Origin of the sequence: Collimonas arenae (assembly GCF_001584165.1) — a bacterium.
Classification (GTDB): Bacteria; Pseudomonadota; Gammaproteobacteria; order Burkholderiales; family Burkholderiaceae_D; genus Collimonas; species Collimonas arenae.
The window spans coordinates 2,469,980-2,700,665 of sequence record NZ_CP013233.1; the positions used below are offsets into that span (position 1 = coordinate 2,469,980).

Genomic DNA, 230,686 nt, shown 5'->3' on the forward strand with positions numbered 1-230,686 from the left:
TCCTTCAATAGACTCAATATCCCCTGGGCAAGTTATCCTGGCGCCCCGTCTGCCAACGATGTCATGCCCAATCTCAATGGCCCGTCGCCTCAGATCAGCCCCGATTGGATTGGAAAATATCATGCCGCAGATGCTCGTCAAAGATGGAATATAGAGATACTGCGTGACGGTATTTGAAAAGACGCCGAGATGATGATAAGGCCTGTTAGATATAGGGGTTTCGACTTGATCGGACATCAGGCCTTGCCAAAGGGTGACGTTATCCAATTTGATAGAAGTGGGCATCTTTACCAGATCAACCAACGCGTAAACGCCCAGGAAAAGCACCAATTTGTCCGTAGAGGATGACTTGCGAAATTGGGCATTCAGCCCGCGCGGCGCCGCGATGTCGTTCAAGCTATTTCGGTGAGGATCGCTTTGACGCGATCCAGCGCCGGATCGATATCGAGCGTCTCGATCGCCCCGTACCCGAAGAGCAATCCTGGCGTCGGTGCAAGGCGTGATAAAACATGTCAATCGTGTACAGACCAACATCGACCCGCCGCGCCAGCCTGAGCAGCAAGGCCAAATCGATTTTCCGAGTTGTCAGCGCGGTCAGATGGAAACCGGCGGTGGCCGGCACCGGCTGTAACCATGGGGCCAGATCACCAGTAAGCCGCGATAACAGGTTTTCGCGACGACTGGCGTACAGGGTGTGGCAACGCCGGATGTGTTTTTGCAGATAGCCGTCATCGATGAACTTGGCCAGCGCCCATTGCATCATGGTCGGCGCATGCCAGTCGCACAGATGCTTGGCGACAGTCACCGCTTCCCGTATCGCGGATGGAGCAATCAGGTAGCCGATGCGCAATTCCGGCAGCATGACTTTGGAAAACGTCCCGACGAAAGCAACCAGACCTTCACTGTCCATGCTCTGCAAGGAATCCGTTGGTCGCCCTCATAGCGGAATTCACTGTCGTAGTCGTCTTCAATGATGATCGCGCCGAGCTCGCTGGCGCGCTTGAGCAATGCTTTACGGCGCGCCACACTCATCGGCATGCCAAGTGGGAACTGATGCGCCGGCGTGACATAAATCAGGCAGGTTCCATCGGGAATCTGCTCGACCAACATGCCCTCCTCGTCCACCGGAATGCAGACAACATTCGCGCCCTGGCTGGCAAACGTCATGCGCGCCGGCGGATACCCTGGATCTTCGATCGCCACCGTACTCCCGGGCGCGAGCAACACGCGTGCGATCAGATCGATAGCCTGCTGTGCACCATTGGTGACCAGCACATCGACCGGACCACACTGCACGCCCCGGGCGAACGCCGCATGGCGCGCGATCGCCTCGCGCAAGACCGGCAGTCCTTCCGGCTCTGCATAAAATCCACGGGCGGCATGGCTCTTGCGCAAGCCGTGCAGCACGCACTGGCGCCATTCCGTTAACGGAAAATGGCTTTTTGCGGCGCCACCCAAAAAATCATAGGCCGAGCGTCTTTCCGGTCTTGGAGGTGGTAACGGTATGGAGCGCCCCAACCAATCATTCAGCGTCGCACCGCCGCAAGATCCTTGGCAGCGAGGCGGCGCGAAATTGGCGGCAGCGGCAACGCTGAGTTAACAAAAGTGCCGGCACCAATCTGGCCAACCAGCAGCTTGTCCATGGTCAATCGCGCGTAAGCGTCCGACACGGTCTTGCGCGACACGCCCAATTGCTGGGCAAGCAAGCGCGACGGCGGCACCTGTTCACCGGCAGCCAGGCGTCCCGATTGAATCCCCTCCTTGATCTGGCGATAAACCTGCCCCGCCAGATCCCGTTCGCCGTCGATGACGATGTGCAATTCCATAAACACCCCAGATATCCAAATTCGACAAGCAGTGCAGGTCAAAGACCTGGCTCCCTGAGTCAAGCCTCGTGTTTTAGCATGCCGGTACAAGCTGTGCAAATCCCCGATTTGAATGGACTCCTGCTTTTTTGCGAAATTGGATATCCTACGGCGAGTGACGCACTCCTATCATGCAATCTCCCGCCACACACAGGAGAACATCTTGGAACAACGTCTCGATTTCTACAAAGCCTCGCCCGATGCTCTGAAAGCCATGATCGCGCTAGAAAACGCGGTCGGAAAGATGGGACTGGAGCCATCGCTGCTAGAGTTGGTCAAGCTGCGCGCCTCGCAGATCAATGGCTGCGCATTCTGCGTCGATATGCATGCCGCTGATGCCCGCAAGGCCGGCGAAACCGAACGCCGCTTGTATGCGGTCTCGGTCTGGCGCGAAACGCCATTTTTCACGGAACGGGAACGGGCCGCCCTGGCCTGGACCGAATCGCTGACGCTAATCTCGCAAACACACGCGTCAGACGTCGATTACGCACTGCTGCGCAGCCAGTTCAACGATGCTGAAATGGTCAACCTGAGCCTGGCCATTAATACCATCAATAGCTGGAATCGCCTTGCCATCGGCTTTCGCATGATGCCGGCAGTCTGAGGAGGAGGAATGGAGATGAGGCAATCGCCGCACTTGACGTAGGCGATGTCTCTACTGGCGATCTCGGCAGAATCGTTTGGCCACGACGCGCAACTTGGGGATGCCGTTGTCACCATCCTGCAGAACCAGCCGCAACGGGATGAGTCAGAAAAAAACGCGATCGTTATCGTATCGTATGGCCCCGACCACAGATTGCCATTCCCATTTCAACACAACAGATACCAAAAGCTATTTACTCGGTTCCTCAGACCACGTTCCTTTAATCAGGGCCGGCGCGCCCGGATTTTCCGGATAGTCGCCTCCAACCGCTGGCAACCGGCTGCTCTTGGAGCGCAAAACACTACTCCTGACAACAGCCGGCTCCCGTGCCAATTTCCTTGCCCCAGAAAACACACCAATACACACCACCGCGACTAGTGCACAGATAATGATGCGATCGAAGGTAACGCGACCGTATTGATAAAAGTCCACTTTGATGCGATGAAACCTGGCTGTTGTGAAGCTTGTCATGGGATTTCCTTTTCCCCTCGCCGGTTTTCGAGGGATGATCTCTATTAAAACGCATCAATTTTCCTGAACGCGTCCAACTGTTCTGGTGCTACTCGCGCCAAACAATTTCTATCGAACAAGAAAAATGAATGTTAAAAAAGACATCATTTCAGAAATCAAAATAACAAGATATAGGAATTGTCCTAGCCAAACGACTGATTAGATAGTTTCTTGCCTACCGGCCATTCGCATGCCAGTCGAAGACAAACAAATCAAAGAGCGGAATACTGTTGTGACATTGGATGCCACCCGTACCAACACTTTCCTGAAAACACGAAGTCAGATTGAGCAACCGCCCTAGGAATCGTATGAGCAGCATTCACTTCATTATTTGAAATTCATCAGGATGGTAGTAACGATCGGAAAGGCGATAATAATGAAAGTAATCGGAAAAATAAACATGATCAGCGGTGCAATCATTTTCATCGGAGCTTCCATAGCCAGCTTTTCCGCACGCTGAAAACGCTCCGTTCGTTTTTGTTCAGCAAACTTGCGTAAGGTGGGACCCAACGGCACGCCGAGCTTGTCGCATTGCAAGACGATCCCAACGAAGCGCGTAATATCCATGTTGCCGGTGCGGCGAGCAAATCTTTCCAAAGCGTCTGCTCGTCCGGCGCCGGTTTTCATATCACGCACCACACGTTCTATCTCATAACGTAAAACACAAACCGGACCGCGCTCGCAGAAATTAAGAATAGCGGTATTCAGTGTCAACCCGCATTCGCAGCACAGCGTCACAATATCGACAAATGCCGGAAAGTAGCGCGAGATTTCGCTGTTCCGACGTTTTTTTGATCGAGTATCCAGATCAATGGATAGAACCAACCTGTCAAGCCAAGAAGAAAACGAGAATCAACGTCCTGTAATCAATGCCAAACGCTGACAAGCCACACAACAGCGAGGAAAAAAGGGCCACGGACAGGGAAAAGAACTGCAGTGCAAATGTTTCATTCGGCGTCATAAAAAACTCCAACCCCGCCGTGTTCAACATTTTTTGACGTTTCTCCAACCTGTTCTCAGACAATAGTGGTCCGAAGTAAAAATCGAAAAACATCACCCCATTCCAAACTCTTTTCAGAAGCGGCGGCAACGGATCCATGTTGGGTCGGAACTTACTTAACTTGACGTTCGCGATCAATTTAAAGATATAAAACAACGATACGCTAAGACAGAAGAAAGCCAGCACAATCGCGCCATAGAGATAGAAAGAGCTATTCATTACATTCACTCAAGAGGGATGGAGAAGAATCTGCGGGAATCTCAATACTTAGACGTCAATAGCCAGAATTTTCTGAATTACCTTGTGACCGATGTAGGCCATGACGAGACAAATAAAAAGTACAATTTTTCCGTACAGTGTTGTTGTCAGCAAACTCATTTCCTGTGGCTGAATAAAGTACAGCGCAAAACCCACCAACGCCGGCAGGCAGATCATGACCCAACCTTGCATTTTCCCCTGTGCCGTCAATGATCTGATCTTGCCTTCGATAGCCAGTTTCTGTTGAATCGTACTGGACAAACTCATCAACGTTTCGGACAGATTACCGCCTACGGATTTCGATATTCGGAATGTCATCACCAATAATTGAAAATCGATCAAGTCGATACGCTTGCCGACCTCCTCGATCGCTGTCTCAAAATCAACGCCGACTTTCTGCAAACGGATCACATGAGCAAACTCGCTTGCCAACGGCGAACTGATTTCCTTGGAATAGGATTGCAAAGCTACGCTCAAAGACACTCCCGCAGTCAGGCTTGACGCAATCACCGTCAGCGCTGTCGGCAATTCATATTCGATACTTTTAAGGCGGCGCTTGCGTTTGAAATCACTGATCCATAGCGGCGCCTTGAGAATGAAATAGCCAACCAGCAGCATCAATAGAATGTTTTGTATCAAGAAATAAGCCAGGGCAGCTAACAACACAGCTGCGGCAATTTGAGCAAACAACACAAGATAGACGCGACCGTCTCGTAAGCCAGTCCATTCACGAATTCTTCCTATGTAGCACATGTGCATATCGAACATCAGCTTGAGGATCGAACTCTTGGAATTGAACAGTGACCAGATAATGAACGCCACCAACGCAAACAGAGTTAGCGAGAACAGTAAAATCTGGCTATTCATGATCCATCCTTTCAATGAATGCTGGCTTCATGCCCGAATAACAGAATTCGCCGCGCGTCTTACCGTGCTGATCCAGTCCATCGCGCTGGAACTTGAAGATATCCTGTAATTGCACCGTTTCCGATTCAATTCCGACCACCTCGGTAATGGCTGTGACCTTGCGTGCGCCGCAGGAATACCGAGTAAGCTGAATAATCAAATGCACTGCCGAAGAAATTTGTTCCCGAATAGCACGTACCGGCAGATTCATGCCGGCCATCAGCACCAGAACCTCCATCCGCGCCAGCGCATCACGTGGCGAATTGGCGTGCAAAGTAGTCATCGAACCATCGTGACCCGTATTCATGGCCTGCAGCATATCAAGCGCTTCGCCACCACGGCACTCGCCAACAATGATACGATCCGGCCGCATCCGCAGAGAATTTCGCACAAGATCACGAATTGCTACATGCCCCTTACCCTCGACATTTGGGGGACGGCTCTCAAGCGAGACCAAATTTGGTTGCGACAGCTGTAGTTCAGCAGCGTCTTCGACCGTAACGATGCGCTCATCATCAGGAACAAATGCCGACATCATGTTCAAGAAAGTGGTCTTTCCAGAGCCAGTTCCACCAGAAACTACAATATTCAAACGCTGTTCGACGGCACTACGCAATATATGGAGCATGTCGGCAGTCATCGAACCATACTTAATCAGATCTTCGGCCACCATCTTGCGTCGCGAAAATTTACGAATGGTTAATGTCGGCCCACGCAACGAAAGTGGCGGAATAATGGCGTTCACGCGCGATCCGTCCCTGAGGCGCGCATCGACCATTGGCGAGCTTTCATCAATACGCCGTCCAAGCGGCGTGACAATACGTTCTATTGCTCCCAATACCGCAATGTCGCTGGTAAAAGTTGCAGTCGACAACTCCAATCGTCCGCCGCGTTCAACCCAAATTTCATCATGACGATTCACCATGATTTCAGTGATACCCTCATCGGCTATCATTGGCTCAAGAGGCCCTAGGCCTACCGCTTCGTCCAGCACTTCTTTGGTCAGAATTTCCGTATCGATGTGATCCGGAACATTGAATGTCGAACCCAACAGTTCCTTGATCAGCGATTTGACATTCGCTTTGAGATCTTGCTCGGACATCTTATTGGCATCAATGCGACGCAAATCTATCTCATGCAGTACTGCATTGTGCAAAGTTTTACGCCAGCGTGCAAACTCCAAATCGATCACACGCCCCGAAACATTCCCGGATTGAGTAGCTTCATCTGCACTAGCTACCGTCTCTTTTGGCTGCACCGAACGTAAACTCGATACGGACGGCTCAGTCGTGGCCACTTGCTGTTTGGTTGAAGGTTGCCGCTCATCTGCCAAACGGTCGTCCTTCGGCGTAATCAATGGGGCTTGTTCCAGTTCACGATCCTTCGCAGCCGATGGCACGTTTAAAATCTCTGGTTTGACAGCTGGCTGCGGTGCCCGATCCGCTCCCGATTCCTGCGCCGAATCCGTATATAGGGTTAGAACGTAATTGCCGATTTTAACTGCAGTATTGTTTACCAGCGGACCCAGTCGATTAATGCGTTCACCATCAACCCATGTGCCGAAAATACTGCCACTGTCTTCAATAAAAACACTACCGTCATCAATCAGAAATGTCGCATGCAACTTGCTGATGTTCCAACCCTTTAGGCGTAAATCGCTACCGTCTGCCTTACCAATAACAAAGCGCTCTTTATCGATCAACACCTCATCCAATATGTCATAATCGTCCGACACTACCGTCAACAGAAAACGACTCTGGGTTTTCATCATGAAAATTGTTCCTGCATATAAAAATAATCAAATCATCATCGCCAAGGTCGCCGTCGGTGATTCTTTTTTTAGTCGCGCTCGCGGCCTGATGTTTTCAAAAAAACTCGATCCGCAGCACGGATTTCTGCTGAAGAACTGTAACTCCGTCCATACATTCTTCATGCACTTCACTATCGCCGTAGTGTATCTTTCGGCAGATTTTGTCGTTACCAAGATAATTCCGTTAATGCCACGCAGGCGCCTCTCAGGTGATCGCTCCGCATGCCATACCCTCGAACTTCACCCCGTCACACTGGCCGAACTGAAACTCAAAGTGGGAGATCAACTGCGCTTTTGATGTGCAGTTAAATACCATCTCGACGTAATCCGCGAGCACGACCCGTTAATGATTTTTGTGTTCTGGCAGCGAATCGATTTCTACTGGTGGCGACGCTATCGGCTCGGGTTTAGGCTCGGTCATTAGGTTTTGTAGCGCAGGCAGTTCAGATTGCACCTCCATCCCGGCGCTCTTGCGTGACTGATTAATCCTGTTTGTCAAATTACGCAATGCATTTGAACTATCCCCAGCCTCGCCCTCATGGTTATGAGGAATTGCCACCAGATAGACTTCGGTCTGGTTGCGAGTCGTGCCAGTGCTTTTGAATAGATTGCCCACTACTGGCACGTCACCGAGTCCAGGTACTTTCTGAACATCGGTGCTGCCATCTTGACTGTACAAGCCGGACAGAATAATCGCATCGCCGGTCTTCACAGAGAAATCCGTTTCCGTGCGCCGTGTAGTAAAACCAGGTATACCGCCGACACTTACTGATGGATCGATTTTGCTTACTTCAGCTTTGAGTATTCCAGTGACATTGCCAAACTCATCGAGATGAGGAGCAATCTCGATCAGAATACCGTAGGGCTTGAAAGTGACATTAGTGCCATTTTGGCTGACAGTAGGAATTGGAACCTCACCGCCTGCAACGAATCTGGCCTCTCCACCATTACGCGTCGCAATGCTCGGCGATGCCAGCACAAAGGCTTCACCACTATCAACCGCTAGCTGGATAATCGACGGAATAGCTATCGACGCATTCACAGCAGCGCTCACACCACGTAGTTTGCGGTTCGGCAAATCGAAAGCTCCGCCGGTATCGCCAGAATTTTGCGGCAAGGGGCGAAGATTGGCGCTGCCTCGGGTAGCTTCGCCGAATATGCCGATATTGAAACCATTAAAACTCTTTGCCCAATTGACGCCAAGATTTTCCAGATATCCCTTTTTGAATTCCACAAAGTACAAGTCAAATACCAGCATCTGAGATGCCTGTTTGTATGCGGGAACCACGTCCAGATCAAGTTTTGTGCTATTAACCAGGTTTGCGTATTGATCTGTCAGAGCAGTGATCTTGGCAAGTTCTTCACGCGTCGTTATGCTTCCTTCCACAAATAACTTCTCACCATGTCGTACCACGTCGATATTGGGTAGATCCGCTAGCGCTTGTTTGATATCACGCTGTTGCTTGAGGATATTCAACGCGGTTACTCGCAAGCGAATTTCGCGGGATAAATTCGGTTTCTTCCACAACAGAATGTTTGTCAGGCCGACCTCCTGGGCAATCACCAATAATTTGGTTTTTTCAATTACAGCGGTCGAAGCAATCTTGCCATTGCCAATTGCTATGCGATTGACCGAACCAACCTCAAAAACCCTTGCCTCGCCCGCATACATCACAATTTCGTCATCGATCGGCGCGACCTGCTTCGAGATGGCGACACGTCCTGACTGTGATTGGAGGGAGCCAAGAGTACTAGCGTTACGCCATGACGAGTCGTCCGGCGGTGAAGCCGGGAGGCTACCGCCACCTTGAACGTTACCGTTCAGATATTCGATTGCGTCGCCGCGCATTTGACTCTGATTTTGCTTTGCCCGGATTAATGCCTGTCCATTTCTCGTAGGATCACCAGCAGAAAAAGCGTGACTACTCACCATCGCGGAAAGTAATAGGCTCGCGCGTAATAATTTTTGATTCTTCATGTCATTGCTTATTTTCTATTAAGTGTTGCTATTGATTTCCTGCCATGCTTCCCAGGAAGCGTTTCAGTGCTTCGATTTTTTTCCCAGGGTCTTCATCGCCACCGACATATTCGCCCGTCTTGAATCGACCTCCGATGATGTAATCGACTTGTGGTCCCGTCGGCATCTTCAAGCGTCGTTTTCCATCGGGATCTACAACGTCGGACAAGAAGATTTTTTTCTCGGCATTTCCTTCTTCATCAGGGCGCCGCAACACTGCAACGATGCGTGCACCGGTTTGTATCAAAATCACTCGCTGAGCGTCTGCTGCAGGTACTGCGATGGTGACTGTGCTATACATCGTTCGAGTGTCAGCCCGGCGAGTGCCGGCACCAACTTCACGTGCGCGATCAGCAGCCTCCACCTCACGTACCGTAGTCTGACCAGTTGCCCGTACTTCGACGTTGGTCAGCAGAGGCGCAAGCATGGTGTCTTCCTGACCAGGTGCAGCACCTGCTCCCGCCTCCAGCGGACGCTTCATCATGTAGAACAGATCAATGTGATCGCCGGCGCGAAGCAGCCCTGAGAAAGAATTAATTTCATCGACGGGAATAGTGATAGCGCGACTGCCAGGATCAATAGACTTGGAAAACGGAACTGATTCATACAGCAGAAAATATGACTCCAATAAAGGCGTTCCCTTGCGTACAGGGCGAATGAGCTTCTTTCCAATATATGCATCGATCTGTTCAGGTGCGATCACATCGAAATTCATATATTCTTTGGGCACATTGCGCGCAGCTACCTGCTCCATGTTCAATACATCTCCGGGGTTAAGATCGACCCGCGGAACAGTGACCGTTGTACGAATTTTGCTGGCCTCATCGTTGAGACTTTTCTCGATTTCACTAGATCGCGTGCGCAGATAATTGTTGGCCAAAAACACTGCGAACGCAGCAACTAGAACGATGATGATGAGTGGCGCCGCTTTTTTTATTTTTTGCAGATCAATGAGACGTTTTAATTTCATGATGATGAGATAAAAGTAATCGGGGAAGCGCGTGGCTTTTACTCAAACGCTTAGCAAAACTCTATTTCTACAGGAAGAAAATTAGTGGCAAGATGGAATTCTTGCGGGAGGACGATTAACGTTATTCCCCTCACAAAAGCAGCATGCCTTATGGCGAACTAGAAAGAGATGCCGGTGCCGCGGATGCTGCAGACCTATCGAGACTTTCTCCCCACCAGTGATCACTGACCTGATTTTTCGGAGCAAGACCATCTAAGTTGTACTGTCCAAGACAAAAGCCAATTTGAGGTTCTGTAGGATCGTATGTGGTAGAACCGACAATCTCGTTCCACATTTTACGAACAAGGTCAATCACCTGAAATCCATCGTCGTTGACAGGAGGAGTTGGGGGGCCTAATGGATAAAATGGCTGCCAATGCAACGCATTCTGTGCGCGATAACTGGCCGCGGCACTAAACGGGTAACGACCACGATCAAGCGCCTTTGACCTGAAGTCGGCGACCATTGAAGAAGGTGAATCCCCGCTGTCAAATAGGCGTGTGAGTCCGATAATGACACTGTTGGCAATCGGTACTTTAAGCGGATAACTCCACAGTATCTCGATCGACAAGACGGTGTTTTCCTGAATCGTTTTTCCGGTCCATCGTCCTTTCAGACCGGAGTCAGTATCGATGTCGTAGGTATCAGCTGCCGCTGTCCCAAGCGGCGTACGAAAACGCATATAGTCGGCAGGAATTTTTAAAATACCGTAATCGATGCCCTGTAATTCGATGTTGCCAGATTCGAGAAACGCAGCTTGGGTTGGATTGTGATAGAGGATGCATGAATTGGGTAAGGCATCCAGATAGGCATCAAATTGCGCACGCCATTTTTGTCCTGGGCCGCTTGCCCCATTCACGTACATCGGCGTTATACCGTTTATATATCCCTGTAGCACGGAGCTATCACCATAGCGCAGCAATCCTTTAAGGAAAATGACGAAAGCTGACGTAGGTGGTGTCTTTAGGGTTCTAATATTTTGAGACAGCTGGCTGTTGAGGCCGTTAGGCAGATTTGCTGCTTCTTCATCTCCCTCTGAAGATGAACCTGCCGCACTGTCGACAGCGGGTCCGTCGGACGTCTTGAGCAAATCGACAATTGTAGAAAAGGCGACCTTGCCGGGAATACCGATAGCCACATTGCCAACCATCCCACTTATTTTATCGGTAAGAAAGCGAGGAACAACTCTGCCATTACTCATTGCGCCTATACGGACAGCCTCTTGCACAGCAAAATTATGTGCCAGCTTGGCGCGATACATCAGCGCCAATTGTAAGCACAATAAAGCCATAATCAACACCACTGGGATTGCAACGACAAATTCCACAAAACTGGCACCGCGTTGCGGCTTACTTTTTTACCGCTTTTTCTAAACATGTATTAAAGACCTAAAATTACAACTCGCATATCAACTCACTAGTTAGATTGGTGTAGCACCAAATCCCATCCCCTGAACGTAGTGATAATTCAGTTGTCTGACTGCATCAAGCGGTGAGCCGAGCAACGAGGCATCGTCCACCGAAACAAATAGCACCATCGCCACCAGCACCAATAGCAGTGCGTATTCCACCGCTATCTGTCCACCAACAGCTGGTCGTAATCTGATGTTTGGCTTTGCCACTTTCAGTTTCGCAATAGCCTTTTTGCGAATCCACAGCGCATGATTCATCGGGTGAGCCAATTCACTATCACAAAGGTCTGTTCGCCTATTTTGTTCACGGTGTAAGTAGCTTCTTGGTAATCCGCTGACACATAGCGGAATATAGTGGCGCCATTTGCATCGGTAGTTCTTTTATAGGCCAGTTTCCAGGCGTGCGCCGCGCGATCTTCTTCATAGAAAGCGATGTTTTGTTCGATGCTGTAGTTATTCGTCATTGTGGTCAGGATCGATACGCGATTGTCATCCACTGTGCGCACTTCGTTCAGCACATGTGTACCAGTTGGCTTACGCAGATGTTTTCCTAACACTGGCATTGGATTTTTTTGATCGGAATTGATGATCGCAGGCAGATCCGACAAGCTCAGATAGCCTTGAGTTTGCTTGTCGCCGCTGCTGCTCAGAATAGCTTGTTTGCTCCACCCATCCTTGACCCCCAAGATAATCACATTTTCTCCATCCACTCGGTTACTCACACGCCATTTTTCATGTGCCCAGGTGCGGGACAGCATTACCGCCGCTTCTTTCAATGTTTGCGGACTATCAACGGCATAGATAAGAATCGGCATGCCGTTGACTTCGATGCGATCGGCCACACGGCTTTTATTCCAGGCCGACGGAATGCCTTCCAGCAGCAAAGATGCACCCCGTTCCCATTTATCCGCGGCCGACGTTACGATGCATAGCATCGCGCAGCCACACGCCACTAAAAGATGTTTCAACATAGCTTTTACGGGCGTAATGCAGTCAACAGGCCATCTACCATGGTCGTACGTCATCCGCCGTAATCCCAGGGGCCGTCGAAAAGCGATAAGCCATATTGTCGAAGGGAGCTATCACACGAGCGCGCATAATGCCAGCCGGACACAGCTCATCTTGCGTATATGTCTTTCGCCGCGTAATGCCATCGACATTCGGAGTGCAGCCTACGCCAGACCAATCAGGCTCGGTGCTGCTGCCGTCCAAACTGAAATTTTCCTTATAGGAATTGGTGTCTTGGGCTAGCTTGAGTATCTGCTTGTTTCCACTGGAGTCGCCGTTAGTCCAGTTCGCGAACAAAGTGGAGGCGGTTGCCGCGCTCAGGCCAGGCTTATCGGTCAGATAGTTCCCGCCAAAACCCGCTTTACCGCCAATGATCTGCGAAGCATTTGCTACGGTTTTACTATTAATAACTTTGCCGACATAATTTTCACCAGATAGCGGATTGAGTTCTTGCGTTATCCGTTTGATCGCTACCGCTCCTGGTGCGGACCAGGAATTGGTGATCATCGCCAGACTATCTAGCGTATTCCGGCTATCGCCACCATCGGCGGATGCCGACGTGTCCGCTGGAACGATGCCAAAGATGCGATGCATGAATTTGGTGATGAATTCATTTTGATGAATGACGCCGCTAACGCTAACTTGCTCATAAGGTTTGGTGTCCAGCTTAAGATTGGTGAGTGTATTGTAGGTAGGATCGAAACCCATATTGAATTTATCAGTGACCGAGTTGGCGCTGGTGGTGACAGTCAAAGCCTGCTTGGCAACACTATCAAATCCGGCGTTTTCAAAACTATCAGTAAAAAAGCGCGCGGCAGTGCTCATCCAATCCCTATGATCTTTCATCAGGGCGCTGCTATCTAATTCAGTCTGATTGGCGCCACGCGGTGTCATATATACGTGACGAAATATTTTTTCACCAAGATTGCTATCACTACCGTATAGCGACGCATAGTCAGCATCATCGGTTGCTTTGTAAGCGGTGCGCTCCCAAATGGCAAAGCGTGCTGTCTCTACATTCAATTGTCGCAATTCGCCATAGCGCCATAGCCATTGCAAACCAAATAAAAAAATCATCAATACACTACATGCCAGGATGGATTCGACCAAAGCCTGCCCGCGCTGCCGCTGCCTCAGATGACACATAGAAAATCTTGAACGTAACATCAGTTAATAACCGTAGAGAGCAATAATTTTTCCGGATAATTCAAACCTTCCAATCGGGCATTCCAGTAGGGCTGCATCAGATTGGCATGCGTTACCACTTGCTGACGTATAGTCCAGCGCTCCAAAGGAGAACGGTAATAGACTCGTGCCTTGCCTATCGCTCGCAGATAAGTGGTTTTATATCTGCGTCATAGTCTTTGATCGCAATCTGTCCCAGATTAAATTTATCTAAAGGCTTGATCTGTGCTTTGTCCGCCGCCTCCTCTAGACCTACCATAAAAGTTGGCCCCAAATCTTTTAGAGCACTGTCCTGCAATTTCCTTGGCGCCACAAAGAGATTTCCGGGATCCTCGCGATCTGCCTGATAGTTGCCGATATTTGCATCTCGCATCTCCCACAAACCGAATCTAGATGCCGGCAAGCCCATGTCAACTCCTATACCGTTCTTCTGCCACAAAGTCTGGGTACCACGCGAGCTACGCATTGTGAGCGCATCAGCGACATTACCCAGCCCCACCAGATTAAGTAAAAATCTTAAACCGTTAGAGATCGGATCCCCCCCCTCTACTTCACCGGCAGAATTTGCCGCCAGCCTTTGCAGATCAGTCAATATGACTAATTGTTCGAGGTTGGAAGACTCCGACCCGATAAGCCTTCAAAATTAGTGGATTGCTGCCTCAGCGCAGCAATGGTGTCATCCACTTCGCCGTTGTTACCGGCAGTCGGCACAGCTAGTGCCTCACCAGAAGCCGGCATACCTGCAGGAGAACCACCAACAACATTACCGGGAGAATTCGTCGAGGCATTCTGCTGGTTGATCAAATCTTGAGAAGAATTCGATGAATTAATGCTGCGCCCCACAGACTCTAATAAAGGGGCTATTGGGGCGACTATTTCGTCGGCCTGATTTTCGTCCAAAGTAGCCACACTAGGCGTGCGCTTAATCGCACTGTTAGCGGCTTTGGAGGCCATTTGAAAGACACCACGTCCCAAATACCCTCCTCCCGGACCCGTGCCGTCTCCCTTGGCCGAACCCGGGGCCAACGAGGCACATGCCCCGCCCAAACGCGGCGCAGCGACTTCGCCGGTCGGATAAATGATGTAGGCGCAATCGTCCAAACCGACCGCCTCACCCCAATAACTCTTTTTCGCTGCGTCATTCTGTTTTACCGCATTGACATATTCATTCAGGTCGAGAGGAATGCTCTCCCCAGCACCTCCCTTTTTGCTAAGTCTGGACATATTGGCCGCGCCAGCCAACGGTATCTTGACACCAAGAATGTTTAAATCAGTGATATCAATATTGGTCCAGGCATAGTTGCCATCTTGCGTCTGAATTGCGCGTGTACCGCCGGTGCGATCATAGATGCACATGAGTGGGCTAATCGCGCTGCCGAGGAGTCCCAGTACCACCTGAATCGCTGGCCCAGCGATTTCCGCGCCTGGCATGCCCGGAATCATGTCTGATAATCCACTGCCGTTTGCTAAACCACTGATCCCTTCCCCAATATATTTCTGGTGACACATGTCCATCGCCCACAAACCTTGTATTTTTGGGAACAGACGGCGTCCGGCGCTGCCAGAGGTGAAATGAACATCTCACCGGTCATGAGACGATGTACCAAGTTAAACTCTATCCCTTCTTGATCCGCAGGCATCTTGGTCTTCATTTTCTCTAGGCCCAAAAACTTTTTCGGTGGCTGATGCAGTTTCAGCATGCGTAAAAACTCCGTCACTCCTTTGAGTGACTGGTAAGCGATTATGCTTGGTATATAACTTGCATCTGGCGCATTGGCCTTTAACAAATCTGTTTGGGCATTGGCGATTGCATTCAAAGTCGCAAGCAAATGCGTTTGCTGCGCGGCGAACAGAGCGTAGTTGCTTAAAGAGTTGGCCGCTGTGCCAGCATTGGCCAGCACAACACTAGTGACTCGTGCCAGATTACTGACTTTTTGAACGGCGCCCTGTACTGCTGCAATTCCGTTGGCAACATTCTTGATTAACGGACCGACTTCAGGAATAAACGCAGCCAGATCGCCAATAGCCTTGATTGCTTTTGGACTGTTACGCCAATATTGATCGGCCATAGTGGTGGTTGACCACATCCCAGTTAATTGTGAGACGGCTACGTAATTGGATACCATTGCGCGGTTGGTATAGGCAGTGTAATTTAAGCCTTCGGCAGCGATAGTGGCATCGCTATAAGCAATTGCGTCAGCGGCATTGATCAAATGACGCTTGTCACTCGTCACTTGCGCCATGTTGTAGACTGCAAACAGGCCGACACACAACACCGCAAAAAAGAAAATGGCGATCGGCAGAACCGCTCCCTGCTGCAATCGCTGGCGACGGCGTGACGCCGGCAAGATCCGCGCCACGTTCAGCGTAAGATCTGGTCTCCTCACCGTCTCAGCCACAATACGAGGGCTTTCGCTCACGGACTCCGCTCTCAATGCCTCCTCCAATCCTTGGATAAATTCTTTAGCATATTTATGCTGCCTGCTGCCGCAGATCTTCATTATTCTTTTGTCGACCGCCCAGAATTACTTGCGCGCTCATCACGCAACCATCCTCCAAGGCGGTCTAGCGCAATTAGTTGTTATTGCCGGCGTAATCGCCCATGGTGCGCTTCTTGTCTGCTGCGGTCTTGGCAGCTTCGGCTGCGGTAGCTGCCTCGCTAATGGCGGAAGTACCATCCTTACCCGCCAATTCAGCCGCCATGCCAGCAACTTGCTCGCGAATCACTTTGCCGAAAGATGAGAACACTCCAATGCTCACCACGGCCACCAGCGCCACAATAATGATGTACTCCGACATGCCTTGCCCCCGCTGGCGCAGGGCTGTTTTGATACGATGAAATTTAACTGTTGTGAGCGTCGCCATAAAAATCTCCTATTTTTTAGCCAGAAACGTTTGAGTTTTTTGGATTATTTTGCTTTTCAGCTTTGTCATTAATTTTTAGTTGTTCATCTCTTTGGAATTGTTGAATTTTTAATTAAATGCATAAACGGCATCATTTCAGAAATCAAAAAAACAAGATATAGGATTAGTCCTATCTGGATTTTTTGACTCAGACTTTTAGCAAGCAATGGGTCGAAGTCGCTCAAACGACGTCCGTTGCCGCGTGATCACAACACGGAGCGCATAACGACATGCGAATTGATTATTTGCCGACATGGCACTAAAGCGAATGTAATGTTGCTTTCAATCGTGCACGGTCTATGTAGCAATGACTGCGGGTGTATCCGATTCCGACTTCTGATTCCGCCATGCCATCCAACAACGTTCCACATGCAAAAAAATCGTTCGCAGACTTTGAGCGAACGTTTGAAATCAGCCCGATTGATGGTCCGCTTGGCGCCGAAATCATCGGCCTTGATTTGAATCGACCGGTGTCAGATGATGATCTGGCGCGTATCCGCGCGGCGTTCGTTCGATACGGTCTGGTGGTATTCCGCGATCAGCGCATCGCGCCGCAACAGCATGTGGCATTCAGCCGCCGCTTCGGTCCGCTGCAAGTGCATGTGCTGAACCGCTTCCACCTGCAAGGCCATCCGGAAATTCTGATCGTTTCCAACGTCATCGAAAACGGCCAGCCGATTGGCCTGGTGGATGCGGGGGCCGATTGGCATTCGGATCTGTCGTACATGCCCAAACCGAGCCTGGGATCACTGTTGCACGCGCAGGAGCTGCCGCCGGAACAGGGGGATACCAGCTTCGCCAACATGTTCAACGCGTATGAAACCTTGCCCGCCGATGTCAAGCGAACACTGGAAGGCCGGCGTGCAGTGCATTCGTATGTGTATCGCTATCGGCGCCTGCAGAAGCTGTCGCCATGGCGTGCAGACCTGACGCAGAAGCAGATCGACGACGTGCCCGAGGTGGACCATCCCGTAGTGCGGGTGCATCCGGAAAGCGGCCGCAAGGCGCTATTTGTCAGCGAAGGCTTCACCTCGCATATCATCGGCTTGCCGGCCGACGAAAGCGCTGCCTTGCTGAAATTTCTGCATGAGCACACGATTCGTGCCGAGAATGTCTATCGCCATGCGTGGCGCGCGCACGACATCGTATTCTGGGACAACCGCAGCACGGTGCACTATGCGCCGATTACGCCGCAGCATTTGCGGCGCACGCTGTATCGCACTACGGTCGAGGGTGACGTCCCAGTGTGACGATGAACCGCCATTAGCGACCTCGTCCCGTCGCTCCGTTGGTCCCGAGAACGCGGTGATCCATGTTCTTCGCTTACCCAGCAATCGCTCAAGGGAAATGCAAGGGAAGCCTCCAACTGCATTTGCTGCGTTATCATTACCCGATGCGCCCAACTTCCTATCTCAACGCCAGACCCGAACAATGGGCCGCAACGTTCCTGCGCACCCTGAAAAGCTGGTGGCTCATGCTGCATCTGACGGCTGTTGCACTGGTAATGGGATTTTCACCATCTACCTACCACCGCGCCAACCGCAGTACAACCTATCGCTATATCTACACCGGCACCTGGCAAATACTGCCCTGGTTCACGTTGCTATGTACACTGCTCAGCCTGGTGCTGATCCGGATTGTGATTGTGACGGCGCTCAGTTACGGCTTGTCACGCTATGCGCTGGAAATGGTGGTGCGCGTGCTGGTGCTGGAATTGATCCCGCTTTCGGCCGCGCTATTCGTGGCGTTGCGCGCCGGTTTGGCTTTCAATGCCGGGGCCATGCAGTTTGCCGCGTCGGGAAAGGAACAAAACCTCCAATGGCGGGACATTGACCGACTGCGCCGCGACCTGGTGCCTCAGGTTATCGCCAACGCTTTTTCGGTGCTAAGTCTGGCGGTTGTCAGCGGAGTGATTGTCCTGCTGCTGGCCTATGTCAATGTCTACGGCATGTCACCCTGGGGCCTGGTCGATTACACCCGCACCGTCGGACGCGTATTTGACCCTGCGGTCACCTTGGGATTTGCATTGAAAACCATCCTCTTCGGACTGGCGGTCGCAGTCATCCCGATGGCAGCCATCCTGGAAGCCTCGCAGCAGCAGGTCGATATCTCATCCACGGTACAGCCTGGCGCGATTCGCCTGCTGTTCGTGCTAGTCTTGATCGAGATTGGCGCGCTGGCAGTAAAATATTTTTGAGAAAGAACGCACTCCTCATGACATCTCTACCCGATTCCCCCGTCGAGCCATCGGCCAACGTAGAGCTCAAGGCGCGCTTGCTGCTGGCCTTGATGGCGGCACTGATATGCAGCTTCGTGTTGTACGTGATGTACGCGCGCGGCGTGTTCGAAAGCACTCAGCAGTTGGTGCTGATCTCCGACGACTCGCAGGGTGTGCTGGTGGGCATGGATCTGACTTTCTCGGGCTTTCCGATCGGCCGCGTACAACGCATCGAACTGGGCGAGGACGGCAAGGCCCGGATCGTGATCGACGTGCCGCGCAAGGATGCAAATTGGCTACGCACCACTAGCGTCTTCACGTTGGAGCATGGCCTGGTGGGCGACACCCGGATTCGGGCGTTTTCAGGGGTCCTGAGCGATCCGCCATTGCCGCCTGATTCCGTGCGCACAGTGCTGATCGGCGATACTGCGGCGCAGATCCCGCGCCTGGTGGCGACCGCCAGCGCCTTGCTGGAAAATCTCCAAGCCATTACGGCGGCGGACTCCAGCCTGAATACCAGCCTGGATAACGTGCAGACCATGACCGGCCGTCTTACCGGTAAATACGGATTGCTGGGCGGCGCACTGGGCAGCGATGAAGATGCGAAGAAAATCGTCGTCGCACTGGACCGTGTCAATGCATTGCTGGCCAAGGCCGACCAACGGGTTTTCGGCCAGCGTGGCGTGATGGATGAAACCCAGGCCGCGATCGTGCAATTGAATGGCGTCCTCAGCGATACCCGCGCCAGCCTGAAGAAAGTCGATGCGGTGCTGGCCGAAGCGCAGGCAATCGGCAGCAATGCGCATATGGCCAGCAACGATCTGGGCGCACTACGCGCCGAAGTGGAAGCCAGTTTGCGCAAGGTGACGCAACTGGTGGATGAAATCAACCGCAAATGGCCTTTCGCCCGCGATACGGAGATCAAACTACCATGAAGATCGCCGCCTCCTGTTTATCCGTGTCCTTGACATTATTGCTTGCCGCCTGCGGCAGCAATCCGCCGCCACCGGATTGGCAAAGCAACGCGCATGGCGCCCTGCAAAGTTTTTCATCAGCCTACCTGATCGGCAACACCCGTGTGGCCGATCAGGAATTCGCTCGCGCCGCAATGAAATCGCCAGCACCGGCCGTGCCGATTTGCTGGCGCGCGCGGAACTGGTGCGTTGCGCCGCGCGCGCAGCCAGCCTTGAATTCGACAATTGCGCCGGTTTCCAGCCGCTGGCGCAGGACGCCGACGCCGGTGAACGCAGCTACGCTGCTTACTTGAATGGACAATGGCAGGGGCTGGATGCAAACCTGTTGCCGCAGCAGTATCGGGCACTGGTCAGTGCCAGCGCAGCATCTGCCGACAAGAGCCGGCTGGATGACATCAAGGATCCGTTATCACGCCTGGTGACTGCCGCCGCCCTGCTGCAGAATGGCAGGCTGACACCCGCCGAAATCGTGAGCGCGACAGAAACCGCTTCCGCCCAAGGCTGGCGCCGGCCGCTACTGGCCTGGCTGGGCGTCCAGGCGCAGCGCGCGCAAGCCGCTGGCGACCGCGACGCCGAAACGAAGATTCGACGCCGCATGGACCTGGTGTCGACGCCGCTACCCTAATTCGCCGGCGGGGGTACCAATGCCGCGCAGTTCGACGTGATCGCCTGACCGGCAAACAGTTTCTTGACGAACGGCTCGGAATCCACCAGCGACGCATTGACCGTGCCGCTGTGATCCTGCCCAACGTAATAATGCTGCTCGACGGTGCTGCCGGCAGCGCAGGCATCTTTGGCAAACAGGTATTGGACCGCAGTCGGAATATCCGTATCCAGGGTACCGGTACCGACAAAAATCGGTGCGGCAAATTTGACCGTTGGATAGTTCGAAGACTGCAAGGTCTGCGTTGCCCAGCCGCTGACGTCGCCTTTGAAGACATCTGACGTCACCAATTTGTTTTGCGTGATGTAAGCCTCGATAGGTGCCAGGCACTGACTGGCGACCACCGAATAGAACGCCTTGCCCTTGTCGGTCAGGTTATCAGCCAGCACGAAATTCGGCACCACTCTTTCCGCAGTCGCGTACCCCAGCCAGGCATACGCCTCGAGCGTTGCCAGCACCGAGGTAAAACCGGTGGTCGGGACTTGTGCAGTCAACGAGTTCAGATAAGCCAGCACGCTTTGCAGCTGGTAAGGTACGCCGGTCGCCACCGTTCCCAACAGCTTGATTTCTGGCGCATAAGATGGCGCATAGCCGGCTGTCGCAATCGCCCCTTGCGCACCCTGCGACTGGCCGACGATCACCACTGAACTGGAGAGCTGTGGGAACGCTTTGGTGACAGCCCGGATACTGTCCAGCACGCTGTAGGCCTCTGGCCGCGCATGCAGGTAGGGATGCAGGCCGGGCGTGCCCAACCCCTGGTAATCGGTCGACACCACCGCATAACCTTGCGCCAGCCAGGCATCGAGATAGTCGATGTCACGCGGATCGCGCACGGTCCATGACGGCGCGCATACATCGGCCACGCCGACGGTGCCATGCGACCAGGCAATCAGCGGCCAGCCGCCTGCCGGCGTGATCCCCTTCGGCAGCTGCAAATCGCCAGAAACGTAATTTGCGGTCTTGCCGTCGTCGCCATCGGTCGAGGTGTACAGGATGCGGATGCCCTGCGAGGCATTCGGCAAGACTTGATTCGCGGGCAACGGCTCTTGCCGCAGCAACACCCCGGGCGCGGCAGGAGTCGTGCCGTTCCAGGTGTAGAAGGCAGAGACGCCGCCATCGGCGGTAAACGCTTTCGGTTGCGTCTGGAATTCCGCGCTGCTGTCGCCCCCACAGGCGGAGAGTGTCAGACTGAGTGGGGCCGCAATTAGGAATGCCAGGAATTTCGATTGCAGGATCGGCTGGATGATGCGCATGAATTGTCTCCTCACTTATTTTTTATGTGTGATTTTTTCTCATGTGGCGGGACCGTCGCGCTTCTCTGGATGCGGTGCACGCCTGCCACGATGATTGTTTCCATTATGCATCATTCGTCGGCTTGGCGAGCTGAACGATCGTCGTCCGCTCTGTGGACATCGAAACTGAGCGAGATGCCGCAGCGCGCTAGCCAACGGTCAGCGCTTGGCTTCCTGCTGCAGCCATTCGCAAAAGTGCCTGATCAACGGCACTTCCGCCTGATGGCGCGCTACGATCCACCAATAACTGCGTGCGCGGATCACCGGTTCCGCAATCGGCGTCACCAAGCGGCCGCTGGCCAGCTCGTCGGTAATCAGCGGCAGCGGCCCTAGCGCCACGCCGAGACCGTCGATGGCCGCTTGCAACGCCAGGTAGAAATGATCGAACGATTGTCGCTTCTTGCATGAGGCAGGGGCCACATCCGCTGACATCAGCCACTTCGACCAGGCATCCGGACGCGTATCGGAATGCAACAACGTATGTTGTGCCAGATCGCTTGCCTGCCTGATTGGCGAGCGCGCTTCCAGCGCCGGGCTGCACACCGGCAGTTCGCTCTCCTCCAGGAATTCGCCGCTCTCGCAATTTGGCCAGTGGCCCGGGCCGCGGCGGATCGCCACATCGAACATTTCTCCAGGTTCGCCCAACGGCTTGTCTGACGTGGAGGTCGACAATTTCAATTCGACGCCAGGATACAGGCGCTGGAATCCGCTCAGGCGCGGCAACAGCCAGCGCATGGCGAAGGTCGACAAGGCATTGATGTGCAACACCCGTACAGTTCCGGACTCACGCAATTGTTTGGTGGCTACCGCAATATTGTTGAATGCCGCCTGCACCGTGATCAGGTAGCGACGGCCGTCGTCAGTCAACTGCACGCGCTTGCCGATGCGATGGAACACCGGCATGCCGAGCCAGGCTTCCAAGGCCGCAATCTGGCGGCTGACCGCACCGTGTGTGACATGCAACTCCTCGGCGGCGGCGGAGAAGTTCTCAAAGCGCGCAGCGACTTCGAATGCGCGCAAAGCTTGCAAAGGGGGAAGTTGACGAGACATGCTTGTGATTATAAATCACAAAGATGAAGCAAAAAAGTCGATTTGTCGGCAAACAGAATTTCTGTAACATGCGCTTATCGAATCAACATTCATCCTCGGCCTGCTGACCTTAACTGGCACACGCATGACAGAGCCGACAGCCTCTCCGCAGATTAACCTTGTGATAAAAACCAGGAAATAACATGGACACCTCCAAAGACATATGGGATGCAAAACAATACATGCATTTCGGCAATGAGCGCCTGCGCCCTGCCCTTGACTTGCTGGCCTACATCCCGGATCAGGAACCAAAGCATGTGGTCGACCTCGGCTGCGGCACCGGCAACATCACGGCCTTATTGAAGGCGCGCTGGGCGCATGCAGATGTGCTCGGCATCGACAGTTCGCAAAACATGCTGGACAAAGCCACCGCAACCGCCCCGGAATGCCGCTTCCTGCGGGCCGACCTTGGTGAATGGAAGGCCCCGCAACAAGTCGACGTGCTCTACACCAATGCGGCTCTGCAATGGTTGCCGGACCATCCTAGCCTGTTTCCGCATCTGCTGTCGTCGATACGGCCCGGCGGTTGGCTGGCCGCACAAATGCCGGCCATGCACAACGAACCGTTGCGACAAATGCAGGGAGAGTTGGCCGATTCACCCGCCTTCGCACCGTATCTGAAAGACCTGCGCCGGCAACCCCGATCCTCAACGCCGACGAGTATTACGATTTACTGCGTTCGCGCGCCGCATCGCTGGATATTTGGGAAACCACCTACCTGCATACCCTGAAAGGCGACGATGCAGTGACCGAGTGGGCTGCGGGCACCAGTCTGCGCCCATATCTGGAAGCACTGCCGTCCGGCCCGCGCGAAGCCTTTCGCGATGCCTATTCGGCGGCCATGATGCAGGCCTATCCGCAACGCGAGAACGGCGTTACGCTGCTGCCGTTCAAAAGACTGTTCATCATCGCCAATGTGTAACCGTCAATATTTAACAGTTTGAGAAGTATGAGAAATCGCAGATGACTACAGAAACCGTCGCCACCGGTGCAGACCTGGCATTGACAACACCTTCCACGCGTGAACTGTTCACCGGCTTCCTGGCGCTCGGCCTGATCGGTTTCGGCGGCGTCCTGCCGCTGGCGCGCCGCATGATCGTCGAGCAGCGACGCTGGCTGGATGGCACGCAGTTCACCGAGTTGCTCGGCTTGTGCCAATTTCTACCGGGCGGCAACATCATCAACCTGTCGGTAGCGATCGGCTTGCATTTTCGCGGCATCCCTGGCGCCATCGCCTCGCTGCTGGGCCTGATTGCCGCGCCGTCAGCCATCGTCATCGCCTTGGGCGTGCTCTACCAGCATTTCCAGCATGACGCCGCGCTCAACCACATGTTTGCCGGCCTGGCTGCCGCCGCTTCCGGGCTGTTGATATCGATGGCATTGAAGATGCTGGTGCCGTTGCTGAAAAAACCGGTGCCGCTGATTATTGCGGCCTTGTTCTTTATCGCCATTGCCTTGCTGCGCCTGCCGCTGCTGCCGACCATGCTGGTGCTGGCGCCGCTTGGCGTGCTGATTACCTGGAAGCTGCCATCATGAACGACACACTCATATCCCTGGCGACCATCTTCAGCCAGCTGTCTCTGCTGGCGTTTGGCGGCGGCAACACCATCCTGCCGGAAATGCAGCGTCAGGTAGTCGACATCCACCATTGGATGACGGCCCAGGACTTCAGCGCCATGTTTGCCTTGGCGCAGGCCGCGCCGGGGCCGAACATGATGATCGTGACGCTGGTCGGCTGGCATGTCGCCAGTTGGCCAGGCGTACTGGTCACCACACTGGCGAAGTTTGGCCCGTCCTCGCTTCTCACCGGCGTGGTGCTGCACCTCTGGCTGCGCTTCAAGGACAAACCATGGCGCGCCACGATACAAGCCGGACTGGTGCCGATGACGGTCGGCCTGGTAGCGGCCAGCGCCGCGCTGATCACAGAAGCATCGGCGCAAACCTGGGGCCTGGCGGCGATTGCCGCCGGCTGTGCGCTGGTGACGTTCAAAAGCAAGATACATCCGCTTTGGGTGCTGGCAGCGGGCGCGCTGCTTGGTTTGAGCGGGATTGGACAGTTCTAATCGGTAATACACGGTATAGTCATGGCTGATAGCTGCCGCCTTTCGGTCGTCGGCCAATTTTTGCCATTCGCCTACGTTTTGATCTCTCCATGCACATCTCCGGCATCCACCACGTCGCCATCATCGCCTCGGACTACCAGCTCTCCAAGCATTTTTATACGGAATTGCTGGGCCTTGAGATTGTCGCCGAAACATATCGGCACCAGCGCGACTCCTACAAACTGGATTTGCGCACCCTGGACGGTGTCCAGATAGAATTGTTTTCCTTCCCATCGCCACCGCCGCGCGTGAGCCGGCCGGAAGCCTGCGGCTTGCGCCACCTGGCGTTTCGCGTCCCAAGCGTGGCAGATGCCGCACGAGAATTGCGCGACAAGGGCATCGAAGTGGAAGCAATCCGGATTGATGAGTTCACCGGCAGTCCATTTACATTCTTCAGCGATCCAGACGGGTTGCCGCTGGAGCTGTACGAGCAGTAACAATACAAATGGCAGATGTAAACGGAATATGAGTGCATGATCCGGCAACAACCGGCCATAATATGCGGCGATATGCGACGGAATCCTGGCCCTAAGCCGGTCCGCCTGTTAGACTTCCCTCCCTTTTTAGCTGGCCACCAACATCATCGTGAAAACCACTTCCTTCTCTTCCCTGCCCCTGGCGCCAGCGCTGCTCAGCAACCTCGACAGCCTGGGTTATCACGAGATGACCACCATCCAGCAGCAAAGCCTGCCAGTGATCCTGGAGCGTCACGACCTGATCGCCCAAGCCAAGACCGGTAGCGGCAAGACCGCGGCGTTCGGTATCGGCATCCTGCACAAGCTCAATCCGACTTATTTTGCGATCCAGGCGCTGGTGCTCTGCCCGACGCGCGAACTGGCCGACCAGGTCGCCAAGGAACTGCGCCGGTTGGCGCGCTTCGCCGGCAACGTCAAGATTCTGACCTTGTGCGGCGGCACGCCGATGGGGCCGCAGATCGGCTCGCTGGAGCACGGCGCGCATATCGTGGTCGGCACCCCGGGCCGCATCCGCGACCACATCGGTCGCGGCAGCATTAACCTGGGCACAGTGCAAACGCTGGTGCTGGACGAGGCCGACCGCATGGTTGACATGGGCTTCTACGAAGAAATCTCCGGCATCGTCAGCGCCTGCCCGGCACGCCGCCAGACGCTGCTGTTTTCCGCCACCTACCCGGACGACATCCGCAAGGCAAGCGCGGAATTCCTGCGCCATCCGGTCGAAGTCAAGGTTGAGGCGCAGCACGATGCCGGCCGCATTGAACAGCGCTTCTACGAAGTATCGTACGAAGGCCGCAACGCCGCCGTGGCGCAATTACTGAACCACTATAAACCGGTGTCAACCATCGCTTTCTGCAACACCAAGATCCATTGCCGCGAACTAGCGGCCGAACTGTGCGAGCAGGGATTCAGCGCACTGGCGCTGTATGGCGAACTGGAACAGCGTGAGCGTGACGAAATCCTGGTGCGCTTCGCCAACCAGAGCTGTTCAGTGCTGGTCGCCACCGACGTGGCAGCACGCGGCCTGGATATCCAGACCTTGGGGCAGTCATCAACGTTGACGTCTCCAAGGACACTGAAGTCCACATCCACCGCATCGGCCGTACCGGACGCGGCCAGGACCGAGGCCTGGCGCTGAGCCTGTGCGCACCCAACGAGAAGAAATGGGTCAAGCTGATCGAAGATTACCAGCAGGGTCCGGTCACCTGGTTCGACCTCAATGAGCTGGAGCCTGCCGACGGCGAACCGCTGACGGCGCCGATGCTGACGCTGTGCATCATGGGCGGCAAGAAGGACAAGCTGCGCCCCGGTGACCTGCTGGGAGCATTGACCGGTGATGCGGGCCTGACCAAGGAACAGGTCGGCAAGATCAGCGTATTTGAATTTGTCACCTACGTGGCGTTGGATCGGCGTGTCGCCAAACACGCCTACAGTCGCCTAAGCACCGGCAATATCAAGGGCAAGAACTTCAAGATGCGCTTCATCTGAAGCCCGCCCCTCAGCATGTTTGGCCGGCTTCTACGGCGGTCATGCAACGCCTCGCTGTTGATATCCACTCCCGGCACAGAAAAAACACCGCCTCGTCTACAAACATTTTTGAATGTGCACTCTGAAACAATTTGCAATTCGTCAATTGTAAAATTACTAAAATGTGTTAAATTTCTAAATGGAAACTTTTTTGCGGTTCCAAAGCCTGGAGACTGGCACCGCAACTGAAGCCAAAAGAAGCATAGGCGAAAGTGGTCTAAGCAACCAAAATGCTAGCGGATGTAATGTGGCTCGGCCGGATCCTCGGGCGACAACATGAGAAAAGAATTTCCTTCCATGAAAAGACATATATTTTTACGGGAGTGTAGTGATGGTTGAATGGCAAGAACAGCAAATGCAGTCCATCCTGAGCGCGCAATCCGTGCCCACCCTATTCACCAACTTGTCAGGCATTGCCAAGCAACTTGGCTTCGATTACTGTGCTACGGCATGCGCCTGCCGTGGCCGGTAGCCCAGCCAAAGTGATCATGCTCAACAATTATCCGTCGAGCTGGCAGCAGCGATATACGCAGCAAGAATACGTCAAGGTAGATCCCACCGTATCGCATGGCAAGCGCTCGACCTTGCCGCTGGTATGGTCCGACAAGAGCTTGGCCTCCTGCCCCGCTTTTTGGGAAGATGCGCGTGCCCATGGCTTGCATGCCGGCTGGGCGCAATCGTGCCACGATGCCAAGGGCATCGGCGGGCTGCTGAATCTGTCGCGATCGGATGAGTCTGTTTCGGGTAAGGAGTTGCGCGAAATAGCGCTGAAGCTGTCCTGGCTGGTTGACGTCGCGCATGAGGGATTGTCGCAGTTGCTGATTGAAAAATATTTACCGGAAGCCATCACGCAATTGACCGCACGCGAAATCGAAGTCCTGCGCTGGACAGCGGATGGCAAAACATCTGGAGAAATCAGCAGGATCATGGGCATCTCCGATCGCACGGTAAATTTTCATATCGCCAATACGCTGAAAAAACTCAACGCGACAAATAAAACCGCAGCAACCATCAAGGCCGCGATGCTCGGTATTTTGTAGCCCGGTTCGGATCGCCTCGCCGGGAAGTCCACAACGTATTCCAGCAAGCCCCTCCAACAGAGCCGGCTACACGCCGTCGCGCTTTGACACGCCTTTGAATTTTCAATAATCGTCATTGCATTTCACATCGCCTGCTGCAGCCAGCGACGTCTTTATAGCTGTTAACCTTGACAGTTACGCGTACCCCGCATGCACACCAAAATCAGCCGACATTGAAACTCGAGAAGGTATGAAAATGAAAGTGATTTCAGGTGCGGCAACGGAATTATCCAATGAGCTCTTTTCCAAAATATCCAGTTATCGCCACAAGGTTTTCGTTGAAACCCTGCAATGGAAACTGGATACCAAAGACGGCGCCGAACTGGACCAGTTCGACCGCGACGATACTGTGTATGTGGTCGCCCAGGATGGCTCCGGCCAGGTAAACGGTTGCGCCCGACTGCTGCCGACAGATCAACCGTACCTGCTTGGCGAAGTGTTTCCGCAGCTCCTTGAGGATGCGGCGCCGCCCAGCACACCGGATGTGTGGGAGCTGTCGCGCTTTGCAGCGATGGATTTCAACAAGCCGAGCAATACCGCGCTCGGCCAATTTTCCTCGCCGATTGCGGTCAAGCTATTGCAGGCATCGATCGCCTGCGCCGCGGCACACGGCGCCAAAAGACTGATCACCGTCTCGCCAATCGGCGTCGAACGGTTGCTCCGCAGGGCGGGCTTTCGGGCAAGGCGATCCGGACCACCGATGGTGATTGGAGGACATCCGATCTTTGCCTGCTGGATCGAGGTATAAGCCGCAACCATCTATCCGACGGCAAACATGCGTGGCCGGGTCGATCTGTTCCGTGCGTTTGAAATGAAACTTCCTGTACATTGCCTCCATCTCTTTCCCCCTGTTTCGACCCGGCCGCTCAATTCAGTAGCGCTTGCATTGGAATGATGTGTCTCGCATCAAGGTGCACAATGGGTGTCAATCATCCTCCATCGCGCAGGCCGGCAGAAGCGGCAGCCACGCGATTGACACTGGGCTAAACGATCCCTTATTGTAATCGTCTGTAATTTGCAAATGACGATATTGGCGATACAAGGGAGAACGCAGCAATGAGCATATTTAGCAAGGCCGATCTATTGCGGACTCGCGACGGGCACGAAGCCAAAGTGCTCTCCATCGAGCTTTTCTTCGACCTCGTGTATGTTTTCGCTGTCACCCAACTGTCGCACCATCTGCTGGAAAATCTTACTCCCCTAGGTGCGTTGCAAACCCTGGTCCTGTGGTTTGCAGTGTGGCTGGTGTGGCAATACACCTGCTGGGTTACCAACTGGTTCGATCCCGATGCGATGCCGATCCGCATATTGCTGTTGGCGATCATGCTGGTCAGCCTGGTAATGTCGGCGGTACTGCCGGATGCATTTGGCGAACGCGGCATGATCTTTGCCGTTTGCTATGTCACGATACAGATCGGCCGCACCTTGTTCGTGGTGCTGCACCTTGGGCGCAATCACCCGTTGAGCGCCAATTTTCAACGCATGCTGGGCTGGCTCTGCATCTCCGGCATATTGTGGATTGCCGGCGGCCTGTCCGATGGCAGTTACCGTTTCCTGTTCTGGGGATTGGCGGTCGCCAGCGAATATGTGTCGCCGATGTTCGGCCTGTGGCTGCCTGGCATGGGACGCTCGCAAACCCGGGACTGGACCATCGAAGGCGGCCACATGGCCGAACGCTGCCAGTTGTTCGTCATCGTCGCATTGGGCGAATCGATCCTGGTGACCGGCGCCAGCATCAGCCACATGGCCAACTGGGATGCTCCCACGCTGATCGCCTTCCTGGTGGCCTTCCTCGGTAGCTTGGCGATGTGGTGGATCTATTTCGACACCAGCAGCCAGGCCGGTACCGAGGCCATTGTGCATTCTGAGGATCCGGGCCGGATTGGCGCCTACTTCCACTACACCCACGTGATTATCGTCGCCGGCGTGATCATTACTGCTGTCGGCAATGAACTGGCAATCGCCCATCCGCCCGGGCACATCGATACCAAGGCATTGGCGGTGCTGGTCGGCGGCCCGATAACCTACCTGCTCGGCAACGGCATCTACAAGACCGTGGTGTATCGCCGCTTTCCGTTCTCCCACATGATTGGGCTAGCGTTGCTGGCGATCCTGATCTCGTTCGCCTATCAGACCGATCTGCTGATGGTGTCCGGCCTGACTACGCTGGTGCTACTGCAAGTCGCGATCCAGGAAAGCGTATCGCGCCGCCGTAATCGACCTAACGAAGAACACTAGGCCTCGTTGGCAACCGCCGGTTCGCTGGCACGCAAGCGGGCGGCATCACGCGCTGGCGGCGCGCCGAACATGCGGTTGTATTCGCGACTGAATTGCGACGGGCTCTCGTAACCGACCAGATGGCCGGCGGTGGCAGCATCGCCAATCTCGGCGAACAACAGGCGGCGCGCCTCCTGCAACCGCAACTGCTTCTGGTATTGCAATGGAGTCATCGCGGTGACCGCCTTGAAATGCTGGTGCAGCGAGGATGAACTCATGTTGGCTTCGCGCGCCAGGCTGTCGATCCGCAGCGGCAACTTGTAGTCGCGCTTGATCAGCTCGATCGCCTTGACGATGTGCTGCGCCTGGCTACCGGACATGGCAATCTGCTGCAATATGCCGCCCTGTTCGTCGCGCAGCAACCGGTACAAAATCTCTCGCGTCACCAACGGCGCCAGCACCGCGATATCCTGCGGCGTCTCCAACAGACGGATCAGCCGCAGCACCGCGTCCAGCAGACCGGTGTTGGCCTTACTGACGAACATCCCGCGCCCCGGGTTATCGCCGCGCCGCACCAGCTGCTCGCTGCTCATGATCAGATCGCCGATTTCACGCGGATCAAGCTCCAGCTTGAAGCTCAGGTATGGCACCTCAGGAGTGGCCTGGCTTACCCAGCCCATCACAGGTAGATCAACCGTCACCACCAAATATTGCGCCGAGTTGTATTCATAGAGTTCATCGGTCAGCATTACCTGCTTCTGGCCTTGGGCAATGATGCACAAAGCCGGCTTGTGCAGCGCATGCGTCGGCTGGGTCGGCTGCGAACAGCGATACATGCTCAACGGCGCAATCGCAGTCTGATACACGCCTTCGGTGGCGGTGTATTGTTCAATCAGCCTTGCCAGCTCAATTTGCTGCAAGGACACCTCGCTGGTGGTGCCAGGTCCTTGCAATGCTTTCGAATTCGTCATATCCGGCCTTTCGCAACAGATGATCGAGTCTACTATTTTCCGATCCGCTGCGATGTTGGTACGATGAAAATTTGGAGGATTGTGCAAGAAATTGCGACGAATCGGCTAGCATCATCCCACTCCACGGAAAACAGGCCAACCGATCACGATTGGCCTGCCTTGCCGCCCTCCCTGAATGACTGCCGTTTTTTTTGACTACGTTCGCCCTTCCCAAGGCACATATTTGCGTTGCAGCCAGCGCAAGCCGTATTCGAAGGCAGAAGCAATCAGTGCAATCACCAGGATCCCCATGATCACCACATCGGTAACCAGGAACTGCGCCGCCGACTGGATCATGAAACCCAGACCGCGCGTCGCCGCGATCAATTCAGCCGCCACCAGCGTCGACCAGCCGACGCCAAGACCGATCCGAACCCCAGTCAGGATGTCCGGCACCGCTGACGGCAAGATCACGAAACGGATCAATTGCCAACGTGAAGCGCCCAGCGTCTGCGCCGCCCGCAGCCGATTCTGATCTACCCGTCGTACGCCGTGTAAGGTGGCAATCGCCAGCGGAGCAAAAATCGCCAGGTAGATCAGCAGTACCTTGGACAACTCGCCGATGCCGAACCAGATCACGATCAGCGGCAAGTAGGCCAGCGGCGGTATTGGCCGATAGAACTCGATCAACGGATCAAATACCGCCCGCGCCCGATTGCTCAGGCCGATCAGGATACCGATTGGAATCGCAGTCGCGATTGCCAGCAATAACGCCGCCAGCACCCGAGCGACGCTGGTAGCCGTGTGCTGCCACAGCGTAGCGTCGACAAACCCGTCGAGCGCCACCGACTTGATTTTCTGTAGAACCGCCAACGGTGATGGCAGGAATAGCGGCGGCACCAGCGCCGAGGCAGTGACCAGCCACCACAATCCCAGCAGGCAGAACACTGTTAGCAGCGTCACGCTGCGATCCGAAAGGCGCCGCACCGGCACGGCGCGGCGTTGTTGTTGCAGCGAAGACAATTGTTCCCCACCGTCTTGCGGCAATTCCAGCGGCGCAAAGGTCACAGATAATTCGCTCATGCCAGCTCCTTCACTCTGCCCGCCGTAATACGGCTCGCTGGCGGATGCGGATGTAACAACTGCGCGAGGATTTCCTCGCGCAAGCCGACAAAATGCGGATCGGACTTGATGCTGCGGGCCGATTCCCCTGTTGCAAAACGCTCGCCGAAATCCAGCTTGCGTACGCTATCGACCCGCCCTGGTCCGGCCCGTAGCAAGACCAGGTCGGTCGCCAGGAACAAGGCTTCCTCGACGCTATGAGTAATCATGAAAATGCCCTTGCCAGACGCTTTCCATACTTGCAGCAGGTGTTCCTGCATCTGCTCGCGCGTCAGCGCATCAAGCGCGCCCAGCGGTTCATCCAGCAGCAGGAAGCGTGGATCGACCGCCAACGCGCGCGCCAGGCTGACCCGCTGCCGCATGCCACCCGACAACTCCCAAATGGCGGCGTCGGCATATGCTTGCAAACCGGTCAGCGCCAGGTATTCGTCGGCCCGGGCATGCCGTTGCTGCAATGTTTGCCCGGCCAGGCGCAAGCCGAAGGCAACGTTGTCACGCACTGTCTGCCATGGCAGTAAGGTATCGCTCTGAAATACCACACCACGTTCGGCGCCGGGGCCGCTGATCGGCTTGCCATCAATGCTGGCGCTGCCGGAACTGGGCTGCAGGAAGCCGGCAATCAGGTTCAGCAAAGTGGTCTTGCCGCAGCCCGATTCGCCAATCACCACAGTAAAGCGGCCATCGTGCAGATCCAGCGACAAGTCACGCAAGACCTCTACCTCGCGTCCGGCTGTCGGATACACCACGCCGACCGATTGCAAACGGATCATCTGCCGCTCCTTACTGGATCGCCGCCTTGGCGAAGGCTGGATTGACATAAGGCTGGTAATCCGTCAGCACGCGCTCCACCTTCTTTTGTTCCTGCAGGAAACCGGAGGTGGCGGCCAATGCCTTGACGGTGCCGTTACCCAGCAGTTGCGCCTGCTCAGGCAAGGTCGGGAAACCGCTGCCGGCTAGCAGCTCGGCAATGTCGCTCTGCTTGGCTGCGGTCAGGCGAGCAATCTTCTCGAATTGTGGCGAGCCGGCTTTCCAATCGCTGCCATGGACGCGGTAATCCGCATAGGCTTTCCCGGTGACCTTGACGAAGGCCGTCACGAAATCCGGGTTCTTTTGCGCAAAATCCTTACGTACGATCCAGGCATCGAAAGTCGGCGCACCCCACTTCGCCACTTCGGCCGAATTGGTCAGGACCTTGCCGGATTCCTTGACCTTGCCCAGTGCCGGGTCCCAAACGTAGGCGGCATCGATATCGCCGCGCTGCCAGGCAGCAATAATTTCTGGCGGACGCAGGTTCAATATCTGTACTTTGGCGGGGTCGATACCCCAATGCTTGAGCGCGGCCAGCAGGCTGTAATGCGTGGTCGAGACGAATGGCACCGCGATTTTCTTGCCGACCAGGTCCTGAGCGCTCTTGATGCCGCTACCGTTACGCACCACCAAGGCTTCGGCCTGGCCGATCTGCGCCGCGATCAGGATGGTTTCGATCGGCAACTCGCGGGTTGCGGCGGCCGCCAGCGGGCTGCTGCCGACGTAACCAATCTGGATATCGCCCGAAGCCACTGCGGTAATCACGTCGGCGCCGCTATCGAATTTCTTCCAGTTGATCTTCCAGCCGCTGGCCTTTTCATAATCGCCATCAGCCTGGGCGACTTTAGCCGGCTCCACCACCGTCTGATAGGCAATATTGACTTCTTTATCCGCTGCCGAAGCGTGGCCCGACAAGAGCGCCACCAGCGAAACCGCCGCCACGGCCGGCAAACGCCTGAAAATATTAGCAATCATGAAATCCCCTTTGAATTGATTGATGAGTTGGATAATCGAAGTAAGTATTGGAATGAAGAGCGCATTGCTGACAGGCACAAAGTTAATCGATTCGACCAACTTGCAAAACGAAGGATTTCAGTAATCCTTATGTGGTTTCCGTTAGATTACCACCCAACAATAAAGATAGTTAAATATCCTTTTAAATATAAGAGATATTTAAATATCCCATCTTGAAAAAGATACTATATTATCTATAATAACTAAAAAGATAGTTTACTTATCCATATGAAAACCCTGTCCGAACTTTCCAGCACCCTCCGCGAAGCCAAGGATCAGTTGGCCATGCCGATCATTGACATGAGCCGCAACACCGGCCTCACTGCGGTAACGATACGCGGCCTGCTGGCCGGCAAGAACGATCCGCGCCTGAGCACCTTGATGACGCTGGCCGATCAACTAGGGCTGGAGGTGATGCTGGTGCCGAAAGCGTTGGCTGCTTCGATTACCGCCAAACCAACCGCCCCCGCCGAAGTGCAAAGCCTGGTGACAGCCGCCTTGGCGCGGCAAGGAAAGCAGCCGTGAATCTGAGCGCTCTGGACATTTTTCTTGGAGAACGCAAAGTCGGCGTATTGTTTCAATATGGCGACATGGTGCGCCTCCAGATTGACGCCGAATACGCCCAGGATCCGCTTCGGCCAACGCTGTCGCTATCGATGCGCGCCGCCAACCCAGAGCAGGATGCCGCCCTGTTGCTCAATCCGCTGGCAGCGATGTTCAATTCGCCGGGCCAGCAACGGCTGCCCCCCTTCTTTCAAAACCTGCTGCCCGAGGGCGTGCTGCGCAAGCAGATTGCCCTGGAGCGCCAATGCGCCGAAGACAATCACTTCGAACTGCTGGCCGCCTGCGGGCGCGACCTGCCCGGCGCCGTCAAGGCAGTGCCGACCAAGTTGACGCGCGCCATGATGACGCGCCTGGTGACGCAGGATCATGAGGCCATCGAGGAAAGCGTGATTGCCGCGCCGCTGGTCGACGGCGTATCGATTTCCGGCATGCAGCCGAAGTTGGCCCTGATCCAGGAAGGCGGCCGCTATGTCAGCCGCACCCGCCACCGCGACGCCCATATCATCGGCAAATTGCCGACCGCCCAGTTCGACCACCTGCCCGAGGTTGAATATTTATCACTGCAACTGGCGCAGGCCGCCGGCGTCACGACCTGCCAGGCCAGCCTGCAGCCGCTGGAAGCTATCCTGGCCGATCATGGCTACGCACCGGGCGGCAGCCAGCAGTTCCTGGCCGTGCAGCGCTTCGACCGCGATCAACCGGGCCGTCTGCATGTCGAGGATTTCTGCCAGATCCTTGGCGTCGATCCAGACAAAAATATACCGGCGCCAGCTATGCCGACATGGCCCTGGTAATGCAGTCGGTAGCCGGCCTCGGCGAAGCTGCCTGCCATGAACTGCTGCGCCGGATCACGGTAAATGAACTGATCGGCAACTACGACGGCCACCTGAAGAATTTCGGCATCCGCTATCTGGCAGACGGCGCCATCGAACTGTCGCCAGCGTATGACGTAGTGGCCTACGGCGTCTACCTGAACGGCAGCGGCCACGCGCTCAAGTTCGCCGACGGCCAGCCCAAGCGGACATTTCTGTCGCCGCTGACCTTGCGTGCCTTCGCCAACCGCAGCGGCATGCTGGAGCCACCGTTACGTCACGTGATCTCCGAAGTCTGCAAGAAAGCCCTGAAAACCTGGCCGACCTGATTGCCGCCAGCCAGCTGTTGCCACATCAAAAAACCAGGCTGCACGACTATTTCATGAACCGCGAAATCATTTCCGGTTTGCGTTCACGCCAGCAAAAGCAGGCTGCAAAAGCGGCCGGCTTTGCATCCTCAAGCGATGACAATGTCGCCCCCTATTGACAGCAGCAATTTCACAACTTGCCAGCAACGAATTGCCGGAATCCGCTAATATCAAACCCATTCTTCAAATAAGGACTTTGCACATGCCAGCAACTGCAGCTCAAGCTCAACCGGGAATTCTCCAATCGCTACCGCCACTTGGACGTTCGCTCACATTCCGCCTGAACGGCCAGGACCCACGGCCGGCACTGGCCCGACTGCGTGACAGCTTCGTGGCTGATTGGGGCATCGTCGGCCTGGGCGCACCATTGATCGAGACACTGGATCAGCATGTAGCCGGCCTGCGTCCGTTTCCTGCACTCGAAGGCCGCGGCTGTCAAGCACCCTCAACCCAACAAGCCATGTGGATCCTGTTGCGCGGCGACGACCGCAGCACGCTCTTCGAGTGCACCACACAACTGGTCGATCTACTGGGCGAAGCCTTGGTTCTGGACGATGCGCTGGATACTTTCCGCTACCGCGACAACCGCGATCTGACCGGCTACGAAGACGGCACTGAAAACCCCAAAGATGACGACGCGGCAGCCGCTGCGCTGGTCGCCGAAGGTGAAGGACGACAAGGCTCCAGCTTCGTCGCGGTGCAGCGCTGGGTGCACGATCTGCAACGTTTCCGCGGCTTTCCGGCAGCACAGCGCGACGCCACCATCGGCCGTCGCCACAGCGACAATGAAGAAATCGAAGACGCGCCGGAATCGGCGCACGTCAAACGTTCGGCGCAGGAAAGCTTCACCCCGGAAGCATTCATGGTGCGGCATTCGATGCCATGGGACAACGGCAAACAGCAAGGCACCGAATTCATAGCCTTCGGTGAAAGCAGCGATCGCTTCGAACACGTTCTACGACGCATGCTGGGATTGGAAGACGATATCGTCGACGCTCTGTTCAGCTTCTCGCAGCCGATCAGCGGCAGCTACTATTGGTGCCCGCCACGTCAAGGCGACCACCTGGATCTGCGCGCCATCGGTCTTTAAAACATCAAATTAAGCGGCCCCAACAAACATTGGGGCCGCTTGCCCTCCGTTCTTTCGATCCGGTACAACCTGGCATGAACACACTTCATTTATCGCTTCCGGCCGCACGCGCATTGCAACTGGCCGCGCAAGGCATGCTCAATCCGCCGCGCAAGAAAGCAGTCAAGCAAGATGTGCTGGGCGCCATCCGCCAAATGGGGGTGCTGCAGATCGACACCATCCACGTAGTTGCACGCAGTCCCTACCTGGTGCTATGGAGCCGGCTTGGCAGCTATCCGCAGGCATGGCTGGACGAATTGTTGGCAGAGCGCCATCTGTTCGAATACTGGGCGCATGAAGCCTGCTTCCTGCCGATCGAGGATTACGGACTGTACCGGCATCGCATGATCGATCCCGGCTCGATGGGCTGGAAATATTCCGAAAAGTGGATGAGTGAACATGGTGCCACCATTGAAAAACTGCTGGGCCACATCCGCGACCACGGTCCGGTGCGTTCAGCCGACTTCAAACGCACCGACGGCAAGGGCGGTGGGTGGTGGGAATGGAAGCCTGAAAAACGCTCGCTCGAAGTGCTGTTCACCGCCGGTCACCTGATGATCGCGCGGCGCCACAATTTTCACCGCATTTATGACCTGGCCGAGCGTATCCTGCCGGACTGGGATGACGCTCACATGCCCTCCCACGCCGAAACCCATCGCATTTTGCTGCTCAAGGCGGTACGGGCGCTTGGCCTGGCCAAGGCCAGCTGGATCGGTGACTATTTCCGCACCGCCAAAAGCCGCCCTATTCCCGATCCCGAATCGCTGGTAGATGACGGCACCCTGCTCAAAGCCAAGGTAGAAGGCTGGGACCAGCCGGTGTACATCCATCCGTCCCATCTTGAACTGGCCCTGGCCGCCGCCGACGGTCGCCTCAAACCAACCACGACCAGCCTGCTGTCGCCATTTGACCCTTTGGTCTGGGACCGCAAGCGCGCACTGGAGCTATTTGATTTCGATTACCGGCTGGAGTGTTATACGCCGGAGGCAAAGCGCAGCTACGGCTACTTCACGCTGCCGATATTGCATCGCGGTGTCCTGGCGGGCCGGCTGGATGCCAAGGCCCATCGCAGCGAGGGCGTGTTCGAAGTCAAGGCACTTTACCTGGAAGCCGGCGTCCGCCAGACGCAAAGACTAGCGAGCGATCTGGCCGCCACGCTACAACGCTTCGCCGACTGGCACGGTACGCCGCGGGTGGTGGTAGAAAAATGCGATCCACGCGGATTTCGTCCGATGCTGAAGGCGGCGCTGGGATAGAAGAACCTAGGTCTTGAGGGAAGGCCGCCGACCTCGTGCGGTACGATCCGCTTCGATGACGCCGATCCGGCCGCTGTCGATCGCGCCGCCAAATGGTTGCGGCTTGCCGATGCCATAGCCCTGCGCAAAATCGACGCCGATCTCGGTCAAGGTGGCGATCGTGCGTTCATTGACGGCAAATTCAGCAATGGTTTGCTTGCCCATCAGATGGCCAATCTTGTTGATCGCCTCGACCATCGCGTAGTCGGTCGGACTGTTCAGCATGTCTTTGACAAAGCCGCCGTCGATCTTGATGAAATCCACCGGCAGATTTTTCAGATAGGCAAAAGACGACATGCCGGCGCCAAAGTCATCGAGGGCGAAGCGGTAGCCGATGCTTCTCAGTTCCTCAATGAAATGCGCAGCCTTGGCAAAATTGGCGATGGCGCTGGTCTCGGTAATTTCAAAGCATATGATTTGCGGCGGGATGCCGAATTTCACGTGCTGCTCACGCACGAAATCAAGGAAGTCGCTATCACCGATCGTGGCTCCCGACAGATTGATCGCGCACGTCTGAATCTCCTGGGCCAAGCCCTGCTTGTACATTGTTGCCAGCGTCGAGAAGACAGTCGACACCACCCAGCGGTCAACCGCCGGCATCAGGTTGTAGCGTTCCGCCGCCGGAATGAACACCATCGGCAGTACCAGGTTATCGTCCTTGTCGAGTAAACGCAGCAGTATTTCAAAGTGCGCGCCAGGACTAGGCAACTGGCTTAGAGCAACGATTTCCTGGGAGTACAGGCAGAACTTTTCATTGGTCAGGGCTTCGTTGATGCGCGTGATCCACTCCATCTCACCATGCCGTATCGACAACTCGCTGTCGTCGAGGCGATACTCGTGCACCCGGTTACGGCCCTTTTCCTTGGCCAGATAGCAGGCCGCATCGACCGCACTCATGATTTGCCCGAGCGTATGCATGTCGCCCGCCAGGTTGATCAGGCCGATACTGACGCCAATCGAAAACGGCTTGTTGTTCCAGATAAACTGGAAATCTGCGACGGTCTGGCGCAATCCTTCGGCGATCCGCAGCGAATGCTCAACCGGACAATTTTCCAGCAGCACGCCGAATTCATCGCCACCCAGACGAGCCATCGTGTCCGTGTCGCGCAAGCGTTGCTTCAACAGCACGCTGACCTGGCGGATCAGTTCGTCGCCAGCAGCGTGGCCGCAGGTATCGTTGACCACCTTGAACTGATCGAGATCTAGATACAGCACCGCGTGCTGCCGTTGCTGGTCGCGCGAGGTAATCATGGCCACCGTCAGGCGCCGTTCGAACTCGCGGCGATTGATCAAGCCGGTCAGTTCGTCGTGGCTGGCCTGGTAGGAAAGCTGCGCTGCATATTCGCGATCCTTACTGACGTCATGCAGCACCAGTACGGTACCGACGGTCTCGCCGCTCAAATTGCGGATCGGCTCGGCCGACAGGTTCACGGCGACCTCGTTGCCATCGTTGCACACCAGCAGCAGGTTGGTTTCGCGGTCGATCGGATTGTTTGTGTCGAGAATCCGGTGGACCAGATCCGGGATCCGGCTGCCGGAGGTTTCGCCCACCACGTTCAGTATTTTTTCCAGCGGCAAGCCACGTGCCGACGCCAGCGTCCAGCGCGTCAGTATCTCGGCGGTCGGATTCAGGTACTCGACCAGGCCGTCGGTGCTCAATGTAATCACCGCTTCGCCTATCGACTCCAGCGTCACTTGCGCACGCTCTTTGGCAGCATAGAGTTGTTCTTCAGCCCGCTTGCGCGCGGTGATGTCAGTAAACGACCCGGCCATGCGCACCGGCTGGCCGGCAGCGTTGCTGGTTGATTGCGCGCAGGAACGGACCCAGCGCAATTCGCCGGATTTGGTCACCACGCGAAATTCGATATCGCACGGCGAATTGTCATGCAAATGGAAAGTCAGCTTGGCCCGCACCGCATCCAGATCGGATGGATAGATGCAGTTGAGGAATTGCAACGGCGTCGGTTCGCCGTCTGCGCTAGTGTAGCCGAGCAATTCCTTGAGACGCGGGGAATAATAGATGTTGTCGGTCTGGATATCCCAATCCCACAAACCGTCGTTACTACCCAGCATCGCCAGCTGCAGGCGCTCCTCGCTGACCTTGAGCGCCTCTTCGAAGTGGTCGCTCTTGGTCAGGAAGAAACGCGAAATCCAGCTACCGAAAATCATCAACGCAACAGCAACGATCAGCGTCGTCAACAGCAGCAGCCGCTGCACGCGGCGCGACGACTCTCCCAGGCTGGCAGAAAAATTCCGCTCCAGCGGCGTCAACTGGTCATCAATTTCCTTGATTCGGGCAATGCTGCTGGCTATCGTCACCGGGTCGGGTATGCCGGATTCGATGGCAGCATGCAGGCGGCTGGCTTCCGCGTTCAGCTGCAGCAGCAATCCATCGCCGACTCTCCAGATTGCCAGTGGCTCAGCAAGCAGGCTGAAGCTCTTGAAATTGCGATACAGGCTGATGACGCTGTCGATGTCGTCGGGATGGTTCTCGCCGTCAATGAACGCCTGGCGAGCGACGTTCAGATCGGGCTTGGGTTTATCCAGTTCAAGCCGGGCGCGGCGGTCCCCCATTGGCACCACCATGGCTCTCTGGAACTTGTCATAATCAGCCTCGGCATGGGAGAGCGCATACTGGTTCAGATGGAACACCGCTTCCTTCTGCGCCTTCGACCATTGGCTCTCGCCGCCGACAAAGGCGCGCACCGCGGACAGGATGTTCATGCTGAACGCCAGCAGCCAAACCAGCATGGTCACCACCGCTAGAAAAGGCAGTACCACCTTTATCCACCGCCAACCTCCAGTGCTTGCCGCATTCAGGATTTTCTTGGGTCGCAGCATCACAAAACCTCGCCGATAACAGTCAAAACGGTCAGAAAGCTTTAGCGGAATTACAAGAAAACGGCGACAAGCAAAACATGCTTGAAATATAACCAGATATTCCTATCATACGACCAATAGTTTCTTAATGGCAAGCGCGATAGCCGAGACGAATCCGCTCCAGGCATCGCACTTGACGGGCTGCCGCGCAAGCCGCACAGTACCGGAGCGACCTACCAAGGAAGCATGGCTGCGAGCCAGACAAAATAGCGATACAAGAAGGATAAAAATGTCCGTTCGCCCTGCATATCTCCCGTGCTACCATTGCCGGTTTGCTATCTCTTACCCGTTTCCTACATGACCCAGACATTGCCCGTCGAAAGCACAGCCGCAGCAGCGTTTCCATCCACCCCGGACATCCTGCACGGGCCGGTGCAACCGGAATTGATACGCAATGAGGTACTGGCCGATCTTCTGGAAGCAACTGCTGCCCGTAACCCAGAACAGATTGCCCTGATTTTTGGGGAACAACAGATCACTTACCAGGCGCTCAACAACCGCGCCGACCTGGTCGCTTCGCGGCTGATCGAAGCAGGTGTGCGTCCCGGCCAGATTGTCGGACTGTGGCTGCCTCGCGGCATCGATCTGCTGGTGATGCAAGCGGGCATAGCCAAGGCCGGCGCCGCCTGGCTGCCGCTGGATGCAGACACTCCGGTAGAACGCGTCGCCGTTTGCCTGGAAGACGCCAACGCCCCCGGTATCGTCAGTTGCGACGCATTCAGCCCCCGTTTGGGTGGCCTTTCCTGCAACATATGGACCGCCGAAAAACTGCTGGCGCCAAGCGATGCGCCGCTGCTGCGCCGCCAAAACGTGCAGCGCAGCGACTCGGCCTATGTGATCTACACTTCTGGATCGACCGGCAAGCCAAAAGGCATCGAGATCAACCAGGGCGCAATCTGTCATTTCCTGCGCAGCGAGAATGCGATACTCGGCATTACCGTCGGCGACCGCGTCTACCAGGGATTCTCGGTAGCATTTGACATGTCGTTCGAGGAAATCTGGATCAGCTACCTGGTCGGCGCCACGCTCTGGATCGCCCCCAAGGAACTGGCCTCCGACCCGGAAGCCTTGCCGCAGGCACTGGCCGCCAACGGTGTAACCATATTGCACGCGGTGCCGACACTGCTGGCGCTGTTCAATCAGGACATCCCCAGTTTGCGCATCATCAATCTGGGCGGCGAAATGTGCCCGGAAGCGCTGGTCAGCCGTTGGGCAGGAGCGAATCGCCAGATTTTCAACACCTACGGCCCGACCGAAGCCACCGTCTCGGCCAGCCTGGCCGAGCTACATGCCAACGAACCGGTCACAATCGGCAGGCCATTGCCCAATTATGGCCTGCTGGTCATCAATCCCTCGCTGGAAAACGGCCTGACCCTGCTGCCACGCGGTGAAGTCGGCGAGTTGTGCATTACCGGCCCTGGCGTTGCCGCTGGCTATCTGGGGCGGCCCGACCTCACTGCCGAGAAATTCCTCGACAATCCCTGGGCCAGCACCGAACATGACCGCCGCTTGTACCGTACCGGCGATCTGGCGCGAATTGAAGCCGACGGTCGCGTGCAATGCCTGGGCCGCACCGACGATCAGGTCAAGATCCGCGGCTTCCGGGTCGAGTTGGGCGAGATCGAAGAAGTGCTGGCGCGCCAGCCTGGCATCGGCACCGTGGCGGTGGTGTTGCGCCAGGAGGACGGCATCGATCAGTTGATCGCTTTCATCGTGCCGGAAAGCGGCGCTGAAGTGATTCCAGCCAAACTACGTACCGCCCTCGGCGAAAGTTTGCAACCTTATATGGTGCCAGGCTTCTTCGAACCGATGAGCGAAATGCCGCGCCTGACGTCCGGCAAAATTGACCGCAAGGCACTCAAAGCACGGCCGCTGGCCGTCGCCGCGGCAACCGACACGGCCGATTCGGACATTCCCGAAACCCCGGCAGAAATGGCGTTGTTCGCCGCCTTGAACAAGCTCTTCCCTGGCCAGCCTATCCATCGCAGCGCCGATTTCTTCAACGATCTCGGCGGCCATTCACTGTTTGCCGCCAAACTGGCGTCGGCGTTGCGCGCCAATCCGGATTTCGCCCATGTGACAGTACGCGACATCTACATGAACCGCACCGTCGGCAACATCGCCAAGGTGCTGGCGGAAACGCCAAGTGCCAGCATTGCGGTCGATACCAGTTGGAGCGCGCCATCGGATGTGAAGCGCTGGCTGTGTGGTGCCGCGCAGGCGGCCGCCGTGCCATGGCTGGTGGCGATGCGCATGATGCAGTGGCTGGCGCCGTTTTTCACTTACCACTTCTTCACCGGCGATCCAGGCGATTCGATTCCGCTGGCAATCCTGGTGTCGATTGGCGCCTTCCTGCTGACCACGCTGTTTGAATTCGGTATCGCGATTGCCGCCAAGTGGCTGATCGCCGGACGCCTGAAACCCGGGCGCTATCCGCTTTGGGGCCTCGCCTATTACCGCTGGTGGCTGGCCGATCGCCTGATCGAGGCCGCGCCGGCCTATCTGCTGAGTGGATCTTCACTCAATACCTGGTGGCTGCGGGCATTGGGCGCGCGCATCGGTTCGGAAGTCGTGATCGGGTCGATGACGCTGCGCGCCCATGATCTGCTGACTGTCGAGGACGGTTGCAGCATCGGCAATGCGGTCAACCTGGAAAATGCCCGGGTCGAGCATGGCGAGTTGATATTGGGAACGATCACGCTGGAACGCGAAAGCTGCATCGGTTCTTACGTGGTCATGGAAGGCAACACCCGCGTCGGCAGCTATGGCCACCTGGAAGGGCAATCGGCCTTGAGCGATGGCCAAAGTGTCCCGGCAAACCGCATCTGGGCCGGCTCGCCGGCTCGCGACGCCGGTGCCTTCGACCAGGCCTCGAAACCCGCTCGGCCGCCAGTCACCCGTCACCGTCAACTCGGTGAATCGGCATTCTTCCTGTTCGGCGCATTGCTGATCACTACCCTGTTCTTCATGCCGGTGTTTCCAAGTTTTATCCTGATCGACTGGCTTGACGACACTGATCGCTACCCATGGCTGCAAAGCAATCAGGTGCCGTTCCAGCTAGCCAAATATTTCCTGCTCGCCTTCCCGGCCACCGCGGTGCTAATCGTCTGTACCGCGCTGCTCTCGGCGGGCATCCGCTGGACGCTACTGCCCCGCATGCGGGCCGGCAGTTGGCCGGTGCGCAGCAACGTCTATTGCAGCAAATGGCTAGTTAACCAGATCCAGGAATCCAGCCTGGCTGTGCTGCACGGTGTGTACGCCACCGTTTACGCACCTCTTTGGTATCGCCTGCTGGGAGCCAAAGTAGGCAAGCACGCCGAGATTTCTACTGCGCTCGGCGTAGTGCCGGACATGCTGACGCTAGGCGACGACACCTTTATCGCCGATGCCGTGTTACTGGGCGACGAACAGATCGATGGCGGCTGGATGACCATGAAGCCAACCGTCATCTCGCGCCGTAGCTTTGTCGGCAACGGCGCTTACGTGCCGGACGGTAGCGTCTTGCCGGAAAACGTCTTGATCGGCGTCCATTCGCGTACACCTGAAAATCACCGCATGCAACCGGGCGATACTTGGCTCGGCTCACCGCCAATCAACCTGCCAGCGCGTGAAGAAACCACCGGTTTCCCCGAACACCTGACGTTCCGGCCATCACGCCGGCGTCGCCTCGGGCGTGCGTTGGTGGAAGGTTTCCGCATCGTCTCGCCGCATGCAATCGTCATCGCGGTCGGCTATACCGTGGTGCTGAACCTGATGCCATTGGCCGGCGCCGGCCAATGGGGTGAGGTCATTTCGTTGCTGACCAGCGCCGGCCTGCTGTACGGCATTGGCAGCTTCATCTTTATTGCAATGCTGAAATGGCTGCTGATCGGCCGCTATAAGAAATGCAGCGTCCCGATGTGGACACGCTTCGTCTGGCTCTCGGAGGGCGTAACCAATCTGTATGAAGGGATCGCCATTCCGAACTTCATGAACTACTTACGCGGTACGCCGTGGTTGCCGCTGGCGTTCAACCTGCTGGGGTGCCGCATCGGCCGCGGCGTCTATATGAACACCACCGACATCACCGAGTTCGATTGCGTCCATGTCGGCGATTACAGCGAACTCAACGCCCAAGCCTGTCCGCAGACCCATCTGTTCGAAGACCGGGTCATGAAAATCGACCATGTCAATATCGGCCGCCGGGTCTATATGGGACCGCGCAGCTTCGTATTGTACGGCGCGTCAGTTGGCGACAACGCCAAGCTGGGCGCGCTAACGCTGGTCATGAAAGGCGAGTCGATTCCAGCAGGATCGAACTGGCGCGGCTGCCCAGCAGCGCCAGCTAAAATCTAAAAGGACGGGACATGGAAATTCGACAGGCGGTTGCCGCGGACTATCCGAAGATCGTCGCGTTGCAAATGGCCAATCGGCCTGAGCAGCTGAGCGCGGCCGAACAGCAGCAAGGATTTATCGTCTCGCAGTTGGACGAGACCCAATTGGACGCCATCAACCGCGCATTAGGCGTGATGGTAGCGATGGATGGCGAACAACTGGCGGGCTTTCTCTGCATGGTGCCCACCTCCATGCAGCCGCGCCACCCAGTAGTCGAAGCAATGCTGGCGACATTTCCAAACCAGCAGTTCAACGGCAAGCCGCTGGATCAGCAACGCGTGTTTGTTTACGGCCCGGTGTGCATCGGTCGCGAATGGCGCGGCCAAGGTCTTCTGCAGAAGATGTTCGCGGCGATAAAATCGCATGCTCGCACCGACTACGATGTCGGCGCGGCATTTATCGATAAGCGCAATCCGCATTCATTTGCGGCCCACGTCAAGGGTTTGAAGATGACTGCCTTGCATCCATTCGAGTGCAATAGTCAAACCTACGAACTGGTCGTATTCGCCACTGCCGATAACACCTGAACGGATCAGGAAGGACTTTCCTCGCGCTCACGCAGCAGCCGCTCCAGCAGCCGGTCGCGCGCGTGACGGCGACGTTCCAGTGTATCGGCTTCCTCGCCCAGCGCTCGAAACAGGCTGGCGCACATGACCAGCATGATGATCATGAACGGCAGCGCAATGACGATTGAGGTCGTCTGCAAACCCTTTAATCCGCCGGCCATCAACAACACCCCTGCAATCAAGGCGGTCAATACACCCCAGGCCAATTTGATGCGCGCCGAAGGAACCGGATTGCCATTACTGGTCATCATGCCCAACACGAAGGTTGCCGAATCGGCCGACGTCACGAAAAAAACCGACACCAGGATAATTGCGACCAATGAGGTCAGCGTGCTCCAGGGCAGATGGTTAAGCAATGCAAACAGCGCCAGCGAGCTGTCCTGCTTGACAATATCGACCAACGGCAAGTGCTCGAACATGATGCCGTGCAGCGCCGCACCACCGAATGTGGCGAACCACAGGAAGCTGATCAAGGAAGGCACCAGCAGCACGCCGGTGACAAACTCGCGAATAGTCCTTCCGCGCGAGATCCGCGCGATGAAAGTGCCGACAAACGGTGCCCAGGTAACCCACCAAGCCCAGTAGAACAAGGTCCAGTCGGCGATCCAGGTACCTTTCGAAAACGGCGTCATGCGCATGCTCATGCTGATCAGGTTGTCCAGGTAGTCGCCGAGCGTAGTGGTCAGCGCATCCATGATGAACAACGTCGGCCCCAACAGGAGCACGAACAGCATCAACAGTAACGCCAGCACCATATTGATATTGCTGAGGATTTTCACGCCCCGGTCCAGACCGCTTAGCGAGGACGCCAGATACAAGCCGGCGGCCACCGCAATCACCGTCAACTGCAGGGCTAGGCCATTCGGCAAGCCGAATACCGTGTGCAGGCCGCTGCTGATCTGCAGTGTTCCGAAACCCAATGAAGTGGCAACGCCGATTGCGGTAGCAAGCACCGCCAGGATATCAATCGTTTTGCCCAACGGCCCTTGCGCATGCTTGCCGAGCAAGGCTCGAAGGTCGTGCTCATCAGCATCGGCCGATTGCGGTTGAACTGGAAGAAGCCGAGCGCCAGCGCCACCACGCAGTACGCAGCCCACGGATGCAGGCCCCAATGAAAAAAGGCGTAGCGCAAGCCCAGCCGCGCCGCCTCTGGACCGCCACCCTGACCGCTGGGCGGCGTCGCAAAATGTGAAACCGGTTCAGCCACACCCCAGAACACCAGGCCAATACCCATGCCAGCGGCAAACAACATGGCAAACCAGCTATGCCGACTGAAATCCGGCTCGGCATCCTCGCCTCCCAGCCGTATCGTACCGAAACGGCCGAACGCCAGATACAACGCAAACACCAGAAACCCGAACATCGACAACAGGTAGAACCAGCCGAAATTAGCGATAGTACCGCCCAAGGCAGTCTGCATCACGGCAGCAAGGTTGAGCGGAGCTAAGGCACCCCACATCACAAACAACGCTACCAGCATCAGCGAAATGATCAATACCATTGGAAGCTCCGAAGATTGTCATTGTTCTTTTTACATGAAGCGAAAACTATTTTCCTACGGCAAACATTATCCAGTATGGCAGAAACGCGAACAACTTGGCCACACGTGAAATGCCGCATACAGCTTCTTTCGCGAAAAGAAAACGGCAATAAAAAAACCGCATAAACATGACTGTTTATGCGGTTTCTCTACACTTGCAACACCAGTTACCTGGTGCCCACGGAGGGACTCGAACCCCACACCTTGCGGCACATGGACCTGAACCATGCGCGTCTACCAATTCCGCCACGTGGGCCGTAATGCGAAGCCCCGTAAGACTTGCAGCAATTCCGAAGACCGAATAATACGTGCATTTGATAGCTTCGGTCAATCGTGTTTTGCAAATTTATGAAATTATTGAGAATTTCATCAAACGCGACCAAGCCGTAATCCGGTTTTCGTCGCGCTTAACGCATGCAGCTGACTGGGGTCAGAGTGGCTTTCTGCGCGCTTTTTTTTGCAGAAACTTCACTCTGACCCCAGATGACTCTGCCCATTTCCCGTAACCATGTCGGGAAATATGAAACTCTCAACAAGCGCCTTATTTCATCGTCGGCATCGCAAACTCGGCACCGGCTGCAATGCTGGCAGGCCAACGCTGGGTCACCGCCTTTTGCTTGGTATAGAAACGCACCGCTTCCGGGCCATGTGCATGATGATCGCCGAACAGGCTACGCTTCCAGCCGCCGAAGCTGTGAAAAGCCATCGGCACCGGAATTGGCACGTTGACGCCAACCATGCCAACCTGCACCCGCGAAGTGTATTCACGCGCGGTATTGCCATCACGCGTGAAAATCGCGGTACCGTTGCCGAACTCATGGCGGTTCACCAACGCCAGCGCCGCCGCAAAATCCGGCACGCGCACCACACACAGTACCGGCCCGAAAATCTCCTCCTTGTATATTTTCATATCCGGCGTAACGTGATCGAACAAGGTGCCCGCCATGAAGAAGCCGCGCTCATGGCCAGGCAATGTGAAATTGCGTCCATCCACTGCCAGTTGGCGCCGGCGGCAACGCCGTCGTCGATATACGCCAGGATCTTGTCCTTGTGTTGCTGTGTTACCACCGGCCCCATCTCCGCCGCCAGGTCCATTCCCTGGTTGATCTTCAATTCGCGCACCCGCGGCGCCAATGCCGCCATCAGTTTGTCGCCCACATCACCAACCGCGACCGCCACCGAAATCGCCATGCAACGCTCGCCGGCGGACCCGTAAGCTGCTCCCATCAGGGCATCGACGGTTTGCTCCAGGTCGGCATCCGGCATCACCACCATGTGGTTCTTGGCGCCGCCCAGGGCCTGCACTCGCTTTCCTTTGGCGCAGCCGGTGGCATAGATGTATTCGGCAATCGGCGTCGAACCAACGAAGCTGACAGCCTTGACATCGGGATGATCGAGTAACGCATCAACCGCCACCTTATCCCCCTGCACCACATTAAACACACCATCCGGCAATCCCGCCTCCTTCAGTAATTCGGCCAGCAGCAAACTCGCCGACGGATCGCGTTCAGAGGGCTTCAGCACAAAAGTATTGCCACAGGCGATGGCCATCGGGAACATCCACATCGGCACCATCACCGGAAAATTGAATGGTGTAATACCAGTGCAGACACCTAGCGGCTGGCGCATGGTCCAGGCATCGATACCGCGGCTGATCTGTTCGGTGTATTCACCCTTGAGCAATTGCGGGATGCCGCTGGCGAATTCAGCCACCTCCAGCCCGCGCACAACCTCTCCCTTGGCATCGGTGAACACCTTGCCATGTTCGTTGGTGATCATCGCAGCCAGCTTGTCGCGGTTTTGCTCGATCAATTCCTTGAAGCGGAACATCACCCGCGCCCGGCGCAGCGGCGGTTGTGCGGCCCATGCAGGGAAAGCCGCCTGCGCGGTAGCGACCGCAACGTCGACATCCGCATGGCTGGCTAGTCCGACCTTGGCGCTGACAGCGCCAGTGGCGGGATTGAAGACATCGCTGCAGCGCTCGCCGGAAGATGGAACGCACTGACCGTTAATGAAGTGCCCTATGGTAGGTAAGCTAGACATGTGAGTTGACCTTGAAGTTTATGTTGCTGCGAACAACAGTCGAGACGAGCCCCTGCCGCCGCCGAGGCGACACCAGACTTGCCGTGCAACTGTCAGGAAATTCGGGAATATGTGCGCCGCCGGCGTCCGCCGGTCAACGCAACAGCATCCATTCGTGCGCCGGATCGTTCTTGAAATGCCACTCGCGCTTGGGACCAGCCATGACATTCAGGTAATAGCTGTCGTAGCCGTGCGGCGCTACCACCGGGTGATAGCCGCGCGGCACCATCACCACGTCGTGGTTTTCCACTGCCATCGATTCATCCAAGGTGCGATCGTCGGTATAGACGCGCTGGAAGGCAAAGCCTTGCGACGGATTGAGGCGATGGTAGTACGTCTCTTCAAGAAAGCTTTCCTGCGGCAAGTTGTCGGTATCGTGCTTGTGCGGCGGATAGCTCGATGAATGGCCGCCTGGTGTCACTACCTCCACCACCAGCAAGTGATCGGCAGGTTCGGTTTGCGGCAGGATGTCGCAGACGTAACGGGTGTTACTGCCCTGCCCGCGCACCGATCTTTTGACCGCAGCCGGCTCGATCAGGCGTGCGTCCAGGTCGCCATTGCCCGGGCGCTGCACACTGCAACCTCAACATCAGCGTGCGCGCTGACAACCACTTTGTGCGAGTGCGGCACATAGACCGAATACGGCGAACGCTCATCAAACACGCTTTGTCGCTCGCCAATCTCTTTCCACGTGTGATCGCCGGCCTGCACGCTGACGACACCACGCAGCACGACGATGCAGACCTCGCGGTCGGCAGTGTTGAAACTAATCCGCTCTCCGGCAGCCAATCGATAAGCGGCAAAGCCGACAAAACGCCAATTAGCTGATTGCGGCGTGACGCTGACGATATCGCGACCTTGGGCCTTTCCCTTGACCAGCAAGCTCATGCCGCCTCCTTTTCGCTACCAGCTTCGATGGCGCGAACCAGCTGAGCTAGGTGGCGATAGCCCATGTCGGCGTATTGATAACTTGGGGCTACCGCCGGGTCCTGCTCCGCTTCGACCACCAGCCAGCCTTCATAGCCACTTTTGTACAGCACGCGTAGCAACCCGTCGAAATCGATGGCTCCGTCACCCGGCACCGTAAACGCGCCGTTAATTACCGCTTGCAGGAAGCTCCAATTACCATTACGCGCCAGCTTCACTACCGCTGGCCGCACGTCCTTGCAATGCACATGGCAGACGCGCTTGATATGCTGCTGCAGTACTGCAAGCGGATCGCCGCCGGCAAACGTGATGTGCCCACTGTCAAACAACAGGCCGACCTCATCGCCGGTCAGCGCCATCAAGCGCTCGACATCGGCCGGCGTCTCGACGTAAGCGCCCATGTGATGGTGATAACCCAAGCGCACACCATGCGACAAAGTAAAACGCGCAAAAGCTGTCAACTTATCGGCATATTGCTGCCATTCCTGATCGTTCAGGAAACGTGGACGCTTGTACAGCGGATCCGGCCGCCCCTGAATCGCATTGGCCACCTCGCCATACACCATGACCTTGGAACCGTTCTCCGCCAGCAATCGCAAATGCGGCCCAACGGCGGCAATTTCATCTTCTACCGAACCAGTCGCCAGGCGTCCGGAATACCAGCCCGATACGCATTCCAGGCCATGTTTGCCGAGCACCGCCGCCAGCGCCGCCGGCTCCTTGGGAAATTTATTGCCCAGTTCAAAGCCGCGATAACCGATCTGCGCGCCTTCGGATAACGCCACCTCAAGCGGCGTCTCGCCGCCCAGCGACGGCAAATCGTCGTTCATCCAGGAAATGGGATTGATGCCGATCTTTACGTTGAATGTCATGGTTTCTCTCGCAATTCTTTAGACTTTTTGATTACCGCGGGCTTGTTCGTAGTCGGCCCGGGCCGCTTGCACCTGCGGCCGCTGCGACACCTCCGGCACCGCCACTTCCCACCAGCAGCCGCCGTCTTCGGTGGTGCGCTTGGGATCGGTGTCGATACACACCAGGTAGGTGCGGTCCGCCGCACGCGCCCGCTGCAGCGCCGCTTCCAGCTCAGCGATACCCTTGACGTTTTCCGCCAGCGCGCCAAGGGATTTGGCATGCGCTGCAAAATCGATGGCCGGCACACCCAGCGGCCCTTGCAGGCAATCTTCCAGCATGTTGTTGAAAGGCGCCCGCCACAAGCTTGCTGCAGGCGGTTGATGCAGCCGTAGCCGCGATTGTCCAGCACCACGATGATCAGTTTGCGGCCCAGCATGACCGAAGTTGCGATTTCGGAATTCATCATCAGGTAGCTGCCATCGCCAACCATGACGATGACATCCCGGTCCGGCTGCGCCATCTTGACACCGAGACCGCCGGCAATCTCGTAACCCATGCAAGAGTAGCCGTATTCGACGTGATATCCACCCGGGGTCGAGGTGCGCCACAATTTGTGCAGTTCAGCCGGCAAGGTGCCAGCGGCGCACACCACGATATCGTGCACGGTCGAATCGATGCTGGAGCGTTGCACTGCGCCGATCACCTCGCCGTCATACGGCAAGGCCGGCGCCGCCACCTCACGCTGGCTGGTGATGGTATCGACCGTAGCGCGCCAGGCATTCGCCTGTTCCAGCGCCAATGCATGCCAGCCGGCGCTGGAGCGCCAGTCGCCCAATCCTTGCGATAAAGCCGCCAGCCCGAGCCGGGCATCGGCCAGCAGTGGCGTGCCCTGCCACTTGATGGCATCGACCGGATTGACGTTGATGCTTAGCAGCTTGGCCTGCCCAAACAGTGAATGCGAACCAGTTGTGAAATCCTGCAGGCGCGTGCCCACCGCAATCACGACGTCAGCCTTGACTGCCAACGCGTTCGCAGCCGGCGAACCGGTCACGCCAAGCGCCCCCAGTTGCAAGGGATGACGCCAGGCCAGCGAACTTTTGCCCGCCTGCGTTTCGGCGACAGGCACACCATGCTTTTCAGCAAAGCTGCGCAAAGCCTCGGTGGCTTCGCCATACAACACGCCGCCGCCGGCAACGATCAACGGCTGTTGCGCGTTTTTCAGCAATTCCAGCGCCGCATGCAACTCGTCGGCAGCCGGCGGCTGGGCGCGGAACTTGACGACGTGTGGAGAGAAAAATTCGACCGGATAATCGTAAGCCATGGCTTGCACATCCTGTGGCAAGGCCAGCGTCACCGGACCGCACTGCGCGGCGTCAGTCAACACCTGGATCGCCCGCGGCAAGGCCGTCAGCAGCTGCTCCGGATAATAGATGCGGTCGAAATAGCGCGACAGCGGCTTGAACGCATCGTTGGCCGAAATCCCGCCATCCTGGAAATTCTCGACCTGCTGCAATACGGGATCGGGACGCCGCGACACGAAAATATCACCCGGCAGCAGCAATACCGGCAAGCGGTTCACATGCGCCAATGCGGCGGCGGTCAGCAAGTTGGTCGCACCGGGGCCGATCGAACTTGTCACCGCCATCATGCGGCGTCGCATATTGGCCTTGGCGAAAGCAATCGCGGCGTGCGCCATGGCCTGTTCGTTATGCGCCCGATACGTCGGCAGCTGTTCACGATACTGATACAGCGCTTCGCCCAGCCCAGCGACATTGCCATGGCCGAAGATCGAGAACACGCCGCCGAATAGCGCCACTTCACCATCCGGCGTATCGATGCGCAAGGCGGCCAGGTAACGCACCAGCGCTTGCGCCATGGTCAGGCGTATGGTTTTTTGATGTGCGCTCATGCTGCCCGCTCCGCTTTCTCGGCCGGTGTAACCTCCAGGCCGTTGCGGCTATCGCGCCAGACACCGATCAATTTCTCAAAAATGCCGCGCACCTGTTGAATCAGCGTGGCATCGTCGATCCGACCTTGCAGCCAGAGCTTCGACGGTTCATGGAAAATCGTCCGCCCCACCATGAAACCGCGACAGGTCTTGCTGTGGCGCGAGGCACGGAAGCCGGCGGCCAACGCTTCCACCGGCGCCGCCAGGCCAAGCAACACCACGCCACGGCAATACGGATCGCGCTCGGCAATCAACGCATCGATTGCCGCCCACTGCGATTCCGACATCGACTCCAGCTTCCACCATTCCGGGTAGATGCCGAGGTTGTACAGACGTTTTATGCCGCGCAGCACGGTGTCATCAGCTTTCGGCAAATCTTTGGGCGGGATGATTTCCAGCAGCAACTCGTGGCCACTGACCTGTACTGCGTTGTACAAGCTGCGAATTTGGGCTTCCTGTTCCAGGCGCTTCTCGACCGCATCGTCAGGATGAAATTGCACCAGACACTTCACCACATGCTCTTTTGGCCAGCTCAGCAGATGCGAGCCGATCGAGCGGCCGTAGTCGAATTCCAGCGGGTTCGATAGTGGCAACTCAACTGCATGGCCAATCCACCAGCCGCGTCCGGTAGCCGCATTCAACGCATCCTGCCCATATCGGTCGTCGGCCAGGATACCGATTTTCCCTTGTAATCCAAGCGCTTGTTCCGTCGCCGCCACCGCCTGCACCAGCAGTTTTTTAAGCTGCGGAAGACGCTCCTCGCCAACGCCGGATTCGCGTGCCAGTTCGAAGAACTGGTTACGATGATCGAAGGCAAACACATTGACTTCATTCCAAACCTTGCGCGGTACGGTGACCCGGTGCAGGCGCTGCAGATAGGCATCCTGATCAGGCCGCTGCATGCGTTCAGCGCGTTCCAGGAAATAAGCCAGCTCGACCGGCGTCGGCATGGCTGGCGCGCAAGCATGACGCGACACCACCAGCGCGCCGCAGGCATTCGCGTAACGGCAGCAACTCTCGTCGTCCTCTCCGTTAAGCCAGCCTTTGAGGAAGCCGGACAGGAAGGCATCGCCTGCACCCAGCACATTGAGCACCTCGACCTGCACGCCCCTGTAGTTGAAACCGGCATCCAACGAAGCTGGAATCGCACCATGGATGACCGCACAACCCAGTGGCCCGCGCTTGACCACCAACGCTGCCTGACTAACCGCACGTACCGCCTGCAACGACGCCATGATGTCCTTGCCGCCGCCAGCGATCATGAACTCTTCCTCGGTGCCGACCACCAGGTCAAACTGTGGCAATATCGCTTGCAAATGCGCCGTCACACCGTCATTGGCGATGAAGCGGGTCTCGCCGTCGCCCTTTTGCGTCAATCCCCACAGCACCGGCCGGTAGTCGATATCCAGCACCGTACGGACATTATTGCTACGCGCATACTTCAGCGCCAGGCTACTGCTGCGATGCACCTGCGCAGTGGAGAAATGCGTGCCGGTAATCAGCAATGCCTTGCTGGATGCGATGAAGGCTTCATCGATATCCTCTTCAGCCAGCGCCATATCGGCGCAATTGTCCCGATAGAAGATCAGCGGGAATGTATCCTTGTCCTTCAGACCCAGCATCACCAGCGCGGTCAGTCGTTCCGGATCAATCTTGATATGGCTGACGTCGCAGCCTTCATCTGCCAAAGCGGCAGTCAGGAATTGGCCGTTATGTTCGTTGCCAACCCTGGCCAGCATCGCCGACTTCAAGCCCAATCGGGCACAGCCGAATGCGATATTGGCTGACGACCCGCCCAGATACTTGGCAAAGCTGGTGACATCGGCCAGCGGTGCGCCGACCTGCTGTGCGTACAGATCCACCGCCAGGCGGCCGATGCAAACGACATCCAGCTTGCGGCCCGATGCAAAATTTTGATTAGTGTGTAGCATGAGTGCGTCCTTTTACCTGGCCTAAACCTGTATGCCTTCCAACTGATTCATCAGCGTCTGCATTTCCGCGCCGCCCGCCATCATGTCCAGCACTTCATCCTTGGTGACATTGTCCTTGGTGAAGGTGCCCATCGATTTGCCGCGATTCAGTAAGGTAAAGGAATCGCCGATCGGGTAGGCATGATGCACATTGTGCGTAATGAAAATCACTGAAATGCCGCGTTCGCGCGCCTTGTAGATCAGCTTCAGTACGTTGAACGACTGCTTGACGCCAAGCGCTGCGGTTGGCTCGTCAAGAATCAGGACACGGGCGCCGAAGTGGATTGCACGGGCAATCGCCAGGCACTGCTTCTCGCCGCCGGACATGGTGCCGATCGCGTGATGCGGATCGCGCACCATGATGCCCATCTCCGCCAGTTTGGCGCGCGCTGTCTCGGCAGCATAGTTAATATCCATCACCGTGATGCCAAACACCTTCTTGGTCGGCTCACGGCCCATGAAGAAGTTGCGCGCCACCGACAGCAACGGCACCAGCGCCAGATCCTGATAGACGGTCGCCACACCGACGTCCAACGCCTCCTTCGGAGAATTGAACGAAACCGGTTTGCCGTCAACCAGGTATTGCCCTTCAGAGGGTTTATGCACCCCGGCCAGCGTCTTGATCAAGGTCGATTTGCCGGCGCCGTTATCGCCCAGCAGGCAATGCACTTCGCCCTTTCTCAGGCGTAGCGTGACGTTCTGCAACGCAATCACCGAACCGAAGTACTTGCTGACGTTTTCCAATGCCAGAATAGTGTCACTCATGATTACCTCGCCTCCGTCACGCGGCGACGGACATAGTTGTTGAACAGGACCGCCACCAGCAGCATCACGCCAAGAAACACGCGGAACCAGTCGGAATTCAGGTTGGTGTAGGTGATGCCGATCTGCACCACGCCGAAAATCAACGCCCCGAAACAAGCACCGATCACCGAGCCGTAGCCGCCGGTCAGCAAGGCGCCGCCGATCACTGCGGCGATGATCGCCTCGAATTCCTTCTGCAAGCCGCGATCAGCAGCAGCCGAGCCTACGTCAGCCACCTGCAGCACGGCAAACAAACAGGCGCAAAATGCGGTGAACACAAACAACGAAGTTTTGACGCGCTTGACCGGCACACCGACATTCTTGGCCGCATTGGCGTCACCGCCGACTGCGAAAATCCAGTTGCCAAAACGGGTCCGCGCCAGCACAAAACTCGCCCCCAGCGCCAGCACCGCCCACCAGACGATGACCTTGGGAATCCCTGCGACCAGCGGCTTGCCGCCGTCTACCGTAGCAATCCAGCCGTGGCTGGCCATCCACTGGAACAGTCCGCTACCGAGATTGCCGGTGAACAGCCAGCTGCCGAGCCAGTCATGTGCGGCAAATTCGCCGACACCGCTGACGATGGTACGGTCGGCAAACATGATCGACAGCGCCAGTGTCAAGCCGCGCAGGATGAACATGAAGGCCAGCGTGACAATGAACGACGGCAGCCGGGTTTTCACCACCAGATAGCCGTTGAGGTAGCCCAGCGCCATCGAACCGGCGAAGGCAAAAATCACCGCCAGCCAGAACGGCCAGTGGAAATAAACGGTCGGGATCGCCACCATCATGCCGGCAAAGCCAATCATCGAGCCGATCGACAAATCGAACTCGCCGGCAATCATCAATACGCAAGCGCCGATCGAGATCAGGCCCAGATACGCCGCCACCTGCATCCAGTTGACCACGCCATCCAGGTTGAACATGCCGGAATCGCCGGCGGCGATGCCAAATACGATAAATACCAGAATCGCTCCCGCCAGCGAGGCAAACTCCGGACGTCCCAGGAAGCGTTTCAGAGAGCCTTCCTTGCGTACCCGCTCGTCTTTCGAAGCGCTATTCTGCTGCGCTGGGCTGCTGCTGTCGGCACTTAGCTTGTCAGCGTGCGCACTGCTTGAATTCATGACTGTATCTCCTGCTTGTATTGGCCAGCGATCGGATCAAACGTCAAACTGGCGACTTATTGCGGGCCTGGTGGAACGCTGCGGGCAAGCTAGCGCCCGGGCGATTCGTCCCCTTGATTCAATTCATCGGTTGCCCGCCCCGTTGTTGCGGGCAACCGCATCATGCGTTTGTATAAGCTTTTATATGGACAGGTGAGGATCAGCGATATTGGCCAGCGTACTTCAACACTTTATCGAGATTGTCCTTGGTAATGTAGCCCGGACCGGAGCTGATGTGGCGCGGACCATAAATTGGCGCCAGACCGTATTCAGCCAGCCGTGCCTGGAACTTCGGATTGGCCTTGAGCTTGGCCTGGATGGCGGCGACATCGGTGATCTTGTCTTGCGTCATGATTGCCAGGACGGCAACCGGAATATAGCCTTGCAGGTAGGGTTGCTGATCGATCGCAAACTGCACCGAACCATCCTTGATACCCTTGGCGACTTCCTCCGATAGATCGAAGGTGGCGAACCACATCTTGCCCTTCAAGCCCATCTTCTGCAGTGCTCGCAAGCTTGGCGAGGCCGAATCAGGGCCGAGTGCCAATACCGCCTGGGTACCGGGGTTGTTGCGCAGATACGCACTTACTTTGCTCTCGATACCAGTTGGGTCCTGACCGGCGTCAAGCGTCGATTTCTTGTAATCGACGCCGATCGCATCGGCAAAGCCGCGGCAGCGCTCGAACGAAGACGGGTTGGTTGCATAATGGTTGACGCACAGGAAAGACTTGATGCCGGCCGCCTTGGCCTTTTCGCCTGCGCCATGGCCTGCATCGTATTCCGGCTGACCTACGTGCATGATCGCGCCGAGTTCTTCACTTTGCTTTTGGGTGCCGGAATTGATCGTAACCAGCGGGATTTTTTTTGCGGTGACGTTTTCCATGGCTTTTTTCAGCACGCTGAAATCGGCGATACTGGCAATCACGCCATCATAATGACGCGCCGCAGCTTGCTCGATCAGGCGCGACATATCGGCCAGGTCGCCATTCGGGGGATTGCGGTAATCGACTGTCACGTTGAAGTCCTCGCCGGCCTGCTTGATGGCGTTTTTGATGGTATTCCACCAGGAATCGGAATCCGGTGCGTGGCTGATCAGAACAAATTTTTCATTCGCGGCATAGCTTGTATTCATTGCACCAAAAGTCATCGCCAGTGTTGCCACCATCAAGGCCTTGATCAGGGAATGTCCCCGGCCCTTGCTTCTGAGTCGTTGCATAGTTATCTCCGTTGTTGTTTTATCCACTGCCGTTTAGGCTGATCGCCCAGCACCGAAAGCGTCATCGGTACTCAACAATAGAACAAGCGCACTCAACATGCAACGTTTTTTTCAATTAATTTTAATTTAGAATTTTATTTTCATCTTTAAAAATGTCTTTATAATTGCCATACGATTCATATAGGAAAGAATGCCATGGCAGATACACCGACTGTCGATCAGTTGATGCTGCAAATCGCCGAACAATACGCCACGCTTTCGCGCCAGTTGAAGATCATCGCCAAGTACATCGAACAGCACCGTGGCAGCCTGATGCTGGTGCGGATCAGCGACATTGCCGAAACTTGCAATGTGCAGCCTTCCGCCATCGTGCGCTTTGCCAAGCAGTTCGGCTTCAGCGGCTTCAGTGAAATGCAGGCGGTTTTCCGCGATGCCTATACCGCCCAGGCAATCCCGTCGCAAAACTACCAGCAGCGCATACGCAAACTGATCGATGCCAAGCAAACATCGCTCACCAGCGGGGCCATGGCGCGCGAATTCATCGATGCCAGCCGCAGTGGCCTCGATGAATTATTGAGCGGTATGGACGATGTCCAGTTTGAAGCCGCGGTCAAACTGTTGCAGAAGGCGGAAAACATCTACGTGATCGGTGTGCGCCGCTCCTTCCCTATCGCCAGCTACATCGTCTATGCGCTACAGCACACGAACAAACGGGTGCATCATCTGTCCGGCCTGGGCGGCATGATTCGCGAACAGATCCGCAGCATCGGCAAGAATGACGTGGTGATTGCCATCAGCTTCACGCCCTACGGCAAGGAAACCCAGGCTTGCGTCAGACTGGCGCATCATCACCAGGCGAAATCGCTGGTCATCACCGACAGCCAGCTCAGCCCATTGGCGCGACACGCATCGGTACTATTGACAGTCAAGGAAGGCAGCGCATTCGCATTCCGTTCGCTAACCAATGCGATGTGCCTGTGCCAAGCGCTGTTCATTGCGCTGGCATATCGGCTGGAATTGAATGTCGAAGAAACCACACCGATGGATGGTTATGATGAATAGGCAAGGCTAGCTTGTAATAGAGATAGCATCGCCATCGGTTTTCTTGCGGAAGAACAGAGGCCGGCGCCGCCATGCTTCGATGGCCGCCGGCCTTACTGTTACAACAACACCGGTTGTTTGGACAGCAGCGATTCACGCAAGGCAATGCCGATCCGCGTTGCCTCCGTGGCATCATCCAGGGTCAACTCCAGCTTCTGTTCCCGACGTATTGCGTCGACAAAAACACTGACCTCCGTCAGGAAAGCATCTTCAAATCGCTCAAAGAAACTGGGCAGGCACTCGTTGCGCACACCATGCGCATCGGCGATTTCCACGCGGTTGCGGCGCGGGTTGCTGCCCACGGTCAAACGCCCGCGGTACCGGTAATTTCCGTCATCGTGTCATGTCCGTGCGGCATGGTGCGCGATGCGTAAAAGGTTGCGATGCGGCCGTTGTCGAATTCACAGATGGCAACGCCGTTGTCGACATCCCGGAATTGCTGCAGATCCTGATGGATGGCGGTAGTGCCGCTGGCATAGACCCTGACCGCTTGCGGATTGCCCAGCAACCAGCGCGCCAGGTCGATATCGTGCACGCTGCAATCGAGGAAAATGCCGCCGCTGGTCGCCGCAAATTTGACGAAGAAACCATCGGGATCGTACTGATCGCACGTTTGCGAATACACCATGAACGGCGAGCCTATCGCACCCTGCTGGATCTTGTTGTAAGCATCCCGATAGCTGGCATCGAAGCGCCGCACAAAGCCGATCATCACTTTCAATTGCGGATGACGCGCGGCTTCGGCGCTCACCCGACGGCAATCCTCCAGGTCCAGCGACAGCGGCTTTTCGCAAAACACATGCTTGCCGGCCTGCAGGGCCTGAATGATCTGCTGCGGATGCAGCGAGGTAGGCGTCACCAGGAATACGGCATCCAGTCCGTCATGCGCCAGCAAGGCCTCGTAATCGGCATACAGATGCGGCACCTGCAACGTATCGCGCGCCCATTCGAGCTCTGCCGGCAGCGGGCTGCAAGCGGCCACCAGCGTCGCTCCGGCAACCCGCGTCATCAGGTTTTCCGCATGGCGCCGCCCCAACCTGCCAAGTCCGACAATGCCGACTCTCAGCGTCGGCGCATGGGTTGACGAATAACTCATTTTGCCAACTCGATGGTACGGTTTTCACGCCACGACAACGTCGCCGCTTCGGCCAGTTCCAGCGCCTTGACGCCGTCTTCAATCGTAGTGCGCACCGCAACCTTGTTGACCACCGCGTCGAAGAAATGGGCGATCTCGCGTGCATAGGCAGCGCGATAGCGTTCCAGGAAGAAGTGTTCAGGCAGATCATGGCTGACACTGCTGCCGGTTGACGCTGTCACTTCGGTGGGTTTGTGGTTTCCGGCCTGCAGCATCCCTTTGCTGCCCAGCACTTCAAAGCGCTGGTCGTAACCGTAGGCAGCGCGGCGGCTGGTATTGATCTGGCATAAACGTCCGCAGCGGCTGCGGATGGTGACGGCGGCGCAATCAATGTCACCTGCTTCGGCAATCGCCGGATCGGTCAAGCAGCTCCCGGTCGCGGAAATGCTCACCGCTTCATCTTCCAGTATCCAACGAAAGATATCGAAATCATGGATCAGCATGTCCTTGAAAATACCGCCAGAACTCTTGATGTAGGATACCGGCGGCGCGCCCGGATCACGGCTGGTGACCACCAGCATTTCCGGATCGCCGATTTCGCCAGCAGCCAGGCGCTCCTTGAGTGCAGCGAAAGTCGGATCGAAACGGCGCTGGAAGCCGATCATGCACGTCACACCAGCGGCCTTGACCGCCTGAGCACAGGCCTTGGCGCGCTCCAGCGTCAGGTCAACCGGTTTCTCACAAAAAATTGCCTTGCCTGCAGCAGCAGCCCGTAAGATCAGATCCGCATGGGTATCCGTACTCGATGCAATCAATACCGCACCGACGCTGGAGTCAGCCAGAGCCCGATCAATATCGGCCACCTGTGCGCCATGCTGCGCCGCCAGTTCCTGTGCTGCCTGCATGTTGACATCGCTAACATATTTCAGGTTGGCGCCGACTTGCAGCACCAGGTTTCCCGCATGAATCTTGCCGATACGACCGGCGCCGAATACTGCTACATCAATCATGTCTGTTCTCCGTTTATCGTGTTCTGATTGCCACTGCAGATCATTGTATGCATGTTTTCTGTAAATAGAAACATTTTTTCGTTTATTTTTTTTGTGGAATATTTTTTGCATAAACGAACTATCGATGGGCCTCGCAATCATGCGAAAACCAGAACCCATAAACAAAAAACCCCGTTGATTGCTCAACGAGGTTTTTATCAATGCAATACAGGCACTACAACAAATCAGCGCACATCAACGCGATACACCCTTTTTGCTCCAGGCTTCCAGCTGATGCGGACGCAGGCTGTCGTACTCTTCGAAAGGCTGATGGATCCACGGATTGGTCGGCAGGTAATCGACATAATAATCCGGCTTCAACGAGGAGCAGGCCTTCCACCAGATCACTGCAGACTTCACTTCTGTCACCGGAGCGTAGTTCTCCTTCAGGTGATGCAGGACCTTATCCAGGGTAACACCCGAATCGACCAGATCGTCCACCACCAGCACGCGCCCCGACAAAGCGCCGCGACTCATCGTGATGTGCTTGCCGATATCGAGCTCACTGCGCACCGTACCAGCCTCTTCACGGTAGGAACTGGTCGACAGGATCGCCAGCGGCACATCAAAAATGCGCGAAAACACGTCCCCTGGACGCAAACCGCCACGCGCCAGGCACAGCACCTGGTCAAACTGCCAGCCGGAAGCATGGACGTTCAGGACCAGTTTTTCAATGATGCGATGATATTCATCCCACGACACCCACAGGTGCTTGTCATCAGATTTATTCATATTGTTTTTATTTAAATGGGTGGCGTAAAACGATGGTTTCCTCACGGTCAGGACCGGTCGATACCATATCGATAGGCACGCCTACCAATTCTTCGATACGTTTGATGTAAGCACGGGCTGTGGCCGGCAAGGCATCCATGGATTTGGCGCCAACCGTGGACTCGCTCCAGCCAGGCATTTCTTCATAGATAGGCTGGCACAGCGCTGCTTCTTCGGCGCCGACCGGGAAAATATCCACGGTCTTGCCGTTGAGCGTATAGCCGGTGCACAGCTTCAATGTTTCCAGGCCGTCCAGCACATCCAGCTTGGTCAGGCACATACCCGACACGCCGTTGATCTGCACCGAACGCTTCAGCAAGGCAGCATCGAACCAGCCACAACGACGGGCGCGGCCGGTCACTGTGCCAAATTCGTGGCCAACGCTGGCCAGATGCTTGCCGACGCCTTGATCGGTCGGCAGTTCGGAAGGGAATGGACCGGAACCGACACGCGTGGTGTAAGCCTTGGTGATACCCAGGATGTAATGCAACATGTTCGGACCGACGCCGCTACCGGCAGCGGCATTGCCGGCTACGCAATTGCTCGATGTGACGAACGGGTAAGTGCCGTGATCAACATCCAGCAAACTGCCTTGTGCGCCCTCGAACAACAGACTGGCGCCACCATTGTAAGCCGCGTACAGGTCGCTCGACACATCGGCCACCATCGGGCGCAGGCGCTCGACAGTTGCCAGCGCATCATCCAGCGTCTTTTGATAATCGACGGCCGGTGCCTTCAGGTAATTGGTGAGAACAAAATTATGATATTCGAGATTAGCCTTCAGCTTTTCCGCGAAACGCTCTTCATTGAGAAGGTCAGCTACGCGGATAGCGCGACGGGCGACCTTGTCTTCATAGGCTGGGCCGATACCCTTGCCGGTGGTGCCGATCTTGGCATCGCCGCGTGCCGCTTCGCGCGCCGCATCGAGTGCGGTGTGGTATGGCAGGATGATCGGGCAAGCTTCAGAGATCTTCAGGCGCGAGGCGACTTCGACACCGGCTGCCTGCAGCTTGTCGATCTCGCGCAGCAGGTCGGGTACCGACAAGACTACGCCGTTACCGATATAGCAGGCGACGCCCGGGCGCATGATGCCGGACGGGATCAACTGCAACGCTGTCTTGTGACCGCCGATGACCAATGTGTGGCCAGCGTTATGGCCACCCTGAAAACGCACAACTGCCTGTGCGTGATCGGTCAACCAATCAACGATCTTGCCTTTTCCTTCGTCGCCCCATTGGGTGCCAATCACAACGACGTTTTTTGCGGTGCTTTTCTGTAACATCACTTAGTCCAAATTTTTGATAATCCAGTTTCCATTTTCGAGCACGACCGCGCGGTCGCAATCGAACTCGTCTTGATCGTTTTCATGGCCGGGCAGACTCTGGATCACAACTTCCCCAGCCTTGCGCAATTCAACGATCTTTTCCTTCAAACCTGCTTCCACTCCCCAAGGAGCATGAATCGCACGCTTGCGTACCGCTACGGGAATCAGTCTTGCCAGCTCCCGCAAATCCATAGAAAAACCTGTCGCCGGACGCGAACGTCCAAACGCGGCGCCCACATCGTAGCGCCCGCCGCGCGCCAGCGCATTCGGCAACCCTGGCACGTACGCCGCGAAAATCAAACCACTTTCGTAATGATACCCGCGTAAATCGGCTAAATCGACCGTCACGCAATCTTTCCCCGCCGCTTCGGCTAGGGTTTCCAGCTCATCCAGCGCCTTGGCGATGGCCGGCAGCGCCGGCAATACCTGGCGCGCCTGCTTGAGGACACTGGCATCGCCATATAAACCCGGCAGCGCCAACAATGCAGCACGGGTTTCCGGCTTGTAAGCGATGCTGATGGTACGTAGGCCAGGCAAATCCTTGGCTTCCAGCAACGCCACCAGCTCAGCCTCATTCACCTTGGCAGCTTCGTCGCCCGCAATAATGGTGCGCAAGATGCCGACATGGCAAAGATCCAGGCGTACCTGAGTGATCCCGGCCAGGGCCAATGTCGCCAGTGCAAGTTCCTGGATTTCGGCATCGGCTTCCAGACCAAGGTGACCGTAGATTTCAGCGCCGATCTGCAACGGCTCGCGGGTGGCGTGCAACCCGGATTGACGAGTATGCAACACACTGCCGACATAGCATAGGCGGGTGACCGATTCGCGATTGAGCAAATGGGCGTCGATACGCGCCACCTGGGTTGTCATGTCGGCACGAATCCCGAGCGTGCGGCCGGACAACTGATCAACCAGCTTGAAGGTCCGCAAATCCGTATCCTGGCCAGCGCCCGCCAGCAGCGATTCCAGGTATTCCAGCATCGGCGGCATGACCAGTTCATAGCCGTACAAGCGAAAATTATCCAGTATCAGTCGACGCAAATCTTCAATCTTGCGGGCTTCGGACGGCAAGACATCAGCAATATTTTCAGGGAGAAGCCAATTTGGCATAGGGAAAATGAATCTTAGAAAAAAAATCTTTCCGCAAGAACTGAAATCTCAATTCTTGCCGGAACAACATCATTAACAATTACCGGCACATGTATTTGGAAAGCCAAACAGTAAGGCCTCGAAAATAAGGAATGGCGCCTCAAGCGAAGGCGCCATTCCCGTGCAGCTTTTTACCGCTGTCGATTAAAGCGGCTTATTTATTTTTTGGCAGGGCCTGCAGTTCCACCAGCCGGACTCCGGAAATACTTGAAGAATTCCGAATTCGGATCAATCACCATCAGATCTTGACGGGTCTTGAAGCTGGCGCGATAGGCCTCAAGGCTACGATAAAACTTGTAGAACTCCGGATTTTGTCCGAATGCCTGGGCATAGATCTGCGATGCCTTGGCATCGCCTTCACCGCGCATCTTTTCCGCATCACGATAGGCTTCCGCCAGGATCACGGTACGTTGCTTGTCGGCATCTGCACGAATCTTTTCCGATTCAGCCGACCCCGTCGAGCGCAATTCATTCGCCACGCGCAGACGCTCGGATTTCATCCGATCATAAACCGATGCATTGATCTGGTCGACATAATCCACCCGCTTCAAGCGCACATCGATAATGTCGACGCCGATCTGCTTGGATTCGTCTTGCACCTTTTGACGAATCGAATCCATCACCTTGCCGCGCTGGCCAGAAATCACTTCACGTACCGTGCGTTTGGTGATTTCATCGTTTAATGCCGCCTTGACGATTTGTGACATGCGATCCTGAGCGCGCTTCTCATCGCCGCCGAAACTGACGAAATACAGCTTCGGATCGGTGATGCGCCACTTGACGAACGCATCGATCAGGATATTCATTTTCTCGGCCGTAATGAAACGATCGGTATCCGGCGAATCGATGGTCAATATGCGCTTATCCAAAAACAATACATTCTGGAACGGCGGCGGCAGCTTGAAATGCAGGCCCGGCTCGCTGATCACCTGCTTGACCTCGCCGAAGGCGAACAAAATGGCGTACTGGCGCTGATTAACGACAAAAATCGTCGACGACAAGATCACCAGGGCGATGAATGCGCTTATGACAGCTACGATAAGACGATTCATTATCGGCCCTCCCGATCACGAGAGTCGCGGCTATCGCGCGAACGATCGTCGGCTTGCGCCCGCGATTCCGTAGGCGTCACAGTATCTTTCAAGGCCGGCGTCGCAGCAATTGCTGGCGCAGTGCCGACAGTAGCATTACTGCTCGATGTTGCGCTGGCGGCCGATTGTGCGATCAGCTTATCCAATGGCAAATACAATAAATTGTTCCCGTTTTTAGCATCAACCATTACTTTTGTCGTGTTAGCAAAAATCTGTTGCATGGTATCCAGATACATACGATCGCGCGTGACCGCCGGCGCCTTCTGATACTCAGTCAGGACCTGCTTGAAGCGTGAAGCGTCACCTTCGGCGTTGGCCGTCACGCGCGCACTGTAAGCCTCAGCTTCCTGCAGCAAACGCGAAGCAGCACCGCGTGCCTTCGGAATCACATCGTTGGCATAAGCCTGACCTTCATTCTTTTGCCTTTCACGGTCCTGCCCGGCCTTGACTGCATCGTCAAACGCGGCCTGGACCTGCTCAGGCGGTTGCACGCCTTGCATCGTGACATTGGTAATCTGCACACCGGCCTTGTAGCGATCCAGAATCTGCTGCATCAACTGGCTGGTATCCTGCGCCACCTTCTCACGCCCCTCATACAGCACGAAATCCATCTTGTTCTTGCCGACGATTTCGCGAATCGAAGTTTCTGCCACCTGGCGCACCGTCTCTTCCGGATCACGGATATTGAAAATCCAGTCGGAAGCGCTCTTCAGCGTGTACTGCACGGCAAACTGGATGTCGATGATGTTTTCATCATCGGTCAGCATCAGGGCTTCCTTCGGCTGCTTGTTCTTGGCATTGGCGCGATAACCGACCTCGACCGTCCGCACTTGCGAAACATTGACGATTTCATGGCTTTGGATCGGATAAGGCCAGCGCCAGTTGAAACCCGGGGTAGTCGAATGACTATATTTACCGAACGTCATGACAACGCCGGTCTGGCCTTCCTGTACGGTAAAGAAACCACTGGCCAGCCACAGCAGGAACGCCACCACGGCAATCGCACCGACGCCGACACCGGCGCCCTTCATGTCCGGATTGAAGCCGCCACCGCCCGAATCGCCGCCACCGCCACTCTTGCCGCCAAGCAGGCGGCTCAGGCGCTGATTAAAGTCTTGCCAGAGCTTGTCCAGATCCGGAGGACCGTTATTTGGCTTTTTGCCATCGTTATTTTGCTTGTTGTCATTTTGCGAATTACGACCCCATTGCGGATCATTCAACGAAAATTTCAAACCAAGTTTTTTAAATAAGGTACCAAGCATTCGATCGTTATCTTTAAGTAAATGAATAAGGGGTTGGAATGCTCGTTAGAGGCGTGTGTTAGGGCGATGACTCAGAACTGTTTCACACCTGCTTAGTATGCTGTTTTCGTGCTGCTCATCGACATCCGCAACCGCAACCGAATAATCCGGCAGCGCTGGATTTTGCGTCACGAATTCCGCGATTGCCTGACGCAATAAATCAAGACCTATGCCTTTTTGCGCGCTAATAAAAACTCGCTGAATTTATCATACTCATCACGTTCTACCCCCGGCGCCAGTTCCGCGGCATCAATCTTGTTCCACACCAGAATCTGCGGAATATGATCGGCGCCGATCTCCTTGAGCACCAGGTTAACCTGTTCGATCTGCTCCAGCCGAGCCGGACTAGCAGCATCCACCACGTGCAATAACAAATCTGCATGAATGGTTTCTTCCAGCGTTGCCCGAAATGCAGCAACCAACTGGTGGGGCAATTCACGGATGAAGCCGACCGTATCGGAAATCACCACACTACCCGCTTCGCCCAGATAAACACGCCTGGAAGTGGTGTCCAGGGTCGCGAACAATTGGTCGGCGGCATAGACGCCAGCTTTCGCCAACGCATTAAACAAAGTTGATTTGCCGGCATTGGTATAGCCGACCAGCGAAATCGAAATGGTTGCACTACGGCCGCGCGCGCGCCGTTGGGTGGCATGCTGCCGATGCAACTTGTCCAGCCTTGCGCGCAAGGCCTTGACACGATCACCCAGCAGACGGCGGTCGGTTTCAAGCTGCGTTTCACCAGGACCACGCAAGCCGATACCACCCTTTTGTCGTTCCAAGTGCGTCCAGCCGCGTATCAGCCGCGTCGCCAAGTGTTGCAATTGAGCAAGCTCGACTTGCACTTTACCTTCATGGCTTTTGGCTCTTTGGGCAAAGATATCGAGTATCAGGCTGGTACGGTCGAGAACTCTAACCTTGAGAACACGCTCAAGATTACGTTGCTGCGCTGGCGACAAGGCATGATTGAAAATGACGATTTCGATCTCATCATCGAACACCGCATCGGCGATTTCCTGCGCCTTGCCAGAACCGACAAACAGAGCGGCGTCGGGGCTGCTGCGCTTGCCGGTGATCGTGACAACGGGCAAAGCACCAGCCGAGCTGGCCAGTAAGGAAAGCTCATCCAGACTTGCGGCAAAGTCGCCTTTGCCGAAGTCAACTCCGACTAGCGCTGCACGCATAGGAACAATCGTGGCGCTGCCGCAATCGGCAGCAAATATTTACTCTGCTTCAGATTCAAGATTCAGATTGACAGCGCGTGCAGGAACAACGGTTGAGATGGCGTGCTTGTATACCATTTGGGTAACGGTATTACGCAGTAAAACGACGTATTGATCGAAGGATTCGATGTGGCCTTGAAGCTTGATGCCGTTGACCAGATAGATCGAAACCGGAACATGCTCTTTGCGCAAGGCGTTCAAAAACGGGTCTTGTAACAATTGCCCTTTATTACTCATGGCTACTCCACTGTGTTGTTGTGATTAGAAGTCAAACGCAAACTGCTTATAGAACCAATAAGATTCTAAGTGAATGACTCGGTGGGTGTTTAACGAATGTAAACGATTTTCTCATTTACTGCCAATGGAAAAATTATTTTTCCTGGCGTGCGTAAGGGTTCCGACTAGATCTGAACTCGATGCGTAATGGAGTCCCAACCAGCGAAAAAGTTTCCCGGAAATGCTTCTCTAGATAACGCTTATAGTTATCTTCGATCGATTCCAGCGCATTGCCGTGGATAACGACGATGGGCGGATTCATGCCACCCTGGTGGGCATAACGCAGCTTCGGACGAATCGATCCCTTGCGGCGCGGCTGCTGATGCTCCACCGCTTCGATCAGGGCTCGGGTCAACTTCGGTGTAGTCAGATTGGACATCGCTGCAGCGTATGCCGAATCGATCGACTTCATCAGCGGTGTGATGCCAGTCGATTTCAGTGCCGATATGAAATGGAATTTTGCAAACGACAGGAAATTCAGCTTGCGATCCATGTCCATCTTGATTTCATCGCGACGGTCGCTGGTCAAGCCATCCCACTTGTTGACGCCGACCACCAACGCCCGCCCCGTCTCCAGCACGAAGCCGGCAATATGCGCATCCTGCTCGGAAATATCCTGCTGCGCATCCAGCAGCAGCAAGACCACGTTGGCCTCGGAAATCGATTGCAAAGTCTTGACTACCGAAAACTTCTCGATCGCCTCGAACACCTTGCCGCGACGGCGGATACCGGCGGTATCGATCAACGTATACTTCTTGCCGTCGCGCTCGAACGGAATTTCAATCGAATCGCGAGTGGTGCCAGGCATGTCGAATGCAATGACGCGCTCTTCGCCCAGCAAGGTGTTAACCAGCGTCGACTTGCCGACATTCGGCCGACCGACAATGGCGATCTTGATGCCACGATCCTTGTCCTCAGGCTCAGCCTCTTCCGCTGGACGTTGGGAGAACGCCAGGTCGAGCGACTCTTCCACCAGATCGGCGACGCCATCGCCATGCGCAGCAGAAATGACATACGGGTCGCCCATGCCAAGCTCATAGAACTCGGCTGTGACTGAGGTGTACTTCATGCCCTCTGACTTATTTACCACCAGCATCACCGAGCGACCCGACTTGCGCAGGAAGTCTGTGATGGTCTTGTCATGTGGCGTTAAGCCTTGGCGACCGTCAACGATGAAAATCACGATATCGGCTTCCGCCACGGCTTGCTTGGTCTGCTTTGCCATCTCGTGCATGATGCCGTCTTTGGCAACCGGCTCGAAACCGCCAGTATCAATCACCAGGAATGGCCGTTCGCCAACCCGCCCTTCGCCATAATGACGATCGCGAGTCAGGCCGGGCAAATCGGCGACCAACGCGTCACGGGAACGCGTCAGACGATTGAATAACGTCGATTTGCCGACATTGGACGTCCTACTAGTGCAATTACTGGCTTCATTAAATTGTTACTCTGTCGCAAAAGCGATCAAGGTTCCTGCTTTGGTTTGAAAAATCACATTGGAACCCACAACGATCGGGTTCGGCAGCACAGCGCTGCTGTCCACACGAACACGTCCGATCAGGGCGCCATCTTCACGGGACAAGAAATGAACGTATCCCTCAAAGTCACCAACCGCCACTGCATTACCCAGCACAGCCGGGGTTGTCAGCACACGATTGGCGAGCTGCTTGTTTTGCCATACTACCGCACCGCTGTCCAAAGCGAACGCGCTCACAGCGCCATTCTCATTGGCGGCATAGATCGCGCGGTCATCCGCGCCGATACCGACATCGCTGGAAAACGGCTTGACCCAGTGGGCAGTGCCACTGCCAGCGTCAAAGCAACCGATCCGACCCTGGTAGGCGACGGCGCAGACCTGACGCCCAATGATGACCGGCGTACCGGAAGCATCAGCTATACGCTCAAGCTCCGTCGTACCGCGCGGATCACCAATCGCCATTTCCCACCATGGACCACCGTTAGTCAGGTTCAGTGCCGACAAGCGCCCACCTGGCAGCGACAAGAAAGTTGCCTGAGGGACAACCAGGAGGCCTGGCGCCGAGCGCAGGGTCAGCGACGGCAATGTGCGCAATACAGCCCAGCGGCGTTCACCGGTCGCAGCATCATAAGCAGCAATCCGATTATCGAGGCTACGCACGATCACCAGGCCCTGGCCAACTGCAGGCGCCGACAGGATTTCGCTTGAAGCCTGGGCTTGCCAGAGTTTCTTGCCTTGCGCATCGAAGGCCAGCAATACGCCCTTCTCGCCAGCCACGGCCACAGTAGTGCCGTCGCTACCGGCGCCGCCAGTCAGGTGCATGCCGGCATTGATGCGCCAAGCCACCGCACCAGACGCAGCATCCAGGCGCTCGACGGTACCATCAGCTGCGGCCGCATAAACACTGCCGCCAGCCGCAACCGGAGAAAAAGTGAAAATCGAGGCACTGCCGATCGACTGCGTCCATGCCTGACGCACCTTGAGACTCTGCGTGAATTCAACCAGCGGCGCAGGAGGATTACTCGGTTTCTTACCGGCGAACAAGGAGCAGCCGCCCAACATCAGCAATGCACCGGCAAAGACGACTTTCACTGCAATACGCATATTCTTCCTTTTTTCCGAATTATCAGGCTGCGGCTTTGGCTGGAGCGCCGCCAATCGCATCAAGTTTTAATTGAATCAATTGCCGACCAGGATTTTTACTATCCATCTTGTCCAACGCCAGCTGATAGGCAACGCGCGCATCGTCGAGCTTGTTCTGCGCAACCAGGATATCGCCTTTACGATCGGCTACGGCACTGGCGAAAGGCGCGGGAACGTCTGCGGCCAACACCTTCAAGCCATCATCGTAGGCCTTTTGGTCCAGCAAAATGCCGGCCAGGCGTACGCGCGCAAGCGCACGATAGTCTTCGTCGGCGCCATGATCGACCGCCCATTGCAATTGCTCTTTGGCGCCGTTCAGGTCGTTGGCGTCAAACGCAACCTTGGCAGCCGACAGTGCTGCCATGCCGGCATAAGCAGTGCGACCAAATTTCTGCTGGATATCTGCAGCTGCGCGCTGGACCTTGGCTGTGTCCTTGGCGGTTACCGCTTTTTGCAATTCGTCATACAGTTGCGACGCCTGCAAGGCCTGGCTGCGCTGGTAATAATTCCAGCCGGACCAGCCTGCGTATGCGCCCAGGGCGATAATCAGCACCCAGGTCGTCAGGTTGCCGTATTTCTTCCACCAATCCTTAAGCGTTGCCAGTTGTTCCTGTTCGTCGAGATCGAATGCCATATGATTTTATTTTAGTGATGATAGTGAATATGTTGATGATCGCCGTGGTCATGGTCGTCGTTGCCAACGATCTGATCGACCAGATAATCGCTGACCGCGTCGAACGGTACGACACTTTGGTTGCCGGCACTAGCTTTTTCGGCATTGTTGCCACCATCGCCATCGGCCCGCAAGGTCTTGACGGTCGCAGTCTGGTTAGCGACTTCATCCTCGCCGATGATGATGGCATATGCCGCACCACTGGCATCTGCGCGCTTCATCTGCGATTTGAAACTGCCGCCGGCATTGGCCGAGGCGCAATGTAGCACAACATCCAGCCCGGCATTGCGCAAACGTTCCGCCAGCACGAACGATTGCAGCTGCGCCGCCTCGCCCTGATGCACCAGATAAACGTCGCATTCGTTGCGCACGGCCTGTTCGCCGTTAGCGCGCATCAGTTCCAACAAGCGCTCGACGCCCATCGCAAAACCGCAGGCCGGCGTTGGCTTGCCGCCGAACATTTCGACCAGCGGATCGTAACGTCCGCCGCCGCATACCGTCCCTTGCGAACCGAGCTGGTCGGTGACCCACTCGAACACGGTGCGATTGTAATAGTCCATGCCGCGCACCAGGCGCGGGTTGATCGTGAACGGGATGTTGTTATGGTTCAGTATCTTTTGCACGCCTTCGAAGTGCGCGCGCGATTCCTCACCCAGGTAGTCGAGCAGTTGCGGCGCGCCGTTGACCATTTCCTGCATGGTTGGATTCTTGGTGTCGAGGATGCGCAGCGGATTGCTGTGCAGGCGTCGTTGCGCGTCGGTGTCGAGCAAATTCTGGTGCTTTTCAAAATACGCGATCAGGTCGGCGCGATGGCGATTGCGCTCTTCGGCGTCGCCGATCGAGTTCAATTGCAGTTGCACGTCCTGCAGTCCAAGATCATCCCACAAGCGCTGGCACATCATGATCAGTTCTGCGTCGATGTCCGGACCGGTAAATCCAAGGGCTTCCGCGCCGACCTGGTGAAACTGGCGGTAGCGCCCGCGCTGCGGACGCTCGTGGCGGAACATGGGGCCGCTGTACCAGAGCCGCTTGGGGCCATCATAGGTCAGGTTGTGTTCGATCGCGGCGCGTACGACGCCTGCGGTACTTTCCGGACGCAGGGTCAGGTTGTCGCCGTTCATCGAATCAGTGAACGAATACATTTCCTTTTCGACGATGTCGGTGACAGCACCCAGGCCGCGTGCAAACAACGCAGTCGGCTCGACGATTGGCGTGCGTATCTTTTGAAAGCCGTAGCTTTTCAGCACCGACTCGACGGTGTTCTCGAACAATTCCCACAGCGCCGCATCGGCGGGCAGGACATCGTTCATACCTTTTACGCCGATGATTTTATCGGCCTTCTTATTTTCAGACATTCTTCTTCAATTCAATACACAGGTAGTGATTAATTTCGATGGAAACCCAACCGACACCAGGTCGGCCGCATCCGCTCAAGCTACTGCATGACCATAATGGCTCTTCACATACTCCAGCACCACCGCCTGGAATTCTTCGGCAATCCGATCGCCGCGCAAGGTCAGCTTCTTCTCGCCATCAATGAACACTGGCGCCGCCGGCGATTCGCCGGTGCCGGGCAAACTGATGCCGATATTGGCATGTTTGGATTCGCCGGGGCCATTCACGATGCACCCCATCACCGCCACATTCATGCTTTCAACGCCTGGATATTCCTTCTTCCAGACCGGCATCTGGTCGCGCAAATACGTCTGTATCTTATCCGCCAGGTCTTGGAAAACAGTCGACGTGGTGCGCCCACAGCCGGGGCAGGCAATCACCATCGGCGCGAACTTGCGCAAACCCATGGTTTGCAAAATCTCTTGCCCGACGACGACTTCCTTGGTCCGATCGCCGCCCGGTTCAGGCGTCAACGAAATTCGGATCGTATCGCCAATTCCCTCCTGCAACAGCACCGACAATGCCGCCGTCGAAGCAACAATGCCCTTGCTGCCCATGCCCGCTTCGGTCAGGCCTAGGTGCAACGGATAATCGCAACGACGCGCCAGTTCGCGATACACCGCAATCAGGTCCTGAACACCGGAAACCTTGCAGGACAGGATGATGCGATCGGCGCCCAACCCCAACTCCTCGGCACGTTGCGCATTCTCGATGGCAGAAGTCACCAATGCTTCATACATCACTGCCTGTGCCGGCCACGGTTGGCTGCGCAAGGCATTCTCGTCCATGATCCGCGCCAACAACGCCTGGTCCAGGCTGCCCCAGTTAACGCCGATACGCACCGGTTTGTCATACTTGCAGGCGATTTCGATCATTTGCGCAAACTGCGTGTCGCGCTTGGCGCCCTTGCCGACATTTCCCGGATTGATGCGGTATTTCGACAGCGCCTGGGCGCACTCCGGATAATCATTCAACAGCGTATGGCCGTTGTAATGGAAATCGCCGACCAGCGGCACATCAATGCCCATCTTGTCGAGTTGCTCGCGAATTGCCGGCACCGCAGCGGCCGCTTCCGGATTATTCACGGTGATGCGCACCAGCTCTGAACCGGCGCGCGCCAGGTCCTTGATCTGGATCGCGGTGCCGATCGCATCGGCAGTATCGGTATTGGTCATCGACTGCACTACAACAGGTGCACCGCCGCCAACCAGTATCTTGCGTTCACCATAGCTAACCGCCGCACTGCGACTGACGCGCCGCACGCTTGGGCCGGAGCCGATCGGTAGATTCATGTGCGACATGCGCCGCTCTCCTTCAACTTGTTCACGCTTACTTCAGTGTCAACCGGGCCACGTTGGTCTTCGAACTGCCCTTCAAATCAACCGGTTCGCCACGCAGCGTAGCATCAACGCCAGCCAGGTTACCGATAGTCACCGAGACCGGCTGTGTCACGTCAAACGACTGCGAATCCCCCGCCTTTACCAGGCGCGAAATCAGCACCGTGTTATCGGCACGCTTGATTTCAACCCACGAATCCTGCCTGAAATTCAGACTCAACTGATTGCCATTGTCGCCGGCAACTGCAGCCGGCGCCGTAGTCGCTGCAGCGGCATTGACAGCCGACTCAGACACAACCGCTGCATCAGCAGCCGGCGTCGATGTCGCACTTGAGGCTGTCTGGGCAGCAGGCGCCTCTGCGGATGCAGGAGTCAGCGGCAATTCAGCACTGGCCTGACCGCTGGCCGCAGCACTCGATGCCGCTGCCGCAGTAGCTCTTTCGGCAGATGCATGCAACGCATTTTCGACCATCGGCAACAGATCCAGCCGTATGGCGACAGCCAGCAGCAAGAGCAGCACGGCGCCTATTACCAGCCATTTATAAGCAAACTTGGTACGTCCCATCAAACTGAAACGGGATTCTGAAAAAGGTGTCGAAAGCTGATTGTGGCGGACACTCGGCATGTCCTTAGGCGCAGCCGCTGGCGAAATCTGCGCCAACAGAACTGTAGCGTCCAACCCCAGCAATTTTGCATAGGAACGGATAAAACCGCGCGTCATTACCATGGTAGGCAATGCTGCGTAATTGTCGGCCTCGATCGCATCGATCTGGCGCGGCGCCAGCTTCAGATGGCTTGCCACCTCTGCGACCGACCAACCAAGCTGTTCGCGTTTGCTTGCCAGCTGCGCACCGAGTGACGCCGGACTATTACTGATCGCTTCGTGAGGAACGGCTTCCGCATTTGCCTCATCGACGATCACCGACTTCACCTGTTCCGACTCACTCATTAAACGCTCCACGTTGATAGGCGGCAAACTCCGGGGAGCCGGCAAAGCGACGGCGCAACTGGGTTACCAAACTTGCTTCTGCAGCGGTATCACCCAATTTCCGCTCCACTTTAATGGCCGTCCAAAGCGCTTCCGCGTTTTGCACATCCGTTTTCAATACAAGGCCAATATAGAACCGCGCGCGCTCATAATCGTTGCGGTCATACGCCAATTTCGCCAGATTGGCATTGGTCAGAGGATTGCTCGCATCAAACTGGAAAGCCTGCGACAGATAACGCTCAGCCGCCACCGTGTCATTGAATTTAAGGCTACAGACGCCGGCATTGGTCAGCGCCTTTGCCGGCGACTGGTAAGCGCGGCTCTTCAATGCCGTTTCGAAATGAACTATCGATTCCTTGGCTCTACCGTTCTGACAAAGAAACCATCCGTAGTTATTGGCAAAGTCCGGATTGTTCGGGGATAGTCGCAGCGCGCGCTGGAAATTGTCATCGGCCAGGCGATTCTCACCCATGTCCATATAGATCAGGCCACGCACGCTATAGGCGTCGGCTAGCTCCGGATCCGCCGCCACGGCCTGCTTGATCTCATCAAGCGCCACTTCCAATTGCCCCTGCCCGAAATAACCGACAGCCAATTGCAAACGAATGCCGGCGCGCCGCTGCGCTTCAGTCTGATCCGAACTGGTGGCCAGCTCGCGCCGCGAACCGGTTTCGTTGTCAGCGCCAACCGGCTGATTCGCACAACCACTCAAACTACCCAACAATGACAAAGAGCCTGCCGCCAGCGCGATACGACGATTCCAACATCCAAGCTTTAGACTGATTTTTTCTATCACTGAGACACCTCGATGATGCGGCCAAAATTCTTCCCGAATTTCTGCTGATATTCGGTCATTTTCTGCATGCGCTCCTGCACTCGCGTCCGATCCTGTACCTCGCCAGCAAGCTGGCCGCACGCGGCATCGATATCGTCGCCGCGCGTCTTGCGCACGGTGGTGACGATGCCAGCGTCCATCAATATCTGCGCAAATGCCTTAATGCGCGGATTCTTGGAGCGCTTCAGACCGGATTCAGGGAACGGATTAAATGGAATCAGGTTGAACTTGCACGGCACCGCAGGTCCGCCTGCGTGCCCCTGCACCAGGGCGATCAACTCGCGCGCATGCGCATCGGTATCGTTGACGTCATCCAGCATGCAATATTCAAAAGTAATAAAGTCACGCGGCGCGAATTCCAGATAGCGCTTGCAGGCAGCCATCAGTTCACGTAGCGGGTATTTCTTGTTCAGCGGCACCAAGCCGTCGCGCAAGGTGTCATTCGAAGCGTGCAGCGAAACTGCCATCGCAACGGCACAATCCTGCGACAACTTGTCTATCATCGGCACCACACCGCTGGTCGACAAGGTCACGCGGCGGCGCGACAGGCCATACGCATTATCGTCGAGCATCAGCTTGAGCGCAGTAACCGTCGGTTCGTAATTCAACAACGGCTCGCCCATACCCATCATCACCACGTTGGTGATCTGGCGTTCGCCCTTGTGACCAGGCTCGATGCCTTTCGACTTGCGCAGTTCGAATTCCGCCATCCACAGTTGGCCGATGATTTCGCCGACGCTCAGGTTACGGCTGAATCCTTGCTTGCCAGTGGAACAGAAGCGGCAGTTCACCGCACAGCCGGCTTGCGTCGAAATGCATAGCGTGCCGCGGTTCTCTTCTGGAATGAACACGGTTTCCACAGCATTGCCCTGCCCGACATCCAGCAGCCATTTACGGGTACCGTCGGACGAGGTGTGATCGCTAATCACGGCTGGCGCAGCGATAAACGCACGGGTCGCCAGCTTGTCGCGCAATGACTTGGCCAAATCGGTCATCGCGTCAAAATCGTGTGCACCGAATTGATGAATCCAGCGCAGCAATTGTTTTGCTCTGAACGGCTTCTCACCCAACTCCCCGCAATAAGCGGTAAGTTGTGCAGGATCCAGGTCCAGCAGGTTGATGAGAGCAGTCATGGCATTTCCAATTTAAAATAATTGCAAGGCAGAGCCCAAGGGCGACATAAGCGCCACAAGTTCCCCGCCTCCAATTAATTAAGCAAAACGTTTGAAGCAACTACATAAGCTTGCAGAACAAGCGACAAACAAGTTTCAACTTAAAACAAAACAATCAATTACAGCAGCAATTAAGCCTTCAGTGCTGGGAAGAAGTAAGCGATTTCAACTTTCGCTGTTTCTACAGCATCCGAACCGTGCACTGCGTTAGCGTCGATCGAATCAGCGAAATCGGCGCGGATAGTGCCTTTTTCTGCCTTCTTAGGATCGGTGGCACCCATCAGGTCGCGGTGCTTCAATACTGCGTTTTCGCCTTCCAGTGCTTGAATGATGACTGGGCCGGAGATCATGAAATCAACCAGATCCTTGAAGAAAGGACGCTCGCGGTGAACTGCGTAGAAACCTTCAGCTTCTTCACGGGACAGGTGCGTCATGCGTGCAGCAACGATTTTCAGGCCAGCGTTTTCAAAACGGGTATAGATTTGACCGATTACGTTTTTTGCAACTGCGTCTGGTTTGATAATCGACAGGGTGCGTTCAATTGCCATCTGAAAAACTCCAATGAAATGAAAGGGTTAAAATGCTTATTTAAATGACTGGTTAATAATTCAATCAACCTTTGATTTTAACACGAAACACCTATACAGAATTATCAAAACTGGGGAAAACGCAAGAGTTAGATTGCACAGAACCACTTTACCGCTTTGCTGTCTGATGTAGGCATGCCGTCAGATGACGTTAGTAATGCTATGATCGCAATAGTTTAATACTTTTGCAATTTTCAAAGGAGTCCTCAATGAATCAGAACTTGCAACCAACCTACGCCCAGGTAGCACCGCACTGAGCGCGCAGCACCGGGTGCTGCGCAATACCTATTGGCTGCTGGCATTGTCCATGCTGCCGACCATTGCGGGCGCATGGCTTGGCGTTCAGATGGACTTCAGCTTCTTCCGCAACAGCCCTTTGATCGGCTTCATCGGCTTCATGGCCGTGGCATTTGGTTTTTTCTATGCAATCGAAAAGACCAAAAATAGTGGCTGGGGCGTTCTGCTCCTGCTCGGCTTTACCTTTTTCATGGGATTGATGCTGTCGCGCCTGATCGGCCATACGCTAGTTGGCTACTCCAACGGCGCCACGCTGATCATGATGGCGTTTGGTGGTACTGCGAGCGTTTTTGTCGTTATGGCAAGTATCGCAACCGTCAGCAAGCGCGACTTCTCTAGTATGGGCAAATGGCTGTTTGCCGGCGTTGTGGTACTGCTGCTGGCGTCGCTGGCTAACGTTTTCCTGCAGATCCCGGCGCTTTACCTAGCAGTATCTGTCATTGCCATCGCGATTTTCTCAGCCTACATCATCTTTGACGTGCAGCGCATCATCAATGGCGGCGAGACGAATTACATTTCAGCAACACTAAGTCTGTATCTCGATGTCTACAACATTTTCGTCAACCTGCTGTCGCTGCTGGGCATTTTCGGCGGCAACCGAAACTAAACCGCTATCAGCAATCAGCAATCATGAAAAAGCCGACCAGAAGGTCGGCTTTTTTGCAGTTTACGTCAACAATCAGGCCAAATCGAATACCGCGATCGACTCAACGTGCGCTGTATGCGGGAACATGTTGACAACGCCAGCCTGGCTCAAGCGATAACCGCCGGCAATCAAGGCGCCGGCATCGCGCGCCAGGGTCGACGGATTGCAAGACACATAAACGATCCTGGCCGGCATCAAAGGGCGATCCAGAGCCGCCAAGCCGACGATCGCATCGCATACCGCCGCAGCACCATCGCGCGGCGGATCGATCAGCATGCGATCAAACTTGCCCAGTTCAACCAGGTGTTCGGATGTCGCTTCGAACAGGTTGCGGCAATAAAAAGTGGTTTTGCCTGCCAAGCCGTTCACTCCGGCATTTTCGCCGGCACGGTCAATCAGCGCCTGACTGCCTTCGATTCCCACTACCTCGCGAGCCTGCGTCGCCAGCGGCAACGTGAAATTGCCCAAGCCGCAAAACAGGTCGGCGACCCGATCGCCCGGCTGCACGTCCAGCAGACGCAGCGCGCGCGCCACCAATACCCGATTGATCTGGTGATTAACCTGCGTGAAATCAGTCGGCTTGAACGGCATCCGTACGCCAAACTCAGGCAAGGTGTAATACAACTCTGCTTGCTCGGGATAAAACGGATACGCCGTGTCCGGACCGCCAGTCTGAAACCACCAGTTCACTTGATATTGATCGGCGAAAGCCTTCAGTTTGATCTCATCATCAGCCGTCGGCGGCGCCATGATGCGCAATACAAGCGCGGTAATCTTGCCCTGCGGCCCCTCGCCGACCGCCAACTCGATCTGCGGAATATGTTCGATCAAACTCAGCGAACCGATCAAATGCCGCAATGGCACCAGCATCGCCGATACGTTCGGCGGCAGGATCTCGCAGTTTTTCATGTCGGTGATGAACGAGGATTTGCGCTCATGAAAACCGACCAGCACCCCGCCTTTTTTCGGTACGTTACGCACGGAAATGCGTGCACGATAACGATAGCCCCAGGTCGGCCCATAAATCGGACGCAGCATGGTTTCAGCTTTGACCTTGCCGATATGCCATAAATTGTCTTCCAGCACACGCTGCTTCACCGCGACCTGCGCCGTCGACTCAAGGTGCTGCATGGCGCAGCCGCCGCAGATGCCGAACACCGCGCAATGCGGCTTGACCCGCAATACCGATTCAGTATGCAAAGCGGTCATGGTCGCCGCTTCCCACTTCGGTTTCTTCCGATAAGACTGGAAACTGACCCGCTCGCCAGGCAAGGCACCCTCGACAAAAATGACCTTGCCCTGAGTGCCATCTTCATTTTGTAGATGGCCGATCCCGCGCGCATCCATGTCGAGGGATTTGATATCGATAGTATCTTGTTGCATAGGAACTAAACGCAGTGATAACCGCCCGACATGCGCGGCGCGGAATTGGGATTGAAAGAAAATAGCCTGAGATTATAGCGCCATGCGCGCCCGAAACAGCGGCGGATCAGGTTTCAGAAGTGCCGGAATGACGTAGGCGGCAAATTATTCCGGCGTGGAGCGATTTGGACCTGCGGTTAACGGCCCCTAAAAACGCCCCCTAAAGGAAAGAGTCCTTGCCGACGCCTTTTGCACCCAGCAAGCGCTTGAGCTTGAGCAACGCTTCCTGCTGGATTTGCCGCACCCGCTCACGCGTGACGCCGATCTCGGCGGCCAGCTCTTCCAGCGTCGACGGATCATCGTTATCCAGACCGAAACGACGCATGATCACATTGCGCTGCTTGTCGGTCAGCTTTTCCAGCCAGACCCGTACCAGGATCGACATTTCCTGCTGCTCGGCACGGGAATCCGGGTTTTCTTCGGTTGCACTTGGCAGTAGATCCATCAGGCTAGCCAGCGGATCCTGGTCAAGCGGGCATCCAGCGATGCCGCATGTTCCGATAGCGCAAGCACATCCTGTACATCCTCAACCGCACGATCGACCAGATGGGCAATGTCTTCAGCGCTGGCATCCTTGCCGTCATGATGCTGCGCCTCCAGATGATATTTCGCGCGCAGGATCTGGTTCAATTCACGCACCATATGTACCGGCAACCGCACGGTGCGCGCCTGGTTCATGATGGCGCGTTCGATGCTCTGGCGGATCCACCATGTCGCATACGTCGAAAAACGGAAGCCACGCTCTGGCTCGAACTTGTCGATTGCCCGCATCAGGCCCAGATTGCCCTCCTCGATCAGATCGAGCAAAGCCACGCCACGGTTGATATAGTGCTTGGCGATCGACACAACCAGCCGCAGGTTGTGCTCGATCATTTTCTGCCGCGCTTCGAAATTGCCTTGCTTGGCAAGCGTTGCGAAATGCACTTCCTCGGTCACGGACAACAACGGCCGGGTGCCGATCTGGTTCAGGTAGTGCTGCGTGGTGTCAGTCGACAGCTCCGCAGCCAATACCTTTTTAAGCTCTTCGACGCCATCGACGACAACGACCACCCCGTCGACGACAACCTCGTCATCGTCGGCATCGGGTTCTGCGCCAACAGCATCAACATCGTCCTCGTCACGCATATCATCGGAAAGATTTTCCGAGGAGACGTCATGCTGTTCGTCCTGATGAGCTATCGGCCGTTTTGTCATTTATCGACTAGGTAAGAATTTTGATGGATCGACAGGTTTGCCTTGCTGACGAATTTCGAAGTGCAATTTGACCGCATCGCTATCCGAATTCCCCATTTCGGCAATTTTCTGGCCCTTGCTGACCGTCTGGCCCTCTTTTACCAATATGGTCTTATTATGCGCGTAAGCGGACAACAAGCTACTGGTATGTTTGATGATAACCAAATTACCATATCCACGAATGCCACTACCTGCGTACATCACTTTGCCGCCGGCTGCCGCGACCACCGCCTGGCCAGCCTTGCCGGGAATATCGATGCCCTTCTTGCTGGCATCGAAACCACCGGTCGGCTTGCCTTCGGCAGGCCACATCCAGTCAACCCGTCCCTCATCGTCACCAGCAGAACTCGATGCCGCTGCACCGGCAGCAGCTGTAGCGGCTGGCGGGACCACCGCCGGAGTAGCCGGCGTCTTGTCGACCGCCTTAGGCACTTCTACCGACGGCGCAGCGTCCGGCTTCTGCAATTCGGCTAGCGCGCTGTCCGAATAAGGACGCTTGTCGCCGCGCGGCCCACTCTTGTTGCCGCCGTTGGTAGGCATCGCCGATGGCGCAGAATTCAATGACCTTACCTCTACACCCGAACCGGTCGCCACATTGCCAACCTGCGCACCACCGGCAGGCGCCGAACCGGTATCAGGCGGCGCCACCCGCAGCACTTGGTCAACCTTGATATCGTTGGCATTTTCCAGCTTGTTCCAGGCCACAATGTCGCGATAGCTTTGTCCAAACTCCAGCGCGATCCGGTAGAGGGTATCGCCTTTCTTCACGGTGTAATAACCACGTCCTTCAGGCGCCTTCGGCGTCTCCGATGCGGTGCCAGGAGTCGCGGTGGCGGAGCCCGGTCGACGGTCTACGACCGGAGCGGGGGTACGCGGAGTGGTACATGCGGCAAGCGTACCGACCAACACTCCCAGAACTATAAAGCGAGTTTTCTTCATTCTCATTACATTTAGTATGTGCGACGTTGTCGCTGATTATTCGTCAATTGATCTTGCCCACTACAACATCGTTCAGACCGTCCCAGCGCGCAACGGCACAAAATGACAGTCTTCCAGTGTAGTGCTGGTCCAATCAAATTTACTTGTCCGCTGGATGAGCTGCAGTACTTGATGACGGGAACCGACCGGCGCTACCAAGCGGCCGCCGATCGTCATTTGATCCAATAACGCCTGCGGCACTTCAAGGCCGGCTGCAGCCAGGATGATACCGTCGAAAGGTGCTGCTTGCGGCAGCCCAAGCATACCATCTCCGTAGTGCAAACGGATGTTGGCGATGCGCAGCGGCCGCAAGTTGCTTCTTGCAAGTTCATGCAGCGGCTTGATGCGTTCGATGGAATAAACCTCTTTTGCAACCTGGGACAGCACAGCCGCCTGGTAGCCGCAGCCGGTCCCGATTTCCAGCACCCGGTTCAACACACCGCCCTGGGAGTTGGCGCGCATGATTTCAATCATGCGCGCCACGATGTATGGCTGCGAAATGGTCTGATGATGACCGATGGGTAAAGACGCATCGATGTACGCTTGGCTCGACAAGCCAGGTTCCATGAACATATGGCGCGGCACGCTCTCCATCGCTGCCAGCACTTTGGCATCGGTCACGCCTTGTTTGGCGACGCGCGCCACCATGGCTTTGCGCACGCCATCGGAGACCATCGAACTGGAGCGATCAACGTGGCTGGCGGTCTCGCTTGGACGCGCCATCGGCTTGCTGATTGCTGGCGTCGCTTTCGGCGGGGGTGCTGACGGCGTAGCAACGCCACGCGGTGTATTGCGGGAATTTTCCCAGACGACGTTCTTGGTCGCAGTCTGCGGCGTCGCCACCGTCCGGTTGGCTCGCTCAAGTGGCGTTTTTTATCGACTACCGATGACAACGACAATGGAAAACGCTTGGCCTTGTCGGTCATGACAGGTCTTTCCTTAGCGCAGCCATTTGCGCTGCATGTGTCAAATCCACTTGCAGAGGGGTGATCGAGACATGTCCGTTTGCAGTCGCATGGAAGTCAGTGCCGTCGCCGGCGTCACGCGCAGCGCCTGGCGGCCCGATCCAATAGATGTCGCGGCCGTGCGGATCCTTGTCCCGGATGACAGGTTCCGACTCATGCCGCTTGCCCAGGCGTGTTGCCAAGGCCGGCTTCAAGCGAGCATATGGCAAATTCGGAATATTCACGTTCAGCAGGTAGGGTTGCGGCAAATGATTGAAGCGCCGCTCGACAATGTCGCGCGCGACCTGGGCAGCGCTATCCAATTCCTCCCACCCCTTATCCAGTTGAGAGAACGCGATGGCTGGAATCCCGAACAGAAATCCCTCCGTCGCCGCCGCCACGGTGCCCGAATAGAGCGTATCGTCCCCCATGTTCTGTCCCTGGTTAATTCCCGAGACGATCAGATCGGGGCGGAAATTGAGCAAGCCGGTCAATGCGATATGCACGCAGTCGGACGGCGTGCCGTTCACAAAATAAAAGCCGTTCTCTGCGCGTTGCACAGCCAAAGGCCGGTCCAGAGTCAAGGAATTGGATGAGCCCGAGCGATTGCTGTCAGGCGCCACAACAACGATTTCTGCAATTGGGGTAAGGGCATTCGCCAAGGCGATGATGCCGGGCGCCAAATAACCGTCGTCGTTGCTGATCAAAATTTTCATATTTGGATTTTACCTGAAGCAATGTTACCGATTTACGCAGATTCCGGAATTTTAACGAAGCAAGTCTGGCAATGGCATAACAGTAGACAAGAAAGGCAGAAATATGCGGTTCGTCAAATGCAAGGCACATTATCCGACGAATCAGTTGCCTTTCCACCACGCGTTGCATCGAATTGTAAAATTATGTTGCAGCGCCGCAAAAAGCCTCCAAACTTAGAACAAAAGCGGGTATTGTTAGCGCTATCAATCGGAGAATTGGCTGGTATGGATAAATTGCCATTCATGCATTTGCCAAGCAAACAATTGTTCACTCACACCCGCGAGCATCAGCAAGCTCGGTTAGCAAGTTCGAACAGGCATGACACCCCTGCTGCACGACCGTCATCATCAATTATGCATGTCACCTGTCGTCAGATTATCAAGGAGTCACCATGAAAACTCATCGAGTTCGCAACACCACCGGCAATCGCGCTGCCCATCCACTGAATGCCTGGACCGACCTGATGTTCAAGGCCGGAGAAATGATGACTGCATCGGCCCAGGTAATCGGCCACCGCACTGCCCGCATGGCAATGGCCGGTCCGGCGCCAAGCCAGCGTGACCAACATGAATTCGATCTGATGAGCCGCGAAAAAATCGAGGCAGCGGCGGAATCCGTGCATGCAATGGCGATCCGCATGCTCGGCCTGCATCAGGAAGTTGCCGTAATGGCCATTCAGCACATGCTGAGCGGTACGGCAAATCTGATATCGGTTGCGGGCAGCAGCAGCCTGCATCAATCAGGACGCCGCCAAAGCAAGTTGGCGCACGACACCTTGCTCAACTCCGCCGAAGCGGTGTCACAGTTCAACGCCTCACTGGCAGATATTGCCGAAACCGGGCTGCAGCCGATTCATGCCCGGGCAACGGCGAACGCAAAACGACTCACAAATTTGTAAATACGGCTATCGGTCACATCTGCAACTAGGCATCGCCCAACTGCCTGGACCAGGCAGACGGTGTGGTTGCCTGCAGGTGAATCTGCTCGATCGATGCCAGCGGGTGCCGACTACACAGTGAGACAGCAAAATCCGGTAACGCGCAAGCCTGCGCTTGCCATCCTGGACCAGAGGTTTGCCGCACACTTCCCATCACCAGTTCCGGCAGCTCGGGCCGTTCACCGGTGTGCGACATCAGCTTGTACAGCGCTTCCTTGTCGCTCCATAAACCATAGAATGCCGCAACCTTGTCCGCCTCTGGAAGATTGGATAACCAGCTGCTTTCACCCGCGGAAAAAGCGGCCAGGCCGACAGCATCGATATCCCGGCTTGCGTCCAACGCCTCAATATCCAGCCCCAGCGGCGTATCGAGGCTGGTGGCGCAAGCGACCCAGCCGCGGCTGTGCGAAAGACTAAACGCGAATTCGCGCTCGACGGACAAAGGGAATGCCATTGGAAACTGCAACAATGGCGCCAGGCCCGGACGCTCGACGATGTCGATCGCGTCAAAAGCGATACCTACCGCGCGTGAAGCGGCGAACCGCAATAGAACTCGGCCCAGCAGGAATTCCCGCTGTCGGACCCTCCGCACAAACCGCTGGTAGCGCGACATTTCCGCATCGCTTAAACAAGCACTCAAAGCTGCCGCATCGGCGTCCGATACGGCATTGGCATCGACCAACCAGAGCACAGCGGAGCGCATAGACCGGTTACTCCACCCGCTTGAAGATCAGCGAGGTATTAATGCCGCCGAACGCAAAATTGTTCGACATAAAATACTCGCATTGTAACTCCCTGCCCTGATCGACGATGTAATCCATCTCGGCGCATAGCGGATCAAGCTGCGTCAGATTGATGGTCGGCGCAAACCAGCCGGAACGCATCATTTCGATACTGGCCCAGGCCTCCAATGCGCCGCAAGCGCCAAGCGTGTGGCCGGTGTAGCTCTTCAGTGAGCTGATCGGCGTCTGCTGGCCAAAGACCGCAGCGGTTGCGTGGGATTCGGCAATATCGCCCTGCTCTGTGCCGGTGCCGTGAGCATTGATATAACCGATAGCCGACGCCGGCAGCGCTGCATCGGCGAGCGCCAATGTCATCGCGCCCTGCATCGTGTCCGCATTCGGATGGGTGACGTGGCAACCGTCGCTGTTGGTGCCAAAGCCGACGATTTCAGCGTAAATTCTGGCGCCACGGGCGCGTGCATGCTCGAAGTCTTCCAGGATCAGCGTTCCCGCCCCTTCACCGATAACCAGGCCGTCACGGCTGCGGTCAAACGGGCTTGGCGTCATGGCCGGCGCGTCGTTGCGCACGCTGGTGGCAAACAGGGTATCGAACACCGCCGCCTCGGTGGCGCACAACTCCTCGGCGCCGCCCGCAATCATGACCCGTTGCCGGCCGCTGCGAATCGCTTCGTAGGCGTAGCCAATGCCCTGGCTGCCTGAGGTGCAGGCGCTGGACGTCGTGATGACGCGGCCGGTAATACCGAAGAACACGCCGATGTTGACCGGCGCGGTATGCGCCATCATCTTGATATAAGTGGTGGCATTGATGCCGCGCGTGCTGCGCTCTTCCATCATGCGGCCAAAGTCGCCAATCGCCGATGGCGTTCCCGCAGACGAGCCATAGGCGATGCCGCAGAGGCCGCTTTTCAGCAGCGGATCATCGATCAGGCCGGCGTCGATCAGCGCCAGCTCGCTGGCGCGGGTCGCCATCAAGGCAACCCGGCCCATGCTGCGGGTGGTCTTGCGATTGTAGCGATCCGACAAGGTGAACTCGGCGGCGGGCGCGCCTAACTGCGTATTCAAGCCATCGTAATCCGACCACTCATGCATGCGCACCACGGCGTTGCGATAACTGCCAAGGTGCGCGCGGATGCTGGCCCAGTCGTTGCCGATAGGACTGATGCCGGCCATGCCGGTCACCGCTACCCGACGCTCCGTTACTTGTGTTACCACGCGCGTCATGCCATGCCTCCGTTGACCGAGATCACCTGGCGCGTGATGTACGCGGCATCGGTATGCATCAAGAAGGCCACGGTAGCGGCCACTTCGTCCGGCTTGCCGACCCGGCGCGCCGGTATCAGCTTGAGTGCTTCGTCCAGCGGAACGTCGTCGATCATGTCGGTCTCTATCAAGCCGGGCGCAACGCAATTGACGGTGATGTTCCGCTTCGCCAATTCGATTGCCAACGCCTTGGTGGCGCCGATAATGCCGGCCTTGGCAGCGCTGTAATTGACCTGGCCGCGATTGCCGATCAGGCCCGAGACTGACGCCATGGTCACGATACGCCCCGGCGCCCGGCGCTGTACCATCGGCATGACCAGCGGATTGAGCACATTGTAGAAACCGTCCAGATTGGTCTTGAGTACAATATCCCAATCCTCGCCCGGCATCGCCGGAAAAGCATTATCGCGCGCCACGCCGGCATTGCACACCACGCCGTAGTAACAGCCGTGCTGTTCGACGTCGGCCAGCAGCGCATCTGCGGTTGCCTGGCGCTGACCGATATCGAATTGCAATACCCGCGCCTGCGCGCCAATATCCCGCACTGCTTGCGCCACGGCATCTGCCGCAGCGCGTTGCTGGTGACAATGCAAGACAATGTCATAGCCATCGCGCGCCAACCGCAGTGCGATGGCTTTGCCGATGCCGCGGCTGGAACCTGTGACCAGGATGGTCTTCCTTGCCACTGCGGCCGCGCTTTCAATAGTGTTTTCGACAGTATTCAATTGCAAGGTCATTCAGTACTTCCCTCAAGAAAACCAGCCGCATCGGTCGGCTGAAATACGGTAATAGTCGCGCAAGCCAACTGTCTCTGCGCGTGATGAATCTGGCATTCGAAGGATCCGATGCCGTTGTCGGCCTGCAAGATCTTTTGCACCTGCACCCGCAATACGCTGCCAATCGGGAAGCAAGGGGCGGCGGCTTCGTAGCGCCGCGTGCCAAGCAGGAAGCCGATTTTGACTGACTCGCCGCGCAGGCGAGCCGCATAGCCCGCGTAGGCGGCAATTGCCTGCGCCATGTATTCGACACCGACCCAACTGCCGACGCCGTCCGCATTGGCAAACAGGCTGTCCGGCCGAATCACCACCTCCGCGCACAGATCCTCGGCGCCGACTTCAAGCACTCGATCCAGCAACACCATGGTGCCGGAATGCGGCAACAAATCGCGAATAGCCGGCAGCGTATCTAAACTTGTCTGCATCATTCCCGCCCCAACACCAAAGTCGCGTTAGCGCCGCCAAATGCGAACGAATTGCTTAACGCCCAGCGCAAAGGATGTCCCAGGCTGTCGCCGGCGGCAATCAGATTCAGGTCAGGCAAGCCAGGATCGCGGACGCCGTCCCATAAATGCGGCGGCAGGCGGCCTGCCGGGTTACTGTCCTGCATCGCTATCCAGCACAAGCCGGCTTCCACTGCCCCGGCGGCTCCCAGTGCATGGCCGGTAAATGGCTTGGTCGAACTGAGGGTAGTGTGCGCGCCGAACAACTCGGCAATGACGCGGCCTTCCATCGCATCGTTTTGCACGGTCGCCGTGCCATGCAGATTGATGTACTCCACCTGTTTGGCGCTAATCCCGGCACGTGACAATGCTTGTTCAATGGCGCAACGCGCACCGCCTCCCGCTGGATCAGGGGCGGAAATGTGGTGACCATCGGAGGACTCCCCCCAGCCGCGCAAGGTCACGGTCGAGGCTTCGTTGCTCATCAAAAACAAGGCTGCGCCCTCGCCGATATTGATGCCGTTGCGATTGGCGCTAAATGGATTGCAGCGCGCAGCGCTAACCGATTCCAGCGCCGCAAAGCCTGCCACGGTAAAGGAGCACAAGGAATCTACTCCGCCAGTCAGCACGGCGTCGCACGCGCCCATCCGAATCAGGCGCGCCGCACTGGCGATGGCCTTGCTGCTGGAGGCGCAGGCGCTGGAATGTACATAGGCTGGGCCGGTAATACCCAGCACGGCTGCCAGCATCGCTGCAGGTGATCCCATCTCTTGTTGCCCATAACTGAACTCGGCAGGAAACCGGCCGTGCGCGGAACGATGCCGAAATGCCGCTTCGCTTTGCGCGATGCCGGACGTGCTGGTGCCAAGCACGACTGCCACCCGATCCGCGCCAAAGCGTTCTATCGCGGCATCGACTTGCGGGCGAATTTGCGCCAGCGCCGCCAACGCCAGTTGATTGTTGCGACTGCGCTGTTCAGGCGGCAATTCATCAACGCCGGGAAGGATCGCGTCGACACAGCCCAAGGCCAACTCCCGGTCGGCCGAATAGCGCGCCGTTGCGGCGACACCGCTCTCGCCTTCAAAAAGGCGTCGGCTGATCTCAGCGTGGTTGTCGCCGAGCGGGCAAATCATGCCGAGGTGGTTAAGATAAAGCATGGTTATGGCGCAGTGGTTGGTTCGGCAACATCATCGCTGACCGATTCAATCGTCAAATGATAGTGATAACGCAAGTTGGTCAGATCAATCTTGCCGCCCCACGGTAATGCCGTACTATAATCGATCACCATCACAGGCTCCCCTTGCAGCGACAGCGTGCGCCGCAAACCTTGCTGCTGAATTTCCCAGCCGGTCGGCAACGACTGCCGAATGGCGTCGAGCGGCCACAGTGTCAATTGCGTATCTTCGAGCACATCTTCGGCACGTACCTGCGACGGCAACATCGGATGTCGCCAGGATTGCAGCGTAACGCCATCATAGTGCAAGGTCAGCACGCGCTGGCCGAAAGCCAGCCCGACCATATTGAATTGCTGTGGATCGATTTCCAGCGCCGCATCCAGTTGATCTGTGCGACCGTTGCGTTCGACCGTCAGATGCTGCTGCAGGCTGATGCTGGCGCCCAGCGTCGCAGGCGCCAGTTTCAAGCCCAGGCGTGCTGGGGGTGGCGCCGACGGCGTAGCAGCACAGCCGGCCAGCGCCAGCGCGGCCAACAACGTGCCAAGGCGACGATGAGCCGATCGACCTAGCTGCATATTTCCTCCAGCGTCGCCAGGCGCCGTTTGCTTTCCCTGACATAGGGATTGCTTTCGTCCCAGGCGTAACCGGCCAGGATCGCCGCAATCATGCGCCGTACTTCCGGTTGCTGGCGCTCATAGAAAATCACTTTCTGGAACCCGCCTGAGTACCAGGATTCGACAAAGGTACGGAAAGCATCCACGCCCTTTTTCAAGGGCGTCGCATACTCGCTCTGCCAATCGACTTCTTCATCGGCAAACTGGCGCTTCAATGCCGCCGCGGCGAGGCTGGCCGATTTGACCGCAATGGTAACGCCGGAAGAAAATACCGGATCGAGGAATTCACCGGCGTTGCCGAGCAAGGCATAGCCCTTCCCCCAGAGCGACTTGACGTTGGCCGAATAACCGACAATCTGCCGCGCCGGCGTGTCCCAGCGCGCATTTTTCAACAGTTCACGTGAAGCTGGGTCCTGCATGACCAACGTCTGCAAGCGTTCGGTTTCGCTGCCCTTGAACTGCTCCAGGAAAGCGGTTTCCGCCACCACGCCGATTGAGCAACGGCCGCCGGCAAATGGAATCAGCCAGTACCAGACATCGCAATGTTCAGGATGCACGGTGATGCGGATCTTGTTTCGATCGAAACCCGGCGTCGCAATGCCGTCTTCGATATGGGTAAAGATGGCGCCGCGTACCGGGAAATTCGATGGTGTTTCCAATTGCAACAGACGCGGCAGGACGCGGCCAAAGCCGCTGGCATCGAGCACGAAACCGGCTTCCACCACGTATTCCGTACCGTCTTCACGGCGCACAGTAACGCGCGGTTTGACGCCGCCCTGATCGAACGCCGTCACCGCGTGACGGTAACGTACTTCAGCCCCCTGGCGCTCGGCTTCGTTGGCCAGCACCTGGTCGAAATGGGCGCGCTGCACCTGATAGGTGGTACCCCAACCAGCCGAGTGCTTGTCGCGGAAATCGAAATCGGTGTAGCTGTCGCCGCGGACAAAGGCGGCGCCGTTCTTGAACTGGAACCCGGCTTCGACCACCGCTTGCAGCATGCCCGCTTCCTGCAGGTATTCCATGCTCTGCGGCAGCAAACTTTCACCGATGCTGAAGCGCGGGAACTGTTCGCGCTCAAGCACCAGCACTTGCCTACCCTGTTTCAACAATAACGCCGCCGCCACCGCGCCAGCCGGACCGGCGCCGATCACCAACACATCACATTGTTCAACTTGTAATTGCATTTTTTTCTTCTTCCTGTTGTGAATCCTGGCTAAAACACGGCGCGATCATCCAGACAACCGCAATCCCGATCAACATCGTCAATCCAAATGCATGCAGCGGCGGTGTGCCGGACAAGGCCAGCAAACCAAATGACAGCAACGCGCTCGCCGCCGACAACCCTACCGTCAGCCAGGCAAAGCGATCGCGTTGCATTCCCTGCTCCTGCAAGAAAATCCCGTAGTCGACGCCCAGGCCGAGGACCAGCATCAAGGCCAGCACATGAAACAACTGCAGCGGCTGGCCGCTCCAGCCGAGCACTGCGAGTATCGCCAACGTAGCCAGGGCCGGCGACGCCAGCACACGCCAGGCCGCCAGGCGATAGCGCATGAACAGCAGCAGGTAAATCGCCGCATACGCGCATAGCAACACCCAGCCCATGTATTGCCGATAATGTCCCAGCACAGAAGATATCTCGCTAACCTTGTCGACCCACTGCACGCCATCCAACTGGTCAGCGGCCCGTTTCAGGATCGGCAGATCGGCATAATTGTTGACGCCGCGCAGGGCGACAATGCTGGCGTATACATTGCCCTGCGCTCCCGTCACCTGGCCCAGCCATAGATGACGCGAAGGCTCGCTGGCGGCGCTTTTCAAGAACTCTGCCGGGGTCAGTTCGTGCCCTGCACTCCCGCCGGCCAGTGCGCGATTGCGCATTTGCGTTACCCAACCGGCATCTTCGCCCAGTTGCGCGGCCAACATCTTCAGCGGCCCATCGTCGCCCAGCAATGCCTGGCTGACCAGCGCGCGGTTGGCGTTTTGCGCCTGCAGCGATGGAGTCCAGTTAGACATCGCCTGATAACCGCTAATAATGTGCCGTGCCACCAGCGGCTCCAGTTTCAGCTTCAATGCTTCCTCGCGCTGCAATACCTGCTCCGCGCTGGCGCCGCGTACCAGGTAGAACTGCACCGGGGTCGGCGCGTCGAGCAACTTGCCGAGCTTGATCTGCTCCGCCAGCAACTCTTTCGGCGGCGTTTGCAACGACCGGATATCGTCATTGACCTGCAAGCGCGCAATCCCGATCGATGCGAAGGCAGCAAACAATACCGCCGCCAGTAGGCTGGCGCGATTCCAACCTAGCAACGGCCAATGCCGCCGCGTACGACCGATCCAACCGGCAAAGCTGGAGCTTTTCAGCGTCGCCGGCTTTAGCAGCGCCGGAAACCAGAAAATCACTGTCAACCAGGCGAACACCAAGCCGAGCACCGAAAACAGCGCCATTTGCCGCAATCCGGGAAACGGCGTCAGCGCCAGCCCAATGTAACCAATCACCGCCGCTGCCAACGTCAGCGTCAGGCCGGGCATCAGGCGTCGCAGCAATTGCTGGGAATTGAGCGACTGGTCGGCCGCGACTCGGCTGCACAGGAAATAAATGCCATAGTCCTGCGCCACGCCGATCAGGCTGGCGCCAAATACCAGCGTCAGCAGATGTACCTGACCGAAAATAATCCAGCACAATGAAAACGCCGCCAGGCAGCCGACTCCGATTGACAGCACGATCATCGCGATCGGCCGCAGCGAGCGGAACGTCAGCCACATCAGCAACACGATGCCCAGTAACGAGCCGATGCCGATGGTCGACATCTCGCGGCTGGCCTGCGCGCTGCCGGCGCCGGCATGCAGCACCACGCCGGCACGGATCAGTTCAACCGACGGCACCGTATGGCGAGCCGCCGTAGCGGCCTGCTCCAACAACGGCAGCAGCGCCTGCTGGGTGGCCATCGAGAAGGCCGGCTGGCGCAAGTTCAGCAGCAACACGATGTAGGGACGTCCCTTCTCCTCGACAAACAAATAGCCATCGCGCGGGCGTACCGGCGTTTCCTGCGCACGCGCCTGCACCCAGCCGCTGAACAGGCCGAATGGATCATCCTGCCATGCGCCCAGCTTGGGACCGGAGAATGGGCTGTACAACTGCTGCAATGCGCTGTCGGCCCAATACTTGGCTGGCTGTTCGCGCAGAGCCTGTTGCTGCGCCGGGGTCAGCAAACCGAGACGCATCTGTTGCGCCGGCGCTAGCCAGTCCTGCTGGCTTTGCGCACTCAGCTTGACGCTGCTTTGTAATAGCTCCGGATGTTTGGCCAGTACCGCGCTGTAACTGTCCGCAGCAGCTCGGGCTTGATCCCAATCGTCGGCGCCGACCATGACGATCAGGCGCTGCTGGGCGGCGTCGACCATATGCGTGAACGCCTGTTGCAAAACCGGATCACGCTGTTCGACCGGCAACAGGGCCAGGATGTCGGTATCCGGCACCACGCCCTTGACCAGCCACAGGTAGCCGTTGTGCGCCAGCAGCAAGCCGACCACCAGCGCCCAGACCAGCGCCATGCGCTTGGGCCAGACAAATTTACTCAAGCGCAGCCCCTTCTTCAGCCGTCATCGCGGTCGGACCGCTTTGCAGGCCGGAGAACGTAATTTCAGTGCGATCGCCGCTGGCCTCATCGATCGTCACGGTCTTGACATAGGCGCCGCCAGTCAGCGCCAGCGTACCGATGGCCTTGGCTAACGCCGGTTCACGCGCCTTCAGCGCCACCTTCCAGCTATTGCCCTGCACGCTGCCATCCAGTTCAAACAGTTTGTCCAGCTGGCTCAGATCGCCCGCCAGCAGTGAAAACAACACGCCGTTAATCATGCGCACCACCGGTTCCTGCTTGGCGTCCATGCGCATCGCGACGCGGTCGCCCTGCATCTGCACAATTTCATCGCGCTTCAGGCGAAGTGTGTTCGGGAAAGGCTGCAAGGTGCGCCACAACACGCCCTTGCCGTTGACCACGCAAAAGCGGCCGTTGGAAAGCAGTGGCTTCTTGATGCCGACCAGTTGCTTGCTCTGGTCAAAGCGACCGCAAAGTATAGGCGGCCGCGCCAGCATGGCCTGGATCTTGTCGACCGGCGCTGCGGCGTGCGCCGGCAAACCCGCGCATGCCAGAAGAGCGATCACGGTCAGGCGGCGAGCAGTTCTGATCACTTTGATTAAATGCTTCATGTTTCAACGATTCCCAATTTTTGAAAGAGCACCGGCGGCGAAGCAAAGCACATTTCGCGCGTCGCCATATCCACCGCCACTTGCGTGGTGGTACCGCGCGTTAGCCGCTGGCCGCTGTGGATATCGGTGATGACATATTCGATCTTCAGGCGATTTTCCCATTCGATGATGTCGGCGCGTACTTTGATGTGCTGGCCGAAAGTCGCCGGATGCGCATAGCGCAGATGCAGGTCGATCACCGGCCAGCTGTAACCGGATTCCTGCATTTGCGGATAGTTGTAGTTGATCGATTCCAGCAATGCGCAACGCGCCACTTCCAGATATTTGACGTAATTGCCGTGCCAGACGATTTCCATCGGATCGAGATCATAGAACTGAATCTGCAGTTCGACCTCTGCCGACCAGCGGCTGCGCGGTTTGTCTTTTAGCGTGCTCATGGCGTTACGCGTACAACTGCCAGTGTTTGAGGCGGATGCGCTCCAGCAGCAAGCGCAAATCCGGCTCCAGCATGCGGTCTTCCTGAATCACGGCAATATCGGCACCCAACTGCTCCATCATGTCTTGCAGATTCTGTTGCGGCTGTGCGGCGCCATCCACGCGAGAACGTAGCCATACGCCTTGGCGCACGCTGATCAGCAGCGCGGCAACCACCTGCTCGGTCAGCTGCAATACCCGCATGCAGTCGCGAGCGGCAATCGTGCCCATGCTGACCTTGTCCTGATTATGGCACTCGGTGGAACGCGAAAATACCGACGCCGGCATGGTCTGCTTGAGTGCTTCGGCGGTCCAGGCCGAAGCACTGATCTGCAAGGCTTTCAAGCCGTGGTTGATGCTGGCGCGCGGCCCTTCGGCGCCCGACAAGTTCGCTGGCAAGCCATGGTTGTAGCGGCTGTCGACCAGCAACGCCATTTGCCGATCTAGCAGATCGGCAACGTTGGCGACAGCGTTTTTCATGCTATCCATAGCAAATGCAATGTGACCGCCATAGAAGTGGCCGCCATGCAGCACGCGCTCATTCTCGGCATCGATGATCGGATTATCGTTGGCGCTGTTCAATTCGTTTTCAATCGATTGCCGCATCCAAGGCAAGGCGTCGGCCAGCACGCCGATCACGTGTGGCGCGCAACGAATCGAATAGCGGTCTTGCAGGCGCTTCTGGTTACGTGGCGCATCGTCGACCGGCAAATCCTGGCGCAGCCAGGCCGCAACCTGTTGCTGGCCGCCATGCGGCTTGACGGAGAACAGCGTGGCATCAAAGTGATGGGCGTTGCCATCCAACGCAAAACTGGCCATCGCCGTGATCCTGGTTGCGATCTGCACCAGATACTGAGCCCGATCATAGGCCAGGCAGGCCAGCGCCGTCATCACCGCGGTGCCGTTCATGATCGCCAGACCTTCTTTCGGCCGCAGGCGCAGCGGCGTAATGCCGGCTGCGGCCAGGGCTGCGGCAGCCGGCACCTTGCTGCCGTCACGCCAGACTTCGCGCTCGCCGCACAGTACCGCCGCGAGATAGGACAGCGGTGTCAGGTCGCCGCTGGCGCCGACCGATCCTTCGGATGGAATCAGCGGCAGCAAATCCTCTTTCAGCAAACGTGCAATCTGCTCCAGCAGGCCGACACTGACGCCGGAATAACCTTTGCTCAGCGATGCCAGCCGGGCTGCCAGAATGGCGCGCGTCTGCGCCGGGGTGAACAATTCCCCCAGGCCGCAGCCGTGGTAGGTGTACAAATGATGCGGCAATTCGGCGATGAGTTCCGGCGGTACAGTCACGGTACAGGAATCGCCGTAACCGGTGGTCACGCCATAGATGGTGCCATCTTCGCGCAGCAGGCGGTCGAGAAAATCGGCGCCGCGGGTAATGGCAGCGCGGAAAGTCGGCTCTTCGGACAGCTTGACCTGCGCGGCGCCTGATGCGATATCGACAATATCTTCAATCGTCAGTCGGCCCTGGTCAAAACAGACGGCGCGGCGGCGATCAAATGCAGCAGTGGAAGGCGGGTCTTTCAATTCAGCGAGATGCATCTTGGTATCCAGATAAATGCCAGAAATCATAAAAATTGAACCATTGCAGCGGAGCCTTCAGGCAAAAGTGCTCCAGCCTCGCCGCATAAGCAGCAGCCAGTTCATCGAGAATCTGATCGCGGTTCTTGCGCGGCAGTTGGACCACTTCACGGAACAATTCGAAATGGCATTCGGAGCGGCCATTCTTGGTCAACGAAAATAACAGATAGACAGGACACTGCAGCAAGCTGGCCAACACATACGGCCCCACCGGAAAAGCAGCGGTTTCACCGAGGAAGGAAGCGCGCGCCACGCGCGGCGATGGCGACACCGGAATCCGATCGCCGGCAATGGCGACAAATTCACCGCGACTGACTTTCTCCGCCAATATCATCGCGGTGGCAGGCGTCATCTCGGTCACCTGCATCAGATTCAGCTGGCTTTGCGGGTCAAGCTGCGCCAGCAGACGGTTGAACGCCTGCGCATGTTTGGTGTGCACCAGTACGGTAATACGCAACGCGCTGCGTTGACGCGACAGCACTCGACATAGTTCAAGATTGCCCAAATGTGCGCAAATCAGCAGCCCGCCGCGCCGTGCCTCGATGTTTTCCAGCATCTGCTCGCGACCGTACGACACCACATCCGCAGTCTTGAACAAGCCGCCCCACAACAACATCTTGTCGAGAATGTTTTCTGCAAAAGCGCCAAAGTGCTGGAACACGCCAGGTAAGCCTGGCTGTATGCGGTTTTTGCGCGCTGCCGCCGGATCGTAAGCTTGCAACCGCTGCAGGTACTTCTGCGACGCCTGCCGCGCCGCCGGTTTGCTGAGCAAGTACCAGCCAAGCACTGGATACAAGGCAATACGAAACGGCCAACGTCCGGCGATCCGGTATATCCAGAACAGCAGCCGCATGCCGACCACGAAGCTGGCTTCGTTGATCTGCGCCCAATGGAGCTTGCCTGCGCTCAACGAACACCCCGCGGTGCCAGCAGACGGCGCCCAAGCAACCGTGGTGCCCGCCATAACATGCCGAAAAACAAGGTCGCATGCAAGCGCGATATCAGCAGGTTATCGAGACCGGCACGGAAATGTGAAATTCCGTCCGTCGGATAGGCGACCCGGGTCGGCAGATTGACGATGGCTACACCATCCCAATACAGGCGCACAAGCACTTCAATATCGAAATTCATACGCTCGCCGAGCTTGGTCCGTTGCACCAGACGCACCAGCGAAGGCAACGGATAGACCCGGAATCCGCACATGGAATCCTTGATATCCAGCGACAAAGTATTGATCCACACCCAAACATGGGTCAAATAACGTGCATACAGGCGCACCGATGGCACGCTATCGTCATATTGCGGGCAACCGGCGATCAGACTCTTAGGCTTGGCGGCGGCCTGTTGCAGAAAACGTGGAATGTCATCGGTGCAATGCTGACCATCGGCGTCGATCTGCAGCGCATGGGTATAGCCCGCCGTGGCGGCGTACTGGATGCCGGTCAGCACCGCACCGCCTTTGCCTCGATTGACGGCATGCCGCAGCAAGGTAACCCGGTCTGGATCCGCGGCCGCCAGCGCGTCGAGCACAGCAGCGCAAGAAGTCGAGCTGGCGTCGTCGACCAATATGCAAGGCAGATCGCGAGCCAGGACTGCGGCCACGACGGCACCGATGGCATGTTCATGGTTGTAGACCGGAATTACCGCACATGGCCTGAACGCGGCACGCGGTTGGTTTTGCATGGGCTCGGTCGTGCACTCAGGCTGATGCATCAATGACTCCAAATGTGATACGCCCGCTGGCATGCTGGCCAGCAGCCGATGCAATGCGAAATGTCAGACAATTTTTTTGCGTATCGTTAATCAATTCCAACTGCACCACCATCCCGGGTGTGATCACGCGCTGGAATTTCAGCGCCTGCACACCCAGGAATTGCGGCGCCAAGGCGAAGTATGCGCGACCATAGTGGATCGCCCAATCAAGCTGCGCGACGCCGGGCAAAATGGGAGCGCCGTCGAAATGGCCATTGAAATACAGCAAATCTTTCGGCACAGTCAATTCAAGCAGCACCCGCCCCGCTTCCTGCTCCAATAGCCGCCGCTCCGGCTTGGTGGGTGGCGCATGCAATGGCTCGCTAGCCGCTGATCGCGGCTCCAGCAAAGCCAGCAGGTCGGCGCGTGTGGTCTTGCCTTGTGCATTCACAGGCAGCGCATCCAGGTAGCGCCAGCTGCGCGGCAGCGCAATCGCTTCCACAGCGTGGGCTACGCCATCTCGTAACTGTCGATTCAGGGCCAACTTGCCCTGTGCCACCAACATTTTCCGACCGGCGGCAGAGAGCACGACGAAGGCGGCGATACGTTGACGTTGCTGATCGTCGACGCCATCGAGCAGCAAGACGCGAGCATCCGTTACCGCCCCAAGCATCTTGAGCTGCCGTTCAATTGCGTCCAGGGAAATACGCTTCTCTTCGACCTTGACGATGCGATCGATTCGGCCTTTTAACTGGAAACGTTGCTCGTCAACCGCCTGAATCTGATCCGCCATGGCAAACCAGTCCATGTCAGGAAGATGCGGCGAACGTATTTCCAGTACGTTGCCGACCGCGCCGATGCGCCATGTAACGGCTGGCATCACCTGCCAGCTGTCATCATTCCCCGCCTCGCGCTGACGCCAGGCAACACCGCCGGTTTCCGAACTGCCGTACACTTCGACCGGCACAGTACCCAATACGCGTCCGGCCTCCATTGCCACTTCCGGCGGCAATGGGCCACCGGAAGAAAACACTGCTCGGATAGACGAGAATAAAGATGGACCAGCAGGCAATCGTTTCAGATGAGCCGGACTCGATATCAAGACCGATTGCCGCTCACCTAGCTGGGCCGGCAACTCTTCCAGATAGCCGAGATGCCGTGCATGAATGACACGTCCGCTGGTCAACGGCCACAATATCTTGAACAACAATCCGTAGATGTGCTGATGCGATACCGTTGCGATAATTTCGGCCGCGCCAATCCTGGCGCCAAATAATTGTTCAAGTGAGGCGACTTCGGTTGACAGCTGCGCCAGGCATTTCGGCACTGCTTGTGGCTCGCCGGTACTGCCGGAGGTGTAAATCACTAGCCCCGGGAAATCCGGCAACAACACCTTGAAATCCTGGCTTGTGCTCACATCATCGTTGCTTGCGCAGGCGGCTGGCGCCAGCGGCAAATACTCGACTGGAAAATCACCCAAATACCCGTCTACCACTGCACTCAGGTTGGCACAGGTAGCCGGCAGCATGTCCCCGGGTAGATAAACGGTTTTGCCGGCCTGCCATGCACCGAACAAGGCCGCGGCAAAGATAGCGCTATCGGCGCAATACAAGGCAAAGCGTGATCCAGGCTGGAGCAGCAACAAGTCGCGCCAGGCTGCAACCTGCGCCAGTAGCCAGCGATAGTTCAACACTTCGCCGTCACGCCAGGCAAATGGCTGCTCGCGATCCCCCTCGGAGAGCGCACTCAACGCAGTCAGCATATTGCGAGTATCAACCATGCCGGGAGTCCGCCTGACGATGATGACGCTTGACGATTATCCGCACCAGATATTCGCCGATGAACAAGATGCCCATGAGTAGATAGGCCAGTACGCCGTTATACAGCGACCAAACCGCTTCCGATGCCCATCCGGCGGTATAGAGCGCCAACAATCCATTGACGATGAAGAATCCGCACCATACTTGGGTAACGCGACGCGTGTACGCTACCGCGTAAGCCGGCAGCGCCGGATCGGTCAGGCGCGCCATGCGCTCAATCACCGATGGCGGCGCATACAAACTGTAAGAAAACACCGCCAGCATGCCAAGATTAACCAGCACCGGATAGAGCTTCAGCGGCAGCAAAGCATTGTTCCAGATGGCTGCGGCGGCCAGCAATAACGCGCCAGCCAGCCACCAGCGGCTGCTCTTGTTGATTTTCAAGGTCGGCAAGCGAGTAGCCGCCGCCAGCACCAGCAGCAACGCGAGCAGACGCGGCTCGACCCGGCCATGTCCGAACCAGATCGCGAGCGGATACAGCAAGGTGACGAGCAAGGTCAACACAGTGGGCAGCCAGCGCCTGATATTCTGCATCCTGGAGAATAACCCTTGCGCTTACTTGGCTTCTTCCGCCAGCAGCGCGGACAGTGCATCGACTACGTCCTGCACTGTCCGGACCGCCTTGAAGACATCCGGCTGCAGGCGCTTGCCGGTCAGCTGCTTGAGCTTGACCACCAGGTCGACCGCATCGATGCTGTCGATATCCAGATCGGTATACAAGTTGGCTTGCGGCGTCACCTTATCTTTGTCGATCTCGAACATGTCATGCAGCACATCCACCAGCCACAGATAAATTTGTTCCTTGCTCATTGAAGCTGTCAACATCATGTCACACCGTCATTTCTTTCTATTGCTGGCAATCATCGCGGCTAGCGTTCGTACCGAAGCAAAATGGTTACGTGTCTCAGCCGAATCGGCCGATAATGAAATCCCGTAGCGTTTCTGAATCGCCACGCCCAGTTCAAGTGCATCAATCGAGTCGAGGCCAAGGCCATCCACGAACAAAGGGGCATCGGTAACAATATCCGCCGGCGTCATATCTTCCAACTGCAGGACATCAATGATGACCTGTTTGACTTCCTCTTCAAGCTGCTGCATTGACTTGACTTTCCTTCCTAAAATAATCCTGCAAATAGGCGGTTAAATGCCTCGCCGCCATCACTTCGCTACCGCTGTCGGCAATAAATCCGCTGACGTCAATATCATCTTTCACCTCGATGCTGAAATGCGCCATCACTGGCGGCACCTGCCACCATTTGACGCCCTTGCCCAACGTCGGCGGCAGGCAGCGAATCACCACCGGCGTCACATTCGACATGCTGCGCACGGCGATGTTAGCGGCACCGCGCTTCAGGTTGATCTGGCCGTCGCCGGCAGTCCGCGTACCTTCGGGGAAAATAATCAGGTTGCTGCCGCGCCGCAGTGAAGTGATGCAGTCGTCCAGCAAGCCGTTGCCATCATCGTCGTTGCTGATATATCCGGCGGCGCACACCGGACCGCGCGTGAAAGGGTTGTCCCAGAGGCGTCCCTTGACGATGCAATCGGCGCGTTTGACGAAGGCCATCAGGAATACCGTATCAATCAGCGTCGGATGGTTGGCCAGGATCAGCAAACCTCGCCGTTCCAGCCGCTCCAATCCACTGATATCGTAGTTCAACACGCCAATCCTGCGCATGAAACCGACAAACGCGCGAAACACCAACCGAATCACGCGCCGCGCCACCATCACGCGTAATTGTCGCTCCCAGATCAGCAGATTCAAAACAGGGAAAACCGACACGCGCAGGATCAGTCCGCCAACTGCAAATACAACAAAGCTGACTCCGGTAGCAATGACGCGCCAATGACGATTCAAGCGATTAAGCATGACGCTCCCAGCGCCAGCGACGCGAATCGACCGTATGCAACAGTTCGCGGTCGCCCCGCAGATAAAAGGCTAGCACCTCCAATCCGCCAGGTTGCAACTCAGTCGACGTTGCCGCAACGTCCTGCGTATCGGAATTCCCCCAGGACAGCGAGATCGTATCAGCAGCATTTCCCGACGCCGGCTGCATCAGCCATGCCCAGGCAAACGGCTGCTCCTGGCAGTCTTGAAACGCATGGAACACCTCCGGCAATACGCCGTCATAGACCACCAGCAGTACTGAAGGCGCACCGTCAGCGAGCAGGCCGCAGGCCTCAATCACTGCATGCTCGACCCCACCATGTCCGGCGGCCAAGGCTGAGTGGCTGGCCCGGTCGTGACGGGCGATTGAAAACAAGCCAGCGGCAGCATTATGTACCGACAAGCTGAAACCGGCCGGGGACAATGGCAGTCCCTGCGCCAGGTCCGACAGCAACTCCACCGAGCGCGTACATTCGCCGTGACGTGAACAGAATATGGTAGGTATAGAAGTTTGCCCGTCAAGGCAACAATAGGCGACTTCAAGGGCCATTTTGCCGACAAATCCCGCTCGTCGACGCAACATGGCCGGCATGGACGAAACTGCGGCGTCGGCTTGGCCCGCAATCGTGAATGGGTTGCGAGCCCATGCCTGCCAGGCTGCCTCGGTATCCAGACCGGGCGCCCATGCCGCATGAGATGCAACTGAAAAACTGACTCCCCGGTACTTCATTTCACAACTCTCCAACGCCCATTGAATCGATCTTCATGTCCTGCCAACAATCTAGGGAGTTGAGCCGACTATTATTTTTATAATTCTTTACATTTCGGGCGGCATTATAAACTATATGCCACACGGAAATGTTGCAAACAACACACGATCACCTCGATTACATTGCCGCCCCTGTTTTCCTATGAAAACCTGCAGCAAAAACAGTTCCCGACCATACAGTTCACGCTCGCGGCGGCTAACGGCACGGCGGAATATACAGCAAGTTTTGGCATTACAATATGTCACAAAACCCGAAAAAACGATCGATTTCAACACATTTTGACGACTCAGAACAAAACCATCCTGGTAATCGGTGCAGCGGAGTATATCGGCTCTCCTACCTGTGTTGCGCTTTTGATACAGAAATACACCGTCGTCACTATCGACAATCTATCAAGCAGCCCCTAGAAGTAATTCGACGGATCGAGCGCTGCGGACAGGATGATGTGCTTTTTCAGCAGATGGGCATTGACGACCGGTCGGCACTGGATCATCTACTCGCCACCCATAACGTTGCTGCGGTCAGCCATTGCGCCGGCCTCAAGGTCATGAGCGAATCGGCGCAACAACCTTTGCGCCACTTCCAGAACAACGTGAGCGCAACGGTATCATTTCATGGACGTTGCTGATGCGCATATCTCTGCCTTACGCTATCTGTTTAGCTATCGCTGCGGTTTCACTGTGAACCTCGGCACCGGTGGCGGCTACAGCGTGCTCAAGATGCCAAGTGCATTCGAAGAAGCCAGCGCACACCGTATCTCGCACAAAATCAGGCCGCGCCCTACCGCAGACACCGTAATCTGCCATGCCGATCCGACGCAAGCAGCGGCGGGCTCGGACCACCGGGCTGGCAATGCCAGAACCCGCAGTATGGTTATGCCGCATGAGACGGCAAGCCGATCTATCCCTGGCGGCGCGGGTAACCTTCCGCAGTGATCCGTTCCCACACCTTGGTTTTCTCTTCCTCGGTCATGAAGACCCAATGTGCTACCTCGTTGACGGTACGACCACAACCGCGGCAGACATCATCGAAAGTGGTGGAGCAAACGGCAACGCACGGGGTATCGGGGCGTTCGGGAGGAGACTCTGACATGCTTACCTTTGAATAAAATGACGAGGTCAATGCATTTCCTGCCAAGCCGACAGGATACATTGCCATGATGTCCGTCATTTTATATCAGGCGCCGCCCTTGGCCGGGTAACGAATGCGAGTCCTATCATTTCAGCAATGGATTTGCATGAACAGGTACGAAGCAATATACAATCTTCACTGAGCAATTTACCGGATTGGTAAAACCTGCATTGCGGTCTGGATATCAGAAAGAAAATAAGTCATGGAGCAGAAGGCGCCACGTCGCACTCGCGAAAAAATCATGGATCTGTCGCTGCGACTCTTCAACGAGTTCGGCGAACCGAATATCACTACTACCATCATCGCCGACGAGATGAAAATTTCGCCGGGAAATTTGTATTACCATTTCCGCAACAAGGATGATATCGTCAATTCGATCTTCGTCACATTTGAAGAAGAAATCAGCCGCATGCTGGCCATGACGCAGGGCCAACGCCCGACCATGCACGATGTCTGGCACTACCTGCATCACATGTTTCAGCTGATCTGGCGCTATCGTTTCTTCTATCGCGACCTGAACGACCTGCTGTCGCGCAACCGTACGCTGGAACTGCACTTCAAGGAAATCTTCGGCCACAAGATCGCGGTGGTCAAGGAGCTGTGCCAGGGCCTGCATGAAGGCAAGACACTGGAAGCCAGCCCGGCGGAAATTGATGCACTGTCCAGCAATATGGTGGTGGTCGCCAGCTACTGGCTGTCATACCAGTATGTCCTCAATCCGCGCCAGTACACTGAACAAGCGGTGGTCGAGCATGCACTGGCGAGCGGCTGCTACCAGGTGCTGTCGCTGATGCATCCTTACCTGCGTGGTGAAACGCTTTTGCATTTTGAACAGTTGAAGACCAAATATTTGCAAACCAATGCCTAATGTACCCACATGCCGTCGCGGCTCCATCGCGACCGCTACCGGGCAATCTCGCTCCCTAACTCGACGACATTGAATACATGAAATCTCTCTGCATCTATTGCGGCTCTTCCCCCGGCGCATCGCCAGTCTATGCGCAGGCCGCGCGTGTGCTGGCACAAGCGATGGTCAACGACGACATTGCACTGGTATACGGCGGCGGCAATGTCGGCCTGATGGGCGTTATCGCCGACGAAGTCATACGCTTGGGCGGCCGCGCCACTGGCGTGATTCCGGAAGCGCTGCTGCAAAAGGAATTGGGACACAAGGGCCTGACGCAACTGCACATCGTCAAAGATATGCATGAGCGCAAGGCGATGATGGCGGATTTGTCGGATGGCTTTATTGCCATGCCGGCGGCGTCGGCACCTTGGAAGAATTGTTCGAAGTTTTCACTTGGGCGCAGCTAGGATTTCACAAGAAACCGATCGGCTTACTCAACGTCGACGGCTTCTATGACGGTTTGCTGCAGTTCATCCAACACATGGTGTCACAACGCTTCCTCAAGGGTGAACAGGCCGAACTGCTGATGGCGGAAGCGCAGCCTGAAGCGCTGCTGCAGCGCTTCAGGTCGTTCGTGCCGTTGCAAGTGACCAAATGGCTGGACCGCACCACCATCTGAATCTGAAATGCAAACGGGTGACCGCCTGACAATCACCCCGCCCTCTTCTTCCTGCCGGCTGCCTGCTCAGGCCTGCAATGCCTGCTTGAAATCCGCCACAAGATCAGCCGTATCTTCGATCCCGATCGAGACCCGGATCAGCGACTCACCGATACCCATGGCAGCGCGCCGCTCTGCACCCATCTCGTAGAAAATGGTATGCGCAACGGCAATCACCAGCGTCCGGTTATCGCCCAGGTGGGTGCCAGAAATCGCCAGCTTCAAACGATTCAGATAATCGAAACAATCGATTTCCGGCTTCAATTCAAAACTGAACAAATAGCCGCTGCTGCGGAATAATTCGCTCGCCAAGGCATGCTGCGGATGCGACTCCAAGCCTGGATAGTGGACGGCGGCGACGCGTGGGTCGGCTTCCAGCATTTGCGCTACCGCCAGCGCACTGGCGCTGCTGCGCTCCATGCGCAAGGCGATGGTTTCCGAGCCGACGGCAATATGATGCGCCGCTTCAGGCCCGAGCGAAGCGCCGAAATCACGCAGGCTCTTGGCGCGGATTTGCGCCAGCGCCCACTGCGCTTCCGGGTTGCGTTTGTAGGCATCGTAAATATTCGGAAAACGGGTCCAGTCAAACAAACCTGTATCGGTGACTGCACCGCCCAGCGCATTGCCATGGCCGCTGATCGATTTGGTCAGCGAGTTGATCACCAGGCCGGCGCCAACCGTTTTGGGTTGGAACAGGTAAGGCGAAGTCATGGTGTTGTCGACCACGAACAGGATCCCCCGAGCGCGGCACAGCTCGCCGATCCGCTTGAGATCTGCAACCTGGGTGCGCGGATTTGCGATGGTTTCGACGAACACCATGCAGGTCGCCGGCGTCAACGCAGCTTCCACTTGCGCCACATCAGTAGCGTCAACCATGCTTACCTTGCCGCTCTGAGCGCCAAAGGTTTGCCACATGCTGGCGGTATTGCCAAACAAAAATGCCGATGACACTACGTGGTCGCCTTCGCGCAGCAGGGCCTGGATCAGTGCGCCGATGGCCGCCATGCCGGACGCGAAACAGATGGTGGCAAGACCGCCCTCCATCTTGGTAACCTTGTCTTCCAATGCGGAGACAGTCGGATTACCCTGGCGCCCATAACGATAACCCGATTGTTTACCCTGGAACACCTCAGCCAACTGGCGTGCATCGTTATAGCCCCAGGTAACTGAGGTATGGATCGGCTTATGCGGTGCGCCATGCTCGATAGTCTTCTGGCGGTCGCTGTGCAGGATGGTGGTGGTGAAACCGTATTTTTGAGTCATGTTTGGATTTTTACTTGTCAGGCCTTTTGTCTCGCTCAAAACATAAAAGGCACAAAAACAAACCGAATGAGAGAAATCATTAACGGATATTTTCGTGCCTTTCGTGCTTTGCTTGGCCCAGTTTCTTAAGCTGAATATTGCATACGTTCAGAAAGCAAAATCAGTCGACTTGTGCCAAGCTCAGATTCAATTGCGAACGCACACCTTCTTCAGCCTCAGGCTTCGGATTATTCCGTGCGAACTCGATACGATCAAGGTAATCGCGCGAAATATCGCCGGTGATGTAATTACCGTCAAAGCAGGATGCTTCGAAATTCAGCAGCAATGGATTGACGTCAGAGATCGAACGCTTCAGCGCGTCGATATCCTGATATACCAGCGCATCGGCAGTAATTTCACGGCAAACTTCTTCATCGGTGCGGCCGTAGGCAATCAGTTCGCCACGGGTCGGCATGTCAATGCCGTAGACGTTGGGGAACTTGACTGGTGGCGCAGCCGAGGCAAAGATCACGCGCTTGGCGCCGGAATCGCGCGCCATTTGCACGATCTCGCGGCTGGTGGTGCCACGCACGATCGAATCATCGACCAGCAACACTGTCTTGCCCTTGAACTCGGAGCCGATCGCATTCAGTTTCTGACGTACTGATTTCTTGCGGATCGCCTGCCCTGGCATCAGGAAGGTGCGGCCGATGTAGCGATTCTTGATGAAGCCTTCACGGTATTCGATACCCAGCTTGAGCGCCAGCTGGATTGCCGCCGGACGCGACGAATCCGGAATTGGCATGACTACGTCGATGTCGCCACTGCGAAATTCACGCTTGATCTTGTCCGCCAGGTATTCGCCCATTTTCAGGCGGGTGGCGTACACTGACGCGCCGTCAATGATCGAATCCGGACGAGCCAGATAGACAAATTCAAACGCGCATGGATTCAGCGTCGGATTCTCAGCGCACTGCTGGTTGTACATCTTGCCGTCGATATCGATGAAGATCGCTTCGCCCGGCATCACATCGCGCAGGAAACGGAAGCCCAGGCCTTCCAGCGCAACCGATTCGCTGGCGACCACGTATTCGGTGCCCTTGTCGGTTTCGTTGGCGCCGATGCACAGCGGACGAATGCCGTAAGGATCGCGGAAAGCCAGCAAACCGTGGCCGGCGATCTGCGCCACAACGGCGTAGGAGCCACGCACCCGCTTGTGAACGTTGGCGACCGCCTTGAACAGCACGCCCGGATCCAGCGAGTAGCCGATCGTGGCTTGCTGGATTTCGTGCGCGAGCACATTCAGCAGCACTTCAGTATCGGAGTCGGTGTTGATGTGCCGACGATCGTTCTTGAACATCTCGATCTTCAACTGCTCGGCGTTGGTCAGGTTGCCGTTATGCGCCAGGATGATGCCGAACGGCGCATTGACGTAGAACGGTTGCGCCTCTTCCGCGCTCGCAGTACCGGCGGTTGGGTAGCGCACTTGGCCGATGCCGTAGTTACCCGGCAGCGAGCGCATGTTACGGGTACGGAAAACGTCGCGCACCAGGCCGTTGGCCTTGTGCATGAAGAATCCGTTGCCGTGGTTGGTTGCAATGCCCGCCGCATCCTGGCCGCGATGTTGCAAAAGCAACAATGCGTCATAAATGAGTTGATTGGCGGGATTTTGGGAAGCGATGCCGACTATGCCACACATGGTGGACTCCTAAACAATAAACAATTCGTTACGGCTCAATGGCGGCTGCATAAAGATGCAGGCAATCCATTACAGCAAATTCAAAACTTCAGATGGCTCGCAAACTCCCCTGGCAAATAGGGGATGACGGTTCGCGCTGCGGTTTCCGCCAGCGGGCTGAGCATCGCATCGCGCCAGAAAGGCTGTTGCGGTATTGCCGTAGCACCACACACCAGAACTGCCGCCAGCACGATCACCAGGCCACGGGCCAGTCCAAACATCACACCAAGCCCATGATCCACCACACCCAGGCCACTGGCCTTGATCACGGCATTGAGCGCCATGCTCAATAACATCATTAATAACCTTACGCCAATAAACAGCGCCAGGAAAGCCACGATTAATCGCGCTACATGTCCCGGAATCGCATCGGGGAGCAATTCTGCCAGATTTTCACCATATGCGTTGGCGATCACCAAAGCAATCACCCAGCTCGCCAGCGACAGAATTTCCTTCACCAAGCCACGCAAAGTGCTGATCACCACCGAGCAGATCAGCACGAACAACACCAGGTAATCGAAAATTGTCACGCGGCTCAGGGGTTTCTGATCAGTAATCCATATGGCGCAAATAACGCGAAAATCAAGCCACGCATATCAAGCACACTTCGGGCCATTCATTTAGCCTGGGATCAAACTGCCGTTGAGGCCTAGCTTGGCCAGCTTGGCGCGTGTTTTTTCGGCCTCTTCCTTGCTGCTGAACGGACCGACACGGATGCGAATGCGCTCGCCGCTGGCAGTCGGCACTTTCTGCGTATAGGAACGAATACCGGCGCCTTTCAGCTTGCCCTGCAGTTCATTGACCCTGTCCTGGGACTCCAGCGCGGCGACCTGCAGCACGAATTTACCAGGCTTCTTCTCTGGCGCTGGCGTGGCATCGCTGTGACCATCCAGAATTGCCAGCGCACGGGCTGAATCGTCATTCTTGTCGGCCATCGGGTCGGACTTGGCCTTGGCCTCTACTTTCGGCTTGGCTTCCGGCTTTGGCTTCACTTCAGGTTTAGGCGCAACCGGCTTCGGCGTCGGCATCGGCATCGGCGGCGTTACAGCAGCCAGACTATCGGGCGTGGCAGGCTTGACGGTGGCGCTTGCCGGCGGTGTCGTTATCGGCGCAGGCGCTGCGACGGCTGGTGGCGTGACGGCCGCTGCGGCAGGCGGGGTGCTGCTGGCAGGATCAACGATTTCTTCCTGCTTATCGAGGCCGCTGCTGCTGACCGATGCAGCGGAGCTGGCAGACGCGCTGGCTTCCGGCTTGTCGCGCGAAGGAATCTGGATGGCGATATCTTCCGGCAGCGGTTTCGGTTCGGAATCGAGGATCATCGGCAGCACGATCACCACCGCCAGCACCAGCGCGATGGCACCGACCAGGCGGCGACGGGCGCGCTTCTTTTCCGGCAGTACCGGATCTACCGCTTCGTTCTGCTGATTGGCAGCCTTGCTGGCCCGGGCTTTGCGGGTCCGCAAAGGCAGTTCCGCCTGCTCGGCGCCGGGGCCGATTCCAGTATCGTCCCTGGAACGATAAACGCCCTGATCAGGGTCTGTTTGCTGCTTGTTTTTGCGAAGAAAAGAGAACAAACCCATGCGATATATTTTGCTAGTTGGCGGATCCGAATCGAATCCGCTTGAAAATCGTCAGTGGAATCCGAATTTCCTGGCTTGCATGACACCAGCCACCGTCAGGAATGATCCGAAAACCACAATTCTATCATTCTCACCTGCCCTGCTTAAGGCATTTGCGTAAGCTTCTGCAGGAGAATCAAAGGAAAGCACGCTGGACTCGGCATTGGCGCCATCCCCTGTACGGACACCAGCCTCGGACAAACGTTCTTTCAATTGCTCGCCGGAGGCCGCGCGCGGTAACGGCAATGCGGTCAGGCACCAGTGGTCGATGCGGCCCTTCAGTTGGGTGACGATGCCTTCAATATCCTTGTCCAGCATGGCGCCGAATACTGCATAGGTGTAAGGATGGAAGCCCATGTTGTCGAGATTCTGCGCCAGCGTCGCCGCCGCATGCGGATTATGTGCAACGTCCAGGATCACCAGCGGCTGTCCAGGCAGCACCTGGAAACGCCCCGGAAGATCCATCATGGCGAAGCCGTTGCGCACTTCCTGCGCGCCTACCGGCAAACGATCGCGCAACACTTCCAGCGCAGCCAGTGCGGCCGAGGCATTCAGCAACTGATTAGCACCGCGCAAGCTGGGGTAACCCAGTGAATTACGGCGCTGGCCGCGGCCGCCGTAGTTCCATTGTTGCTTGTCGCCGGTATAGTTGAAATCACGCCCCATCAGCCACAGGTCGGCACCGATCGCGTTGGCGTGATCGATCAGAGATTGCGGCGGCACCGGGTCGCTGCAAATGGCCGCTTTGCCTGCGCGGAAGATGCCAGCCTTTTCAAAGCCGATTTTCTCGCGCGTATCGCCCAGGTAATCGGTGTGATCGATATCAACGCTGGTGACAATGGACACATCCGCATCGACAATATTGACCGCATCCAACCGCCCACCAAGGCCAACTTCAAGAATTACCACGTCGAGATTGGCATTGGCCAGCAAATGCATGATGGCCAAGGTCGTGAATTCAAAATAGGTCAGCGAAATATCGCCGCGCTGCGCTTCCACTGCTTCAAAACTGGCAATCAGCGCCGCATCCGACGCCGATTCGCCGCCTATGCGGGCACGCTCGTTGAAATCCAGGAAATGTGGCTTGATATAGAGACCGACCTTGTAACCGGCGCGCAGCAGTATCGACTCCAGCATGGCACAGGTCGATCCCTTGCCGTTGGTACCGGCTACCATGATGACCGGACAGGTGAATTGCAGCCGCAGCCGCTCCTTCACCTGCACTACCCGGTCCAGGCCCATATCGATGGTCTTGAAATGACGCGACTCTAGCAATGTGAGCCAGTCGGCGAGCGTTACCGGTTTAGACGGCATATTTGGCATATGAAAACCCAGCGGAAAGCCTGCTCCGGCAACTGCAATTGCAATCCGAAGCCGGCCTAAAAAACAAAAAGCCCGAACCGACGACAGTTCAGGCCGTGACCAGCACACTTCACATCAAGCGATGGATTCGGCCGGCTGATCTTGCAACAACGCCAACAAACGCGCGATTTCTTCACGCATCTTGCGACGATCGACAATCATGTCGACGGCCCCCTTGGTGACCAGGAACTCGGCACGCTGGAAACCTTCCGGCAATTTTTCACGCACGGTATTCTCGATCACGCGCGGGCCGGCGAAGCCGATCAGCGCTTTCGGTTCAGCGATCACAACGTCGCCCATGAAGGCAAAGGAGGCAGACACGCCACCCATGGTCGGGTCGGTCAGCACGCTAATGAAAGGTAATTTCTTTTCCGACAACTTGGTCAGCATCGAAGTGGTCTTGGCCATTTGCATCAGCGACAGCAAGCCTTCCTGCATCCGCGCGCCACCAGTGGCGGTGATGCAGATGAACGGCACTTTTTGCTCCAGTGCAACCTGGGCGCCGCGCACAAAGCGCTCGCCCACCACGGAACCCATCGAGCCGCCCATGAATTCGAATTCAAAGCAGGCCACGACGACCGGCAGGCTCATGATGGAGCCGCCCAACACGATCAGTGCATCGGTTTCGCCGGTGGCGTCCATTGCCGCCTTCAGGCGGTCCGGATACTTCTTGCTGTCCTTGAACTTGAGGGTATCGATCGGCAGTGCTTCCTGGCCGATTTCGTAACGACCGCCGGCATCCAGCAAGGCGTCCAGACGTTCGCGGGCACGAATGCGCATGTGATGGCTGCATTTCGGGCAAACGTGGATATTCGATTCGAGATCGGTGCGATACAAAACCGCCTCGCAAGACGGGCATTTGACCCACAATCCCTCAGGGATGGACTTGCGCGTTGCCGACTCGTTGCGCTGAATACGTGGGGGCAGTAATTTTTCTAGCCAGCTCATGGAGCGACCTCCTTCAGATTTTTTCTTGCCGAATTGTACCTTCAACCCCAAAACGGCGAAACAATAAATACATTTGCGGGACAGGGCTCGACCCACTGTAGGACAGAGTTTAAGTGCCGCGATGGCGCGGCAAGCGGCTCTGCCCCAGCAAATCAGACAACAATTTTCAAATTTACAATAAAAATAGTCGGGCTGAATTCAAAAACCACGGCAGCAGGACGAATTACCTACCCACAACCAAAGCCAGACATTATCGGCAATTTGCTACGAATTCCGATTAAATTGCAATTTCAACCACAAACTACTCGTCCAGCGCCTTGCGAATTCCAGAAAGAAAATTTTCCACGGCGGCGACCGCCTGCTCGCGCGGAGTATTTTCCAGTTCTTGGATGATCCGGCTGCCGATCACTACTGCATCCGATACCTGCGCCACCGCCTTGGCTGTGGCCGCATCGCGAATGCCAAAACCGACGCCGATTGGCAATTTGACATGTTTGCGGATCGCCGCCACACGTGCGGCGACTTCAGTCGTATCGATGTTGGCGGCGCCCGTCACCCCCTTCAACGACACATAATACGTGAATCCGCCGCCGACTTTGGCGACCTGCTGGATCCGCTTTTCGGTCGAGGTCGGCGCCAGCAGGAAGATCGGATCCATGCCGTTCGCCTGCATTTTGGCCGCAAATTCCTCGCACTCCTCGGGCGGATAATCGACCACGATACTGCCGTCGACGCCAGCTTCCTTGGCTGCGGCAATAAAGGCATCGACTCCCATCCGCTCGAGCGGATTGGCATAGCCCATCAAGACCACCGGCGTGGTGCTGTTGTCCTGCCGGAATTGCCTTACATAACCGAGCACGTCATGCAGGCTGACGCCGAATTTCAGCGCCCGCTCACAGGCACGCTGAATGACCGGCCCTTCCGCCATCGGGTCGGAGAACGGCACGCCCAGTTCAAGGATGTCGGCGCCGCCGCGGACCAACGCGTGCATCAGCGGCACAGTCAGTTCCGGCGCCGGATCGCCGGCGGTGATGAAGGGAATCAAACCCTTCTTGTTGTTTGCGGCAAGAGCGGCCAATGTGGCTTGGATTCGGGACATAGTATTCTTTGATATGAGTTGCGTATGACGGATTACGTGTTGTTTAGTCCGCAGCAAACTTTGACAGCCACTGCGGACAAGGCCGGCAACTGATCGCAATCAGCCCAGTTTCAAACGCTCCGCTACGGTATGCATGTCCTTGTCGCCGCGGCCGGACAGATTGGCGAGGACGATCTTATCCTTCGGCAAGGTTGCCGCCAACTTGGCGGCATAAGCCAGCGCGTGGCTCGATTCCAGTGCAGGGATAATCCCTTCAATGCGGCAACAGGTATGGAATGCCGCCAATGCCTCGTCGTCGGTCACGGTTTCGTAGGTGGCGCGACCGGAATCCTTCAACCAGGCGTGTTCAGGGCCGACACCCGGATAATCGAGACCAGCGGAAATCGAATGAGTCTCGATAATCTGGCCATTTTCATCCTGCAACAGATAAGTGCGGTTGCCATGCAGTACGCCCGGCGAACCCAGCGTCAGTGAAGCCGAATGCTTGCCGCTGGCCAGGCCCTCACCGGCAGCTTCCACGCCGACCAGACGTACATCATGATGATCGATGTAGGGATAGAAAATTCCCATTGCATTGGAGCCGCCGCCGACGCAGGCGATCACGTGGTCCGGCTGACGCCCGGTCATCTCCGGCATCTGCACCAGGCATTCGTTACCGATCACCGATTGGAAATCGCGCACCATCATCGGATACGGATGTGGGCCGGCGACAGTGCCGATGATATAGAACGTATCTTCGACGTTGGTGACCCAATCGCGCATGGCTTCGTTGAGCGCATCCTTCAAGGTTTTCGAGCCGGACTCGACCGGTACCACTTTGGCGCCCAGCAGATTCATCCGATAGACGTTCTGCATCTGCCGCTTGACGTCTTCGCTACCCATGTAGACCACGCACTCCAAGCCAAAACGGGCGCAGATGGTTGCCGTGGCAACGCCGTGCTGGCCGGCGCCGGTTTCCGCGATCACACGCGGCTTGCCCATGCGTTTGGCCAGCAAGGCCTGGCCAATGACGTTATTGATCTTATGGGCGCCGGTATGGTTCAGGTCTTCACGCTTGAAATAGATCTGCGCGCCGCCCATCTGCTCAGACCAGCGCTTGGCGTGATAGATCGGGCTGGGACGGCCGACGTAGTGCTTCAGCTCGCTATGAAATTCGGCCAGGAATTGCGGCTCATTTTGATATTTGGCATAGGCCTGTTGCAGTTCGGACAGCGCCAATGTCAGCGTTTCCGAAACAAAACTGCCACCATACATGCCGAAATGGCCGGTTGCGTCCGGCAGGTTGTATTGCGCGCTTTGACGCAAACTGGTGCTGGTGCTGGCGATGGCTTGGCGCTCGGCGTATTGCTCGAGCGAGTTGAATTCTTTCATGGTATTTCTCTCTGTATGATGTGCTGACTCTGTCGTGCCGCGCACATGATGCGCGGCTATCCGGACTATAAGCCGCCGATTTCGGCGTCTGCCTGCCGTACCGCATCGATGAATGCGCGTATCTTGGCGGCGTCCTTGATGCCCTTTTCCTGTTCGACGCCACTGCTGATGTCGACCGCAAAAGGACGTACGCGTTTTACCGCGTCAGTCGCATTGTGCACGCTCAAGCCACCACTTAAAACGACCTGAGGCGCGAGTTCTTTTGGGATGAGAGACCAATCAAATACCTTTCCACTACCACCGTAACCTTCCACCAGCGTATCCAGCAGCAAACCTGCAAACAACCGGCTGCCGGAGCGATAGGCCTGAGCGTATTCTAGCAAATCGGCGGCAACATGAGCAGTTCCGACGCGCATTGCCTGGATGAACGGTCGATTGACCCGTTGTGCCAATGCAGCGCCATGTGCCACGGTTTCGTCACCATGGAATTGCAACAATGACACCGGCGCCTCGGCGACGACATCCGCCAGTTGCCCCGGCTCGGCATTGACGAACAGGCCGACGGTCGTGATGAACGGCGGCACGGTGGCCAGCAAGCGTGCCGCCTGTTGCGGCGTCACGTAGCGCGGACTCTTTGGATAAAAAACGAAACCAAGCGCATCTGCGCCTGCGACGATGGCCGCCTGAACATCCTGCTCACGGGTCAGGCCGCAGATCTTGATTCTGGTACGGTGGCTCATGGTGCACTATATTTCATCTGGGTGATTGAATGGCAAGCAAGTTGCCGCACGCAGTCAATATACCACTTTGAGAGACATGATAAATCAATAACAAAAATGGTTAACCCGCTTACAGCCACGGCAGCAACGCTGTCGGTTGCTGCGGTAATTGCCATTTTTGGTCATATGCGACCTGGGCCAGGTACAAGCCATCCGGCATGAAGGTCGGCGCCGCGCGACTTCGATCACGTTGCTGCAGCAAATCAGCTATCCATTCCGGCGGTTTGCTGGCGCTGCCAGTGTAGATCAGAGAACCGACGATATTGCGCACCATATGATGCAGAAAGGCGTTGGCCCGCAGGCTGAAGACGATCAGGTCGCCACGTCGCTCGATACGGATCTCTTCCATCGTGCGGACCGGTGATTTGGCTTGACACTCCACCGCGCGGAACGCGGAAAAATCGTGGGTGCCGATCAGATGCGCCGCCGCTGCACGCATCAGGTCAACATCAAGCGAGCGAAATACCCAGCCGGCCTTTCCCTCCAATAGTGGTGAACGGACTGGATTGTTGTAGAGAAGATAATGGTAGGTGCGGGCTGTCGCACTGAAACGGGCATGGAATTGATTTTCCTGGTCAGCATCGGTGGCCTGCGGCAATTCGCAGGACCAGCGCACCGCAATCGACGGAGGCAGGAAGGCATTCAGGCCACGCACCCAGGAAAACGATTCGCGCGACAAATCGGTGTCGAAATGCACCACCTGCTCCAACGCATGTACCCCGGAGTCGGTACGGCCTGCACAAGTCGTGTCGATCGACGTCAGGGTGAATTTTTGCAAGGCGGCCTCCAGTCTGTCCTGCACGGTCTTGCCGCTAGGCTGAGTCTGCCATCCCTGCCAGGGAGTGCCATCGTACTGCACGCCGAGAACGATCCGCTTCAATGCAACTCCAGTCGTAAAAGAAATGAAAACGGGCGCTAGCATAACGCTGCGCCCGCCAAAAGCAAATACTAAGCTATTTTTCTATACTGCTGTTTTACTGTTTATCCTCTACGGCTTACAGCTTGGCCAACAGGGCCTTGGCTGCCTCAACCTGCTCGCCGCTGCCGCCCTTCAAGACCTCTTCCAGCAATTCACGCGCACCTTCCTTGTCGCCGATTTCCTTGTAGGCGACGGCCAGGTCCAGCTTGGTTGCCATTTCCGGATTGGCGACTGCCGTGGAGATGTTGTCGACTGCCACATGTGCAGGCGCCGCAACTGCCGCCGGAGCATGTGCCTGAACGGCATTGTCGAGATCCAGGCTCATGCCTGACAAGTTGAATTCCAGCGGCGCCACCATCGGCTCCGAATGCTGGGCGTACGTTGGTGCCGCGGGCGCCTTGATTACCGGCTTGGTTTCAGCAGGGATATCAATGTGCGCTACCGTTGGCTCGTAGTTCGACGGCTGACCGCTTACCGGAAACTCAAGATCAGTGAACAATGGCGCTGCAGCAGGCGCCGCAGCTGCCTTTTCAACAACCTTAGCAGGAGCAACCGGCGCTGCGTGTGCTTTGGTGTCCAGTTCGAAATCCAGCGAATCCAGCATCGACTTGCCAGCATCATGGGCAGCCGACAACAGTACAGTATTCTGGTTGGCAGAACCTTCGGCTCCAAGCTCTTCCAGATCGAAATCCATGTCGTTGCTGTGCACAGGAGCCGATGTCGAAGCAGTATGCTTGCCAAGTTCATTATCAGTCAGAGGCTCCAGCAATTGCACCGGGGCAGTATGGACCAGCTCCGGAATCGGTGCCGCCTGCGGCTCGGTCGGCGCAGTCAGGGAGTTGAAGTCGAGACCATCCATCGGCTGGGTCGGCGCGGTAATCGAGTCGGCTTTCGCAATCACCTGCTCCTGCAGTTTGCCGCCGCCATACAAAGGATTGCTCGGATCAACGTTCAGGCCGAGCGCTGCCGCCTGCTGCCAATCTTCGCCTTCGCCGCGGGTCAGGCTGTACAACTCGCTGGCCAGGATTTCAAACGCGCGCGGATCCTTGCGGTTAGCATAGATTTCCAGCAACTTGACGCGAATCGCGTTGCGGCTTGGCTGGCTGCGCAAGGCTTCCTTCAGGATTTCCTCGGCTTGCGCATCGCGGCCATAGGCAATGTAGACATCTGCCTCTGCGACCGGATCGACGTTGGTGTCGAGATGGCTGACCGATGGCACGAAATTCGAATTGAAGATGCTGTTCTTGGTATCGACGCTTTGACCGCCGGTAGAACCGAACAGCGAATTGCCCTTCAGGCCGGAATTGGTGAGCGGCGCACCGCTGCTATCCAGGAACGCTTGTTGACGCGCACGATTGCGACGATAGCGGAACAGGCCGAGCCCCGCCAGCAATGCCACCAGCACACCACCGACCGGCAGCAGCAATGGGTTTTCGGTGATGCTGTCCATAAAGCTTGGCTCGGCCGGGGCTGGCGTTGCCACCTTCGGCTTGGCTACGGCTGGAGCCGCAGCAGGCGCAGGCTTGGCCGTAACCACCGGGGCTGCCGGCGCAGCGGCGCTGGCATCTGCGGAAGCTGCCTGTGCTGCAACTGGCGCAGCCGGTTCAGCAGCAACCGATGCCGCCGAAGTAGCCGCCGCTGCAGCCGCTGGGGTCGCAGCAGCAGGAGCAGGGGTTGTCGTTGCTGCAGGTGTTGCTGCCGGCGCTACGGCAGGAGCCGCAGCTGCCGGAACCGCCGCAGGCGTTGCCGGCGCAGCTTTCACACTGCTAGCCTGGTTCTGCAGATCAGCCAGGTTCTTGTTCTTCAATTCCAGCGTCTTTTGCAGATCGCTGACATTCTTTTCGAGTTCCTTGACGCGCGACTGCGCTTCGGCTGCAGCTTTTTCACGCGCAATTTTTCTTCGGTCGCTGCAGTTGCGGCGGCTTCCTTGTTACCTGCAACGCCAGCCGCTACACCTGCTGCGGCAGCACCACGCGACAGTTTCAGCTTATCCTTCGATTCGCTGGCGGGCGTGGCCTGCTCTTCCACCTTGGCTGTAATCTTGCCACCGCCACTTTGTTTCGATTCAGCGGCCTGGTTCGGTGCAGCTGCTTCAACCTGGCTAGCCAAAGTGTTGCGATAGCTCTTGAAATCCTTCGATTGCGCCAGTACCACATTGCGCGCTTCCGACTTGCTGATGCTACGCGCACTATCGGCGTCAGGGATCGACAGAATCTGGCCCGAGCGCAAACGGTTCATGTTCTTGCCGACGAAGGCTCCTTCGTTGCTGCGGTACAGGGCTACCAGCATCTGGTCGAGCGAAATGCCCGATGGCAGATTGGCATTGGCGATACCTACCAGCGTGTCGCCTTTCTTCACATGGTAATCACCACTGGAAGCCGTTGCCGCCGGGGCTGCTGCGGATGGCTTAGCAACGGCCGTGTTGCCGGAAGTGTTCGCCACACTCTGCTTGGCAGCACCTCCGCCAGCAGAATTGGCGACTGCTCTGGCTGCTGCTGCGCGAGTCGCATCAGTGATGGTCGAGCCGGGTACCGGTTGGAACGACGACGCCTGAGACACCGGCGCTGTCGCACTACGGCTGGCACTTGCATTGGCGGGCTGGCGTGCAGCCGGCGCTGGCGCTGCCAGCTGGACCGGTTGATTCTGACGCTGGCCGGCAGGGTCGAGCAATAAGGTGTATTCACGGACCAGGCGCGATTTGGTGCCGCCGAGTTCCATCAGCATATCGACGAACGGTTCGTTCATCGCCTGGTTCGACGTCACGCGGACGAATTTGCGGCCGTTGCGCTGTTCGATAGCGAACTGCAGCGACAACAAGGCGGGATTGAAGTCGATATTAGCTTGTTGATAAGTTTCAGGACTGGCCAGCTTGGCGACCAAACCGTCCGCCTCATCCGGGCTAACCGCTGTCAGCTCGATCTCTGCCCGTAACGGTTGTCCCAGCGAGGACAGCACGGTTAATTTGCCCAACCCGGCGGCTTCTGCAGTGGAGATCAGCATTAACGCCGAGACCACGGCTGCAGTGAGTGTCTTTAAACCGGTGGAAATTAATGTATTCGAAGAATTCGTGTGCATGTTGTGTGGCATTAGGACTATCCGTTGGCGTCTATGGAATAACAAAGCTTGCTGAAAGCAAATACTGTACCCAGTTTTTCTAAAAATCAATACCTAGATTGACATGCTGTCGTAACAATAGCCGGTAGATTATTAGTTATACCGACAAGATACGGCAAGCCCGCTAAGAGCTTCATTGGGGAAGTACTTAGCGGGCTATCTTGCAAGTCGGCAACAATATCACAACTACCGCGACAAGTCAGGTATCAAGGACGATCCGCAACATGCGGCGCAGTGGCTCGGCTGCACCCCACAATAATTGGTCGCCGACGGTAAATGCTGACAAATATTCGCCACCCATCTGCAATTTACGCAGACGACCGACAGGAATTGTCAGGCTGCCAGTCACAGCGGCAGGCGTCAGGTCACGCATCGAGGCCTCACGCTCATTCGGCACCAGCTTGACCCATTGATTGTTGCTGGCAATGATGTCGTTGATTTCATCCAGCGGCACATCTTTCTTCAGCTTGATGGTCAGGGCTTGGGAATGACAGCGCATGGCGCCGATGCGGATGCACAGACCGTCCACCGGAATTGCCTTGCCGCCATTGCTGAAGCCTTCGCCGCGGCCGAGGATCTTGTTGGTTTCGGCACCGGCTTTCCACTCTTCCTTCGACAGGCCGCCGCCCAGGTCCTTGTCAATCCATGGAATCAGGTTGCCGCCCAGCGGCACGCCGAACTGCTTGGTTTCATCTGCCGACATCGAATGCTGCTTGCCGAGCACCTTGCGATCGATTTCCAGGATGGCCGATTTCGGATCATCCAGCAATGCCTTGACTTCGGCATTGATCGAACCGAACTGGGTCAGCAGCTCACGCATGTGCTGGGCGCCGCCGCCGGATGCCGCCTGATAGGTCATGGAGGTCATCCACTCGATCAGGTCGTGCTGGAACAGGCCGCCCAGGCCCATCATCATGCAGGACACCGTGCAATTGCCGCCGATGTAGTTCTTGACGCCGCGCTTCAGGCCGTCCTTGATCACGTCCAGGTTGACCGGATCGAGCACGATGATGGCGTCGTCCTTCATGCGCAGCGTCGAAGCGGCGTCAATCCAGTAGCCGTTCCAGCCGGCCGCGCGCAACTGCGGGAAAATCTCGCTGGTGTAGTCGCCGCCTTGGCAGGTAATAATGATGTCGCATTTTTTCAACGCTTCAATATCGGTGGCGTCTTTTAACGTTGTTTCGTTTTTCGCCAGTGCCGGTGCTTTACCGCCGGCATTTGAAGTTGAGAAAAATACCGGCTCGATATGGGCGAAATCGCCCTCTTCTTGCATACGCTGCAACAAGACCGAACCCACCATGCCACGCCAACCGACCAAACCAACCAGTTTCATCATGATTCCCTAACAAAATCGGGGAAAAGCCCCGTACTCCACGGCAGACCCACCTGCCAAATTCTTTTATCCCAGCGCCTTGACCACTGCCGCACCCATTTCGATGGTGCCGACCTTGGTAGTACCTGCCTCATAAATGTCAGCAGTACGCAAACCTTGCGCCAGTACTTTCTTGACCGCGTTGTCGATACGATCGGCCTGCTCCGCCTTGTTCAGCGAGAAGCGCAGCATCATTGCCGCCGACAGGATGGTCGCCAGCGGATTGGCGATATTCTTGCCGGCGATATCCGGCGCCGAACCATGCGACGGCTCGTACAAGCCCTTGTTGTTGGCGTCCAGCGAAGCCGACGGCAGCATGCCGATCGAGCCGGTCAGCATGGCAGCCTGGTCCGACAAAATATCGCCGAACATGTTGCCGGTGACGATGACGTCAAACTTCTTCGGCGCGCGCACCAACTGCATCGCGGCGTTGTCGATATACATGTGGTCCAGCGCAACGTCAGGATATTCCTGATGTACTTCAGTGACGATATCTCTCCAGAACTGGAAAGTTTCCAGCACATTGGCCTTATCGACGCTGGTCAGGCGCTTGTCGCGCTTTTGCGCTGCCTGGAAGGCAACGTGGGCGATACGGCGGATTTCCGGCTCGGCGTAGCGCATGGTGTCGAAACCTTCGCGTTCGCCCTTGAAAGCGCCGTCCGGCGCAGTGCGGACACCGCGCGGCTGGCCGAAATAAACGTCGCCGGTAAGTTCACGGATGATCAGGATATCCAGGCCGGACACCACTTCCGGCTTCAATGTCGATGCATTGGCCAGTTCCGGATACAGGATCGCCGGACGCAGGTTGGCGAACAGACCGAGGTGCTTGCGCAGGCCGAGAATCGCCTGCTCCGGGCGCAACGAGCGCTCCAGGTTATCGTACTGCCAGTCGCCGACAGCGCCAAACAGGATCGCATCGGCTTCCTTTGCCAGCTTCAGGGTGCCCTCCGGCAGCGGATGACCATGCGCGGCGTAGCCTGCGCCGCCGACCGGGGCGGTTTCCAGTTCGAATTTTTCGCCAAGTGCATTCAACACATTGACCGCTTGATCAACGATTTCCGTACCGATGCCATCGCCTGGCAAAATTGCTATCTTCATTTTTTCCCGAGATTGAAAAATTCAAAAAAAATATTGGTTATCGATGTTGCGCGATACCGGCTTAAATAGTATTGGCCAGCCAGGGCTGAGCGAATAGATGCCGCTCTTCAAAATCGCGAATCTTGTCGGCCTGGCGCAAGGTCAAGCCGATATCGTCAAGGCCATTGAGCAGGCAGTATTTGCGGAATTCGCCGATTTCGAACGGATAGCTGATGTTGCCGTTAGCGGTAGTGACCAGCTGTTTTTCCAGATCAACCAACAAGCGGAAGCCCGGGAACGCCTTGACTTCATCGAATAGCCGATCGATCTGGGTTTCCGGCAGCACGATAGGCAACAAGCCGTTCTTGAAGCAGTTGTTGAAAAAAATATCGGCGAAGCTCGGCGCGATTACAGCACGGAACCCGTACTGATCAAGGGCCCATGGCGCATGCTCACGCGATGATCCGCAGCCAAAATTCTTGCGGGTCAGCAAAATCGACGCCCCTTGGTAGCGCGGCTGGTTCAGCACGAAATCCGGATTCAACGGACGACGCGAATTATCCATGCCGGGTTCACCGTGATCCAGATAACGCCATTCGTCAAACAAGTTAGGGCCGAAACCGGTGCGTTGAATCGATTTCAGGAACTGCTTCGGGATAATCGCATCGGTGTCGACGTTGGCGCGATCCAGCGGCGCCACCAAACCATCCAGCACAGTAAATTTATTCATACTATTTCATTCCAATAATGGTGCGCCACATCAACAGCGGCATCACATGCGGCAATCTTGCCTGCCGATCCGCCAGCTTACTTGCCTTGAATTTTCTCGCCGACCCGTTCCATGTCCTGGCCAAAGCCATGAACTGTATTGCATGCCGACATCACCATTCCAGCAACCAGCAATACACACAACGTCGCTACTTTTCTCATCATTTCGAGTCCTTCTGTCACTGTTCTATAGCAAAATCAAAGTGCACGCACATCGACGAAATGGCCTGCAATACCGGCCGCTGCCGCCATCGCCGGGCTGACCAGATGGGTACGGCCGCCGGCGCCCTGACGCCCTTCGAAATTGCGGTTCGAGGTGGAAGCACAGCGTTCACCCGGTTCGAGGCGATCAGCATTCATGGCCAGACACATCGAGCAACCAGGCTCACGCCACTCGAAGCCAGCGTCCTTGAAAATGCGATCCAGGCCTTCACGTTCAGCCTGCTCCTTGACCAGCCCGGAACCTGGCACCACCATCGCCAACTTGACGTTGGAAGCGCGGAACTTGCCGCGCACCACCGCCGCTGCCGCGCGCAGATCTTCGATCCGCGAATTGGTGCATGAACCGATGAATACCTTGTCGATTCGGATGTCTTCGATCGCGGTGTTTGGCTTGAGCGCCATGTAGGCCAATGCCTTTTCCATGCCGTCGCGCTTGGTTGGATCTTTTTCCTTGTCCGGATCCGGCACTCGGCCGTCAACCGCCACCACCATCTCGGGCGACGTGCCCCAGGTGACCTGCGGCTTGATTTCGGCGGCGTTCAGGGTTACCACCATGTCGAATTTGGCGCCCGGGTCGGAATGCAGTGTGCGCCAGTACGACACGGCACGCTCCCAATGCGGCCCCACCGGCGAAAACGGCCGGCCCTTGACGTAGTTGAGCGTAGTGTCGTCAACCGCGATCATGCCGGCGCGTGCGCCTGCTTCAATCGCCATGTTGCAGACCGTCATGCGGCCTTCCATCGACAACGCGCGAATGGCCGAGCCGGCGAATTCGATCGCATAGCCGGTGCCGCCGGCGGTACCGATCTGGCCGATCACGGCCAGCACGATATCCTTGGCAGTAACACCGTTGGGAATTGCGCCATCGACTTGCACCAGCATCGATTGGATTTTTTGGCCAGCAAGGTTTGCGTCGCCAGCACGTGCTCGACTTCGGAAGTACCGATGCCATGCGCCAGGCAGCCGAAGGCGCCGTGGGTCGAAGTATGAGAATCGCCGCAGACCACGGTCATGCCGGGCAGCGTAGCGCCCTGCTCAGGCCCGATCACGTGGACGATGCCCTGGCGGTGGTCGTTCATGCCGAAATAGGTCAGGCCGTAGCTCTTGGCGTTGGCGTCCAGGGTTTCAACCTGCAAACGCGAAATCGGATCGGCAATACCGTTGGCACGATCGGTGGTCGGGACGTTATGATCGGCCACCATCAGGTTGGCCGGCAGTCGCCATGGCTTGCGCCCGGCCAGCTTTAGCCCTTCGAACGCTTGAGGGCTAGTGACCTCGTGCAAAAGATGCCGATCAATGTATAGAATTGCCGTGCCATCCGGTTCGGTATGGACGACGTGGGATTCCCAAAGTTTGTCGTAGAGCGTTTTAAGCATGATCCGGGGCGGGTTCGAGGCCGCGCAAAACAGTGAATTTAGCTCTTGATTATGCCATAGAAGCCGGCCTCTAATAGCCCTCGAGCCTCGAAAACCACATCTGGATGCATGAGGCGTTGCAGATCATCACGCGACGGACCATCCGCGAACAGGGGAAAAGCAGGCTGGAAGCGGGAAAATCCCGGCATTGCAGCACGAACAAACGCGACTCACGACTTGAGCAGGCGCATCGGATTAAGCTTGCCGGTCGCCAAGGCAGTACCGAACAGCACGATCAGGCAGCCCAGCAGCATGGTAGCGGTAACCTGCTCTTGCAGGAACAACGCCCCCCAGATCACGCCAAAGATTGGAATCAGGAAAGTCACCGATGCCGCATAGGCCGCACCGGCATGCTCCAACAAACGGTAAAAAATCGCATACGCGACGCCGGTACACACTACGCCGAGCGCCAGCACCGCATACCAGGCAGTGGCCGACACCGCAGCACTTGGCCAATACCAGAGCGCCAGAGGCAGCAGCACCAGGGTCGCAAAAAACTGGCTGCCGAACGCCACCACGAACGGCGGCACGCCGGCCAGCCGGGTTTTCGAATAGTTGATCGCGAAGCCGTACGACAAGGTTGCCAGCAATACGGCGCCGATCGCCAGCCAGACACTGGGCAAGCCCTCGCCGATCTTGTCCCACACCAATGTGACGACTCCAGCCATGCCGACCAGTAGGCCAAGCACTTGCGCCCTGCTCATCGGCGCTTTCAGCCACAGGAATGCAATCAGACCGGTCCACAACGGTGTCGTAGCATTCAGGATCGAATCGAAGCCGGCGCTGACATGCAAGGTCGAGTAGGCGAACAAGGAAAACGGCAATGCCGAATTGGCGATACCGACGATCAGCAGCGGCCAGAGTTTGCTGCGCATGTGGCTGCGGGCGACAGCGGAACGCATCACCGGCAGCAGCACTAGCGCCGCGATCCCGACGCGCAATGCAATCAACGGGACCGGACCAAACTCCGGCGCTCCTATGCGCATGAAAAGAAATGATGCGCCCCAAATGGCGGCGAGAAAAAGCAGTTCAGCGATATTCATGGGAGGGGTGTCGGTTGGAGTTGGATGTCGGAGAGGCGCTGCATTCGCATGCGGCAATATATACGATTATGTGCAATGCGTAAAAAATTCGCCTCGACGTCGGCAGTCCGGCATTTCCACGCCAACCGTGAGAGCCGCCATGGCGCTGGCGTTGCGGCTTTCTGGCGCAACCGATCCAGCCATCAAATACGCACCGACACGCCATCACCTCTTCCAAATCTGGACAAGCGATTAGTTATTTTCGGCACCTTGTCAAAATCAGACATCGCATATCGCGATTAAATTTCCACACATCACTAATGAAATCGTCGGCCTTAGAGAGGCTACGAATGTACTGTCATTTTTTACATTTTTTGTTAGCGCTCACATCGCGCAAACATGGAAAAAAATATCCATCTCCGCCAAACGCAGTGTCCGAACCAGACAAGGTTTTGTCGTAAACACTCTGTTTTGCAATCCTATTATCAGATCAACGCAAATGTGCTCGCTCCTCGAGTCCAGCGCCGATCAGTTTCTTCATCTCACGATTCGATCACGCTCGGCCTTGTCGAAAAAAGACATTTTCGTTCTGGCTTGATGAGACATCCGCAATGTCTGTTGTCGCAAGGGAAGCTAGCTCCAATAAAACGGAGCTTCGCGACGCAACACGTTGCTGGCATGCACTTCATCTGTGGTAACGCTTGTTTGTGGCTAGGGGCGCACAGACAGGACACTCTAGTGAATGATGCCCCCACTCCAAGGAGAAACAGAAATGAAAAAGCAAATTATTGCCGCATCAATAGTTTCACTGTTCGCCGTCTCCGCATTTGCTCACTCATGGGGGCCATCCGGCTCAAAAACCACTAACACCACCAGCACCGCAGTTGGCGTATCGATTGGCGGCAACGGTGGCGCCGGCGGTTCGGCAACTTCGGGCAATGCAACCGGCGGCTCGGCAACTGGCGGCAAAGCAACTGGCGGCAGTGCATCCCAAACCATTACCGGCGGCACAGCAACCAGCGGTAACAATCTGACAGCCGCAGGCGGCGGCAAGGCAACTGGTGGCGCCACTTCAGCCGGCTCTACAACTGGCAGCAGTTCCACCGGCGGTAACGGCGGCGGCGCCCTGTTTGGCAGCGCTAATGGCGGCGGCTCAAGCTCCGGCGGCACAACAGGAAGCGGCCAACTTGCAAACGGCAATGCACTTGCCGGTGGCGGTACAGCCACATCCGGCACAGGTAGCTCCAGCGCCAATACCGGTGGCTACAACGCTGGTGGCTCTGCTGGCAACTTCGTGTTCGCGGGTGGCGGCACATCGGGCAATGCTTCAGCTGGCGATGGCGGTGCAGGCGGCAATGCAAGCTCGCATGTAAGTGCCGGAAACCATTAATAACAACGGCAAGCACCGGCTCGGTTACCGATGAGTTGCGAGGGGGAGGAAATTCTTCCCTCTCGTTTATCAAACCAACCATTACGATGGAGAAGCCATGAAACGCAAACTTATAGGTATCCTGATAGCCTCGGCCTTCACATTACCAGCGATAGCGCAAACGACCACGCCTTCGACCTCATCCACAGCAACCTCGGTCGCGGTTGGCGGCGGTGGCGGCACCGGCGGTTCTGCAGCTGGCGGTACGGCAGCTGGCGGTACAGCAACGGCCTCAAGCGGTGGCAGCGCAACCGGTGGCAGTTCGACCGTCAGCCTGTCAGTCACTCTACCGAGCTCATCCACATCTGGAACATCTGGAACCTCCGGCACTTCCGGTACCTCAGGAACGACAGCGGGTACAGGCACCACCTCAGCTGCAGGCGATCCAGCCGGCACTACATCCACGGTGAATTATGGCGGCACTTATACCGTCAAGACCGTTCCAAACATTGTCGCGCCCTCTCTGACGACCACCTTATCCGACACCTGCATGGGTTCGGCATCGTTCGGCCTGTCCTTCACCGGCTTCGGCGCTACCGGAGGCACCACCATGGTCGACCAGGCTTGCGTGCGTCGGCTCGACTCCAGAGAATTTCGTGCAATGGGTTTAAACGACGTTGCACTGGCATTGCTGTGCCAAAGCGAAGCCAACCGAAAAGCGGTTGAATCGACCGGACGTTCGTGCCCCGGCATGGAGAGAGCTGCAGCACCTGCCGCTCCTGCCGCACCAGCAGCCGCGCCATCGGCATCATCGACAGGCACCATCGGTCAGAACAGCATCAATAACATCGGCGATCAGTACAAGGATCCATTGATACGCGCACGACTTGGTCTGGACACACTGTCTGCCCTAACGGCCCGTTAAGCTGAAACGCGAGGGGATGCCATGAAGCGCACGCCATTCTCAAGCGATCAGATTGCTGCTGCTCTCAAACAGGAAGAGCTGGGCATGCCGGTGGCTGACGTGATAAGGCAGGCTGGGATTACCGAACGCACCTTCCTCAACTGGAAGAAGCAGTACGGCGGTCTACCAGGCTATCCGCACGATTTGAAATGCCTGCAGGAAGAGAATGCCAAGCTGAAGCAAATCGTGGCCGAGCTGACACTGGAAATTCTCGCTTGCAGGATGCGCTGGACGACAAGAGAGGTAAACATGAACACTACAGTTCTTCGAATTGAAGGCAACTGAATCGAACGACTGACGATGACGCCAAAGCAAGGCGTGATAGGAACAAGATGGAAAAAAGCTACCGTACATCAACTAAATACTCGACGGAAATTAACATTGGTGCACAGCATCAATTCCTTCGAGAAACTTCTTATTACTATGAAAAAGCTTGTGCAAACACGCCACATAACTGACCATATTTAACAATCAATTGCTGGACAAATTTCAGTTTTGTAGCAGAATGAGGAATAACAATTTACCAATAAAAAATTGCGTTCCGGCAATGCAAAACGGTAAGTTAGTTGCAGGGAGAGTCTCATGGATATCGAGTGCGTAAAGACACTTGAAGTGATAGACGACAGCAGCTCAATCAGGCATATCGGTATTATCGTTTTCGAAGGGGTCGTACTCGCTGATGTGGTCGGCGCGGCCGACGTCTTCGGTATCGGCGACAAACTGATATCCACGGTATTTCCTGGCACGACGCGTTACGCTGTTTCGGTTCTTTCCATATCAGGCGGCATGATCATGTCATCCGCTTCCGTACAGATCATGACGTCGCCACTGGCCTCTTTCGACGAACACCAATTCGATACACTACTCATCGCCAGCGGCACCGGCAATTTCGATGCTTACCGCGACCCGGATCTCATCGCTTGGCTACAGCGCATGCGCAGCAGTGTCCGCAGGATCGCCGCGATTTGCACCGGCGTATTTGTCATCGGCGCTGCCGGCTTTCTCAACAACCGCCGCGCCACCACACATTGGGCACTACTGGACAAACTGGCACGCGAATTCCCGCTGGTGAAAATCGATCGCGAATCGCAAATCAGCGAAGACGACGGTATCTTCACATCCTGCGATGTCGGCATGGCTGCCGATCTCGCATTGCGCCTGCTGGAAAACGATCTCGGTCCGGCAGTTGCGCAACGTGTCGCACAAAGCCTTGTGGTGTGCCAGCGCCGACGCGACAATCCGCCGGCCAAGCACGCCACGCGCTCGGCCGACCCCGCCAAGAGCAGCAAGATCCACAAGGCGTCGCTATGGTTTGTCGAGCATCTTGCCGAATCAATCAGCGTCGTCGATGCAGCAAATCATGTCTCCATGAGCGAACGCAATTTTGTCCGGCAGTTCAAGCGCGAAACCGGCCAGACGCCGCACGATTTCCTGCTGAACCTGCGCCTGGAAGCGGTGCGTCAGCAACTGACCGAGACCGACCTGCCGGTCGACAAAATTGCGCGCCGCTGCGGCCTGTTCAGCGGCGAGCATGTCGCCAAACTATTCCGCAAACACATGTGGACTTCTCCGACGGAGTATCGCAAAGGCATACGGTCCTCCTGAAAACAATGCCAAGCACCGGTGGACACTCCGATGAATACCCCCATCGCGATAGCGCCCCGCCAAGTGCGCTTTACTCTCAAGCCCCTGCCGATCACGCTTCTGGCAACGGTCTTTGTCGTGCTGGTCTGCACATCCCTGATGATGATCGAAATATGGCGCAGCTGGAACGCACGCAGCCTGCAGTTGCACGAAACCGAAATCGCCACCTCCAACCTCGCCCGCGCCCTGTCTCACATGCCGATGACACGCTCAAGGAAGCCGATACGGTATTGGTCGGCGTGGTTGAGCGGCTGGAAATGGAAGGCACGGGCAATGTCGCGCTGGAGCGCTTGCATCGATTGCTGGTCCAGCATATCGGCGAACTACCGCAGCTAAATGACTTGTCGATTTACGACGAAACGGGGCTATGGCTGGCCAACGCAAAGAACGGACCTCTTCCTTACCTCAACAACTCGGATCGCCAATACTTCATCCATCACCTTGGCTCAACCGACCGAGGTCCTTTCATCGGACGCCCGTGCGCAGCCGTTATGATGGTGATTGGATCGTCACGGTATCGCGCCGCTTCAATCATCCGGACGGTAGTTTTGCCGGACTCGCACTAGCAACCATCAACATCAGCTATTTCAAGAATTATTACGACAGTTTCGACATCGGCCGCGCAGGCTCGATTATTCTAAGCCTCAACGACGGCACCATGCTGGTCCGACGCCCGATGAGCGACGACACCATCGGCAAGAACCTGGCGAATTATCCGATCTATCGCGACTACGCCGCCAAGAATGCCGAAGGTACGGCGATCGTCGCTTCTGGCCAGGACGGCGTGGAGCGCTTGATTGCGTATCGCCACCTGCAGGAATATCCGCTGTTTGTCACAGTGGCGCGCTCAAAGGATGAAGTACTGAGTGGCTGGCTCGCCGATTCTTATCTGCATCTATTCGGCGCCTTGCTGCTGACGATTGCCCTCGGCCTGCTGGGCTGGCGGCTGATCCATCAAATCCGGCTACGACTTCTGGCCGAAGCCGATTTGCTGCAGGTCCAGGCCTCGCTGAAAACCCTTAACCAGCATCTGGAGCAACTGGCGCTGCAGGACAGCCTGACCGGGCTCGCGAACCGTCGCCAATTCGACAGCGCGCTGCGCGACGAATTCAGCCGCGCCATGCGCACGGAGAATCCGCTGGCGCTGGTCATGATTGATGTGGATTGCTTCAAGCAATATAACGACCTCTACGGCCATCCTGCCGGCGATGAATGCCTGCGGCGCATCAGTGATGTCGTCAAGGCCAGCAAAAAGCGTCCCGGAGACCTGGCAACACGCTACGGTGGCGAAGAATTGGCGGTCTTGCTGCCGGATACCAACCTGGCAGGCGCCATCGCTGTCGCTGAGAAAATCCGACTGGCAATCTATAACCTGCATATCGAACATCCGCACGGCCGGCAGGAGTGGTAACGATCAGTGCTGGGGTCGATGCCTTCGTCCCTGTGAGAGATGGCAATATTCCATTCGAACTGGTACAGGCGGCCGACAAAGCCTTGTACGCGGCAAAATCCGCCGGACGCAATCGAGTATGCTCCAATGCCGATTTACATTAGGAATCACGCCCGTCCGCGCCGCCCCGTTCATAGACCAATGCGCCAACGGCGATCAAGCGGTACAGTTCCTGCTCGGTGAGTTTGTACGACAGCGCTGCAATTTCGCGCGCCAGCATCCCGATCAGCAAATCATTTCCAGGCACCTGCGCCTGTGGGCTTGCGCATGCAATCAAATCGACTATCTGTTCCGCTCTCATGATCCCACCTCGGAAAAATTAACTGTAAGACCTCAGCCAGTGCATCGCAGGAAACGTAATACCTTATTGCCGTTTCCAGGAAGCCGGCCTTGAAGTAGGATTTGCCTCGGCGCCTCATGGTGAAATGTTTTGTCGACCCTCGGTGGAAGCTGCCACTGTCATGCGCCTCTCCATCAGATCAAGAAGCCGGAAGCGAGGCATGCAGCCCACGCTTCCTTCCAACTGGGCCGATCTCTACACCATTATTTCTTGCCGCCTCCCAGCAAGCCGCCTAACAAGTTAGTAACGGGGGTCAGTAGATTGCTGTTTGTGCCGGTTGTGCCGGTTGTACCATTAGTGCCAGTTGTACCCTTGCCGCCGGTCAGGCCTGCGACCAGGTTCGTCACCGGTGCCAGAGGATTGGCAGTCGAACCAGTTGTACCACCGACGGCGCCAGTCAAGCCTGCCACCAGATTCGTCACCGGCGCCAACGGATTGCTGGCAGCTCCGGTCCCTGCTGCGCCGCCGACTGCACCAGTCAAACCGCTCAACAAACCGGTAACCGGCGCCAATGGGCCGCTGCCCGAACCAGTTGCGCCGCCGACTGCACCAGTCAAGCCGCTCAGCAAACCGGTAACCGGTGCCAATGGGCCACTGCCCGAACCAGTTGCGCCACCGACTGCGCCGGTCAAGCCGCTCAGCAAACCGGTAACCGGTGCCAGTGGGCCACTACCGCCAGCCGCTCCGCTCAGTCCACCAACTAGGCCGGTCAGCACATTATCCACAGGCTGCAGCAGGCCGCCGGTCTTGTTGCCCAGCAAAGGCTGGCCTGTGCCCACCAAAGCATTGGTGCCGAGACCGGCCACCGTAGCGCCAACATTGTTGACTACCGGCCCCAGGCTACTAACCACAGGCACATTGGCGCCGGTCAGTGCATTGCCCAACGTATTGACTCCACCGCCGACAGCCGCCAGCAAACCGTTCACCGGCTGGTTCAAGCGGTCGCATTACCTACCGTCTGCGTCAACGTGGTGACGGTGCTGGTCAACGGCACAATTGCCTGGCCGACGGTTTGTGTGATCTGCTGTACCGGGCCGGTTGACAATACATTGGTCAGCGGGGCTCCCAGCGCAGAAACGGCGCTGCCCACTTGCGTGACCAAGCCACCTACGGGCGTAGTCACAGCTCCCAACGGCGCCAACGGTCCGGTGCCAAGGCCGGCCACCAATTGTCCGGCGCTTTGCACCGTATTGCCGACTTGCGTGACCACACCGCCGACACTGGCGACCGTGGTGCCGACCGCGTTCGGATTGCTGCCGAGCTGACCGAGCCCATTAGTGACGCCCGCGCCCAGCGTGGTAACGATCCCGCTAGCGTTATCAACCACCCCGGTCAGGCCGCTCTTGGCTTGCGGCGACAACAACGGCACGTTGTTGATGACCGTATTGCCTATCGCAGCAACTGCAGTTCCCGTGGTGGATACGGTAGTGCCGGCGTTAGACAGGAATTTGCTGATGCGCCTGTACCGCCACCTGTACCGCACCTGTACCGCCACCTGTACCGCCACCTGTACCGCCACCTGTTCCGCCGCCTGTTCCGCCACCTGTTCCGCCGCCTGTTCCGCCACCTGTTCCACCACCTGTTCCACACCTGTTCCACCACCTGTTCCACCACCTGTTCCACCACCTGTTCCGCCGCCTGTACCACCACCATCAGTCCCGCCACCCGTGCCGCCACCATCGGTCCCACCACCAGATCCGCACCGGCACCCCCACCATCTGATCCACTGCCAGCTCCTGTACCGCCAGTACCTTGCGTGGTACCCGATGTTGATCCGAGCGATTTCCCTAAACTTCCGCCACCGCTGGCGCAACCGGCCAGCAAGGCTGTCAACAGTACGGATACGGCAACAACGCCACTTTTACGCGATGCTTTCATGATGTATTCCCCTTTAGTGAAATTTAGAACCACACGTTCCTGTAGTGCTATTTCGCAAAGAACATGCCAGTCAAAAAACAGGGGTTCCAGGGGATTGAAAGTATCCGGCATCAGCATCAAAAAAAGGAAATAATCCTTATGAATCAATGACTAACAGCGTCGTCGTGAATTTTCAAAGCAATTGCCGGCAGCGCTGTTTGCGGCGATTGATACGTTACATGTAACGTAACGTCGGGCGTATGGACGACATAAACAACGCTCTAAACAGCCTCAAGGCGGGTCTGAAAACGAAGGTTTGCACGAAGCCTTCACGGCAGTCTGCGGCCGGTCGCAAGACACGCACGGCGACGCCATTTACCTCATCGGTAAATTTGAGATATCCTCGTGCATCTAGAAAAAACGGCAACACAATCGGTTGCTTGCGACGTTTCCGGCGACTCCCGCAACTAGTTGCCATCAACGTAGTCAGACGATGCGCCGTCGCAACAGGCGCGTCGGCGAACTTCATTGAAATTGGATCAAAAGAGATTGATTGAACAGAGGAATGTCATTGTCGGTACAGAATCCCGAGGGCTAGGCCCGCAAAAACACAAGCAAATGAAATTTGCCGGCTACTTGTTGTCGCTTGTCCTGACCGCCGCGCTCGCCGCTTGCGGCACACCGTCCGGATCTGGCGGCGCATCGCAAACTCCCAGCGGACCGGGCTATTACACAGTACAAAAGGGCGACACGCTTTCCAGCATCGCCCGTAAATTCCGTCGCAGCAATGGCGAAATCATCGCCTGGAACAAACTGGCCGATCCGAATGACATCAAGGTGGATCAGGTACTGCGGGTCGTTCCGCAAGGTACGCGCAGCAGCGCCCCAAGCACAGCCGACAGTGCCAAAAGCCCTGCCCGCGGCAATAGCAGTGCCGATAGTAACGACAACGACACGGGAGCCGATGCCAAAGATGCAATCGACTGGGGCTGGCCAGCAAGCGGAAAATCCAGCAACGGCGCCGGCCAGGGCAAAAAGGGAATCGACATTTTTGGGCAGCTCGGGCAGCCGGTACTGGCCGCCGCGAGCGGCAAGGTGATGTACGCCGGCAGCGGCATACGCGGCTATGGCAACCTGGTGATCGTCAAGCACAACAGCAACCTGCTTTCGGTCTACGCGCACAACAAGACCATCACCGTCAAGGAGGGGCAAATGGTCAGCAAGGGTCAGCAAATTGCTGAAATGGGTAAATCCGACAGCAACGCCGTCAAGCTGTATTTCGAAATACGCCGCCAGGGCAAGCCAGTCGACCCAACGCGCTATCTGCCCAGCCGTTGATCTCACAAAAGAAAATGCCCAGAGGCGCCTGATTGCGCGCTCCGGGCATTCCTGGAATCAGTCCCCTGACTCAATACGCTACATAAGGCCCCACCGTTCCGGCAGCTGTGGCGCCTTCAATCGCGGTATACACCGAACGACCGAAGAAGAACGGCAATCCCCAGTCGAAATACGATGTGAAGGCCGGGCCACCGGCGAGATTGTTGAACGCCGTGTTGTTTGGATTCGACTGGAACAAGGCATCGGCATTGGCCACATTGAAATTCACCGTACTGCTGCGGCCGTTAATGCCGGTATTGACGACGCTGCGGCTCAATGTCGAAATCGGGCAATAGAACCCTTGGCTGACGCTGCAATTCGGAATCGTGCTGTCGGCAAAAAACAGACCGTTCGAGCCACTGTCGAAAAACGCCTGCATCACCGTGCCCTGGTACAGGGCGCTCAGGTTGCCCGAACTGTTCAGCGTGTATATGGTGGCGCTGCCTAACGCATTATTGGCTTGCGTGCCGATCCCGAAAATCAGCGTACCGGTTACCCCGGCGGCGCCGCTGCTGCCTATCGCCGGCAACTGAATCGCCGTCCCGTTATTATCCTGCGGAAAGGCCGCGACCGGATTGCCAACCTGTTTGGCAACACCCAGAGCCGCCGCCGCACATGTGCCACCAGGGCAGGTGTAGTACCAGCCTTCCAGCGCTTGCGAGGCGCAGGCACTGCCGCAATCCTGGGCAAAGGAACTGATCCCGATCACTCCGTTGGCACGGAATGCGGCTACCGTATTTTCCGCCACCAGGCTGCCCGAGCAACCACTCGGCACGTTGGGAAATGCGTTGTCGCCGATGATCTGGACCGATATTCCTTTGGCCACTTCGCCCGCCACACGCAAATCTGCCTGTTTGATCGAGCCCCAGCTATAGCCATCGGCAAAGCGCGCACACTCGGCGATCGCATTGCCGCCGGCGTCGGTGAGCGCTGGCAGTGCAGCCGTTCCCGACAGCACCGACGAGATGAGACGCAAACCGCTGGAGCCCGTGTCGACCAGGATGTGGTCGATGGTCTGGCATTGCGTGCTGCTGCCAGGCTGACAGATGGTTACCGAGACATACGGGGAATTCACTGCGCCGACCGATTGGCCGGACGAGGTGTTGGGTCCGCTATCAACCACGATCGACACAGAGTTTTGTACACTCGGGGCTACCACCGGCGGAGTAGTCGGCGTCGTACTAGCGCTGGAACCGCCACCGCCGCCGCAGGCAACTAACAACAGGCTGCTGAGCAGGCAAACAAGATACGTCAAAGGGCGCATGGTCATCTCCGGTCAGCGAATGTCGTCAGGGGTCACGCCTTGCGGCAACAAGGCCGGCACGTAGGCGCTGCCGGCAAATGAACGCATATGGCCACCGGAACGCAATACCAACTGATCGGACTGGATCGCTACCGCCCGTCGCCCGGCATGGGGCACGCTAGCCGCGGCAACGTACTGTTCTGAGTAGCTGCCTAGCAATTGCTGCAAATTAGGCATACTCGGGCCTTGCCAGCTCACCGCAAAGACAATGTTGTCGGCTGAAACGTATTCCTTGACCGTCGTGCCAGACGGCTCCAAGGTCTCACTGACCGAGTAACCGTTGTAATTGGTGACGCGCGCAGCTACCTTGGCGCGCACGCTGTCAGCTTGCGTGCTGCTGGCTTGAGGATTGCTGGCTTGTGCAGCACCAGGAGCGCCGCCGAGTGCGGCAAACGCCGGCAGCGACTGCGCCAGCAACATGGCGCATAGACAGGAAACGGGAAATCTCATGACTCACCTCTGTTCGATTGACAATGACCTTGTGAAATCATAACCGATGCCGCCGGGCAATTTACAAAGATGTTTTAGAATCTTTCCATGCCATTCTCATCGATGATGTGCTAGCAATTTCAATCCGCAACCATGACGGCAAGCCCTCAGATTAGGACACTTCAGCTCCGATTGACAAGGCGCGATCGCACGAAACCTATGTGCTCCCGCAACACATAAAACTGATCGGCAAAAGCCAACGGCATTTTCATGCGGTTCACCGCTTCCTCGATATGGTCAAGCCGCTTGAGCAGATGCGCCTGTTCCTCCGGCGTATGCGTCACCGCGGCACGTTCCAGCGCAATCAGGGTGCCATACCAGCGATAGATGCGCGACTTGATGCGCCAGCCATATAGCAGCGGCACCAGTTTGAAACCTGGTATCAGCAACAGGATGATCGGCAATACCACCACCAGCGTGCGATCAACCAGGCTGGCCAGCCAGAATGGCAAGGTGCGATAGAAGAAGCCTTTGCCGGATTTGTAATAGCGCGTGGCGTCGTCGCTGATACGGAATTCGTGGGCCAGTGGCGCCGGGAATTCGCCGGCGCGCTGCAGCACGTTGGCGCCGCCGTTGACTTCCTTGGCGGCATCAATCAACAGGTCCGATAGCGCCGGATGCAGATCCTCGCGCGCCACCAATTCGGCAGTCGGAGCGATCAAGCGCATGTCGCGATTTGGAATGTTCTTGCCGAAATCAAACATTCCTTTCGGAATCTGCAATTCGTTCAGATAGCTGAAACGTCGCGCATAGGCGCTGGCCTGGGCGAAATCGAGCAGCCGCACGCCGGGCGTGCGCAACAACTTGCCCATGGTCGGTGGCGACGCTGAATCGCCCATCAGAAAAGCCGCGTCAATCTTGCCGTCGGTCAGCGCCTGGCGGCCTCATCGCCGCCCATATCAAGTAGTTCGGTCTTGCCGCCCGGCTCAATGCCGTTTGCTTTCAGCAAGGTCAGCGCCAGCACGCGTGAACCGCTGCCTTGCAGGCCGATAGCGACACGCTTCCCCCCCAACTCGGACAAGCGATCGAGCACTTTATGGCCGCGATAGAACACCGACACCGGCACGTAGGCAACGCTGCCCAGTGACACGAGTTGATCGATCGGCATATCCCCTGCCACCCCTCCCTGCACAAAACCGACATCGACGCCGGAATTCGGATCGTTCAATTTGCGCAGGTTATCCAGTGACCCTTCCGATGTGACGATCTTCAGCTTGATGCCGTTGCGCGCCATGATCTTGCGGTATTTGTCGGCGGTATTCCAAAAGTTGCTGTGTTCCGGCCCGGTAGCGATGGTGATGGTTTTCGGTGGCGCCGGATGGATGAACCAGATTGCCAGCCACACCGCGATGATCGCCAGCAGCGCAATCGGCCCGAAGCTGATGGCCAGGTCGCGCCAGGAGATCGCAACGAAACGGGTCTTGATATTGATCGCAGACTGCTTTAGTTCAGCGGGATTAAGCGGAGTTGCCATGAGAATTAGTCTATCGTTGAAGAATTTGGCGTGATTGCCGGGACACGATTCACACTCTGACTCACTTTCCGCGCAAAGGCGCCAGCAGGTGCGTCAACGCATTGTGATCCAGTTCGTACATCAGGGCGATCAAACCGCCCAACTCGCCTGACGGGAAACCTTCGCGCGCAAACCAGGCCAGGTAATCACCAGGCAGGTCCGCCAGCAGCCGTCCCTTGTATTTCCCAAAAGGCATCTGACGCGTCACCAGCAGTTGTAAGTATTCGGGATTCATGTATTCGTTGTTGATAAGGGCCGAGGCCAGCGCGGGCGGCCAGAGGAAAATAAAAGCAATAAATAAAGCCAGTAAAGGCGCGTATTGTGCCAAAAATTCCTGACGTCATGCGATTTTGATTGAAATGGCGGCCTCCGCGCAATTGTCCGTGGCGGGCATCCGCAGCCAAAGGGAAAATCCTCTACACTGTCGACGGTCAGCCAATTTCCCTCCCATCGGCCCTGCATGCATATCACCAATACCACATCCGCCATCAACGCCGACATCCCGGCATTGGAATGCCGCGGCTTGCGCAAATCCTATGGACACGGCCGTGTAGTACTGCACCATCTGGATTTCACGTTAGCCGCCGGCGAATACGTTGCCATCATGGGCGATTCTGGGGTCGGCAAATCGACGCTGCTGAACCTGATCGCCGGCCTCGACAACGTCAACGGCGGCGCGATACTGATAGACGGCGTCGCCATGTCGAGCCTGGACGACGATGCCGCCACCCGTTTGCGCCGGCAAAAGCTCGGTTTCATTTTCCAGGCTTTCCACGTGCTGCCGCACCTTACCGTGCAGCAGAATGTCGCCCTGCCGCTGCTGCTCAACGACGAACCGCAGGCGCGTGCGCTGGAACTACTGGCAGCGGTCGGCCTGGATGGCCGCGGCAACGATTTCCCGCGCCAGTTGTCGGGTGGTGAAATGCAGCGGGTCGCCATCGCCCGCGCACTGGTGCACCGGCCGACGCTGATCCTGGCCGACGAGCCGACCGGCAATCTCGATCCCGATACTGCGCACGAAGTGCTGGCCCTGCTGCGCCAGGAAATCAAGGCCAACGGCGCCTCGGCCATCATGGTCACCCATTCGGCAGCGGCCGCAGCCAGCGCCGACCGCATCCTGCTGATGACTGCCGATGGCTTGCACCCGCTGCCGGCACAGAGTTGAACTGTTGATGCAAGCCGCCGATCCGACCACCAAGAAACCCGCTAATCCAATGCGCACTCTCGCGCGCTGGCTACTGCTGGGCGAATGGCGCGCCCATCCGGTACGGGCGCTGGTGGCAATTATCGCCATTGCACTTGGTGTGGCACTCGGCTACGGGGTCGAACTGATCAACGGCGCTGCCTTCAATGAATTTTCCGCCGCTGCGAGAAGTTTGTCCGGCCAATCCGATCTGCAGGTGCGCGGCGCACAAGGTTTATTCGACGAAAAAATCTATCCGCAACTGGCGACCCACGACGGCGTTGCGCTGGCCAGCCCGGCGCTGGAACTGGACGTCACCGTGCCCGGCCAGCACGCGCCACTCAAGGTGCTTGGCATCGATGTCATGCGCGCGGCACATATTGCGCCTGACCTGATCGGCGTGCCGGACAGCCAACGACCTTTCGACACTCTCGCCGACGATGCGATTTTTCTGTCCCCTGCTGCGCAGGAATGGCTGCAAGCGCAGCCGGGCGGACAACTGGCGCTGCAGAACGGCACCGGCATCGTTACCCTGCGGGTGGCCGGCGGCCTGGTGCGCGCACGGCCCGGGCAACGCATCGCAGTGATGGATATCGGCGCCGCCCAATGGCGCTTCCAGCGCCTTGGAAAATTGTCGCGCATCGACATCAAGCTGCAGCAAGGCGTTAATCGTTCCGCATTCAAACAGGCGTTGCAGGCACAGCTGGCGGACACCTTTCAAGTCTCGGAGAGCCAGGACCAGGACAGCCGCACCAACAACATGTCGCGCGCCTATCGCGTCAACCTCAGCGTGCTGGCGCTGGTAGCCCTGTTCACTGGCGCTTTCCTGGTGTTTTCGACCCAGGCGCTATCGGTCATCCGGCAGCGCCCGCAATTTGCGTTGCTGCGCGTGCTGGGCTGGCAGCGTGCCCAATTGCTGCGCCAGGTGCTGTTGGAAGGCAGCTTGCTCGGCGTACTGGGCGCCCTGCTGGGGCTGATGCTGGGTTATGCATTGGCGGCCACGGCGCTGCATTTTTTTGGCGGCGACCTCGGTGGAGGCTACTTCCGCGGTGTGCAGCCGAGCGTGCAGTTTGATTTGCCAGCTGCCCTATTTTTCTTCGCGCTCGGCACCGGCATTGCCCTGCTGGGCAGCCTGGCTCCGGCATTGGAAGCCGCACGTGCACGCCCGGCGGCAGCGTTGAAATCAGGCAGCGAAGAGGCCGCTCTGACCCGACTGGCAACTCCTTTTCCCGCACTGGCTTGCCTGTTGCTGGGCGGGCTGCTGACACAATTGCCGCCTGTGTTCGACCTGCCGGTATTCGGCTATATCGCAGTGGCGTTGCTGCTGATCGGCGGCATTGGGCTTATGCCACGCGTGGCCGCACTGGCTTTCACAGCGCTGCAAAGAGTGATGCTGGGACGTCATCTCAGTGCAGTGCCTACCTTGGCGTTGGCGCGCCTGGCCAACGTTCCCGGACAGGCTTCGATTGCGCTGGGCGGCGTGCTGTCGAGCTTCAGCCTGATTGTGGCCATGGCGATCATGGTCTCTAGTTTCCGCGTCTCGGTCGACGATTGGGTGCAACAGCTTCTGTCAGCGGATATTTATGTGCGCACCGCCGGGGGCGGTGAAACCGGCGCCATGGGCCCGACCGAACAGCAAGCGCTGGCCGCAGTGCCAGGCGTGGCGCACGCCACATTCCTGCGCAGCGCGAGCTTGGCCCTTGATCCGGCCAGGCCGCCGGTAACCCTGATCGCACGCATGATCGACGCCGGCGATCCGGGCCGCACCTTGCCGCTCAGCGGCGCACCGTTAACGCCGGCCGCCCTTGCTTCCGCCAGCGCTGCCGGCGCCCTGCCAATCTGGGTTTCTGAAGCAATGGTCGACTTGTATGGTTACCGGCTCGGCCAGCGTGTCATGCTGCCGATCGGCGGCCAGCGCCATGCCTTCGTGGTGGCTGGCATCTGGCGCGATTATGCGCGGCAGACCGGAGCGATTCAATTGCGCCTGTCTGACTATCAGCGACTCAGCGGCGACAACCAGGTCAGCGATGCCGCGCTTACCCTGCAACCAGGCGCCGATGCAAACACCGTTATCGGCGCCATGCGCCGCCTGCCGTTCGGCGCCGCGCTCGAGTTTTCCCAACCCGGAGACATCCGCGCCACCACCTTGAAGATTTTCGACCGCAGCTTTGCCGTCACCTACCTGTTGGAAATCGTGGCGATCGTGATCGGCCTGTTTGGCGTGGCCGCGACTTTTTCGGCACAAACCCTGGCGCGTACACGGGAATTCGGCATGTTGCGTCATGTTGGCATCACCCGCCGCCAGATACTGGCAATGCTGGCGCTGGAAGGCGGTTTGCTGACCGCGCTCGGCATGGCAGTCGGTTTCGTGCTCGGTTGGAGCGTCAGCCTGATCCTGGTATTCATCGTTAATCCGCAATCGTTTCATTGGACCATGGACTTGCACATGCCGTGGCGCGGCCTCGGCGCGGTGGCGCTGCTGCTGTTGCTGTCGGCCGGAGCCACGGCATTGCTGGCTGGGCTACGGGCAGTATCGATCGATGCGGTGCGTGCCGTGCGGGAGGATTGGTGACATGCACTTGAGATTACGCGACTGCTTGCTTGGTCTGCTTTTTTTATCGTTTGCGTCCCTATTGCAGGCTGCACCGCCGCAATTCGCGCAAGTAACGCCGCAGCGGCCATTGACGCTGCCTCATGATAGCGGCTCCCATCCCGACTTCCGCACCGAATGGTGGTACGCAACCGGATGGCTGGCGACGCCGGACGGCAAGCCGCTCGGATTCCAGATCACTTTCTTCCGATCCGCCACCGATCACGACCGCGCCAATCCCAGCGCCTTCGCCCCAGATCAACTGATCATCGCCCATGCTGCGCTGTCCGACCCTGCTGTCGGCAAACTGCTGCATGACCAGAAAAGTGCGCGCGCCGGCTTCGGCCTGGCCTATGCAAAAGAAGGCAACACCGATGTAGCCCTCGACAATTGGCGCCTGCTGCGCCAGGCCGACGGCAGCTACCACGCCAGGATCGACGCCAACGATTTCACGCTCGACATCAAACTGACGCCAACCCAGGCGCCGCTCTTGCAGGGCGACCGCGGCTATTCCCTCAAAGGACCGTTACCGACACAAGCCAGTTATTACTACAGCGAACCGCAGTTGCAGGTCAGCGGCAAGTTAAGCCGCGCCGGCCGCGAACAAACTGTTAGTGGCAGCGCCTGGCTCGATCATGAATGGTCAACCAGCGTGCTGGGCGCCGACGCCGTCGGCTGGGACTGGCTAGGCGCCAACCTGGACGACGGTTCGGCCTTGATGGCGTTCCAGATCCGCAACCGCAACGGTGAGCGGATCTGGTCCCATGCAACATTGCGCGACGCCAGCGGCAACGTCACTCAGTTCACCCCGGACCAGGTTGCATTCCAGCCGCAACGCAACTGGCGCTCGCCGCGCACCGATGCCAGCTATCCGGTGCAAGCCATGTTGCGCACCGGGGCTATCGATTGGCAATTGATCCCGTTGCAGGACGACCAGGAACTGGATTCACGCGGCTCAACCGGCTCGGTATATTGGGAAGGCGCAGTGACCGTCAAGCGCGACGGCAAGCGCACCGGGCGCGGGTATCTGGAATTGACCGGCTATCTAAAGCCGCTGAAATTCTAGGAACTGACGTATCGCGGCCGCATCTAGGCGCACGGAAAGCCGTTGTTGCTTTTCAAAAAACAAGTTATGGGCCACTATGTTGCCACTCTCTTACCTAAATGGAGTTTGACGATGAATGCACGCAGCATTCTTGATCATTGGCATGACACCGGCGCATTGGATCAACAAGGCTATCGCCAGGCCTTGCGTGCGCTGCATCTGGCGCCGGACGCTGCGCGCTGGCGTCAGCTTGCGGCACGCCTTCTGCTGATCGGCGGCGTGCTATGCGTGCTAGCCGGCACCCTGATGTTGTTCGCATCCAACTGGCTCGCCTGGCCGCGATTGGCGCGGGTCGGCGCCGCCGAAACCGGCTGGCTGGCCTTGCTAGTGTGGGCCTTCATGACGCGACCGGACAACCAAGCCCGACGCTGGGCGCTGTTTGCTGTCGCCACCATGACAGGCATCTGGCTAGCGGTAATCGGCCAGGCTTACCAGACTGGCGCAGATGCCTGGCAGTTGTTCGCACTGTGGGCTGCGCTAGCGCTGCCATGGGCGCTGCTCGCCAATTTCGCGCCATTGTGGGGCTTATGGATCGTCATCGTCTCGCTAGCGCTACAACTTTGGCTGCCGCACGCGCCGTGGCGCTCCGCCCTCTCGGCATGGGATCCGTTCGACAATGCCAACCTGCCTCTGATCGGCTTCTGGCTGGCCGCGCTGGCCGTTGCAGAATGGCGGCAAAACGCAGCTGCACCATGGACTGCGCGTATCCTGCCGCGCCTGTTGGGACTCGGATTGGCGCTGCTGCTGACAATCCAGGCCTGCATGATCCTGGCCGGCGAGCATCTGCATGCATTCGGTGAATATTCTCCGACTACTAACGGCCTGGTCCTGCTGCTGTGGCTGGCCTGCGTAGGCGCAGCGCTGTATTTCTATTCGCTGCGGCGCGACCTGTTGATGCTAGCCTTGCCGCTGTTTTCAGTGTGGGTCGCAGTGCTGGCCTGGATCGCCAATTTCACGCATGACAGTGGCTGGCTGTATCCGACAGCCTTGCTGGCCATCGGCGGCCTGGGCGGCATCGCCTGGTGGCTGCATGCACGGCACCGGCAATGGCAAACCGCATCGCGGTCGGCATTACAGGAGCTGGCGCCATGAGCCAATCAATCAATGAGCTTGCGGGCTGGGACAGCGTGATAGCTGGCTTGCGCGACAGCGGCGCGTTGCGCCAGGATGCCGCGCTGCCTGAGCACGATGACAGTCTGCCCTGGTCCGTGATGATCCTGCAAACCATTGCGGCCTGGATTACTGCCGCACTGCTGGTGGCGGCCGTGGTGGTGCCGGCCTTCATCGCCAGCAACGAAAGCGCGTGGCTGGTTTGCGGCGTGGTGCTGATGGCGCTTGCCATCGCCGTGATGCACTTCAACCAAAAATCGTTTTTCCTGCCGCAGATGGCGGTGCCAGTGGCGATTGCCGGCGCCGTGCTGGCCGGCTTTGGTCTCAAGCCGGATTCGTGGCAACTGACGACTTTCATACTGGCGCTGATCCTCTTCGCACTGGCCAGCCATCGCTTGCTGCGCTTCATTGCGGCCGGCGTCATGCTGGCGGTATTGTGGTACTGGATGACGCCATGGCTGGGACGCTATAGCTACAATCTGGAACAACCGACGGCCTGGGTCCGGCAACTTGCGCCGCTGCGCGACCTGCTGTTTTCGTTTGCGCTATGGTGGCTGTGGACACAGCCGCTGAACCGGCTCGGACTCGGCCCTGCGGTCTGGCAACCGCTGCGCCACGCGCTATTATGGTTCTGGCTGGGCGTGCAAGTGTGGCAGGCCATCTTTTGGCACACGCTGTTCGGCGCACCCGCCGACGCCGATCAATGGCTGGCGCCAAATACGCTCTGGTTGGCCCACCGCTTGCTCGACCTGCTGCCCTTGCTGCTGGCAGTGGCCGCGACACTGCGGCACTCCCCCGGATTGAGTGCCAGAATCTGGCCGCTGGCGGTGCTGCTACCTCTCTGCGTCTTGTCGCCGGCACTGGCGACTGCGGCGCTGGTGCTATGGATCGGCTTGGCCGAAGGTCGCAGCTACCTGACCGCGCTTGGCATTGCCGCTGCGCTGGCGGGCTTCGGCGCCTTCTATTACAACCTGAGCTGGCCATTGCTGCATAAAGGATTGCTGCTGATGGCGAGCGGCGCCCTGCTGTTGCTGGTGTGGCTGTTCATGTCGAGGAGAACACCATGAAACGCTGGCACCTCCCGGCTTTCGTCATTGCCGCCGTGGCTACGCTGCTGCTACTCAACGGCATCGTCTGGCAGCACGAGCAAACCCTAAAACATGGCCGCGCAGTTCTGCTGCAGTTGCGCCCGGTCGATCCACGTTCGTTGATGCAAGGCGATTACATGGCGCTCGACTATCAACTGACACAACAAGTCGGGCAATTGCTGTCGACCACCAATGCCACTGCCGGCGAAGGGCAAGCTTTAGCGGTCATGTTGCGCGCTGACGCAGACGGCGTCGCTCAGCTGCAGCGCATCGCCAAAGCCGGCGAACAAGCGCAAAGCGACGAAATCCTGTTACGCCTGAAATGGGAAAACAGCGGCGCTCGCTTGCCGAGCCAAAGTTACTTCTTCGCTGAAGGAGAAGGCGCACGTTTCGCCAAAGCCCGCTATGCCATATTCCGGGTGGCGAATGACGGTACCGCATTGCTATCCGGCCTTGCCGATGAGCAGCACCTGCCGATTGCCGATCGAATCGATAAATCAGGCGTGTCCCAGGCTGGCGCCCGTGGCTCGTAACCCAAAGAAACGCAGTGAAACATTTACCGCAACGCAATACTTGAGCTATTATTAACATTTCCTCTTTTACAAAAAATATGAAACGTTCTCAAATAGCCATCGCCGTCAGCGTCGTCGTACTTGCGTGGGTTGCCGTAGTTCCGGGTCTGGTCGGCATGCGCGCCGAAGCCGAACTAGGCAAAATCGATCAGGACGGGTTGAGCACCAGTTCCCTGCCGATCAGTGCCAAGCTAGCCTCGTTCCAGCGCGGCTGGTTCTCGTCGACAGCCAAGACCGAGTATGCGATTTCAATGGGTGCACAGCCAATCCGCCTGGCGGTAACGCATCAGATCAATCAGTTCGCCATTCCGTTTTACCGTTGGGCCAAGATCACGCACACAATTGCGCTGGTCGATGACAAGGGAGTGGAAACGCCGTTGCCGGTCAAGCTCGACGCCAGCACCGACAAGCTGTTCTTCGGCGGCCTGTCGACCAATGTTGCTGCGCCGGAAATCAATTGGCAAAACCAGGAAGGCCTGCATATCGTTGGCAAAAACCTGAACTTGAACTTCCATGGGAAAAGCGGTGAAACGCAAAATACGAACTCAACCTGCCATCCCTCAGCGCCACTACTGCGGCCACTCAGATCAACGTCAATCTGAGCAATCTCAATCTGAGCGGCACCTACAAGGATGAAAAGAGCGCCACCGATACCTGGAAACAGGACGGCCGCATCAAGCTGGACAGTGTCGAGGCAACCAGAAACGGTAACGCCTTCCTGAAACTGCAAAACCTGGTCTTGGATACCGACCTGAAAGACCACGGCAACAATTTCGATCTGGTCTACCAGACCAAGATCGACAAGAGCCTGTTCGGCGATGCCAATGGCGTTGTCGCCGACGACATCCACTTCGACTTTTCCTACCTCAATCTGAACAAGGATGCGCTGCTGAAAATCCAGGCAGCTTCCAAGGCGTTCTATGAAGATATGGCAAAAACCCAGCCAGCTGCCGGCGCAGATGCTGCCGCAGTTGCAGCGGCGGGTGACGATAGCACCGACGCCAAGCTGGCCCAGCAAAAGGCGCATATGGCCGTGCTGATGCAGCACGCTGGCGAACTGGTCGCCAGCTCGCCAGGCTTCCGCATCGATCGCCTCAGCCTGAAGACACCTAACGGCGACGTAGCCGGCAACTTTGAGGTCAACCTGGATGGTAAAGGCCTGGCGCCGGACGCGTTGAAGGGCGACAACGTGATGGCGCTGCTGAAGGAAAGAATTTCCGGCAAAGGTTCGCTGACGCTCGCGCGTGACGTGTTCCTCAATGCATTCGAACAGAAAAATGCCGCAGCGCCCGCCCAGCGGCAAATGAAGGAAAACCAGTTGAAGATGTATGTCGACCAAGGCTATATCAAGGACGACGGCAAGCAATTGTCGCTGGAATCGACATTCGGTCCGCAAGGTGTCGCCATCAACGGCAAGCGCATCATGTAACTCCGACTTGCCGAAGAAAGACGAAAATCAGCCCTGCCCGGTTATTGCAACCCGGCGGGGCTTTTCTCAGGTGCGTCGTTTTTTAGGCTTTCATCGTTTTCGGTGTACACCTCGACGATTGCATCCGCCACCGCACGCACCCGCGCCGTGCGGTTCAGGTCGCCATGCAATACCAACCAGACATCATACGCTTCAGTGCGGTGCGGCCAGATGCGCACAAGTTGCGGATCGAGATCGGCCATGTGGATCGGCAACTCGCCAATACCAAGCCCTGCGCGCACTCCCTCAATCAGCATCAGGCCGGAATTGACTTCCAGCGCAACGCGCGCGTTCCCTATCGACTCGCCGCACAAGGCCTCACTCTGGGATGGCGAAATACTGCTCTGATAGATCACCAAATCGTGTCCAGCCAGCGCCGTATCGGGTTGCGGTTCGCCGTGCGTCTTCAGATAACTTTTAGAGGCGTACAAACCCACTTCGCGTCGCGTCAGGTGACGCGAAATCAGATCCGGACTGCTGGGACGCAAGGTGCGTACCGCCAGGTCCGCTTCACGCCGGGTCAGGTTCGATAACTGGGTGGAAGTACTCATTACCACCCGGATATCGGGATGCAATGCGCGCAGGCGCTGCAACGCAAGGAACAGATAGTGCTTGGCCATAGTGTCGGTGGCCGCTACCCGCACCACGCCGCAGAGGCGATCGTCGATGCCCTGCATCTGCCGCTGCAGCTGATCGGCCGCCAGCTCCATACGCTCCGCCGCGGTAAAGGCCAATTCCCCGGCCGGGGTCGGCACATAGCCAGCGGGCGTACGCAAGAACAGGCGCGCACCGAGCGATTGCTCCATCGCGGCCAGTCGTCGCCCGACGGTAGCCTGGTCGACTTGCAGCAAAGTTGCCGCGCCACGCAGGGTGCCGACGCGATAAATGCCGAGGAAAATCCTGGCGTTATCCCAATCCATGTTCTTTCCAGTCTTGCCTGTCAGCGCTTGTCGAAAGTTTCGTAGACGCAGCTGATGTCGGCGATGCAAACAAAATAAGCATGATGCATTTTTGCATCTATGCGCCGAAATTATACGGCTTTATTACATCACTGGCGGACACTATGATGCTGGTTTGGCGCACTGCCGCACCAGCTATCCAGGAGAAATACGTCATGTCCGCCCCCTGCCCCATTCCGGCCAAGCCGTCCGCAGCCACCCATCCCACCACGCCCGGCCTGCTGCCATTGATCACGCTGGCTATCGGTTTCGTGATGGCGATGCTGGATGTGACGGCCGTCAACGTCGCCCTGTCCGACATTTCGCATAGCCTGTCAACGCCGCTCAGCGGCTTGGTCTGGGTGGTCGATGGCTACACGTTGACGTTTGCGGCACTATTGCTGGTTGGCGGTGCGCTGGCCGACCGCTACGGCGCCAAGGTGATCTACCTGACGGGCCTGGCAGTGTTCATGGTTGGTTCCTTGTTTTGCGGCGCCGCCCCTAGCGGTAATGCACTGATCGCCGCCCGCATGCTGCAGGGCGTCGGCTCGGCGCTCTTCATGCCGAGCTCGCTGAGTTTGCTGACCCACGCTTATGAAGACGATCGCGTCCGCGCCCGCATGCTCGGCACCTGGTCCGCCATCGTAGCGGTGGCGGCAGCAATGGGGCCGCTGGTGGGTGGCATACTGGTCGACCGCTTCGGCTGGCGCAGCGTATTCCTGATCAACGTTCCGGTCGGGCTGCTCGGCATGTTCATGGCGCACATGCTGATTCCCGCCGCCCCTAAACACTGGCGTGCATTGACCATTTTCAGCCATGCGTTGGGCATTACCGCGCTGGCCGCCCTGTGCTTCGCGCTGATCGAAGGCCCGGTTTATGGGTGGACCTCGGCGCCGATCCTGACGGCGGCAGCTGTGTTGCTGATTGCCGCCGGCGCCCTGGTGCAGCGCGAACGACGCGGCGCCGAGCCACTGCTACCGCGCGCACTGTTCGCCACGCCGCGCTTTGCCGCTTCCAACCTGATCGGCTTCCTGATCAATTTCGGTGTCTTCGGCCAGTTGTTCCTGCTCAGCCTGTACCTGCAGCAAGCACGCGGCAGCGATGCGCTGCACACCGGCATGCAGTTGTTGCCGATGATGGCGGTGTTCTCTTTCGGGAATCTGCTGTCGGGTCGCATCACCGTGCGCTGGGGTACCCGTGTACCGATGCTCGGCGGCTTGCTGCTGGCGACCTTGATGGCTGTCGTGCTGACCACCACCACGTCGCACACGCCCTACCCACTGTTCGCGCTGGGCGTAGCCATCGCCAACTGGGGCGTCGGCATCGCGATTCCGGCGATGACGACCACCGTCATGCAAGTCGCCGGACGCAGTCACGCCAACAGCGCGGCCGCAGCATTGAACGCCAATCGTCAGATCGGCGCGCTGGTCGGCGTCGCCATTGTCGGCAGTATCCTGCATGCCGTCACGACCTGGGATAGCCGCATGCCATTTGCCTTCAGCGTCATCGGATTATCGTATTGCGCGGCGGCGCTGCTGGTCTGGCGTTTCATCAGTGGACCGGCCAAATAAGATAGAAAAAGTCCCGGCATGCATTGCGTGCATATCGGTAACTGTGTCCCCGTCACACCAGGATGGACCTTGATTGCGTTGTTGTCGGCTTGTGGATTTCGTTGACGCCGCCACAGGCCTTTAACTTACAGCGGAATTTGAATAACGTCTGAAAGATGATACATTTGAGATATCACCTTTCTCACCACGGTCTCGGTCCAACCTGATGTTTTTCTTCTTGGGAGACGCATGAAAATCCACCTCTACGTTCACTTCCATTTCTGGCCCCGTTTTTCGCCACAATGATTCTGGCCGGCTGCGTCATGCAACCGCCACAATCCAGCATGCGCAGCAGCTATACCCCGCCTCCGCGCAGCAGCGCACCGGTACAACAGGAAGCGCCGGTATCGCTGTCTGAATCGCTCGACCCATCCGAACAGATCGTTGACATGCCGCCGCAATCGGGCGGTCGGAAAAACGGCGAGTTATCGGATCTGGTGGAACGCATGGCGAGGAAAAACGCCTGCACGCCGGCAACTGGCGCGACACTGATCGCCAAGACCAGCGGCGCCGAAACCTACCAAGTCAGTTGCCAGGATGGCCAGCAGCAGATCTACAAGTGTGAACTGCGGCAATGCCGCATGATGAACTGAATCCACATCGACGGGCGGCTTCTATGAAAACAGCATTGGGAATACTTGCCATCATTTCGCTGCTGACGGGCTGCGCGTTTCCAAACCTGAAGTGCGACGATCCCGATGTCCGGCCAGCATGGTGCGATGATACCGGCGGCATGATTGGCGGCTCGCATTCCAAATGAGGCGTGAGCCGCCGATTATTTTTGCTAAAACTGGTGTGACCGTAGCCTCAAACGGGAGGCGCGGCGACAAACTCCGCCAATTGCTCGGCTTGCTCGGAAAATGCCTGCAGCAACGGATGATCTGCAACCTTGACTAAGCCCGGCAGCATCATCTGCGTGAACTGCCACGCCACCGCAACTGATACACCAGCTTGATTGATGTTGTTGCTGTCCACTGCCAAAGGCTTGCTGCGCAGTTCCTGCTCCAGAGCCTGATAGGCGGCAAACAACTGCCCTGCACGCGATCAACCCAAGGTTCGTGTTGTTTCTCGGCCGGCCGCAGGTTGCGCTCATAAACAATCTGCACACTCTTCTCGCAAGCCGCCAGCGACAGGCCGATCACGCGCAATACATGCTGGCGCTCGCCAATAGCGGCGGGCATCAGGCTCTTGCGCGGCGCAGCCAGCGCTTCGGCATAATCCAGGATCAGGCTGGATTCCATTAACACCTCGCCATCGTCGCATACCAGCGAAGGCGCTTTGACCACAGGATTGATTTGGCGGAATTGTTCGAAGGTGCTGAACACCGAAATAGAACGATGCTCGAACGGAATGCCAAGCAGTTGCAAAGATATCGCGACACGGCGAACGTAAGGTGAATCGAGCATACCGATGAGCTGCATGTTTTTCCCTTTGGTTATATAGGACCGGTATGCGTCAAACGCTTGTCGGACGCCATCGCCTGGTCAAATTTATCAGAGGGAAATCCTAGCATGAAAATACCAGGATGATTTGGCACCGACGTGCATAGATGCACTTTGCTGGCCTTGCGCCGTCTAGCTTTGCGAATCGATCCAGATCCGCGCCCATTCATCACCGAGATAGAGCGCCTCGGCTGCGCTAACCGTCGCAACTGGCGGTTCAAACGTTTGTTCAATTGCCCGATCCGGGCCTGAGTTTGCGACGATGACGATCACCACGCCGAACGTGCCGTTGACGTGCACGCTGATTTTCGGCGTGTACCTGAAATTCCCATACTCGCATTGCGCAGCGAACGGCATAACTTTAGCAATAAGAATTCAAACTCGATTACTCCACCACGGTTCGACTCGATACCGTCCGGAACAGCGCGCAATTGCATCATGCTTCTTGCGGCTCGCGCTTGCTGGGAGCGGAGTAGATATCAATGCATTTGAACGTATCCGCATACTGCTTCGGATCACCGCCCGCTTCCAGGCATTTCTTGAACTCGACCGCCTCGCCAGTGCTGTCGAACTCGTAAGCCAGTCCTTTAAAAATGACGGTCGCATCATTAAGCCTTACCATTACTGTCTCCTTAATCTAGCGTTGAAAAGGAAGGGCCATCGTCGCATGCCTGAAAGTATTGTTTTCCCCGTTATTGCAAGGAAAAGTAACCCCACTTGCCGCAGCCGATGCGCGGAAAAAAATGGCATGTCCAAAGCAGTCGCAATAGCAGCAACGACGATGGCACGCCAGTCCAGCCAGCCCTTATGATCTGATCGATATTACGCTTTTTGGTGGTTCCTGCTGAACTGTCAAATTTGGCAGTTGGTTGCCTGTCCGCAGGATCTTCTTCGGGACAGGCAGGCAAGTTGTCGCAAGCTGCCGCGGCACCAGCCTCATTCACTGTTGTCCATCGCTGAGCATCTGTCAAACCCCGAAATGTTATTTCTTTGTTGCTGCCTGCCCCCCTTGTAAACGAAAAAAAGCCCTGACATGATCAGGGCTTTGCTTTCATGCGCCAACGCGCGGGATGGTAGCGTTAACAGATCGTGATTACTGCACTTTTTCCGGTGTCGCTTCAGTTGTTGGCGCCGCTTCGGCTTCCTTCGGCGCAGCTTCTTCGACGATCTGGTAGGACGGATCGCGCACCCAGCGGCTCAAATCCTTGCCGATCGCGGCAGCGCTGCGGTCGAGGATCGAGCAGGTTCCCTTGAAGCCGCCGAACATGCCGCCCATCGACCAGCGATTGATCTTGGTATGCCGAATGACCTTGCCGCTGGCATCCAGCAAATCGGCATTGACGGTAATGGCTTTCGGCCGCTCCAGGCACCGCCGCCGACGCCCAGTACGTGGGTGATTTGCAGGCGCAACAGATTTGCCCGGCGGTATCGCTTCCACTTGGAATGGTGCCGTCGCCGGCTTTATTCATTTTCGCCAGCACCGGGCCAACGCGATGCGACAACATGCTTTCGATCTGGCACTCTTCCTTCACCTTGGCTACCACGCCGGCATCGGGATGATAGGTGACAGGAACTTCCAGTAGCGTATTGCCACCATCGGCAAACGCTGCCGCGCCATAACTCAACAGGCCAATCAGGATTAGTTTTTTCATCAAAATTTCCAGGTAGTGAGATAAATATCTTGCGATTGATGCGCGGCACGAATTGTACCTAATTTACAAGATGACACTAGTTCTTCCTGGAAATAAATATTGGTTTTAAGAAAACATTACGACAATCTGCCCTATCGCGCCCTAGAGGCGGGATGTTTTGCTTACTGACGCACCCTCGAGCGTATAGACTCCGCAAAACTCTTCAGGTCGTTGGCGGCCAGGTCGGACACTGTCCAGTACTCCATGCCATCCCAAGTCCAGCGCACCATGTGATAACCCCGGAAATTCTGCTGCTGAGGAGCGACATCCTTGCCGGTGCTAGGCCAGATGTAGAGATTGATGGGGTGTTGCTGACGACGGTAGATGAGTGCGGCTACAGGCTTGCCGTCGAGATAATCGAGACGGCCGCCGATCAGCGGAAATCCCTGTTGTGCCAGGTCAACGACCGGCGGTGCAAAATTCAGCTTGCCGTTGAACCAAGGCTTCACGGTGTGCTGATCGGTCGATGCCACATCCGACAAATGATCGACCTGCAATGAACGCACATGACTTGCAATCACCTCCTCCACCAGCCTGTCATCGGCCGAGGGCACGCTAAGATACATGCCGACGCTCCCGGCCAGCGCCAACACGGTCGCCATTACCGCGACGGGCATTGACCAGTTGATGGCCCCGTTGAGGCGAAGCCAGTTAAAGCGTCGCGACGGTTGCGGACGATCATCCGGCGGCAAGGCAGCATTGATGCGCGCAGCCAGATGCGCAGGGGCATCGAAATACGCCACTTCCTTCTTGAAGCGTTCGCTGATGATGCGCTGCGCCGCATATTCCCGGCGGCAATCATCGCAACCATCCAGATGGCGTTCCATGGCCAATGTCTCGACGATGCCAAGCTCCATATCGACATAGGCCGGCATCAGCTCCAAGGCTTCCTTGTGGTCCATCATCACTCCCGATCCGCGGGCGCAAGGATCTGCGCCAGCAATCTGCGTCCGCGCCCAAGGCGCGACATGACCGTGCCGATGGGAATTCCCACGATAGCGGCGATTTGCTTGTAGGACAGCTCTTCCAGTTCACGCATCACCATCACCTCTCTAAATTCCAGCGGCAACGCCCCAAGCGCTTGCTGCAACAACCGTTCGCTGTCCTTCTGCATCAGCAGATGCTCCGGATTATCGTCGGCACGCGCCAGCGCAGCGGCACCTGTCTGCTCGAAACTGTGGAACTCCTCGTCGAACAGCGGCCCCCGGTGCTGAGAATGATTCTCCTGATACCAGTTGTAGAACGTATTGCGCACAATCGTCAGCAGCCAGGCACGGCCATCTTCGCCATGGAAGCCATCGAAAAACTTGAAGGCGCGCAAGTAAGCCTCCTGCACAACATCCTCCGCGTCCTGGCGGCTATGCGTGAGCCAGCAGGCCAGGTTGAATGCCGAGTTCAGGTGCGGCAGCACCACTGCTTGAAAGCGCTTTGTTTTTGTTGATTCGATCATTCAGGCGTTTCCAGGTTCCATGCACACGAGACCGCTACCACGCGAATTTTATTCCCGAAAAGCTGCCTTCTCTGAAATCGGGAATAAACGACAGGTTACACCGGTATGGGATGGTATCGGTCAACTGACCGGTTCAACCTACTATGGAGGGGTCATGGACAATCACATCAATCGGCGCAGTTTCCTCAGGCTGGCCGGCCTGGGTGGCGCCATCTACGTGTCCGGGCTGAGCGGCTGGGCCAGCGCAGCGGCCAAACCGGGAGCGGCCAATGAAGACTTTTTCTTCATTCAGCTATCGGACAGCCACTGGGGATTTGAAGGAGCACCCAATCCCGATGCCCACGGCACCTTGAAAAAGGCAGTTGCTGCCGTGAACAGCCTGGAGCAGCAACCGGATTTCGTTGTCTTCACCGGCGACCTGACCCACACCACGGACGATCCGCAAGAGCGGCGCAAGAGGCTGGCTGAATTCAAGGAAATTGTCGGCGCGCTCAAGGTCAAGACTGTCCACTTCATGCCCGGCGAGCACGATGCGTCGCTCGACCATGGTGAAGCCTATCAGGAGTTCTTCGGCAAGACGCACTACACCTTCGATCACAAGGGCGTACATTTCATCGTGATCGACAATGTTTCCGATCCGACCGGCGCCATCGGTGAAGAACAACTCGCTTGGCTCGCCGCCGATCTGGCGCAACAAGCGGCAGACGCCAGGATTGTCGTCTTCACGCACCGACCGCTATTCGACCTCTACCCGCAATGGGATTGGGCGACGCGCGATGGCGCCAAGGCAGTCGATCTGCTGATGCCGCATGCCAACGTGACCGTGTTCTACGGCCATATCCATCAAGAAAACCACCATATGACCGGCCACATAGCGCATCACGCTGCGAAGTCGCTGATCTTTCCGCTACCGGCGCCCGGTTCGCAACCGAAGCGCACCCCGCTGCCCTGGGACGATGCCTATCCATACCGCGGCCTCGGTTTCCGCGAAGTCGTCGCCGAAGTGCCGAAAGCAGAATATGAATTGATTGAATTGCCGGTCAAAAAGGAGGGAGCATGAATACCAATCACAAACGGCGCCTGTTGCTGGCCGGTGCACTCGCAGGCGGGCTGGGCGGTGTCGCTGCTGCCGTGGGCGCGCAATCGCAGGAACGGGTAATCAAGGTGGTGGCAAAGAAATTTGATTTCACTCCCGGCGAAATCCATCTGAAAAAGAATGTCCCGGTGACATTAGAGTTCACCACGCAAGATGTCGTCATGGGTTTCAACCTGCCAGATTTTGCGTTGCGTACCGATATCGTTCCGGGAACCACATCGCGCCTGCGCTTCACGCCCGACAAGGCCGGCGAATTTCCATTTCATTGCGATGTATTTTGCGGCTCCGGCATGAAAACATGAGTGGCGTCATCCAGGTTACCTGATAACTAGGACCCAAAGCCCTGATTCAACAGGGCTTTTTTTCGTTCGCATTTTCCTTCGGCATTTCTGTTCCGCAGAAATATATATCATGTTGTGATATATTTGCGCACCACAGACGTACAACCCGTTTTTTACCGCAAGCCGATTATCAGATGCCAAAACCATCCTCCGCGCTAACCAAACAGGATTTCGAAGCCCTGTCCGCGTTCCGCTACCAACTCCGAAAATTCCTGAGATTCAGCGAAGACGCTGCGCAGGCGGAAGGCGTCACACCTCAGCAATACTTGCTGCTGTTGCACGTCAAAGGCTTCCCGGATCGGGACTGGGCCAGCATCGGCGAGCTGGCCGAACGTTTGCAATCACAGCATCACGGCGTGGTGGCATTGGTGTCGCGCTGCGAGAAGCTGAAGCTGGTCAAGCGCCAGCCCAGCGAGGTCGATCGGCGGCAAGTCAACGTCCACCTGTTGCCGGCCGGCGAGCGCTGCTTGGCCAAGCTGGCTGAACTGCATCACGCCGAACTGAACACACTAAGCGACATTTTCCGCGTGCCGACCATCAATACCTGAATACCCATCAACCTCGCCATGTCATCCCACCACAATCTGCACAAACGCGACTTCGCTGCCAACACTCGCCTGCTCAAGATTGCATTGATCGCCGTCATCATCGGCGGCTGCGGCACGCTGGCGGCATTCGTACTGCTCAATCTGATCAGGATGTTCACCAATCTGTTTTTCTACCAATCCGTCTCCTTCGCTGCGCATTCGCCGGCCGATAACCATCTCGGCGCCTGGGTCATTGCCCTGCCGGTGCTGGGTGGCCTGATCGTCGGCCTGATTGCCCGCTTCGGCTCGGACAAGATCCGCGGACACGGCATCCCGGAAGCGATCGAAGCGATCCTGTTCGGCAAGAGCAAGATGTCGGCCAAGGTCGCTGTGCTCAAGCCGCTGTCGTCCGGCATCGTGATCGGCAGCGGCGGACCGTTTGGCGCCGAGGGCCCGATCATCATGACCGGCGGCGCCATCGGTTCACTGATTGCACAGCACTTCCACCTGACCGCAGCTGAGCGCAAGACCTTGCTGGTGGCCGGCGCTGCGGCCGGCATGACCGCGGTGTTCGGCACACCGGTGGCGGCCGTGCTACTGGCAGTGGAACTGCTGCTATTCGAATTGCGCCCGCGCAGCTTGCTGCCAGTCATCGTGGCCTGCGCGGTCGCAGGTTTTACCCGACCTTTGTTGCTGGAAAGCGGCCCGCTGTTCCCACTGCAGACATCGGAAGTCGGCGTCAGTGCGCTCTTTTCCTGTGTCATTGCCGGCATTCTCGGTGGCGCGTTGTCGGCACTAATGTCGACTGCGTTGTACAAAGTCGAAGACATGTTCGGAAAATTGCCGATCCACTGGATGTGGTGGCCGGCGCTGGGCGGCATCGCAGTCGGCATCGGCGGTTATCTCGAACCGCGTGCGCTCGGCGTCGGCTACGACGTCATCGGCGATCTGCTCAATGGAAATCTGGCCTTGCAACTGGTCCTGGGGCTGTTGTTGGTCAAGGCAGTGATCTGGGTCATCGCGCTCGGCTCCGGCACCTCCGGCGGTGTGCTGGCGCCGTTGCTGATCATCGGCGCCGGATTAGGGACGGTGTTGGCGCCTTGGCTACCGGGCGGCGACGCGCATTTGTGGCCGTTGGTATGTATGGCGGCAGTGTTGGCCGGCGTGCTGGGCGCGCCGCTTACCGCGGCAGTATTCGCGTTCGGCTTGACACACGACACCAACGCCCTGCTGCCGCTACTGCTCACCACCGGTGTCGCCTATGGCTTTACCGTGCTCACCATGAAGCGCTCGATCATGACCGAGAAAATCGCCCGGCGCGGCTATCACATCTACCGCGAATACGGTGTCGATCCATTGGAGCGCCAGCATGTCGATGAAGTGATGAGCCATACCGTAACGGCAATTCCGGCCAACCTGGCTATCGCGGAAGTCCTTGAGCGCTATTTCGGCACGCAGCAAGCGCACCGATGCTATCCGGTAGTTGACGAGGAACAGCGCCTGCTGGGCATGGTCGAGCGCAGCAGTTTCGGTCCACGGGTCGACGGTAGCAATCCGTTGACGACCTTGTTCAGTCCCGTACACCAGACGCCATCCTCAGCACTGATGGCGCTGCCGTCCGAAACCTGCCGCATCGCAGCGGCAAGGATGGCCAGCCATCATCTGGAACGGCTGCCTGTGGTCAGCGATCTGGAAAGTCGGCGCCTGATCGGAATTATCAGCCGCAGCGACCTGATCAAGCCGTCACGCTTGTTCTTTGATGAAGAACAGAAGCGTGAGCGGCTGATAAGCTAGATCGGTTTTCAGGCTTTGCGAGCTAGCTGCGCAGCTATTTTTCGTCAGCTAGCTGCGCGCTTGATTGCTGCTTCACATCTTTCGCCGCCAGCGTCGGCTTCTTCTGCGCCTGCCATTTTTTTAGATAGGCGTCGATCAACGCTCCACGATAGATTTGAGGTTCCGAATGGGTCACTTCTCCGGGTTCCTTGGCATCCTTGAAATCTTCCGTTTCCCAGGTCGCGACAAGTGCCTTGGCCTTGTCGAAAGCATCACCGAAAGAACGGCTGCCAGGCAAGGAACGCTCGAAGAACGCCTTGCCGAAGTAAGTGAAATCGCGGTCGTCGGCGCAGCCGAAGGAAGTCCGGTCGCGGCGTGCGGCTGTCATGACCATCGTGTGTTCATCCTTGAGGGGATCGATGAAGCCGCCCGCATAGCAGGCCGACACCACCACTACTTTCCAGCGAATCCCCGACTCGGCCAGTATTTTCCCCAGCTCCTTTGCTTCGAGACCGCGTAATCCATGCCGTTCTGGTCCAGCTTGAATTCATGATCCTTTGATCCATGGCTGGTAAGGAACAGAAACAGGATGTCGTTTTCCTTGTCCATCCGGGCAGCAATGGCAGACACGCTTTCGCGGATGCTGGTCAAGGTCGCCATCGGCACCTCAGATACTGTTTTGCGACTGTTGATCAAGGCCACCGAACGCCCCTCGGTACCGTAGTCACGGTCGAACTGCTGGCGGACAAAATCGGTCTCGCGATGAAACACCTCTTGCGAACCGTCGCCGCCTATCGCCAGCAAATACAGATTGATCTTGCCAGGCTCATGCGGCGCCAGCCCAGCCAAAGTCTTGTCGAGCAAAGCCCGCTGACGATAGATGGCTGTTTCGACGTTTTCCTGAATGTTCCGCAAGGCGGCCTTATCCTCGAACTGTCCATAGCGCCACGTACCACTATCCTTGGTGCGACCATCCTCTTGCGCCTCGGCGTAGGTAAAAACACCCTCACCGTCATACACGCCGTACTTGAAACTGCCTACGTATTCGTTGCCCCCGACGTCCCTGTAGGTACCCTGCCCGTGAAACTTGCTGCCTTTGAACTCGCCTTCGTAGCGGCTGCCATCCTTGCCGATAAAGGTTCCTTTGCCGACCAGTTCGCCTTTGACAAAAGTACCTTGATACATATCCCCTTGTGGACTGGAAAGCGTGCCGGCGCCTTCTGCTAGCCAATTGACGAAATCACCGGTGTGCAGCACGCCGCTTTTGTAGCCGTGGACGCCATTGCCGGTGAACTTATCCTTGTCAAAGTCGCCTTCATAGAACTGCCCGTCCGGCAACTCATAACGGCCTCTTCCCTGATACATGCCATCCACGAATTCACCCGTGAATTTACGGCCGTTCTCGTACGTGAGTTCGCCATGACCGTTGTACTTTCCCTTGTGAAAAGCCCCGACATATTCTTCGCCATGCCCGCGCCACTTGCCGTTTCCATCGTACAAGCCGTCGACGAAACCGCCTTCATACACGCTGCCGTCGGCCAGCTGGTATCGTCCCTGACCGTTGAATTGGTCATTGGCGAACTGACCGACATAAACCGCGCCCTCCGGCTCGACCATGCGCCCCTGGCCGGTCAGCATGCCGTCCTTGAGAGTGCCCTCATAGTAAGTACCGTTAGTCCATCGGTATTTACCTTTTCCGGACAATAACCCTTTGTCGAACTCACCTTCGTACCAGGCGCCGTTAGCCCATTCGATCCTGCCTTGTGCCTGCAGCTTTCCATCCACCAGTTGGCCAAAGTACCGGCCACCATCCGGCGTGATTGCGTCGGGAACTGTTGCGGCCGCAACTTGAACGGCGAGCGTTGACGATGGAGAACAGGCGAATACGGCTGCAAGCGCTGCAGCAACGAGCACTCTTTCGCATTTAACTACGGTGACGTTATTGAGCATATGCAGCCATCCCCCAGAATCTCGTTGTGATTTAAATGAAACAAGCCGAACAGATTGAGCAAGTGCCCATTCCAGAAGACGGCGATACAATTCGATACAAATTGCAGAACGGAAATTTATCACGAACGTTGCAAATCGACATGGAAATTTGAATACCGAAAAACCTCCCCCCAATCACGCCAGTCAATATTTTGGCTAATCAATATCAACTTTCACTTTCAAGGCGTGGCATCAAACAGCTTTCGCGACTCTGCCGAGCGAATCGCAGAATCTTGATGCACGCGCGCATTTCCATCGAGAAATATTCGAAATCCGGTAATATCCCCATATCGATTTGTCATGTTGCATGCACGCTTCGACGCGTGCTGTCCCACCTCAAGAACCGGACCCATCAGAAATCAAATGCAATTGAATAAATTATCCGCCCGACTCTCTTTGTGCCTGTTTGCCTTAATGCTGACTGCATGCTGCCGCAGCAGCCAGCCAAGTTGCACCACTATCGACAATACCAAGGCGGGGAGCAGCGAAGGTAGTAGCGGTAACGCCAGCTTCAACCAGCCCGCGGGGATCGCCACCGATCTGGCCGGCAATCTGTTTGTCAGCGATACCGGCAACAACACCGTCCGCAAAATAACAGCCGCCGGCGTAGTGACCACCGTGGCCGGCAGCGCCGGCAATGCGGGCAACAAGGACGGCACGGCGCAACAGGCGCGGTTCAGCGAGCCCAACGGCATCGCGATCGATCTGGCCGGCAACCTGTACGTGGCCGATACGCAAAACAATACGATCCGCAAGATCTCGTCCGCAGGCTTCATCTCGACACTGGCCGGTAGCCCCGGCCAGGCCGGACGCGACGACGGCAGCACAGGGAACGCACGTTTCAACCAGCCTTGGGGGATTACGCTCGACGCGGCCGGCAATCTGTATGTCGCTGATACTGGTAACAACGCGATCCGCAAGATCACCACTACGGGCCTAGTAAGCACCATCGCCGGCACGCCGGGTTTTGCCGGGAACAGCGACGGCAACGGAAGCGGTGCGCAATTCAATCAGCCGCATGGCATCGCAATCGACACCTCGGCCAATCTGTACATTGCCGACACGAATAACAACACGATCCGCAAGCTGACCCAGACGGGCGATGTCAGCACCCTGGCAGGTGACGTCGCAGGTAACAGCGACGGCAGCGGCCAGCGCGCCCGCTTCAACCAGCCGATCGGCATCGCGGTCGACAGTGCCGGCAATATACGGGTGACGGACACCGGCAACCAGCTGATTCGCAATGTCTCCATGTCCGGCGTGGTCAATACCATCGCCGGTACAGCGGGAATCTCCGGCTATACGGATGGCACCGGCAGCAACGCACGTTTCGACCAGCCCATGGGCATCGCCACCGATGCGGCAAATAATATGTACGTTGCAGACACCGTCAACAATGTGATCCGCAAAATCACGACCAGCGGGCTGGTGAGTACCTTGTTGCGAGGCGATGGCTCGTCGCAATGCTTGTGCCTGTTTAACTTCTAATGCAATTGCAGCCGCGCGCCCGGGTATTCGACAATGAAAAACAAAAAACCCTTGAATTCATAATGAAATCAAGGGTTTTATGATGTTCTGGCGGAAGGTGTGAGATTCGAACTCACGAAGGCTTTAACACCTCGCCAGTTTTCAAGACTGGTGCATTCAACCGCTCTGCCAACCTTCCGGGAAGGCCGCCATTATACCCAATTTGCAAGAATTTAACGAGATTGGGCGCGGATTTTATTGCGTTTTCTACTGAAGAGAGCCCGCAAACGGCTCAATCCAACAGGAACATTTGCTGCAAATCATTCAGGAAACGCCGTCCCAACTCGGTCGGGCGGATGATTTTGTGATCGCGATACAGCAGCCCCTTGGCTTCGGCCTGGTTCAGCGATTTCTCGATGACGTTCAGCGCCAGGCCGGTGCGCTCACTGAACTGGTTGACTTCAAAACCATTATTCAAGCGCAGCGCATTGAGCATGAATTCGAAGCCGAGATCGTCGCGGCCGATTTCTACCTCTTCCTGCACCACATTGCCCAAGCGGCTATGTTCCAGGTAAGCCTTGGGCTGCTTGTAGCGCATCTGGCGGATTACGCGATGCGGGAAAGACAGCTTGGAATGGGCGCCGGCGCCGATGCCGAGATAGTCGCCGAATTGCCAGTAATTGAGGTTGTGGCGCGCCTGGCGGCCAGGCTGGGCGTAGGCTGACACTTCGTAGTGTCCGTAGCCCGCGGCGCCGGTCTGGGCGCTGATCATGTCCTGCATTTCGGCGCTGGCGTCGTCGTCCGGCACTACTGGCGGGTACTTGGCGAAATAGGTATTCGGCTCCAGCGTCAAATGGTAAAGCGACAGGTGCGGCGGCGCGAAACCGATCGCGGTGGCGACATCTTGCCGCGCCTCTTCCAGAGTTTGCGACGGCAGCGCATACATCAGGTCGAGATTGAAATTGTCGAAAGTCGAATGCGCGATCTCGACCGCGCGACGCGCCTCGCCATCATCGTGGATACGTCCCAGCGCCTGCAGATGGCGGGCGTTGAAACTCTGGATGCCGATCGACAGGCGGTTGATGCCGCTTTGCCGATACGACTTGAATTTTTCCGCTTCGAAGGTGCCTGGATTGGCTTCCATCGTAATTTCCGCCGCGCCGTCCAGCGGCAACAACGAGCGTACATCCGACATCAGCCGATCCAGCCCTGCCGCCGACATCAGGCTGGGCGTACCGCCGCCGATGAAGATCGTATAGATCTTGCGGCCCCAGATCAGCGGCAGCGCCGCTTCCAGGTCGGCTCGCAGCGCAGCCAGGTATTCTTCTTCAGGAAAGCCGCCATCGCCCTTCGCTTCATGCGAATTGAAATCGCAATACGGACACTTTTTGACGCACCAAGGAAAGTGGATATATAGCGACAGCGGCGGCAACGCGCTGAGGCTCAATGCGCCTGGTTGCAGATAGGCCAGCGCGGCCTGGGCCGCAGCGGATGGCTTGTCTGCTGGCTGGCTCTTGGCTTGGCCCGGCATGCCGATAGGTTTGATAGGAATCATCGCAACTTTTCTACCAGTGCACGCAGCGCCTGGCCGCGGTGCGAAATCGCATTCTTTTCGGCGGCGCTGAATTCAGCCGCGGTTTTATTCTGCTCAGGCAGCAGGAAATACGGATCGTAGCCGAACCCGCCCTCACCGCGCGGCGTATCGATGATGACGCCGTTCCAGCGGCCATCGGCAATCACCGGTTGCGGATCATCGGCATGACGCACAAACACCAGCACACAGTAATAATAGGCCGATTTATCGGCATGCGGCGCCAGATCGGCAACCAGCTTGCGATTGTTCTCAGCGTCAGATTTCGGCTCGCCGGCATATCGCGCCGACAAGACGCCGGGGGCGCCGCCCAGCGCGTTGACGCACACGCCGGAGTCATCGGCCAGTGCCGGCAGACCGGTCAGGCGCGATGCGTGGCGCGCCTTGGTCAATGCATTTTCGACAAAGGTCAGATACGGCTCTTCCGCCTCAGGCACCTCGAATTCGCCCTGCGGACGAACGTCGAAATCGATCTGCGCCAGCAATTGGCCGAATTCTTTTAATTTACCGGCGTTATTGGAGGCCAGAACCAAGGTGCGTGACATGGGCAACTCGAAGCAAATTGGGGAAAGGCGGTACTTTAGCACCGGATGGCGATTACCGCCGGATCGGGACGATGTCGACCTGAAGAAACAGCGCCATGGCGCCATAAAGTAATCAAACCAACAACAAATGGACGCAAATAGGCAAATTGATTGAAACCGGAGGGGAGCCAACGCCGGGTTCGGCGTCAGCCTCCCCGTTATTTTGGAGCAGATCGACAGTTACGCGACGCGCTTGCCGAGGATCACCAGATCGCGCTCAATGCCGTCCAAGGTAGCAACCCGGGGCATATTGGCCCAACGCTCGAAACCGAAGGCATCGAACAATTTCAGGCTGGGCTGGTTATGGCCGAACACGAAACCAAGCAAGGTATGCACGCCGATGGCCGGTGCATGGTCGATGGCTTGCCCCAGCAGGTAACGACCAAGGCCTTTACCGCGCGCATCTTCGTGGAGATAGATCGACAACTCGGCAGTGCCCGCATAAGCCGGGCGACCGTAGAAATCGGAATACGACAACCAGCCGAGGATGGCGCCATCCTGCTCCACCACCCATAGCGGTCGGCGCTCGGGATTGTGATGATCGAACCAGGCCTGGCGCGATTCGACCGAAACCGGCTCGGTATCGGCGGTCACTTCGCGCGAAGCGACCGTGCTGTTATAAATGGCGACAATTGCCGGCAGATCCTGCTGGTTTGCCAATCTAAAGCTGTAATCCATATGCTGTGTTCCGAAACTGGATGAATCTTGGTCTTAGTAAGTATGCGTTGGCCGCGCCGATCCCAATGCAGAGCCCAGCACCTCTTCGATACGCTTGCGCAGGCGCTGGCCGCTGTCGTCGTCAGGGAAATGCACGCCGACACCTTGCGCCTTGTTGTTATTGGCGTTCTTCGGTGTGATCCATGCGACCCGGGCCGCGATCGGATACTTGGCGGCGTCATCCATCAAGCTCAGGATCAGGTAGATCTCGTCGCCAATGCGATAGGTCTTGTTGGTCGGCACGAAGATACCGCCGTTCGTCAGGAACGGCATGTAAGCCGCATACAGCGCCGATTTTTCCTTGATCACCAGGGACAACACCGACGGCCTGGCCAGCTTGACCGGCTCGGGCGTGCTTATCGAGTTTTCTGCCATCTTGATCCTTTCAATATTCAAGCAAACATAGCGGCGTAATCAAGCAGCATCTCTTCAATGAAGAGCCGCGCCGAGAGCGGATGCTCCGCAATCGCCCGACGCTCGCCGGTCGCCTTCAAGGCCCGCAGCAAGGCGCCAGTTTCAACCTTGGCGGCCAGCGCTGCAAGCGCTTTCTCATAACGGGGATAATACCGGATTGTGCCGGACATTTTGAAAGAAAACAGGTCATACAGCCAGCGCTGCTGCCAGGCCACCAACTCGACAACCGGCGTTTTCTGCAAATGTTCCGCACATTTCAAGGCGCCATCGATGCCGGGCCGGGTCAAATGCTCCAGGAATTCGTCGATCAGTTCACGACCGTCGCTCTGCGATTGCGCGTAAGCCGTCAACGGCGCGCCGCCCTGCTCCGCCAGCAAAGCATTCGCATCGGCTTCTTTCAAGCCCTGCTGGCGCAGCCAGGACAGCGCCTCTGCCGGCGAAGGCAGCGGCATGGCAAACTTGCGGCAACGCGACAGGATGGTCGGCAGCAAGCGATCCAGGCTGTTGGAACACAACAGGAACACGGTATTCGGCGGCGGCTCTTCCAGCGTTTTCAGCAAGGCATTGGCAGAGGCCGTATTCAAAGCCTCGGCCGGATACAACAATACCACCCGCTGGCCCTGCCGATGCGTCGAGATATTCATGAAACCGGACAAGGCCCGGACCTGGTCGATCTTGATTTCCTTGGACGGCGCCTTGGTCGCCTTGGCGCTCTTCTTGCCGTCGCCCGCCTCGCCATCATCACCCTCCCCGGCTTCGTCGCCATCGAGAATTTCCGGACGCACCCGGCGGTAATCTGGATGGTTGTATTGGACGAACCAGCCGCAGGAACCACAAGTACCACAAGCATGGCCATCGGCCTGCGGCTGCTCGCACAGCAACGACTGCGCGAACTGTTCCGCAAAAACCGTCTTGCCGATGCCTTCAGCGCCATGAAACAGGATAGCGTGCGGCAGGCGCGCCCGCATTTGCTGCAGCTGCTGCCAGACGCCTTCCTGCCACGGGAACAAAGAGTTACTCATTGATGTATGTTTCGCTGATGGACATGGTCGACGTAATTGTCATGGCGCAGTAATTGATTCGTCGGCGCATCAGGCCGCCGGTCCTTGTAGTGCGGCGATGATCTGCGCCAGCTCCTGCTGGATCTCGGGAATCGTCCGGGTGGCATCGATGATGCGGAAACGTTGAGGAAACTGCGCCGCGCGGCGCAAATATTCAGCGCGCGTGGCGGCGAAGAAGTCGGCCTTTTCTTGTTCAAACTTGTCCAGTGTGCGCGTCGCATCGAGACGCATGCGCGCCACTTCCAGCGGCACATCAAACAGCAGGGTCAGGTCCGGTTGCAGATGCGGATGCACCCACTGCTCCAGTGCCTCCAGTTTTGCCAGCGGCAATTGCCGACCACCGCCCTGGTAGGCAAAGGTGGCGTCGGTGAAACGATCTGAAATCACCCAATCGCCGCGCGCCAGCGCCGGCTCGATGACTTGCGCCAGATGTTCGCGGCGAGCGGCGAACATCAGCATCGCCTCGGTTTCCAGATGCATCTTCTGATGCAGCAGCACTTCGCGCAAGGCCTCGCCTAGCGCCGTCCCGCCGGGTTCGCGCGTGGTGACGACATTCAGCCCGCGCGAGCGCAGCAAGTCTGCGACGAAACCGATATGGGTCGATTTGCCGGCGCCGTCGATGCCTTCGAATGTAATGAACTTTCCTGATGCCATTGCGTTGCCTATGTGTTCTTTAAAAAATCAACGGGATGATTCCGCGATGCAATCTTGCAATTATCGCCCATCATCGGCCGATCTATCGCTGATATTGATTTACCGCCTGGTTATGCTCATCCAGGCTGCTTGAAAAATGACTGCTGCCATCGCCCTTGGCGACAAAATACAGCGCGTCGGTTTGCGCCGGATGCATGGCCGCCTCTATCGACTCGGCCCCCGGCAGGGCAATCGGGGTCGGCGGCAAGCCAGCGCGAGTGTAGGTGTTATACGGCGTATCGGTAGTCAGGTCGCGCTTGCGAATGACGCCTTGGTATTGGTCGCCCATGCCGTAGATCACCGTCGGATCGGTTTGCAGCAGCATGCCAATCTTCAGGCGGTTGACGAACACGCCAGCGATGGTATTGCGATCAGCGCGGCGGCCCGTCTCCTTTTCAACGATGGACGCCATGATCAAGGCTTCGTATGGGTCTTGTAAGGCACTGAGGCGTCACGCCCTTCCCAGGCCTGGTTGAGGCGCTTGAGCAGCAGGCTATGCGCCTGCTTGTATACCTGCATATCGCTGGAGCCTTTGGCGAACAGATAGGTGTCCGGGAAAAACAGGCCTTCCGGCATGCTGTAGTCAGGTGAAATCTTTGCCAGCAGCTCCGCATCGGACAACGCTGCCGTATCGTGCTTCAGCGACGCTTGGGCCGCTATCGCCTGGCGCATCTGGCGGAAAGTCCAGCCTTCGATCACGGTCAACGACTCTTGCGCAAATTCGCCGCGCACCAGTTGCGTCAGCAGGCGTAACGGTGTGGCGCCTGGCTTCAATACATAGCTGCCGGCTTTCAGCTTGCCGCCTTTACCGGTGGCGCGCGCCAGCAGTTCCAGTAACTCGGGATTGACGCCAACGCCTGCTTCAGCAATTTGTTGCACGGAACTGGCCAGGGTGCTGCCAGGCTTGATCGTAAAAGGACGCGGCTGACCCGCGTCGAAAACCGGCTGTTTGGCCCAGTAAACCATGCCGCCGGCGGCCACGCCACCCAGCAGGATCAAGCTCAACAATAGTTTTTTAAACAAGACTGGTCGCTCCAAACGGGTTCAGTGGATTCGCAAAACCGGGGTAAGGCCAACGCCTTTTTTGCGACATCACTATAATCAACCCAATATGATAATCGCTGAAATGAGATTGCCCACAATTTATGAATGAAATAACAAGCACCTGGCTGAATTTCCTGCAGCAACAACAGCTCCCTAGTACACCCGCACCTTTCGATGCGAGCCAGTCTTTTGTTGCGCCTTTGACCGATCTCGGCCTGATTGCACTGACTGGAGAAGATGCGGCCAGCTTCCTGCACACGCAGTTGACCAATGACGTTCAAGGCCTTTCTGTCGAGCAAGCCCGCCTGGCCGGCTATTGCTCTCCGAAGGGACGTCTGCTGGCAACCTTCCTGATGTGGAAAACCGGCGACACCATCCTGCTGCAGTTGCCGCGCAACCTGCAGGCAACGCTGCAGAAACGTTTGCAAATGTTTGTCATGCGCGCAAAAGCAAAACTGGCGGATGTCTCGGACGGCCAGGTCATACTCGGCCTGGCCGGCAATGCCGTGGCCGCGACGCTGGCGCCATGGTTCCCAGCGTTACCGACTAAACCCTACGCCAAGATCGACAACAGCCACGGCACATTGATCCGCCTCGCCGATGCCGAAAGTGCTCCGCGTTACCAATGGATCACCAGTCCCGACATCGCCATCGCCGCCTGGCCGCAACTGACGCAGAACCTGCCGGCGACAGACGCCCGGCGCTGGCGGCTGACCGAAATCCTGGCTGGCGTCCCGCAAATCACTACGCTGACACAAGAACAGTTCGTGCCGCAAATGATCAACTTTGAAGTCATCGGCGGCGTCAATTTCAAGAAAGGCTGCTATCCAGGGCAGGAAATCGTCGCCCGCAGCCAGTATCTAGGCAAATTGAAGCGCCGTGCCGTGCTGGCGCGCGTGGCGGCTATGGATGTTGCCGCTGCAACCGAGGTATTCTCCAGCGCCGATCCAGGACAGCCGTGCGGCATGATCGTCAACGCCGAGGCCGATAGCGCCAGCCACAGTGTCTGCCTCGTCGAAATCAAACTGGCAGCGCTGGAAGATGGCGGCAGCTTCCACCTCGGTGCGGCGGATGGGCCGCAACTGACTGTCGGAACATTGCCATATGTGATTACCGATGTCACCGCAAGCGAGCAACCGGCGTAGGCGCAGCATGAGCAACGATCTGTATATCTATTACCGGGTGGCCGCCAGCAATGCCCAACAATTCAACAGTGCCGCTGCGGCGATGCAAGCCGGCCTGTCGCAGCAACACCGGATCGTCAGCGCCCTCAAGCGTCGGCCCGAGACCGAAGATGATCGCCATACCTGGATGGAAGTGTATGCTTCGGTACCGCCGGATTTTGCGCAAGTTGTTGAACAAGCGGCAGCCCAGCATGGGCTCGCCAGGTTTATCGATGGTCCTCGTCATACTGAATTTTTTGTGAATATTTCATCATGTGCTTGATTGTTTTTGCGTGGCAAGTGATTCCGGGCTCGCCGCTGATAGCCGCCGCCAACCGCGATGAATTCTATGCGCGCCCCAGCGCTCCGGCCAGCTGGTGGCAAGATCATCCTGACATCTACGCCGGCCGCGACCTGCAAGATGGCGGCACCTGGATCGGCATCACCCGCAGCGGCCGTTTTGCCGCCATTACCAATGTGCGAGCGCCGGCGGAACGCCGCAGCGACGCACCGACGCGCGGCAGACTCGTCGCGGATTTCCTCGGCAGTAAATTGAGCGCGGCGGAATATGTCGCCCAAATCTCGTCGGATGCCGCCAACTACAACGGCTTCAACCTGCTGATCGGCGACGGCAAGCAATTAATCTGGTATTCGAACAAAGGCGAAGCCGACCCACGCAACGGCCAGCCGTTGACGCCAGGCATCTACGGCATCTCGAACGCTCTGCTGGACGTATGCTGGCCCAAGGTGGTACGCACCAAGGCGCAATTTGCCAGCCTGCTGTGCCAGGGCGCTCCTGACGCTTGTTTCTTTGAAATGCTGACCGACACGACCCGCGCCGGTGATTGCCGCCTGCCATCCACTGGCGTTGGCATCGAACGCGAACGCGTGCTGTCGTCGGTATTCATTGAATCGCCTGATTACGGCACCCGCGCTTCGACCCTGGTCAGGATCCAAGCCAACGGCAGCGCCATGCTGCATGAAAGAATTGTTCCCGTGCCACAGTAACGCCTTTGCGGTACTGGATGCATTTAACAGATCCACGCAAGCAATACGGGCAGCGCAGCCGATCCTTCAGGAGAGCCAAGCATGTCGTCATCGTCGATTCCGCATTCTGCGCAAACAACGCCTGATCCGCACGAAGCCTTACGACAGGTCTGGCACGCGCTAGGACAAGCAGATGCCGCCTTGTCCCAGGTCTCGCTGAGCGGCAGTGATCCGGTCTTGCCTTCATCATTTGCAGTCGGCACCGCTGCCCAGGTCAGCATTGCCGCTGCGGGATTGGCGGCAGCTGAACTGTGGCACTTGCGCAGCCAGGTACGCCAACGGGTCAGCGTTGACATGCGCCATGCCGCTGCCGAATTCCGCAGCGAACGCTACTTCCGCGTCAACGGCGCCAGCAGCGACGAAATCTGGGACAAGATCGCCGGCACCTACTGCTGCGGCGATGGCCGCTGGGTACGCCTGCACACCAATTTCCCGCTTCATCGCGATGGCGTGTTGAAACTGCTGCAGTGCGAACACGATCGCGCAAGCGTCGGCCAGGCATTGCAAAAATGGGCAGCCGAAGATTTTGAAGATGCCGCCGCCAACGCCGGGCTGGTGGTGACCGCGATGCGTTCATTCGACGAGTGGGACCGTCATCCGCAAGGCCAGGCGGTACAAACCCTGCCGCTGCTGAGTATCGAAAAAATCGGCGATGCGCCGCCGCAAACCCTGCCCCCGGCAGTGTTGCAGCGCCCTCTGGATGGGGTACGTGTACTCGACCTGACCCGCATCATCGCCGGACCGGTCTGCGGCCGCACATTGGCGGCACACGGCGCCGACGTCCTGCTGGTGACGGCGCCGCAATTACCGGCCATCGGTCCCTTGGTGATCGACACCGGACGCGGCAAACGCTCTTGCCAGCTTGACTTGCGGCAGGCAGACGACCACCGCACGCTGAGTCATCTGCTGCATGAGACCGACATCTTTGTGCAAGGCTATCGCCCGGGTGGATTGGATGCCTTGGGCTTCGGACCGACAGCGGCGGCAAAAAAACGGCCTGGGATCATTTATGTATCGCTATCGGCCTATGGCCATGTCGGTCCGTGGGCCGGACGGCGCGGTTTCGATTCCCTGGTGCAGACCGCCAGCGGCTTCAACCATGCAGAAGCGCAAGCAGCACATAGCGAACAACCCAAACCACTGCCGATGCAGGTGCTGGATCACGCGGCCGGCTACCTGATGGCGGCGGGCGCCATGAGTGCGCTGGCAAGGCGGGTAACCGAAGGCGGCAGCTGGCATGTACGGGTATCGCTGGCGCAAACCGGGAACTGGCTGCGCCAGTTGGGCCGCATCGAAAATGGCCAGGCTACCGCCGATAGCGGTTTCGAACAAGTGCAGGATCTGCTGGAACACAGCGATTCGGGTTTCGGCCGCCTGACTGCCGTCACGCATGCTGCGCACCTATCGGCAACGCCGGCTTACTGGGCGCGGCCTTCGGTTCCTCTGGGAACCGATGCCGCAAGCTGGTAAGCGAGCAGATTCATAACCGATCACCGCCTGGGCAGTCCCGCGATCAACCAAATACGTGGCGCATGCAGATGTGCGCAATCCCGGCTTCGTAGAATTCATCGCCGTCGCGGCTGAAACCATGGCGGCTGTAGAAAGCTTCGGCCTGGGTTTGGGCATTGAGTACGACGGCCGTGTCGCCGCGTTGCCGCGCTTTTTCCATCAATGCCTGCAAGATCGCCGCGCCGACTCCCTGGCCGCGACCTGCGGCCCTGACCGCCATGCGGCCAATATGACCATCAGGCAGCAATCGCCCGGTGCCGATGGCGTGCCCGGCCTCGTTGTAGGCAACTGCGTGCAGGCAATGCTCATCCATATCATCCCATTCCAGCTCGACCGGAATTTTCTGTTCAATCACGAATACGTCGAAGCGTACCGCGCGGGCGTCGGCTTTCTGTACTGCCCAGTTATCTACCGTCAGATGGAGTGTCATGGTTTAACTCGTGTATTTATCGCGTATTTAACTCATTTATGTAACCTGCCATGCAGGCATGCCGCGTCAACCCGGCTTGATCTTGAGGGCGGCGCGCTGATGCCGGAGGTATTTGAATGTACCCATCGCTTTCGCCACCAGGTGCTCGCCGTGCCACAGCTCGGCATCGCAAAAACACATGGTGGTGGATTGATGGAATGCCTTGCCTTTGGCGACCAGGCGCGCGCCGCTTTGCCCGGCCGGTTGCAGGAAACTGGTTTTCATTTCGACCGTTACCGCCGCTTCGGCTTGCGGGTACAGCGAACGCCGGCCAGCGCCATGACTACATCCAGCATGGTCATCGACACGCCGCCATGAGTCACTTGCCAGCTGTTCATGTGATGCGGCTGCACAGTCAGCGCTAACTCGGCAGCGCCGTCGCCCATCGAGACGAACTCGACGCCGAGATGACTCAGGAAAGGGTTGTCGATCGGAAAAATATGCGAAGGAAACATCTGCGGCAATCAACGAAATTATTGTGGTCAGGCGGGGCTGGGGAAATTGTGATCGAACCGATTCAGCTCAAATAATCCATGCACTGGCGTGCCTCGCGCACTGCTGCGACGAACGGCTTGATCGCGACGTGGGTTGGGTGCACCTGGTACGCATCCAACGCTTCGACGGAAACAAATTCGGAATTCAGCAAAACGTCATAAGTCGCTTCCAAGCCAGGCTGTGCGATCACTGCCTCGAACTTCAGAATGCCAGGTACGATTTCGGCGCAGCTGTCCAGCAGGGCCTTGAGTTTCCGTGCGTTGGTCGCCTTGTCGGCGCCTTCCGCCTGCTCTTTCAGTTTCCACAATACGATGTGTTTGAGGGTAGCGCTCATAAGAATTTCCGCTCTGGTAGGTAGTTAATGGCTATTCAGCCCGCCATTTTACATTTATCACCAGCCATTGCGTCCGCATGTAGCAATTGTATCGAGGCTAATGGACATAAAGGCATCTATTCGGTCAGTAATTTATAGGCAATCGTCCACATCGTGATGCCAACCACAACTTCCAGCACACGCCACGACATCGGCCGCGCGAAAACCGGCCGCAGCCAGCTCGCCGCGTACCCGAGCGAGAAAAAGAAAACAAACGACGCCAGCATGGCGCCACCGGCAAACATTGTCCTTTCGCCGGGAAATTGGGTTGATATCGAACCGATCAACAGCACCGTATCCAGATAGACATGCGGATTGAGCCAGGTCAATGCGGCACAAGTCAGCAGCGTCGGCAGCAACGCCGCCTTCACATGTTCGGATTGCAGTAACACATCTGTCGATTTCCAGGCTGCCACGAAACTTTTGACGCCGTACAAAATCAGGAATGCCGCACCACCATAGCGCATGACAGTGGTCAACCAAGGCGCCCGCTCGATGAGAATCGACAAACCCATGACGCCCAACAGTATCAGGATAGCGTCGGATGCGGCGCAGGTCAGACAAACCAGGAATACATGCTCGCGCCTGAGCCCCTGTTTGAGGACAAAGGCATTTTGGGCGCCAATGGCAAGGATAAGCGAGAGGCCGAGAGAGAAACCAGAAATTGCTGCGTTCATGAATACATTGAAAAAGATGCGGTATCGCTTATCGTCATGTTGAATTAATGCAATCCCGATGACGGGAAATCGTCATCTTCGCCAGCCGCCCAGACAGGCCCGCCAATACGCCTGTCCGCCACGAAGCGCAGCAATGCCGGATCTGTAATGAAACTGGCGGCCGACTGCGCGGTCAATATGGCGTCAGGCGATTGCGGCATGGCGACGATATAACCTTGCACGTAGTCGACTCCCAGTTTCGCCAGGGCCTCGATCATCGCACAATCCTCCACCCATTCAGCAATACTTTTCATGCCGAGGTTACGCGCCAGCTCGACGATCGCTTCGACGATCGCTTCATTTGCCGGATGCGTACTCATGCTTTGAATGAACGCGCCGTCAATTTTCAAGGCGTCGGCCGACAGGCTCTTCAGATAGGTGAAAGAGGTATAGCCGGCGCCAAAATCGTCGAGTGCGACTTTGGCGCCGAGAGACTGCAGACGATCGATGAAGCGGCCGGTATGCTCCAGATCGTGCAACGCGACGCTTTCCGTTATTTCGATACAGAGCAACGGCACGACCTGCGGATGGCGATGCAATATCGTGAAAATGTCCTGGACGAATTTTTCGTCGTTGAGCGAAGCCCCGCTCAAATTGACGCAAACGAATTTTGTCCGCGTCAATTGAGACTGGTTTTTCGCCAGCCAATCCAGCACCGTCGACATGACCCAGCGGTCAATCGCGCCGATATTGCCGTTCTCTTCTGCCGCTGCGACCACCTTGGTCGCCGGCACTACGCGGTTGTCGGCATCGCGCAGCCTCAACAGCACTTCGAAATTGAGCGACTCTTCCGGCTCACGCAGCGACATGATCGGCTGCATCTCTACAAACAAGCCCGCCGGCAGGAATTCGCCGCCCAGCTTTTCGATCAGGCTGAGTTCTTCCAGCCGCTCCAGGAATACCGGCGCATTCTTGTGATACACAACGACGTGCTCGTCATGCGCCTTCTTCGCTTCCCGGCAAGCTCGGTCGGCCGCTGAAATGGCATCCTGCACGCGCATGCTGCCATCCACTTCGATCAATCCGATCGATCCCTTCACCTGGAATGCGCGGGCGCCGATGTGATACGACTGATAGCTGATCTTCCGGATGATGGCCGAGCATATCGCCGTCGCATCCTCTATTTTGGTGTCCTGGAACAGGATGATGAATTCGTCGCCGCCGATGCGACCGATATGGCCGTTGCGATCCAGCGATTGTTCAACGCGATCGCACAACTGCTTCAAGACTTCGTCGCCGGATTGGTGTCCGAATAGGTCGTTGATCAGTTTGAAACGATCCAGATCGAGATACGCCAGGGCTAAAGGCCGATCAACGCATTGCCGCTCGATCGCCTGCTCCAGCAAGATCTCTATGCCACGTCGGTTGAGTACACCGGTCAACGGATCGTGTTCTGCAAGAAAGCGTAGTCGCTCTACCGCCTGCGAACGATCCGTGATGTCCTGCAACGAACCCTCGATCCGGCCGTTGGCAAAGGTCGCCCTGACCAGATAGAAGCTGGCGTTGCCGTCAGGACCGGTAATCCCACGCAATTCGGCTTCATTACCACCGGTTCCGGACACAATCTTGAGCAGCTTGTCGCGCGCTCCAGGCTGGAAATAATCGTCCCATTTTTTTAGCTGCTGATCGGCGCCATCCCTTCCCAGGATTTTTTCCAGGGCAAGATTGGTGCGCACAAACCGACCATCCGCATCCAGCGTAAACAATCCGATTGGAGTGACCTCGTAGGTTGTCCGCAACTCGGCCTGCGCGATCGCCAGTTCACGCTTCCCTGCCCGCATTTGTTCGGCAAAGGCAAACGATGCCATCAAGCTCGATAACAACGCCGCGATGACATTGTTCGGCACTTCATCCAGGGTCTTGATGCCAAATGCTGCGGCAAAAACTTCTTCCACCCGCGTAAACAACACCACGAACATGGAGGCGCAATACCAGAGTACCGCACGCGTACGGGCCAACCAAACAATCCGGGCCAGCAAAAACACCAATATGACAATCCCTACGACAGTCCAGACCCACAGGATCGGCAGAAACTGCCGGTATGGCAAAACCACTGCCGCCCCCAACAGTATCAAGCCAAGCCAGCGCAGGATATCCTGCAGGATTGCGAATCCGACCTGTTTTAACTCAGCCTGGAACAATCTTCCAAACAGAGTAAAGGTCACAATGTAATACGTGGCAAAAGTGAACTGCCGCAACCAAGGCAGCCACGGATTGGGAATGGTCCAGACAAGCCAATGGGCATCCCATCCCATGGCGTTGGCGCCAAGGCGCAAATTACCCAGTAGCCAGACTGCAAACAACACGTACATCCATTCGCGGTTGATCAATGCCGCTACCAGCACGAACAAAGTCAACGTCAGCAGGCCCCCTTCCAGCAAACCGATGCCACGATAAAACTCGTTTTGCGACTGTTCAAACTCTTTGCTCTCCCACTGGCGCACCGAGATCCGTGCCGGTCCGGAGAAGGTTCCTTTGCAAATCACGTTAGTTGCAGCCGCGAGGTGCCCCAGCATCAGGACGAACCCTGTCTTTTCGGCCCGCATTTGCCCTTCCAGCAGATCGCGGGTGCCGGCGCCCAGCAAGCGCGCGCCCGGCATTTCCCAGCAACTTACCTGCTGCGCATGCCGGGACGGCAATTCAATTTCGGTTTGCGCATTTCCATCATTCGGCGACACCTGGAAAGAAAACCAGAATGGCGTCTCCAACAATTGCGTGTCGCGATAGGGCTGCAATGGCGTGTCAGCCAACTGCTGAAATGCCTGCTCGGGCAGCAAGCGCTGCTCTGAATCACTCAATGCATGAAATAACGACGGACTGGGGTTGCGATGCCCAAAGCGGCTATCGAGCGTGGCGAACGCAACCACGGTCAGCACAATGATCATTACCGGCACCAATACAACCGAAAAATAAAAGCCGGCCCAATCTTGAGACTTGAGGGCAGTCATACGGCTTTTCGGTGTATCGGCGTGAAATAACCACATAAACTTCGTATCCAGAGTGAGAGGGTTCTACTGTACTGTAAAAAAAAGACACATTATTTATTTTTAACAATAGTACCCCCTCGGTGAGGACTTTGATAAAGCAGCCGGTTCGGATGCTTAATCCACCGATTTATCGCGTCCCGATTCCACCATCCCTGGCAATGCGACTGTTGAGCAAGGATTTGATTTCGTCCAGCGTATTGGGCGGTTGATCGAGCGTCAAATCCGGATGCCGCATCTCGAACATCAAGTCAAACAGCGGATGGGATGCTGCGGCCCAACGCTCCCTGGCCGTCGCCACTTCAAAAGCCATTACCCGATGCGGCAGGTTGCCTACATGCCGCATCGGAATAAATTCGCGCCCGGAAAACACGTCCTGGAACAGCAGTGCGTCGTATTGACGATCCAGAGGAGAACGCGCGGTAATGACCATCCAATCAATGCCATGTTCAACACAGTATTCAAAATATGCCTTGAACAGCAAAGTTTTGACTACCTTGCCGACCTGGCCGGACGCTACGCCCAGTCGTGTGGCCTCAGCCAGATGCTGGCCTTGCAGCCAAGCAGGCAGTGTCACCGATTGCTCCAGCCCCAACGGATGATAATGGTTGGTCTGAATGCGCATTGTCCCCAATGGCGATCCATCGAGTTTCGATTCCGCCAGTAACACAATCGTATCTTTGGCAAGATCGGCATCTTCGAATCGAATCAGATTTTCGGCTAATTTCGGCAGGTGCCGGTTATATGCGGCATAGCGGATGCCAACCGCTTTCTGCAGCGCCTGCTCATCGTTCACTATCTTGATCGTAAACGGCAAACGCTGCTCGGGCAGCGCCCTGACAACAGTTTTCCGCATGGGCGCCGATGGCTTGATGACGCTGTCCTCGGCGATTTGGCCTGGCGCGGCTATTTCGTGGATTTCATTGATTTCGTGGTCGAGTTTCATTTGGAGTGCTCCGAAGTTGAACGTGTGGTTGACCGTTTTATGCATACATTGCATTACGGTATTGCCAGATTCTCACGTTCCGGACACTCTGGATAAGCTAAACCTCGTTCAGCGTTGTCATTCACAAACACAGGGCTATCAGCGACGTTGGGGTGATTGTTTTAAGCACTAAAAACAATGAATGCAAGACAACTAAATGCCCCGTTTAATGCTGTAGTCCCCTCAACCATCGGGCAAGCGCTCAAATTACAATGCGCCGTCACCCCGTCGGGTAAAACAACTTCATAGAAGAGTGCCGCCTGCTGCTGCTCGTCGCCAGTGAACCGCAGCAGCAGAACTACTCGTTAATCGAGATTGATCAGTGCTGCCCACCACCCAGATAAGCTGCCTTGACCGCAGGATCGTTTTTCAGCTTTTCTGCCGGACCATGGACCGAAATTCGGCCGTTCTCCAACACGTAGCCATAATCGGCAACGTGCAAGGCTGCGGCGGCGAATTGCTCGACCAGCAGCATTGTCACCCCTTCCGCCTTGAGTCGCGAAATGATGCGGAAAACTTCTTCCACCAGGATCGGCGCCAAGCCCATTGAAGGTTCGTCCAGCAGGATCACCTCCGGATTGAGCATGACCGCGCGCGCCATGGCCAACATCTGCTGCTCGCCACCTGAGAGCGTGCCGGCCAGTTGATGCTGGCGCTCCTTCAAACGCGGAAACAATTCCAGCGCCCGTTCCAGGTCAAGTTTGATGTCGCCGCGCGGACGCGACCGGGTAAAGCGCGGAAAGGCGCCAAGCAGCAGATTATCGACCACGCTCATCGTCGCAAATACGCGCCGTCCCTCGGGCGAATGCGCCAGTCCGGCGCGTGCAATCTTGTGCGAATCCAGGCCGGTAACGTCGACCCCAGCCAGAGTCACGTTACCAGCCTTGGCTTTGATCATTCCGGAAATGGCGCGCATGGTAGTGGTCTTGCCGGCGCCATTGGAACCGATCAGCGTCACTACCTTGCCTTTCGGCACCTCCAGCGAAATACCGTGCAGCACCTCAACCTTGCCATATGCCGCATGCAAATTGGAAATTGAAAGCATCTTATAACCTCGCTGCGCTGGATGGGGATGGCATGCTGTCGACGTCGGCCACTTCTCCGGCGCTGCCGCCAAGATAGGCTTCGATGACCTTCGGATCGACTTGCACCGCAGCGGGCCTGCCTTCAGCGATTTTCTGGCCGAAATCCAGCACCGTGACCGTATCGGAAATCGACATCACTACGTCCATATGATGTTCAATCAGGATAATCGTGATGCCGTGCTGCCTGATCTTGTGAATGATCGCAATCAGCTCCTTGATATCCGGCGCCGTCAGGCCGGCCGCCGGCTCATCCAGCAACAGCAGTTCCGGATTGAGGCCAAGCGCACGGCCGATTTCCAGCAGGCGCTGCTTGCCGTAAGGCAGATTGCGGGCCTCTTCAGTCGCCAGATCGGTCAACCCGACAAATTGCAGGATACTGGCCGCACGCTCCCTGGCGCTTTGCTCCTCGCGGCGATAGCGTGGCGTGTTGAAAACCACGTCCAGCATATTGCTGCGGAAGGTATGGTGCAAGCCAACCAGCACGTTTTCGGTGGCCGTCATTTCGCCAAACAACTGCACGTTCTGGAAGGTACGCGCCACTCCGCCCAATGCAATCGCCGACGGCGTTGTACCGGAAATAGTCCGACCGTTGAACTCGACCTTGCCTGAGGTCGGTTTGTAGATACCGGTAAGCACATTCATCATGGTGCTCTTGCCCGAGCCGTTCGGCCCGATCAGGCCATGCACGCTACCCTTGACGATATCGAGATTGACTTCATTGAGCGCTTTGAGCCCGCCAAACTGCATCAGAATCTGTTTTCCGCTCAGCAGCGTAGTGCCAACCGCGCCGCTGCCGCCAGCCACGGCCCAGGTATTTTCTTGACCGGCCACGACAGCTTTGGGCACCTGTTTCGATGCCGCTGTCACCCGTTGTCCGAACAGACCGCGCACGAAACCGACGATGCCGTCCTGCAGGTAATACACGACGAACAGCGTCATCACGCCAAATATGGTGAGCCGCCAATCGGTAATGTTTTCCAGCCGATAGGCAAAAATCGCCATGCCGAGGGTTGCCGCCAACGGCACCGCCACCTGGCGCGGCGTGCGACGTTTTTTCCATAGCAGGAAAGCCGTCGCAAGCACAGCGACCACCGCTGCCACGGTAGCGATCTGGCGGAACAGGTCAATGTCAGCCAGCAGGCTTGGCAGCATGACGACGATGAAGGCGCCGATCAGCGAGCCGATGCGGCTTTTACGCCCACCCATGATCACCGCCAGCAAGAACAGGATCGTCAGTTCGAAGTTGTAGGTGTTCGGCGAAATATATTCTTCCGAATAAGCATACAAACTCCCGGCCAAACCAGCCAACGCGGCACTGATCACGAACGCATACACCTTGTAGCGATACACGGAAACCCCCATGCAATCGGAGGCAATCGGGCTGTCACGCAAGGCCTGGAAGGCGCGCCCGAGATGCGATTTCAGTATCCGGTGGACCACGATCAACGACAACACCATCAACACAGCAACCAAGTAGAAATAGCCGACATCGCCCAGCTGGTATCCAAAGAATGACGGCTTGTTGAGCTTGATTCCCATCGGACCATCGGTCAGGAACGTCATTTCATTAATCAGGATCTGGATGATAGTGCCGAACGCCAGAGTGACCATTGCCAGGTACGGTCCAGTCACGCGCAATGCCGGCAATGCCAGGATGGCGCCGAAAATCGCCGTCACAACGAGGCTGGCCGGTGCCGCAATCAGAAACGGCCAGCCCAGTTTGAACACCAGTACGCCAGTCGTATATGAGCCGATGCCGAACAGGCCTGCATGCCCCAGCGACACCTGCCCGGTATACCCGACCACGATATCCAGGCCGAACAAGAGGATCGCATAGATCAGAATAGTTTCGGCCAGATGGATGTAATACGGATTCGGAATCACTTGCGGAAACAGCAGCAATAACAGGATGCCGACGACAGATAGTGCGAATAATTTTTTATTCATATTCACACCTTCTTGATGGCTGTCTTGCCGAACAGGCCGGCCGGTTTGATCGCCAGCACCAGCAGCAGCAACAGCAATCCCGGCACTTCCTTGTAACCGGTCGAGATATAGAAACCAGTCAGTGTTTCGGCGATACCCAGGATCAGGCCGCCAACGATGGCGCCCATGCCCGATGTCAAACCGCCGATGATCGCCACGGCAAAGGCTTTCAAGCCGAGCGCGGTGCCCATGGTAGCGCCGGTCAGCGTCAACGGCGCCACCAGCACACCGGCAAAGGCCGCCGTCGCCGACGATAACGCATACGAGAATGTAATGACCATGCTGGTATTGATGCCCATCAGACCGGCGGCGTCGCGGTCATTCGACGTTGCCACCACGGCCTTGCCGTAAATCGATTTGCGGTTGAATATTTCAACCGCCAGCATCATCGCCAGCGCTCCCAGCACCACCACCACCTGCATCGGCTGGACATTGGCCCCCAATACCTGGAATGGCGTCGCCGACAAAGGCGTCGGGAAAGTCAGATCATCCTTGCCCCAGATGTTCTCCGCGACGTTTTTGAAAATGATCGCCAGTGCAATGGTCGACATGATCCAGCCAAACTCCGATTTGATCTTGAGCGCCGGCCGCACGCCGATCCACTCGACCACCACGCCCTGCAGTGCGCCGAAGACGATCACCACCGGAATCATCAGCCAATAGTTGAGATATGGGCCGCCGTGGATGTTGCCGACCAGGCTGAGGCCGACCAGCGCACCAAGCATCAAGGCTTCGCCCTGACCGAAATTGAGGGTGCCGGAAGTAGCAAAGGTAAGTTGGTAACCGAATGCGATGACAGCATAGATCATGCCTAGCGCGATACCGCTAAAGACAAGTTGCAGCAGAATTTCCATGATAAATATCCAAGAGACTGCGCCAAGAGGGCCCGCCAGGAAACTGCGAAAGGCAGTATGGCAAAAGCAACGATGCTGATTGACGCGATAAGACCAGCCGCCCGCAAGTAGCGAGGGCTGGCCTCAATCGCAATATCGATATAACGGATTTCCGGCAGGTGGTTGAAACCGTTTCGGGCTGAACCTGCAGCCGCGACGGTTTCATTCGAGATCTGCCGGACTTATCCGATCACTTGGCCAATATCACCCGGCCACCCTTGACTTCACCAATCACAACCATATTCGGCTTGATTGCCTCGTGGTCGTCGTGGGTGTAAGGCTTGTTATAGCTGGTGACAACGCCATCAACGGTGGTACTGAGGTTTTCCAGCGCTTCGCGCACCTTGACACCGTCGGTCGTGCCGGCCTGCTTGATTGCCGCGGCCAGCAGGTAAATCGAATCGTAGCCCTGAGCAGCCGACACCGGCGATGGAATGCGGTCAATCTTATAGGCCTTTTGATAGGCTTCTATGAAAGCCTTGCGCTTAGGTGTATTGGGGTCCTGGATGAAAGTTTGCGGCATGCGCGCACCTTCGCCATTTTTTCCGGCGTTATCGATGAAATTACCCATCGACAATGTCCAGCTGCCGATAATAGGTACTCTCCAGTTGAGTTTTTCCATGCCGTTGGCAATTTGCGCCAGTTCAGGACCGATACCGTACGTCAGCACCACCTGCGCGCCGCCCTGTTTCGCCTTCAGCAACTGGGCAGTCATGTCGACATCTTTCAGGTTGTACTTTTCTACGGCGACCGGTTTGATGCCCTTGGTGCCGAGCGCGCGCTCCAGATCTTCACGACCGAGCTGGCCGTAGTTGGTCGAATCGGCCAGAATCGCAACCTTGGTGTGCTTTTGCCGGATGACGGCTTCGTCAACGATCATCGCCGACTGGATCGTATCGTTGGCGGCATTGCGGAATACGTAGTTATCTTTGAATTCCGGTGCTACAAACTGCTTGGTGACGACGCTGCCGGTGGCCACATTGTCCATCACCGGAATCTTGGCTTCCTGATAGAAACGCTGCGACGCCAGCGCGACACCGGTATTGATAAAGCCCACAGTGCCGACCACTTTTTCCTTGTTGATCAGCTCCTGGGCGATCTGTACTCCGCGTTCGTTCTTGGCTTCGTCGTCGCGTTCGACCAGTTGCAACGGCCGTCCCAACACGCCACCCTTGGCGTTGATGTCAGCCACCGCCAGCTTGACGCCGTCGCGCATTGACACGCCCATCGGTGCGGAACCGCCGGTGAAAGGGCCTGTGACGCCGATCTTGATCGGCTCCGCCGCAATCGCAGCGGTCGACAATGACAAGGTAACAAGTGCAGCCGCCACATACGCTTTGGTTGTGTAATTCATGTCGTCCTCTTTCCTCTGTATTTTTTCTATTGATTGACGCCAGCTTCCGATGCCAGAGCATCTCCTCGCACCGCGCTACGCGTTCCCGCCTGCCGCAAATTTGTTGCCGTCTGATATACAGACATCCCCAGCATTTCAGGCCACCCTTACAGGTTCCTGACAGCAGCGAGTCTTTCGCAATAGAAGCTATTGGCCGGCGGGTGTTTCCATAGCATTTGCGAGGATAGGGAATGACGTCTGAGGGCGCGTGGACGACAAAATCGACATCAATCAAACGGCTGGCCACCACGCAATAAAAACAGATTCGAAGGGAAACCCTGACGAGAAACTCCGATACGGCACATGTCCAACGCAATCAATACAATTGGTTTGGACAAAAAAAATCCCCGGCGAACCGGGGATTTTTTTGAAGCTTGTACAGCTAGCTATATATTAGATAGCTTGAATGTTGGAAGCTTGCTTGCCCTTTGGGCCAGCAGTAACTTCGAACGAAACGCGTTGGTTCTCTTGCAGCGACTTGAAGCCGCTGGAATTGATTGCCGAGAAGTGCGCGAACAGATCTTCGCCGCCTTCGTCAGGAGTAATAAAACCAAAACCCTTCGAGTCATTGAACCACTTTACGATACCAGTTGCCATTACATTTCCTATTTCAGTTAAGTTGGGCTGTCGCCCGTTAGATCGTTTGAAGCAAGAAAGAAATGACAGACTAATACTGCACTACTAGCTCGAATCTTAAACGATGGTCTCATTATACTCGATAAATCCATATAAAACACTTCCATGCAAATAAAAGTTGCGCCGATGGAAAGAATCCCGGATTTAGTCGAATTATAGGCGCCTATTTTCACACATATATTGCCCGCCGGGATTTTTCATATAACCAAAACACATAATAAAAGGCAATTATTGTGTTTTGATAATTAAATCCGCAGCCCTAGAATAGCTTCTTGCCTCGCTCTTTGCGCGCTTATTGCCAACCTTGCCACAAGCCGCTTGTTGCGCACCTTCCGTGCGCCGATTAGCCAGGACTTTTTCAACCCGACGTTGCAGCGACACCCGTCGCCGCCCCTCCGCTTAGCCTTACACTGGGAGAACACATGCTTCACCTTTCCAAAAAGAAAATACTCAACGCCGCCTTTGCCAGCCTTAGCGTCCTGGCTTCGTTGTCGCTCGGCATGCAGGCTAGCCAAGCCGCCGACCTGAAGATCGGCTTGTATGCCGACGTATCCACGCTCGATCCGCATTTCAACAACATCGCCCCTAATATTTCCTTGTCGTCGCATCTGTTCGACGCATTAGTCAACGTCGATGCCAACGGCCACCTGATTCCTGGCTTGGCCACATCCTGGAAAGCCATCGATCCGCTGACCTGGGAATTCAAGCTGCGCCACGGTGTCAAATTCAGCGACGGCTCGGAACTGACGGCTGAAGACGTGGTGTTTTCGCTAGACCGCCCTGCCACCCTGACCAACAGCCCTGGCCCGTTCACCAGCTACACCAAACAGATCGTCAGCAAGCAGGTGGTCGATCCGTATACAGTCCACCTCAAGACCGCTACGCCTTATGGACCGCTGGCCCTGGATGTCAGCACGATTTTCATCGTCTCCAAGAAAGCCGCACAAAACGCCACTACCGACGACTTCAACACCGGCAAGGCGCTGGTCGGCACCGGCCCATTCAAGTTCTCCAGCTTCAAGCGCGGCGACCGTATTGAACTGGTGCGCAACGATGCTTACTGGGGCGAGAAATCACCTTGGGATAAAGTCACTTTCCGCATCCTGACTTCTGACGGTGCGCGCCTGGCAGCCCTGCTGGCAGGCGAAGTCGACGCCATCGAGAATGTCCCGCCGGCGGATGTCGCGAAACTCAAGACCAATCCGCAATTCAAGCTGGCGCAAAAGATTTCGTGGCGCACCATCTTCTGGACCTTGGACCAGGCGCGCGACAAATCACCGGATATCACCGACAGCAACGGCAAGCCGCTCGACAAGAATCCATTGAAAGATATCCGCGTGCGGCAGGCGATTTCCAAGGCCATCAACCGTCAGGCGCTGGTTGAGCGCACGCTGGAAGGCTTGGCAGTGCCTGCCTCAAACATCGTCGCACCGGGCGTCCTGGGCTATGCCGACACCTTGAAGGTGGAAAAGTACGATCCTGAAGGCGCCAAGAAACTGCTGGCCGCCGCCGGTTATCCGAACGGCTTCGGCATTACGCTGCACGGCCCCAACAACCGCTACATCAACGATGAACGCGTGGTGCAGACTGTCGCCCAATTCCTGAACCGGGTTGGCATCCAGGCCAAGGTCGAGACGTTGCCGCTGGCAGTCTATTTCGGCAAGGCACGAGCCGGCGAATATAGCGCGGCGCTGCTGGGCTGGGGTACGCTGGCAGGCGACTTCGGCTTGCGCACGTTACTTGGCACCACCAATCCTGACACCGGTTGGGGTTCGTGGAACTGGGGCAAGTACACTAATCCGAAACTGGATCAGCTGATTCAGTCGTCGCTGGCGTCGGTCGACCAGAAACAACGTGAGGATTTCGCGCGTCAGGGCGCCACCACCGCCCTCAATGATTACGCGCTGATTCCGTTGTATCATCAGTACGCGACCTGGGCTTTGCGCAAAGGCCTGAAGTACACGCCACGTACTGATGAATTCACCTTTGCATTCCAATTCCACCCTGAGTAATACAAACCGCAACAAAAAAGCCGCTGAAGATAGCGGCTTTTTTGTTGGAAAGGCATATTCTATGTCCTTGGCCTGCTCGCCCCCAATTACGCCTCATCAAGCTCTGTCCAATGACTGCCCCTGCACCGTCCAGCATCGAATCCGAATCCGTCTTGCGCCACCGTCCGTTCACCCTGTTCTGGGGTGCCCGCGTTGCCTCGACCATCGCCAACCAGATGCAGATCGTCGCCGTCGGCTGGCAGGTCTATCAAATCACGCACAGTGCGTTCGACCTCGGTATGGTGGGCTTGGTGCAGTTCCTTCCCGCCTTGTTCCTGGCGCTGGTGGTCGGTCATGTCGCGGATCGCTACGATCGCCGCAAAATTGCCCGTATCTGCCTGTTCATCGAAGGTTTGGCCGCCGCGGCGCTGGCCATCGGCAGTTATAACGGTTGGCTGACCAAGGAAGCCATTTTTGGCATCGTATTTATCATAGGCGCGACGCGTGCCTTCGAATCACCGACCTTGCAGGCGTTGGTGCCCGGCTTGGTGCCGGCGCGCCTGCTGCCGCGCGCCGTGGCCTGGTCAGCCTCGGCCACGCAAACTGCAGTGATTATCGGTCCGGCGCTGGGCGGCTTTATTTACGTACTGGGGCCAAGCGCGGTCTACACCAGCAGCAGCGTCCTGTTCATCACCGCTAGCCTGCTAGTGGCGTTGATCCGTATCGAGAGCGTATTGCCGCGGCGCGAACCAGCTACCCTTAGTTCGTTGCTGGCCGGGATCGCTTTCATCAAGAGCCGGCCAGCAATCCTCGGTGCAATTTCACTCGATCTGTTCGCCGTATTACTGGGCGGCGCCACCGCACTGCTGCCGATCTATGCGCACGACATCCTGGCAACCGGCCCGCTGGGACTCGGCCTGCTGCGTTCGGCACCTGCCGTCGGCGCACTCTCGATGGCGATTCTGCTGGCGCGCCGACCGCTCAGCAGGAAAGTCGGCCGTACCATGTTCACTGCGGTTGCAATCTTTGGCCTGGCGACCATTGTGTTTGCGTTGTCACGTTCGTTCGTGCTGTCGCTGGCGACATTGGCGGTGCTCGGCGCTTCCGACATGATCAGCGTTGTTGTCCGCTCTTCATTCGTACAACTGGAAACGCCGGATCACATGCGTGGCCGAGTCAGCGCCGTCAATTCGGTTTTCATCGGCACCTCCAACCAGTTGGGAGAATTTGAATCCGGCGTCACCGCGGCCTGGCTTGGGCCGGTGCACGCGGTGCTGCTGGGCGGTGTCGGCACGGTGGTTGTGGTGCTGCTTTGGATACGCCTGTTTCCTGCCCTGTTCGGCCTCGATCGGCTGGTCAATCCGGCAACCGCAATCAATCCAGCGTCGTCCTCATCATCTGCGGCCGCGCCAGGAACCTCTGGAACTACCTGAGCGACGATGCTGCGGGCGCCTCGTGGCCTGCAGCATCACGGCGTTCCAGCTATACTTCAAGACCCAACAGCTTGCCCCAATGACCAGCCGCCTCGGCGCAGGTTGCAGAATGTTGCGGACCGGCGGCCGATGTCGTCAAATCATCATTTATCTTAAAGCCCGCCGCAAAGGAAGTAACAATGCAATATCGTGAACTCGGACAGAGCAATCTCAAGGTCAGCCTGATCACACTGGGCACCATGACCTGGGGCGAACAAAATACTGAGACAGAAGCGCATGCGCAAATCGACCTGGCGCTGGCACATGGTGTCAACCTGATCGATACCGCTGAAATGTACCCGGTGCCCCCGCGCGCCGAGACGCAGGGATCGACCGAACGTTACGTCGGCAGTTGGCTAAAGAAATCCGGCAAACGCGATCAGGTGCTGATCGCCACCAAGGCCACCGGACCGGCGCGTAAACCGCACAATCCGCGCCATGTGCGCGGCGGCATCAACAATTTCGATCGTAAAGGTTTGACTGAAGCACTGCATGGCAGCCTCGAACGCCTGCAAACGGATTACGTCGACTTGTACCAATTGCATTGGCCGGACCGCAGCGTCAATTGTTTCGGCATGCAAAATTACAGCCACATCGCCGACGAAGATACGGTGCCGATTGAAGAGACGCTGACCATCCTGGCAGATTTCATCAAGGCCGGCAAAGTCCGCCATATCGGCATTTCAAATGAAACGCCGTGGGGCATTGCCCAGTTCCTGCGCGCTTCGGAGAAATTCGACCTGCCGCGCGTAGTCAGCATCCAGAATCCATACAGCCTGCTCAACCGCACTTTTGAAATTGGCCACTCGGAATTTTCCTACCGCGAGCAAGTTGGCCTGCTGGCTTATTCACCGCTGGCATTCGGCGTACTGTCTGGAAAATACCTGGATGGCGCAAAGCCTGCAGATGGTCGCCTGACTTTGTTCGAACGATTTAGCCGTTACACCAATCCACAAGTCAACCGCGTGATCGGCGATTACGTCGCGCTGGCGCGCAAGCATGGATTGGATCCGGCGCAGATGGCGCTAGCCTTCGTCAATAGCCGCGGCTTCTTGACCAGCAACATCATCGGTGCGACCACGCTGCAGCAATTGCAAAGCAACCTCGACAGCGTGAACCTCACACTGGATGAGGAAATCCTGCACGAAATCGAAGCGATCCATCAGCGCCAGCCGAATCCAGCGCCTTAAGGACAAGTTGAACGTCGCCTTTCTCCATTGGGAGAAGGCGGCGACGCATCAATCCTCAGGACTGACGTCACTCCAGACCGAGCGTGGCCCGGCTGGCAATATTTCGACCGGACGATCGGCATAACGCTTCGCCAACACCGCACAGACCATCAGCTGTATTTGATGGAACAACATCAGCGGCAGCACAACCATGCCGACGGTGTGTCCGGCGAACAGCACCTTGGCCATCGGCACGCCGCTTGCCAGGCTTTTCTTCGATCCGCAAAACACGATCGTGATCTCGTCCTCTTTATTGAAACCAAGACGGCGGCTGACAAGCGTTGCAATGGTCAGCATCACAAACAGCAGCAACGCCACCACCGCAACCAGGCCTAGCAAGGAAAGAAGCGGCAATTGTTGCCATAGTCCTTGCACAACCGCCTCGCTGAACGCCGTGTAGACCACTAACAGGATAGAGCCCTGATCGACTACCTTGAGAATTACCTTGTGTTTGTCGAGCCAGGTGCTGATCCAGCGCCGCGCGATCTGGCCCGCGACAAACGGCACCAGCAGCTGCAACACAATATTCATGATGGAATCGAACGAACCGTGGCTCTGGCCGTGCGCAACCACCACCAAGCCGACCAGCAGCGGCGTCAGGAAGATGCCGATCAGATTCAACGCCGAAGCACTGCAGACCGCCGCCGGCACGTTGCCGCGCGCCACCGAAGTGAAGGCAATCGACGACTGCACGGTTGACGGCAGCGTACACAAGAACAGGATGCCAAGATAGAGGTCCGGCGTCACCAGTGGCAGCAAGACCGGTTTGAGCACCAGCCCAAGCAGCGGAAACAGCGCGAACGTCGCCAGCAGCACTGTCAGGTGCAGACGCCAATGCAAGGCCCCTGCACCACCGCTTCCCGCGACAACTTTGCGCCATGCAGGAAAAACAAAAGTCCGATGGCAAGCGTCGTGATCAGATTGAAAGAAACAGCAACCTGGCCTTTGCAGGGCAGAAGACTGGCGATGAGAACGGTTGTAACCAGCAACAACGTAAAGTTGTCAGGCAAAAAGCGCGGGCGAGCCATGATTAAGGGGGCGTGAGCAATGGTTGGAGAAGCGAGGCCCGGATGTAGACGGGGCAACAACTCGCATTTTACGCACGAACCGCGCAAGTATCGACGAATTGTTGGATCCCGCCTCGGGAGTGATGGAATTTCACCACAACCAGAACATCAGCAGCCAGGCAAAATTGACGAGCGCCAGGCCGCCTACGACGGCGGCCATGCTCAGCAGGCGCCGCGGCAGCGACGACGTATGGCGGCCGGTAACGCGCCAGGCCAGCCAGACACTCCACAAGCTGGTACCGATCAGCAGGATGGCGCGCAAGTCGTTGGCCCAAAATACGGGCAGATGCTCGCCGCGCAACAGACTGATAGTGGTTGCCGACAAGCCGACAAACACGCCACAGCCTGCAAGCGGAATCGTCGCCTGCACCAGATGGTTGAAACGACTCTGATCCCAGCCGCCCAGAAAACGCGTAGCCAATGCAAACAACAAGCTCAGCGCGGTGCCCAGCACCAGTCCAGTGGTCAGGATGTACCCAATCACAAGGCCACCATCGAGCCAACTGAACACATCGCTCTGCGCCGGATAATTGGTCAACACCCACCACGGCGCATTGGTGGCGAACGGCCACATGATATCGCGATCGATGAGCCAGGTCGCCAGCGCCTGCTTGACCTGCACGAACCACGGGCTAGCCGACCAGTGGAAGGCGCCGATCGCAATTCCCATCAGGCCGTACAGAGCGAGCGCACTTTCCCACAAGCTGTTGTGCTGACGGCCATGCTCGACAATTTCCTCGGTTGGCGCGCGCCAGGTCAGTTCAATGGCATCGCGATGACCACTGCAACGCCCGCACATATGGCAATCGGAAGCCCCCTTCATGGCGCGCAATGGCACCAACGGCGCGCAATTGATGGCAATCGTCTTGCGTCCATGAGTATTGTAGGACGCGCGCCATGCGGTCTCGTCGACCTTGTAGTGGAACGGCGCCAGCTTGGCCAGCAGTCCGAACACGCCGTTGACCGGGCACAGGTATTTGCACCAGACGCGCTTGTCGCGGCCATACAGATAGCCGACGATGATCGCGCCGAGCGTGGAGCCGCCGAGCACCAGCAGCACCGCTTTCGGATATTGATAGACGCTGACCATCTGGCCATAAATTGTGGTCAGCGCAAACGCCACGAACGGCCAGCCGCCCCAACGCATCCAGTGCGGAATCGCCTTGCCGCGGCCATGGCGGCTGGCGAATTCGGTCAATGCGCCTTCTGGGCACAGCACGCCGCACCAGACACGCCCCATCAACACCATGCTGATCAACACGAACGGCCACCAGATACCCCAGAACGCAAACTGCGCAATCAGCGTCAAGTTGGACCAGATATGCGCAGTTTCGTCCGGCAGAGGTAGAAAGATCGGTACCAGTATCAGGAAACCATACAACAGCACTATTCCCCACTGTATCCAGCGGATCAGCTTGGCATGATCCCGCATCCAGTCGGCGGTGCGGGACAGCCGCGTTTGCGGGATGGCGCAAGTATTCATCGGCTTACTTTACCGACGCGGCCGACGTTGCCGCAGCCTGCGGCGGCGCTGGCTGGGCACGCTTGAGAAACAGCAGCACGCCGACCCAGTAGGCAACATAGACCAGCAAGCTCATCAACGCGGGCTGTGCGCGATAGCCGGTCAGTGTCGAAACCAGGCTGCCGAAGGTCGTTGTATCGTCAAGCAGGCGTGAGCTGTCCCAGATTGGATCGATCAGTGTCGGAATCAGGTCCAGCGACATCAGGCGCTCGATACCGGTCAGCAGCAAGCCTGCAGCAAGAAACAGCAGGATGATCTCGGTAACCTGGAAGAAACGGCGCCACGAGAAAATCTTTCCGCCCAGCTGCAGCAGGTAAAAAGTCAGGAACGCCAGCGCGAAGCCCACCAGTGCCGCCAGCACCATTGCCCCCGCGCTGTCGCCTTGCTGCGCCAGACCGAGCCCATAAAGGAAGATCACGGTTTCACTGCCTTCGCGCGCAATCGCCAGCGCCGCCAATGCAAATACGCCCACCAATTGGCGCTTTGCAGGTTCTCGGACAATGAAGTTTCCATTTCGCGCTTGAGCGTACGACCATGCTTGCGCATCCAGAACACCATCTGGACGATCAGTATTGCAGCCACGATCACCATGACGATCTGGAAGTAATCCTGCGCATCGCCCGACAGCAATTCGCTGAAACCCAGCAACGCAGCACCGAGGCCGATCGCCGCCAGCAGGCCGACGCCGACGCCGCCCCACAAATACGGCAAGCCACGTCGCGCAGCTTCGCCGCCATGCTTCAGCCAGGCATGTAAGATACCCACTACCAGCAACGCCTCGACGCTCTCGCGCCAGACAATAAACAATATCTGCCCCATCTCTTCTATCCTCAGTCAGTCGGACACTAGATCCCGGTCGCGCCGCGGCGGCAACAGCATCCAGCTCAACTTATATGTATACAGTCGAATTGCACACCCTCTTACTTGGCCACAATCACACCCTGCGCCTGGGTATGGAAATCATCGAAAAATTTATATTCGCCTGGCGACAGCGGTGCAATCACAACAAACGATTCCGCGCCAGGAGCCAACACCTTCTCTTTGCGCAGCTGCACGCTTTCGAATTCCACCGCAGATTTACCGACGTTATGGATTTCGATCTTGATCTTCTTTCCGGCCGGCACCTCGATGCGAACCGGATTCAACACACCGTCTTTCATTTCCAGTTTGAAGGTCGGCAGGTCGGCAGCATTTGCCAGCGTCGCCACCAATAAGATACCGATACCAAAAAAGCCCTCACCTTGCCTGAAACCATCGTCACGTTCTCCAAAAAAATCCCGCGATCATTGCAACCGACTGGCAGCGAAATCAATAGCCGCCCTTTTTACCGACGCCGGCGAAGGTGAATTCATTCGTCACTTCAAACGGTTTGAACCAAGGGCCGACACCGGTTTCCTTGTCCACATGACGGCCGAAGTGCGCACCGACATTGGCCGAAGGCGGTGAAATGATCATTTTCAATGTGTACTTACCCGGCCCTGCGAGCTTGACGTTATCGCCGTAATGCGGGCCGTCACTGGCCACCATTGGCATCATGTCGCCCTTGATCACCTGCTTCGAACCTGCCTTCGTGAATTCATAGGAAATCACCAGGTTCGGCATCCAGTCACCTTCGGCAAAACCGTTGGGATTGTTTTTCACTGCACGAATATCAGCCTCGACATGAATGTCCGATTCTTCAGCTTTGCGCATCATGCCTTCCGGCTCCATTTTGATCGGCTGCAAGTACACGGCAGCGATTTCAAGGCCATTCATGATTTGTTGTTTGCCGATCGGATACTCAGCGGCAATCGCCGCGTTCACAAATCCTGCCGACATTAGCGCCACAGCCGCATATAACTTCACATTCATGTCATCAACCTTTCCCAAGCAATAAATGATAATGATTATTGTTTGATTATATCATTGGGACGTTAAGGCCATCGCCGAGCTACCGCAATCGGAAACGCGCACCATCTCCAAAACAAAAATCAAAATAAAGCTTCCCAAATAGAAATGTCTATGGCATAGTAGCGGACTTGGTTGAGCGCAAGCAGAAAAAGAGTTTCACTCTGCAAGCAGCAAGAAAATATAAAGTTTTTTAAATATTTTCTCTTCCAAAATAAACAAAGCTCAGATATAATTTTGTTTTTCGCGGCTGTAGCTCAGCTGGATAGAGTACTTGGCTACGAACCAAGGGGTCGTGGGTTCGATTCCTGCCAGCCGCACCAGTAATTCGAGGGGTTGCAAGAGAAATCTTGCAACCCCTTTCTGGTTTACTGCTTCCGTTTTTAATCTTCCACACATCCACTCTTGCCCAGCCATGCCTGCGAATTTACTCACGCCGGCCGGGCACCAATAAAAAAAACCGGAGATCTTCATCACCGGTTTTTATCGTCATACCATTTCGTGCTAAATTGTTTTCGACATCAACGTCGCGGCGGATAAATATCGCGCCCGGCCCGATCGATCTGCTGACGCAATTCGCGCCGCTCATCCGGCGACATCCTCGGGCGCGCCGGCCCTCGTTTGGCTCACCATTGCGACCGCGATTTTGCCACTGCTCATCTGGCGCTCCACCGCGTCGTGCATCATACTGTGAAGGCGGAGGAGAACCGCGCTGCTGACGCTCTTCGGGCATTCGCTCGGAACGTGCAGATGCGCCCATCGCCGCCAATAGCAGCAACAAACAAATACTGATTTTCCGAAACATCATCATATGCACGTCTTCTTTGAATTCAGGGGTAGCGATTAGAATTTCATCATCACGAATTAAGTGTAAGCTCCCCTACTACTTGTCATAAGACGTTTTTGGTAAAGTTTGTAACACTTTGTAATCCATGGGCATCAACTATATTTTTGTTGCGCACTCTGAAGTTACCATACGACCATGAATACGATCAACACCCCAACACAAACATCCAACGCCCACCAGCATAAAATCCTGGTGGTTGACGACGACATTCGATTGCGCGATCTGCTGCGACGTTATCTGACGGAGCAAGGCTTCCAGGTCGTCACGGCCGAGAATGCCCAGGCGATGAACAAGCTATGGATTCGTGAGCGCTACGATCTGCTAGTGCTCGATCTGATGCTGCCCGGCGAAGATGGCCTGGCAATTTGCCGACGCCTGCGTGGCGCCGGCGACCAGACGCCGATCATCATGTTGACCGCAAAAGGCGAAGACGTCGACCGCATCGTCGGCCTGGAGATGGGTGCTGACGATTATCTGCCCAAGCCATTCAATCCGCGCGAACTGGTAGCGCGTATCGGCGCGGTGCTGCGCCGCAAAGGTCCGGAAGAATTGCCGGGAGCGCCATCGGAATCGCCGCAATCTTTCGAGTTCGGCGAATTCGTGCTCGACCTCGGCACCCGCACCCTGAAGAAAAACGGCGATTCGATTCCACTGACCACAGGTGAGTTCTCGGTGCTCAAGGTATTTGCCCGACATGCACGGCAGCCGTTGTCTCGCGAAAAACTGATGGAGCTGGCACGTGGCCGAGAATACGAAGTGTTCGACCGCAGCCTGGACGTGCAAATTTCCCGCTTGCGTAAACTGATCGAGCCAGATCCTGCCAGCCCACTCTACATACAAACGGTGTGGGGACTCGGCTACGTGTTCATTCCGGAAGGTCAGCCGCGTTGATGCTTGCTTGCGCAGTATCCATCGCCCAAAGCCGTTGTATAGTCCTGCTACATGACAACGGCTAATCGACTGGCCTGGCTAAAAAGTGGTCTGCTTTGGCGGACCTTTTTCATGCTCGCTTTCCTCATCACGGTCAGCATGGTGGCGTGGGTCGCCAGCTTCAGGATCGTCGAACGTGGCCCGCGGGCGCAGCAGGTCGCCGCTCAGATCATCTCGATCGTCACCATCACTCGTGCCGCCTTGACCCACTCGGCGCCTGACCTGCGGCGTGAACTGCTGTTCGATCTCGCCAGTAATGAAGGTATCCGCATCTATCCGCTGGAAGACACCGACCAGATCGATCCGCCGCCAGATTCGACGATCATGCCAGACCTGGAACGCGAAGTCCGCTCCCGCCTCGGCAACCAAACCCGTTTTTCTTCCAAGGTCAACGATATCGGCGGTTTCTGGGTCAGCTTCAAGATCGATGGCGACGAATACTGGCTGATGCTCGACCGCGATCGCGTCGACCGCAGCTCGGGCGTTCAGTGGCTACAATGGGCAGGGATTGCATTGGTGCTGTCGTTACTGGGCGCGATGTTCATTTCGACGTTGATCAACCAACCCTTGTCGCGCCTGACTGCTGCGACGCGCGCCGTGGCGAAAGGCTTGCGCCGGATCCGTTGCCCGAAACCGGCCCCACCGAAATTGAAGAAGCCAACCGCAGCTTCAATCAGATGGTCAATGACCTGCAACGCATCGAATCCGATCGCGCGATTATTCTGGCCGGCATTTCACATGATTTGCGTACTCCGCTTGCACGCATGCTGCTTGAAGTGGAAATGGCAAACCTGTCCGATGATGCACGCACCGGCATGCAATCTGACCTGGCGCAGATGGACGGCATCATCGGCCAGTTCCTGCACTATGCCAAACCGACCGATACCAGCAGCTTCGAAAAAATCGACATGAGCGAATTGCTCGAAACCGTCATTCAAACGGCGGAACGCCAGGTCGATGTACGGATTCATGCTCACATCGCCCCCAATTTGCACACCATGGGCGACGTCACCGAACTAAGCCGTGTCTTCAATAACCTGATCGAGAATTCTCGCCGTTATGGCAAGAAGGAAGGCGACGATTTCACTGTAATCGACATCGATTGCAGCTCCCGCCAGGACAAGCTGCTCATCAGCATCGCCGATCGCGGCCAGGGCATCCCTGAGGGCGAAATAGATCGCTTGCTGCGGCCGTTCACACGGCTTGACGTTGCCAGAGGACAGGCAAATGGCTCAGGCCTCGGATTGGCCATTGTCAGCCGCATCGTCAAGCAGCATGGCGGCAAACTGCGTGTCAGCAATCGCGAAGGTGGCGGTCTGGCGACCCAGATAGAATTGCAGCTGAAAACTTAATGCTGTGAGCCCAGCGGGTTCAAGCTCTGCTGCCTGGCGTCATAAAGAATAGAGCAGCGCGACGGCCTCCGCCGCGATGCCCTCTTCCCGCCCCAGATAGCCAAGTTTTTCATTGGTCTTGGCCTTGACGTTGACCTGATTCACCGCGATACCGCAATCGGCCGCAATGTGCTGCACCATTTGCGGAATATGCGGCGCCATCTTCGGCGCCTGGGCGATGATGGTCGAATCGATATTGCCTACTGCAAATCCAGCCTCGCCAATCAAACGCACCGCCTCGCGCAACAACTTGCGGGAATCAGCGCCGGCAAACTGCGCGTCCGTGTCGGAAAAATGGCGACCGATATCGCCCAGGGCCGCCGCGCCAAACAAGGCGTCAATCACTGCATGCAGCAATACGTCGGCATCCGAGTGTCCCAGCAAACCCGTCTTGTGCGCAATCGTCACGCCACCGATGATCAATGGCCTGCCGACCTGCAATGCGTGGCAATCGTAACCTTGGCCAATGCGAAATCCGGGATGCTTGCTCATGCCTCTTCCTTTAAAAAAACGTCCTGCAATGTCAACTCCTCAAAAACATTTCTGCCAGCGCCACGTCATGCGGCAAAGTCACCTTGAAATTGCGCGGACTGCCCTCGACCAGGCACGGCTGCAATCCCAGCATTTCAATCGCTCCCGCCTCATCGGTCAGTGCCGTCGCTTGCGTCAAGGCCTGCAACAATAGGCCGTACCGGAACATCTGCGGCGTCTGCGCCGCCCACAGCGCGGTGCGCTCCACAGTCTGCGCCACGCGGCCGTCCTGGTCGCTGCGCTTGAGCGTATCGACCACCGGCAACGCCAACAGGCCGCCGACCGCATCATCCCGCAATGCCGCGATCAAGTGTTCAATCAAGCCGCTGGTCAATCCCGGCCGCGCCGCATCGTGCACCAGCATCCAATCGTCGTCGCTGACCTGTGTGCGGATCGCATTCAAGCCGTTCAACACCGACGCGTGGCGATCAGCGCCACCATGAAACAAGATCGTGATGCGTCCCTGCCAATGCGGCGCAGCCGCCACCAGGTCGCCGATATAACCGTCATCGGCACTGACCACAACAAAGGTATGAGCGATGACTGCGGTCGCCGCAAAGGTGTCCAGTACATGCGCCAGCATCGGCTTGCCGGCCAGCGGCATGTATTGCTTGGGAATGCCTGCCCCAAGCCGGGCGCCGATGCCGGCGGCAGGAATCAGGCCAAAATGACGTGGTTGGCGTGGACCACTCATACGCAGGCGATCCGCTGGAAATTATGAGGAAATGTCATGGATATTTAACAAAAAATGGAGGATTGCTTGAGACAATATCCGCTCACCCCTGGCCACGCGCGGCACAAAACGCCGGTCGGGCAGATGAAATTCGGCAATGTGGCCCGTGGTTTATAATGCGGCTCTGAATTTTAACTGTCAAATCAGGCGTATTGTGGCTTTTTTTAGCCACATCCTGCGTGGCTGGGCCGCTCTTGTACGACGGCCCGCGAGCCGGCGTTCGCTATGGTTTGCGCTGTAGTGTGTTAAACAGGCCCTAATGTCCTTCGATCTAGAAAAATTGTTGCCAAAGCCGGCCACACGTTTTGCGCTGCCGGCAGCGCATGGTTCGTCCGATGCATTCGCGTTGGCGCAAGCCGCACTGGCGCTGAAGGCGCAACGCCGGATGCTGGTCGTCGTAGTGGCGGACGCCACCGACGGCCAGCGGCTGCGCACCGAAATTCCTTGGTTCCAGGCCGCCCAGGCAGAGGACCGGCAGAACGGCCTGCGCTGTCATCTGTTGCCTGACTGGGAAACCCTGCCCTATGATGCCTTCTCGCCGCACCAGGATCTGGTGTCGGAACGCCTGGCGACGCTATACGAGGTGCAGAACGGCCAATGCGATGTGCTGCTGGTACCCGCCACCACCGCGCTGGTGAAAATGGCGCCACCGTCCTTCCTGGCCGGCTACACGTTCTTTTTCAAGCAAGGCGAGACACTCGACGAGGCGCGCCTGAAGTCACAGCTGACGCTGGCCGGCTATAGCCATGTCAACCAGGTCATGTCGCCCGGCGAGTATTCGGTGCGCGGCGGCCTGATCGACATTTTCCCGATGGGTTCGGTATTGCCTTACCGGCTAGACCTGTTTGGCGACACCATCGAAACCATTCGCACCTTCGACGCCGACACCCAGCGCTCGCTGTACCCAGTCAAGGAAGTACGCTTGCTGCCTGGCCGCGAATTCCCGATGGATGAAGCGGCACGCTCGGCGTTCCGCAGCCGCTGGCGCGAAGTGTTCGAAGGCGATCCGTCGCGCTCGGCAATCTACAAGGATATTGGCAGCGGCATCGCCTCGGCCGGCATCGAATATTATCTGCCGCTATTTTTCGAGGAAACCGCAACTCTGTTCGATTATCTGCCGGACAGCACGATGTTCGCACTAGTCGGCGACATCGAAGGCGCCATCCAGCGTTTCTGGGGCGATACGCATTCGCGCTACAAATTCCTGAAGTCAGACCGCGAGCGACCGTTATTGGCGCCGGAAGCGCTGTTCTTGACCGACGAATTATTCTTCGGCCTGGCCAAACCGTTCGGCCGTTGGGTCATCAAACACAGCGACGCGGCCTCGGAACTGTCGGCGCCGATACCCAACATTGCCGTCAACCGCCGCATTGACGACCCGCTGACCAATCTGCGTTCCTACCTGCTGCAAACCGATCGCCGCGTGATGATTTGCGCCGAATCGAACGGCCGCCGCGAAACCTTGCAGCAGTATTTCAACGAATATAATTTGCCGCTTGCGCTGTGCGAAGGCTATGCCGACTTCATCACGTCCAGCGAAAAATTGATGCTGGGCGTGGCGCCGTTGCACGCCGGTTTCGAACTGCCGCAATTCACCTTCATCACCGAAACCGAGTTGTATGCCGGTTCCGGCCGTCGCATCGGCAAGAAGAAACAAGAAGGCGCGACCCAGGTCGAATCGATGGTGCGCGACCTTTCCGAGCTGAAGATCGGCGATCCGGTAGTACACGTCAACCATGGCATTGGTCGCTACATGGGCCTGCTCAGCATGGACCTGGGTGAAGGCGAGACCGAATTCCTGCACCTGGAATACGCCAAGGACACCAAGCTGTACGTGCCGGTGTCGCAACTGCATGTGATTTCGCGCTATTCCGGCGCCTCGCCGGAAGATGCGCCGCTCCATGCGCTCGGCTCGGGCCAATGGGAAAAGGCCAAGCGCAAGGCTGCGCAGCAAGTGCGCGACACTGCCGCCGAACTGTTGAACCTGTATGCGCGCCGCGCGGTACGGCAAGGCCATGCATTCGAATACTCGGCACACGATTACGAAGCCTTCGCCGAAAGTTTCGGCTTCGAAGAAACCGCCGACCAGGCTGCCGCCATCAACGCCGTGATCCAGGACATGACCAGCGGCAAACCGATGGACCGCCTGATCTGCGGCGACGTCGGCTTCGGCAAGACCGAAGTGGCGCTGCGCGCCGCCTTCGTCGCGGTACTGGGCGGCAAGCAGGTTGCGATCCTGGCGCCGACCACCCTGCTGGCGGAACAGCACGCGCAAACCTTTGCTGACCGCTTTGCCGACTGGCCCGTGAAAATCGCCGAGCTGTCACGTTTCCGCAGTGGCAAGGAAGTTACGCAAGCGATCAAGGGCATGGCTGACGGCACGCTTGATATCGTCATCGGCACGCATAAATTGCTGTCCGACGACATCAAGTTCTCACGTCTCGGATTAGTCATCATCGACGAAGAGCATCGTTTCGGCGTGCGGCAGAAAGAAGCGTTGAAGGCATTGCGCTCAGAAGTGGACGTCCTGACGCTGACCGCAACGCCGATCCCGCGCACGCTGGGCATGGCGCTGGAAGGCTTGCGCGAATTCTCGATCATCGCCACCGCACCGCAAAAACGTCTGGCGATCAAGACATTCGTGCGCAGCGAAGGCGAATCGACCATCCGCGAGGCCTGCCTGCGCGAATTGAAGCGCGGCGGCCAAGTCTATTTCCTGCACAACGAAGTCGAAACCATCCAGAACCGCAAGGCAATGCTGGAAGCGCTGCTGCCGGAAGCGCGCATCGGCATCGCTCACGGCCAGATGCACGAGCGCGACCTGGAAAAGGTAATGCGCGATTTCGTCGCGCAACGCTTCAACATCCTGCTGTGCACCACGATTATCGAAACCGGTATCGACGTGCCGACCGCCAACACCATCATCATGCATCGTGCCGACAAATTCGGCCTGGCCCAATTGCACCAGTTGCGCGGCCGGGTCGGCCGCTCGCATCATCAGGCTTACGCCTATTTGCTGGTGCACGACGTGCAAGGCTTGACCAAACTGGCGCAGCGCCGCCTGGATGCGATTCAGCAGATGGAAGAACTCGGCAGCGGCTTTTACCTGGCGATGCACGACCTGGAAATCCGTGGCGCCGGCGAGGTACTGGGCGACAACCAGTCCGGCGAAATGCACGAGATCGGCTTCCAGCTGTATTCCGACATGCTCAATGAAGCTGTGCGCTCGCTGAAGAACGGCAAGGAGCCGGACCTGGCCGCACCGTTGGCGACCACCACCGAAATCAATCTGCATGTGCCGGCCTTGCTGCCGAGCGATTACTGCGGCGATGTGCACGAGCGGCTGTCGATCTACAAGCGCCTGGCAAATTGCAACGTTCAAGGCAAAATCGATGATCTGCAGGAGGAGTTGATCGATCGCTTCGGCAAACTACCGGATCCGGCCAAGGCATTGATTGAAACGCACCGGCTGCGGATTGCCGCCAAATCGATCGGCATCGTCAAGATTGATGCGCACACCGATTCGGCGCTGTTGCAATTCGTACCGAACCCACCGATCGACGCCATGCGCATCATAGAACTGATTCAAAAGAACCGGCACATCAAACTGAATGGTCAGGACAAATTGCGCATCACCGCCAACATGCCTGACCTGGCGGCTCGTCTTGTGCAAGTCAAATCGACAATCAAGGCCCTTGCCGGATAAGCTGAACATGACAGCTATGCCATTCACCCCCTTACATATAACAAACACTGAAAAATGAAACTGACCCTGCAAAGCTTGCACGCAGAACATGGCGCCATCAAGCAAATTTCCACCTTGATCGGCGCAAACGCGGTCAACATTAGCGATACCGGCCACCATGCATGGCGCTGCGATAACGTCGCGCTGCCCGATGAGCAGAAGGCGCAGCTCGACGCCACCTGTTTCAGCGCCGGCATCGACTACGCGCTACAACCGCCGGACGTCAAACTCGGCGATTTCAAATTGCTGGCGATGGACATGGACTCGACCCTGATCACCATCGAATGCATCGACGAAATCGCCGATATGCAAGGCCTCAAACCGCAAGTCGCAGCGATCACTGAAGCGGCGATGCGCGGCGAACTGGAGTTCAACGAAAGCCTGGCCCGCCGCGTAGCTTTGTTAAAGGGGCTGGACGCTTCCGCCTTGCAACGTGTCTATGATGAACGGCTACAACTATCATTGGGGCGGAACCGATGCTGGCGGCAATCAAGGCGGCAGGCATCAAGACACTACTGGTATCGGGTGGCTTCACCTTCTTCACCGACCGCATGAAAGCCAAGCTTGGACTGGATTACGCCCATTCCAACGTACTGGAAATCGTCGACGGCAAGCTGACTGGCAAGGTGGCCGGCGGCATCGTCAATGCCGACGAGAAAAGAAACACCGTTGAGCGCGTCTGCACTGAGCTAGGCATCACCACCAGCCAGGCGATCGTCATGGGCGACGGCGCGAACGACCTCAACATGATGAAGATCGCCGGTCTCTCGGTAGCTTTCCGCGCCAAGCCGGTGGTGCGCGCGCAAGCCAGCGTGGCCTTGAATTTTGTCGGTTTGGATGGCATCTTGCCTATATTGGCGTGATTTTCAGGGAAATCGGCGCTGACTATAACGATAAATCCTTAACCTTGAAGGAAAAACATGGCCAACGAACTGGTTTTCGATAGCAAATTGCACTCAGAGAAAAATCTTGCCTGGTGGCTCTACCTGTGTCATGCCGCCAGCCTGCTGTTCTCGCTCGGCGCACTGTCCTGGATTCCCTTGATCGTCAATTATGTCAAGCGACAGGATGCGGCGGACTCCTTTGTATATAGCCACCATAACTGGCAGATCCGCTCATTCTGGTGGTATCTGCTGTGGATGTTCGTCGGCGGCGCCCTGTTCCTGACCGTCATCGGCATTCCATTGGCGTTCGTGGTGTGGGGACTGGCCTGGTTGTGGAAGGCCTATCGCCTGATCAAGGGCCTGATCGACCTGAATGACAACAAGGCAATGCCTGCCTGACCGAACTCGCAGCGAGGCTGTAACCAAGCTTGTAACGGCACACTGCCCGCAATCGCGGGCAGTGGCCATATCTTCCAACCGCTCAGTGCTTCGACCATGCCCAACACCATCCTCTTTCCCGTGGTCCGGGCCATGCTTGCCAGCGACATCCCCGCCGTCATGCGCATCCAGGCCGAGTGCTATCCGCCGTCGATGCTGGAATCCGAGGACGTATTCCGTGCCCGCCTGGCGCTGACGCCTGCGACCTGCTGGATCTGGTCGCGGGCTCCCGATAGCGCTGATGCCTATTTGTTCAGCTACCCCTCAAGCAAAGACCTCGTCACCCGCTCGGCGCCCAATTCAAGTTGGCCGCAACGCCGGACTGCCTGTATCTGCACGACCTGGCCGTAGCGCCGGCAGCACGCGGCAAACGCGCTGCCAATGTCCTGGTCGCTGCTGCATTGGCGCATGCGCGCAGCGCCGGCCTGAACTGGTCTGCGCTGGTGTCGGTACAACAATCACAGTCGTTCTGGGGTACGCTGGGCTATCAGGCAACTGACGGGCTGCCGTCGCAAGCCAGGGAAAATCTGGCCAGCTACCAGGTGTCTGCAGATCAGCCCGATGCGGTGTATATGCTGCAGCAATTGGGTTAACCGCCGGCTGGCATTTTTGTGAAAAAAGCGCTGGTAAAAAAATGCTGACCTGTCGAGGCCGGCATTTTTTCCATCCTAAAAACCGACGCTACAAAGTAGCAAGCGCCTGCTCGATATCGGCAATCAGATCTTGCGGATCTTCCAGCCCGATATTGAAGCGCACCAGGATGCCCGGATCTGTCCAGTCCTGCCGCATGCCCTGGATTCGGTAAGGCACGCACAGGCTATTTGCGCCGCCCCAGCTATAACCGATCTTGAACAGCTTCAAGCTATCGACGAAACGGTCGGTCTGTTCTTCGCTATAACGCGCATCAAACACCACCGAGAACAAGCCGGCAGCGCCGCTGCAATCGCGCTGCCAGATCTCATGCCCCGGGCAATCCGGAAACGCAGGATGCAACACCCGGCTGATCTCGGGCCGCTGCTTGAGCCAGGCGGCGACAGTGCGCGCCGCCGCATCATGCGCTTCAAAGCGCATTTTCATGGTCGGCAGGCTGCGCAACACCAGGTAGACATCATCCATGCCGACACCAAAACCGAGCCGCATATGCGCTGCCTGCATCTGTCGGTTCAAGGCATCATCGCGCGTAATGACGGCGCCCATCAAGACGTCCGAACCGCCCGACTGGTATTTGGTAAGTGCATGCATGACGATATCGACGCCAAGGTCGAAAGCGCGCAAGGCCAGGCCAGCTGACCAGGTGTTGTCGATCGCGACCAGCACATTCCTGGCGTGGGCTGCCTGGCAGATCGCAGGAATATCCGGCATTTCCATCGACACCGAACCCGGCGCCTCGGTCCAGATCAGACGCGTGTTCGGCTGGATCAGATCGGCAATGCCGGCGCCGATCAACGGATCGTAATAGCGCGCGCTGACACCAAAATCGCGCGCCAGCCAGTTACCCAGCTCACGATTCGGGTTATAGACATTATCCGGCAGCAGCACGTCGTCGCCGCTCTTCAACAGCGCCATGTCGACCATGGTGATCGCCGCCAACCCGCTAGGGGCCAACAGGCAATGCCGACCGCCTTCGATTTCAGCCAGGCGTGCTTCAAGCGTGAAGGAAGTCGGAGTGCCGTGCAAGCCGTAGGTATAGCCGTTCTTTTCCTGCCAGTCACGGGCCCGCATCGCGGCGACGTTCTTGAACAGCACCGTGGAAGCGTGATGGATACCGACCGGGAAAGCATCAAAGCCGTCCGGCGCCTGGTACTCGCTATGGATCAGCGCGGTCTGAAAATTCTTTTTTGCCATGTGTCCTGGACGAATTTCTTGAGGAGTTTCTCGAACAACTACTTATCTGAATTACTTGCCTGAACGCGCAGTCTGCGCCAAGTGCTGCACCACCAGCACAAACGGCTTGGTGACGGCATCGTCAGTGGTCGACCAGGTGCCGCTGAAAGTATTGCCAACCAGGGTGCCGGCCCACTCGCCAGAAACATCCTTGCCGTTGACCGATTCTTCCATGATGACATCGGTATTTTCCGATTCGCCGGCCAGCAGGATCTTGCCGCTCTGTCCGGCAATCACATAGGTCCCCTGGATGCCCTCAGTTGGATCCGGCTTCAATTGCAGATGCATTTCGATCTTGGCATCACCCAAGGTGCCGCGCAAGTCGAGCGGTTTGGCGAACAGGTTGACTGCCGCCGGCGCTGTGGCAGCAGTATCGCCATCCGCCAGCGCCAGGCCTGAAGTCAGGCCCAGCGACAAAGCCAGTGCAATTACAAACTTCCCTGCCATCATGCAGCGGCCCACAGGTCATGCGCATCGGATGCCGTGATGGTGACATCGACAAACTCGCCAACCATCAGCTTCTTGTGCGGCTCATAGGCGGCTTGACGTAGACCACGCCATCGATTTCCGGCGCGTCGGCGCTGGAACGGCCAACGCCACCATTGCGGTCGACCGAATCGATCAGCACGCGCATGGTCTTGCCGACCTTGGCTTGCAGGCGCTTCTTGGAAATCTCTTCCTGCAACTGCATCACGCGGCCACGGCGCTCTTCACGCAGTTCTTCCGGCACAGGATTGTCCAGCGCGTTGGCAGTTGCGCCTTCGACCGGCGAATAGGCGAAGCAGCCTAGGCGATCGATTTCAGCTTCTTTCAGGAAATCCAGCAGGTATTCGAATTCCGCTTCAGTCTCGCCCGGGAAACCGGCGATGAAGGTAGAGCGGATGGTCAGGTCCGGGCACATGGCGCGCCAGGCCTGGATGCGTTCGATATTCTTTTCGCCGCTGGCCGGGCGCTTCATGCGCTTGAGCACGTCCGGATGGGCGTGCTGCAGCGGCACGTCCAGATAAGGTAGCACCTTGCCTTCGGCCATCAGCGGAATGATCTGGTCAACGTGCGGGTAAGGATAGACATAATGCAGGCGGACCCAGGCGCCGTATTGCGCCGCCAGTTCGCCCAGTGCGGTCACCAGCTGGGTCATATGGGTCTTGACCGGCTTGCCGTTCCAGAAACCCATACGGAACTTGACGTCGACACCGTAGGCGCTAGTATCTTGCGAAATGACCAGCAATTCCTTGACGCCGGCCTTGAACAGGTTTTCAGCTTCCAGCATGACATCGGCAATCGGCCGCGAAACCAGGTCGCCGCGCATTGAAGGGATGATACAAAAACTACAACGATGATTGCAGCCTTCCGAAATCTTCAGGTAAGCAAAATGCTTGGGCGTCAGCTTGATGCCTTGCGGCGGCAGCAGATCGATGAAAGGGGCATGTGGCTTCGGCAGATGCTTGTGCACCGCGAACATGACTTCGCCGACCGCGTGCGGGCCGGTAACTTCCAGCACTTTCGGATGGATCTTCTGAATGATGTCGTCGCCGTCGGCGTCTTTCTTCGCACCCAGGCAACCGGTGACGATGACCTTGCCGTTTTCGCTCAGCGCCTCGCCAATGGCGTCCAGCGACTCTTGCACGGCGGCATCGATAAAGCCGCAAGTGTTGACGATGACCAGGTCGGCGCCCTCGTAAGACTTGGCAGTTTCATAACCCTCTGCACGTAACTGGGTCAGGATTTGTTCGGAATCGACCAGTGCCTTGGGGCAACCAAGGGAGACGAAACCGACTTTAGGGGCTATAGCTGGCGCAGCAGGCGCTGCGGGAATGACGTTGGACATGGCGAAGATGGGGTCAAAGCAAAGTCGCTATTGTACCCCTTCCATTGCCATGGTTACCTTGAATGAGCGCTAAAAACCTGCAGCGCGGCCGTATACCGAGCGCCGCTGCGACTTATTTTTTGGTCTTGTCGGGCGGCGGCGGAGCAAACGGGAAAGTACCGAACATGTTCTTGGTCTGGTTCTGCATCTGTTCCTGCATCTGGATGAACAAGCCCTTGCTCTGCTCGATGTAGTTGCTCATCATGCCCTGCATCATCGGCCCTTGCACGTTCATGAACTGCGTCCACATTTCAGGACTGAACGGCTTGCCCTCGTAAAAACCCTTCGAGTTTTCTGCGAGCTTGTTCTGGATATCGATGAAGGCCTGAATATTCTTTTCCAGATAAGAGCCCATCATGCCCTGCATCGCATGGCCGTAGTAGCGAATGATCTGCGACAGCGCAGCGCTGGAAAACATCGGCGTGCCGTTGGATTCTTCTTCCAGGATAATCTGCAACAAAATACTGCGCGTCAGATCGTCATCGGTCTTGGCATCCAGCACAACGAATTCCTCGTTGTCCAATACCAGCTGCTTGACGTCCGTCAATGTGATGTATGAACTGGTTTGCGTATCGTACAAGCGGCGGTTCGGATACTTTTTGATCAAACGTTCAGACATTTTTTTTGTAGTAGTCATTTCAGTCCCAGGTTACTGCGCCGTAACGCATTTTATATGTTTCGCATTGCAAATCTATGTTTGCTACAGCACAGCCCATTATATTGCGCAAAACATGTACATCTGACAGTGTCGAAAGTTTATTGCATTGCAAATCACGCAATGCCATTCCGGCAACCGCGCGGACAAATGCCATGTCCGCGCGGCCGGTTGCTACTTAACCCATGTGCAACCCGCCGTTCAGCGAGAAGTCTGACCCGGTTGCATAACCACCCTCTTCCGAGACGATCCAGGAAATGATGGAAGCAATTTCTTCCGGCTCCCCCAAACGCTTGACCGGAATTCCGGCGACGATCTTCTCCAGCACATCCGGCCGGATCGAACGCACCATGTCGGTGCCGACATAACCTGGCGAAACCGTGTTGACGGTCACGCCCTTGGTCGCCACTTCCTGCGCCAGCGCCATGGTGAAGCCATGGATACCGGCCTTGGCGGTCGAGTAGTTGGTCTGGCCGAACTGGCCTTTCTGTCCGTTCACGGATGAAATATTGACAATCCGCCCCCAGCCGCGATCCGCCATGCTGTCGATGACCTGCTTGGTGACATTGAAGAGGGAATTCAGGTTGGTGTCGATCACAGCATCCCAATCAGCCTTGGACATCTTGCGGAACTGACCGTCGCGCGTAATACCGGCGTTATTGATCAGGATGTCGATCTCGCCAACTTCCGCCTTGACCTTGTCGAATGCCGCCTTGGTCGACTCCCAGCTGGAGACATTTCCTTCAGAGGCGTGGATATCAAAACCCTTGGCTCGCATGTCGGCCAGCCATTTATCCTTACGTGTAGAGTTCGGGCCGCAACCGGCCACCACTGTGTGACCATCGGTGCAAAGACGAGTACAAATCGGGGTACCGATTCCACCCATACCCCGGTCACATAAACGATTCGCTTTGCCATCTTTTGTCTCCTTCAAAAAACAATTCAAAAAACGATGTGCTGCCTATCTTCTACTTGCCCTGCCCGCTTTGCGCACTTCATGCGTCTACTTTTATTCTGCTCTGACTTTGACATATCTGCCGGGAGCCGGTTCGATCACGTCGTATTTAGTATTTCCCAATTTACGGGGCGCGGCCACCTGTTTTCCGGCGTGCTCCGCCAAAAATTCTGCCCATTCGGTCCACCAGCTGCCGGGATGCTCAACCGCTGCGCGAGCCAGGACTCGGCATCGCCTCCGGTTTTTGATTGGTCCAATAGCTGCGCTTGTTCTTGGCCGGCGGGTTAATGACACCTGCGATATGGCCGGAAGCGCCCAGCACGAAACGGTTGCGCGACGGCTTTTTCGGATTCAACAATGTGGTCGACGTATACGCCGACGTCCACGGCACGATATGGTCTTCGCGCGAAGCGTAGATGAAAGTCGGCGCATCAATCTTGCCGAGATCGATCTTGGTGCCGTGCACCGCCAGCCTGCCGGCATCCCTTAGCGCGTTATCCAGGTACATATTGCGCAAGTAATAACAAAACATCGCCCCGGCAAGTTGGTGCTGTCGGCGTTCCAGTACAACAAGTCGAATGCCGTTGGATCTTCACCTTTGAGGTAATTTGATTCGACGTAGTTCCACAGCAGATCATTCGGCCGCAAACTGGAAAACGCGGATGCGAACTCGCGCGCCGGCATCAGGCCGCCGTGGCCGATGGCCTGCTCACGCATGCGAATCTGCATGTCGTCGATATACACATCCAGAATGCCGGTATCGCTGAAATCGAGGAATGCCGTGAGCAAGGTCAGACTGGCAACCGGATTGATCTTTTCGGCAGCCAGTTTTGCCAGCGCGGTCGACAGCAGCGTGCCGCCGACACAGAAGCCCAGCGCGTTAATCTTGTCCTGACCGGAAATATCCTGCGCCAGCTGAATCGCCTTGATTACCGCATCGTCGATATACTGGTCCCAGGTTGTATGCCCCAACGACTCGTCGGCATTGCGCCAGGAAACCAGGAACACGGTATGCCCCTGCTCCACGGCGTAGCGCACCAGCGAGTTTTGCGGCTGCAGGTCCAGTATGTAAATTTATTGATACAAGGCGGCACGATCAACAGGGGCCGCTGATACACCTTCTTGGTCAGCGGCGTGTACTGTATCAACTGGAACAGCGGATTTTCAAAAACCACCGCACCCTCGGTGGTGGCGACGTCCTTTCCGACCTCGAACGCCGACTCATCGGTCTGCGACACCCGCCCTTTGTTCATATCGGCGATCAGGTGGGCGATGCCCTTGGTCAGGCTTTCGCCGTTGGTCTCCACAATCTTTTGCTGAGCCACCGGGTTGGTCGCCAAAAAATTCGACGGCGCCATCGCATCGATCATTTGCTGCACGGTGAAACCGATCTTGCGCTTCACCTTCGGCGGCGCATCCAGCGCTTCGACCATCGCGGTCAGGAATTGCGCATTCAGCAAATAGGCGGCTGCATTGAATGCATGGAGCGGATTGTCATGCCATGCCGCCGCATTGAAACGCCGGTCGGCGATAGTTGGCACGCGTGACGCCAGCATGTCTTGCCATAGCGAGGTCAATTGCGCCGTGTATTGTATTTGCAGTTTTTCCAATGCCGCCGGATCCAGCGAAATGCCAAGATCGCCGAAACCAGCAGTGGCCTGCGCACCTGCGCCATTCTTGCCGGCGGCATTGAGCCAGTCCAGAAACACATTGGGATCTGCCACCTTGCCAAGCTGCTGGAGGAACTGGGGATTGAACGACTGGTTGAATTGCTGCGAGAGTTGCGACAATGCGGCTGGATCGAAGACAGGAAAAATTGGCGTATTCATGCTGTGACCGTTGTTTTGGCGTATCTTATCGGATTGACTCTGAAACTCGAACAAATTCGTATGTATATCGTCGCCATCGCTTGGATTTACGTCGTCTCCATGATGGCCATTACGGAGTCTTCCGTGATTGCCGCCCTGATGACATTTCTGCTGTATGGTGTTTTTCCTTTGACAATTGTTTTATACCTGATGGGCACGCCGCAGCGCAAGAGAAATCGACAACAGGCCGCAAAATCCGCAAGCTTGTTGCCGCAACAGAAAGCCTTGCCAGTCACTTCCGAGGTCAATCAGCCGCCTGCTTCGCCAGAAAAATAATCTTGCAACCCGGTGTCTATTTCAACCAGATCAATGACGCCATCCGACCAGTCACGCGGTCTCGGCGATAAGAGTAAAACGTGCGGTCAGCTACGGTGCACAATCCGCCGCCATACACATCCTCAACGCCGGCCTGTCGTAGCGCGATCCGCGCCAACTCATAGATATCCGCCAAATATTTTCCCGGTCGCGCAGCGATGGGACGAAAACAATCCCGAGTCTGTACAAGCACTTGTGGCTCAGCCTGCATCGATTGTGCCGCATCGACAAATGCGGTCAGCACATCGGCGCCAACTTCGAACTGTCCGGGGCCGATCGCCGGCCCAAGCCAAGCCACGATCTGTTCCGCTCCCGCCTGCCTCATCCGGGCTACCGTGTTTTGCAAGACGCCGCCGACCAGCCCGCGCCAACCCGCATGGGCCGCGCCGACCACCCGCCCGTGCAAGTCAGCAAACAGCACCGGCAGACAATCGGCGGTCTGCACCGCACAAACCACACCGGGCCTGGTGGTGATGGCAGCATCCGCTTCAACACCGATCGCGGCGGAATCGGCATCGACGACATGACTACCGTGTACCTGCGTCATCCATACCGGCTCGGCTGGCAACACGACAGCAAGCAGTGCGCGATTACTGGCAACAGCTTGCGGCGCATCGTCAACATGCGCCCCCAGATTCAGTCCACCGCCGCCAGATCCATCGCCATAAGGGTCCTGGCTTGTGCCACCAACTCGCGTAGTTGAAAGAGCGCCAACGTTTTGCGGCACGTTGGCCCAGTCAGGAATAATCAATTGCATATACCCAGCGTTCCAATTCAGTGTCATGAAAACCAGCACGGGACCCTTATCCCGGCACGACAGCCGGCAATTACTCCGGCGCGGTGATGCCTGCGCGTGTTAACAGTTCGGCAAAATCCGCCGGCAATGGCGCGAACCATTCGCAGGCCTTGCCGCTGACCGGATGAATCAAGCCAAGGCGCGACGCCTGCAGCGCCTGGCGCGGAAAGCTCGGCATCAGGTGCTGTTTGCCATAAAGCGCATCGCCTACCAGCGCAAAACCGAGGGATTGCATATGCACCCTGATTTGATGGGTGCGACCGGTTTCCAGGCGACACCCCATCAAGCTGACTGGGCGGCGATCCAGCAATCCGGTAGCCAGACGCTGATAGTGGGTGATCGCCGGTTTGGCAATCAGGCTGTCCGATACCGCCATCTTGATGCGGTCGCGCGGATGGCGCGCCATCGGGCTGTCTATGGTGCCGTTCAACTGCGGCGTCCCCCACACCAGCGCCAGGTACTGGCGTTTGACAGTGCGGGCTTGCAACTGGCGCACCAGATCTGTCTGCGCCTCCAGCGTCTTGGCGACCACCATCAAGCCGCTGGTGTCCTTATCCAGGCGATGGACGATGCCGGCGCGCGGCACCCCCACCAGTGATGGCCAGCGATATAGCAAACCATTCAACAGCGTTCCCGACCAGTTGCCGGCGGCAGGATGTACCACTAGCCCGGCCGGCTTGTCGATGACGATGATGGCGGCGTCCTCATACACGACCGACAAGGCCATGTCCTCGGCTTTGAAAGCCTGCTCATCGGGTGCCGGTTGTGGCAGCACCACCACGGTCTCGTCGCCGTAGGTAGTCATCTTGGTCGTGGCCGGCTTGCCATCCACGGTAACGTGCCCGGCCTCTATCCATTGCTGGATACGGCTGCGGGAATATTGCGGCACCAGGCCGGAAACCACTTTATCCAGGCGCGTACCGCACACATCTGGCGTCAAATGCAGTACGATCGGCGCACTTGCGGTGGTCGCATCGGCTCCTTCAACGCCCTCATCGATATCCTCGATATCGGCATCAAAATCAGCTTCTGGCAGACTTTCAGCCAAATTTGGCTTGGTAAATGACATCACATGAAGTCCATCGGCTATAATCAATCCATCGTTAATACACGTAAATACGCGCAATCTTGCAAACCACTATGCAAAAAAGACTCTTAAAACTAGCTGCTGTCGCATTCGCTCTATCCCTATCCGCGTGTGGCTTATTGCCAGACAAGGTCGATGAAACCGCAAACTGGTCTGCGCCCCGATTATACTCGGAGGCCAAGGACGAAATGAACAGTGGTGGCTATGACAAGGCAATTAAGTACTTTGAAAAGCTGGAGTCCCGCTATCCGTTTGGCACTTATGCGCAACAGGCGCAGATGGACATTGCCTACGCCCACTACCGCCAAGGCGAGCAGCCTGAAGCGCTGGCCGCTATCGATCGCTTCATCAAATTGCATCCAAATCACCCCAATGTGGACTATATGTACTACTTGCGCGGCTTGGTCAATTTTAACGACAAGGTCAGCATTTTCGACTTCCTTGCTAGCGAAGATGCTACCGAGCGCGATCCAAAGGCTGCGCGCGACGCCTTTGATGCCTTCAAGCAAGTCGTAGTGCGTTTCCCGGACAGCACCTACGCTCCGGATTCGCTGGCGCGCATGAAGTATCTGGTGAATGCATTGGCTCAGTATGATGTTCACGTGGCGGGCTACTACTATCGTCGCGGCGCCTACGTTGCGGCAGCCAACCGCGCAGAGAGCGCGATCCAGGAATACCGGGATGCGCCTGCGGTTGAAGAAGCGCTGTTCATCATGGTCAGGTCATACGATGCACTGGGCCTGACCCAGCTGCGCGACGACGCCGAACGCGTCATGAAGAAAAACTACCCGAACAGCCGGTTCTATAACGGTGGCGGACAAGTGGTCGCAAAAGCACCGTGGTGGAAATTCTGGAAGTAAGAATCGCCAAAAGGAATCACAAAATAAAAAAGCCTCGCTGAGCGAGGCTTTTTTGCATCTACAACCCGGATACCGGTCGTGAACGGCTGCTCAGCAAGCTCTTTGAGGGTGCTTTCAGCCATTGGATCTGGTGCAGATGATGCTGGAACTGCTGGGTCGCCGATTCCCACGAAAATTCCAGCGCATGCTGTCGCACCTCCCGTCTGTCAAGGCTCAGCGCCCGCTGGCAGGCGCTAGTCAGGTCGACATCCAGAATTCCCGAACGGCCATGCGCCACCACATCGACCGGGCCCGAAACCGGGTAAGCCGCCACCGGTACTCCGCAGGCCATGGCCTCTGCCATCACCAGCCCAAACGTATCTGTCTGACTGGGGAATACCATGACGTCGGCGCAGTTGTAGTACGAGGTCAGTTCGTGATGCGGTTTGGCCCCGAGGAACTGTACTTCAGGGTAGCGCTGCTGCAGCTCCTCACGCTGCGGACCATCGCCAATCACCCATTTACTGCCAGGCAAATCAACCTGCAGGAATGCCTCGATATTCTTTTCCACGGCGACCCGGCCTACATACAAATAAAGCGGCCGCTCGATGCAGGCATGATCTTCGTCGACCGGCCTGAAGTGCTCGGTGTCGACACCTCGCCCCCACAGCACCAGCCGACGGAAACCGTGCTGTTCAAGTTCTTTGAGCATGTGCGGTGTCGGCACCATGATCGCTTTCGACGGCCCATGAAACCAACGTAGCCAACGATAAGTGATCGCCTTGGGCAGAATCGAGCGCGCACTCAGGTATTCCGGAAAACGTGTATGGTAGGCCGTCGTGAAGCCAATTCCCTGGCGCAGGCAAAAGCGCCGCGCCGCCAGGCCCATCGGACCTTCGGTGGAAATGTGGATGCAGTCCGGGCCGAATGACTTGAGGCTGGCGGCAACCCGGGCGTATGGCTTATGGGCCAGCCGGATTTCAGGATAAGTGGGGCAGGCAAAGGTGGGGAAATCGTCGGGACTGAGCAGCAGCACCTCATGGCCATTATTGCGCAAACAAGCGCAGGTGGCTCGCAAGGTATTGACCACTCCATTGATCTGCGACTGTCCTGCGTCCGTTACGATGGCAATTCGCATAATTCACGATTCTGGTAACTGGATACGGCATTTTTTTGCTGCATGATTTCTTGCCAAGTGACCAGGCGCAGCTCACCGTTGGCATCCTCCACCAGTGCCGACAGGCTTTCTACCCAATCTCCGTCATTGCAATAGGTAATGCCATTGATGTCGCGAATTTCCGGCTTGTGAATATGGCCGCAAATGACGCCATCGAGTCCCTTCTTTTGGGCCTCCGCCGCCAACGCATCTTCAAACGACGAGATGTAGTTGACCGCGTTCTTGACCTTCAGCTTCAGGTATTGCGACAGCGACCAATACGGCAAGCCGGCACGCGCACGCCAGCCGTTGAACCATTGGTTGAACTTGAGGATGACCGTGTACAGGCCGTCGCCGACATATGCCAGCCACTTGGCGCAGGCGATCACGCCATCGAAACGATCGCCATGCAACACCAGCATGCGCTTGCCGTTTGCTGTCGTATGCACTAGCTCGTCGCGGATCCGTATGCCGCCGAAATCGAGGTCGATGAATTGACGAACGGCTTCGTCGTGGTTGCCTGGAACGAAGATCACTTCGGTGCCCTTCTTGGCTTTTTTCAATACCGTCTGCACCACGTTATTGTGAACCTGATCCCAATACCAGCGACGCTTCAACTGCCAGCCGTCGACGATGTCGCCTACCAGATACAAAGTGTCGGATTCGGTCGCGCGCAGGAATTCCAGCAGGCGAGCAGCCTGGCATCCCGTTGTTCCCAAATGCACGTCGGAAATCCAGATCGTGCGAAAGCGGATCGGCTCGCGCTTGGAACCGGGTCCGGCGCCAAGGAACGCCGCATCCAGGAACTGCTCGCCGGGCTTCATGCCGCCCTCGTTTCTTTTAGATAGTGGCGCGCGTACCGGTCATCCAGCTTCGACAGCGGTAACAGCAGGAAGAAGTCGGCCGAATGGAAATCAGGATCCCAGGCAGGATCGCCGCAAACCCAGGCACCGCTGCGCAGGTAGCCTTTCAACAACGGCGGCATCTGCGCCACGTGTCCGGCTTCGCGTTCGTACACTGGGAACGGCACATGCGGTGTCACACGATATTCAGCTGGTGAAAAATTATTCTGATCCAGCGCATGATACAAGGCCGCGGCGTTGTGCCCGCCGTCGGCCAGACTAACGCTGGCACAGCCCATCAGATAGTCACAACGTTCGCGTCGCATATATGCGGCCAGACCGGCCCACAACAGCATGATGACGCTGCCGCTACGATAGTCGGGATCGATACAGGCACGCCCCGCTTCGGCAATGCTACTGCGCAAATTGTCGAGTCGCCCTAGATCGAATTCCTGCTCCGAGTAATAACGCCCCATGCGCCGTGCCGCATGCGGACTCATCAGGCGATAGGTCCCCACCACGCATAGCGTCTTGGTATCGCGTACGATCAGATGATCGCAATAGGTGTCGAATTCATCGCTATCCAAACCGTCTGCATTGGCTAGCGCAGACAAGCCCATCGCCTCGATAAACACTTTGTAGCGCAGGCGTTGCACTTCGCGTACTTCTTCCGGTGTACTTGCAAGACTTACCGTCAACTTGGAAACACTTGGGCTTGCATCGCCGGGATTGGTTAGCAGTCGCATTCATCGTCCTTTCAGATTGTGACGATGACAAGCCTAACTTCCGATTACTTCAAGGAAATGACAAGTTTATTTCGGTTTGATGACACAGCAACAGTGACGTATCAGGAAATTTTCAATGCTGGCGGTAACTGGCTAATCTGCAGGAAAACATGGGGGTGACGTTCCGGTAACGAGTGTCACCGGGGGGCTATCCCCAAACCGCGAATCGGCCCTGAACGCCTCAATTGGTGATGAGTCAACTCAGGAAGCCGAAACGCGGACGGCGGCGCCTCGTGCAGGATTATTTCTCTTTCTTAGGGCGCCCAGCCTTGACCGGCGGCAGGCTCGCCACAGCCAGCTTCAGGTTGGCCAGGTCCAGATCGCGGATCAGGGCCACGCCAACGCGCAGCAATTCACTCTTTTTCACTTCCAGGCCGGCCTTCAGGAACAGCTTCTTGACGTCGCCCAGGACCTGGTACTCATCAGCAGGCATGGTAAAGCTGTCGCGCACCAGTTTGGCTTTCTTGACCTTGGCTTTGGAATCCGGCAGCGACTTGATGCCCGATGTCGGTTTACCGGAAGGCAACGCCGGTTTTGGCGCGATAGGCTTGGTAACGATCAGCGATTTCGTCAACGGCTTGAGAGCCGGCTTTGCGGCCTTGGGAGCAGCCGGCTTGGCTGTCGGCTTGGCTGTCGGCTTGGCTGTCGGCTTAGGTGCTGGCTTAGCTGGTGACTTGATTGCCGATTTGATTGACGCTTTCAATGCCGCCGCCGGGCTTGCCTTGACAGCTGGGCGACCGACAGGTTTCGCCGGGCCTTGCCCACGGCAGCAGGCTTCTTCACGACACGTTTCACACTTTTACTGGTAACCATTCAACTCTCCAAAAAATAAATCGTATAAATAATATATACAATTATTCAATCCGCAGCAAGAAATTAGCTTCAAAACACACAACAAATTCATCAAGCGGTAACAATTTGCAACCAAAATCGCGACTTCTCCCTCGCTGAATTTCAACTGCTCCGATGAAATTAAACTTGAAACACATTTTGTGCAAGTCCCTCAGCGCTGCGGCACTATGCCTACCACTGCTGGCGGAAGCTGCGCCGGAAACCATCGTGGTCGGCCAGGCAATCGATCTTTCCGGGCCGAACGCAGACCTCGGACGCGATTATGTTGCGGGGATTAAAACCTACTTTGACGTACTCAACGCCAAGGGCGGCATCAATGGCCGCCGCATTCAATACCTGGTGCGCGACGACCGCGGCCAGAGCGACCTGGCAGTCAAGGCCGTGGCCGAACTGGTCGACCAGGCGCATGCCTCATATCTGTTCGGCGGAGTCGGCGACGATGTCACCCGTGCAGTGCTGAATTCCGCCGACTTCAAACGCAGCGGCCTGACACTTTACGCGCCGCTAGCTGGAGCCGACTATCAGAAGGATGCGAAAGTCCTGTTCTGGCGCCCCAGCTACCAGGAGGAAATTCGTCATATATTTTCCCATTTCGGCAAACTCGGTATCAAGGATATCGGCGTCGTCTATCAGGAATCCGCCGCTACCGCGGACGCCTATCGCCGCCTGACCGAGCAAATGCAGCAAAGCGGCATCAAACTCAGCGGCACCGTGCACTTGAGCAGTGACCGCGCCAAAGTCAGCGCCGAAACCCAACAACTGGCCAATGCCAAGCCGGGCTGCGTCGTCATGATCGCCGATTCGGTAAGCGCCGGCCTGTTCCTGAAGGATTTCCGCAAACTGGCGCCGCAGACCTTTGTCGCCGGCTCTTCCCTCACCAACCTGACAACGCTACGGCAACTGGCCGGCGGCAAAGGAGTCGAGTGGACGGTGTTTTCACAGGTGGTGCCCAACCCCGGCATGGGCAGTTCGTCGATCCAGCTTGAACACCTGAACATGATGCGCAAATATCGCGATGAACCGGTATCGGCGCTGACGCTGGAAGGTTTCACTGCAGCCAAATCGTGGGTGCGGCTGCTGCAAACGGGCAAGCGCGTCGCCGGCCAATCCGAATACGCGATTCCGAGCGGCGGCTTTGACGTGGGGGATATATGGTGGGCGACGTGGCAAACAGCAACCGCCTGTCCAATTATGTAGACATCGCCCTGTTCAACAAAGCCAACGGGCTGACGTACTGAGTTACCGGTTTGAAGCGGCGCGAATGCGCCGCTTCGAGTCAAATCCAATCGAATCAATCAAGTCGTGCGAATCGCGAAATCGACACCAATCTCACGCCAGAAATCCTGCTCCTTGGCCATCCAGTAACTGGCTGTCGGATGATCCTCGATCCAGTCGTGCTTAATATCGAGCTCGATCTTGCTCTTCATCTTCAGGCGCAATTCGTCAAGATCGACCTCGATCCGCGAATGCAGGAACATGACCGCCAGACGCAGCGCCAGCACCGCCTTGGAAAAGTCCGGATCCAGCAACGCATCGCTGATTTTACGCAGATTGCCTTTCTGGCCCAGGATCAGCATGCTCATCGCACGCTGTTCGCGAGTGGTGAATCCAGATAGGTCGGCATTTTCAATCAGATAAGCTGCATGCTTGTGATAACCGCTTTGCGACACGACCAGACCCACTTCATGCAGCAGCGCGCTCCAGTGCAGGTATTGGCTCAGCACATCGCTAGTCGGCTTGAGCATGTCGAACAATGAAGTTGCCGTCTCAGCAACGCGACTGGCGCGCAGTTGATCAACATGAAAACGTTGCGAAAAGTCATGTACCGACTGGTCGCGTCGATCCAGGCGCGTGCCGCGCAACTGCAAATCCCACATGACCCCCATGCGCAGGCCCGCCTCGATCGGCTGGATCACCTCTATGCCCAGCTCCTGCATCAGCCCAATCAGCACCGCGAGGCCGCCCACCATCACGGCAGCGCGTTCCGGCTTCATGCCCAACAGGTCGATGCGGCTGACATGTCCGAATTCGACAAAACAGTTTTTCAGCGCTTCCAGGCTGGTATAGGACAAGCGATGGTCGCCTAGGCCGTTTCGTTCGATGGTTTCGGCAATCGCCCGGATAGTGCCCGACGAACCATAGGCGTGGCTCCAGTTCTGCGGCCGGTATGGTGGCGCTGCGTCTTCAAAATGACTGCGCGCGGACAGCACAGCGGCATCGTACGCCGCGGCAGTAATCTGGCCATCGGCAAAGAAAGCCAGGCTTTGATTGACGGTACCGATGCCAAACGATTCAACCCGCTCGATCTGCTGACCACGCCCCAAGATCAGCTCGGTGGAACCGCCGCCGATGTCAAGCACCAGCCGTTTTTCATTCGGCAGCCGCAGCATGCTGGCGACGCCCATGTAGATCAAGCGCCCTTCTTCCTCGCCCGAAATGATTTCAATCGGATAGCCGATTGCCTGCTCGGCGATCGGTAGGAATTCGGCGGCATTTTTGGCAATGCGCAGGGTATTGGTCGCCACCACGCGCACCGCTTCCAATTGGTAGTCGGCCAGGATATCGCGGAAGCGCGACAGGGAGTCCAGCGCGACCTGCATGGCTTGCTCGGTCAGATAGCCCTTGCTGTCGAGGCCGGCAGCCAGTCGAATCGGGTCGCGAGCACTCTTGATGACGCGGATGGCGTCACCATTGTATTTGCCGATATGCAAACGAAAACTGTTTGATCCCAAATCTACCGCTGCAAACATTGCTTACCTTTATCCAAACGAACGTTCGACAAAAAAACAACTCAAGCCAAGTTACCGCTCCTCGCAAGAGGCAAGCTGCGACAATAAAGACTGATTATTACGACTTGATGACAAATTCAGAGGAACAAGAAGGAACGTTTGCCCAATCATCCCCCATTGCGTCAGGCGAAAATTTATCGCATCGACATCACAATGTACTGCACGATGCGTCGCCCCACAAGCGCAATCCGCTGACTCATCCCTCGACAGGCTGAGTACTCCAGAACGCCTGCACGACATCGAGTTCGCGGGTCCGCTTGAACGGCGGCAGACTTTGCCAAATGCGACGGCCATAGCCCTTCGAGATCAGCCGCGGATCGCAAATCATCAGCACGCCACGATCGGTTTCATCGCGAATCAGGCGACCGGCGCCCTGCTTCAGGTTAATGATGGCGGCCGGCAATTGGTGATGCATGAAACCATTCATGCCTTTTGCCTCCAGAGCATCGATGCGTGCCGCCAATACCGGATCATCTGGCGGCGAAAATGGTAATTTGTCGATAATCACCAGCGATAGAGCCTCTCCGCGCACATCGACACCTTCCCAGAAGCTCTGGCTGCCGATTAGCACGGCATTGCCGGCGGCGCGGAAGCGGTCCAGCAATTCGGTACGCCCAGCTTCGCCTTGCACCATCAGCGGAAAATTCAGATGCCGCGCCTCGAACTCGGCGCGCAGCCTTTCGGCGGCACGATTAACCGCTCGGATCGTCGTACACAACAGGAAGGCGCGTCCGCCGGAAGCCTCGATCACCGGCAACGCGGCGTCGATAACGGCATCGGTATAATCCGGCGAATTCGGCTGCGGCAGGTTCTGCGGTACGTACAGCAGGCCTTGCTGACCATAATCGAAGGGACTGGGCCAGGATTGCGCCGGCTCATCCCACAAGCCCATTTGCGAAGCGTAGTGCTGGAAATCGTTCTTCACCGCCAGCGTCGCCGAGGTGAATATCCAAGAGCGCGCAACGCCTTCGCGCTGCTTGTTGAAGATTGGCGCAATCGACAGTGGTGTCTGGTGCAGCTGCAACGAAGAGGAAAATGCCTCTACCCAAAGTACACTGCCCTCGTCCTCGCCATCGTCGCCCTTGGCCTTCTTTGGCGTCTTGCCGCTTGCCGCTGCCGGTGCGCTGTTCCAACCGTCCAGCTTGTAACCCAGTTCGACGGCGCGAGTGCGGCACTGTTCGATGGTTTCTGCCCGTTCGGCCTGCTTCTCAAGAACCGCGATCATGCCGTGTAGCTGCTGCCGCATGGTCTCCAGCGCCGGAAAGAATACACTCGACGGCGCAATCTGGTTCACCGCCAATCGCACCACATCCTGCGGAAAAGCCAGCCGCAGATCGCGTGCAGCTTTCTCAACCGGCAGCACCACTTGCGCCCAATCGGCGCCGTCGCGCGCATGCGACAAACCTTCTGCCAGCACATCCCGGCACAATTCCAGGATTTGCGAAGTCGACACGGTATTGCCGAAGAACAGCGTCGCTACTTCCGGCAACTGGTGCGCCTCGTCGAAAATGATGGTATTTGCCGATGGCAGCAACTCCGCCACGCCTGTGTCCTTCAACGCCACGTCGGCAAAGAACAGATGGTGGTTAACCACCACCACATCGGCCTGTTGCGCTTCCTTGCGCGCCTTCATCACAAAACAGTCCTGATAATACTGGCACTCAGCGCCCATGCAGGTATCACGGGTCGATGTCACCAGGTTCCAGATCGGTGCAGTCTCAGGCACCTTCGATAATTCGGCCTTGTCGCCGGATGAGGTGGTTTTCATGAAACGCGAGATTTCGCGCAGGTAGCCGACATCTTCCCGCGAAGTCATGCGACCGTTCTGCAGCGTGCGCTCCAGGTGGAAATGACAGACGTAGTTGGCACGGCCTTTCAGCAGCGCGACCGAAACCGGTGCACTCAATGCTCTACGCACAGTTGGGATGTCGCGTAAAAACAACTGGTCCTGCAAGTTCTTGGTGCCGGTCGAGACGATCACCTTGCCGCCCCACAGCAAAGCCGGAACCAGATAAGCGAAAGTTTTGCCGGTACCTGTACCGGCCTCGGCGATCAAGGTGCGTTGCTGGGCAATCGCATCGGCGATGGCTTTCGCCATTTCAGTTTGCGCCTGGCGCGGACGAAAACCGCCGACTGCCTGTCCGAGCGGGCCGGAACTGGCAAACAGGCGGTCAACGTCGTCGTCGTGCGTGCCGCTGGCAACAACGGCAACAGCAGCACTTTGGCCTTCGGCAGGCGGGAGAGATGTATCTTCGGTCAAGGTAACTTACTGAGAACGGCTGATGACAGGTATATCTTATCAGCCTGGGTGTGGGCTATCAGGCAGGGATATCAGGGATTAATTGCATTCTTAGCAGCGTTATCTGATCTTTCAGCTGCAGCTTGCGCTTCTTCAAGCGACGCAATTGTAATTCTTCATGCAGGACCTGATTCGTCATGGTATGAATGGCGGCATCCAGGTCGCGATGCTCGACTTCGAGTTCTATAATGCGACGAAGGATTTCTTCCCGATCAATCATGGTCATATTCTGAAGTTGGAAAACGTTGACACATGGAAACACTTTTAAAATAATACGTGCGTATAATAATTCCCGATCCGCCTTGCCCGTCTAAGCAAAGTAAACAAAGCGAGCAAGCAGGCTTGAATTATCGCCTGATTGATAGCAAGCTGGCGTGCAATCAGCAAATACGGAATTACCTAGAACAGGATGCAGTTTAATCTACCCAGACGAATGAGCCAATACAAGATCGAAGCAGGAACGGGCCAGCACATCGGCGACCGTCAGGAACAACAAGACCGCGCCGCATTGTTTACCGCCCCAAGGCGCCAGGTTACATGATGGCGGTACTGGCAGACGGCATGGGCGGCCGCACTGGCGGCGCGCTCGCTGCCGAGCAGGTCATCTGCACCGCGAAACAGATTTTCGAAGGATTTTCGCCGCTGGCCGACAATGTTGAAGAGATGCTGCACAACATTGCGCTGGAAACGCACACCGTCATCAAGCTGAGCGGTTTCTCGAATGACAAAGATCCGCACACGACGATGGTGATCCTGGTACTGGCGCCGGATGGCACCGCTACCTGGGGTCATGTGGGCGATTCGCGCCTGTATCGTTTTGACGGCCCCAACTTCGCCGAACACACCATTGACCACTCATATGTCGAAAAACTGGTCAGCGAAGGTAAACTGTCGCGCACCGAAGCCAAATCGCACAACCTGTCGAACATTCTGCTCAATGCGCTCGGCTCCAGCACCGAAACCCCAAAAGTCACCATCGGCCGCCACACCGGCCTGAAAGCAGGCGACGCCTTCCTGCTCTGTTCGGACGGCCTCTGGCATTACTTTACGGAAGATGAACTGGGCGCGGCCATCGCCATGAACAAACCGCGCGATGCTGCCGAAATGCTGATCACCAAGACTCGCAAGCGCTCCGAAGGCCATGCTGCCGACAACTGCACGTTTGCGATCGTCAAACTGGTGGCGCCCCCCAAGGAGCCGCAGAACTACACAATCAAGAAGATGCGCCGCGCAGTGTAAGCCGCGCAGCGCAATGACAGCCTGATTTACGGTGTCGCTGCCGGCGGCGCCGATGCTGCTGGGGCGGCGCTTGCTGGTGTAGAAGTCGCCGATGCTGCAGCGGCAGCCTTCTTGGCCGCCAGATCCTTGGCCTTCTCAGCCTTGTTCGCCGCCACCTCGCGCTGGCGTGCGGCCGATTCCTTTGCCTTTCTCTCAAAAGCGGCAACATTGTCGGCGCGCTGCTGTGCCTTCGCCGCTTCATCCTGCTGCGCCTTTTTCACGCGTGCATTATGGTCTGCTACGCGCTTGTCGGCTTCACCGGCATGCTTGGCGGTATTGGCCTGAACTTCTTTTTCCTTTGCTGCACTCTGCTTGACCTTGTCGGCATTCGACAGTTCTTTTCCTTCTGGTCTTGCGCCTTCTGCGCAGCCTCGGCAGGCAAGCCGGCGTCGTGTATTTCTAGCGCGCGGTCACGCTCATCGGCACGATCGCGACGCAAAAAGGCGTTGGCTGTGATATCGACAGGACGAATCGTCTTCATCGCCAATCGGCGCTGCTCCTTGGCCTGGTCGAGACAATAATTCATGAAGAATTTTTGATAACAGGCCCGTCGTTGCTCAAGATCCCGCGCCTCAACCTCGGCCTTGGCGTCAGCGACGTCGGCTACCGCCTTATTTGCGGTTTCCACCGTCGTCAGCGACTCCAGCGGATAGCGTGCCGTGAGTTCCGTAGCCGGCTCAGTAACCGATTTCAACGGCGCCACGGCGTCCGCGGCTTGTGTCGTGGCCGATAAGGTCAACAACGCGGCGGTCATGCCGAGCAAGGCCCCCGCTTGACGCAAGCGACGGCTGGCGAAGGTGATAGAGAAGCCAAAATCAAAGAGGCGAATTCCACGTGATCCTATCCATTTCTCAACATTATTCGGGGCGGCCTGCAACGGTATCTACCTACACGATCGAATCCGCTTCGGAGCGCCGCTCAGCATCCATATATTCGCGCGACTGCATCTCGACAATACGCGACACGGTGCGATGAAACTCATTCGCCAGCATGCCCTGCGTATATAACTCCTCAGGTGGCACCGCAGCCGACATGATCAACTTGATCTTGTGATCATAAAACACATCGATCAGCCAAGTGAAGCGACGCGCTTCGGAAGACATCGCTGCCGACATCTGTGGGATACCGGACAATATCACCGTATGGAAGCGGCTGGCAATTTCCAGATAATCATTCTGCGAGCGCGGACCGCCGCACAGGGTATTGAAATCGAACCAGATCACCCCGCCCGCCCGGCGCAAGGCCTTTATTTTACGCGCTTCGATGTCGACCATCGGGTCTTCGTCGGCAGTTTCAGCAACGCCCGCGAAAGCGTGCCGCAAGGCGCGGTCGGTATCGGCATTGAGCGGCGAGTGATAGGTCTGGACCTGCTCCAGCGCGCGCTTGCGATAATCGATGCCGGCATCGATATTCATTACGTCCAGATTATCCTGCAACAGCTTGATGGTCGGCAGCATGCGATCGCGATGCAAGCCGTCCGGATACAAGGTGCTCGGCTCGTAATTCGAGGTCATGACAAACGACACGCCGTTGTCGAACAGCGCCTTGAGCAGATTGTAGAGACTCATGGCGTCGGCAATATCGGAGACATGGAATTCATCGAAACAGATCAGCCGGTATTTCTTCGCCACCCGCTTTGCCACTTCGTCCAGCGGATCGGCAACGCCCTTCATCTCATCCATCTGACGATGTACGGCGCGCATGAACTCGTGGAAATGCAGGCGGGTTTTACGCACCACCGGCACTACGGAGTAAAAACTGTCCATCAAGAATGATTTGCCACGCCCGACGCCGCCCCACATGTAGACGCCACGCGGCACTTCTGGACGGTTGATCAGGCGCTTGAACGAATTGGAACGCTGCGCCTTGTACGCAACCCACTCATCATAAGCCCGCTGCAAGCGTTCAACAGCCCGTCGTTGCGCCTCGTCGGCCTGGAAGCCGCGCTGCGTCAGTGCCTGTTCATAAAACTCTAAAACGTTCATTGTTTTTCAATTCTTGATGGAAGGCCAAAATCAATGCTGCGACCGATAAAATCAATAAAATCTTAACAGACCGGCAATCCTGGTCTGCCTTGTCCGACACCCGTTGCCGACACACAGGCAAAACAAAAATGGGCGAGCTTGCGCCCGCCCATATCAACCCGGAACGACAATGGACTCGATTACGAAGGCCCCATCTCTATCAGGACACGGCTTGGGTAGGCTTTTTCCTTGCCGCTGAAAGTCAGCGGCAGGTTGACGCCCAGACCGGCACCGGCGCTGCCGATACCGCCGCTGCCACCGGCAGCACCAATTCCGACACTCGGGGAATTCAGCCCCGGAGGAGCCCGATAAACCACTTCCGAAGTACGATAGCCTGGCTTGTTGCACACCACATGCAAATCGCCATCGGCAGCAACGATAAGGACATCGCCAGGAGTGACGACATCCCAGCGGCTACTGTCGGTCTTGACTATACAGCGTGCACCTGCCAGTTGTTGACTAGCGGAAGTGGCTTCGATCAACACGTGACCGTTATCCGATGCTGTAGTCGCGCAGCCGGAAAGTGCCACTCCCAACGACAGGATCAGATAACGCATGTTGCTTCTCCCTTAGAAATTCAGGGACCGTTTGTCCACTGCCAGCGCCGCTTCCTTGGTCGCTTCCGACAAGGACGGGTGCGCATGGCAGATACGGGCGATATCTTCCGCAGATGCACGGAATTCCATCGCCACCACGGCTTCTGAAATCAGTTCTGATGCCATTGGTCCAACAATGTGAACACCCAGGATTTCGTCGGTCTTGGCATCTGCCAGGAATTTGACCATACCCGAGGTGTCACCCAAGGCACGCGCTCGACCGTTCGCCAGGAACGGGAAAGTGCCAGCCTTGTATGCTACTCCATCCGCCTTCAGTTGTTGTTCTGTCTTGCCAACCCACGCGATTTCAGGCGAGGTATAGATCACCCACGGAATCGTGTTGAAGTTGACATGGCCATGCTGTCCGGCAATACGCTCAGCAACGGCAACGCCCTCTTCCTCAGCCTTGTGCGCCAGCATCGGGCCACGCACCACATCGCCAACCGCCCAGACGTTCGGCAGGTTGGTCTTGCAATCGCCGTCGACCGCGATGAAACCGCGCTCGTCCAGTTGCAGGCCAACACCTTCGGCGTTCAGGCCGATGGTGTTCGGGATACGGCCGATCGACACGATCAGCTTGTCGAACACAGCTTTTTGTGCGGCGCCAGCGGCGTCGACATACTCGACGGTGACATCACTCTTGCCAGCAGTAATCGCACCGATCTTGACGCCCAGGCTCACCTTCAAACCTTGCTTGGTGAACAGTTTGCTGGCTTCCTTGGCGATCTGTTCGTCGACTGCGCCGAGGAAAGTCGGCAATGCTTCCAGTACGCTGACCTCAGATCCCAAACGGCGCCAGACGCTACCCATTTCGAGACCGATGACACCGGCACCGATCACTCCCAGTTTAGCTGGAACCGCGTCAATTGCCAGTGCGCCGGCATTCGACAGAATCAGTTTTTCGTCAAACGGCGCACCCGGCAATTCACGCGCATTGGAACCCGTCGCCACGATGATGTGCTTGGCGCTGATGGTTTCTTCTGTCGCACCGGCAACCTTGATTTCATAGCCGTTGGCATCGCCCTCGACGAACGAACCGCGACCATGGAAAAAAGTGACCTTGTTCTTCTTGAACAAGTACAGGATGCCTTCGTTGTTCTGCTTGACGACATTGTCTTTGCGCGCCAGCATCTGTCCCAGATTCAGGCCCAAGCCCTTGACCTCGATACCGTGCTCGGCGAATGCATGGCCAGCGTGCTCGTAGTGTTCGGACGACTGCAACAACGCCTTGGAAGGGATGCAACCAACATTGGTGCACGTACCGCCAGGCGCCGGACCGTTCTTGGCATTTTTCCACTCATCAATACATGCTGTATTGAAACCCAATTGTGCGGCGCGAATTGCTGCGATATAGCCGCCGGGACCGCCACCGATCACCACGACATCAAATTGTTTGCTCATTTCCATCCTTCGAGTTATTGCCCTGTCAATTTTCCTGGCCTGCAGACCTGACTGCTCTGCGATCCAGGCAAGCTACGTAGACAAGGCGCACATCATTCACTTAGCTGCATGCTTACGTAGCCACCTAAACGACGCGCCCTGCTCCATTTTCCGCTCCATCGAATGCTGGATCGAAAAATGGAAATCAGGGCGCGCTCGCTTCGCGAATTAACGCTTACAGATCCAGCAACAGGCGGGCCGGGTCTTCCAGCGCTTCTTTCATTGCAACCAACGCCAACACTGCTTCACGGCCGTCGATGATACGGTGATCGTAAGACATGGCCAGATAGTTCATCGGACGCACCACGATCTGGCCGTTCTCGACCACCGCACGATCCTTGGTCGCATGCACGCCCAGGATGGCAGATTGCGGTGGGTTGATGATCGGCGTCGACAGCATCGAACCGAAAGTACCGCCGTTGGAGATCGAGAATGTGCCGCCGGTCAAGTCGTCCAGGGTCAGCTTGCCATCTTTTGCCTTGGCGCCGAATTCGCCGATTTTCTTTTCGATGTCGGCGATCGACATCTGGTCAGCATCGCGCAGTACCGGTACGACCAGACCACGTGGTGAACCGACAGCGATACCGATATCGAAGTAGCCGTGGTACACGATGTCGTTGCCGTCAACCGATGCATTGACGATCGGGTATTTCTTCAGTGCTGCAACTGCGGCCTTGACGAAGAACGACATGAAACCCAGCTTGACGCCGTGTTCTTTCTCGAACTTGTCCTTGTACTTGGTACGCAGATCCATGACCGGCTGCATGTTGACTTCATTGAATGTCGTCAGGATGGCATTGGTCGATTGCGATTGCACCAGACGCTCGGCGATACGGGCGCGCAGGCGGCTCATCGGCACGCGCTCTTCCGGACGGTCATCCAGATTGGCTTTGGTTGGCGCTGCGACTTGCTGCAACGCTGGTTTGGCGGCTACCGGCGCCAAAGGCGCTGGTGTCGGGGCGGCCTTGTTGGCAATCGCGCCAAGGGCGTCGCCCTTGGTAACGCGGCCATCTTTGCCACTGCCGACAACTTGCGAAGCGGACAGATTGTTTTCGGCCAGCAGTTTCGCTGCAGCTGGCATAGCGATGCCTGCTGCCGATTGCGATTGCAACTCAGGCGCTGCCACCGGTGTCGGTGCGTGACCGGCTTGCGGCACAGGCACAGCTGCGACTTCCATCGGGCTGACCTTGGCCGAAGCATCGGTATCGATGACGGCGATGACTTCATCAGCTACCACGGTGCTACCGTCGGTCTTGATCAGTTGAACGATGACGCCGTCGGCTGGCGCCGGCAATTCCAGTACTACTTTATCTGTTTCGATGTCAATCAGGTTTTCGTCGCGCTTGACTGCATCGCCGATTTTTTTATGCCATGTCAACAAAGTCGCTTCGGCGACGGATTCCGACAATTGCGGAACTTTTACTTCAAGAAGTGCCATTTAATTCTCCGTAAGATGTTGCGGCGAGCGGGTCATCCAGACCCGCCCTGTCGTCAATTATTTGGTAAGAACAAAGCCTTTGAGCTTGGAAAACGCCGTATCCAGCAACGCTTTTTGCTGCGCATAGTGCTTGTCGTAGTAACCGACAGCAGGCGATGCGCTGGCTGGACGGCCGGCATATGCCAGCTTTTGACCATCTTCCAGATTTTCAAAAATGTTGTGTTGAATCTGCAGCCAAGCGCCCTGGTTTTGCGGTTCGTCCTGAGCCCACACCAACTCGTTGAAGTTAGGGAACTGCTTCAGTTCGGCAGCAAACGCCTTGTGCGGGAATGGATACAGCTGTTCCAGACGGATAATTGCGACATCAGTCTGACCGCGTTCTTTACGTGCATTGACCAGATCATAGTAAACCTTGCCCGAGCAAGCGATAACACGCTTGACCTTCTTGGCATCGATCTTCTCATCGACTTCGCCGATGACTGTCTGGAAGCCACCCTTGCTGAAATCGCTCAATGGTGAACCGGCATCCTTGTTACGCAACAACGACTTTGGCGTCATGATGACCAGTGGCTTGCGGAACAAACGAATCATCTGACGGCGCAGCAGATGGAAAATCTGCGCTGCAGTGGTCGGCTGCACAACTTGCATGTTGTTGTCTGCGCACAGTTGCAGATAACGTTCCAGACGAGCTGACGAGTGCTCTGGACCTTGACCTTCGTAACCGTGCGGCAGCATCATGACCAGGCCGGAAGCACGGCCCCACTTCACTTCGCCGGAGCTGATGAACTGGTCGATCACGACTTGCGCGCCGTTGGCGAAGTCGCCGAATTGCGCTTCCCAGATGGTCAATGTGTTTGGCTCTGCTGTCGAATAGCCGTACTCGAAACCAAGCACTGCTTCTTCCGACAAGACCGAGTCAATCACCTTGAACGGCGCTTGCTGTTCCGAGATGTTTTGCAGCGGAATGTAGCTGCCTGCATCCCAACGCTCACGGTTTTGATCGTGCAATACTGCGTGACGATGGACGAAAGTGCCGCGGCCTGCATCCTGGCCGGTCAGGCGAACTGCATAACCCGACGATACCAGCGACGCGTAAGCCAGATGTTCACCCATACCCCAATCGAGGTTGAGTTCGCCACGGCCCATCGCTGCGCGATCGTTCAATACTTTCTCAACCAGTGCGTGAACCTTGAAGTTTTCCGGCACGGTCGTAATACGGGTGGCCAAGCGCTTCAGTTCAGTCGCCGGCACTGCCGTATCGGCGGCGTCAGTCCACTTGCGGTTCAGGAACGGCAACCAGTCGACTGCGTACTTGCTCTTGAAATTGGAGATGACTGGATCGACGGTATGTTTGCCGGCGTCCATTGCGTCGCGGAAAGCCTTGACCATTGCATCGCCTTCATCCGCGGCGATGGTGCCTTGCGCAGTCAGTTTGTCCGCGTACAGCTTGCGGGTGCCTGGATGCTGGCCGATCTTCTTGTACATCAGCGGCTGTGTCAGTGCTGGCGTATCTTGCTCGTTGTGGCCCAGCTTACGGAAGCAGATGATATCAACCACGATATCCTTCTTGAATTCCATGCGATAGTCGAGCGCGATCTGAGTAGCGTACACAACCGCTTCCGGATCATCGCCATTGACGTGCAGCACCGGTGCTTCGATCATCTTGACGACGTCCGAGCAATACAGTGTGGAGCGTGAATCGCGTGGATCAGAAGTGGTGAAACCGATCTGGTTGTTGATCACGATATGCACTGTGCCGCCTGTGCCGTAACCGCGCGTTTGCGCCAGGTTCAGGGTTTCCATGACGACGCCCTGGCCGGCGAAAGCGGCATCGCCGTGCACCAGGATCGGCAGCACTTGCGAACCGTCGGTATCGCCGCGGCGCTCCATACGGGCCTTGACCGAACCTTCAACCACAGGGTTGACGATTTCCAGATGAGATGGGTTAAACGCCAGCGACAGGTGCACCGGGCCGCCAGGGCTGGTGATGTCAGACGAGAAACCTTGGTGATACTTGACGTCGCCGGCTGGCAGGTCGTCGGCGTGTTTGCCTTCGAATTCCGCAAACAACTCTTGCGGCATCTTGCCCAGGGTGTTGACCAGTACGTTCAGACGGCCGCGGTGGGCCATGCCGATCACGATTTCCTGGACGCCCTTTTCACCAGCGCGCTGGATCGTTTCATCCAGGGAGACGATGAAGCTTTCACCGCCTTCCAGTGAGAAGCGCTTCTGACCGACATAACGTGTATGCAGGTAGCGTTCCAGGCCTTCAGCCGCGGTCAGGCGGTCGAGAATGTGTTTTTTCTTTTCTGCTGTGAATACCGGCGCCGAACGGGTCGACTCCAGACGTTCTTGCATCCAGCGCTTTTCGGTCGGGTCACTGATGTACATGTACTCAGTACCGATCGAACGGCAATAAGTCTCGCGCAGCGAATTCAGCAGATCGCGCAGGGTTGCCGTTTCAGAACCGAAATAAGTGTTGCTGATATTGAACACGATGTCCATGTCAGCATCGGTGAAACCATAGAAACTTGGCTCCAGCTCCGGTAACGCGGAGCGTTCCTGACGTTGCAGCGGGTCCAGGTTGGCCCAGCGTGAACCGAGGTAGCGGTAAGCGGCAATAAGTTGCGTTACAGCAACGCGCTTGAAGCCCATTTCAGCATCGGCTGAAGCGGAGATGGTACGGATTGGGCCTTGCTTGGCGCGCTCGGCGAACGAGGCGATAACGGATGCGTGACCG

Annotated in this window: 205 protein-coding genes, 3 tRNA genes and 24 pseudogenes (2 of these 232 cut by a window edge); 71 read left to right on the forward strand and 161 right to left on the reverse strand. The window is 56.9% G+C overall.

Annotation, left to right across the window (positions count from 1 at the left end; genetic code table 11):
• A protein-coding gene (locus tag CAter10_RS11405) for an RICIN domain-containing protein (protein ID WP_061533501.1) crosses the window boundary here: on the forward strand, positions 1-177 show its final stretch. The gene continues 1,785 nt to the left of window position 1, outside the view; 177 of the gene's 1,962 nt are visible here — the last part of the coding sequence; its start codon lies beyond the left edge, outside the window; the stop codon is at positions 175-177.
• 220 nt (positions 178-397) lie between these two features.
• Here CAter10_RS11405 and CAter10_RS23595 read toward each other — a convergent pair whose 3' ends face one another.
• The 3 genes from CAter10_RS23595 to CAter10_RS23605 form a co-directional block, all read right to left on the reverse strand.
• Positions 398-862 (reverse strand): aminotransferase-like domain-containing protein, encoded by a 465-nt coding sequence (locus CAter10_RS23595; protein WP_236905313.1) that lies wholly within the window; start codon positions 860-862, stop codon positions 398-400.
• The gene (locus CAter10_RS23600) at positions 832-1,407 is read right to left on the reverse strand and encodes an aminotransferase-like domain-containing protein (RefSeq protein ID WP_236905314.1); all 576 of its coding nucleotides are present in this window, start codon (positions 1,405-1,407) and stop codon (positions 832-834) included. The genes CAter10_RS23595 and CAter10_RS23600 overlap by 31 nt, the downstream gene beginning before the upstream one ends.
• 119 nt (positions 1,408-1,526) lie before the next feature.
• A complete protein-coding gene (locus CAter10_RS23605; RefSeq protein ID WP_236905316.1) occupies positions 1,527-1,826 on the reverse strand; it encodes a GntR family transcriptional regulator in 300 nt (99 codons plus the stop codon).
• A 202-nt stretch (positions 1,827-2,028) separates the two neighbouring features.
• Here CAter10_RS23605 and CAter10_RS11415 point away from each other — a divergent pair, with 202 nt between their 5' ends.
• A complete protein-coding gene (locus tag CAter10_RS11415) occupies positions 2,029-2,469 on the forward strand; it encodes a carboxymuconolactone decarboxylase family protein (RefSeq protein ID WP_128083047.1) in 441 nt (146 codons plus the stop codon).
• A gap of 228 nt (positions 2,470-2,697) precedes the next feature.
• Here CAter10_RS11415 and CAter10_RS22440 read toward each other — a convergent pair whose 3' ends face one another.
• The 5 genes from CAter10_RS22440 to CAter10_RS11435 form a co-directional block, all read right to left on the reverse strand.
• The gene (locus tag CAter10_RS22440; RefSeq protein WP_128083048.1) at positions 2,698-2,979 is read right to left on the reverse strand and encodes a hypothetical protein; all 282 of its coding nucleotides are present in this window, start codon (positions 2,977-2,979) and stop codon (positions 2,698-2,700) included.
• 366 nt (positions 2,980-3,345) lie between these two features.
• Positions 3,346-3,843: a type II secretion system F family protein gene (locus CAter10_RS21935; protein WP_082797876.1), complete on the reverse strand. Its 498-nt coding sequence runs from the start codon at positions 3,841-3,843 to the stop codon at positions 3,346-3,348.
• Positions 3,844-3,847: 4 nt separating this feature from the next.
• Positions 3,848-4,237, reverse strand: a complete 390-nt coding sequence (locus CAter10_RS11425) for a hypothetical protein (protein ID WP_061533503.1) — start codon at positions 4,235-4,237, stop codon at positions 3,848-3,850.
• Between the two features lie 48 nt (positions 4,238-4,285).
• The gene (locus CAter10_RS11430) at positions 4,286-5,143 is read right to left on the reverse strand and encodes a type II secretion system F family protein (RefSeq protein ID WP_061533504.1); all 858 of its coding nucleotides are present in this window, start codon (positions 5,141-5,143) and stop codon (positions 4,286-4,288) included.
• The gene (locus CAter10_RS11435) at positions 5,136-6,953 is read right to left on the reverse strand and encodes a TadA family conjugal transfer-associated ATPase (RefSeq protein WP_061533505.1); all 1,818 of its coding nucleotides are present in this window, start codon (positions 6,951-6,953) and stop codon (positions 5,136-5,138) included. Before CAter10_RS11435 ends, CAter10_RS11430 begins: the two co-directional genes overlap by 8 nt.
• On the opposite strand from CAter10_RS11435, the gene CAter10_RS11440 reads away from it, so the two are divergent.
• Positions 6,952-7,290, forward strand: coding sequence for a DUF192 domain-containing protein (locus CAter10_RS11440; protein ID WP_061533506.1), 339 nt, complete (start codon positions 6,952-6,954; stop codon positions 7,288-7,290). The two genes, CAter10_RS11435 and CAter10_RS11440, sit on opposite strands and share 2 nt — an antisense overlap.
• Positions 7,291-7,335: 45 nt before the next feature.
• On the opposite strand, the gene CAter10_RS11445 is transcribed toward CAter10_RS11440, so the two are convergent.
• From CAter10_RS11445 to CAter10_RS11490, 10 genes are all read right to left on the reverse strand, one after another.
• Complete coding sequence (locus tag CAter10_RS11445; protein WP_082797877.1) at positions 7,336-8,970, reverse strand: type II and III secretion system protein family protein; 1,635 nt, start codon at positions 8,968-8,970, stop codon at positions 7,336-7,338.
• A gap of 28 nt (positions 8,971-8,998) precedes the next feature.
• Positions 8,999-9,979, reverse strand: a complete 981-nt coding sequence (gene cpaB / locus CAter10_RS11450) for a Flp pilus assembly protein CpaB (protein ID WP_061533508.1) — start codon at positions 9,977-9,979, stop codon at positions 8,999-9,001.
• A 148-nt stretch (positions 9,980-10,127) separates the two neighbouring features.
• The gene (locus CAter10_RS11455) at positions 10,128-11,345 is read right to left on the reverse strand and encodes a TadE family protein (RefSeq protein ID WP_082797878.1); all 1,218 of its coding nucleotides are present in this window, start codon (positions 11,343-11,345) and stop codon (positions 10,128-10,130) included.
• Between the two features lie 93 nt (positions 11,346-11,438).
• The gene (locus CAter10_RS11460; RefSeq protein WP_061533510.1) at positions 11,439-11,687 is read right to left on the reverse strand and encodes a hypothetical protein; all 249 of its coding nucleotides are present in this window, start codon (positions 11,685-11,687) and stop codon (positions 11,439-11,441) included.
• The gene (locus CAter10_RS11465) at positions 11,684-12,400 is read right to left on the reverse strand and encodes a hypothetical protein (protein WP_128083049.1); all 717 of its coding nucleotides are present in this window, start codon (positions 12,398-12,400) and stop codon (positions 11,684-11,686) included. The genes CAter10_RS11460 and CAter10_RS11465 overlap by 4 nt, the downstream gene beginning before the upstream one ends.
• Before the next feature lie 34 nt (positions 12,401-12,434).
• Entirely contained in the window at positions 12,435-13,604 is a 1,170-nt protein-coding gene (locus CAter10_RS11470; RefSeq protein ID WP_128083050.1) for a hypothetical protein, read from the reverse strand.
• Positions 13,605-13,758: 154 nt separating this feature from the next.
• Positions 13,759-14,214 (reverse strand): hypothetical protein, encoded by a 456-nt coding sequence (locus CAter10_RS11475; RefSeq protein ID WP_061533513.1) that lies wholly within the window; start codon positions 14,212-14,214, stop codon positions 13,759-13,761.
• Positions 14,215-14,219: 5 nt separating this feature from the next.
• Positions 14,220-15,131, reverse strand: a complete 912-nt coding sequence (locus tag CAter10_RS11480; protein WP_128083051.1) for a hypothetical protein — start codon at positions 15,129-15,131, stop codon at positions 14,220-14,222.
• Positions 15,089-16,123, reverse strand: coding sequence for a pilus assembly protein TadG-related protein (locus tag CAter10_RS11485; RefSeq protein WP_061533515.1), 1,035 nt, complete (start codon positions 16,121-16,123; stop codon positions 15,089-15,091). Before CAter10_RS11485 ends, CAter10_RS11480 begins: the two co-directional genes overlap by 43 nt.
• A 73-nt stretch (positions 16,124-16,196) precedes the next feature.
• Entirely contained in the window at positions 16,197-16,487 is a 291-nt protein-coding gene (locus tag CAter10_RS11490; protein WP_061533516.1) for a Flp family type IVb pilin, read from the reverse strand.
• Between the two features lie 386 nt (positions 16,488-16,873).
• Here CAter10_RS11490 and CAter10_RS11495 point away from each other — a divergent pair, with 386 nt between their 5' ends.
• The 4 genes from CAter10_RS11495 to CAter10_RS11510 all read left to right on the forward strand — a co-directional run bounded on the left by CAter10_RS11495 (position 16,874) and on the right by CAter10_RS11510 (position 20,343).
• Positions 16,874-17,776, forward strand: coding sequence for a TauD/TfdA dioxygenase family protein (locus tag CAter10_RS11495; protein ID WP_061535302.1), 903 nt, complete (start codon positions 16,874-16,876; stop codon positions 17,774-17,776).
• A 143-nt stretch (positions 17,777-17,919) separates the two neighbouring features.
• Positions 17,920-18,723 carry an MlaE family ABC transporter permease gene (locus CAter10_RS11500; RefSeq protein ID WP_061535303.1) on the forward strand — a complete coding sequence of 268 codons (804 nt, stop codon included), beginning with the start codon at positions 17,920-17,922 and terminating at the stop codon, positions 18,721-18,723.
• Positions 18,724-18,740: 17 nt separating this feature from the next.
• Positions 18,741-19,679, forward strand: a complete 939-nt coding sequence (locus CAter10_RS11505) for an MlaD family protein (RefSeq protein ID WP_061533517.1) — start codon at positions 18,741-18,743, stop codon at positions 19,677-19,679.
• A gap of 76 nt (positions 19,680-19,755) precedes the next feature.
• Complete coding sequence (locus CAter10_RS11510) at positions 19,756-20,343, forward strand: hypothetical protein (RefSeq protein WP_335340145.1); 588 nt, start codon at positions 19,756-19,758, stop codon at positions 20,341-20,343.
• Here CAter10_RS11510 and CAter10_RS11515 read toward each other — a convergent pair.
• Entirely contained in the window at positions 20,340-21,635 is a 1,296-nt protein-coding gene (locus CAter10_RS11515) for a lipase family protein (protein ID WP_061533518.1), read from the reverse strand. The two genes, CAter10_RS11510 and CAter10_RS11515, sit on opposite strands and share 4 nt — an antisense overlap.
• Before the next feature lie 198 nt (positions 21,636-21,833).
• Complete coding sequence (locus CAter10_RS11520; protein WP_061533519.1) at positions 21,834-22,724, reverse strand: transcriptional regulator GcvA; 891 nt, start codon at positions 22,722-22,724, stop codon at positions 21,834-21,836.
• A gap of 182 nt (positions 22,725-22,906) precedes the next feature.
• Between CAter10_RS11520 and CAter10_RS11525 the strand changes: the two genes are divergently transcribed.
• From CAter10_RS11525 to CAter10_RS11560, 9 genes and pseudogenes are all read left to right on the forward strand, one after another.
• On the forward strand, positions 22,907-23,494 hold the full coding sequence (locus CAter10_RS11525) for a methyltransferase domain-containing protein (protein WP_236905319.1): 588 nt from the start codon (positions 22,907-22,909) through the stop codon (positions 23,492-23,494).
• Between the two features lie 14 nt (positions 23,495-23,508).
• Positions 23,509-23,685: a class I SAM-dependent methyltransferase gene (locus CAter10_RS23610; RefSeq protein ID WP_236905321.1), complete on the forward strand. Its 177-nt coding sequence runs from the start codon at positions 23,509-23,511 to the stop codon at positions 23,683-23,685.
• Between the two features lie 41 nt (positions 23,686-23,726).
• Positions 23,727-24,299 carry a chromate transporter gene (locus CAter10_RS11530; protein ID WP_061533520.1) on the forward strand — a complete coding sequence of 191 codons (573 nt, stop codon included), beginning with the start codon at positions 23,727-23,729 and terminating at the stop codon, positions 24,297-24,299.
• Positions 24,296-24,826, forward strand: coding sequence for a chromate transporter (locus CAter10_RS11535; protein WP_061533521.1), 531 nt, complete (start codon positions 24,296-24,298; stop codon positions 24,824-24,826). The genes CAter10_RS11530 and CAter10_RS11535 overlap by 4 nt, the downstream gene beginning before the upstream one ends.
• A gap of 89 nt (positions 24,827-24,915) precedes the next feature.
• Positions 24,916-25,302, forward strand: coding sequence for an SMU1112c/YaeR family gloxylase I-like metalloprotein (gene gloA2 / locus CAter10_RS11540; protein WP_061533522.1), 387 nt, complete (start codon positions 24,916-24,918; stop codon positions 25,300-25,302).
• A 148-nt stretch (positions 25,303-25,450) separates the two neighbouring features.
• Positions 25,451-26,829 (forward strand): annotated as a pseudogene (gene dbpA / locus CAter10_RS11545) (ATP-dependent RNA helicase DbpA).
• A gap of 464 nt (positions 26,830-27,293) precedes the next feature.
• Positions 27,294-27,908 carry an autoinducer binding domain-containing protein gene (locus tag CAter10_RS11550; protein ID WP_236905323.1) on the forward strand — a complete coding sequence of 205 codons (615 nt, stop codon included), beginning with the start codon at positions 27,294-27,296 and terminating at the stop codon, positions 27,906-27,908.
• A gap of 235 nt (positions 27,909-28,143) precedes the next feature.
• Positions 28,144-28,695 carry an acyl-homoserine-lactone synthase gene (locus CAter10_RS11555; protein WP_061535304.1) on the forward strand — a complete coding sequence of 184 codons (552 nt, stop codon included), beginning with the start codon at positions 28,144-28,146 and terminating at the stop codon, positions 28,693-28,695.
• A gap of 308 nt (positions 28,696-29,003) precedes the next feature.
• Positions 29,004-30,185 carry a low temperature requirement protein A gene (locus CAter10_RS11560; RefSeq protein ID WP_061533523.1) on the forward strand — a complete coding sequence of 394 codons (1,182 nt, stop codon included), beginning with the start codon at positions 29,004-29,006 and terminating at the stop codon, positions 30,183-30,185.
• On the opposite strand, the gene CAter10_RS11565 is transcribed toward CAter10_RS11560, so the two are convergent.
• From CAter10_RS11565 to tauA, 4 genes are all read right to left on the reverse strand, one after another.
• Complete coding sequence (locus tag CAter10_RS11565; RefSeq protein WP_061533524.1) at positions 30,182-31,135, reverse strand: AraC family transcriptional regulator; 954 nt, start codon at positions 31,133-31,135, stop codon at positions 30,182-30,184. The two genes, CAter10_RS11560 and CAter10_RS11565, sit on opposite strands and share 4 nt — an antisense overlap.
• A 195-nt stretch (positions 31,136-31,330) precedes the next feature.
• The gene (gene tauC, locus CAter10_RS11570; protein ID WP_082797879.1) at positions 31,331-32,197 is read right to left on the reverse strand and encodes a taurine ABC transporter permease TauC; all 867 of its coding nucleotides are present in this window, start codon (positions 32,195-32,197) and stop codon (positions 31,331-31,333) included.
• Positions 32,194-33,006, reverse strand: coding sequence for a taurine ABC transporter ATP-binding protein (locus CAter10_RS11575; RefSeq protein WP_061533525.1), 813 nt, complete (start codon positions 33,004-33,006; stop codon positions 32,194-32,196). Before CAter10_RS11575 ends, tauC begins: the two co-directional genes overlap by 4 nt.
• A 10-nt stretch (positions 33,007-33,016) precedes the next feature.
• Entirely contained in the window at positions 33,017-34,018 is a 1,002-nt protein-coding gene (tauA, locus tag CAter10_RS11580; protein WP_061535306.1) for a taurine ABC transporter substrate-binding protein, read from the reverse strand.
• A gap of 267 nt (positions 34,019-34,285) precedes the next feature.
• Here tauA and CAter10_RS11585 point away from each other — a divergent pair, with 267 nt between their 5' ends.
• From CAter10_RS11585 to CAter10_RS11605, 4 genes and pseudogenes are all read left to right on the forward strand, one after another.
• On the forward strand, positions 34,286-34,582 hold the full coding sequence (locus tag CAter10_RS11585; RefSeq protein ID WP_061533526.1) for a helix-turn-helix domain-containing protein: 297 nt from the start codon (positions 34,286-34,288) through the stop codon (positions 34,580-34,582).
• 65 nt (positions 34,583-34,647) lie between these two features.
• Positions 34,648-35,762: pseudogene (locus tag CAter10_RS21940) on the forward strand (type II toxin-antitoxin system HipA family toxin).
• A 241-nt stretch (positions 35,763-36,003) separates the two neighbouring features.
• Positions 36,004-36,891 (forward strand): Dyp-type peroxidase, encoded by an 888-nt coding sequence (locus CAter10_RS11600; protein ID WP_061533529.1) that lies wholly within the window; start codon positions 36,004-36,006, stop codon positions 36,889-36,891.
• A gap of 74 nt (positions 36,892-36,965) precedes the next feature.
• The gene (locus CAter10_RS11605; protein ID WP_061535307.1) at positions 36,966-38,186 is read left to right on the forward strand and encodes a winged helix-turn-helix domain-containing protein; all 1,221 of its coding nucleotides are present in this window, start codon (positions 36,966-36,968) and stop codon (positions 38,184-38,186) included.
• A gap of 6 nt (positions 38,187-38,192) precedes the next feature.
• Here CAter10_RS11605 and CAter10_RS11610 read toward each other — a convergent pair whose 3' ends face one another.
• Positions 38,193-41,006: an EAL domain-containing protein gene (locus CAter10_RS11610; RefSeq protein ID WP_164840443.1), complete on the reverse strand. Its 2,814-nt coding sequence runs from the start codon at positions 41,004-41,006 to the stop codon at positions 38,193-38,195.
• Positions 41,007-41,402: 396 nt separating this feature from the next.
• Here CAter10_RS11610 and CAter10_RS11615 point away from each other — a divergent pair, with 396 nt between their 5' ends.
• On the forward strand, positions 41,403-45,440 hold the full coding sequence (locus tag CAter10_RS11615; protein ID WP_061533531.1) for a Pls/PosA family non-ribosomal peptide synthetase: 4,038 nt from the start codon (positions 41,403-41,405) through the stop codon (positions 45,438-45,440).
• Between the two features lie 11 nt (positions 45,441-45,451).
• Positions 45,452-46,006, forward strand: a complete 555-nt coding sequence (locus CAter10_RS11620; RefSeq protein WP_061533532.1) for a GNAT family N-acetyltransferase — start codon at positions 45,452-45,454, stop codon at positions 46,004-46,006.
• A 5-nt stretch (positions 46,007-46,011) separates the two neighbouring features.
• Here the strand turns inward: CAter10_RS11620 and CAter10_RS11625 are convergent.
• From CAter10_RS11625 to CAter10_RS11670, 10 genes and pseudogenes are all read right to left on the reverse strand, one after another.
• Positions 46,012-47,546, reverse strand: a pseudogene (locus CAter10_RS11625) (BCCT family transporter).
• Between the two features lie 211 nt (positions 47,547-47,757).
• Positions 47,758-47,841 (reverse strand) — tRNA-Leu (locus CAter10_RS11630).
• A 285-nt stretch (positions 47,842-48,126) separates the two neighbouring features.
• Positions 48,127-49,628, reverse strand: a pseudogene (locus CAter10_RS11635) (CoA-acylating methylmalonate-semialdehyde dehydrogenase).
• Between the two features lie 133 nt (positions 49,629-49,761).
• Positions 49,762-50,555: pseudogene (iolB, locus tag CAter10_RS11640) on the reverse strand (5-deoxy-glucuronate isomerase).
• Positions 50,552-51,466: a myo-inosose-2 dehydratase gene (gene iolE, locus CAter10_RS11645; protein ID WP_061533533.1), complete on the reverse strand. Its 915-nt coding sequence runs from the start codon at positions 51,464-51,466 to the stop codon at positions 50,552-50,554. Before iolE ends, iolB begins: the two are co-directional and overlap by 4 nt.
• Before the next feature lie 18 nt (positions 51,467-51,484).
• A pseudogene (gene iolD / locus CAter10_RS11650) lies at positions 51,485-53,355 on the reverse strand (3D-(3,5/4)-trihydroxycyclohexane-1,2-dione acylhydrolase (decyclizing)).
• Positions 53,352-55,325, reverse strand: a complete 1,974-nt coding sequence (locus CAter10_RS11655; RefSeq protein WP_061533534.1) for a bifunctional 5-dehydro-2-deoxygluconokinase/5-dehydro-2-deoxyphosphogluconate aldolase — start codon at positions 55,323-55,325, stop codon at positions 53,352-53,354. Before CAter10_RS11655 ends, iolD begins: the two are co-directional and overlap by 4 nt.
• 21 nt (positions 55,326-55,346) lie before the next feature.
• Positions 55,347-56,129 (reverse strand): ATP-binding cassette domain-containing protein, encoded by a 783-nt coding sequence (locus tag CAter10_RS11660; RefSeq protein WP_061533535.1) that lies wholly within the window; start codon positions 56,127-56,129, stop codon positions 55,347-55,349.
• 2 nt (positions 56,130-56,131) lie between these two features.
• Entirely contained in the window at positions 56,132-57,292 is a 1,161-nt protein-coding gene (locus CAter10_RS11665; RefSeq protein WP_061533536.1) for an ABC transporter permease, read from the reverse strand.
• A 199-nt stretch (positions 57,293-57,491) separates the two neighbouring features.
• On the reverse strand, positions 57,492-58,496 hold the full coding sequence (locus tag CAter10_RS11670) for a sugar ABC transporter substrate-binding protein (RefSeq protein ID WP_231879301.1): 1,005 nt from the start codon (positions 58,494-58,496) through the stop codon (positions 57,492-57,494).
• 246 nt (positions 58,497-58,742) lie between these two features.
• Between CAter10_RS11670 and CAter10_RS11675 the strand changes: the two genes are divergently transcribed.
• On the forward strand, positions 58,743-59,609 hold the full coding sequence (locus CAter10_RS11675) for a MurR/RpiR family transcriptional regulator (protein WP_061533538.1): 867 nt from the start codon (positions 58,743-58,745) through the stop codon (positions 59,607-59,609).
• 98 nt (positions 59,610-59,707) lie between these two features.
• Here CAter10_RS11675 and CAter10_RS11680 read toward each other — a convergent pair.
• From CAter10_RS11680 to ndk, 18 genes and pseudogenes are all read right to left on the reverse strand, one after another.
• Positions 59,708-60,744 (reverse strand): annotated as a pseudogene (locus CAter10_RS11680) (Gfo/Idh/MocA family oxidoreductase).
• Complete coding sequence (iolG, locus tag CAter10_RS11685) at positions 60,741-61,733, reverse strand: inositol 2-dehydrogenase (protein WP_061533539.1); 993 nt, start codon at positions 61,731-61,733, stop codon at positions 60,741-60,743. The pseudogene CAter10_RS11680 and the gene iolG overlap by 4 nt, the downstream one beginning before the upstream one ends.
• A 234-nt stretch (positions 61,734-61,967) precedes the next feature.
• The gene (locus tag CAter10_RS11690; RefSeq protein ID WP_061533540.1) at positions 61,968-62,504 is read right to left on the reverse strand and encodes a phosphoribosyltransferase; all 537 of its coding nucleotides are present in this window, start codon (positions 62,502-62,504) and stop codon (positions 61,968-61,970) included.
• A gap of 7 nt (positions 62,505-62,511) precedes the next feature.
• Positions 62,512-63,825, reverse strand: coding sequence for an adenylosuccinate synthase (locus tag CAter10_RS11695; RefSeq protein WP_061533541.1), 1,314 nt, complete (start codon positions 63,823-63,825; stop codon positions 62,512-62,514).
• A 3-nt stretch (positions 63,826-63,828) separates the two neighbouring features.
• Positions 63,829-64,977: an ATP phosphoribosyltransferase regulatory subunit gene (locus CAter10_RS11700; RefSeq protein ID WP_061533542.1), complete on the reverse strand. Its 1,149-nt coding sequence runs from the start codon at positions 64,975-64,977 to the stop codon at positions 63,829-63,831.
• A gap of 197 nt (positions 64,978-65,174) precedes the next feature.
• Positions 65,175-66,068 carry a protease modulator HflC gene (gene hflC, locus CAter10_RS11705; protein WP_061533543.1) on the reverse strand — a complete coding sequence of 298 codons (894 nt, stop codon included), beginning with the start codon at positions 66,066-66,068 and terminating at the stop codon, positions 65,175-65,177.
• Positions 66,068-67,369 (reverse strand): FtsH protease activity modulator HflK, encoded by a 1,302-nt coding sequence (gene hflK / locus CAter10_RS11710; protein ID WP_061533544.1) that lies wholly within the window; start codon positions 67,367-67,369, stop codon positions 66,068-66,070. Before hflK ends, hflC begins: the two co-directional genes overlap by 1 nt.
• A gap of 45 nt (positions 67,370-67,414) precedes the next feature.
• Positions 67,415-68,592 (reverse strand): annotated as a pseudogene (hflX, locus tag CAter10_RS11715) (GTPase HflX).
• 39 nt (positions 68,593-68,631) lie between these two features.
• On the reverse strand, positions 68,632-68,868 hold the full coding sequence (hfq, locus tag CAter10_RS11720) for an RNA chaperone Hfq (protein WP_019141241.1): 237 nt from the start codon (positions 68,866-68,868) through the stop codon (positions 68,632-68,634).
• Between the two features lie 133 nt (positions 68,869-69,001).
• Positions 69,002-70,344, reverse strand: a pseudogene (gene der / locus CAter10_RS11725) (ribosome biogenesis GTPase Der).
• A gap of 7 nt (positions 70,345-70,351) precedes the next feature.
• A complete protein-coding gene (gene bamB / locus CAter10_RS11730) occupies positions 70,352-71,488 on the reverse strand; it encodes an outer membrane protein assembly factor BamB (RefSeq protein ID WP_082798056.1) in 1,137 nt (378 codons plus the stop codon).
• Between the two features lie 22 nt (positions 71,489-71,510).
• Positions 71,511-72,161 carry a tetratricopeptide repeat protein gene (locus CAter10_RS11735; protein ID WP_061533546.1) on the reverse strand — a complete coding sequence of 217 codons (651 nt, stop codon included), beginning with the start codon at positions 72,159-72,161 and terminating at the stop codon, positions 71,511-71,513.
• Between the two features lie 11 nt (positions 72,162-72,172).
• On the reverse strand, positions 72,173-73,555 hold the full coding sequence (gene hisS / locus CAter10_RS11740; RefSeq protein WP_061533547.1) for a histidine--tRNA ligase: 1,383 nt from the start codon (positions 73,553-73,555) through the stop codon (positions 72,173-72,175).
• Between the two features lie 75 nt (positions 73,556-73,630).
• On the reverse strand, positions 73,631-74,896 hold the full coding sequence (gene ispG / locus CAter10_RS11745) for a flavodoxin-dependent (E)-4-hydroxy-3-methylbut-2-enyl-diphosphate synthase (RefSeq protein ID WP_061533548.1): 1,266 nt from the start codon (positions 74,894-74,896) through the stop codon (positions 73,631-73,633).
• A gap of 28 nt (positions 74,897-74,924) precedes the next feature.
• The gene (locus CAter10_RS11750; protein WP_061533549.1) at positions 74,925-75,881 is read right to left on the reverse strand and encodes a helix-turn-helix domain-containing protein; all 957 of its coding nucleotides are present in this window, start codon (positions 75,879-75,881) and stop codon (positions 74,925-74,927) included.
• Positions 75,874-76,716: a type IV pilus biogenesis/stability protein PilW gene (pilW, locus tag CAter10_RS11755; protein ID WP_082797880.1), complete on the reverse strand. Its 843-nt coding sequence runs from the start codon at positions 76,714-76,716 to the stop codon at positions 75,874-75,876. The genes CAter10_RS11750 and pilW overlap by 8 nt, the downstream gene beginning before the upstream one ends.
• The gene (rlmN, locus tag CAter10_RS11760; protein WP_061533550.1) at positions 76,713-77,888 is read right to left on the reverse strand and encodes a dual-specificity RNA methyltransferase RlmN; all 1,176 of its coding nucleotides are present in this window, start codon (positions 77,886-77,888) and stop codon (positions 76,713-76,715) included. Before rlmN ends, pilW begins: the two co-directional genes overlap by 4 nt.
• 170 nt (positions 77,889-78,058) lie before the next feature.
• Positions 78,059-78,475 (reverse strand): nucleoside-diphosphate kinase, encoded by a 417-nt coding sequence (gene ndk / locus CAter10_RS11765; protein ID WP_061533551.1) that lies wholly within the window; start codon positions 78,473-78,475, stop codon positions 78,059-78,061.
• A gap of 346 nt (positions 78,476-78,821) precedes the next feature.
• On the opposite strand from ndk, the gene CAter10_RS11770 reads away from it, so the two are divergent.
• Complete coding sequence (locus CAter10_RS11770) at positions 78,822-79,418, forward strand: Bax inhibitor-1 family protein (protein ID WP_236905548.1); 597 nt, start codon at positions 78,822-78,824, stop codon at positions 79,416-79,418.
• A 72-nt stretch (positions 79,419-79,490) separates the two neighbouring features.
• Here CAter10_RS11770 and rlmD read toward each other — a convergent pair whose 3' ends face one another.
• From rlmD to surE, 5 genes and pseudogenes are all read right to left on the reverse strand, one after another.
• Entirely contained in the window at positions 79,491-80,840 is a 1,350-nt protein-coding gene (rlmD, locus tag CAter10_RS11775; RefSeq protein WP_061533553.1) for a 23S rRNA (uracil(1939)-C(5))-methyltransferase RlmD, read from the reverse strand.
• A gap of 199 nt (positions 80,841-81,039) precedes the next feature.
• Positions 81,040-82,073, reverse strand: a pseudogene (gene rpoS, locus CAter10_RS11780) (RNA polymerase sigma factor RpoS).
• A complete protein-coding gene (locus tag CAter10_RS11785; protein ID WP_061533554.1) occupies positions 82,074-83,051 on the reverse strand; it encodes a peptidoglycan DD-metalloendopeptidase family protein in 978 nt (325 codons plus the stop codon).
• Positions 83,052-83,123: 72 nt separating this feature from the next.
• On the reverse strand, positions 83,124-83,933 hold the full coding sequence (locus CAter10_RS11790) for a protein-L-isoaspartate(D-aspartate) O-methyltransferase (protein WP_082797881.1): 810 nt from the start codon (positions 83,931-83,933) through the stop codon (positions 83,124-83,126).
• 79 nt (positions 83,934-84,012) lie between these two features.
• The gene (gene surE / locus CAter10_RS11795) at positions 84,013-84,750 is read right to left on the reverse strand and encodes a 5'/3'-nucleotidase SurE (RefSeq protein WP_061533555.1); all 738 of its coding nucleotides are present in this window, start codon (positions 84,748-84,750) and stop codon (positions 84,013-84,015) included.
• A gap of 21 nt (positions 84,751-84,771) precedes the next feature.
• Between surE and CAter10_RS22445 the strand changes: the two genes are divergently transcribed.
• Together CAter10_RS22445 and CAter10_RS11800 are read left to right on the forward strand one after the other, a co-directional pair.
• Entirely contained in the window at positions 84,772-85,185 is a 414-nt protein-coding gene (locus tag CAter10_RS22445; protein ID WP_128083053.1) for a hypothetical protein, read from the forward strand.
• A complete protein-coding gene (locus CAter10_RS11800) occupies positions 85,182-85,688 on the forward strand; it encodes a polyhydroxyalkanoate granule-associated phasin (protein WP_061533556.1) in 507 nt (168 codons plus the stop codon). Before CAter10_RS22445 ends, CAter10_RS11800 begins: the two co-directional genes overlap by 4 nt.
• A 25-nt stretch (positions 85,689-85,713) precedes the next feature.
• On the opposite strand, the gene CAter10_RS11805 is transcribed toward CAter10_RS11800, so the two are convergent.
• The 19 genes from CAter10_RS11805 to CAter10_RS11895 are packed head-to-tail and all read right to left on the reverse strand — an operon-like array spanning position 85,714 to position 103,127.
• Positions 85,714-86,430: a 4'-phosphopantetheinyl transferase family protein gene (locus CAter10_RS11805; protein WP_061533557.1), complete on the reverse strand. Its 717-nt coding sequence runs from the start codon at positions 86,428-86,430 to the stop codon at positions 85,714-85,716.
• Positions 86,431-86,437: 7 nt separating this feature from the next.
• Complete coding sequence (locus tag CAter10_RS11810; protein ID WP_061533558.1) at positions 86,438-87,691, reverse strand: beta-ketoacyl-ACP synthase; 1,254 nt, start codon at positions 87,689-87,691, stop codon at positions 86,438-86,440.
• Positions 87,688-88,467: a 3-oxoacyl-ACP reductase FabG gene (gene fabG, locus CAter10_RS11815; RefSeq protein ID WP_082797882.1), complete on the reverse strand. Its 780-nt coding sequence runs from the start codon at positions 88,465-88,467 to the stop codon at positions 87,688-87,690. Before fabG ends, CAter10_RS11810 begins: the two co-directional genes overlap by 4 nt.
• Positions 88,464-88,931, reverse strand: a complete 468-nt coding sequence (locus CAter10_RS11820; protein ID WP_061535310.1) for a hotdog family protein — start codon at positions 88,929-88,931, stop codon at positions 88,464-88,466. Before CAter10_RS11820 ends, fabG begins: the two co-directional genes overlap by 4 nt.
• Positions 88,931-90,106 (reverse strand): beta-ketoacyl-ACP synthase, encoded by a 1,176-nt coding sequence (locus CAter10_RS11825; RefSeq protein ID WP_061533559.1) that lies wholly within the window; start codon positions 90,104-90,106, stop codon positions 88,931-88,933. The genes CAter10_RS11820 and CAter10_RS11825 overlap by 1 nt, the downstream gene beginning before the upstream one ends.
• Positions 90,107-90,108: 2 nt before the next feature.
• On the reverse strand, positions 90,109-90,699 hold the full coding sequence (locus CAter10_RS11830; RefSeq protein ID WP_061533560.1) for a DUF3261 domain-containing protein: 591 nt from the start codon (positions 90,697-90,699) through the stop codon (positions 90,109-90,111).
• Positions 90,690-91,922, reverse strand: a complete 1,233-nt coding sequence (locus tag CAter10_RS11835; RefSeq protein ID WP_061533561.1) for an NAD(P)/FAD-dependent oxidoreductase — start codon at positions 91,920-91,922, stop codon at positions 90,690-90,692. The genes CAter10_RS11830 and CAter10_RS11835 overlap by 10 nt, the downstream gene beginning before the upstream one ends.
• Positions 91,906-94,284, reverse strand: coding sequence for an MMPL family transporter (locus tag CAter10_RS11840; RefSeq protein WP_061533562.1), 2,379 nt, complete (start codon positions 94,282-94,284; stop codon positions 91,906-91,908). The genes CAter10_RS11835 and CAter10_RS11840 overlap by 17 nt, the downstream gene beginning before the upstream one ends.
• Positions 94,285-94,303: 19 nt before the next feature.
• Positions 94,304-94,939 carry an outer membrane lipoprotein carrier protein LolA gene (locus tag CAter10_RS11845; RefSeq protein WP_061533563.1) on the reverse strand — a complete coding sequence of 212 codons (636 nt, stop codon included), beginning with the start codon at positions 94,937-94,939 and terminating at the stop codon, positions 94,304-94,306.
• Positions 94,936-95,376 (reverse strand): acyl-CoA thioesterase, encoded by a 441-nt coding sequence (locus CAter10_RS11850; protein WP_061533564.1) that lies wholly within the window; start codon positions 95,374-95,376, stop codon positions 94,936-94,938. Before CAter10_RS11850 ends, CAter10_RS11845 begins: the two co-directional genes overlap by 4 nt.
• Positions 95,377-95,380: 4 nt before the next feature.
• Positions 95,381-96,961 carry an HAL/PAL/TAL family ammonia-lyase gene (locus tag CAter10_RS11855; RefSeq protein ID WP_082798057.1) on the reverse strand — a complete coding sequence of 527 codons (1,581 nt, stop codon included), beginning with the start codon at positions 96,959-96,961 and terminating at the stop codon, positions 95,381-95,383.
• Positions 96,948-97,910 carry an LpxL/LpxP family acyltransferase gene (locus CAter10_RS22450; protein WP_061533565.1) on the reverse strand — a complete coding sequence of 321 codons (963 nt, stop codon included), beginning with the start codon at positions 97,908-97,910 and terminating at the stop codon, positions 96,948-96,950. Before CAter10_RS22450 ends, CAter10_RS11855 begins: the two co-directional genes overlap by 14 nt.
• Positions 97,907-98,683: a glycosyltransferase family 2 protein gene (locus CAter10_RS22455; protein WP_061535312.1), complete on the reverse strand. Its 777-nt coding sequence runs from the start codon at positions 98,681-98,683 to the stop codon at positions 97,907-97,909. The genes CAter10_RS22450 and CAter10_RS22455 overlap by 4 nt, the downstream gene beginning before the upstream one ends.
• A 16-nt stretch (positions 98,684-98,699) precedes the next feature.
• Positions 98,700-100,472, reverse strand: a complete 1,773-nt coding sequence (locus tag CAter10_RS11870; RefSeq protein ID WP_061533566.1) for an ApeI family dehydratase — start codon at positions 100,470-100,472, stop codon at positions 98,700-98,702.
• On the reverse strand, positions 100,465-101,046 hold the full coding sequence (locus tag CAter10_RS11875; RefSeq protein ID WP_061533567.1) for a COG4648 family protein: 582 nt from the start codon (positions 101,044-101,046) through the stop codon (positions 100,465-100,467). The genes CAter10_RS11870 and CAter10_RS11875 overlap by 8 nt, the downstream gene beginning before the upstream one ends.
• Positions 101,047-101,067: 21 nt before the next feature.
• Entirely contained in the window at positions 101,068-101,322 is a 255-nt protein-coding gene (locus tag CAter10_RS11880; RefSeq protein WP_231878942.1) for an acyl carrier protein, read from the reverse strand.
• 27 nt (positions 101,323-101,349) lie between these two features.
• Positions 101,350-101,610, reverse strand: a complete 261-nt coding sequence (locus tag CAter10_RS11885; RefSeq protein ID WP_061533568.1) for a phosphopantetheine-binding protein — start codon at positions 101,608-101,610, stop codon at positions 101,350-101,352.
• A complete protein-coding gene (locus tag CAter10_RS11890; protein ID WP_061533569.1) occupies positions 101,597-102,379 on the reverse strand; it encodes a lysophospholipid acyltransferase family protein in 783 nt (260 codons plus the stop codon). The genes CAter10_RS11885 and CAter10_RS11890 overlap by 14 nt, the downstream gene beginning before the upstream one ends.
• Complete coding sequence (locus CAter10_RS11895; RefSeq protein WP_061533570.1) at positions 102,372-103,127, reverse strand: beta-ketoacyl synthase chain length factor; 756 nt, start codon at positions 103,125-103,127, stop codon at positions 102,372-102,374. Before CAter10_RS11895 ends, CAter10_RS11890 begins: the two co-directional genes overlap by 8 nt.
• A gap of 278 nt (positions 103,128-103,405) precedes the next feature.
• Between CAter10_RS11895 and CAter10_RS22460 the strand changes: the two genes are divergently transcribed.
• Positions 103,406-103,795 carry an NAD-dependent epimerase/dehydratase family protein gene (locus CAter10_RS22460; protein ID WP_128083056.1) on the forward strand — a complete coding sequence of 130 codons (390 nt, stop codon included), beginning with the start codon at positions 103,406-103,408 and terminating at the stop codon, positions 103,793-103,795.
• A 272-nt stretch (positions 103,796-104,067) separates the two neighbouring features.
• Here the strand turns inward: CAter10_RS22460 and CAter10_RS21950 are convergent, their stop codons facing one another.
• The gene (locus tag CAter10_RS21950; RefSeq protein ID WP_082797884.1) at positions 104,068-104,259 is read right to left on the reverse strand and encodes a DUF1289 domain-containing protein; all 192 of its coding nucleotides are present in this window, start codon (positions 104,257-104,259) and stop codon (positions 104,068-104,070) included.
• Positions 104,260-104,500: 241 nt separating this feature from the next.
• Here CAter10_RS21950 and CAter10_RS11910 point away from each other — a divergent pair, with 241 nt between their 5' ends.
• Positions 104,501-105,166: a TetR/AcrR family transcriptional regulator gene (locus CAter10_RS11910; protein ID WP_061533573.1), complete on the forward strand. Its 666-nt coding sequence runs from the start codon at positions 104,501-104,503 to the stop codon at positions 105,164-105,166.
• 77 nt (positions 105,167-105,243) lie between these two features.
• Positions 105,244-105,824 (forward strand): annotated as a pseudogene (locus CAter10_RS11915) (LOG family protein).
• Between the two features lie 66 nt (positions 105,825-105,890).
• Here the strand turns inward: CAter10_RS11915 and CAter10_RS11920 are convergent.
• The 18 genes and pseudogenes from CAter10_RS11920 to CAter10_RS11995 all read right to left on the reverse strand — a co-directional run bounded on the left by CAter10_RS11920 (position 105,891) and on the right by CAter10_RS11995 (position 125,951).
• On the reverse strand, positions 105,891-107,126 hold the full coding sequence (locus CAter10_RS11920; RefSeq protein ID WP_061533574.1) for a cystathionine gamma-synthase family protein: 1,236 nt from the start codon (positions 107,124-107,126) through the stop codon (positions 105,891-105,893).
• 160 nt (positions 107,127-107,286) lie between these two features.
• Complete coding sequence (purF, locus tag CAter10_RS11925) at positions 107,287-108,804, reverse strand: amidophosphoribosyltransferase (protein WP_061533575.1); 1,518 nt, start codon at positions 108,802-108,804, stop codon at positions 107,287-107,289.
• Between the two features lie 80 nt (positions 108,805-108,884).
• On the reverse strand, positions 108,885-109,373 hold the full coding sequence (locus CAter10_RS11930; protein ID WP_061533576.1) for a CvpA family protein: 489 nt from the start codon (positions 109,371-109,373) through the stop codon (positions 108,885-108,887).
• A 90-nt stretch (positions 109,374-109,463) separates the two neighbouring features.
• Positions 109,464-110,423 (reverse strand): SPOR domain-containing protein, encoded by a 960-nt coding sequence (locus CAter10_RS11935; protein WP_061533577.1) that lies wholly within the window; start codon positions 110,421-110,423, stop codon positions 109,464-109,466.
• 51 nt (positions 110,424-110,474) lie between these two features.
• Positions 110,475-111,776 (reverse strand): bifunctional tetrahydrofolate synthase/dihydrofolate synthase, encoded by a 1,302-nt coding sequence (folC, locus tag CAter10_RS11940; RefSeq protein WP_128083203.1) that lies wholly within the window; start codon positions 111,774-111,776, stop codon positions 110,475-110,477.
• Positions 111,777-111,899: 123 nt separating this feature from the next.
• Positions 111,900-112,772 carry an acetyl-CoA carboxylase, carboxyltransferase subunit beta gene (accD, locus tag CAter10_RS11945; RefSeq protein WP_061533579.1) on the reverse strand — a complete coding sequence of 291 codons (873 nt, stop codon included), beginning with the start codon at positions 112,770-112,772 and terminating at the stop codon, positions 111,900-111,902.
• Between the two features lie 301 nt (positions 112,773-113,073).
• Complete coding sequence (gene trpA / locus CAter10_RS11950; RefSeq protein ID WP_061533580.1) at positions 113,074-113,871, reverse strand: tryptophan synthase subunit alpha; 798 nt, start codon at positions 113,869-113,871, stop codon at positions 113,074-113,076.
• A gap of 99 nt (positions 113,872-113,970) precedes the next feature.
• Positions 113,971-115,242 (reverse strand): tryptophan synthase subunit beta, encoded by a 1,272-nt coding sequence (gene trpB / locus CAter10_RS11955; RefSeq protein WP_061533581.1) that lies wholly within the window; start codon positions 115,240-115,242, stop codon positions 113,971-113,973.
• 65 nt (positions 115,243-115,307) lie between these two features.
• Entirely contained in the window at positions 115,308-115,982 is a 675-nt protein-coding gene (locus CAter10_RS11960; protein WP_061533582.1) for a phosphoribosylanthranilate isomerase, read from the reverse strand.
• A gap of 109 nt (positions 115,983-116,091) precedes the next feature.
• Positions 116,092-116,943: a tRNA pseudouridine(38-40) synthase TruA gene (gene truA / locus CAter10_RS11965; protein WP_061533583.1), complete on the reverse strand. Its 852-nt coding sequence runs from the start codon at positions 116,941-116,943 to the stop codon at positions 116,092-116,094.
• A gap of 73 nt (positions 116,944-117,016) precedes the next feature.
• The gene (locus tag CAter10_RS22465) at positions 117,017-118,747 is read right to left on the reverse strand and encodes a motility hub landmark protein FimV (protein WP_236905327.1); all 1,731 of its coding nucleotides are present in this window, start codon (positions 118,745-118,747) and stop codon (positions 117,017-117,019) included.
• Positions 118,744-120,015 (reverse strand): type IV pilus assembly protein FimV, encoded by a 1,272-nt coding sequence (locus tag CAter10_RS22470; RefSeq protein ID WP_164840444.1) that lies wholly within the window; start codon positions 120,013-120,015, stop codon positions 118,744-118,746. Before CAter10_RS22470 ends, CAter10_RS22465 begins: the two co-directional genes overlap by 4 nt.
• A gap of 238 nt (positions 120,016-120,253) precedes the next feature.
• Entirely contained in the window at positions 120,254-121,387 is a 1,134-nt protein-coding gene (asd, locus tag CAter10_RS11975) for an aspartate-semialdehyde dehydrogenase (RefSeq protein WP_061535314.1), read from the reverse strand.
• A 66-nt stretch (positions 121,388-121,453) separates the two neighbouring features.
• Positions 121,454-122,524, reverse strand: a complete 1,071-nt coding sequence (leuB, locus tag CAter10_RS11980; protein WP_061533584.1) for a 3-isopropylmalate dehydrogenase — start codon at positions 122,522-122,524, stop codon at positions 121,454-121,456.
• Positions 122,525-122,585: 61 nt separating this feature from the next.
• Positions 122,586-123,233 (reverse strand): 3-isopropylmalate dehydratase small subunit, encoded by a 648-nt coding sequence (gene leuD, locus CAter10_RS11985; protein WP_061533585.1) that lies wholly within the window; start codon positions 123,231-123,233, stop codon positions 122,586-122,588.
• Positions 123,234-123,310: 77 nt separating this feature from the next.
• Positions 123,311-123,436, reverse strand: coding sequence for an entericidin A/B family lipoprotein (locus tag CAter10_RS21955; RefSeq protein WP_417924692.1), 126 nt, complete (start codon positions 123,434-123,436; stop codon positions 123,311-123,313).
• Positions 123,437-123,469: 33 nt separating this feature from the next.
• A pseudogene (gene leuC, locus CAter10_RS11990) lies at positions 123,470-124,869 on the reverse strand (3-isopropylmalate dehydratase large subunit).
• Between the two features lie 209 nt (positions 124,870-125,078).
• Positions 125,079-125,951 carry a DMT family transporter gene (locus CAter10_RS11995; protein ID WP_061533586.1) on the reverse strand — a complete coding sequence of 291 codons (873 nt, stop codon included), beginning with the start codon at positions 125,949-125,951 and terminating at the stop codon, positions 125,079-125,081.
• A gap of 75 nt (positions 125,952-126,026) precedes the next feature.
• Here CAter10_RS11995 and CAter10_RS22475 point away from each other — a divergent pair, with 75 nt between their 5' ends.
• From CAter10_RS22475 to CAter10_RS24295, 7 genes and pseudogenes are all read left to right on the forward strand, one after another.
• Positions 126,027-126,233: a hypothetical protein gene (locus tag CAter10_RS22475; protein WP_128083058.1), complete on the forward strand. Its 207-nt coding sequence runs from the start codon at positions 126,027-126,029 to the stop codon at positions 126,231-126,233.
• 469 nt (positions 126,234-126,702) lie between these two features.
• Positions 126,703-127,320, forward strand: a complete 618-nt coding sequence (locus tag CAter10_RS12000; protein WP_061533587.1) for a hypothetical protein — start codon at positions 126,703-126,705, stop codon at positions 127,318-127,320.
• A 97-nt stretch (positions 127,321-127,417) separates the two neighbouring features.
• Positions 127,418-128,224, forward strand: a complete 807-nt coding sequence (locus CAter10_RS22850; protein ID WP_061533588.1) for a hypothetical protein — start codon at positions 127,418-127,420, stop codon at positions 128,222-128,224.
• 21 nt (positions 128,225-128,245) lie between these two features.
• Positions 128,246-128,548, forward strand: a complete 303-nt coding sequence (locus CAter10_RS12010) for a transposase (protein ID WP_061533589.1) — start codon at positions 128,246-128,248, stop codon at positions 128,546-128,548.
• A 297-nt stretch (positions 128,549-128,845) separates the two neighbouring features.
• On the forward strand, positions 128,846-129,868 hold the full coding sequence (locus tag CAter10_RS12015) for a GlxA family transcriptional regulator (RefSeq protein WP_061533590.1): 1,023 nt from the start codon (positions 128,846-128,848) through the stop codon (positions 129,866-129,868).
• 30 nt (positions 129,869-129,898) lie between these two features.
• Entirely contained in the window at positions 129,899-130,243 is a 345-nt protein-coding gene (locus tag CAter10_RS24290; protein WP_335340146.1) for a hypothetical protein, read from the forward strand.
• A 31-nt stretch (positions 130,244-130,274) separates the two neighbouring features.
• Positions 130,275-131,461, forward strand: a pseudogene (locus CAter10_RS24295) (sensor domain-containing diguanylate cyclase).
• Here the strand turns inward: CAter10_RS24295 and CAter10_RS12025 are convergent.
• Both CAter10_RS12025 and CAter10_RS24565 read right to left on the reverse strand, forming a co-directional pair.
• The gene (locus tag CAter10_RS12025; protein ID WP_061533591.1) at positions 131,458-131,658 is read right to left on the reverse strand and encodes a hypothetical protein; all 201 of its coding nucleotides are present in this window, start codon (positions 131,656-131,658) and stop codon (positions 131,458-131,460) included. The pseudogene CAter10_RS24295 and the gene CAter10_RS12025 overlap by 4 nt on opposite strands.
• Before the next feature lie 242 nt (positions 131,659-131,900).
• Positions 131,901-133,420: pseudogene (locus tag CAter10_RS24565) on the reverse strand (collagen-like triple helix repeat-containing protein).
• Positions 133,421-134,172: 752 nt separating this feature from the next.
• Between CAter10_RS24565 and CAter10_RS12035 the strand changes: the two are divergent.
• A complete protein-coding gene (locus CAter10_RS12035; protein WP_082797885.1) occupies positions 134,173-134,892 on the forward strand; it encodes a peptidoglycan DD-metalloendopeptidase family protein in 720 nt (239 codons plus the stop codon).
• Positions 134,893-134,962: 70 nt separating this feature from the next.
• On the opposite strand, the gene CAter10_RS12040 is transcribed toward CAter10_RS12035, so the two are convergent.
• From CAter10_RS12040 to CAter10_RS12055, 4 genes and pseudogenes are all read right to left on the reverse strand, one after another.
• A complete protein-coding gene (locus CAter10_RS12040; protein WP_061537243.1) occupies positions 134,963-136,195 on the reverse strand; it encodes a DUF3443 domain-containing protein in 1,233 nt (410 codons plus the stop codon).
• Positions 136,196-136,207: 12 nt separating this feature from the next.
• Positions 136,208-136,684, reverse strand: a complete 477-nt coding sequence (locus CAter10_RS12045) for a DUF2844 domain-containing protein (protein WP_082797886.1) — start codon at positions 136,682-136,684, stop codon at positions 136,208-136,210.
• A gap of 161 nt (positions 136,685-136,845) precedes the next feature.
• Positions 136,846-138,197: pseudogene (locus CAter10_RS12050) on the reverse strand (TAXI family TRAP transporter solute-binding subunit).
• A gap of 61 nt (positions 138,198-138,258) precedes the next feature.
• Complete coding sequence (locus CAter10_RS12055) at positions 138,259-138,471, reverse strand: DUF3820 family protein (protein WP_061535316.1); 213 nt, start codon at positions 138,469-138,471, stop codon at positions 138,259-138,261.
• A gap of 225 nt (positions 138,472-138,696) precedes the next feature.
• Here CAter10_RS12055 and CAter10_RS12060 point away from each other — a divergent pair, with 225 nt between their 5' ends.
• The 8 genes from CAter10_RS12060 (at position 138,697) to CAter10_RS23955 (ending at position 147,313) form a co-directional block, all read left to right on the forward strand.
• Positions 138,697-139,401 carry an ABC transporter ATP-binding protein gene (locus CAter10_RS12060; protein WP_061533594.1) on the forward strand — a complete coding sequence of 235 codons (705 nt, stop codon included), beginning with the start codon at positions 138,697-138,699 and terminating at the stop codon, positions 139,399-139,401.
• 7 nt (positions 139,402-139,408) lie between these two features.
• On the forward strand, positions 139,409-141,991 hold the full coding sequence (locus tag CAter10_RS12065; protein ID WP_061533595.1) for an ABC transporter permease: 2,583 nt from the start codon (positions 139,409-139,411) through the stop codon (positions 141,989-141,991).
• Between the two features lies 1 nt (position 141,992).
• Positions 141,993-143,075: a lipocalin-like domain-containing protein gene (locus CAter10_RS12070; RefSeq protein WP_061533596.1), complete on the forward strand. Its 1,083-nt coding sequence runs from the start codon at positions 141,993-141,995 to the stop codon at positions 143,073-143,075.
• Between the two features lie 111 nt (positions 143,076-143,186).
• Entirely contained in the window at positions 143,187-144,206 is a 1,020-nt protein-coding gene (locus CAter10_RS12075; RefSeq protein WP_061533597.1) for a DUF2157 domain-containing protein, read from the forward strand.
• A complete protein-coding gene (locus tag CAter10_RS12080; RefSeq protein WP_061533598.1) occupies positions 144,203-145,291 on the forward strand; it encodes a DUF4401 domain-containing protein in 1,089 nt (362 codons plus the stop codon). Before CAter10_RS12075 ends, CAter10_RS12080 begins: the two co-directional genes overlap by 4 nt.
• Positions 145,288-145,845, forward strand: coding sequence for a GDYXXLXY domain-containing protein (locus tag CAter10_RS12085; RefSeq protein ID WP_061533599.1), 558 nt, complete (start codon positions 145,288-145,290; stop codon positions 145,843-145,845). Before CAter10_RS12080 ends, CAter10_RS12085 begins: the two co-directional genes overlap by 4 nt.
• A gap of 77 nt (positions 145,846-145,922) precedes the next feature.
• Positions 145,923-146,486 carry a DUF945 family protein gene (locus CAter10_RS23950; protein ID WP_061533600.1) on the forward strand — a complete coding sequence of 188 codons (564 nt, stop codon included), beginning with the start codon at positions 145,923-145,925 and terminating at the stop codon, positions 146,484-146,486.
• Positions 146,471-147,313 carry a DUF945 family protein gene (locus CAter10_RS23955; protein ID WP_250637118.1) on the forward strand — a complete coding sequence of 281 codons (843 nt, stop codon included), beginning with the start codon at positions 146,471-146,473 and terminating at the stop codon, positions 147,311-147,313. The genes CAter10_RS23950 and CAter10_RS23955 overlap by 16 nt, the downstream gene beginning before the upstream one ends.
• 41 nt (positions 147,314-147,354) lie before the next feature.
• On the opposite strand, the gene CAter10_RS12100 is transcribed toward CAter10_RS23955, so the two are convergent.
• On the reverse strand, positions 147,355-148,272 hold the full coding sequence (locus CAter10_RS12100) for a LysR family transcriptional regulator (RefSeq protein ID WP_061533602.1): 918 nt from the start codon (positions 148,270-148,272) through the stop codon (positions 147,355-147,357).
• A gap of 194 nt (positions 148,273-148,466) precedes the next feature.
• Here CAter10_RS12100 and CAter10_RS12105 point away from each other — a divergent pair, with 194 nt between their 5' ends.
• From CAter10_RS12105 to CAter10_RS22860, 3 genes are all read left to right on the forward strand, one after another.
• Complete coding sequence (locus tag CAter10_RS12105) at positions 148,467-149,861, forward strand: MFS transporter (RefSeq protein ID WP_061535317.1); 1,395 nt, start codon at positions 148,467-148,469, stop codon at positions 149,859-149,861.
• Between the two features lie 302 nt (positions 149,862-150,163).
• Complete coding sequence (locus CAter10_RS12110) at positions 150,164-150,493, forward strand: hypothetical protein (RefSeq protein WP_128083062.1); 330 nt, start codon at positions 150,164-150,166, stop codon at positions 150,491-150,493.
• Positions 150,494-150,516: 23 nt separating this feature from the next.
• Positions 150,517-150,660, forward strand: a complete 144-nt coding sequence (locus CAter10_RS22860) for a hypothetical protein (protein ID WP_156477114.1) — start codon at positions 150,517-150,519, stop codon at positions 150,658-150,660.
• A 47-nt stretch (positions 150,661-150,707) separates the two neighbouring features.
• On the opposite strand, the pseudogene CAter10_RS12115 reads toward CAter10_RS22860, so the two are convergent.
• The 6 genes and pseudogenes from CAter10_RS12115 to CAter10_RS12145 all read right to left on the reverse strand — a co-directional run bounded on the left by CAter10_RS12115 (position 150,708) and on the right by CAter10_RS12145 (position 154,483).
• Positions 150,708-151,321, reverse strand: a pseudogene (locus tag CAter10_RS12115) (glutathione S-transferase).
• 153 nt (positions 151,322-151,474) lie between these two features.
• Positions 151,475-151,699: a hypothetical protein gene (locus CAter10_RS12120; RefSeq protein WP_061533604.1), complete on the reverse strand. Its 225-nt coding sequence runs from the start codon at positions 151,697-151,699 to the stop codon at positions 151,475-151,477.
• Between the two features lie 79 nt (positions 151,700-151,778).
• On the reverse strand, positions 151,779-151,964 hold the full coding sequence (locus CAter10_RS12125; protein WP_061533605.1) for a hypothetical protein: 186 nt from the start codon (positions 151,962-151,964) through the stop codon (positions 151,779-151,781).
• Between the two features lie 471 nt (positions 151,965-152,435).
• Entirely contained in the window at positions 152,436-152,780 is a 345-nt protein-coding gene (locus CAter10_RS23625) for a hypothetical protein (RefSeq protein WP_236905333.1), read from the reverse strand.
• A 375-nt stretch (positions 152,781-153,155) separates the two neighbouring features.
• A complete protein-coding gene (locus CAter10_RS12140; RefSeq protein ID WP_164840486.1) occupies positions 153,156-153,935 on the reverse strand; it encodes an anti-sigma factor family protein in 780 nt (259 codons plus the stop codon).
• 2 nt (positions 153,936-153,937) lie between these two features.
• The gene (locus tag CAter10_RS12145) at positions 153,938-154,483 is read right to left on the reverse strand and encodes a sigma-70 family RNA polymerase sigma factor (RefSeq protein WP_061533608.1); all 546 of its coding nucleotides are present in this window, start codon (positions 154,481-154,483) and stop codon (positions 153,938-153,940) included.
• 154 nt (positions 154,484-154,637) lie between these two features.
• Here CAter10_RS12145 and CAter10_RS12150 point away from each other — a divergent pair, with 154 nt between their 5' ends.
• The 4 genes from CAter10_RS12150 to CAter10_RS12165 all read left to right on the forward strand — a co-directional run bounded on the left by CAter10_RS12150 (position 154,638) and on the right by CAter10_RS12165 (position 158,241).
• Entirely contained in the window at positions 154,638-155,543 is a 906-nt protein-coding gene (locus CAter10_RS12150; RefSeq protein ID WP_061533609.1) for a metallophosphoesterase family protein, read from the forward strand.
• Entirely contained in the window at positions 155,540-155,881 is a 342-nt protein-coding gene (locus CAter10_RS12155; protein WP_236905334.1) for a cupredoxin domain-containing protein, read from the forward strand. Before CAter10_RS12150 ends, CAter10_RS12155 begins: the two co-directional genes overlap by 4 nt.
• A 173-nt stretch (positions 155,882-156,054) precedes the next feature.
• Positions 156,055-156,468 (forward strand): MarR family winged helix-turn-helix transcriptional regulator, encoded by a 414-nt coding sequence (locus CAter10_RS12160; protein WP_061533610.1) that lies wholly within the window; start codon positions 156,055-156,057, stop codon positions 156,466-156,468.
• Between the two features lie 18 nt (positions 156,469-156,486).
• On the forward strand, positions 156,487-158,241 hold the full coding sequence (locus CAter10_RS12165; RefSeq protein WP_061533611.1) for a chloride channel protein: 1,755 nt from the start codon (positions 156,487-156,489) through the stop codon (positions 158,239-158,241).
• A gap of 34 nt (positions 158,242-158,275) precedes the next feature.
• Here the strand turns inward: CAter10_RS12165 and CAter10_RS12170 are convergent, their stop codons facing one another.
• Positions 158,276-158,674 (reverse strand): C13 family peptidase, encoded by a 399-nt coding sequence (locus tag CAter10_RS12170; RefSeq protein ID WP_061533612.1) that lies wholly within the window; start codon positions 158,672-158,674, stop codon positions 158,276-158,278.
• The gene (locus CAter10_RS12175; protein WP_082797891.1) at positions 158,674-160,170 is read right to left on the reverse strand and encodes an MORN repeat-containing protein; all 1,497 of its coding nucleotides are present in this window, start codon (positions 160,168-160,170) and stop codon (positions 158,674-158,676) included. The genes CAter10_RS12170 and CAter10_RS12175 overlap by 1 nt, the downstream gene beginning before the upstream one ends.
• Positions 160,171-160,578: 408 nt before the next feature.
• On the opposite strand from CAter10_RS12175, the gene CAter10_RS12180 reads away from it, so the two are divergent.
• Positions 160,579-161,697, forward strand: a complete 1,119-nt coding sequence (locus tag CAter10_RS12180) for an NHL repeat-containing protein (RefSeq protein WP_164840445.1) — start codon at positions 160,579-160,581, stop codon at positions 161,695-161,697.
• An 88-nt stretch (positions 161,698-161,785) separates the two neighbouring features.
• Here CAter10_RS12180 and CAter10_RS12185 read toward each other — a convergent pair.
• The 8 genes and pseudogenes from CAter10_RS12185 to mltG form a co-directional block, all read right to left on the reverse strand.
• A tRNA-Ser gene (locus CAter10_RS12185) sits at positions 161,786-161,875 on the reverse strand.
• 93 nt (positions 161,876-161,968) lie between these two features.
• Positions 161,969-163,231, reverse strand: a complete 1,263-nt coding sequence (gene hemW / locus CAter10_RS12190) for a radical SAM family heme chaperone HemW (protein WP_061533615.1) — start codon at positions 163,229-163,231, stop codon at positions 161,969-161,971.
• Complete coding sequence (gene rdgB / locus CAter10_RS12195; RefSeq protein ID WP_061533616.1) at positions 163,228-163,812, reverse strand: RdgB/HAM1 family non-canonical purine NTP pyrophosphatase; 585 nt, start codon at positions 163,810-163,812, stop codon at positions 163,228-163,230. The genes hemW and rdgB overlap by 4 nt, the downstream gene beginning before the upstream one ends.
• A 219-nt stretch (positions 163,813-164,031) precedes the next feature.
• Positions 164,032-164,529 (reverse strand): GNAT family N-acetyltransferase, encoded by a 498-nt coding sequence (locus tag CAter10_RS12200; protein WP_061533617.1) that lies wholly within the window; start codon positions 164,527-164,529, stop codon positions 164,032-164,034.
• 33 nt (positions 164,530-164,562) lie between these two features.
• Positions 164,563-164,943 (reverse strand): PilZ domain-containing protein, encoded by a 381-nt coding sequence (locus tag CAter10_RS12205; RefSeq protein WP_061535318.1) that lies wholly within the window; start codon positions 164,941-164,943, stop codon positions 164,563-164,565.
• Between the two features lie 17 nt (positions 164,944-164,960).
• On the reverse strand, positions 164,961-166,004 hold the full coding sequence (locus CAter10_RS12210) for a DNA polymerase III subunit delta' (RefSeq protein WP_061533618.1): 1,044 nt from the start codon (positions 166,002-166,004) through the stop codon (positions 164,961-164,963).
• A 69-nt stretch (positions 166,005-166,073) separates the two neighbouring features.
• Positions 166,074-166,697 (reverse strand): dTMP kinase, encoded by a 624-nt coding sequence (tmk, locus tag CAter10_RS12215; protein WP_061533619.1) that lies wholly within the window; start codon positions 166,695-166,697, stop codon positions 166,074-166,076.
• An 82-nt stretch (positions 166,698-166,779) separates the two neighbouring features.
• Positions 166,780-167,702 (reverse strand): annotated as a pseudogene (mltG, locus tag CAter10_RS12220) (endolytic transglycosylase MltG).
• A 179-nt stretch (positions 167,703-167,881) separates the two neighbouring features.
• Here mltG and ygfZ point away from each other — a divergent pair.
• The 4 genes from ygfZ (at position 167,882) to CAter10_RS12240 (ending at position 171,460) form a co-directional block, all read left to right on the forward strand.
• Positions 167,882-168,925, forward strand: a complete 1,044-nt coding sequence (gene ygfZ / locus CAter10_RS12225; protein WP_061533620.1) for a CAF17-like 4Fe-4S cluster assembly/insertion protein YgfZ — start codon at positions 167,882-167,884, stop codon at positions 168,923-168,925.
• Positions 168,926-168,932: 7 nt separating this feature from the next.
• Positions 168,933-169,226 (forward strand): DUF4936 family protein, encoded by a 294-nt coding sequence (locus tag CAter10_RS12230; RefSeq protein ID WP_061533621.1) that lies wholly within the window; start codon positions 168,933-168,935, stop codon positions 169,224-169,226.
• Positions 169,217-169,951 (forward strand): NRDE family protein, encoded by a 735-nt coding sequence (locus CAter10_RS12235; protein WP_061533622.1) that lies wholly within the window; start codon positions 169,217-169,219, stop codon positions 169,949-169,951. The genes CAter10_RS12230 and CAter10_RS12235 overlap by 10 nt, the downstream gene beginning before the upstream one ends.
• Positions 169,952-170,032: 81 nt before the next feature.
• Positions 170,033-171,460 carry a CoA transferase gene (locus CAter10_RS12240; RefSeq protein ID WP_061533623.1) on the forward strand — a complete coding sequence of 476 codons (1,428 nt, stop codon included), beginning with the start codon at positions 170,033-170,035 and terminating at the stop codon, positions 171,458-171,460.
• A gap of 43 nt (positions 171,461-171,503) precedes the next feature.
• On the opposite strand, the gene CAter10_RS12245 is transcribed toward CAter10_RS12240, so the two are convergent.
• From CAter10_RS12245 to CAter10_RS12295, 12 genes are all read right to left on the reverse strand, one after another.
• Positions 171,504-171,929 carry a GNAT family N-acetyltransferase gene (locus CAter10_RS12245; protein ID WP_061533624.1) on the reverse strand — a complete coding sequence of 142 codons (426 nt, stop codon included), beginning with the start codon at positions 171,927-171,929 and terminating at the stop codon, positions 171,504-171,506.
• Positions 171,930-171,995: 66 nt separating this feature from the next.
• Positions 171,996-172,193 carry a PaaI family thioesterase gene (locus CAter10_RS24300; protein WP_335340147.1) on the reverse strand — a complete coding sequence of 66 codons (198 nt, stop codon included), beginning with the start codon at positions 172,191-172,193 and terminating at the stop codon, positions 171,996-171,998.
• A gap of 8 nt (positions 172,194-172,201) precedes the next feature.
• Positions 172,202-172,423, reverse strand: coding sequence for a PaaI family thioesterase (locus tag CAter10_RS24305; RefSeq protein WP_335340149.1), 222 nt, complete (start codon positions 172,421-172,423; stop codon positions 172,202-172,204).
• Between the two features lie 62 nt (positions 172,424-172,485).
• Positions 172,486-172,797 (reverse strand): Dabb family protein, encoded by a 312-nt coding sequence (locus CAter10_RS12255; RefSeq protein ID WP_061533625.1) that lies wholly within the window; start codon positions 172,795-172,797, stop codon positions 172,486-172,488.
• A gap of 116 nt (positions 172,798-172,913) precedes the next feature.
• Complete coding sequence (locus CAter10_RS12260; protein ID WP_061533626.1) at positions 172,914-173,513, reverse strand: LysE/ArgO family amino acid transporter; 600 nt, start codon at positions 173,511-173,513, stop codon at positions 172,914-172,916.
• Between the two features lie 44 nt (positions 173,514-173,557).
• The gene (locus tag CAter10_RS12265; RefSeq protein WP_061533627.1) at positions 173,558-176,500 is read right to left on the reverse strand and encodes a putative bifunctional diguanylate cyclase/phosphodiesterase; all 2,943 of its coding nucleotides are present in this window, start codon (positions 176,498-176,500) and stop codon (positions 173,558-173,560) included.
• Between the two features lie 166 nt (positions 176,501-176,666).
• A complete protein-coding gene (locus tag CAter10_RS12270; protein WP_197467124.1) occupies positions 176,667-177,482 on the reverse strand; it encodes an N-acyl amino acid synthase FeeM domain-containing protein in 816 nt (271 codons plus the stop codon).
• Between the two features lie 358 nt (positions 177,483-177,840).
• Entirely contained in the window at positions 177,841-178,566 is a 726-nt protein-coding gene (locus tag CAter10_RS12275; protein WP_061533628.1) for an ABC transporter ATP-binding protein, read from the reverse strand.
• 1 nt (position 178,567) lies between these two features.
• Positions 178,568-180,553, reverse strand: a complete 1,986-nt coding sequence (locus CAter10_RS12280; RefSeq protein WP_061533629.1) for a branched-chain amino acid ABC transporter ATP-binding protein/permease — start codon at positions 180,551-180,553, stop codon at positions 178,568-178,570.
• Positions 180,554-180,555: 2 nt separating this feature from the next.
• Positions 180,556-181,446 carry a branched-chain amino acid ABC transporter permease gene (locus tag CAter10_RS12285; protein ID WP_061533630.1) on the reverse strand — a complete coding sequence of 297 codons (891 nt, stop codon included), beginning with the start codon at positions 181,444-181,446 and terminating at the stop codon, positions 180,556-180,558.
• Between the two features lie 229 nt (positions 181,447-181,675).
• Positions 181,676-182,839 (reverse strand): ABC transporter substrate-binding protein, encoded by a 1,164-nt coding sequence (locus CAter10_RS12290; protein ID WP_061533631.1) that lies wholly within the window; start codon positions 182,837-182,839, stop codon positions 181,676-181,678.
• A gap of 432 nt (positions 182,840-183,271) precedes the next feature.
• A complete protein-coding gene (locus CAter10_RS12295; RefSeq protein WP_014005790.1) occupies positions 183,272-183,475 on the reverse strand; it encodes a cold-shock protein in 204 nt (67 codons plus the stop codon).
• A gap of 461 nt (positions 183,476-183,936) precedes the next feature.
• On the opposite strand from CAter10_RS12295, the gene CAter10_RS12300 reads away from it, so the two are divergent.
• The 3 genes from CAter10_RS12300 (at position 183,937) to CAter10_RS12310 (ending at position 188,167) form a co-directional block, all read left to right on the forward strand.
• On the forward strand, positions 183,937-185,526 hold the full coding sequence (locus CAter10_RS12300) for an ABC transporter substrate-binding protein (protein ID WP_061533632.1): 1,590 nt from the start codon (positions 183,937-183,939) through the stop codon (positions 185,524-185,526).
• A 110-nt stretch (positions 185,527-185,636) separates the two neighbouring features.
• Positions 185,637-186,938, forward strand: a complete 1,302-nt coding sequence (locus CAter10_RS12305; RefSeq protein WP_061533633.1) for an MFS transporter — start codon at positions 185,637-185,639, stop codon at positions 186,936-186,938.
• A 179-nt stretch (positions 186,939-187,117) separates the two neighbouring features.
• Positions 187,118-188,167 carry an NADP(H)-dependent aldo-keto reductase gene (locus CAter10_RS12310; RefSeq protein WP_061533634.1) on the forward strand — a complete coding sequence of 350 codons (1,050 nt, stop codon included), beginning with the start codon at positions 187,118-187,120 and terminating at the stop codon, positions 188,165-188,167.
• Between the two features lie 48 nt (positions 188,168-188,215).
• Here CAter10_RS12310 and CAter10_RS12315 read toward each other — a convergent pair.
• The 5 genes and pseudogenes from CAter10_RS12315 to CAter10_RS12335 all read right to left on the reverse strand — a co-directional run bounded on the left by CAter10_RS12315 (position 188,216) and on the right by CAter10_RS12335 (position 192,646).
• Positions 188,216-189,234 (reverse strand): annotated as a pseudogene (locus CAter10_RS12315) (bile acid:sodium symporter family protein).
• Positions 189,235-189,364: 130 nt separating this feature from the next.
• Positions 189,365-190,756: a 4Fe-4S binding protein gene (locus tag CAter10_RS12320; RefSeq protein ID WP_061533635.1), complete on the reverse strand. Its 1,392-nt coding sequence runs from the start codon at positions 190,754-190,756 to the stop codon at positions 189,365-189,367.
• Between the two features lie 4 nt (positions 190,757-190,760).
• Positions 190,761-191,614: pseudogene (locus tag CAter10_RS12325) on the reverse strand (FTR1 family iron permease).
• Between the two features lie 101 nt (positions 191,615-191,715).
• Positions 191,716-192,012 (reverse strand): cupredoxin domain-containing protein, encoded by a 297-nt coding sequence (locus tag CAter10_RS12330; protein ID WP_335340218.1) that lies wholly within the window; start codon positions 192,010-192,012, stop codon positions 191,716-191,718.
• A gap of 91 nt (positions 192,013-192,103) precedes the next feature.
• Positions 192,104-192,646, reverse strand: coding sequence for an iron transporter (locus CAter10_RS12335; RefSeq protein ID WP_061535320.1), 543 nt, complete (start codon positions 192,644-192,646; stop codon positions 192,104-192,106).
• A 282-nt stretch (positions 192,647-192,928) separates the two neighbouring features.
• Here CAter10_RS12335 and CAter10_RS12340 point away from each other — a divergent pair.
• Positions 192,929-193,005, forward strand: a tRNA-Arg gene (locus CAter10_RS12340).
• A gap of 104 nt (positions 193,006-193,109) precedes the next feature.
• Here the strand turns inward: CAter10_RS12340 and CAter10_RS22865 are convergent.
• Positions 193,110-193,499: a hypothetical protein gene (locus CAter10_RS22865; RefSeq protein ID WP_164840393.1), complete on the reverse strand. Its 390-nt coding sequence runs from the start codon at positions 193,497-193,499 to the stop codon at positions 193,110-193,112.
• A 165-nt stretch (positions 193,500-193,664) separates the two neighbouring features.
• On the opposite strand from CAter10_RS22865, the gene ompR reads away from it, so the two are divergent.
• Both ompR and CAter10_RS12350 read left to right on the forward strand, forming a co-directional pair.
• Entirely contained in the window at positions 193,665-194,420 is a 756-nt protein-coding gene (gene ompR / locus CAter10_RS12345; protein ID WP_061533637.1) for an osmolarity response regulator transcription factor OmpR, read from the forward strand.
• A 51-nt stretch (positions 194,421-194,471) separates the two neighbouring features.
• Positions 194,472-195,811: pseudogene (locus CAter10_RS12350) on the forward strand (sensor histidine kinase).
• Between the two features lie 39 nt (positions 195,812-195,850).
• Here the strand turns inward: CAter10_RS12350 and ispF are convergent.
• Positions 195,851-196,342: a 2-C-methyl-D-erythritol 2,4-cyclodiphosphate synthase gene (gene ispF, locus CAter10_RS12355; RefSeq protein WP_061533638.1), complete on the reverse strand. Its 492-nt coding sequence runs from the start codon at positions 196,340-196,342 to the stop codon at positions 195,851-195,853.
• Between the two features lie 31 nt (positions 196,343-196,373).
• Positions 196,374-197,075 carry a 2-C-methyl-D-erythritol 4-phosphate cytidylyltransferase gene (ispD, locus tag CAter10_RS12360; protein ID WP_061533639.1) on the reverse strand — a complete coding sequence of 234 codons (702 nt, stop codon included), beginning with the start codon at positions 197,073-197,075 and terminating at the stop codon, positions 196,374-196,376.
• Between the two features lie 298 nt (positions 197,076-197,373).
• Between ispD and mfd the strand changes: the two genes are divergently transcribed.
• The 4 genes and pseudogenes from mfd (at position 197,374) to CAter10_RS12385 (ending at position 202,774) form a co-directional block, all read left to right on the forward strand.
• Positions 197,374-200,820 (forward strand): transcription-repair coupling factor, encoded by a 3,447-nt coding sequence (gene mfd, locus CAter10_RS12365; protein ID WP_061533640.1) that lies wholly within the window; start codon positions 197,374-197,376, stop codon positions 200,818-200,820.
• Between the two features lie 54 nt (positions 200,821-200,874).
• Positions 200,875-201,722, forward strand: a pseudogene (gene serB / locus CAter10_RS12370) (phosphoserine phosphatase SerB).
• 57 nt (positions 201,723-201,779) lie between these two features.
• Complete coding sequence (locus CAter10_RS12375; RefSeq protein WP_061533641.1) at positions 201,780-202,142, forward strand: DUF4870 family protein; 363 nt, start codon at positions 201,780-201,782, stop codon at positions 202,140-202,142.
• Positions 202,143-202,486: 344 nt separating this feature from the next.
• The gene (locus CAter10_RS12385; protein WP_061533643.1) at positions 202,487-202,774 is read left to right on the forward strand and encodes a GNAT family N-acetyltransferase; all 288 of its coding nucleotides are present in this window, start codon (positions 202,487-202,489) and stop codon (positions 202,772-202,774) included.
• An 88-nt stretch (positions 202,775-202,862) separates the two neighbouring features.
• Here the strand turns inward: CAter10_RS12385 and CAter10_RS12390 are convergent, their stop codons facing one another.
• The 6 genes and pseudogenes from CAter10_RS12390 to phaC all read right to left on the reverse strand — a co-directional run bounded on the left by CAter10_RS12390 (position 202,863) and on the right by phaC (position 209,371).
• A complete protein-coding gene (locus tag CAter10_RS12390) occupies positions 202,863-204,026 on the reverse strand; it encodes a cystathionine beta-lyase (RefSeq protein WP_061533644.1) in 1,164 nt (387 codons plus the stop codon).
• A gap of 51 nt (positions 204,027-204,077) precedes the next feature.
• Positions 204,078-204,512 carry a hypothetical protein gene (locus tag CAter10_RS12395; RefSeq protein WP_128083063.1) on the reverse strand — a complete coding sequence of 145 codons (435 nt, stop codon included), beginning with the start codon at positions 204,510-204,512 and terminating at the stop codon, positions 204,078-204,080.
• A pseudogene (gene rimO, locus CAter10_RS12400) lies at positions 204,512-205,893 on the reverse strand (30S ribosomal protein S12 methylthiotransferase RimO). Before rimO ends, CAter10_RS12395 begins: the two are co-directional and overlap by 1 nt.
• Before the next feature lie 112 nt (positions 205,894-206,005).
• On the reverse strand, positions 206,006-206,569 hold the full coding sequence (gene phaR / locus CAter10_RS12405) for a polyhydroxyalkanoate synthesis repressor PhaR (protein WP_061533646.1): 564 nt from the start codon (positions 206,567-206,569) through the stop codon (positions 206,006-206,008).
• A gap of 196 nt (positions 206,570-206,765) precedes the next feature.
• A pseudogene (locus CAter10_RS12410) lies at positions 206,766-207,505 on the reverse strand (3-ketoacyl-ACP reductase).
• A 91-nt stretch (positions 207,506-207,596) separates the two neighbouring features.
• Positions 207,597-209,371: pseudogene (gene phaC, locus CAter10_RS24570) on the reverse strand (class I poly(R)-hydroxyalkanoic acid synthase).
• Positions 209,372-209,431: 60 nt separating this feature from the next.
• Here phaC and CAter10_RS12420 point away from each other — a divergent pair.
• Complete coding sequence (locus tag CAter10_RS12420; RefSeq protein ID WP_061533648.1) at positions 209,432-209,686, forward strand: hypothetical protein; 255 nt, start codon at positions 209,432-209,434, stop codon at positions 209,684-209,686.
• 16 nt (positions 209,687-209,702) lie between these two features.
• Here the strand turns inward: CAter10_RS12420 and pgeF are convergent, their stop codons facing one another.
• Entirely contained in the window at positions 209,703-210,482 is a 780-nt protein-coding gene (gene pgeF / locus CAter10_RS12425) for a peptidoglycan editing factor PgeF (RefSeq protein WP_061533649.1), read from the reverse strand.
• A 70-nt stretch (positions 210,483-210,552) separates the two neighbouring features.
• Complete coding sequence (locus CAter10_RS12430; RefSeq protein ID WP_061533650.1) at positions 210,553-211,590, reverse strand: RluA family pseudouridine synthase; 1,038 nt, start codon at positions 211,588-211,590, stop codon at positions 210,553-210,555.
• A 71-nt stretch (positions 211,591-211,661) separates the two neighbouring features.
• On the opposite strand from CAter10_RS12430, the gene CAter10_RS12435 reads away from it, so the two are divergent.
• On the forward strand, positions 211,662-212,468 hold the full coding sequence (locus CAter10_RS12435) for an outer membrane protein assembly factor BamD (RefSeq protein ID WP_061533651.1): 807 nt from the start codon (positions 211,662-211,664) through the stop codon (positions 212,466-212,468).
• Between the two features lie 58 nt (positions 212,469-212,526).
• Here the strand turns inward: CAter10_RS12435 and CAter10_RS12440 are convergent, their stop codons facing one another.
• The 4 genes from CAter10_RS12440 to CAter10_RS12455 all read right to left on the reverse strand — a co-directional run bounded on the left by CAter10_RS12440 (position 212,527) and on the right by CAter10_RS12455 (position 215,933).
• Positions 212,527-213,585 carry a glycosyltransferase family 4 protein gene (locus CAter10_RS12440; protein ID WP_061533652.1) on the reverse strand — a complete coding sequence of 353 codons (1,059 nt, stop codon included), beginning with the start codon at positions 213,583-213,585 and terminating at the stop codon, positions 212,527-212,529.
• On the reverse strand, positions 213,567-214,427 hold the full coding sequence (locus tag CAter10_RS12445) for a UDP-2,3-diacylglucosamine diphosphatase (RefSeq protein WP_061533653.1): 861 nt from the start codon (positions 214,425-214,427) through the stop codon (positions 213,567-213,569). Before CAter10_RS12445 ends, CAter10_RS12440 begins: the two co-directional genes overlap by 19 nt.
• Positions 214,424-215,191, reverse strand: a complete 768-nt coding sequence (locus CAter10_RS12450; RefSeq protein ID WP_061533654.1) for a GNAT family N-acetyltransferase — start codon at positions 215,189-215,191, stop codon at positions 214,424-214,426. Before CAter10_RS12450 ends, CAter10_RS12445 begins: the two co-directional genes overlap by 4 nt.
• A 280-nt stretch (positions 215,192-215,471) precedes the next feature.
• Complete coding sequence (locus CAter10_RS12455; protein WP_061533655.1) at positions 215,472-215,933, reverse strand: hypothetical protein; 462 nt, start codon at positions 215,931-215,933, stop codon at positions 215,472-215,474.
• A 275-nt stretch (positions 215,934-216,208) separates the two neighbouring features.
• On the opposite strand from CAter10_RS12455, the gene CAter10_RS12460 reads away from it, so the two are divergent.
• Positions 216,209-217,279 carry an ABC transporter substrate-binding protein gene (locus CAter10_RS12460; protein WP_164840446.1) on the forward strand — a complete coding sequence of 357 codons (1,071 nt, stop codon included), beginning with the start codon at positions 216,209-216,211 and terminating at the stop codon, positions 217,277-217,279.
• A 98-nt stretch (positions 217,280-217,377) separates the two neighbouring features.
• Here the strand turns inward: CAter10_RS12460 and CAter10_RS12465 are convergent, their stop codons facing one another.
• The 3 genes from CAter10_RS12465 to CAter10_RS12475 form a co-directional block, all read right to left on the reverse strand.
• Positions 217,378-218,832, reverse strand: a complete 1,455-nt coding sequence (locus tag CAter10_RS12465) for a Ppx/GppA phosphatase family protein (RefSeq protein WP_061533656.1) — start codon at positions 218,830-218,832, stop codon at positions 217,378-217,380.
• Between the two features lie 235 nt (positions 218,833-219,067).
• Positions 219,068-221,131, reverse strand: coding sequence for a DNA repair helicase YoaA (locus tag CAter10_RS12470; protein WP_061533657.1), 2,064 nt, complete (start codon positions 221,129-221,131; stop codon positions 219,068-219,070).
• 58 nt (positions 221,132-221,189) lie between these two features.
• Positions 221,190-221,396 carry a YdcH family protein gene (locus CAter10_RS12475; protein ID WP_170850937.1) on the reverse strand — a complete coding sequence of 69 codons (207 nt, stop codon included), beginning with the start codon at positions 221,394-221,396 and terminating at the stop codon, positions 221,190-221,192.
• A gap of 314 nt (positions 221,397-221,710) precedes the next feature.
• On the opposite strand from CAter10_RS12475, the gene CAter10_RS12480 reads away from it, so the two are divergent.
• Entirely contained in the window at positions 221,711-222,409 is a 699-nt protein-coding gene (locus CAter10_RS12480) for a PP2C family protein-serine/threonine phosphatase (protein WP_335340153.1), read from the forward strand.
• Between the two features lie 26 nt (positions 222,410-222,435).
• Here the strand turns inward: CAter10_RS12480 and CAter10_RS12485 are convergent, their stop codons facing one another.
• The 7 genes from CAter10_RS12485 to CAter10_RS12515 form a co-directional block, all read right to left on the reverse strand.
• Positions 222,436-222,669 (reverse strand): hypothetical protein, encoded by a 234-nt coding sequence (locus CAter10_RS12485; protein ID WP_061533658.1) that lies wholly within the window; start codon positions 222,667-222,669, stop codon positions 222,436-222,438.
• A gap of 17 nt (positions 222,670-222,686) precedes the next feature.
• The gene (locus CAter10_RS12490; RefSeq protein WP_128083065.1) at positions 222,687-223,229 is read right to left on the reverse strand and encodes a hypothetical protein; all 543 of its coding nucleotides are present in this window, start codon (positions 223,227-223,229) and stop codon (positions 222,687-222,689) included.
• A gap of 106 nt (positions 223,230-223,335) precedes the next feature.
• Positions 223,336-224,433: a cell division protein ZapE gene (gene zapE / locus CAter10_RS12495; RefSeq protein WP_061533660.1), complete on the reverse strand. Its 1,098-nt coding sequence runs from the start codon at positions 224,431-224,433 to the stop codon at positions 223,336-223,338.
• A 179-nt stretch (positions 224,434-224,612) separates the two neighbouring features.
• Complete coding sequence (locus CAter10_RS12500; RefSeq protein ID WP_061533661.1) at positions 224,613-225,029, reverse strand: hypothetical protein; 417 nt, start codon at positions 225,027-225,029, stop codon at positions 224,613-224,615.
• Positions 225,030-225,041: 12 nt separating this feature from the next.
• Positions 225,042-226,469: a dihydrolipoyl dehydrogenase gene (lpdA, locus tag CAter10_RS12505; protein ID WP_061535321.1), complete on the reverse strand. Its 1,428-nt coding sequence runs from the start codon at positions 226,467-226,469 to the stop codon at positions 225,042-225,044.
• 214 nt (positions 226,470-226,683) lie between these two features.
• Positions 226,684-227,946 (reverse strand): 2-oxoglutarate dehydrogenase complex dihydrolipoyllysine-residue succinyltransferase, encoded by a 1,263-nt coding sequence (gene odhB / locus CAter10_RS12510; protein WP_061533662.1) that lies wholly within the window; start codon positions 227,944-227,946, stop codon positions 226,684-226,686.
• A 57-nt stretch (positions 227,947-228,003) separates the two neighbouring features.
• A protein-coding gene (locus CAter10_RS12515; RefSeq protein WP_061533663.1) for a 2-oxoglutarate dehydrogenase E1 component crosses the window boundary here: on the reverse strand, positions 228,004-230,686 show its 3' portion. The gene runs 173 nt beyond the window's last position; the window shows 2,683 of its 2,856 coding nt (coding positions 174-2,856); its start codon lies beyond the right edge, outside the window; it ends in the stop codon at positions 228,004-228,006.

Bases quoted from the DNA above. Each gene is read 5' to 3' on its own strand.
- CAter10_RS23595 (WP_236905313.1), bottom strand. From the start codon at position 862: ATGCTGCCGGAATTGCGCATCGGCTACCTGATTGCTCCATCCGCGATA.
- CAter10_RS23605 (WP_236905316.1), bottom strand. From the start codon at position 1,826: ATGGAATTGCACATCGTCATCGACGGCGAACGGGATCTGGCGGGGCAG.
- CAter10_RS22440 (WP_128083048.1), bottom strand. From the start codon at position 2,979: ATGACAAGCTTCACAACAGCCAGGTTTCATCGCATCAAAGTGGACTTT.
- CAter10_RS11425 (WP_061533503.1), bottom strand. From the start codon at position 4,237: ATGAATAGCTCTTTCTATCTCTATGGCGCGATTGTGCTGGCTTTCTTC.
- CAter10_RS11430 (WP_061533504.1), bottom strand. From the start codon at position 5,143: ATGAATAGCCAGATTTTACTGTTCTCGCTAACTCTGTTTGCGTTGGTG.
- CAter10_RS11440 (WP_061533506.1), top strand. From the start codon at position 6,952: ATGAAAATTGTTCCTGCATATAAAAATAATCAAATCATCATCGCCAAG.
- CAter10_RS11435 (WP_061533505.1), bottom strand. From the start codon at position 6,953: ATGATGAAAACCCAGAGTCGTTTTCTGTTGACGGTAGTGTCGGACGAT.
- CAter10_RS11445 (WP_082797877.1), bottom strand. From the start codon at position 8,970: ATGAAGAATCAAAAATTATTACGCGCGAGCCTATTACTTTCCGCGATG.
- cpaB (WP_061533508.1), bottom strand. From the start codon at position 9,979: ATGAAATTAAAACGTCTCATTGATCTGCAAAAAATAAAAAAAGCGGCG.
- CAter10_RS11460 (WP_061533510.1), bottom strand. From the start codon at position 11,687: ATGAATCATGCGCTGTGGATTCGCAAAAAGGCTATTGCGAAACTGAAA.
- CAter10_RS11465 (WP_128083049.1), bottom strand. From the start codon at position 12,400: ATGTTGAAACATCTTTTAGTGGCGTGTGGCTGCGCGATGCTATGCATC.
- CAter10_RS11470 (WP_128083050.1), bottom strand. From the start codon at position 13,604: ATGTTACGTTCAAGATTTTCTATGTGTCATCTGAGGCAGCGGCAGCGC.
- CAter10_RS11480 (WP_128083051.1), bottom strand. From the start codon at position 15,131: ATGTGTCACCAGAAATATATTGGGGAAGGGATCAGTGGTTTAGCAAAC.
- CAter10_RS11485 (WP_061533515.1), bottom strand. From the start codon at position 16,123: ATGAAGATCTGCGGCAGCAGGCAGCATAAATATGCTAAAGAATTTATC.
- CAter10_RS11490 (WP_061533516.1), bottom strand. From the start codon at position 16,487: ATGGCGACGCTCACAACAGTTAAATTTCATCGTATCAAAACAGCCCTG.
- CAter10_RS11495 (WP_061535302.1), top strand. From the start codon at position 16,874: ATGCCATCCAACAACGTTCCACATGCAAAAAAATCGTTCGCAGACTTT.
- CAter10_RS11500 (WP_061535303.1), top strand. From the start codon at position 17,920: ATGCGCCCAACTTCCTATCTCAACGCCAGACCCGAACAATGGGCCGCA.
- CAter10_RS11505 (WP_061533517.1), top strand. From the start codon at position 18,741: ATGACATCTCTACCCGATTCCCCCGTCGAGCCATCGGCCAACGTAGAG.
- CAter10_RS11515 (WP_061533518.1), bottom strand. From the start codon at position 21,635: ATGCGCATCATCCAGCCGATCCTGCAATCGAAATTCCTGGCATTCCTA.
- CAter10_RS11520 (WP_061533519.1), bottom strand. From the start codon at position 22,724: ATGTCTCGTCAACTTCCCCCTTTGCAAGCTTTGCGCGCATTCGAAGTC.
- CAter10_RS11525 (WP_236905319.1), top strand. From the start codon at position 22,907: ATGGACACCTCCAAAGACATATGGGATGCAAAACAATACATGCATTTC.
- CAter10_RS11530 (WP_061533520.1), top strand. From the start codon at position 23,727: ATGACTACAGAAACCGTCGCCACCGGTGCAGACCTGGCATTGACAACA.
- CAter10_RS11535 (WP_061533521.1), top strand. From the start codon at position 24,296: ATGAACGACACACTCATATCCCTGGCGACCATCTTCAGCCAGCTGTCT.
- gloA2 (WP_061533522.1), top strand. From the start codon at position 24,916: ATGCACATCTCCGGCATCCACCACGTCGCCATCATCGCCTCGGACTAC.
- CAter10_RS11555 (WP_061535304.1), top strand. From the start codon at position 28,144: ATGAAAGTGATTTCAGGTGCGGCAACGGAATTATCCAATGAGCTCTTT.
- CAter10_RS11560 (WP_061533523.1), top strand. From the start codon at position 29,004: ATGAGCATATTTAGCAAGGCCGATCTATTGCGGACTCGCGACGGGCAC.
- CAter10_RS11565 (WP_061533524.1), bottom strand. From the start codon at position 31,135: ATGACGAATTCGAAAGCATTGCAAGGACCTGGCACCACCAGCGAGGTG.
- tauC (WP_082797879.1), bottom strand. From the start codon at position 32,197: ATGAGCGAATTATCTGTGACCTTTGCGCCGCTGGAATTGCCGCAAGAC.
- CAter10_RS11575 (WP_061533525.1), bottom strand. From the start codon at position 33,006: ATGATCCGTTTGCAATCGGTCGGCGTGGTGTATCCGACAGCCGGACGC.
- tauA (WP_061535306.1), bottom strand. From the start codon at position 34,018: ATGATTGCTAATATTTTCAGGCGTTTGCCGGCCGTGGCGGCGGTTTCG.
- CAter10_RS11585 (WP_061533526.1), top strand. From the start codon at position 34,286: ATGAAAACCCTGTCCGAACTTTCCAGCACCCTCCGCGAAGCCAAGGAT.
- CAter10_RS11600 (WP_061533529.1), top strand. From the start codon at position 36,004: ATGCCAGCAACTGCAGCTCAAGCTCAACCGGGAATTCTCCAATCGCTA.
- CAter10_RS11605 (WP_061535307.1), top strand. From the start codon at position 36,966: ATGAACACACTTCATTTATCGCTTCCGGCCGCACGCGCATTGCAACTG.
- CAter10_RS11615 (WP_061533531.1), top strand. From the start codon at position 41,403: ATGACCCAGACATTGCCCGTCGAAAGCACAGCCGCAGCAGCGTTTCCA.
- CAter10_RS11620 (WP_061533532.1), top strand. From the start codon at position 45,452: ATGGAAATTCGACAGGCGGTTGCCGCGGACTATCCGAAGATCGTCGCG.
- iolE (WP_061533533.1), bottom strand. From the start codon at position 51,466: ATGACATTCAACGTAAAGATCGGCATCAATCCCATTTCCTGGATGAAC.
- CAter10_RS11655 (WP_061533534.1), bottom strand. From the start codon at position 55,325: ATGCTACACACTAATCAAAATTTTGCATCGGGCCGCAAGCTGGATGTC.
- CAter10_RS11660 (WP_061533535.1), bottom strand. From the start codon at position 56,129: ATGAGTGACACTATTCTGGCATTGGAAAACGTCAGCAAGTACTTCGGT.
- CAter10_RS11665 (WP_061533536.1), bottom strand. From the start codon at position 57,292: ATGAATTCAAGCAGTGCGCACGCTGACAAGCTAAGTGCCGACAGCAGC.
- CAter10_RS11670 (WP_231879301.1), bottom strand. From the start codon at position 58,496: ATGGTGGCAACACTGGCGATGACTTTTGGTGCAATGAATACAAGCTAT.
- CAter10_RS11675 (WP_061533538.1), top strand. From the start codon at position 58,743: ATGGCAGATACACCGACTGTCGATCAGTTGATGCTGCAAATCGCCGAA.
- iolG (WP_061533539.1), bottom strand. From the start codon at position 61,733: ATGATTGATGTAGCAGTATTCGGCGCCGGTCGTATCGGCAAGATTCAT.
- CAter10_RS11690 (WP_061533540.1), bottom strand. From the start codon at position 62,504: ATGAATAAATCTGATGACAAGCACCTGTGGGTGTCGTGGGATGAATAT.
- CAter10_RS11695 (WP_061533541.1), bottom strand. From the start codon at position 63,825: ATGTTACAGAAAAGCACCGCAAAAAACGTCGTTGTGATTGGCACCCAA.
- CAter10_RS11700 (WP_061533542.1), bottom strand. From the start codon at position 64,977: ATGCCAAATTGGCTTCTCCCTGAAAATATTGCTGATGTCTTGCCGTCC.
- hflC (WP_061533543.1), bottom strand. From the start codon at position 66,068: ATGAATCGTCTTATCGTAGCTGTCATAAGCGCATTCATCGCCCTGGTG.
- hflK (WP_061533544.1), bottom strand. From the start codon at position 67,369: ATGCTTGGTACCTTATTTAAAAAACTTGGTTTGAAATTTTCGTTGAAT.
- hfq (WP_019141241.1), bottom strand. From the start codon at position 68,868: ATGAGTAATAAAGGGCAATTGTTACAAGACCCGTTTTTGAACGCCTTG.
- bamB (WP_082798056.1), bottom strand. From the start codon at position 71,488: ATGCGTATTGCAGTGAAAGTCGTCTTTGCCGGTGCATTGCTGATGTTG.
- CAter10_RS11735 (WP_061533546.1), bottom strand. From the start codon at position 72,161: ATGGCATTCGATCTCGACGAACAGGAACAACTGGCAACGCTTAAGGAT.
- hisS (WP_061533547.1), bottom strand. From the start codon at position 73,555: ATGTCTGAAAATAAGAAGGCCGATAAAATCATCGGCGTAAAAGGTATG.
- ispG (WP_061533548.1), bottom strand. From the start codon at position 74,896: ATGTCGCACATGAATCTACCGATCGGCTCCGGCCCAAGCGTGCGGCGC.
- CAter10_RS11750 (WP_061533549.1), bottom strand. From the start codon at position 75,881: ATGAGTGAGTCGGAACAGGTGAAGTCGGTGATCGTCGATGAGGCAAAT.
- rlmN (WP_061533550.1), bottom strand. From the start codon at position 77,888: ATGACTGCTCTCATCAACCTGCTGGACCTGGATCCTGCACAACTTACC.
- ndk (WP_061533551.1), bottom strand. From the start codon at position 78,475: ATGGCAATTGAACGCACCCTGTCGATTATCAAACCAGACGCAGTTGCA.
- CAter10_RS11770 (WP_236905548.1), top strand. From the start codon at position 78,822: ATGCTGCCGACCATTGCGGGCGCATGGCTTGGCGTTCAGATGGACTTC.
- rlmD (WP_061533553.1), bottom strand. From the start codon at position 80,840: ATGCAACAAGATACTATCGATATCAAATCCCTCGACATGGATGCGCGC.
- CAter10_RS11785 (WP_061533554.1), bottom strand. From the start codon at position 83,051: ATGAAGAAAACTCGCTTTATAGTTCTGGGAGTGTTGGTCGGTACGCTT.
- surE (WP_061533555.1), bottom strand. From the start codon at position 84,750: ATGAAAATTTTGATCAGCAACGACGACGGTTATTTGGCGCCCGGCATC.
- CAter10_RS22445 (WP_128083053.1), top strand. From the start codon at position 84,772: ATGTTACCGATTTACGCAGATTCCGGAATTTTAACGAAGCAAGTCTGG.
- CAter10_RS11800 (WP_061533556.1), top strand. From the start codon at position 85,182: ATGAAAACTCATCGAGTTCGCAACACCACCGGCAATCGCGCTGCCCAT.
- CAter10_RS11805 (WP_061533557.1), bottom strand. From the start codon at position 86,430: ATGCGCTCCGCTGTGCTCTGGTTGGTCGATGCCAATGCCGTATCGGAC.
- CAter10_RS11810 (WP_061533558.1), bottom strand. From the start codon at position 87,691: ATGACGCGCGTGGTAACACAAGTAACGGAGCGTCGGGTAGCGGTGACC.
- fabG (WP_082797882.1), bottom strand. From the start codon at position 88,467: ATGACCTTGCAATTGAATACTGTCGAAAACACTATTGAAAGCGCGGCC.
- CAter10_RS11820 (WP_061535310.1), bottom strand. From the start codon at position 88,931: ATGCAGACAAGTTTAGATACGCTGCCGGCTATTCGCGATTTGTTGCCG.
- CAter10_RS11825 (WP_061533559.1), bottom strand. From the start codon at position 90,106: ATGCTTTATCTTAACCACCTCGGCATGATTTGCCCGCTCGGCGACAAC.
- CAter10_RS11830 (WP_061533560.1), bottom strand. From the start codon at position 90,699: ATGCAGCTAGGTCGATCGGCTCATCGTCGCCTTGGCACGTTGTTGGCC.
- CAter10_RS11835 (WP_061533561.1), bottom strand. From the start codon at position 91,922: ATGCAATTACAAGTTGAACAATGTGATGTGTTGGTGATCGGCGCCGGT.
- CAter10_RS11840 (WP_061533562.1), bottom strand. From the start codon at position 94,284: ATGGCGCTGGTCTGGGCGCTGGTGGTCGGCTTGCTGCTGGCGCACAAC.
- CAter10_RS11845 (WP_061533563.1), bottom strand. From the start codon at position 94,939: ATGAAGCATTTAATCAAAGTGATCAGAACTGCTCGCCGCCTGACCGTG.
- CAter10_RS11850 (WP_061533564.1), bottom strand. From the start codon at position 95,376: ATGAGCACGCTAAAAGACAAACCGCGCAGCCGCTGGTCGGCAGAGGTC.
- CAter10_RS11855 (WP_082798057.1), bottom strand. From the start codon at position 96,961: ATGCATCTCGCTGAATTGAAAGACCCGCCTTCCACTGCTGCATTTGAT.
- CAter10_RS22455 (WP_061535312.1), bottom strand. From the start codon at position 98,683: ATGCAAAACCAACCGCGTGCCGCGTTCAGGCCATGTGCGGTAATTCCG.
- CAter10_RS11870 (WP_061533566.1), bottom strand. From the start codon at position 100,472: ATGGTTGATACTCGCAATATGCTGACTGCGTTGAGTGCGCTCTCCGAG.
- CAter10_RS11875 (WP_061533567.1), bottom strand. From the start codon at position 101,046: ATGCAGAATATCAGGCGCTGGCTGCCCACTGTGTTGACCTTGCTCGTC.
- CAter10_RS11880 (WP_231878942.1), bottom strand. From the start codon at position 101,322: ATGAGCAAGGAACAAATTTATCTGTGGCTGGTGGATGTGCTGCATGAC.
- CAter10_RS11885 (WP_061533568.1), bottom strand. From the start codon at position 101,610: ATGCAGCAGCTTGAAGAGGAAGTCAAACAGGTCATCATTGATGTCCTG.
- CAter10_RS11890 (WP_061533569.1), bottom strand. From the start codon at position 102,379: ATGCTTAATCGCTTGAATCGTCATTGGCGCGTCATTGCTACCGGAGTC.
- CAter10_RS11895 (WP_061533570.1), bottom strand. From the start codon at position 103,127: ATGAAGTACCGGGGAGTCAGTTTTTCAGTTGCATCTCATGCGGCATGG.
- CAter10_RS22460 (WP_128083056.1), top strand. From the start codon at position 103,406: ATGTCACAAAACCCGAAAAAACGATCGATTTCAACACATTTTGACGAC.
- CAter10_RS21950 (WP_082797884.1), bottom strand. From the start codon at position 104,259: ATGTCAGAGTCTCCTCCCGAACGCCCCGATACCCCGTGCGTTGCCGTT.
- CAter10_RS11910 (WP_061533573.1), top strand. From the start codon at position 104,501: ATGGAGCAGAAGGCGCCACGTCGCACTCGCGAAAAAATCATGGATCTG.
- CAter10_RS11920 (WP_061533574.1), bottom strand. From the start codon at position 107,126: ATGACTCAAAAATACGGTTTCACCACCACCATCCTGCACAGCGACCGC.
- purF (WP_061533575.1), bottom strand. From the start codon at position 108,804: ATGTGTGGCATAGTCGGCATCGCTTCCCAAAATCCCGCCAATCAACTC.
- CAter10_RS11935 (WP_061533577.1), bottom strand. From the start codon at position 110,423: ATGGGTTTGTTCTCTTTTCTTCGCAAAAACAAGCAGCAAACAGACCCT.
- folC (WP_128083203.1), bottom strand. From the start codon at position 111,776: ATGCCGTCTAAACCGGTAACGCTCGCCGACTGGCTCACATTGCTAGAG.
- accD (WP_061533579.1), bottom strand. From the start codon at position 112,772: ATGAGCTGGCTAGAAAAATTACTGCCCCCACGTATTCAGCGCAACGAG.
- trpA (WP_061533580.1), bottom strand. From the start codon at position 113,871: ATGTCCCGAATCCAAGCCACATTGGCCGCTCTTGCCGCAAACAACAAG.
- trpB (WP_061533581.1), bottom strand. From the start codon at position 115,242: ATGAAAGAATTCAACTCGCTCGAGCAATACGCCGAGCGCCAAGCCATC.
- CAter10_RS11960 (WP_061533582.1), bottom strand. From the start codon at position 115,982: ATGAGCCACCGTACCAGAATCAAGATCTGCGGCCTGACCCGTGAGCAG.
- truA (WP_061533583.1), bottom strand. From the start codon at position 116,943: ATGCTAGCGCCCGTTTTCATTTCTTTTACGACTGGAGTTGCATTGAAG.
- CAter10_RS22470 (WP_164840444.1), bottom strand. From the start codon at position 120,015: ATGCACACGAATTCTTCGAATACATTAATTTCCACCGGTTTAAAGACA.
- asd (WP_061535314.1), bottom strand. From the start codon at position 121,387: ATGAAACTGGTTGGTTTGGTCGGTTGGCGTGGCATGGTGGGTTCGGTC.
- leuB (WP_061533584.1), bottom strand. From the start codon at position 122,524: ATGAAGATAGCAATTTTGCCAGGCGATGGCATCGGTACGGAAATCGTT.
- leuD (WP_061533585.1), bottom strand. From the start codon at position 123,233: ATGAATAAATTTACTGTGCTGGATGGTTTGGTGGCGCCGCTGGATCGC.
- CAter10_RS21955 (WP_417924692.1), bottom strand. From the start codon at position 123,436: ATGATGAGAAAAGTAGCGACGTTGTGTGTATTGCTGGTTGCTGGAATG.
- CAter10_RS11995 (WP_061533586.1), bottom strand. From the start codon at position 125,951: ATGAATATCGCTGAACTGCTTTTTCTCGCCGCCATTTGGGGCGCATCA.
- CAter10_RS22475 (WP_128083058.1), top strand. From the start codon at position 126,027: ATGCGTAAAAAATTCGCCTCGACGTCGGCAGTCCGGCATTTCCACGCC.
- CAter10_RS12000 (WP_061533587.1), top strand. From the start codon at position 126,703: ATGAAAAAGCAAATTATTGCCGCATCAATAGTTTCACTGTTCGCCGTC.
- CAter10_RS22850 (WP_061533588.1), top strand. From the start codon at position 127,418: ATGAAACGCAAACTTATAGGTATCCTGATAGCCTCGGCCTTCACATTA.
- CAter10_RS12010 (WP_061533589.1), top strand. From the start codon at position 128,246: ATGAAGCGCACGCCATTCTCAAGCGATCAGATTGCTGCTGCTCTCAAA.
- CAter10_RS12015 (WP_061533590.1), top strand. From the start codon at position 128,846: ATGGATATCGAGTGCGTAAAGACACTTGAAGTGATAGACGACAGCAGC.
- CAter10_RS24290 (WP_335340146.1), top strand. From the start codon at position 129,899: ATGAATACCCCCATCGCGATAGCGCCCCGCCAAGTGCGCTTTACTCTC.
- CAter10_RS12025 (WP_061533591.1), bottom strand. From the start codon at position 131,658: ATGAGAGCGGAACAGATAGTCGATTTGATTGCATGCGCAAGCCCACAG.
- CAter10_RS12035 (WP_082797885.1), top strand. From the start codon at position 134,173: ATGAAATTTGCCGGCTACTTGTTGTCGCTTGTCCTGACCGCCGCGCTC.
- CAter10_RS12040 (WP_061537243.1), bottom strand. From the start codon at position 136,195: ATGCGCCCTTTGACGTATCTTGTTTGCCTGCTCAGCAGCCTGTTGTTA.
- CAter10_RS12045 (WP_082797886.1), bottom strand. From the start codon at position 136,684: ATGAGATTTCCCGTTTCCTGTCTATGCGCCATGTTGCTGGCGCAGTCG.
- CAter10_RS12055 (WP_061535316.1), bottom strand. From the start codon at position 138,471: ATGAATCCCGAATACTTACAACTGCTGGTGACGCGTCAGATGCCTTTT.
- CAter10_RS12060 (WP_061533594.1), top strand. From the start codon at position 138,697: ATGCATATCACCAATACCACATCCGCCATCAACGCCGACATCCCGGCA.
- CAter10_RS12065 (WP_061533595.1), top strand. From the start codon at position 139,409: ATGCAAGCCGCCGATCCGACCACCAAGAAACCCGCTAATCCAATGCGC.
- CAter10_RS12070 (WP_061533596.1), top strand. From the start codon at position 141,993: ATGCACTTGAGATTACGCGACTGCTTGCTTGGTCTGCTTTTTTTATCG.
- CAter10_RS12075 (WP_061533597.1), top strand. From the start codon at position 143,187: ATGAATGCACGCAGCATTCTTGATCATTGGCATGACACCGGCGCATTG.
- CAter10_RS12080 (WP_061533598.1), top strand. From the start codon at position 144,203: ATGAGCCAATCAATCAATGAGCTTGCGGGCTGGGACAGCGTGATAGCT.
- CAter10_RS12085 (WP_061533599.1), top strand. From the start codon at position 145,288: ATGAAACGCTGGCACCTCCCGGCTTTCGTCATTGCCGCCGTGGCTACG.
- CAter10_RS23950 (WP_061533600.1), top strand. From the start codon at position 145,923: ATGAAACGTTCTCAAATAGCCATCGCCGTCAGCGTCGTCGTACTTGCG.
- CAter10_RS12100 (WP_061533602.1), bottom strand. From the start codon at position 148,272: ATGGATTGGGATAACGCCAGGATTTTCCTCGGCATTTATCGCGTCGGC.
- CAter10_RS12105 (WP_061535317.1), top strand. From the start codon at position 148,467: ATGTCCGCCCCCTGCCCCATTCCGGCCAAGCCGTCCGCAGCCACCCAT.
- CAter10_RS12110 (WP_128083062.1), top strand. From the start codon at position 150,164: ATGCAACCGCCACAATCCAGCATGCGCAGCAGCTATACCCCGCCTCCG.
- CAter10_RS22860 (WP_156477114.1), top strand. From the start codon at position 150,517: ATGAAAACAGCATTGGGAATACTTGCCATCATTTCGCTGCTGACGGGC.
- CAter10_RS12120 (WP_061533604.1), bottom strand. From the start codon at position 151,699: ATGCCGTTCGCTGCGCAATGCGAGTATGGGAATTTCAGGTACACGCCG.
- CAter10_RS12125 (WP_061533605.1), bottom strand. From the start codon at position 151,964: ATGGTAAGGCTTAATGATGCGACCGTCATTTTTAAAGGACTGGCTTAC.
- CAter10_RS12140 (WP_164840486.1), bottom strand. From the start codon at position 153,935: ATGGACCACAAGGAAGCCTTGGAGCTGATGCCGGCCTATGTCGATATG.
- CAter10_RS12145 (WP_061533608.1), bottom strand. From the start codon at position 154,483: ATGATCGAATCAACAAAAACAAAGCGCTTTCAAGCAGTGGTGCTGCCG.
- CAter10_RS12150 (WP_061533609.1), top strand. From the start codon at position 154,638: ATGGACAATCACATCAATCGGCGCAGTTTCCTCAGGCTGGCCGGCCTG.
- CAter10_RS12155 (WP_236905334.1), top strand. From the start codon at position 155,540: ATGAATACCAATCACAAACGGCGCCTGTTGCTGGCCGGTGCACTCGCA.
- CAter10_RS12160 (WP_061533610.1), top strand. From the start codon at position 156,055: ATGCCAAAACCATCCTCCGCGCTAACCAAACAGGATTTCGAAGCCCTG.
- CAter10_RS12165 (WP_061533611.1), top strand. From the start codon at position 156,487: ATGTCATCCCACCACAATCTGCACAAACGCGACTTCGCTGCCAACACT.
- CAter10_RS12175 (WP_082797891.1), bottom strand. From the start codon at position 160,170: ATGCTCAATAACGTCACCGTAGTTAAATGCGAAAGAGTGCTCGTTGCT.
- hemW (WP_061533615.1), bottom strand. From the start codon at position 163,231: ATGATTCCTATCAAACCTATCGGCATGCCGGGCCAAGCCAAGAGCCAG.
- rdgB (WP_061533616.1), bottom strand. From the start codon at position 163,812: ATGTCACGCACCTTGGTTCTGGCCTCCAATAACGCCGGTAAATTAAAA.
- CAter10_RS12200 (WP_061533617.1), bottom strand. From the start codon at position 164,529: ATGGATTACAGCTTTAGATTGGCAAACCAGCAGGATCTGCCGGCAATT.
- CAter10_RS12205 (WP_061535318.1), bottom strand. From the start codon at position 164,943: ATGGCAGAAAACTCGATAAGCACGCCCGAGCCGGTCAAGCTGGCCAGG.
- CAter10_RS12210 (WP_061533618.1), bottom strand. From the start codon at position 166,004: ATGAGTAACTCTTTGTTCCCGTGGCAGGAAGGCGTCTGGCAGCAGCTG.
- tmk (WP_061533619.1), bottom strand. From the start codon at position 166,697: ATGGCATCAGGAAAGTTCATTACATTCGAAGGCATCGACGGCGCCGGC.
- ygfZ (WP_061533620.1), top strand. From the start codon at position 167,882: ATGAATGAAATAACAAGCACCTGGCTGAATTTCCTGCAGCAACAACAG.
- CAter10_RS12230 (WP_061533621.1), top strand. From the start codon at position 168,933: ATGAGCAACGATCTGTATATCTATTACCGGGTGGCCGCCAGCAATGCC.
- CAter10_RS12235 (WP_061533622.1), top strand. From the start codon at position 169,217: ATGTGCTTGATTGTTTTTGCGTGGCAAGTGATTCCGGGCTCGCCGCTG.
- CAter10_RS12240 (WP_061533623.1), top strand. From the start codon at position 170,033: ATGTCGTCATCGTCGATTCCGCATTCTGCGCAAACAACGCCTGATCCG.
- CAter10_RS12245 (WP_061533624.1), bottom strand. From the start codon at position 171,929: ATGACACTCCATCTGACGGTAGATAACTGGGCAGTACAGAAAGCCGAC.
- CAter10_RS24300 (WP_335340147.1), bottom strand. From the start codon at position 172,193: ATGAAAACCAGTTTCCTGCAACCGGCCGGGCAAAGCGGCGCGCGCCTG.
- CAter10_RS24305 (WP_335340149.1), bottom strand. From the start codon at position 172,423: ATGTTTCCTTCGCATATTTTTCCGATCGACAACCCTTTCCTGAGTCAT.
- CAter10_RS12255 (WP_061533625.1), bottom strand. From the start codon at position 172,797: ATGAGCGCTACCCTCAAACACATCGTATTGTGGAAACTGAAAGAGCAG.
- CAter10_RS12260 (WP_061533626.1), bottom strand. From the start codon at position 173,513: ATGAACGCAGCAATTTCTGGTTTCTCTCTCGGCCTCTCGCTTATCCTT.
- CAter10_RS12265 (WP_061533627.1), bottom strand. From the start codon at position 176,500: ATGACTGCCCTCAAGTCTCAAGATTGGGCCGGCTTTTATTTTTCGGTT.
- CAter10_RS12270 (WP_197467124.1), bottom strand. From the start codon at position 177,482: ATGAAACTCGACCACGAAATCAATGAAATCCACGAAATAGCCGCGCCA.
- CAter10_RS12275 (WP_061533628.1), bottom strand. From the start codon at position 178,566: ATGCTTTCAATTTCCAATTTGCATGCGGCATATGGCAAGGTTGAGGTG.
- CAter10_RS12280 (WP_061533629.1), bottom strand. From the start codon at position 180,553: ATGAATAAAAAATTATTCGCACTATCTGTCGTCGGCATCCTGTTATTG.
- CAter10_RS12285 (WP_061533630.1), bottom strand. From the start codon at position 181,446: ATGGAAATTCTGCTGCAACTTGTCTTTAGCGGTATCGCGCTAGGCATG.
- CAter10_RS12290 (WP_061533631.1), bottom strand. From the start codon at position 182,839: ATGAATTACACAACCAAAGCGTATGTGGCGGCTGCACTTGTTACCTTG.
- CAter10_RS12295 (WP_014005790.1), bottom strand. From the start codon at position 183,475: ATGGCAACTGGTATCGTAAAGTGGTTCAATGACTCGAAGGGTTTTGGT.
- CAter10_RS12300 (WP_061533632.1), top strand. From the start codon at position 183,937: ATGCTTCACCTTTCCAAAAAGAAAATACTCAACGCCGCCTTTGCCAGC.
- CAter10_RS12305 (WP_061533633.1), top strand. From the start codon at position 185,637: ATGACTGCCCCTGCACCGTCCAGCATCGAATCCGAATCCGTCTTGCGC.
- CAter10_RS12310 (WP_061533634.1), top strand. From the start codon at position 187,118: ATGCAATATCGTGAACTCGGACAGAGCAATCTCAAGGTCAGCCTGATC.
- CAter10_RS12320 (WP_061533635.1), bottom strand. From the start codon at position 190,756: ATGAATACTTGCGCCATCCCGCAAACGCGGCTGTCCCGCACCGCCGAC.
- CAter10_RS12335 (WP_061535320.1), bottom strand. From the start codon at position 192,646: ATGAATGTGAAGTTATATGCGGCTGTGGCGCTAATGTCGGCAGGATTT.
- ompR (WP_061533637.1), top strand. From the start codon at position 193,665: ATGAATACGATCAACACCCCAACACAAACATCCAACGCCCACCAGCAT.
- ispF (WP_061533638.1), bottom strand. From the start codon at position 196,342: ATGAGCAAGCATCCCGGATTTCGCATTGGCCAAGGTTACGATTGCCAC.
- ispD (WP_061533639.1), bottom strand. From the start codon at position 197,075: ATGAGTGGTCCACGCCAACCACGTCATTTTGGCCTGATTCCTGCCGCC.
- mfd (WP_061533640.1), top strand. From the start codon at position 197,374: ATGTCCTTCGATCTAGAAAAATTGTTGCCAAAGCCGGCCACACGTTTT.
- CAter10_RS12375 (WP_061533641.1), top strand. From the start codon at position 201,780: ATGGCCAACGAACTGGTTTTCGATAGCAAATTGCACTCAGAGAAAAAT.
- CAter10_RS12390 (WP_061533644.1), bottom strand. From the start codon at position 204,026: ATGGCAAAAAAGAATTTTCAGACCGCGCTGATCCATAGCGAGTACCAG.
- CAter10_RS12395 (WP_128083063.1), bottom strand. From the start codon at position 204,512: ATGGCAGGGAAGTTTGTAATTGCACTGGCTTTGTCGCTGGGCCTGACT.
- phaR (WP_061533646.1), bottom strand. From the start codon at position 206,569: ATGACTACTACAAAAAAAATGTCTGAACGTTTGATCAAAAAGTATCCG.
- CAter10_RS12420 (WP_061533648.1), top strand. From the start codon at position 209,432: ATGTATATCGTCGCCATCGCTTGGATTTACGTCGTCTCCATGATGGCC.
- pgeF (WP_061533649.1), bottom strand. From the start codon at position 210,482: ATGCAATTGATTATTCCTGACTGGGCCAACGTGCCGCAAAACGTTGGC.
- CAter10_RS12430 (WP_061533650.1), bottom strand. From the start codon at position 211,590: ATGTCATTTACCAAGCCAAATTTGGCTGAAAGTCTGCCAGAAGCTGAT.
- CAter10_RS12435 (WP_061533651.1), top strand. From the start codon at position 211,662: ATGCAAAAAAGACTCTTAAAACTAGCTGCTGTCGCATTCGCTCTATCC.
- CAter10_RS12440 (WP_061533652.1), bottom strand. From the start codon at position 213,585: ATGCGAATTGCCATCGTAACGGACGCAGGACAGTCGCAGATCAATGGA.
- CAter10_RS12445 (WP_061533653.1), bottom strand. From the start codon at position 214,427: ATGAAGCCCGGCGAGCAGTTCCTGGATGCGGCGTTCCTTGGCGCCGGA.
- CAter10_RS12450 (WP_061533654.1), bottom strand. From the start codon at position 215,191: ATGCGACTGCTAACCAATCCCGGCGATGCAAGCCCAAGTGTTTCCAAG.
- CAter10_RS12465 (WP_061533656.1), bottom strand. From the start codon at position 218,832: ATGTTTGCAGCGGTAGATTTGGGATCAAACAGTTTTCGTTTGCATATC.
- CAter10_RS12475 (WP_170850937.1), bottom strand. From the start codon at position 221,396: ATGACCATGATTGATCGGGAAGAAATCCTTCGTCGCATTATAGAACTC.
- CAter10_RS12480 (WP_335340153.1), top strand. From the start codon at position 221,711: ATGGCGGTACTGGCAGACGGCATGGGCGGCCGCACTGGCGGCGCGCTC.
- zapE (WP_061533660.1), bottom strand. From the start codon at position 224,433: ATGAACGTTTTAGAGTTTTATGAACAGGCACTGACGCAGCGCGGCTTC.
- CAter10_RS12500 (WP_061533661.1), bottom strand. From the start codon at position 225,029: ATGCGTTATCTGATCCTGTCGTTGGGAGTGGCACTTTCCGGCTGCGCG.
- lpdA (WP_061535321.1), bottom strand. From the start codon at position 226,469: ATGAGCAAACAATTTGATGTCGTGGTGATCGGTGGCGGTCCCGGCGGC.
- odhB (WP_061533662.1), bottom strand. From the start codon at position 227,946: ATGGCACTTCTTGAAGTAAAAGTTCCGCAATTGTCGGAATCCGTCGCC.